Source organism: Oricola thermophila (genome assembly GCF_013358405.1).
Taxonomy (GTDB): Bacteria; Pseudomonadota; Alphaproteobacteria; order Rhizobiales; family Rhizobiaceae; genus Oricola; species Oricola thermophila.
Genome location: NZ_CP054836.1, coordinates 3516786 through 3745485 on the forward strand (window position 1 = coordinate 3516786; position 228700 = coordinate 3745485).

General features: G+C 63.6%; 208 protein-coding genes, 1 tRNA gene, 3 pseudogenes and 2 riboswitches (2 of these 214 only partly in view). Of the genes and pseudogenes, 128 read left to right on the forward strand and 84 right to left on the reverse strand.

Annotation, left to right across the window (positions count from 1 at the left end; all coding sequences use genetic code 11):
- The 18 genes from HTY61_RS16960 to HTY61_RS17045 all read left to right on the forward strand — a co-directional run.
- Nucleotides 1–1040 carry the 3' portion of an acyl-CoA dehydrogenase gene (locus HTY61_RS16960; protein WP_175277910.1) on the forward strand. Its footprint begins 163 nt before the window's first position, so the window shows 1040 of its 1203 coding nt (coding positions 164–1203); the start codon falls outside the window, past its left edge; its stop codon occupies nt 1038–1040.
- 1 nt (nt 1041) lies between these two features.
- A complete protein-coding gene (locus HTY61_RS16965) occupies nt 1042–2190 on the forward strand; it encodes a CaiB/BaiF CoA transferase family protein (protein WP_175277911.1) in 1149 nt (382 codons plus the stop codon).
- 756 nt (nt 2191–2946) lie between these two features.
- On the forward strand, nt 2947–3987 hold the full coding sequence (locus HTY61_RS16970; protein ID WP_175277912.1) for an amino acid ABC transporter substrate-binding protein: 1041 nt from the start codon (nt 2947–2949) through the stop codon (nt 3985–3987).
- A gap of 63 nt (nt 3988–4050) precedes the next feature.
- On the forward strand, nt 4051–5220 hold the full coding sequence (locus tag HTY61_RS16975) for an ABC transporter permease subunit (protein WP_175277913.1): 1170 nt from the start codon (nt 4051–4053) through the stop codon (nt 5218–5220).
- 30 nt (nt 5221–5250) lie between these two features.
- Nucleotides 5251–6351, forward strand: coding sequence for an amino acid ABC transporter permease (locus tag HTY61_RS16980; protein ID WP_175277914.1), 1101 nt, complete (start codon nt 5251–5253; stop codon nt 6349–6351).
- 10 nt (nt 6352–6361) lie between these two features.
- Nucleotides 6362–7111 (forward strand): amino acid ABC transporter ATP-binding protein, encoded by a 750-nt coding sequence (locus tag HTY61_RS16985; RefSeq protein WP_175277915.1) that lies wholly within the window; start codon nt 6362–6364, stop codon nt 7109–7111.
- A gap of 101 nt (nt 7112–7212) precedes the next feature.
- On the forward strand, nt 7213–7914 hold the full coding sequence (locus HTY61_RS16990; RefSeq protein WP_175277916.1) for a GntR family transcriptional regulator: 702 nt from the start codon (nt 7213–7215) through the stop codon (nt 7912–7914).
- Nucleotides 7915–7964: 50 nt separating this feature from the next.
- Complete coding sequence (locus HTY61_RS16995; RefSeq protein ID WP_175277917.1) at nt 7965–9029, forward strand: thiamine pyrophosphate-dependent dehydrogenase E1 component subunit alpha; 1065 nt, start codon at nt 7965–7967, stop codon at nt 9027–9029.
- Nucleotides 9026–10006, forward strand: coding sequence for an alpha-ketoacid dehydrogenase subunit beta (locus HTY61_RS17000; RefSeq protein WP_197945328.1), 981 nt, complete (start codon nt 9026–9028; stop codon nt 10004–10006). The genes HTY61_RS16995 and HTY61_RS17000 overlap by 4 nt, the downstream gene beginning before the upstream one ends.
- 10 nt (nt 10007–10016) lie before the next feature.
- Nucleotides 10017–11276 (forward strand): alpha/beta fold hydrolase, encoded by a 1260-nt coding sequence (locus HTY61_RS17005; RefSeq protein WP_175277918.1) that lies wholly within the window; start codon nt 10017–10019, stop codon nt 11274–11276.
- An 8-nt stretch (nt 11277–11284) separates the two neighbouring features.
- Complete coding sequence (gene proC, locus HTY61_RS17010) at nt 11285–12100, forward strand: pyrroline-5-carboxylate reductase (RefSeq protein WP_175277919.1); 816 nt, start codon at nt 11285–11287, stop codon at nt 12098–12100.
- Nucleotides 12097–13002, forward strand: a complete 906-nt coding sequence (locus HTY61_RS17015) for a DMT family transporter (RefSeq protein ID WP_246272843.1) — start codon at nt 12097–12099, stop codon at nt 13000–13002. Before proC ends, HTY61_RS17015 begins: the two co-directional genes overlap by 4 nt.
- Before the next feature lie 46 nt (nt 13003–13048).
- Nucleotides 13049–13813, forward strand: coding sequence for an SDR family NAD(P)-dependent oxidoreductase (locus HTY61_RS17020; protein ID WP_175277920.1), 765 nt, complete (start codon nt 13049–13051; stop codon nt 13811–13813).
- 6 nt (nt 13814–13819) lie between these two features.
- Nucleotides 13820–14755, forward strand: a complete 936-nt coding sequence (locus HTY61_RS17025) for a hypothetical protein (RefSeq protein WP_175277921.1) — start codon at nt 13820–13822, stop codon at nt 14753–14755.
- Nucleotides 14752–15147: a RidA family protein gene (locus HTY61_RS17030; protein WP_175277922.1), complete on the forward strand. Its 396-nt coding sequence runs from the start codon at nt 14752–14754 to the stop codon at nt 15145–15147. The genes HTY61_RS17025 and HTY61_RS17030 overlap by 4 nt, the downstream gene beginning before the upstream one ends.
- Nucleotides 15148–15150: 3 nt before the next feature.
- Nucleotides 15151–15702, forward strand: a complete 552-nt coding sequence (locus tag HTY61_RS17035) for a hypothetical protein (RefSeq protein ID WP_175277923.1) — start codon at nt 15151–15153, stop codon at nt 15700–15702.
- 86 nt (nt 15703–15788) lie between these two features.
- Nucleotides 15789–17114: an NAD(P)/FAD-dependent oxidoreductase gene (locus HTY61_RS17040; protein ID WP_175277924.1), complete on the forward strand. Its 1326-nt coding sequence runs from the start codon at nt 15789–15791 to the stop codon at nt 17112–17114.
- 41 nt (nt 17115–17155) lie between these two features.
- Nucleotides 17156–17353: a hypothetical protein gene (locus HTY61_RS17045; protein ID WP_175277925.1), complete on the forward strand. Its 198-nt coding sequence runs from the start codon at nt 17156–17158 to the stop codon at nt 17351–17353.
- Between the two features lie 7 nt (nt 17354–17360).
- On the opposite strand, the gene HTY61_RS17050 is transcribed toward HTY61_RS17045, so the two are convergent.
- Nucleotides 17361–17525: a hypothetical protein gene (locus HTY61_RS17050; protein ID WP_175277926.1), complete on the reverse strand. Its 165-nt coding sequence runs from the start codon at nt 17523–17525 to the stop codon at nt 17361–17363.
- 231 nt (nt 17526–17756) lie between these two features.
- Between HTY61_RS17050 and HTY61_RS17055 the strand changes: the two genes are divergently transcribed.
- The 8 genes from HTY61_RS17055 to HTY61_RS17090 all read left to right on the forward strand — a co-directional run bounded on the left by HTY61_RS17055 (nt 17757) and on the right by HTY61_RS17090 (nt 26370).
- Entirely contained in the window at nt 17757–19253 is a 1497-nt protein-coding gene (locus HTY61_RS17055) for a hypothetical protein (protein WP_175277927.1), read from the forward strand.
- A 426-nt stretch (nt 19254–19679) separates the two neighbouring features.
- A complete protein-coding gene (locus tag HTY61_RS17060) occupies nt 19680–20639 on the forward strand; it encodes a sialic acid TRAP transporter substrate-binding protein SiaP (protein ID WP_175277928.1) in 960 nt (319 codons plus the stop codon).
- Nucleotides 20640–20691: 52 nt separating this feature from the next.
- Nucleotides 20692–21165 (forward strand): TRAP transporter small permease, encoded by a 474-nt coding sequence (locus tag HTY61_RS17065; protein ID WP_175277929.1) that lies wholly within the window; start codon nt 20692–20694, stop codon nt 21163–21165.
- On the forward strand, nt 21162–22445 hold the full coding sequence (locus HTY61_RS17070; protein WP_175277930.1) for a TRAP transporter large permease: 1284 nt from the start codon (nt 21162–21164) through the stop codon (nt 22443–22445). The genes HTY61_RS17065 and HTY61_RS17070 overlap by 4 nt, the downstream gene beginning before the upstream one ends.
- A 17-nt stretch (nt 22446–22462) precedes the next feature.
- Nucleotides 22463–23503 (forward strand): alcohol dehydrogenase catalytic domain-containing protein, encoded by a 1041-nt coding sequence (locus HTY61_RS17075; RefSeq protein ID WP_210268617.1) that lies wholly within the window; start codon nt 22463–22465, stop codon nt 23501–23503.
- A 9-nt stretch (nt 23504–23512) separates the two neighbouring features.
- A complete protein-coding gene (locus tag HTY61_RS17080; protein WP_175277932.1) occupies nt 23513–24532 on the forward strand; it encodes a LacI family DNA-binding transcriptional regulator in 1020 nt (339 codons plus the stop codon).
- A gap of 62 nt (nt 24533–24594) precedes the next feature.
- A complete protein-coding gene (locus HTY61_RS17085) occupies nt 24595–25524 on the forward strand; it encodes a PfkB family carbohydrate kinase (protein WP_197945329.1) in 930 nt (309 codons plus the stop codon).
- Between the two features lie 3 nt (nt 25525–25527).
- On the forward strand, nt 25528–26370 hold the full coding sequence (locus tag HTY61_RS17090; protein WP_175277934.1) for a class II fructose-bisphosphate aldolase: 843 nt from the start codon (nt 25528–25530) through the stop codon (nt 26368–26370).
- A gap of 307 nt (nt 26371–26677) precedes the next feature.
- Here the strand turns inward: HTY61_RS17090 and HTY61_RS17095 are convergent.
- Nucleotides 26678–27777, reverse strand: a protein-coding gene (locus HTY61_RS17095) for an IS3 family transposase (protein WP_175277935.1) whose coding sequence is annotated in 2 segments (ribosomal slippage) — nt 26678–27516 and nt 27516–27777 — 1101 coding nt in all. Because the reading frame shifts where the segments join, the coding sequence is not laid out codon by codon here.
- A gap of 29 nt (nt 27778–27806) precedes the next feature.
- Nucleotides 27807–28676, reverse strand: coding sequence for a hypothetical protein (locus HTY61_RS17100; protein ID WP_175277936.1), 870 nt, complete (start codon nt 28674–28676; stop codon nt 27807–27809).
- Nucleotides 28677–29139: 463 nt separating this feature from the next.
- On the opposite strand from HTY61_RS17100, the pseudogene HTY61_RS17105 reads away from it, so the two are divergent.
- Nucleotides 29140–29274 (forward strand): annotated as a pseudogene (locus tag HTY61_RS17105) (IS3 family transposase); the annotation flags it as partial.
- Nucleotides 29275–29504: 230 nt separating this feature from the next.
- On the opposite strand, the gene HTY61_RS17110 reads toward HTY61_RS17105, so the two are convergent.
- Entirely contained in the window at nt 29505–30524 is a 1020-nt protein-coding gene (locus HTY61_RS17110) for an IS110 family RNA-guided transposase (protein WP_175277937.1), read from the reverse strand.
- A 65-nt stretch (nt 30525–30589) separates the two neighbouring features.
- Between HTY61_RS17110 and HTY61_RS17115 the strand changes: the two are divergent.
- From HTY61_RS17115 to HTY61_RS17145, 7 genes and pseudogenes are all read left to right on the forward strand, one after another.
- Nucleotides 30590–31587 (forward strand): annotated as a pseudogene (locus tag HTY61_RS17115) (IS3 family transposase); the annotation flags it as partial.
- A gap of 356 nt (nt 31588–31943) precedes the next feature.
- On the forward strand, nt 31944–32162 hold the full coding sequence (locus HTY61_RS17120) for a hypothetical protein (protein WP_175277938.1): 219 nt from the start codon (nt 31944–31946) through the stop codon (nt 32160–32162).
- A 176-nt stretch (nt 32163–32338) separates the two neighbouring features.
- Entirely contained in the window at nt 32339–33322 is a 984-nt protein-coding gene (locus HTY61_RS17125) for a hypothetical protein (RefSeq protein ID WP_175277939.1), read from the forward strand.
- 90 nt (nt 33323–33412) lie between these two features.
- The gene (locus HTY61_RS17130; RefSeq protein ID WP_175277940.1) at nt 33413–33925 is read left to right on the forward strand and encodes a hypothetical protein; all 513 of its coding nucleotides are present in this window, start codon (nt 33413–33415) and stop codon (nt 33923–33925) included.
- Nucleotides 33922–36204, forward strand: coding sequence for an AAA family ATPase (locus tag HTY61_RS17135; protein WP_175277941.1), 2283 nt, complete (start codon nt 33922–33924; stop codon nt 36202–36204). The genes HTY61_RS17130 and HTY61_RS17135 overlap by 4 nt, the downstream gene beginning before the upstream one ends.
- Entirely contained in the window at nt 36197–36982 is a 786-nt protein-coding gene (locus HTY61_RS17140) for an ATP-dependent metallopeptidase FtsH/Yme1/Tma family protein (RefSeq protein WP_175277942.1), read from the forward strand. The genes HTY61_RS17135 and HTY61_RS17140 overlap by 8 nt, the downstream gene beginning before the upstream one ends.
- A 285-nt stretch (nt 36983–37267) precedes the next feature.
- Nucleotides 37268–37612 (forward strand): hypothetical protein, encoded by a 345-nt coding sequence (locus HTY61_RS17145; RefSeq protein ID WP_175277943.1) that lies wholly within the window; start codon nt 37268–37270, stop codon nt 37610–37612.
- 624 nt (nt 37613–38236) lie between these two features.
- On the opposite strand, the gene HTY61_RS17150 is transcribed toward HTY61_RS17145, so the two are convergent.
- Nucleotides 38237–38701, reverse strand: coding sequence for a very short patch repair endonuclease (locus tag HTY61_RS17150; protein ID WP_175277944.1), 465 nt, complete (start codon nt 38699–38701; stop codon nt 38237–38239).
- Between HTY61_RS17150 and HTY61_RS17155 the strand changes: the two genes are divergently transcribed.
- The gene (locus HTY61_RS17155; protein WP_246272845.1) at nt 38664–40337 is read left to right on the forward strand and encodes a DNA cytosine methyltransferase; all 1674 of its coding nucleotides are present in this window, start codon (nt 38664–38666) and stop codon (nt 40335–40337) included. The genes HTY61_RS17150 and HTY61_RS17155 overlap by 38 nt on opposite strands.
- On the opposite strand, the gene HTY61_RS17160 is transcribed toward HTY61_RS17155, so the two are convergent.
- The 6 genes from HTY61_RS17160 to HTY61_RS17185 form a co-directional block, all read right to left on the reverse strand.
- Nucleotides 40319–41236, reverse strand: coding sequence for a DUF2971 domain-containing protein (locus HTY61_RS17160; protein WP_175277945.1), 918 nt, complete (start codon nt 41234–41236; stop codon nt 40319–40321). The two genes, HTY61_RS17155 and HTY61_RS17160, sit on opposite strands and share 19 nt — an antisense overlap.
- Entirely contained in the window at nt 41226–43310 is a 2085-nt protein-coding gene (locus HTY61_RS17165; RefSeq protein WP_175277946.1) for an AIPR family protein, read from the reverse strand. Before HTY61_RS17165 ends, HTY61_RS17160 begins: the two co-directional genes overlap by 11 nt.
- Nucleotides 43303–44265, reverse strand: a complete 963-nt coding sequence (locus HTY61_RS17170; protein ID WP_197945330.1) for a PD-(D/E)XK motif protein — start codon at nt 44263–44265, stop codon at nt 43303–43305. The genes HTY61_RS17165 and HTY61_RS17170 overlap by 8 nt, the downstream gene beginning before the upstream one ends.
- Nucleotides 44252–46999, reverse strand: coding sequence for a Z1 domain-containing protein (locus tag HTY61_RS17175; RefSeq protein WP_175277947.1), 2748 nt, complete (start codon nt 46997–46999; stop codon nt 44252–44254). Before HTY61_RS17175 ends, HTY61_RS17170 begins: the two co-directional genes overlap by 14 nt.
- On the reverse strand, nt 46996–48501 hold the full coding sequence (locus tag HTY61_RS17180; RefSeq protein WP_175277948.1) for an ATP-binding protein: 1506 nt from the start codon (nt 48499–48501) through the stop codon (nt 46996–46998). The genes HTY61_RS17175 and HTY61_RS17180 overlap by 4 nt, the downstream gene beginning before the upstream one ends.
- Before the next feature lie 136 nt (nt 48502–48637).
- Nucleotides 48638–49434, reverse strand: a protein-coding gene (locus HTY61_RS17185) for an IS5 family transposase (protein ID WP_428978297.1) whose coding sequence is annotated in 2 segments (ribosomal slippage) — nt 48638–49054 and nt 49057–49434 — 795 coding nt in all. Because the reading frame shifts where the segments join, the coding sequence is not laid out codon by codon here.
- 68 nt (nt 49435–49502) lie between these two features.
- On the opposite strand from HTY61_RS17185, the pseudogene HTY61_RS19560 reads away from it, so the two are divergent.
- Together HTY61_RS19560 and HTY61_RS17190 are read left to right on the forward strand one after the other, a co-directional pair.
- A pseudogene (locus HTY61_RS19560) lies at nt 49503–49842 on the forward strand (transposase); the annotation flags it as partial.
- 151 nt (nt 49843–49993) lie between these two features.
- On the forward strand, nt 49994–50365 hold the full coding sequence (locus HTY61_RS17190) for a hypothetical protein (RefSeq protein ID WP_175277949.1): 372 nt from the start codon (nt 49994–49996) through the stop codon (nt 50363–50365).
- A 761-nt stretch (nt 50366–51126) separates the two neighbouring features.
- On the opposite strand, the gene HTY61_RS17195 is transcribed toward HTY61_RS17190, so the two are convergent.
- Complete coding sequence (locus tag HTY61_RS17195) at nt 51127–52077, reverse strand: LysR family transcriptional regulator (protein WP_175277950.1); 951 nt, start codon at nt 52075–52077, stop codon at nt 51127–51129.
- A 160-nt stretch (nt 52078–52237) separates the two neighbouring features.
- On the opposite strand from HTY61_RS17195, the gene chvE reads away from it, so the two are divergent.
- From chvE to HTY61_RS17235, 8 genes are all read left to right on the forward strand, one after another.
- Nucleotides 52238–53305, forward strand: coding sequence for a multiple monosaccharide ABC transporter substrate-binding protein (gene chvE / locus HTY61_RS17200; protein WP_175277951.1), 1068 nt, complete (start codon nt 52238–52240; stop codon nt 53303–53305).
- Between the two features lie 86 nt (nt 53306–53391).
- On the forward strand, nt 53392–54909 hold the full coding sequence (gene mmsA / locus HTY61_RS17205) for a multiple monosaccharide ABC transporter ATP-binding protein (protein WP_175278619.1): 1518 nt from the start codon (nt 53392–53394) through the stop codon (nt 54907–54909).
- Between the two features lie 16 nt (nt 54910–54925).
- A complete protein-coding gene (gene mmsB / locus HTY61_RS17210) occupies nt 54926–56167 on the forward strand; it encodes a multiple monosaccharide ABC transporter permease (protein ID WP_281367593.1) in 1242 nt (413 codons plus the stop codon).
- A gap of 36 nt (nt 56168–56203) precedes the next feature.
- The gene (araD, locus tag HTY61_RS17215; protein WP_175277953.1) at nt 56204–57946 is read left to right on the forward strand and encodes an L-arabinonate dehydratase; all 1743 of its coding nucleotides are present in this window, start codon (nt 56204–56206) and stop codon (nt 57944–57946) included.
- Nucleotides 57946–58887: a Gfo/Idh/MocA family protein gene (locus HTY61_RS17220; RefSeq protein WP_197945331.1), complete on the forward strand. Its 942-nt coding sequence runs from the start codon at nt 57946–57948 to the stop codon at nt 58885–58887. The genes araD and HTY61_RS17220 overlap by 1 nt, the downstream gene beginning before the upstream one ends.
- 60 nt (nt 58888–58947) lie before the next feature.
- Entirely contained in the window at nt 58948–59865 is a 918-nt protein-coding gene (locus tag HTY61_RS17225) for a dihydrodipicolinate synthase family protein (RefSeq protein ID WP_175277954.1), read from the forward strand.
- Between the two features lie 27 nt (nt 59866–59892).
- Nucleotides 59893–60783 carry an SMP-30/gluconolactonase/LRE family protein gene (locus HTY61_RS17230; protein ID WP_175278621.1) on the forward strand — a complete coding sequence of 297 codons (891 nt, stop codon included), beginning with the start codon at nt 59893–59895 and terminating at the stop codon, nt 60781–60783.
- A gap of 29 nt (nt 60784–60812) precedes the next feature.
- A complete protein-coding gene (locus HTY61_RS17235; protein WP_175277955.1) occupies nt 60813–62321 on the forward strand; it encodes an aldehyde dehydrogenase (NADP(+)) in 1509 nt (502 codons plus the stop codon).
- A 158-nt stretch (nt 62322–62479) separates the two neighbouring features.
- On the opposite strand, the gene dctP is transcribed toward HTY61_RS17235, so the two are convergent.
- The 6 genes from dctP to HTY61_RS17265 all read right to left on the reverse strand — a co-directional run bounded on the left by dctP (nt 62480) and on the right by HTY61_RS17265 (nt 68168).
- Nucleotides 62480–63538 carry a TRAP transporter substrate-binding protein DctP gene (gene dctP, locus HTY61_RS17240; protein ID WP_175277956.1) on the reverse strand — a complete coding sequence of 353 codons (1059 nt, stop codon included), beginning with the start codon at nt 63536–63538 and terminating at the stop codon, nt 62480–62482.
- 59 nt (nt 63539–63597) lie between these two features.
- Nucleotides 63598–64965 (reverse strand): TRAP transporter large permease, encoded by a 1368-nt coding sequence (locus HTY61_RS17245; RefSeq protein ID WP_175277957.1) that lies wholly within the window; start codon nt 64963–64965, stop codon nt 63598–63600.
- A gap of 3 nt (nt 64966–64968) precedes the next feature.
- Nucleotides 64969–65610, reverse strand: a complete 642-nt coding sequence (locus HTY61_RS17250; RefSeq protein ID WP_175277958.1) for a TRAP transporter small permease — start codon at nt 65608–65610, stop codon at nt 64969–64971.
- Nucleotides 65598–66452 carry a ChbG/HpnK family deacetylase gene (locus HTY61_RS17255; protein WP_175277959.1) on the reverse strand — a complete coding sequence of 285 codons (855 nt, stop codon included), beginning with the start codon at nt 66450–66452 and terminating at the stop codon, nt 65598–65600. The genes HTY61_RS17250 and HTY61_RS17255 overlap by 13 nt, the downstream gene beginning before the upstream one ends.
- 4 nt (nt 66453–66456) lie before the next feature.
- Nucleotides 66457–67308 (reverse strand): sugar phosphate isomerase family, encoded by an 852-nt coding sequence (locus HTY61_RS17260; protein ID WP_175277960.1) that lies wholly within the window; start codon nt 67306–67308, stop codon nt 66457–66459.
- A gap of 89 nt (nt 67309–67397) precedes the next feature.
- Nucleotides 67398–68168, reverse strand: coding sequence for a GntR family transcriptional regulator (locus HTY61_RS17265; protein ID WP_175277961.1), 771 nt, complete (start codon nt 68166–68168; stop codon nt 67398–67400).
- A gap of 180 nt (nt 68169–68348) precedes the next feature.
- Here HTY61_RS17265 and HTY61_RS17270 point away from each other — a divergent pair, with 180 nt between their 5' ends.
- The 18 genes from HTY61_RS17270 (at nt 68349) to HTY61_RS17355 (ending at nt 92674) form a co-directional block, all read left to right on the forward strand.
- Entirely contained in the window at nt 68349–69254 is a 906-nt protein-coding gene (locus HTY61_RS17270) for a PfkB family carbohydrate kinase (protein WP_175277962.1), read from the forward strand.
- Nucleotides 69255–69288: 34 nt separating this feature from the next.
- Complete coding sequence (locus tag HTY61_RS17275) at nt 69289–70323, forward strand: tagatose 1,6-diphosphate aldolase (protein ID WP_175277963.1); 1035 nt, start codon at nt 69289–69291, stop codon at nt 70321–70323.
- Nucleotides 70316–71710: an L-fucose/L-arabinose isomerase family protein gene (locus HTY61_RS17280; RefSeq protein ID WP_175277964.1), complete on the forward strand. Its 1395-nt coding sequence runs from the start codon at nt 70316–70318 to the stop codon at nt 71708–71710. Before HTY61_RS17275 ends, HTY61_RS17280 begins: the two co-directional genes overlap by 8 nt.
- Nucleotides 71707–72810 carry a Gfo/Idh/MocA family protein gene (locus HTY61_RS17285; protein WP_175277965.1) on the forward strand — a complete coding sequence of 368 codons (1104 nt, stop codon included), beginning with the start codon at nt 71707–71709 and terminating at the stop codon, nt 72808–72810. The genes HTY61_RS17280 and HTY61_RS17285 overlap by 4 nt, the downstream gene beginning before the upstream one ends.
- 493 nt (nt 72811–73303) lie before the next feature.
- A complete protein-coding gene (locus HTY61_RS17290) occupies nt 73304–74647 on the forward strand; it encodes an ABC transporter substrate-binding protein (RefSeq protein ID WP_175277966.1) in 1344 nt (447 codons plus the stop codon).
- 76 nt (nt 74648–74723) lie between these two features.
- Nucleotides 74724–76043 carry a carbohydrate ABC transporter permease gene (locus HTY61_RS17295; RefSeq protein ID WP_175277967.1) on the forward strand — a complete coding sequence of 440 codons (1320 nt, stop codon included), beginning with the start codon at nt 74724–74726 and terminating at the stop codon, nt 76041–76043.
- Between the two features lie 24 nt (nt 76044–76067).
- Nucleotides 76068–77276, forward strand: coding sequence for a carbohydrate ABC transporter permease (locus HTY61_RS17300; protein ID WP_246272846.1), 1209 nt, complete (start codon nt 76068–76070; stop codon nt 77274–77276).
- A gap of 4 nt (nt 77277–77280) precedes the next feature.
- A complete protein-coding gene (locus tag HTY61_RS17305) occupies nt 77281–78564 on the forward strand; it encodes an MGH1-like glycoside hydrolase domain-containing protein (protein ID WP_175277969.1) in 1284 nt (427 codons plus the stop codon).
- 11 nt (nt 78565–78575) lie between these two features.
- Entirely contained in the window at nt 78576–79628 is a 1053-nt protein-coding gene (locus HTY61_RS17310) for an ABC transporter ATP-binding protein (protein ID WP_175277970.1), read from the forward strand.
- Between the two features lie 175 nt (nt 79629–79803).
- The gene (locus tag HTY61_RS17315) at nt 79804–80502 is read left to right on the forward strand and encodes a fumarylacetoacetate hydrolase family protein (RefSeq protein ID WP_175277971.1); all 699 of its coding nucleotides are present in this window, start codon (nt 79804–79806) and stop codon (nt 80500–80502) included.
- Nucleotides 80503–80733: 231 nt separating this feature from the next.
- Entirely contained in the window at nt 80734–81789 is a 1056-nt protein-coding gene (locus HTY61_RS17320; protein WP_175277972.1) for a TRAP transporter substrate-binding protein, read from the forward strand.
- 71 nt (nt 81790–81860) lie between these two features.
- Nucleotides 81861–82439: a TRAP transporter small permease gene (locus tag HTY61_RS17325; RefSeq protein ID WP_175277973.1), complete on the forward strand. Its 579-nt coding sequence runs from the start codon at nt 81861–81863 to the stop codon at nt 82437–82439.
- Nucleotides 82436–83752, forward strand: coding sequence for a TRAP transporter large permease (locus HTY61_RS17330; RefSeq protein WP_175277974.1), 1317 nt, complete (start codon nt 82436–82438; stop codon nt 83750–83752). Before HTY61_RS17325 ends, HTY61_RS17330 begins: the two co-directional genes overlap by 4 nt.
- A 102-nt stretch (nt 83753–83854) precedes the next feature.
- Nucleotides 83855–84352, forward strand: a complete 498-nt coding sequence (locus HTY61_RS17335) for a MarR family winged helix-turn-helix transcriptional regulator (protein ID WP_197945332.1) — start codon at nt 83855–83857, stop codon at nt 84350–84352.
- Entirely contained in the window at nt 84330–86153 is a 1824-nt protein-coding gene (locus tag HTY61_RS17340) for a feruloyl-CoA synthase (RefSeq protein WP_175277975.1), read from the forward strand. The genes HTY61_RS17335 and HTY61_RS17340 overlap by 23 nt, the downstream gene beginning before the upstream one ends.
- 1 nt (nt 86154) lies before the next feature.
- On the forward strand, nt 86155–87768 hold the full coding sequence (locus HTY61_RS17345) for an acyl-CoA dehydrogenase family protein (RefSeq protein ID WP_175277976.1): 1614 nt from the start codon (nt 86155–86157) through the stop codon (nt 87766–87768).
- A gap of 91 nt (nt 87769–87859) precedes the next feature.
- Complete coding sequence (gene pyc, locus HTY61_RS17350) at nt 87860–91321, forward strand: pyruvate carboxylase (protein WP_175277977.1); 3462 nt, start codon at nt 87860–87862, stop codon at nt 91319–91321.
- Between the two features lie 135 nt (nt 91322–91456).
- Complete coding sequence (locus tag HTY61_RS17355; protein WP_175277978.1) at nt 91457–92674, forward strand: MFS transporter; 1218 nt, start codon at nt 91457–91459, stop codon at nt 92672–92674.
- Here the strand turns inward: HTY61_RS17355 and HTY61_RS17360 are convergent.
- Entirely contained in the window at nt 92640–93560 is a 921-nt protein-coding gene (locus HTY61_RS17360) for a LysR family transcriptional regulator (protein WP_175277979.1), read from the reverse strand. The two genes, HTY61_RS17355 and HTY61_RS17360, sit on opposite strands and share 35 nt — an antisense overlap.
- Before the next feature lie 94 nt (nt 93561–93654).
- Here HTY61_RS17360 and HTY61_RS17365 point away from each other — a divergent pair, with 94 nt between their 5' ends.
- Complete coding sequence (locus tag HTY61_RS17365; RefSeq protein WP_175277980.1) at nt 93655–94632, forward strand: NAD(P)H-binding protein; 978 nt, start codon at nt 93655–93657, stop codon at nt 94630–94632.
- A 52-nt stretch (nt 94633–94684) separates the two neighbouring features.
- Here HTY61_RS17365 and HTY61_RS17370 read toward each other — a convergent pair whose 3' ends face one another.
- Nucleotides 94685–95218, reverse strand: a complete 534-nt coding sequence (locus HTY61_RS17370) for a YcbK family protein (protein WP_175277981.1) — start codon at nt 95216–95218, stop codon at nt 94685–94687.
- Nucleotides 95219–95543: 325 nt separating this feature from the next.
- On the opposite strand from HTY61_RS17370, the gene acs reads away from it, so the two are divergent.
- A complete protein-coding gene (gene acs / locus HTY61_RS17375) occupies nt 95544–97493 on the forward strand; it encodes an acetate--CoA ligase (RefSeq protein ID WP_175277982.1) in 1950 nt (649 codons plus the stop codon).
- A 341-nt stretch (nt 97494–97834) separates the two neighbouring features.
- On the opposite strand, the gene HTY61_RS17380 is transcribed toward acs, so the two are convergent.
- Complete coding sequence (locus tag HTY61_RS17380) at nt 97835–99157, reverse strand: vWA domain-containing protein (protein ID WP_175277983.1); 1323 nt, start codon at nt 99155–99157, stop codon at nt 97835–97837.
- Nucleotides 99158–99469: 312 nt separating this feature from the next.
- Nucleotides 99470–99694, reverse strand: a complete 225-nt coding sequence (locus HTY61_RS17385) for a DUF1674 domain-containing protein (protein ID WP_175277984.1) — start codon at nt 99692–99694, stop codon at nt 99470–99472.
- 112 nt (nt 99695–99806) lie between these two features.
- On the opposite strand from HTY61_RS17385, the gene htpX reads away from it, so the two are divergent.
- The 4 genes from htpX (at nt 99807) to purH (ending at nt 105686) form a co-directional block, all read left to right on the forward strand.
- A complete protein-coding gene (gene htpX / locus HTY61_RS17390; RefSeq protein ID WP_175277985.1) occupies nt 99807–100760 on the forward strand; it encodes a zinc metalloprotease HtpX in 954 nt (317 codons plus the stop codon).
- Nucleotides 100757–102163, forward strand: a complete 1407-nt coding sequence (locus HTY61_RS17395) for an RsmB/NOP family class I SAM-dependent RNA methyltransferase (protein WP_175277986.1) — start codon at nt 100757–100759, stop codon at nt 102161–102163. The genes htpX and HTY61_RS17395 overlap by 4 nt, the downstream gene beginning before the upstream one ends.
- 82 nt (nt 102164–102245) lie before the next feature.
- Nucleotides 102246–103952: a heparinase II/III family protein gene (locus tag HTY61_RS17400; protein ID WP_175277987.1), complete on the forward strand. Its 1707-nt coding sequence runs from the start codon at nt 102246–102248 to the stop codon at nt 103950–103952.
- 117 nt (nt 103953–104069) lie between these two features.
- Nucleotides 104070–105686, forward strand: a complete 1617-nt coding sequence (gene purH / locus HTY61_RS17405) for a bifunctional phosphoribosylaminoimidazolecarboxamide formyltransferase/IMP cyclohydrolase (protein WP_175277988.1) — start codon at nt 104070–104072, stop codon at nt 105684–105686.
- Between the two features lie 3 nt (nt 105687–105689).
- Here purH and HTY61_RS17410 read toward each other — a convergent pair whose 3' ends face one another.
- Complete coding sequence (locus tag HTY61_RS17410) at nt 105690–107063, reverse strand: MFS transporter (RefSeq protein WP_175277989.1); 1374 nt, start codon at nt 107061–107063, stop codon at nt 105690–105692.
- A 15-nt stretch (nt 107064–107078) separates the two neighbouring features.
- On the reverse strand, nt 107079–111893 hold the full coding sequence (locus HTY61_RS17415; RefSeq protein ID WP_246272848.1) for an NAD-glutamate dehydrogenase: 4815 nt from the start codon (nt 111891–111893) through the stop codon (nt 107079–107081).
- 182 nt (nt 111894–112075) lie between these two features.
- Here HTY61_RS17415 and HTY61_RS17420 point away from each other — a divergent pair, with 182 nt between their 5' ends.
- From HTY61_RS17420 to HTY61_RS17435, 4 genes are all read left to right on the forward strand, one after another.
- Complete coding sequence (locus HTY61_RS17420; RefSeq protein WP_175277990.1) at nt 112076–112333, forward strand: hypothetical protein; 258 nt, start codon at nt 112076–112078, stop codon at nt 112331–112333.
- Complete coding sequence (gene pdxY / locus HTY61_RS17425) at nt 112330–113214, forward strand: pyridoxal kinase PdxY (protein ID WP_175277991.1); 885 nt, start codon at nt 112330–112332, stop codon at nt 113212–113214. Before HTY61_RS17420 ends, pdxY begins: the two co-directional genes overlap by 4 nt.
- A gap of 49 nt (nt 113215–113263) precedes the next feature.
- Nucleotides 113264–113983, forward strand: a complete 720-nt coding sequence (locus HTY61_RS17430) for a carbonic anhydrase (protein WP_175277992.1) — start codon at nt 113264–113266, stop codon at nt 113981–113983.
- A 76-nt stretch (nt 113984–114059) separates the two neighbouring features.
- Complete coding sequence (locus tag HTY61_RS17435) at nt 114060–114431, forward strand: hypothetical protein (protein ID WP_175278624.1); 372 nt, start codon at nt 114060–114062, stop codon at nt 114429–114431.
- Between the two features lie 10 nt (nt 114432–114441).
- On the opposite strand, the gene HTY61_RS17440 is transcribed toward HTY61_RS17435, so the two are convergent.
- The 3 genes from HTY61_RS17440 to phaR form a co-directional block, all read right to left on the reverse strand.
- A complete protein-coding gene (locus HTY61_RS17440; protein ID WP_175277993.1) occupies nt 114442–114780 on the reverse strand; it encodes a YrdB family protein in 339 nt (112 codons plus the stop codon).
- A gap of 12 nt (nt 114781–114792) precedes the next feature.
- A complete protein-coding gene (locus tag HTY61_RS17445; protein ID WP_175277994.1) occupies nt 114793–115221 on the reverse strand; it encodes a GlcG/HbpS family heme-binding protein in 429 nt (142 codons plus the stop codon).
- Nucleotides 115222–115369: 148 nt separating this feature from the next.
- On the reverse strand, nt 115370–115972 hold the full coding sequence (phaR, locus tag HTY61_RS17450; RefSeq protein ID WP_175277995.1) for a polyhydroxyalkanoate synthesis repressor PhaR: 603 nt from the start codon (nt 115970–115972) through the stop codon (nt 115370–115372).
- 236 nt (nt 115973–116208) lie between these two features.
- Here phaR and HTY61_RS17455 point away from each other — a divergent pair, with 236 nt between their 5' ends.
- From HTY61_RS17455 to HTY61_RS17465, 3 genes are all read left to right on the forward strand, one after another.
- Nucleotides 116209–117384: an acetyl-CoA C-acetyltransferase gene (locus tag HTY61_RS17455; protein ID WP_175277996.1), complete on the forward strand. Its 1176-nt coding sequence runs from the start codon at nt 116209–116211 to the stop codon at nt 117382–117384.
- A 78-nt stretch (nt 117385–117462) separates the two neighbouring features.
- Nucleotides 117463–118188, forward strand: a complete 726-nt coding sequence (gene phbB, locus HTY61_RS17460; protein ID WP_175277997.1) for an acetoacetyl-CoA reductase — start codon at nt 117463–117465, stop codon at nt 118186–118188.
- Between the two features lie 136 nt (nt 118189–118324).
- Complete coding sequence (locus HTY61_RS17465) at nt 118325–118654, forward strand: hypothetical protein (RefSeq protein ID WP_175277998.1); 330 nt, start codon at nt 118325–118327, stop codon at nt 118652–118654.
- Here HTY61_RS17465 and HTY61_RS17470 read toward each other — a convergent pair.
- From HTY61_RS17470 to HTY61_RS17480, 3 genes are all read right to left on the reverse strand, one after another.
- Complete coding sequence (locus tag HTY61_RS17470) at nt 118651–120486, reverse strand: ABC-F family ATP-binding cassette domain-containing protein (RefSeq protein WP_175277999.1); 1836 nt, start codon at nt 120484–120486, stop codon at nt 118651–118653. The two genes, HTY61_RS17465 and HTY61_RS17470, sit on opposite strands and share 4 nt — an antisense overlap.
- 111 nt (nt 120487–120597) lie before the next feature.
- Complete coding sequence (locus HTY61_RS17475) at nt 120598–120855, reverse strand: YMGG-like glycine zipper-containing protein (RefSeq protein ID WP_175278000.1); 258 nt, start codon at nt 120853–120855, stop codon at nt 120598–120600.
- An 84-nt stretch (nt 120856–120939) separates the two neighbouring features.
- Nucleotides 120940–121593: a thiamine diphosphokinase gene (locus tag HTY61_RS17480; RefSeq protein WP_175278001.1), complete on the reverse strand. Its 654-nt coding sequence runs from the start codon at nt 121591–121593 to the stop codon at nt 120940–120942.
- 86 nt (nt 121594–121679) lie between these two features.
- A riboswitch (TPP riboswitch) is annotated at nt 121680–121780 on the forward strand.
- Nucleotides 121781–121829: 49 nt separating this feature from the next.
- Between HTY61_RS17480 and thiB the strand changes: the two genes are divergently transcribed.
- From thiB to HTY61_RS17500, 4 genes are all read left to right on the forward strand, one after another.
- The gene (gene thiB, locus HTY61_RS17485; protein WP_175278002.1) at nt 121830–122831 is read left to right on the forward strand and encodes a thiamine ABC transporter substrate binding subunit; all 1002 of its coding nucleotides are present in this window, start codon (nt 121830–121832) and stop codon (nt 122829–122831) included.
- A gap of 16 nt (nt 122832–122847) precedes the next feature.
- Nucleotides 122848–124491, forward strand: coding sequence for a thiamine/thiamine pyrophosphate ABC transporter permease ThiP (locus HTY61_RS17490; protein ID WP_175278625.1), 1644 nt, complete (start codon nt 122848–122850; stop codon nt 124489–124491).
- The gene (locus tag HTY61_RS17495; RefSeq protein WP_175278003.1) at nt 124488–125225 is read left to right on the forward strand and encodes a thiamine ABC transporter ATP-binding protein; all 738 of its coding nucleotides are present in this window, start codon (nt 124488–124490) and stop codon (nt 125223–125225) included. The genes HTY61_RS17490 and HTY61_RS17495 overlap by 4 nt, the downstream gene beginning before the upstream one ends.
- A 222-nt stretch (nt 125226–125447) precedes the next feature.
- Nucleotides 125448–126923: a M48 family metalloprotease gene (locus HTY61_RS17500; RefSeq protein ID WP_175278626.1), complete on the forward strand. Its 1476-nt coding sequence runs from the start codon at nt 125448–125450 to the stop codon at nt 126921–126923.
- A gap of 3 nt (nt 126924–126926) precedes the next feature.
- Here the strand turns inward: HTY61_RS17500 and HTY61_RS17505 are convergent, their stop codons facing one another.
- From HTY61_RS17505 to tlpA, 7 genes are all read right to left on the reverse strand, one after another.
- Nucleotides 126927–127793: an RNA polymerase factor sigma-32 gene (locus HTY61_RS17505; RefSeq protein WP_175278004.1), complete on the reverse strand. Its 867-nt coding sequence runs from the start codon at nt 127791–127793 to the stop codon at nt 126927–126929.
- A 187-nt stretch (nt 127794–127980) separates the two neighbouring features.
- Complete coding sequence (locus HTY61_RS17510; RefSeq protein ID WP_175278005.1) at nt 127981–128556, reverse strand: CarD family transcriptional regulator; 576 nt, start codon at nt 128554–128556, stop codon at nt 127981–127983.
- 341 nt (nt 128557–128897) lie between these two features.
- Entirely contained in the window at nt 128898–129236 is a 339-nt protein-coding gene (fdxA, locus tag HTY61_RS17515) for a ferredoxin FdxA (RefSeq protein WP_175278006.1), read from the reverse strand.
- Between the two features lie 151 nt (nt 129237–129387).
- Nucleotides 129388–130719: a GH1 family beta-glucosidase gene (locus HTY61_RS17520; protein ID WP_175278007.1), complete on the reverse strand. Its 1332-nt coding sequence runs from the start codon at nt 130717–130719 to the stop codon at nt 129388–129390.
- A 64-nt stretch (nt 130720–130783) separates the two neighbouring features.
- Nucleotides 130784–131167 (reverse strand): RNA-binding S4 domain-containing protein, encoded by a 384-nt coding sequence (locus HTY61_RS17525; protein WP_175278008.1) that lies wholly within the window; start codon nt 131165–131167, stop codon nt 130784–130786.
- Between the two features lie 12 nt (nt 131168–131179).
- Nucleotides 131180–134143 carry a helicase-related protein gene (locus tag HTY61_RS17530; RefSeq protein ID WP_175278009.1) on the reverse strand — a complete coding sequence of 988 codons (2964 nt, stop codon included), beginning with the start codon at nt 134141–134143 and terminating at the stop codon, nt 131180–131182.
- A 597-nt stretch (nt 134144–134740) separates the two neighbouring features.
- Nucleotides 134741–135436 (reverse strand): thiol:disulfide interchange protein TlpA, encoded by a 696-nt coding sequence (gene tlpA, locus HTY61_RS17535; RefSeq protein WP_175278010.1) that lies wholly within the window; start codon nt 135434–135436, stop codon nt 134741–134743.
- Between tlpA and argH the strand changes: the two genes are divergently transcribed.
- The 4 genes from argH to HTY61_RS17555 all read left to right on the forward strand — a co-directional run bounded on the left by argH (nt 135435) and on the right by HTY61_RS17555 (nt 141063).
- On the forward strand, nt 135435–136847 hold the full coding sequence (argH, locus tag HTY61_RS17540) for an argininosuccinate lyase (protein ID WP_175278011.1): 1413 nt from the start codon (nt 135435–135437) through the stop codon (nt 136845–136847). The genes tlpA and argH overlap by 2 nt on opposite strands.
- Nucleotides 136848–136935: 88 nt before the next feature.
- A complete protein-coding gene (locus tag HTY61_RS17545) occupies nt 136936–137109 on the forward strand; it encodes a lipoprotein (RefSeq protein ID WP_175278012.1) in 174 nt (57 codons plus the stop codon).
- A 22-nt stretch (nt 137110–137131) separates the two neighbouring features.
- Entirely contained in the window at nt 137132–138397 is a 1266-nt protein-coding gene (gene lysA, locus HTY61_RS17550; protein ID WP_175278013.1) for a diaminopimelate decarboxylase, read from the forward strand.
- Between the two features lie 113 nt (nt 138398–138510).
- Nucleotides 138511–141063 carry a TIGR02302 family protein gene (locus HTY61_RS17555; RefSeq protein WP_175278014.1) on the forward strand — a complete coding sequence of 851 codons (2553 nt, stop codon included), beginning with the start codon at nt 138511–138513 and terminating at the stop codon, nt 141061–141063.
- Here HTY61_RS17555 and HTY61_RS17560 read toward each other — a convergent pair whose 3' ends face one another.
- From HTY61_RS17560 to HTY61_RS17570, 3 genes are read right to left on the reverse strand one after another with little or no spacing between them, the layout of a single operon-like run.
- Nucleotides 141064–141435: a response regulator gene (locus HTY61_RS17560; protein ID WP_175278015.1), complete on the reverse strand. Its 372-nt coding sequence runs from the start codon at nt 141433–141435 to the stop codon at nt 141064–141066.
- Nucleotides 141435–141983 (reverse strand): hypoxanthine phosphoribosyltransferase, encoded by a 549-nt coding sequence (hpt, locus tag HTY61_RS17565; RefSeq protein WP_175278016.1) that lies wholly within the window; start codon nt 141981–141983, stop codon nt 141435–141437. Before hpt ends, HTY61_RS17560 begins: the two co-directional genes overlap by 1 nt.
- A 4-nt stretch (nt 141984–141987) precedes the next feature.
- Nucleotides 141988–142641: a hypothetical protein gene (locus tag HTY61_RS17570; protein ID WP_175278017.1), complete on the reverse strand. Its 654-nt coding sequence runs from the start codon at nt 142639–142641 to the stop codon at nt 141988–141990.
- Nucleotides 142642–142799: 158 nt separating this feature from the next.
- Here HTY61_RS17570 and ftsE point away from each other — a divergent pair, with 158 nt between their 5' ends.
- The 4 genes from ftsE (at nt 142800) to HTY61_RS17590 (ending at nt 146155) form a co-directional block, all read left to right on the forward strand.
- Nucleotides 142800–143459 carry a cell division ATP-binding protein FtsE gene (ftsE, locus tag HTY61_RS17575; RefSeq protein ID WP_175278018.1) on the forward strand — a complete coding sequence of 220 codons (660 nt, stop codon included), beginning with the start codon at nt 142800–142802 and terminating at the stop codon, nt 143457–143459.
- Nucleotides 143452–144450 carry a cell division protein FtsX gene (locus HTY61_RS17580; RefSeq protein ID WP_175278019.1) on the forward strand — a complete coding sequence of 333 codons (999 nt, stop codon included), beginning with the start codon at nt 143452–143454 and terminating at the stop codon, nt 144448–144450. Before ftsE ends, HTY61_RS17580 begins: the two co-directional genes overlap by 8 nt.
- Nucleotides 144451–144634: 184 nt before the next feature.
- Nucleotides 144635–145267, forward strand: coding sequence for a YdcF family protein (locus HTY61_RS17585; RefSeq protein WP_175278020.1), 633 nt, complete (start codon nt 144635–144637; stop codon nt 145265–145267).
- 144 nt (nt 145268–145411) lie between these two features.
- Nucleotides 145412–146155: a lysophospholipid acyltransferase family protein gene (locus tag HTY61_RS17590; RefSeq protein WP_175278627.1), complete on the forward strand. Its 744-nt coding sequence runs from the start codon at nt 145412–145414 to the stop codon at nt 146153–146155.
- On the opposite strand, the gene HTY61_RS17595 is transcribed toward HTY61_RS17590, so the two are convergent.
- Nucleotides 146136–146663, reverse strand: a complete 528-nt coding sequence (locus HTY61_RS17595) for a gamma-glutamylcyclotransferase (RefSeq protein WP_175278021.1) — start codon at nt 146661–146663, stop codon at nt 146136–146138. The genes HTY61_RS17590 and HTY61_RS17595 overlap by 20 nt on opposite strands.
- 41 nt (nt 146664–146704) lie before the next feature.
- Between HTY61_RS17595 and HTY61_RS17600 the strand changes: the two genes are divergently transcribed.
- Entirely contained in the window at nt 146705–147706 is a 1002-nt protein-coding gene (locus tag HTY61_RS17600; protein ID WP_175278022.1) for a DUF2125 domain-containing protein, read from the forward strand.
- Between the two features lie 4 nt (nt 147707–147710).
- Here the strand turns inward: HTY61_RS17600 and HTY61_RS17605 are convergent, their stop codons facing one another.
- The 3 genes from HTY61_RS17605 to HTY61_RS17615 form a co-directional block, all read right to left on the reverse strand.
- Nucleotides 147711–148652, reverse strand: coding sequence for a prephenate/arogenate dehydrogenase family protein (locus HTY61_RS17605; protein WP_175278023.1), 942 nt, complete (start codon nt 148650–148652; stop codon nt 147711–147713).
- Nucleotides 148653–148655: 3 nt separating this feature from the next.
- Nucleotides 148656–149771 (reverse strand): histidinol-phosphate transaminase, encoded by a 1116-nt coding sequence (hisC, locus tag HTY61_RS17610; protein WP_175278024.1) that lies wholly within the window; start codon nt 149769–149771, stop codon nt 148656–148658.
- Nucleotides 149772–149861: 90 nt separating this feature from the next.
- Nucleotides 149862–150605, reverse strand: coding sequence for a class I SAM-dependent methyltransferase (locus HTY61_RS17615; RefSeq protein WP_175278025.1), 744 nt, complete (start codon nt 150603–150605; stop codon nt 149862–149864).
- Between the two features lie 101 nt (nt 150606–150706).
- On the opposite strand from HTY61_RS17615, the gene gloB reads away from it, so the two are divergent.
- Together gloB and HTY61_RS17625 are read left to right on the forward strand one after the other, a co-directional pair.
- Complete coding sequence (gloB, locus tag HTY61_RS17620; protein ID WP_175278026.1) at nt 150707–151474, forward strand: hydroxyacylglutathione hydrolase; 768 nt, start codon at nt 150707–150709, stop codon at nt 151472–151474.
- 10 nt (nt 151475–151484) lie between these two features.
- Entirely contained in the window at nt 151485–151940 is a 456-nt protein-coding gene (locus HTY61_RS17625; protein ID WP_175278027.1) for a cupin domain-containing protein, read from the forward strand.
- Between the two features lies 1 nt (nt 151941).
- Here the strand turns inward: HTY61_RS17625 and HTY61_RS17630 are convergent, their stop codons facing one another.
- The 4 genes from HTY61_RS17630 to HTY61_RS17645 all read right to left on the reverse strand — a co-directional run bounded on the left by HTY61_RS17630 (nt 151942) and on the right by HTY61_RS17645 (nt 154696).
- Nucleotides 151942–152622: a lysoplasmalogenase gene (locus HTY61_RS17630; RefSeq protein ID WP_175278028.1), complete on the reverse strand. Its 681-nt coding sequence runs from the start codon at nt 152620–152622 to the stop codon at nt 151942–151944.
- On the reverse strand, nt 152609–153535 hold the full coding sequence (gene yddG, locus HTY61_RS17635; RefSeq protein WP_175278628.1) for an aromatic amino acid exporter YddG: 927 nt from the start codon (nt 153533–153535) through the stop codon (nt 152609–152611). Before yddG ends, HTY61_RS17630 begins: the two co-directional genes overlap by 14 nt.
- A 52-nt stretch (nt 153536–153587) precedes the next feature.
- Nucleotides 153588–153809, reverse strand: coding sequence for a hypothetical protein (locus HTY61_RS17640; RefSeq protein ID WP_175278029.1), 222 nt, complete (start codon nt 153807–153809; stop codon nt 153588–153590).
- Nucleotides 153810–153913: 104 nt separating this feature from the next.
- Nucleotides 153914–154696 (reverse strand): DUF3108 domain-containing protein, encoded by a 783-nt coding sequence (locus tag HTY61_RS17645; RefSeq protein ID WP_175278030.1) that lies wholly within the window; start codon nt 154694–154696, stop codon nt 153914–153916.
- A gap of 242 nt (nt 154697–154938) precedes the next feature.
- Here HTY61_RS17645 and rpmB point away from each other — a divergent pair, with 242 nt between their 5' ends.
- Both rpmB and HTY61_RS17655 read left to right on the forward strand, forming a co-directional pair.
- Nucleotides 154939–155244, forward strand: coding sequence for a 50S ribosomal protein L28 (gene rpmB, locus HTY61_RS17650; RefSeq protein ID WP_175278031.1), 306 nt, complete (start codon nt 154939–154941; stop codon nt 155242–155244).
- Between the two features lie 92 nt (nt 155245–155336).
- Entirely contained in the window at nt 155337–155978 is a 642-nt protein-coding gene (locus tag HTY61_RS17655) for a queuosine precursor transporter (RefSeq protein WP_175278032.1), read from the forward strand.
- Between the two features lie 3 nt (nt 155979–155981).
- Here HTY61_RS17655 and HTY61_RS17660 read toward each other — a convergent pair whose 3' ends face one another.
- The 4 genes from HTY61_RS17660 to HTY61_RS17675 form a co-directional block, all read right to left on the reverse strand.
- Entirely contained in the window at nt 155982–156986 is a 1005-nt protein-coding gene (locus tag HTY61_RS17660) for an esterase-like activity of phytase family protein (protein WP_246272850.1), read from the reverse strand.
- A 2-nt stretch (nt 156987–156988) separates the two neighbouring features.
- Nucleotides 156989–158896 (reverse strand): cobaltochelatase subunit CobT, encoded by a 1908-nt coding sequence (gene cobT / locus HTY61_RS17665; RefSeq protein WP_175278629.1) that lies wholly within the window; start codon nt 158894–158896, stop codon nt 156989–156991.
- Between the two features lie 8 nt (nt 158897–158904).
- Nucleotides 158905–159891 carry a cobaltochelatase subunit CobS gene (cobS, locus tag HTY61_RS17670; RefSeq protein WP_175278034.1) on the reverse strand — a complete coding sequence of 329 codons (987 nt, stop codon included), beginning with the start codon at nt 159889–159891 and terminating at the stop codon, nt 158905–158907.
- Between the two features lie 61 nt (nt 159892–159952).
- Nucleotides 159953–160573, reverse strand: a complete 621-nt coding sequence (locus HTY61_RS17675; RefSeq protein WP_175278035.1) for a J domain-containing protein — start codon at nt 160571–160573, stop codon at nt 159953–159955.
- A 156-nt stretch (nt 160574–160729) separates the two neighbouring features.
- On the opposite strand from HTY61_RS17675, the gene HTY61_RS17680 reads away from it, so the two are divergent.
- Nucleotides 160730–161017 carry a BolA family protein gene (locus HTY61_RS17680; RefSeq protein WP_175278036.1) on the forward strand — a complete coding sequence of 96 codons (288 nt, stop codon included), beginning with the start codon at nt 160730–160732 and terminating at the stop codon, nt 161015–161017.
- Here the strand turns inward: HTY61_RS17680 and HTY61_RS17685 are convergent.
- From HTY61_RS17685 to HTY61_RS17700, 4 genes are all read right to left on the reverse strand, one after another.
- Complete coding sequence (locus HTY61_RS17685) at nt 161007–161804, reverse strand: CPBP family glutamic-type intramembrane protease (protein WP_175278037.1); 798 nt, start codon at nt 161802–161804, stop codon at nt 161007–161009. The two genes, HTY61_RS17680 and HTY61_RS17685, sit on opposite strands and share 11 nt — an antisense overlap.
- Before the next feature lie 139 nt (nt 161805–161943).
- Nucleotides 161944–163200, reverse strand: a complete 1257-nt coding sequence (locus tag HTY61_RS17690) for an HlyC/CorC family transporter (RefSeq protein ID WP_175278038.1) — start codon at nt 163198–163200, stop codon at nt 161944–161946.
- A gap of 15 nt (nt 163201–163215) precedes the next feature.
- Complete coding sequence (gene aroB, locus HTY61_RS17695; protein ID WP_175278039.1) at nt 163216–164340, reverse strand: 3-dehydroquinate synthase; 1125 nt, start codon at nt 164338–164340, stop codon at nt 163216–163218.
- Complete coding sequence (locus HTY61_RS17700) at nt 164337–164963, reverse strand: shikimate kinase (protein ID WP_175278040.1); 627 nt, start codon at nt 164961–164963, stop codon at nt 164337–164339. Before HTY61_RS17700 ends, aroB begins: the two co-directional genes overlap by 4 nt.
- 149 nt (nt 164964–165112) lie before the next feature.
- On the opposite strand from HTY61_RS17700, the gene HTY61_RS17705 reads away from it, so the two are divergent.
- From HTY61_RS17705 to HTY61_RS17725, 5 genes are all read left to right on the forward strand, one after another.
- Entirely contained in the window at nt 165113–165262 is a 150-nt protein-coding gene (locus HTY61_RS17705) for a histidine kinase (RefSeq protein ID WP_175278041.1), read from the forward strand.
- Between the two features lie 36 nt (nt 165263–165298).
- Nucleotides 165299–166219 carry a site-specific tyrosine recombinase XerD gene (locus tag HTY61_RS17710; protein ID WP_175278042.1) on the forward strand — a complete coding sequence of 307 codons (921 nt, stop codon included), beginning with the start codon at nt 165299–165301 and terminating at the stop codon, nt 166217–166219.
- A gap of 72 nt (nt 166220–166291) precedes the next feature.
- The gene (locus HTY61_RS17715) at nt 166292–167251 is read left to right on the forward strand and encodes an acetyl-CoA carboxylase carboxyltransferase subunit alpha (protein WP_175278043.1); all 960 of its coding nucleotides are present in this window, start codon (nt 166292–166294) and stop codon (nt 167249–167251) included.
- A 134-nt stretch (nt 167252–167385) separates the two neighbouring features.
- On the forward strand, nt 167386–168318 hold the full coding sequence (locus HTY61_RS17720; protein ID WP_175278044.1) for a L,D-transpeptidase family protein: 933 nt from the start codon (nt 167386–167388) through the stop codon (nt 168316–168318).
- 7 nt (nt 168319–168325) lie between these two features.
- Nucleotides 168326–168565, forward strand: coding sequence for a sulfurtransferase TusA family protein (locus tag HTY61_RS17725; RefSeq protein WP_175278045.1), 240 nt, complete (start codon nt 168326–168328; stop codon nt 168563–168565).
- Here HTY61_RS17725 and HTY61_RS17730 read toward each other — a convergent pair whose 3' ends face one another.
- The gene (locus tag HTY61_RS17730; protein ID WP_175278046.1) at nt 168566–169675 is read right to left on the reverse strand and encodes a CobW family GTP-binding protein; all 1110 of its coding nucleotides are present in this window, start codon (nt 169673–169675) and stop codon (nt 168566–168568) included. It abuts the gene before it with no gap.
- A gap of 8 nt (nt 169676–169683) precedes the next feature.
- Entirely contained in the window at nt 169684–170874 is a 1191-nt protein-coding gene (locus HTY61_RS17735) for a D-alanyl-D-alanine carboxypeptidase family protein (RefSeq protein ID WP_175278047.1), read from the reverse strand.
- Nucleotides 170875–171024: 150 nt separating this feature from the next.
- Between HTY61_RS17735 and HTY61_RS17740 the strand changes: the two genes are divergently transcribed.
- Both HTY61_RS17740 and HTY61_RS17745 read left to right on the forward strand, forming a co-directional pair.
- On the forward strand, nt 171025–172191 hold the full coding sequence (locus HTY61_RS17740; protein ID WP_175278048.1) for a M20 aminoacylase family protein: 1167 nt from the start codon (nt 171025–171027) through the stop codon (nt 172189–172191).
- Nucleotides 172192–172247: 56 nt separating this feature from the next.
- Nucleotides 172248–172324 (forward strand) — tRNA-Arg (locus HTY61_RS17745).
- A 111-nt stretch (nt 172325–172435) separates the two neighbouring features.
- Here HTY61_RS17745 and HTY61_RS17750 read toward each other — a convergent pair.
- Complete coding sequence (locus tag HTY61_RS17750) at nt 172436–173209, reverse strand: GntR family transcriptional regulator (RefSeq protein ID WP_175278049.1); 774 nt, start codon at nt 173207–173209, stop codon at nt 172436–172438.
- A gap of 188 nt (nt 173210–173397) precedes the next feature.
- Between HTY61_RS17750 and HTY61_RS17755 the strand changes: the two genes are divergently transcribed.
- The 11 genes from HTY61_RS17755 (at nt 173398) to HTY61_RS17805 (ending at nt 183300) form a co-directional block, all read left to right on the forward strand.
- Nucleotides 173398–174246: a fumarylacetoacetate hydrolase family protein gene (locus tag HTY61_RS17755; protein WP_175278050.1), complete on the forward strand. Its 849-nt coding sequence runs from the start codon at nt 173398–173400 to the stop codon at nt 174244–174246.
- Nucleotides 174247–174400: 154 nt separating this feature from the next.
- On the forward strand, nt 174401–175306 hold the full coding sequence (locus tag HTY61_RS17760) for a VOC family protein (RefSeq protein ID WP_175278051.1): 906 nt from the start codon (nt 174401–174403) through the stop codon (nt 175304–175306).
- A gap of 47 nt (nt 175307–175353) precedes the next feature.
- A complete protein-coding gene (locus HTY61_RS17765) occupies nt 175354–175911 on the forward strand; it encodes an NADPH-dependent FMN reductase (RefSeq protein WP_175278052.1) in 558 nt (185 codons plus the stop codon).
- 54 nt (nt 175912–175965) lie between these two features.
- Nucleotides 175966–176853 carry an alpha/beta hydrolase gene (locus tag HTY61_RS17770; protein WP_175278053.1) on the forward strand — a complete coding sequence of 296 codons (888 nt, stop codon included), beginning with the start codon at nt 175966–175968 and terminating at the stop codon, nt 176851–176853.
- Nucleotides 176850–177908 carry an Ldh family oxidoreductase gene (locus HTY61_RS17775; RefSeq protein ID WP_175278054.1) on the forward strand — a complete coding sequence of 353 codons (1059 nt, stop codon included), beginning with the start codon at nt 176850–176852 and terminating at the stop codon, nt 177906–177908. The genes HTY61_RS17770 and HTY61_RS17775 overlap by 4 nt, the downstream gene beginning before the upstream one ends.
- 24 nt (nt 177909–177932) lie before the next feature.
- Nucleotides 177933–178397, forward strand: coding sequence for a tripartite tricarboxylate transporter TctB family protein (locus HTY61_RS17780; RefSeq protein WP_175278055.1), 465 nt, complete (start codon nt 177933–177935; stop codon nt 178395–178397).
- Between the two features lie 4 nt (nt 178398–178401).
- Nucleotides 178402–179913 carry a tripartite tricarboxylate transporter permease gene (locus HTY61_RS17785; protein ID WP_175278056.1) on the forward strand — a complete coding sequence of 504 codons (1512 nt, stop codon included), beginning with the start codon at nt 178402–178404 and terminating at the stop codon, nt 179911–179913.
- A 53-nt stretch (nt 179914–179966) separates the two neighbouring features.
- The gene (locus tag HTY61_RS17790; RefSeq protein ID WP_175278057.1) at nt 179967–180926 is read left to right on the forward strand and encodes a Bug family tripartite tricarboxylate transporter substrate binding protein; all 960 of its coding nucleotides are present in this window, start codon (nt 179967–179969) and stop codon (nt 180924–180926) included.
- A gap of 87 nt (nt 180927–181013) precedes the next feature.
- Nucleotides 181014–181388: a YciI family protein gene (locus tag HTY61_RS17795; RefSeq protein WP_175278058.1), complete on the forward strand. Its 375-nt coding sequence runs from the start codon at nt 181014–181016 to the stop codon at nt 181386–181388.
- 80 nt (nt 181389–181468) lie between these two features.
- Nucleotides 181469–182908: an aldehyde dehydrogenase family protein gene (locus HTY61_RS17800; protein ID WP_175278059.1), complete on the forward strand. Its 1440-nt coding sequence runs from the start codon at nt 181469–181471 to the stop codon at nt 182906–182908.
- A 62-nt stretch (nt 182909–182970) separates the two neighbouring features.
- Nucleotides 182971–183300 carry an NIPSNAP family protein gene (locus HTY61_RS17805; RefSeq protein ID WP_175278060.1) on the forward strand — a complete coding sequence of 110 codons (330 nt, stop codon included), beginning with the start codon at nt 182971–182973 and terminating at the stop codon, nt 183298–183300.
- A gap of 38 nt (nt 183301–183338) precedes the next feature.
- Here the strand turns inward: HTY61_RS17805 and HTY61_RS17810 are convergent, their stop codons facing one another.
- Complete coding sequence (locus HTY61_RS17810; protein WP_175278061.1) at nt 183339–183755, reverse strand: PaaI family thioesterase; 417 nt, start codon at nt 183753–183755, stop codon at nt 183339–183341.
- Nucleotides 183756–183841: 86 nt separating this feature from the next.
- Nucleotides 183842–184753: a LysR family transcriptional regulator gene (locus HTY61_RS17815; protein WP_175278062.1), complete on the reverse strand. Its 912-nt coding sequence runs from the start codon at nt 184751–184753 to the stop codon at nt 183842–183844.
- Between the two features lie 129 nt (nt 184754–184882).
- On the opposite strand from HTY61_RS17815, the gene HTY61_RS17820 reads away from it, so the two are divergent.
- Nucleotides 184883–186070 carry an acyl-CoA dehydrogenase gene (locus HTY61_RS17820; RefSeq protein WP_175278063.1) on the forward strand — a complete coding sequence of 396 codons (1188 nt, stop codon included), beginning with the start codon at nt 184883–184885 and terminating at the stop codon, nt 186068–186070.
- A 36-nt stretch (nt 186071–186106) separates the two neighbouring features.
- Nucleotides 186107–187276, forward strand: coding sequence for a CaiB/BaiF CoA transferase family protein (locus HTY61_RS17825; protein WP_175278064.1), 1170 nt, complete (start codon nt 186107–186109; stop codon nt 187274–187276).
- A gap of 79 nt (nt 187277–187355) precedes the next feature.
- Here the strand turns inward: HTY61_RS17825 and HTY61_RS17830 are convergent, their stop codons facing one another.
- Complete coding sequence (locus HTY61_RS17830) at nt 187356–188105, reverse strand: TetR/AcrR family transcriptional regulator (RefSeq protein ID WP_175278065.1); 750 nt, start codon at nt 188103–188105, stop codon at nt 187356–187358.
- Nucleotides 188106–188532: 427 nt separating this feature from the next.
- Here HTY61_RS17830 and HTY61_RS17835 point away from each other — a divergent pair, with 427 nt between their 5' ends.
- From HTY61_RS17835 to HTY61_RS17870, 8 genes are all read left to right on the forward strand, one after another.
- A complete protein-coding gene (locus tag HTY61_RS17835) occupies nt 188533–189318 on the forward strand; it encodes an SDR family NAD(P)-dependent oxidoreductase (RefSeq protein WP_175278066.1) in 786 nt (261 codons plus the stop codon).
- Between the two features lie 191 nt (nt 189319–189509).
- Entirely contained in the window at nt 189510–190337 is an 828-nt protein-coding gene (locus HTY61_RS17840) for a p-hydroxycinnamoyl CoA hydratase/lyase (protein WP_175278067.1), read from the forward strand.
- The gene (locus HTY61_RS17845; RefSeq protein WP_175278068.1) at nt 190334–191503 is read left to right on the forward strand and encodes an acyl-CoA dehydrogenase family protein; all 1170 of its coding nucleotides are present in this window, start codon (nt 190334–190336) and stop codon (nt 191501–191503) included. The genes HTY61_RS17840 and HTY61_RS17845 overlap by 4 nt, the downstream gene beginning before the upstream one ends.
- Entirely contained in the window at nt 191503–193047 is a 1545-nt protein-coding gene (locus HTY61_RS17850; RefSeq protein ID WP_175278069.1) for a class I adenylate-forming enzyme family protein, read from the forward strand. The genes HTY61_RS17845 and HTY61_RS17850 overlap by 1 nt, the downstream gene beginning before the upstream one ends.
- 52 nt (nt 193048–193099) lie before the next feature.
- On the forward strand, nt 193100–194143 hold the full coding sequence (locus HTY61_RS17855) for a TRAP transporter substrate-binding protein (RefSeq protein ID WP_175278070.1): 1044 nt from the start codon (nt 193100–193102) through the stop codon (nt 194141–194143).
- A gap of 58 nt (nt 194144–194201) precedes the next feature.
- Nucleotides 194202–194705: a TRAP transporter small permease gene (locus tag HTY61_RS17860; RefSeq protein ID WP_175278071.1), complete on the forward strand. Its 504-nt coding sequence runs from the start codon at nt 194202–194204 to the stop codon at nt 194703–194705.
- Nucleotides 194705–196015: a TRAP transporter large permease gene (locus tag HTY61_RS17865; protein WP_175278072.1), complete on the forward strand. Its 1311-nt coding sequence runs from the start codon at nt 194705–194707 to the stop codon at nt 196013–196015. The genes HTY61_RS17860 and HTY61_RS17865 overlap by 1 nt, the downstream gene beginning before the upstream one ends.
- A 127-nt stretch (nt 196016–196142) precedes the next feature.
- Nucleotides 196143–197129, forward strand: a complete 987-nt coding sequence (locus HTY61_RS17870; protein ID WP_175278073.1) for a ketopantoate reductase family protein — start codon at nt 196143–196145, stop codon at nt 197127–197129.
- A gap of 49 nt (nt 197130–197178) precedes the next feature.
- Here HTY61_RS17870 and HTY61_RS17875 read toward each other — a convergent pair whose 3' ends face one another.
- The 3 genes from HTY61_RS17875 to HTY61_RS17885 form a co-directional block, all read right to left on the reverse strand.
- The gene (locus HTY61_RS17875) at nt 197179–200277 is read right to left on the reverse strand and encodes an efflux RND transporter permease subunit (RefSeq protein WP_175278074.1); all 3099 of its coding nucleotides are present in this window, start codon (nt 200275–200277) and stop codon (nt 197179–197181) included.
- On the reverse strand, nt 200277–201536 hold the full coding sequence (locus tag HTY61_RS17880) for an efflux RND transporter periplasmic adaptor subunit (protein WP_175278075.1): 1260 nt from the start codon (nt 201534–201536) through the stop codon (nt 200277–200279). Before HTY61_RS17880 ends, HTY61_RS17875 begins: the two co-directional genes overlap by 1 nt.
- A gap of 136 nt (nt 201537–201672) precedes the next feature.
- On the reverse strand, nt 201673–202368 hold the full coding sequence (locus HTY61_RS17885; RefSeq protein WP_175278076.1) for an RraA family protein: 696 nt from the start codon (nt 202366–202368) through the stop codon (nt 201673–201675).
- 189 nt (nt 202369–202557) lie between these two features.
- Between HTY61_RS17885 and HTY61_RS17890 the strand changes: the two genes are divergently transcribed.
- Nucleotides 202558–203325 carry a transglutaminase-like cysteine peptidase gene (locus HTY61_RS17890; RefSeq protein WP_175278077.1) on the forward strand — a complete coding sequence of 256 codons (768 nt, stop codon included), beginning with the start codon at nt 202558–202560 and terminating at the stop codon, nt 203323–203325.
- Nucleotides 203326–203328: 3 nt separating this feature from the next.
- Here the strand turns inward: HTY61_RS17890 and HTY61_RS17895 are convergent, their stop codons facing one another.
- Both HTY61_RS17895 and HTY61_RS17900 read right to left on the reverse strand, forming a co-directional pair.
- Nucleotides 203329–203994, reverse strand: a complete 666-nt coding sequence (locus tag HTY61_RS17895) for a DUF2461 domain-containing protein (protein WP_175278078.1) — start codon at nt 203992–203994, stop codon at nt 203329–203331.
- On the reverse strand, nt 203991–204344 hold the full coding sequence (locus HTY61_RS17900) for a TfoX/Sxy family protein (protein WP_175278079.1): 354 nt from the start codon (nt 204342–204344) through the stop codon (nt 203991–203993). Before HTY61_RS17900 ends, HTY61_RS17895 begins: the two co-directional genes overlap by 4 nt.
- Nucleotides 204345–204477: 133 nt before the next feature.
- Between HTY61_RS17900 and HTY61_RS17905 the strand changes: the two genes are divergently transcribed.
- Nucleotides 204478–205767 (forward strand): glycerate kinase type-2 family protein, encoded by a 1290-nt coding sequence (locus tag HTY61_RS17905; RefSeq protein WP_175278080.1) that lies wholly within the window; start codon nt 204478–204480, stop codon nt 205765–205767.
- A gap of 20 nt (nt 205768–205787) precedes the next feature.
- Here the strand turns inward: HTY61_RS17905 and HTY61_RS17910 are convergent, their stop codons facing one another.
- The 3 genes from HTY61_RS17910 to HTY61_RS17920 all read right to left on the reverse strand — a co-directional run bounded on the left by HTY61_RS17910 (nt 205788) and on the right by HTY61_RS17920 (nt 208162).
- The gene (locus HTY61_RS17910) at nt 205788–206387 is read right to left on the reverse strand and encodes a type VI secretion system-associated protein TagO (protein WP_175278081.1); all 600 of its coding nucleotides are present in this window, start codon (nt 206385–206387) and stop codon (nt 205788–205790) included.
- Between the two features lie 76 nt (nt 206388–206463).
- A complete protein-coding gene (locus HTY61_RS17915) occupies nt 206464–207648 on the reverse strand; it encodes a vWA domain-containing protein (protein ID WP_175278082.1) in 1185 nt (394 codons plus the stop codon).
- 34 nt (nt 207649–207682) lie between these two features.
- Nucleotides 207683–208162: a GFA family protein gene (locus HTY61_RS17920; RefSeq protein WP_246272851.1), complete on the reverse strand. Its 480-nt coding sequence runs from the start codon at nt 208160–208162 to the stop codon at nt 207683–207685.
- A 385-nt stretch (nt 208163–208547) separates the two neighbouring features.
- On the opposite strand from HTY61_RS17920, the gene HTY61_RS17925 reads away from it, so the two are divergent.
- Nucleotides 208548–209357, forward strand: coding sequence for a hypothetical protein (locus tag HTY61_RS17925; protein ID WP_175278084.1), 810 nt, complete (start codon nt 208548–208550; stop codon nt 209355–209357).
- A gap of 146 nt (nt 209358–209503) precedes the next feature.
- Here the strand turns inward: HTY61_RS17925 and HTY61_RS17930 are convergent, their stop codons facing one another.
- Together HTY61_RS17930 and metA are read right to left on the reverse strand one after the other, a co-directional pair.
- Complete coding sequence (locus HTY61_RS17930) at nt 209504–209959, reverse strand: GNAT family N-acetyltransferase (RefSeq protein WP_175278085.1); 456 nt, start codon at nt 209957–209959, stop codon at nt 209504–209506.
- Nucleotides 209952–210884, reverse strand: a complete 933-nt coding sequence (gene metA / locus HTY61_RS17935; RefSeq protein ID WP_175278086.1) for a homoserine O-acetyltransferase MetA — start codon at nt 210882–210884, stop codon at nt 209952–209954. The genes HTY61_RS17930 and metA overlap by 8 nt, the downstream gene beginning before the upstream one ends.
- A 61-nt stretch (nt 210885–210945) precedes the next feature.
- Nucleotides 210946–211023, reverse strand: a riboswitch (SAM riboswitch).
- Nucleotides 211024–211089: 66 nt separating this feature from the next.
- Here metA and HTY61_RS17940 point away from each other — a divergent pair.
- Both HTY61_RS17940 and HTY61_RS17945 read left to right on the forward strand, forming a co-directional pair.
- Nucleotides 211090–212379 carry a D-arabinono-1,4-lactone oxidase gene (locus HTY61_RS17940; protein ID WP_175278087.1) on the forward strand — a complete coding sequence of 430 codons (1290 nt, stop codon included), beginning with the start codon at nt 211090–211092 and terminating at the stop codon, nt 212377–212379.
- Nucleotides 212376–213566, forward strand: a complete 1191-nt coding sequence (locus HTY61_RS17945) for an alanine racemase (protein ID WP_175278088.1) — start codon at nt 212376–212378, stop codon at nt 213564–213566. The genes HTY61_RS17940 and HTY61_RS17945 overlap by 4 nt, the downstream gene beginning before the upstream one ends.
- Here HTY61_RS17945 and HTY61_RS17950 read toward each other — a convergent pair.
- From HTY61_RS17950 to HTY61_RS17995, 10 genes are all read right to left on the reverse strand, one after another.
- Complete coding sequence (locus tag HTY61_RS17950) at nt 213563–214405, reverse strand: AAA family ATPase (protein WP_175278089.1); 843 nt, start codon at nt 214403–214405, stop codon at nt 213563–213565. The two genes, HTY61_RS17945 and HTY61_RS17950, sit on opposite strands and share 4 nt — an antisense overlap.
- 221 nt (nt 214406–214626) lie before the next feature.
- Nucleotides 214627–215508, reverse strand: a complete 882-nt coding sequence (locus HTY61_RS17955; protein WP_175278090.1) for a 3-hydroxybutyryl-CoA dehydrogenase — start codon at nt 215506–215508, stop codon at nt 214627–214629.
- Nucleotides 215509–215588: 80 nt separating this feature from the next.
- Entirely contained in the window at nt 215589–215954 is a 366-nt protein-coding gene (locus HTY61_RS17960; protein WP_175278091.1) for an MmcQ/YjbR family DNA-binding protein, read from the reverse strand.
- A gap of 32 nt (nt 215955–215986) precedes the next feature.
- Complete coding sequence (locus tag HTY61_RS17965; protein ID WP_175278092.1) at nt 215987–217363, reverse strand: L,D-transpeptidase family protein; 1377 nt, start codon at nt 217361–217363, stop codon at nt 215987–215989.
- A 149-nt stretch (nt 217364–217512) separates the two neighbouring features.
- The gene (gene clpB, locus HTY61_RS17970) at nt 217513–220134 is read right to left on the reverse strand and encodes an ATP-dependent chaperone ClpB (protein WP_175278093.1); all 2622 of its coding nucleotides are present in this window, start codon (nt 220132–220134) and stop codon (nt 217513–217515) included.
- Nucleotides 220135–220329: 195 nt separating this feature from the next.
- Nucleotides 220330–220998 (reverse strand): DUF4167 domain-containing protein, encoded by a 669-nt coding sequence (locus tag HTY61_RS17975; RefSeq protein ID WP_175278094.1) that lies wholly within the window; start codon nt 220996–220998, stop codon nt 220330–220332.
- A 287-nt stretch (nt 220999–221285) separates the two neighbouring features.
- Nucleotides 221286–222158, reverse strand: coding sequence for a peptide chain release factor N(5)-glutamine methyltransferase (gene prmC, locus HTY61_RS17980; protein ID WP_175278095.1), 873 nt, complete (start codon nt 222156–222158; stop codon nt 221286–221288).
- Nucleotides 222155–223228, reverse strand: coding sequence for a peptide chain release factor 1 (prfA, locus tag HTY61_RS17985; protein WP_175278096.1), 1074 nt, complete (start codon nt 223226–223228; stop codon nt 222155–222157). The genes prmC and prfA overlap by 4 nt, the downstream gene beginning before the upstream one ends.
- Nucleotides 223229–223252: 24 nt before the next feature.
- Nucleotides 223253–225472, reverse strand: coding sequence for a phosphoenolpyruvate--protein phosphotransferase (gene ptsP / locus HTY61_RS17990; protein ID WP_197945442.1), 2220 nt, complete (start codon nt 225470–225472; stop codon nt 223253–223255).
- A 132-nt stretch (nt 225473–225604) separates the two neighbouring features.
- Nucleotides 225605–226858: an aspartate kinase gene (locus HTY61_RS17995; protein WP_175278097.1), complete on the reverse strand. Its 1254-nt coding sequence runs from the start codon at nt 226856–226858 to the stop codon at nt 225605–225607.
- Nucleotides 226859–227045: 187 nt separating this feature from the next.
- Here HTY61_RS17995 and ubiG point away from each other — a divergent pair, with 187 nt between their 5' ends.
- Entirely contained in the window at nt 227046–227789 is a 744-nt protein-coding gene (gene ubiG / locus HTY61_RS18000; RefSeq protein ID WP_175278098.1) for a bifunctional 2-polyprenyl-6-hydroxyphenol methylase/3-demethylubiquinol 3-O-methyltransferase UbiG, read from the forward strand.
- Between the two features lie 12 nt (nt 227790–227801).
- Here ubiG and HTY61_RS18005 read toward each other — a convergent pair whose 3' ends face one another.
- Together HTY61_RS18005 and HTY61_RS18010 are read right to left on the reverse strand one after the other, a co-directional pair.
- Nucleotides 227802–228230, reverse strand: coding sequence for a DUF1178 family protein (locus HTY61_RS18005; RefSeq protein ID WP_175278099.1), 429 nt, complete (start codon nt 228228–228230; stop codon nt 227802–227804).
- A 13-nt stretch (nt 228231–228243) separates the two neighbouring features.
- Nucleotides 228244–228700, reverse strand: the 3' portion of a protein-coding gene (locus HTY61_RS18010) for a carbon-nitrogen hydrolase family protein (RefSeq protein ID WP_175278100.1). The gene runs 389 nt beyond the window's last position; the window shows 457 of its 846 coding nt (coding positions 390–846); the start codon falls outside the window, past its right edge — the gene reads right to left on this strand; the stop codon is at nt 228244–228246.

Here is a 228700-nt window from a genome sequence, read left to right on the forward strand (position 1 = left end):
CGGTGGATCCCTCGATCTTCGCCGAGATGGGAGAGATGGGCCTGCTCGGCGTCACCGTGCCGGAGCAATATGGCGGTGCCGGCGCGAGCTATGTTGCCTACGGCCTGATCGCCCGCGAGGTCGAGCGTGTCGATTCCGGCTACCGCTCCATGATGAGCGTGCAATCCTCGCTGGTCATGTACCCGATCCACGCCTACGGCTCGGAGGAGCAGCGCCGGAAATACCTGCCGAAGCTCGCCTCGGGCGAGTGGATCGGCTGCTTCGGCCTGACCGAGCCGGATGCCGGCTCCGATCCCGGTTCCATGAAGACCACGGCGCGCAAGGGCGACGGCGGCTACGTGCTGAACGGCTCCAAGATGTGGATATCCAACGCGCCGATCGCCGACGTCTTCGTCGTCTGGGCGAAGTCGGAGGCCCATGGCGGCAAGATCCGCGGCTTCGTGCTGGAAAAGGGCCTGAAGGGCCTGTCGGCGCCGAAGATCGCCGGCAAGCTTTCCCTGCGCACCTCGGTGACGGGCGAGATCGTGCTGGACAATGTCGAGGTGGGCGAGGATGCGCTCCTGCCGGGCGTGGAGGGGCTGAAGGGCCCGTTCGGCTGCCTCAACCGGGCGCGCTACGGGATCGCCTGGGGCGCGATGGGCGCGGCGGAGTTCTGCTGGCACGCGGCGCGCCAATACGGCCTAGACCGCAGGCAGTTCGGCAAGCCGCTGGCGCAGACGCAGTTGTTCCAGAAAAAGCTCGCGGACATGCAGACGGAGATCGCGCTGGGCCTGCAGGCGGCGCTGCGCGTCGGCCGGCTGATGGACGAGGGCAATGCGGCGCCGGAGATGATCTCGCTCATCAAGCGGAACAATTGCGGCAAGGCGCTCGACATCGCGCGCATGGCGCGCGACATGCACGGCGGCAACGGCATTTCCGAGGAGTTCCAGGTGTTCCGCCACATGGCGAACCTCGAGACGGTCAACACCTACGAGGGCACGCATGACGTGCACGCCCTGATCCTCGGACGGGCGCAGACCGGGTTGCAGGCGTTCTTCTGAGATGAATATGATGCCTCTCGCCGGCCTCCGGGTGCTGGAACTGGCCCGCATTCTCGCGGGACCGTGGATAGGCCAGACGCTCGCCGATCTCGGCGCCGACGTCATCAAGGTCGAAAGCCCCGAGGGCGACGACACGCGGCGCTGGGGGCCGCCCTTCATAGAGCGCGACGGCGAGAAGGCGGCCGCCTATTTCCACGCCTGCAACCGGGGCAAGCGCTCCGTCACAGCCGATTTCCGCAACGAGGACGACCTCGCCCTGGTGCGCCGCCTGGCAGCAGAGGCGGATGTCGTGGTCGAGAATTTCAAGCTGGGAGGGCTCGCCAAGTTCGGCCTCGACTACGCCTCCCTGTCGGCGGACAATCCGCGCCTCGTCTACTGCTCCGTGACCGGTTTCGGCCAGGACGGTCCCTATGCGCCGCGCGCCGGCTACGACTTCCTGGTCCAGGGAATGGGCGGCATCATGGACCTGACCGGCGACCCGGACGGCGAGCCGCAGAAGGTCGGCGTCGCCTTCGCCGACATCTTCACCGGGCTCTACGGCGTCATCGCCATCCAGGCCGCCCTTGCCGAACGGGAGCGAACCGGCAAGGGCAAGCATGTCGACATGGCGCTTTTGGACTGCATGACGGGCGTGCTCGCCAACCAGGCAATGAATTACCTCGCCTCCGGGGTCGCACCGCGCAGGATGGGCAACGCGCATCCCAACATCGCGCCCTACCAGACATTCGCAGTGTCCGACGGCTGGGTGATCGTCGCCGTCGGCAATGACGGCCAGTTCGGCCGGCTGTGCGGCGTGCTCGGACTCGAGGGCGTCGCGGACGACCCGCGGTTTGCCACCAATTCCGAGCGCGTGGCGAACCGGTCCGCCCTCACGGCGATGATCTCGGAAAGAACCGGCCATTGGCGCCGCGACGACCTGCTGGCGGCGCTGGAGGAAGCCGTCGTTCCGGCGGGACCGATCAACACGGTCGCCGACGTGTTTTCCGACCCCCAGGTTATCCACCGCGGCATGCGCATCGAGCCGGGAGGCGTTCCCGGGGTGCGCACGCCGATCAGCTTTGCCGGCGCGCCGGCACCGGTCTCCGACCGCCCCTCGCCAAAACTCGGCGAGCACTCCGCCGAAATCCGGGCAGACGGGTGGAGCCGGTAAAATACGAGTTGCAAGTATACGACTTCTCTAGGCGTGGAAGTTCCTGACGCGATCCTCTTCGCTCTCCGACAACAGTCGCCTTCATGCTCAAGCATGCTCGAGGTGGTATCAAGCAAGGCATGCTCTCTTCACTGGATCACCGTCTGGTGAGCATCGTACTGGATTGAAGTCGGAGAACTCCAGGAACCGACAATCCGAGCTAAGGGAGCGAGGCTCAGTCGCGCTAAACCGGACCACCTTTAATTCCGTCATTTTCCGTCGTCTAAAACGTTGTCGGAAAACTTTTCGCAGGGCTGATTGCCGCTTGGCATCGGCGCCCTTGGATCGGCCTGCAGCGGCGGTCTGCGCACTCGTCTGCACCTTCAGGGGTGGGAAGACACTACATCATGATGAGGGATTTTGCTGGGGGGCAGGTCACCAAAAATGTCGGGCGCGTTGTGGACGAAAATCTCGTCGGCCGCCGCCTTGTTCGGTTCCCGTGCATTGACAGCATCGAACACGATGGCGCGACTGTGAGCCTCTCTGTCTCCGGCGTGAGGAGCCCTTTTTTGACCGAGAGACTCTTTCAGCGATTTGGGTGGATGGAGTGCTCTAGGTGTTCCGTGTCGAGCTTCCCTAGAGAAGAGGCGCGGCGTCAAAAAAATTGCCGCCGGATCCGATCAAAAGTTGACGGGATCGAAATTCGTTATAACATGTAACATGTAACAGGAAGTAGAGGCGAACAGATGGCCGCCGCATTCAGACGAGGAGCAGAACATGTTTAAGGTGATATTCAAGGCGGCGGCTGCCGCTGTGTTCATCGGCGGGACTGTGATTTCGCCCGCGCAGGCAGAAGTCGGAAAGACACTTGAAGAGGTGAAGGCGCGTGGCGCGCTGCATTGCACGGGACACAACGGCTCGTACCTCGGCCTTGCCGAAGTGGACGACAAGGGCAACTGGAAGGGCTTTGACATTGATCTTTGTCGCGCCGTGGCAACTGCCATCTTTGGCGACTATGAAGGTCACTTGAAAATTCTTCCCACCAGCTGGGCGCAGCGCTGGCCATCCATCCAGTCCGGTGAGCTGGATGTCATTATCAAGGCGACCGGCTGGACCATGGGGCGGGATACCGAGCTGGGCTTGCAATTCTCCAACATCTACATGATGGCGCCGATCAAGATGCTGGTACCCAAAGAATTGGGCGCCCAGTCGGTCAAGGATCTCGATGGCGGTACGGTCTGCGTCCCCGCTGGCACCTCCACGGAACGTTCGGTGGCCGAGTATCTGAAGGCCAACGATGTCACGATGGAATTCGTGACCACAGAGAAGACCGAAGAAAGCGAAGCCGCCTATCTCTCCGGTCGTTGTGACGTATTCGCGCAGTGGGATGTGCAGCTTGCCGTGGTTCGGCTCAAAGCGGAAGATCCCGAGGCCCACGTCATCCTGCCGGACACGATTTCCGCTGAGCCGGTCGCCATGGCGGTGCGTCAGGGAGATGATAGCTGGGTCGACATCATGAATTTCACCTTGTCAGCCCTATTGGCTGCCGAGGAAAATGGTATCACCAGCGAGAATGTCGACGAGATGAAGGCGAACCCGCCGACGCCGGTCGTGGGTAAGCTGCTCGGCGCGACCCCGGGAATCGGTGCGCGCATGGGGCTTGATGATGACTGGGCCTACAATGTCATCAAGAAGCTCGGCAACTACGACGAACTCTGGGAGCGCAACCTGGGTCAGGGATCCCCTTACCGTCTCGATCGCGGCATCAACGGCCTGTGGTCCGACGGGGGTGTGCTGTTTCCGATCCTTGTTGACTGATGATGCTATCGGGGTCGGCCGCAACGCCGGCCCCGCCATCGAAACACTCTTACGGCGCGAAGCATGACCTTTGCATCACTAGTAACCAGGTTGGGCTCAAGGCGGATTCAGGCCGGGCTGGCGGTCGCCACTGTGTGTTTGCTTTCATTTCTTGTCTATTCCGTCCAGCAGGAGCTGATGAGGCAGGGGATTGTATCCGGCTTCGATTTCCTGTGGCGCAGCACCGGTTGGGATATTAGTTTTTCGCTGATCCCGTATTCGATTAGTGACCCCTACTGGAAGGTCCTGCTGATCGGCCTGACGAATACGCTGTTTCTCGGTTTCTCCGGTTTGGCGCTGGCAACACTTGTCGGCGTTTTGGCGGGTGTGGCGCGCACCGCCGCCAACCCGGTTCTGAACGCTCTGGGCACCATCTACGTGGAAACCTTCCGTAATGTGCCGCTGATCCTGCAGGCGTTTTTCTGGTACGCGGTGTTCACGCACATGCCACCACCGCGCAAGGCGATCGCTTTCGCCGACATGGTATTCTTTTCCTCCCGTGGCCTCTACGTTCCTGGATTGAATGTATCCGACGGTGCGCTGGCGCTGTGTGTCCTGGTGTTGGTCGCCGGCATCGTGATTAGCTTGTGGCTGCGCGTTACACGATGCCTAAAGGGGCGGGGCGACGAGTATCGGAAGCTGATCGCCTTTTTCATTTTACTGACAATGGGCGTCGCTGTGGTTGCGATAGCCGCGTCCGGTCGCCTGGAAGGGGTGCCACTGGTCACTATCCCGGAGTTGCGCGGCCTCAACATTAAGGGTGGCTTCCGCATGACTTCGGAATTTGCGGCCCTTCTTACCGCCATGTCCCTGTACGGCGGCGCCTATCTTGGCGAGATCATCCGGGCGGGCTTCTTGGCCGTGGAGCCGGGACAGATCGAGGCTGCCAAGGCCTTGGGGCTGCGGCCTTGGCGTATTTTTACGCTGGTGCGCCTGCCGCTCGCTATCCGTGCCATTCTGCCGACGCTAACTAACCAGTACGTTTGGCTAATAAAGGCGACGACGCTTGGTGTCGCGGTGGGTTTCTCTGACTTCTTTCTCGTCATATCGACATCGATCAACCAGAGCGGCCAGACAGTCGAGTTGCTTTTGCTGCTGATGGGCGGGTTCTTGTTGATCAACTACACGCTGGGCTCGGTGATGAACGCGATCAACCGTTCAATCGCGATCAAGGGCCCGAGTTCGCGAAAATAGGCCACGGACCTGCCGGAAGGATTCTGAGACATGTCGGATACGACAAATAGGGATGCCGAACTCAACATCCGGCCCCCGCGCCAGAGTGGTCTGGAGCAGTTCCGCGCGGCATATTTCGGCAGCATTCCTAACACGTTGATCACTCTGGGCGGCCTGTTGGCCTTCATCTACATCGGCTGGTCTCTGCTTCATTGGGCATTTCTGGATGCCATCTTTTCCGTGGAGGGGGGGGCGCAGGCGTGCCAAGCTGCCGAAGGGGCTTGCTGGTCGGTCATCTTCGCGCGCTGGCGATTAATGTTCTTCGGCCTTTACCCTTACGAGGAGCATTGGCGTTCCGCGCTCGCCTGTATCATTGTCATTGGTGTCGGCGTCCTTTCGTGTATGCCCGCTTTCTGGTCGGCGCGAAAGCTAGCGGCGATGTGGGGCGGTGGTCTTTTGGCTTTCATTGTGCTTATGCGGGGCGGTGTCTTCGGGCTTTCCCTGATAACAGAGGAACAATGGGGCGGGCTGTCGCTTACGATTTTCATATTTGCCAGTGTCGCCCTGATCGGCATGCCGATGGCAATCGCGTTTGCGCTGATGCGGCGCTCAGCGTTCCCGTTCATATCTGTGCCCATCGGCCTCGTCATCGATACAGTGCGCTCGCTGCCTCTGATTACGATCCTGTTCACTGTCGCGGTTGTGGTCCCGGTCGTGGTTCCAAGTTGGCTTCTGGGCGACAAGCTGTACCGGGTGATCGGCGGCATGGCGTTATTTTTCGCTGCCTATCAGGCTGAGATCATCCGTAGTGGCATCCAATCTCTGCCTGTCGGACAGGAAGAGGCGTCCAAGGCGCTCGGTCTCAGCTATTGGCAGCGGATGACGCGGATCATTCTGCCGCAGGCGTTTCGTCGGGCGCTCCCACCGACGATCAACCAGTTCGTCATTACTTTCAAGGAAACCTCGTTGATCATCATCGTCGGACTGTTCGAGTTTCTCGCCTCGGGCAATGCCGCCTACGGCTCTGGTGAGTGGGCCTTCGCCTACGTCGAGGTCTACGTGTTCATCGGGTTGGTTTATTTCATCTTCGTATTCAGCCTGTCGCGTTACGGTGCGTATTTGGAGCGGCTGATGCGTGTGGGCAAGCTGTAGGAGGCTGCGAATGCTGATGAAAAACGAAAACGCTATCGAGGTGAGGCGGCTGAACAAATACTATCAACAGCACCACGCTCTTCGCGATGTTTCTTTGTCCGTGCGCAACGGTGAACGTATCGTCATTTGTGGGCCGTCGGGCTCGGGCAAGTCAACGCTGATCCGTTGCATGAACCAGTTGGAAAAGCACCAGTCAGGCGACATTGTACTGCTTGGCAATCACATTGTTGAGGGCGGATCGGGGATGGACGCCATCCGATCTGAAGTTGGCATGGTTTTCCAACATTTCAACTTGTTCCCGCACATGACGATCTTGGAGAACTGCATTCTCGCCCCGATGCTGGTGCGCAAGTTGCCCCGCGCTGAGGCTGTCGAGCGGGCAATGATGTTTCTGGAGCGAGTACACATTCCCGAACAGGCCGACAAGTATCCGGGCGAGTTGTCGGGCGGTCAGCAGCAGCGTGTCGCCATCGCTCGCTCGCTGTGCATGATGCCGCGGATCATGTTGTTCGACGAACCCACTTCTGCCCTTGATCCGGAGATGATCTCCGAGGTCCTCGATGTGATGATTGAACTTGCCATGGATGGCCAGACGATGGTCTGCGTGACCCACGAGATGTCGTTTGCCCGCAAGGTCGCGGATCGCATCGTATTCATGGACAAGGGGCAGATCATCGAGGAAGCCGAACCGGGCGTGTTCTTCACCGCGCCCGAACATCCAAGAACAAGGGAATTTTTAAGTCAGGTTATGTCGCATTGACAACGCATTGCGCGGCTGACCTCTTGGTGAAAAGATGCCAAGCGCAATATGATTCTTATTGTTTTCACGTCTCGATTGTCTGAAAGGTCTGATATAATCGCATGTCTTCTGCACTAGACAGTTTTACACCGGTCGAGCGCAAGGAAACGCTTGGTGCCATGGTGCGGGACCAGTTGCGTTCCGCCATTATGGCCGGCCAGTTCAAGCCCGGCGAAAAGCTTACTATTCGTGCTGTTGCCAACGCTCTCAACGTTAGCCTGACGCCAGCGCGCGAGGCGCTATATAACCTCGTTGCCGAGGGGGCATTGGAGTCACGTCCGAACGGTACGGTCTGTGTGCCCGAGATCGACGAGAAGCGGCTGCGGGAGGTGTCCCGCATCCGAATTGCGCTGGAAGGGCTTGCTGCGCGCGAGGCGGTAACCGGATTGACCGCGGAGATCGTGCGCGACCTCGAGCGTATCAACGAGGATCTGATCAAGGCAGACGCGGTCAAGGATTACGCTGCGTTGCGGACCCTCAATTGGAAGTTTCACTTCACGATCTACCAAGCTGCCAATATGCCGCAGCTCAGCAAGATGATCGAAAACTGCTGGCTGATGATCGGCTCCTACCTCAACGTGCTGTATCCGGAATACGGCAAGGTCAAAGTAGGCATCGACATTCATCGCGATATCATCAAGGCGATAAAGTCCAGGGATGCGGACAAGCTGGAAGCGGCGATCGCCAAGGACATCCGTTCGTCGAGTGAGTGGCTTGCGAGCATGATTCATAGCAGGGCCGAAGCTGGCGCCACGAAAGAATAGGGGAACTTCTGCTCCAACTTCCGAACCCTTCCGCCGGCCAGGCAAATCGCATGGCCGGCTTTGTTTTGTCCGTGAATGATGCTTGCGGCGCTCGTTCGTTATGTGTTACATGTTATAACAAAAATAGCGTGGAACGGGTTTATATGAAGAATTCCCCATCAATCGACGAGCAAATTGAGATGTATCGCAAGATGCACGTCGTTCGACAGCTCGAGGAGCGGTTGGGCTTGCTGCATAAGGAAGGTAGGACGCGTGGGCCGATTCACCGTTGTGATGGTCAGGAAGCAATCGGCGTCGGTGCCACCGCGATGCTTACTGACGATGACTACGTCATGAGTACGCATCGTGGTCACGCCCACTACATCGGCAAGGGGCTGGACGTGTATCCAGTCGTCGCCGAGATATTCGGCCGTGCCACAGGTAGCTGCGGCGGCCGGGCAGGTCATATGCTCGTTGCAGATGCATCCAAGGGCATGATCGGAGGCAATGCTATCGTTGGTGCGGGGATCCCCGCTGCTGCCGGTGCGGCCCTTTCGATTCAGATGCTTGGGCGAAACTCGGTTTCAATGTGCATCTTCGGCGACGGGGCCGCCCAGACCGGCATATGCCACGAGGCGATGAATATGGCGAGCCTATGGAAGTTGCCGGTCATCTTCGTGCTCGAGCACAATCAGTATGGCCTGACTGTTGATACCAATATGCAATCTTCAGTGGATGATATTAGCATTCGCGCCGCTGGATACGCGATTCCCTCGATTATCGTCGATGGCAACGATGTCGTGGCGGTCTATCGTGCCGTTGCCGAGATGACCGAGCGTGCCCGCCGCGGCGAAGGGCCAGGTATGGTAGAGGCCAAGACCTACCGGCTGGAAGGTTTCTCCACCTCTGACATGGGGGGGTACCAATCCCCCGAAGACATTGCGGACTGGAAGAAACGGGATCCGCTGAAGATCGCCTATGAGGCCCTGAAGAAGCCGGTCGGAGAGGATGCGCTGGCCAAGCTGGCGGCTTCCGCTGCTGAAGAGGTTTCCACCGCGTTCGAGAAGGCCCTTTCGGACCCGATGCCGGAGTTCGAGGTATTCCGTCCCCACGCGGCATATGGCGAGGTTGCATGATGGCGTTGATGCGGTATGCGGAGGCGCTCAATGCGGCGCTGCGCGAGGAAATGACGCGTGATGAAACGGTGTTCCTGTTCGGTGAAGACATCGGGCGTTACGGCGGCGTGTTCAAGGTTACACGTGATCTGCAGAATGAGTTCGGAGCTTTGCGTGTACGAGATACGCCGATTTCCGAGCAGGCGATGACAGCGATGGCCGTGAGTGCGGCAATGACAGGTACGCGGCCGGTGCTCGAAATCATGTATGCCGATTTCTTGCCCCTGACACTCGATGCGCTGGTGAACCAGGCTTCGATCTACGAGTATATCTGGAATGGTCAGGTAAAGATGCCTTTCGTCCTGCGTACACAGGGTGGTGGTGGTGCCGGAGCGGGTGCGCAACACTCCAAGGCGCTCGATTCCATGCTCGCGCATATTCCCGGCATCAAGGTTGTCGCCCCTGCCGATCCCGCTGACGCGAAAGGCATGCTGAAATCCGCGATTCGTGACGACCAGCCTGTGGTCTTCCTTGAGCACAAGTTGCTCTACAATCTGCGCTCCGATGTGCCGGAAGGCGACGATGTGTTGGTACCCCTGGGTAAGGCCAAGGTGGTGCGCGAGGGTGCCGATATTTCAATCTTCGCGACCTCGCGCATGGTGCACGAGAGCATCAAGGCGGCCGAACTTCTTCAGGAGAAGGGTGTCAACGCCGAAGTGATCGATCTTCGCTCGCTCAAGCCGCTTGACCTTGAGGCGATCAAGATATCGCTGGCCAAGACAAACAACGCCGTCGTCGTCAACGAGGGGTGGGCCTTTTGTGGCTATGGCGCGGAACTGTCCGCGACAATTATGGATCATTGTTTCGATGATTTGGATGCACCGGTCGCGCGTGTTTCCCTACCTGATATGCCCATTCCCTATAGCGAGCCGCTGGAAATGGCCGTTTTGCCGAATGCCGAAAAGATCGTCGCGGCATCCCTGAAAACACTGGCGTGAGGGCCGAGCGATGTCTCATCCGATCATGCTCGATAGCGCTGGCGGCGAATACATGGAAAGCGTCGTCGTGGTTGAGTGGAAACATCAGCCTGGTGATAAGGTCGACGCAGGCGAAGTCGTCGTCGTTGTTGAAACTGCGAAGGCGGCGTCGGAAATCGAGGCCGATCATTCCGGTTATCTTGCAGAAGTCTTCTACCGGCCCGGCGAGGAGGCGCCCATTGGCGCTGTCCTTGGCAATATCAGCGACGAGAAGCCGGATGTGGCGGAGCAGCCGGTGCAAAGCCGAGCCGCGACTCCGCACGCCCAGGCCTCCGCTTCCGCGTCGCAGCCTGCCACGGAACAGCCGGCCCACGCCGCGGCCGTGGCCGTGCGCTCGCCGGGCTCTCGCATCGTAGCCTCGCCGCTGGCGCGGCGGGTTGCTCGCGAACGCGGCATAGATCTTGCGCGCATAGCCGGGTCCGGCCCGCGCGGTCGCATCAGGTTGCGCGATCTTGACGATGCCGCCGCGGTGCAGCCTTCCGCGCCTTCGATTGCAGCGGCCACGGACCGGATGCCGGTCGTGTTCCTGCACGGTTTCGGGGCCGACAAGTCCAGCTGGAGCCGTGTCGTGCCGCTGATCGACCGGTCCGTGGAGCCGGTCCTGGTCGACCTGCCCGGACACGGTTCCTCGACGCACGCGCCGGAGGCCAATTTCGAAGCGGTGGTAACCGCGGTTGCGGAGGAACTGGAGGGACGCGGCATCACCCGTGCACACTTCGTCGGGCATTCTCTCGGCGGAGCGGTGGCTCTGGCGACGTGGGGCCTCGGCCGCATCGCGGTCAACTCCATGTGCCTGATCGCGCCTGCAGGCCTTGGCCCGGAAATCAACGGCGGTTTCATCGACGGGTTGATCAATGCGCGTAGCGTACCAAGCCTGGAGCCATGGCTCGATGTCATGACCGGGCACGATTTTGCCTTGCCCGACGGCTATGCCCAGGTGCTCCTGCGCCAGTGGCAGCAGGCCGATACCCAAGCCAAGTTGCGGCACATGGCGGCCGGAATCTTTCCCGATGGCACGCAGTCGATGGGGCTGACAGATCTGTTGGCGGATCTCCCCGTTCCCGCCAAGATCATATGGGGACTCGGCGACCGCATCATTCCGTCTGCGCATGCCTTTCATGCGCCCGGCACCGTGGCTCTGCATCTTCTGAAGGGAGCCGGACATGTCCCACAACTCGAGACCCCGCAGGTGACCGCGCGGCTCATCAACGAACTCTTGCGAAACGGCTAGGTGGGATCTTGGACAAGAACATTCTTCTCGTCGGTTGCGGCAATATGGGCTTTGCCATGCTGCAAGGCTGGCTGTCGCTGGACGACGCGCCACGGGTCCGCGTGGTAGAGCCCGCGCAGGGCCTGCGCGGGCGTCTTGCCGATCTGCCGGTTGAAGTTCATGCGCATCCGGATGAATTTCCCGCCGGATACGAGGCGGACATCGTCGTGTTCGCGATCAAGCCGCAGCTATTCGCCGACGTGCTTCCCGCCTATTCGTCGCGGGTAGGCGAAGGCGCCGTGTTCCTCTCCGTTGCCGCCGGCGTGACCTCAGAAGCGATTGCCGCCTTGCTGGGTGGTAAACCCGCGATCGTGCGCTGCATGCCGAATACGCCGGCGGCGATCGGTCAAGGCGTCATGGCGGTCTATGCCAATGCTCGCGTCACGCCGGAACAGATCGATGCCGCGAAGGTTCTGCTCGGTTCCTGCGGCATGGTCGTCGAGGTGGAAGAGGAAGGGCTGATGGACGCGGTGACTGCGGTTTCCGGTTCCGGCCCTGCCTACGTGTTCAATTTCATCGAGGCGTTGGCGCGCGCCGGCGAAAAGGCCGGGCTGCCGGCGGATCTATCTGCGCGCATGGCGCTGAAAACGGTGGAGGGTGCCGCCCGTCTTGCCACTCAGGCTGAAGACGATCCGGCGACCTTGCGGCGGAAGGTTACCAGTCCCGGCGGCACTACGGCTGCCGCACTCGCAGTTCTCATGGCCGATGACGGGCTGTCGCCGCTGCTAGAAAAAGCGGTCGGTGCAGCACGTGATCGATCGGTCGAGCTGGGCCGGACGAATTGATCCAGTCGGCCCCGTCCGGCGATCGCCTCGCGCTCGGCGTGGCGATGATAATGGCCACAACGCTGATCTTCGCCGTTCAGGACGCGATCACCAAGCATCTTGTGGCGAATTACCCGGTCGCCTCGATCGTCCTTGTGCGCTATTGTGCCTTCGCCGCTTTCGGAATCTCGTTCGCGGTGCGTCGCGCCGGGATCGGCCCGGTGATGCGCAGCTCGCGGCCGTTGCTGCAAGTTGCGCGCGGGATTGTACTGCTGCTTGAAATTGCACTCATGGCGATGGCGTACCGGACTCTTGGCCTGGCGGAGTCTATGACCCTGTTCCAGTGCTATCCGCTGATCGCGACCGCGCTTGCCGGCATCCTTCTGAGAGAAACGATCGGCTGGCGGCGGTGGACATCTCTGGTGGTCGGCTTTCTCGGCATTGTCATCATCCTGCGGCCGGGGCTCGACGTCGTCGAGATCGGCGCGATCTATACGCTTGTCGCTGCGCTCCTGTATGCGATCTACCAGATCCTGACGCGGCTATGCGGCAACCAGGACAGCCCGTCGACCTCGTTCTTCTACGTGTGTGTCGTGGGCGCTGTCATCATGACCGCGACCGCCCCGTGGACGTGGACGAACTTCGAGAGCGAGGACGCCCTCTGGTTGGCGCTTCTGTGCGTGATGTCGATGGCCGGTCACTATTGCCTCATCACCGCGCTGAGCATTGCCCCGGCCGCATTCCTGCAACCTTTCAACTACTTTCAGCTCGTGTGGGCGGTCGTTGTCGGCTGGGTCGTGTTCAGGGACATGCCCGACGGCAGGAGCTTCATCGGCGGCATTCTGGTGGTCGGAAGCGGCCTGTTCGTCGCGTACCGCGAACGTGTCCGGCAGCAGTCGAATTCTTCTTGCAATACGATATAACATATTACATAATTTTTCAGAAACACGAACGGCAGGCAGGATATCCATGCAGGACAAGCGCAAATCGGTGCTCATCACGGGTGCAGGTAGCGGCATCGGCAAGGCGGTGGCCTTGCGTTTCAACGCGGAAGGTTACGGTGTCTGCCTGTTCGATCTCAACGAGGAGGCCGTACGCGAAGTCGCCGGCGAGTTGAACCCCGAACCCGGCTCGATCTGCTTCGCCGGTTCGGTTACCGAGCCGGAAACCATGAACAAGGCGGTGTCCGCCACGGTCGAGACGTTCGGCGGAATTGACTGTGTCGTGACATCCGCGGGGATCGTCTCGGTGGAACCCGCCGTTGACGCGGACCTGGACAAGTTTCGCCAAACGCTTGAGGTCAATGTTATCGGAACCTGGCTTGCCGCGCAGGCCGCCGGCCGTGTCATGATCGAGCAGGGCCACGGCAGTATCATCATGATCGGCTCGGTTTATGGCTCCGGCGGTGCACCGCAGCGTACGGCCTACTGCGCCTCCAAGGGTGCTGTGCACAATCTGGTGCAGAGCCTTGCCGTCGAGTGGGGCCCGTACGGGGTGCGCGTAAATGCCGTTGCGCCGACCGGGGTTCGCACACCGATGGTACAGGACCTCATCGACAGGGGGATCTACAACCTGACGGGTGTGCAGGGCCGCACGCCGCTCGGGCGCCTGGCCGAGCCCGAGGAAATTGCTGCCGCCTGTTTCTATCTTGCCGGAGCGGATGCCGGTTTCACCACCGGGCACGTCTTGCCGGTCGACGGAGGCTGGCTTGCAAACGGTTACATCCTGGGCTGACGAGTCATGGGCGGCGAGCAACATACCCTCATATTCAGGGTCGACGGCGTCGAACACGAGATCGCGCTTGACCATTCCCGGTGCCCACGCACCTTGGCAAAGGTAATCGAGGCGCTGCCCGCGCGTGTCGACATTCATTGCGCCAAGATCGCCGGCAGTCACATCATGTGGCCGGTACCCTTCATCGAGGGGGTGGAGGAGGCATCCGACGTGCTCGACATGCCGGCTGGTTCGTTCTTCTTCTGGCCAGAGCGCCAGTACCTTGAAATCACCTATGCACCACTCCAGGCAGAAACTGCGGCGGTCAACTACCTCGGCAAGCTGCGCGGCGATGTCGAATGGCTGCGCGACTACGCCGAGCGCCAGCGTCGCGGGCACGGCGGGGAAATTTTCACTGCGGATGTCTATCTGAAGGGGGGGGCGCGTCCGGCCGAGCCTGATGCCGCGGCGTACGTGGAAACCGAAATCGCAGCCGGCTCTCCCGCGCTAAAACAGGTCAGGGCGGCGCGTCTCGACGCCTGGGCCGGTGAAACAGCGGACGTGCGCGCACTGCTGGCGCGGCGCGGTCTCAATATTCCGTTCGGGCCTCTCGTCATGGCCGAAGGAGAATTGCGCAAGGCGCATGAATTGCTCTGGCGACTGTGGAATGCGGGCGAAAGCCTGAGCGATGCACAGAAGTGCGACATAGCGCGGTTCACCATCGAGGCGGCGATCACTCGCGTCGGCGGTTTTTGTCACATGAACGACACCGCCGCGATCCTTGAAAAACTCATCGAATGTTTCGACGGCGCCGATCCGGTCGCGGACGTACTTGCCGAAGGTGTTCTCTTCACCGGCCGCGTCGCCGCGTGGCTCGATCTCTACATCCAGTGGTGGCCATTCAACGAGGTCACGCTGGATACCCTTGGGAAGACAGACTCGTTGCGAAAGGCATACCAATGACTGCAAAGCGCCAGAACATTTCCTCCGGTTCGAAGTTCGAGGAGGCCTACGGCTATTCCCGTGCGGTGAAGGTTGGCGACACCGTCTTCATCTCCGGTACGATAGGCATGGACTTCGCCACCGGCGAAATGTCCGCTGACCCGGTCGAGCAGCTTCGCCAAGTCATCAAGAACATCGAGCCGGCGCTCGAGAAAGCGGGCGGCTCGCTCAAGGACGTGGTCCAGATCACAACATATGTAACGGAGCCGGAGGTGTTTACTGCCATCGGTCCGGAACTGGGCAAGATCTTCGGCGACATCCGCCCGACAAATGCCGCCCTCGTGGTTGCCTTCCCGGTGCCGGACGTGAAGGTGGAAATCTCGGCCACCGCCGTTATCGGCTGCGGTAGCTGATCGATGGCGGACGGCAGCGAGGTCATCCACCGCGAGATCGTCTACCGGATCGTTCCGCTGGACGAGTGTCTCGGCCTTGCCGAGTCACTCGCCCTCGCCGGCAAGCGATGGCATTCGCATGTCCTTTCACCGGGCTGCGATTTCAATCCGCGGCCCGATCGATATGCCCTGGTGATCGAGGACGACACCGACGATGTGACATATCTCGCCTATTCCCACGGTTTTCCCGAGGTCGACAAGGAATTGGTGAAGATGCTCCATGGCGATGATATTCTCGACGCTTCGGCAACTTCGGGCGGCGATAATCCGGAGGTTGCCGCCTCGACACTGTTGCCGCGCTTGCGCGAAATTGACGCCGCAGGAGCCAATTGGCACCACCACATGCATTTTCCCGATTGCACCTTCAATCCGCATCCGGGCAAATGGTCGATCTCGGTGGAGGACGGCGCGGGAAACGCATTCTCGGAAGTATACGATGACGAACCCGTGGACGTCCTGCGTGAAGTCGAGGTGATCTACTTCCGCAGGCTCGACGAGAAAAACGCTGCCGGCTGAGGTCGTCGGCAACATGGCATACAGTCAGAGAATCGATCGTGCCGGGCAGCGACACGCCCTGGCGCCGATATTGGAGAGGCCCGGTCATGGGATCAGCCACAAGTCGCGTGGATGTTGAAATGCAGGGTGTCCTGTGGGCGAGGACGTCGAGGGAAGTGCGTGTGGATGCGCCCGCGCTCGAGGCAGACGCCGATGTGGACCTGGTCGTGGTCGGCGCCGGTTTTGCTGGACTGTCCATCGCACTGCACGCCGCGAAGGCCGGCCTTTCTGTCCGCGTGCTTGAGGCGGGGATCGTCGGTGTTGGCGCGTCCGGGCGCAATGGCGGATACGCCGTTCCCCATTTTCCCGGCGCCTTGCGCCCCAGCCAGGTTGAAAAGCTGCTCGGACCGAAGAAGGGGCGCAAGCTGGTTTCGCTCGTCGCCGAAGGCCCAGGCCGGATGCTCGAGCAGATCCGCGAATACGACATTGCCTGCGATGCATCGCAATCCGGTTGGGCCCAGCCTGCACACTCGCGAAAGGCCCTCGCCAAGATCCGTGCCGTTCACGACGAGTGGAAGGCGCTTGGCGTTGTGGTGGAATGGATCGATGGTGCCGACGTGCAGCCAACGCTGGGCGCACACGGATATCTGGCGGCGTGGCGCAATCCCACCGGGACCACGGTGCAGCCCTACGCCCTTTGCCAGGGCCTTGCCCGTGCGGCAAGGAGCCATGGCGTGGTCATCAACGAGCGCAGTCCGGTCTCCAGAGTCCTGCGAGAGGACGGGCATCCTGTCGTCCATTGCAAAGGTCACCGGGTCACCGCGCGCCAGGTTGTAATCGCCACGAATGGCTATACCGACAACCTGACGCCGGGGCTGGAGAAAGCGGGCATCAACGTCCGACTGTATCACTGTGCCACCGAGCCGCTGCCACCGGAAATCCTGGACACGGTGCTGCCGCAGCGAACCTGCTTCACCGACCTGCGGAAGTCCGGCGGGTTCAGCCGTTGCGACGCGGACGGACGAATCATCTGCGGCGGCGCGGTTTTCTCGGTGCCCGGCGCGCAGGCCTACGGTCTCGCTCACGCCCGCAAGCGCCTCTACGAACTGTTCCCCCAGTTGCGTCCGCACGCCCCGAAGTTCGAGACCTACTGGGAGGGTTACTGCTCGATCACCGACAGTTACCTGCCGTCTTTCCAGGTGCTTGACCGGGATATCTACTCGCTGATCGGCTTTTCGACGCGGGGCGTCTCGCTGGCGCAGAATGTCGGCCGGGTCGTCGGCGAGTTCGCTGCCGGAAAATGCTCGCTTGACGATATCCCGTTAGAGGTTGTTCACGGCACCCGTGCGATCTCGATGCACGGAGTCAAGACACGGGTCGGCAGGCTCATTTTCCCGGCATACCAGGCGATGGACCGGTTCGGTCTTTCCTGAACCGGCGTGCCGGATTCCGGAAGCGGTTTTCGGGGGGGGGCATGGCATCCTGCCCGATCATCATATTGCCGGTTATCTTTGTGCTCGGCACGCTGACGACCGTAGTCTTCTTCATCATGCGTGCCGTGCCTCCTTGTCGCTGTGCTGACCGTGAACCGTCGGCGCACGCTGGCACCATGATCACCGCAGTCAGCGCGGTAGACATGCTGACAGCGATCAAGGGGCGGACAACGGCATGACGGTCGTTCAGCAGGCGGTGTTCAGGTCGTGGCGATCTATTGTGAACAGCGCGAAGTCGACATCCTGGGCGACCTCGCTATCGGCCCGTTCGACACATGGTGTCTGGTCGATTCCTTTTGCTCGCTGCAATTCTGACAGCATTTCAACACGCTGCAGGATGCTTCCCAGCAAGGCTTGCCGCATCATCCTATAGCAAACCTTGGAAAACTTTTCGCACCGCCCGCAACTGCATTTTCGGTCGATTTCAGGCCCTGCCGCCCGTTTCGGGAGCATTTTGCCATAGCAGGAGATGTCGGTGTATCGCGCGGTGTATCGTCCCGTGTATCGCTTGGTGTATCGCGCAAGGAGGCCGACGACGGCAAATCGCGCCGTCGTGCGGGCCGGGGCCCCGGTCCTTACCTCGTGCGCTCAGGTTCCGTTTACATTTTCCAGATCAGGATACCGAAGGATCTCGGAGGCGGGCGCGAGATCGCAAGGGGCGAGGACGGCAACCCGATCGTCAGGGAGAATGCCGACCTGATCGCACAACGCCATGCCGACAGGCTGATGACGACAGTGCCACCGCAGCAGGAAACCGATGCCGCCGGGCCGCGGAAAACTTTTCCGCCGCAGCCAGAGCGTGTCAGTGCACCATCGGTTCCGGATGCCGGAAAGCTGTATTCGCACGACGATTATCACAAGGAAGCCATCGGCGTTCCCGGTCCCGCCCCGATGGTTGGTCCAGAGACAGGCGATGCGCACCCGAAGCCGGAAGCGGACCCGCTCGACGAAGACCGTCGTTTCGTGCCGAGGCCTGCATCCCGGCTTCCGCGTTTCAGCGAGGTCGCGGAAGCCTATTTCGCGTCCTGGGCCGTCCAGGCGGGCGAGAACAGCAAGGACATCCGCACGGCGCGGCGCAGGGCGGCGCTGTTTGCCGAGCTGATCGGCGATCATCCGATCGATACCTACAAGGCCGGGGACCTGCAGGCCTATGTGCGGCTGCTGCAGTTCTGGCCGGGCGACAACAACAAGCGCCCGGAGGGCAAGAGTGCGCGCGCGATCATCGGGGACAACCGGGATCTTCACCTGAAACCGATTTCGCTGAGTTCGCTGAAGAACGGCTATGTGTGGATCGTCCGGACTGTCGTTTCCCACGGCGCGCAGGAGCATGATTTCAGGAATCCGTTCGACAAGGTCCGGCTTCACTATCCGCGCACGGCCGCGCGCCCGAAATCGTCCCAGCCGCTCAGTGCCGCGGCGATCTCGTCGATCTTCCGTACGGGCGTGGAGAGCGGGCTGCTCGACGAGGCCATGCTGCCCTTGCTGGGGCACCTGACGGGCCGCAGGCTCGGTCTTCTGGTCCACCTGACGGGCAACGACATTCGCGAGAAATATCCGGGCGTCTGGGTCGCGGAGACGGACGGCATCGTCAAGCAGAATGGTGTCTGGAAGCGCGTGCCGTTCAAGACGGATGCCAGCACGGGCTTCTTCGTCCTGCATGGCTTCCTCAAGGAAATCGGCTTCATCGAATGGGCGAGAGCGCAGGGCGACAGGTTCCTGTTTGCCGAGCTCATGAAACTGAAGGACCCGAGCAAGAGCGCGTCGTCCTACATGCAGCGCCTGTTCCTGAGGGCCGGGATCGAGAAGGGGCGGCGCGAGGTCTTCCATTCGCTGCGTGCAGGAAACATCGAGGACATGCGCGACGCGAAGATCGATCCGCGCGATCGGCGGATGCAGGCGGGCCACACGGTCGGCACTGATGAGCACGACAATTACGGCTTCAAGGCGATCAGCGAAACCCGGGCGCGGGAGATGGTGCGCCTGCCGCTCAACCCCGAGATCGACTACTCGGTGTTTCGCGGACTGGATTTCGAGAAGATGGCGAGGAAGAAGAGGGCGAAGGGGCGGAAGAGAGGATAGCATACAGGAAATCGGGACCTCCAATCTCCGCAACCCGTTGATCTTCAGTAGAGAATCTCTGACACTCCGTATTCAGAGATATGTGTTCTCGTACAAAGATCCGAGCTTTTCGCCAAGCCGCGATAATTTTCCGGGTATTGGTGCCGTATCGGATGGGATTGTCTCCTCCGAATATGGAGCGCCGGAATTAGGCCGGAATCGGGCGCATGGCGGCTCGGGCTACCGCACGACCGGCACCGAAAACCATCATCCCGATGGGCTCAGGGGTTGGTCATGCACCAACACTCAAACTGGACCACTTCGGTGGGGCTGATCAGCGCCATATCGGCGCAAGAATGTGCAAATTTTGCATAGGAAATCCCTATCATTCCAAAAACCGCCGAATATGGTGCGCGCCGTTGCACATTTTGCACCGGAGGAGAATTCATGAAATATATCGCCACCCTTACCGCAGCCCTCGCCCTCGCCGCGACACCCGCGATGGCGCAGGAAACGCTCAAGTTCGCTCACGTCTACGAGGCAAACACCCTTTACAACGAGGCCGCCGAATGGATCGCCGAGCAGATCGAAGAACGCACCGACGGCAAATACAATGTCGACGTGTTCCCGAGCTCTCAGTTGGGCAACGAGGAAACCATCACGGAAGGCCTGCAGATCGGCAGCATCCAGATGGCCTATACCGGCCCGACCTTCCTCGGCCAGTTCTACAAGCCGATGGCCATTTCCGAGGCGCCATTCATCTGGAAAAGCTACGATCACTGGAAGAAGTATCAGGACAGCGACATCTTCGATGAGGTGACGCAGGGCTATTTCGACAAGACTGGCAACAAGGTGACCTCGATCCTCTATTTCGGGTCGCGCCAGACAAGTTCCCAGGAGAAGATCGAAACGCCCGAAGACATGAAGGGGATGAAGATCCGCGTGGCCAATGCTCCGCTCTGGAAAATCTTCCCGACGGCAGTCGGCGCCAATCCCACGCCGATTTCCTTTGCCGAGGTCTATCTGGCGCTGCAGCAGGGTGTCGTTGAAGGGCAGGAAAACCCGATTACCATCATCGAATCCAACAAGTTCTACGAAGTGCAGAACTACGTTGCGCGTACGAGCCACATCACCTCGTCCGTGGTGTCGGTCTTTGGCGGCCCGCTCTGGAATCGGCTGACGACCGAGGAGCAGGAGCTGTTCACCGATATCACCCGCGAAGCCTCGGCAATGTTCAGCGACAAGATCGTGGCGCGGGAGGAGGAACTCTTCGAAAAGTTCCGCAATGGCGATGATGTCGAGATTGTCGATGTCGACCGTGCGCCCTTCGCCGAACTCGTCATCCCTGCGGTGAAAGCCGAATGGGGCGAGGACCTGGTGGACCGCGTTACCGCACTTGCCGATTGATGATCGGTGCCGGGGGCTTTGAGTCCCCGGCAAAACTTGGTTGGAGGAGTCGATGGTCGGGTTTGCAGACAAGGTGATCGCGCGCGCAGAGGATGGCGCGTTGCTTTTCTTCTTCTGGGCCTTGGGCGCGGTCGTCTTCGCGCAGTTCTTTTCGCGTTACTTCCTGAACATGCCGCTGGGCTGGACCGAAGAACTGGCGCGCTATCTGATGATCTCGGTGGCGTTTCTGGGTTTGCCGGTCGTAACCCGGCTGGGCGAGCACATCGCCATCGACCTGCTGGCCGCGAGCCTGCCCGCCAAAGTGCGCTCCTGGGTGGAAGCCGCAGCCGAGTTGATTCAGCTCCTTATCGTCAGCGTGCTGGCCTGGCAGGCTTGGCGACTTGCCGGCCTGTCCGTGCAAAGCATGAGTTCACTGCCGCTGCCCAAGTCTGTCATCTACTACGTCGTGCTGGCCGGACTAGGCCTGCATGTGCTGGCAATAATCCATCGCCTCGCGGCGCGCCTTCGCTCGGAGCCCCGCTCATGATTCTCCTGTTCGCTTCCCTCGCTGTTCTTCTGGCGATAGGGCTGCCGATCGGCTTTGCCCTGGTCGGCGCTTCGATGGCTTATCTTTTGGTCACCGAGGGCCTGGGTTCGCCGCAGGTGCTGTTTCGCATGGTCAACGGGGTGGACAGTTTCACGCTTCTGGCTATCCCGTTCTTTATCCTGGCCGGCTCGGTCATGAATGTGGGCGGCGTCACCGAACGCATATTCGCCTTTGCCGATTCGCTGGTCGGCTGGATGAAAGGCGGACTGGGCCACGTGAATGTTGCGGCCAGCGTCATATTTTCCGGCATGTCCGGTGCTGCGGTTGCGGATGTCGGCGGTTTGGGCGCAATCGAGGTCAAGGCAATGCGCAACGCCGGTTACGATGACGATTTCACGATCGGGATAACCGGGGCCAGTTCAATCATCGGCCCGCTGATTCCGCCGTCACTGCCGCTCATCATTTACGGGGTCGTGGCATCCGAGTCGATCGGCAGCCTGTTCCTGGCCGGCATCCTTCCGGGCCTGTTGATAGCGCTTCTGATGAGTCTGACGATTTTCGTAATCGCACGTCGCAGAGGCTATCGGCCCAGCCAGCGGTTCAAGCCGCGCCTGGTGCTTTCACGTGCACGTCATGCGATCTTTCCGTTGCTGACGCCGGTCATAATCATCGGCGGCATCACTCTGGGAGTCTTCACCCCGACCGAGGCGGCGGTAGCCGCATCGGCCTATGCGATTCTGCTCAGCGCCTTCGTGTTTCGCACGATGAAGTGGGGGGATTTTGTCCGCCTCAGCCGCGAAACCGCAACGACCACCTCTTCCATCCTGATTATCGTGGCGGGTTCCGCGATCTTCTCCTGGCTCCTGACCGCGAACAATGTGGGTGCGCTGGTTCGGGACATCGTTACCGGCATGACCGACAGCCCGGTGCTGTTTCTGTTCCTGGTGGCCGGTGTAACGCTGGTCGTCGGTTGTTTCCTCGATATGATCGCCGCAATAACGATCCTCGTTCCGGTATTGCTGCCGACGGCGAATTCCCTCGGCATCGATCCGATTCATTTCGGCATCTTCTTCATGTTCAATCTGATGCTTGGCTTGCTGACTCCGCCAGTCGGCATGGTCATATTCGTCCTTGCGAAAGTGTCTGGCGTGACGCCCGCATTCGTAAGCCGCAGCCTGCTCCTGTTCGCGGCTCCTCTCCTGCTCGCGCTGCTGGCACTTCTCTTCATTCCGGCACTCAGCACCGCATTGCCCGCTTTCATGAAAGGAGGTTCCCTGTGACACAACCGAAACGGATCATGGGTGCCGTACTGCATGGCCCCGAGGACCTGCGCTATGAACCGGTTCGCCCCGAGCCGCTTGGCGCGGACGAGGTGCGCATCAGTCTTGGTGCAGCCGGCATCTGCGGATCGGATCAGCACTACTTCCGGCATGCCCGGATGGGGAATTTCGTGCTCAAGGCTCCGTTCGCACTGGGACACGAAATGAGCGGCGACGTGATCGAAACCGGTCCGGAAGCAGCCGGCCTCGCGCCGGGTGACCGGGTGGTTGTCGATCCGGCGCTTACCTGCGGCTCGTGCCCGGGCTGCAGGGCCGGACGAGCCAATTTGTGCCACAACGTGCAGTTCATGGGTTCCGCAAGCCATGACCCGCACCTGGATGGGGGCTATCGCGATACCTTTGTCGTCAAGGCAGTGCGTTGCGTGAAAGTCCCGGCCGGGACCCCTCACGAAATCGTCGTGGTGACCGAGCCGCTGTCGGTCGCCGTTCACGCCGTTGAGCGAGCGGGCCCCCTGCTGGGCCGCGATGTGGTCATTACCGGCGGCGGAACGATCGGCTGCCTGATTGCTGCCACTGCGCGAGCGGCCGGTGCAGCGCGGATTTGTGTATCAGATCCTAGCGGTTTTCGTCGCGACACGGCGCTGAAGATGGGCGCAACGGACGTGATCGACCCGACGCAGCGCGACGCAATCAATGCCCTGGACGCGGCTGGCGGCGCTTTTGACATCGGATTCGAGGCATCAGGCAATACGGCCGGATTCAACGACTGCGTGCGTATGGTTCGCCGCGGCGGGAAAGCCGTGCTTGTCGGGATGATCCCGACCACGGATTGCACGGTGCCGTTCAACCATATGACGACCCGGGAAATCGACCTGATCTCGACCTTCAGACAGAACGGAGTATTCGGACGGTCGGCCGCCATGCTTGTGGATGGACACATCGATCCCGGCCCGATCGTGACCGGTAGCTACAGGCTCGCCGAGGTGCACAAGGCCTTCACTGCCTCCTTCGACAGTGAACGACATATAAAAGTCCTGTTGCTGGGTGCCGGAAGCTAGGGGGCGCGCTTGGCCGACAAAGTCACCGCGCTGGATATCGCAAAAAGACTGTCGGTGTCGCGTTCGACGGTATCGCGGGCTTTTGACCCGGCGTCACGGATATCGCCCGACCTTCGACGGCGCATTCTCAAGCTGGCGCACGAACTGGGCTATCGCCCTACGTCGGCCGCACGGCTGATCATGCGGGAATACCCGCATGTCATCGCCGTGGTGGTGCGCGATGTAACCAATCCTGTACGCGCGGCCATCATGACGCGCCTGATCCGCGAACTGGAGCGCAACGGCTATCTGCCTCTTGTGTTCCAAGTGCCGAACGCCCGCACTATAAGCGCCCGGATCGAAGCGATCCTCAGCCATTTGCCTTCTGCCGTCGTTATGACCGGTTTCCGTCCTCCTTCGAGTGTCCTGACGTTGTGTTCCCAGCGCGGCACGCCGACACTGATCCTGAACAGGGGGGGTATAAAGGGGCTGGCTGCCAACTACATAACCAGCGATCACCATGGTGGCGGGCTGAAGGCGGCGGAAGTGCTGATCGCGCGCGGATGCCGCAACATCGCATTCGTATCCGGCCAAAGCGTCAACGATCCGGATGCCAGTGAAGAGCGGATGCGCGGGTTCCTTGCCGGATTGGAACGCGTGGGCATGGTGGCATGTGCAGCCCATGAGGGCGATCACAGCTATGACAGCGGCGTTCGAGCGGCACGCGAGTTCTTCGCCGCATCCACGCGGCCCGACGGAGTGTTTTGCGGCAACGACATGATGGCCATGGGGTTCATGGATGTCGCGCGTGAGACATTCGGCTTGATTCCCCCGGATGATTATCAGCTTGTCGGTTATGACAATATCGAAATGGCCAATTGGGCTCCCTACCGGCTCAGCACTATCGCGCAGAACATGGAGGCTGTCATAGCCGCCACCGTCAGGGGGGTGCGTCAGCTCGTTGAGAAACCGGACCATTCGATTCGCGTTGTCGTGCCGGTGAAATTTATTGCGCGTAACACGACCCGCGAAACAACAGCACAAGAGTAGAACAAATGGCCCCGGAAACCAGAATGCCTCAATGCCGCTTCATCGTGGTTGGACGCGCGGGCATGGACCTGTATCCCGAACCCGTCGGGACCAAGATAGCCGATGCGGTCGATTTCTCCGCCATGCTGGGCGGATCGGCGGCCAACATCGCAGCGGGCCTGTCGCGGCTCGGATGTCGCGCCAGTCTCATGACCGCGCTGTCAGATGATCCGGTCGGAAGGTTTTGCGCAAACCGGATGGCCGCGCTGGGTATCGGTCAGGAACTGGTGGCCCGGTCGGGACCCGAGACGCGCACGTCCTTGGCGCTTTCCGAGACACGTCTCGAGGATCACGAAACACTGATCTATCGCAACGGAGCCGCCGATTTCGATCTGTCGATGGATATCGCCGAGAGCGTCGATTTCACTGGAGTTGACGCATTGGTGGTGACCGGCACCGCCTTGGCGCGCGAACCTTCGCGCGCAGTCGTGATGCGTGCGGTAGACCGGGCGAGGCAAGCTGGAACCGATGTGGTGCTGGATCTCGATTACCGTCCGTATTCCTGGAGTAGTGTGGAAGAGGCGAGCGCCGTGTGTTATTCGGCAGCACGCAAATGCCAAATAGTCGTCGGCAATGACTTGGAGTTCGCGGTCATGTATGGCCGTGGGAGGCCCGAACCGGATCTCGCTCAAGCCCTTCATGACGAGGGCGTTCGCCTGTGCATCTACAAAATGGGCCAGCAAGGCGCAGTTTCCTTCAATGGTCAGGAAAGGCTGCGCACCGGGATCTATCCCGTTTCAGCGTTGAAACCGGTAGGGGCGGGAGATGCTTTCTTGGCATCTTTCCTCGCCGCTCACTACACCGGTCTTGCTTTGAAGGACAGTATCGCCCGGGGTTCGGCGGCAGCAGCTATCGTCGTATCGCGGAAAGGTTGCGCCGACGCCATGCCAACCCAAGAAGACGTGACTGAGTTTATGGCACAACAGACCATGACAAACCCGACGAAGGGCTGATCCATGCCGCTAGTGACATTGACACAGGCCTTCGACAGCATTGCCTCCGACGGCGGCGCGCTTGCCGGCGTTGTTGTTCTTGGATGGGAAGATGCATGCGCTTATGTTCGCGCAGCCGAGAAAGTGGGCTGTCCGGTAATATTGCAGGCTGGTCCCGGATGCAGGGCGCACACTCCGTTATCCGTCCTTTCGGAAATGTTCCGTGTTCTGGCGGAAGGGGCTAAAGTACCTGTTGTAGCTCATCTCGATCATGGCAAGACGCCGCAGGATTGTCTGGATGCCATTGATGCGGGATTTACTTCCGTAATGTATGATGGTTCCGCTCTGCCGTTAGCCGAAAACATAGAGAACACGCGTCAGGTGTTGACAGCCGCGCGCGCCGCTGGCGTCAGCGTCGAGGCGGAGCTTGGCATCGTGGGCTATGTCGGGGCGAAAGAGTCAGTCGGTACCAGCCCAGACGAGGCGCGCATTTTTATCGAACAGGCACCCGTGGACGCCTTGGCAATTTCGGCCGGAAACACCCATCTTAGCCAGACCGACACCGTTCCGGCGGACATGGCTGTCATTCGCGCAATCGAGGCGGCAGTTCCCACACCCCTCGTCCTGCACGGGGGAAGTGGGATTCCCGCTGCACAGCGGCGTGAAATTGCTCTCCACACACGTGTCGCCAAGTTCAACATCGGCACGGAGCTTCGCTTGGCCTTCGGTCACACCCTGCGTGAACGGCTCGCATCCGATCCGGACGTCTTCGACCGGATCGAGATTCTGAAATCCCTGATTGACCCGATTGCGGAAAGAACTGCCCCTGTCCTGGCCAATCTTCTGCCGGAGGGTAGCGCCGCTTGAAGAGTTATTTGTCCTGCATAGATGGAGTGGTCGTCGCTCTGTCTGTGGCCAAAGGTCCTGGGACTAGGGACCAGCTGATTTGGCGGAAGCCCTAGCCCATCAGGGTACTCACATTTTGCGACAAATTTACAGTGAAGCAAGCATAGCTACTCAATGGTTTGAGTGTGTCCGAAGTAGACATCGGAACGGGGCAAGACCGCCAAGGCTCTTGGGATAATGGAAATGATTGTAGTGCTCGACAAAGGTGGTGACCTGAGACCCGACTTCCCTCCAGCCTTCAGGAGAATCCGTCGGTTGATTTCTGGCCTCATGCGGCCTTCGTTTCCAGTCTCGATTTCATTGCAAACTCCTGCGGCGTGAGATTGCCCAGGGACGAGTGGGGTCTGTGTCGGTTGTAGTCCTCCTTCCATGCGGTGATTTTCTTGCGGGCCTCGGTCAGCGACGAGAACAGGGTTTCGTTCAAGAGTTCATCCCGGAAGCTGCCGTTGAACGACTCGATGAAGGCGTTCTGCATAGGCTTTCCGGGCGCGGTGTAGTGCCAGTCGATCCGGGTTTCCTGGCACCATCTGAGCACCGCCATACTGGTCAGTTCCGTGCCATTGTCGCTGACAATCGTTCCAGGCCTCCCGCGCCGGGCCATGATCGCCGTCAGCTCCCGCGTGACGCGCAGCCCTGAGAGCGAGGTGTCGGCGACCAGCGCCAGGCATTCCCGGCTGAAATCATCCACAATGGCAAGCACCCGAAACCGCCGCCCGTCAGTGAAGGCGTCCGAGACGAAATCCAGGCTCCAGCGTTCTTTTGGCCGTTCCGGAACCAGCATCGGCCTGCGAGTTCCAACGGCGCGCTTCCGGCCGCCGCGTTTCTTCACTTGCAACCTCTCTTCCGCGTAGAGCCGCCTCAGCTTCTTCAGGTTCACCTGCCAGCCCTGCCGCTCCAGCATCACATGCACCCGTCGATAGCCGAAGCGACGGCGCGCGGCGGCGACAGCCTTCATCGCCTCGCGCAGGTCGGCATCGTCAGGACGCACGCTGCGATACCGCACGCTCGACCGATCAACGCCCAGAACAGAACACGCCCGCCGCTGGCTCACCTGATGCGCTTCACACAGATGCGCCACGGCATCCCGCCTGGCTGCGGGCGTTACCACTTTCGCGAGGCGATATCTTTCAGCATCGCGTTGTCCAGCATCTGCTCGGCCAGCAGCTTCTTCAGCTTCGCGTTCTCATCTTCGAGCGCCTTGAGCCGCCGGGCGTCCGACACCTCCAACCCGCCGAACTTCGCCTTCCATTTGTAAAACGTCGCCGAGCTGATTCCATGCTCCCGGCAAACGTCCGCCGTGGCCATGCCGCTCTCCTGCTGCTTCAGGATCGCGATGATCTGCTCTTCGCTGAACCGTGATCTCTTCATGCTGTCCGTCTCCTTCGTTGGGACGGACTCTACCTCAAATCGGAAGAGGAAACGGGGCCCAGGTCACAATCGTCATCGTCATCTCGATCACTATTATAATCTTCCCCGTACACAAAGCTGTAAGCTTCTTTGATGACTGACGGCATAGGATCGGTCAAACTCCCCGTGACCTCAGGATAGTCATTGTCTAGAAGCCTTTCGTGCAAACTGTAGAGCATGACACGCCGAAGGCGGATCATGGTCTTTTCGTCGTAGACACACAGGAAAGAGTGTAAGGTAAGTTCTGCCTTTCTGTAGGCTTCATCGTCAGGGCAATTAGCCACTTTCTGGTCAATAAACTCTTCCGGATACAGGTCTAGATATTCAGAAACCTCGGGATAAAGGTCCAACCTGTCAAATTTCCTCACATTGTCCAGCTCATTGAAGAAGTGGAACTCTGCGATCGTCGGCAGAACAAACCCGTCCTTCCACGCTCTATGACGGAAACCAAACGAGGCGCAGAATATTTTTCCTACAACGTAGTCTTCGCCGTTGTCCTCAAAATCGCTTATGAGCTTTTCCCGTACGCCGTTACGATACAGATGAGTAACTGCTTCTGCAGTTGCAATTTCGCGTCGCAGAACATACGAAAATTCGTTTGCTAGAGCCCTGTCAAGTCTCTGGGCCTCAAGAAGATCTTGTAGAGCCTCGTGGTACCGAATCCTCTTGCAAAGAATGTTGGCCCTATTGATGTAGGGGGCCGGATTCTTGCAAATGGAAATTGACCTAGCGTAATAGTCGAGCGCCTTCTCACATTCATATCGGCTGGCATGTGCCATCCCTAGCTCAAAAAGCTTCCGGCCTTCATCGTATCCTTCGGGCCTAGCCACCCTTTGCCCGCCAAACATCCACTTAAACAATTGTACCTCCATCGAAGTTTGTCTCGATTCGACAGGTTGCCCGATGGTCACTACCTCTTGGAGGCAAGGTCACCGTCGCCCAATCCAACGTCAAGTGACCAACCGCAACTAATCCAACAACTTTTCCTCCACCCAGTTCGCCACGATCAACCCCGGCACGCTGTCGTGCGCGCGCGGTATCCCGGTCGAGGTCGAGCCGCTTCGGCAGCTTCACCTGCGGGACCAGCAAGAAGATTGGCGCGGTGACCTGGTTGCGGCCGATCATAGCGCGTGAGGCCGCCGCCTAGCCGCGAGTGTTCATCCGGGCATAGTCAGCTGTCGCCCCTGCCACTCAAATTGCGTTTTGGGTTTGAGCGAGTCGCGCCCATAGGCGCTTCGTACCACCCAAAAAATTGAAACAATTATGTGATCCTCCCCCAATGAAGTGGTCCGCCGTTATGTTTAGGAAAACGGAGGACCAAAGATGGGAAACAAACGACACAAACCGGAAGAGATTGTCACGAAGCTGCGGCAGGTTGAGGTTCTTGTCGGCCAGGGAACGGCGCGGATCGATGCGATCCGGGAGGTTCGTATAACCGAGCAGACCTACTACCTCTATGGACGGCTCTCCCGTTGCAAGGGTGACATTGATCTGGCTACCTGGATCCGTTGCAAACATCTATCCGGCGTCAGCCGACCGAGGGTCGGAGCGCCCAAATGGGGTATCCGCATGCGCGCGCCTCTACAGCTGGTAGGCCTCAGGGGCCGCGATAATAGTCAGGCTCGTCGCGCACCGGTTCGATCCCGGCAGTCCATTTCTTCGTCGTCTTGCAATCAGCGTCATGTTCTTCAGATTGCGGCGCGGTATGGTTCGCCCGTTCGAAGCACAGCCCTGATGATCCGTGCGTTCTTGTTGGCGACCGCGACCGTGGCTCGGTTGAACCCGCGCCGCTCCCGAAGATCGTTGACCCAGACATTCATCTGGTCATCTTTGTTAGGCGCGGTTCGGACGACCGCCCGTGCCCCGTGGACCAGCAGCGTACGTAGATGCTGGCTTCCTCGCTTTGAGATGCTGAGCATGACCCGCTTGTCGCCGCTCGAATGCTGACGCGGCACAAGACCAAGCCAGGCCGCGAGGTGGCGGCCGTCTCGGAACTCCCGACCATCCCCGATCGCCGCTACAATCGCGGTCGCAGTTTTCGGCCCAACACCCTTGATCTTGGCGATCCGCTGGCAGGTTGGACTCGCCCTGAAGACCGCTTCGATCTTCTTGTCGAAGGAAATGATACGCCGATCGAGATTGCAGAACAGATCCCATAGTTCGGCGATGGCATCACGAGCCATCTCGCTCAATTCGTTGTTCATGTCGCTGAGAATATCAGGGACCATCCGCCGCGCTTTGGTGATTGACTTGCCAAAAGCGATGCCGCGATCGAGGAGCAGTCCTCTAATCTGGCAGATCGTCGCCGTACGGTGGTTTACAAGGCGCTGCCTGGCGCGATGCAAAGCCTGAATGTCCTGCTGCTCTTTGGTTCTCTTTGGCACAAGTGGAATATGCGGCTGGCGCACCGCGGTGCAGATTGCCTCGGCATCGTTTCCGTCGTTCTTTTGTCCCCTCACGAACGGCTTCACATATTGCGGGCTTACGATCTTCACTCGATGCCCGAGTTCCTCGAACTTCCGCGCCCAGCAGAACGCGCCGGTGCAGGCTTCGATCGCGATGGTGCATGGCTCGATGCCGCTAAGTACACCGAGGAGTTGATCGCGCATCACTCGTCGTTTGAAAACCGGGCGGCCTCGTCGATCGGCTCCATGCAGTTGAAAGACGTTCTTCGCGATATCGATGCCGAGGATGTCTATGGCGGTCATGCTTCTCTCCTTTTATGTCGACGGCCGAAGTCTGCCGAGGTGGAGGGAGAGCCGTCCATCCCATTAGGTGGCGCAAGCAATATGGCGGCATGGGAACCGACCAACTGAAAGAGCTCAAACGGCTGCAAAAGGAGAATGAGCGTCTCCGCAAGGCTGTCTCCGACCTGACATTGGACAAGTTGATCCTGGCGGAGGCCGCACGGGGAAACTTCTGAGCCCCGCCCGTCGCCGTGCCTGCATTGATCGTGTGCGCAGCCAAATGAAGCTCTCCGAGCGTCGTGTCTGCCGCGTCCTGGGGCAGCATCGCTCCACGCAACGACGCAGACCGCAGGGACGAGCCGATGAAGAGCGTCTTGTCGCGGACATGATCGAACTGGCTCGCCAATATGGTCGCTATGGTTATCGCCGGATTGCGGCTCTGTTGAGGGATGCGGGCTGGCAGGTGAACGACAAGCGTGTCGAGCGACTGTGGCGGCGGGAGGGGCTGAAAGTGCCAGCAAAACAACCGAAGAAGGGGCGGCTCTGGTTGAATGACGGCTCATGCGTCCGTCTCCGGCCCGAGTATCGCAACCATGTGTGGAGCTACGACTTCGTGCATTGCCGGACCGATGACGGCAAGGTGTTCCGAACCTTGAACATCCTCGACGAGTTCAGCCGGGAGTGCCTGGCGATCCGGGTCAAACGAAGGCTGAACTCGACCGACGTCATCGACGCCTTGAGCGACCTGTTCATCCTGCGCGGTGTGCCTGCGTTCATACGTTCCGACAACGGCCCGGAGTTCGTTGCCAATGCAGTCCGCGACTGGGTCACGGCCGTCGGCGCCACGACGGCTTACATCGAACCAGGCTCGCCTTGGGAGAACGGCTATTGCGAGAGCTTCAATGCCCGGTTCCGCGATGAACTGCTCGACGGCGAGATCTTCTACAGCCTGCGCGACGCTCAGATCCTGATCGAAAAATGGAGGAAGCACTACAACACCAAGAGACCGCACAGTGCCTTGGGCTACCGCCCACCGGCGCCGGAAACCATCGTCCCGATGGACCGAAGACCGGCCATGCACTAACAATCAAACTGAACCACTCTGGTGGGGCAGATCAGCCTACGAAGTCGCGGGGTGAGGAAAGCCCGTCGTCGTGCCGTTGCAGGCTTGCTGTTCGGATCCGGCCTTGTCCCGGATTTGCCGCCGAAAACTTTTCCGCGCCGGAAACGGGCCGGGCTTGCAAGGCCGTTTTCGCCTTTCGTGAGCCCGGCGTTAACCATGTGATCGGGAAGTCGGGGCTGGGCTCATTTTGGGGGCTCAGATCCGTTTCGGATCCTGCCAGGGTGCGGGTGTTCCGGAATTGACCGGAGCGGCCCCCGACGGTGTTGGCGCACCGAAAGGGGCCTGACCCAAGACCTTGATATGGAAGGAATCGGGCTGTGAAGACAGATATCCAATCGATCCCCTTGCGGGAAGGCGGCCGCGAGGCCGAACGGCGGCGCGCCGCGATGCGCCGCCAGCTGGAAACCATCTTCGGCGCGGTCGTGACGGCGCTCGAAACGGGCCGGGCTGACGCATGCATTGATGAGCGGCGTCCGGATCGCGATCCGCCGCCATCGCTTGGCCGTGGCCCGGCCGCCAGGCCCGCGACTGCCTGACGGGCAGACTTCGACACAGGAAACCACGCATCGAACGGCAATCCCGTACCCCGCGCGCAAGACGCGGGCGCGGGAGCCACGGCCCGGGACCGATGTCCGCCGGGGAAGGGCGCTTGCGCGTCTTTCCCCTTGGCCCCCCGTGCGCCTGCCGTTTTGCCGACGAGAGAACCGAACGCATGACCAGAGCAAACAGCAACCGACGCGCCAGACCCGCCCTTGCCGAACGCCGGACTTCGCCGAGTGACGAGACGCCCGAACTCGACCGCCGCCTGGATGACCTTCTCGAGGCGACGGTCGCGGGAATGTTGTCCGTGGAACGCAAGCCGGATCCGATGTTCGGCCGCCATGGCGAGACGATCGCGCTTGCCCATCTTGCCTATGGGCACGAGGCAAGGCTGATCGAGGACGCGGCGATCCTGATGTGCGAGGCCGAACCGCACTTGCAGGTCATCCGGCTCGATCGTCCGTTTCCGCTGGTGGCGGCCGCGTTCGAGGCATTGCAAGGCAATGACTGGTCGACGCTGGAAGGCATCCGGTTGCCCTCGCGGGTTTATGCCGAGGACAGCTACATGCCGGACCTGGTCGTGCTCGATCGGCGGTCCATGACGGCCTATCTCCTCGACATCAAGCGGGCCATCGACAACAAGATCAGTCGCATCAGGGCCCTGATGACGCGGCTCAAGGCCGCCGCCTTGGTCGCGCCGGACTGGCTGTCGATGCGGGCCAGGGTTCACGGCGTGGCCTGCACGCGGATCGCGATCCTCGATGCCTCCGGCGCTTTCGACGAGCCCGAAACCGGAATCATGCCGCTCGCCGCATTGGAACAGGTGCTCGATGTTCCGGGCCTTGCCGTCCGGATGGCGGACCTGCGCGATCGCTTCGCACTACGCATCGAACAGGAAATGGATCGGCTGCTGCCGGATGCGTCCGGGGGAGTCGGGACCGGGAAACGGCGTTCCGGCATCGGGGCGGATGCGCCGGACGGCGAGCCGAGATCCGACAGCAATACCGACACCTCTACGGATGACGAACCCGACACGAAGGGTGCGGCAGCCAGCATGGCAAAGGCACAGGGCAGGGCGCGCCGGGTCGGCTTCGCGATCCCGGGCATGGCCAGGCGCGAGGCGCAGCCATCATCCGCCACTGCAACCCGGCACTGACTGCAGTCCCGACCGAACGAACATGCTCGCGGCTGGTCCGCCCGCAGAGCGGCAGGTCGGCTGAGGCGAGAGAACAGGAGCAACAAGACGATGATCGAACGAGACCGACAGACCCCGAAACGTGATGACGCAGACATGCAGAACAGGCGTACTCATTCCGGCCTGCAGGCTTTTGCGCCCTGGCTGCGCGAGACGCGCCAGCGCCATGAGGTACAACTTGCTGCCGACGAAGGGGACCGTGTCGACCACCATACATTGGCCATGCAGGCTTCCGACAGCCCGTTGAACGCGATGTATGCCGCAATGGGCCACAGCCAGGACTGCATCGCCAGGATGCGCCGCGGCCTGATCGTGACGTGCGACTGCGCCACGAAACCCGTCGACGATCCGGCGGTCGCCGTCGCGCTCGCGCTTCGCTACGAACGGTTTGCCCGTGCCGGAAAGGCGCGCTTTCCGCAATCCATCGCCCGGATGGTCGAGGCGGGGGCAGGAAGGGGTGACGAGGCTTGCCGGATGATGCTCGAGCGGCTGCATCGTCGGGGGCTGGTTGAAGATCCTGCGCGTGATGGCGGTTCGGATGCCAGGCCCGGGAGGCTGTCTTGAGCGAAGAGCGCCTTGCAACCTTCTTCCTGAGGCGGCTTCGCCACCGGGCAGGAGCCCAGGCACTCCGTCTTGCGGTCGCTGGCGGCATGCTGCTGCGCTCCGAGGTGAAGGTCGCCGCTGCGGCGATAGCGGTCTACGACGTCATCGTCGACGTCGTCACCGTGCCGCTTGCCGTCCTTCGGCGCAGGCTCGGGCTGCCTGCGAGGCTGCGTTCGGCAGGACAGGGCAGGGGGACAACAAGGTCAGGCGGTCGTCGCCTGGCGCCCTTCGCGGATGCCCCGATCGACATCGATCGCGAGCTGGAAGCGATCACGGCGGAATTGCGGGCCGCAAAGGCGCGTCGAGGCGGACGGAAGAAGGGGCGTGCCGCTGCCGCCGTCGACGGTCGCGGCAAGACTGCCGGGAAGGTCAGGGCATCGACAGAGAGGACAGGGACGGCGGGCGCGGAGGACAGGACAAGACGCGCGCTCTCGGCCACGGCGGAAATCGCCTCTCTGATGCGCGAGGAGACGGGATCCGGTGCCGCAAAAGACCCGGCAAGGAAAAGACGCTCGTCCCGCAAGCCTGCCGGGCGCCGTGGTCAACCGATCGACCCGGATCTGCGCGAACGCTTCGTGCGGGCCGTGCGCGCGTGCGGGCTGTCGCCCGATCCGGTCGACGTCGCGACGGTGCTGCTGCTGGCGCGCGCCGTCTCGCAAAGCGGTCTCTCATGGGAGGTCCTGCGGGAGCGTCTCGCGGCCCCGACGCCGATCGTCACGATCCGCTCGCAGGTCGCAGGTGTCGAGAATGCCCTGGTCCGGCTGCTGCATGACGGGGTGATCCTGCCGCGGGCAGTGAAGTCATATGGAGGCTATTCTTTCCACGACTACGGACGATACGTGAATCCCGACGGTCCGGATGAGGGGCGGCCGATCATCGCCTTCCGCAGCCGCGACCGTGCCTATGCGGAGAAAGGCGAAGACCTGGCGGTCGATGTCGCGCAGGCGGTCTCCTCGAACATGCCGATCCTCGCGATCGCGGAGGGAAAGCGCAAACTCCCGGCCGAACTTGCCGCTGCAACCAACCTCGACCTGTCCATCGGACCGCTCGATGCGTGCATTGTCGGTCGGGTGATCGAGGAAGTGATCGGAAACGCGGCCGTCGACCCGAATGAAGAGACTGATGCGGATGCCTGCGCGCGGATCGGCGATTGCTCGATGCTGACGCTGGCCGATCTCACCGCCGCGATCCGTCCGGGCGTCGGCCGGGATCATGCGATTGCCGCGCTGGCGCGGCTTGCCGAGCGACGCCGCGAGGATGCCGCCAATGAAGACGAGAACGATGACGGCATCGGCAAGGGCGGCAGCTCCTGGTCGCGCCGCGACGAGGGTTCGTCGGGCAGCGAGCTGATCAAGCCGGAAGAACCGCCCGCACCCGGTAGCAGCAGGGACGGGCAGTCCGGACCCGACAGGGTCGGCAAGCCGCCTGCTGCCGGGCCGTATCTCGGTCTCGAGACCCTGTCCGGATATGGCGAGGCCGCGGACTGGGCCCGTGGGGTGAAGCATGATCTTGCGCTCTGGCGCGAGGGAAAGCTCGACTGGTCGGCCATGAGCACCCGCATCCTGTTGTCGGGCCCGCCGGGCACGGGCAAGACGACCTTCGCAAGGGCTCTTTGCAACACGCTGCAGATCCCGCTGCTCATCACCTCCGTCACGACCTGGCTGGAACCGGGCTATCTCGGCTCCGTGATCAGGCGCATGAAGCTGGCCTTCGAGGAGGCGGAGAAGAAGAAGCCCGTCATCCTGTTCATCGACGAGATCGACGCGCTGGGCAGTCGCCAGTCGTTCGACCGCGAGCACGCCGACTACTGGAACTCGGTCGTCAACAGGGCGCTCGAACTGATCGACGGCGCAAAGGAACGCGAGGGCATCATCATGGTCGGCGCGACCAACAGGCCCGAACAGCTGGATGCGGCTTTGCTGCGCTCCGGCCGTCTCGAGCGCCATGTCCGGATCGGATTGCCGGATACGGACGCCCGCATCGGCATTCTTGCACATCACCTGGCAAGCGATCTCGTCAACGTGCTGGCGACGGCACCGCCCGCGAAACCGACAAACGTCGATGACCACGATGACACGGAACCGGAAAGCGGAGCCGACGGTAGGAATGCCGGATCGAGTGCCGCCGAGGCGCTGCGAAGGGAGGTGGCCAGGCGCCGGGGATGGCGCGGACGGATCGGTGCGTGGATCGGCAGAAGAGGATCGGGATCGGACAGGGGAGCAGGACGAACCGATGAATGAAGCTGCAGCACTACGAGAACGATACCTGGCAAATGCGGCCGCGACCGCGGAAACGCTGCTGCGCCGTCTTGCATTGAAGACGGCGGGCTTCTCGGGCGCCGATATCGAGCGGCTGGTCAGGGAGGCCCGTGCCATGGCGCGCCGCGAACAGCGGCCGCTGTCATGGACGGACCTGGAACGCCTGCTCGAAGCCGGGCGGCCGAAGATCACGGATGGCCTCCGGCGTCGCGCCGCGATCCACGAGGCGGGCCACGCGATTGTCGGTCACCTGCTCGGCATCGGTCGCATCCGCAGTGTCGGCATCGCGGTCACGTCAAACGAGGCCGGGCATGTCTGGTCCGAGGAGACCACGGCAGATGAGCAGGTCGAGCCGCGCCTCATGGCCCGGCTTGCCGTCCTCTTGGCGGGCCGTGCGGCCGAACGCGTCATTCTGGGCACGGTCTCGGCGGGGGCGGGCGGGGATCATGACAGCGATCTTGCCCAGGCCACGAAACTTGCCGCCGACATCGAGACGGTCCTCGGTCTTGCACGAACACGGCCGCTGCTTCATCGGCGCATCGAGCCGTTCATGCTGCTGGGGGGACAGGCGAAGGGGCTGGTCCGCCGCATCGACCGCCGTCTGCGCCGGGCCGAGAGACAGGCATGCCGCATCGTTCGCGAAAACCGCGATGCCGTGATCGATCTGGCCGCACGGCTGCTCGAAGTGGAGGTGCTGGAAGGCGAGGATCTACACAGGCTGTTGCCGGAGAGAGAGGGAAGGGGTGGTTCCGTTCCATGACTGCAATCCGGTCGTCAGCCTCCTGGCCGCAACCCGAAACAGGTTGCGGGGAAGTCGTCTCACCTTGCCCGCAAACCGATTCAATTTGTGCTCTTTCGATTCCGGACTACGGTCATTCGATTCGGTGCCCGGGAAATCCGATTCAACACGCGTGAACAACGATTCCGTAACGGAGAATTCCGTTACTGGCACAAACGGCGTTTGCGCGGGCCGGGGTCCGCGGCAAGGGCGGCGGGTCCGGCGGCAGGCGCAAGGGTGCGAGAACGGAGGAACGAGGAGAGCGGCATGGCGCAGTCACGCGAGGAACGGCTGAGGCGGCAACGCGAGCGGCAGCGGGAATACCGCAGGCGGCTGCGCGCGGCGCGCAAGCCGTCGCGCGACGACATCGCCCGGGCGGCGTTGCACTGGGCGATCCGCGAGACCATGCAGGATGAGCAGCAGCTCGACCGTCTCGGGGACCGTGTCATCCCGATCCTGGTCGCCCAGGGCTTCGATCGCAAGAAGTGCGACGAGGCATTCGACGAGCTCGTCGAGCGCTACAGGCGTGGCTGGGACTTCCAGCGCAGGTTCCCGGAGGACGGGGACAACGGCAAAGACGTAGTCGGCGGGACGAAAGACGGGGCTACGTAATCCGCAAGAGTGAGCCGCCGAACGGCGAGAACAGGTGTGGTGAAGCCAGCGATAGGGGCGGCGAGATGTCGTGATCCGGAAGCGGGGAGGGGAGGCCCCGAACCGGAACCGTGGTGCACCGCGCGGGAAGGAAGGCTGTCAGTCACCATGTGCCCGGACACGCGAGAACAAGTCGAGGTGCCTTCATCTGCCGGATCTTGCCACCTGACATGGTCTATGCCCGGTGTCCTGCCGTCCGGAATGATGACACCTGGGCGATCGGATGCCGCCCTGATCCCGATCCGGCATCGGTCTGTTATGTCCGTGTCCGGGCCAAATGCCCGACCTCGGTACAAACCGCGTTTGCCCAACGGAAGGTTTGTTCTCCCCGTTACTCCATGTAACGCCGTTTGCAGCTGAATCGGGGGCGTTGGACGTGTGCAAAAAGTTTTCGCGCGATTTGGGGAGAGGGCCGGAGGCTAATATTCACTGGTCATCAGTATCCTGATTAGGTCTGGCGCCCTTGGAACACAGTGGCAACTGAATGTGCCGATAGGCACACACGATACCTCAAGACTTATGCCCACCCTCTATTTTTAGTGGTGTGACGCAAATCTTGATGTGTGTTGCGACCAAAAAGTCGGCTCAGGAACGCCTCGCATCGGTTTCACCAATCTCGATCTCTAATTTATGAGATTGCAGCCAGTTCGAGAGAATCTCAGTCGTGGTGCGAACCTGATCTGGTTTGCGCAATGAGCACTCCCATATAGTCGCCACGCGCCATCCGTCTTCCAGAAGCTTCCTGTGAACCGCCTCATCTCGCGCGACATTCGCTTCGAACTTCGCTCGCCAGAATTCCGGGCGAGTCGACGGGGTGCTCGTGTAGCGACAACCCTCATGACGATGCCAGAAACAGCCGTGCACTAAGATCACAGCGCGGTGTTTAGGAAGAATAATGTCGGGTCGTCCGTGAACTTTTCCGGAGTGAAGCCGAAATCGGAAGCCGCACGCATGCAAAGCCCGCCGAAGAGCCAGTTCCGGCTTTGTGTTTTTTCCCCGGATTCCCGCCATCATGCGTGATCGAGTCGGCTTGTCCACGATATCGGTCATGTTCGGCCTGGTCTTCGTTCTTGAACCTAGTATACAGCAGTCGATTGAAATCCATCAGGAGACCGATTTGGCTCCCACTTTCGGCATTGTCGATCTGTTTGCAGGTCCAGGCGGACTCGGCGAGGGATTCGCTTCCCTCGTCGAGGACGATCATGTGCCGTTCCGGATCGGCATTTCGGTTGAGAAAGAGGCCTCGGCCCATCGTACACTGACTCTGCGCGCGTTCCTACGCGAGTACCAGGCGCGCCATGGCAGCTTGCCGAAACAGTTCATCGATTTTCATGCAGGGGAAATTGCTGAACCGGACTGGTCGGAAGTCGATGCGTCTGCCTGGCGGTTGGCCGTCGAGGAGGCCCGCGGTCTCGAGCTCGGCACCGAGGCCGCAGCAACAGCGATTGATGCCGCCATCGAGAAACTGAAGTCGGGGTACGACGATGCGATCCTGATAGGCGGCCCGCCGTGTCAGGCTTACTCCCTCGTGGGTCGGGCCCGGTCGAGGGGCATGGTTGACTATGTCCCGGAGAAGGATGAACGGCACTATCTGTTTCGTGAGTACATCAGGGTGCTCGACAGGCTTCGGCCGGCAGCCTTTGTGATGGAAAACGTCAAGGGCATGTTGTCTTCGACGGTCGAGAGCCGGCTCGTGTTCGAGATGCTGATGGAGGACCTTGCTTCCCTCGGCAGTGGCCATGGCCATCAATACGAACTCCGTGCCATTCGGGTCGAAGACGGGCAGGTCAGTCTGCGGGAGGCGATGCGACCTTCTGACTTCGTTGTGCGTGCCGAAGAGTTCGGGGTTCCGCAGCGGCGTCACCGGGTAATCATCGTCGGGATCAGGTCCGATCTGGCGGCCAAGGCGGCCGGAGCCAGCATCGCCGTCTCACAGCGGGCGCGAACTGTCAGTGACGCGATTGGTACGATGCCGCGCTTGCGGAGTGGCATCAGTCGCGGGGCGGCGGACCGCGCAGCAGACTGGCGGCAGGAGGTTGTCGATGCTGCGAAACTGCTGACGCGTATCCATGCCGATAAGGGAGATGGGCCGCTCCGGGAAGCTTTTTCCGCGGTTGCAAAGCGAATGAAAAAGGAAGCCCCGGGTAGTCGGGCGGACTCACGTCTACCCGAGAACTACGGCACTTCGAACGATGAACTGCTACGTTGGCTTGAGCGTCCTCAACTGCGCGCAATTGCTCAACACGAGACACGTGGTCACATGGTCTCAGATCTCGGTCGATACCTGTTCGCGAGCGTGTTCGCACAGGTGCGCGGCTACAGCCCGAAGGCTGCGGATTTCCCTCTGGAGCTGAGCCCAGATCACAGAAACTGGCACACCGGCATCTTCAACGACCGCTTCAGGGTCCAGTTGGCCACTGAAGCCTCAACCACAGTCACGAGCCACATCTCGAAGGACGGACACTACTTCATCCACCCTGATCCGGTACAGTGCCGCAGCTTGACGGTGCGAGAGGCCGCCCGGCTGCAAACCTTTCCAGATGACTACCTGTTTCTCGGCAATCGTACCCAGCAATATATCCAAGTCGGGAACGCGGTGCCGCCGTTCCTAGCACGACAGATTGCCAAACTGGTTTTGAAGAGTGTTGGAGGGGGAACGGAACATGGCTACACGATATCGAGTTGATAGTGCGATGATGACCGCTTCGCAGTAAGAATTGGTGCGTGGGTGTAGCGATTTGAGAGAACTTCTTCTAATCGACAGCGGTAATCGTGTGGCATCCTTTCACCCACAACAATCATTTTTATGGCTTTTGGCGGATATTTTCGGAGTATCGGCAAGTCATCTGTCCGGTTGGTCTGTACAAGCAGACGTCTTTCGCGTTCATAGCTCCATTCAACAGGTTTCGCGCCAAAGGCGTTCCGCCAGATTTCATGCATCGTTTTGACTGCTTCAGCGCCGGCCTCTTTGTAATCCTCTGCTCCTGGAGGTAGTTCCGTCCTTCCGTGGGATTCGCTGGCTCTCGCAGCTTCGTCCATAGCAGTCTGGCAGAACCAGTCTTGATCCCAAGCTATCCCGTAAACCAAGCTGTCCACGATGGGTGGTTTTTTCAGATAGGCTACATCGAACAGGTACCCCTCGGGATCAGCATTTGCGATCAGCTCTTCGTCGAATACGATGCAGAACCCGCGGAGACCGCCCCCATAGTGGGACCACATCAGCAAATTGTCCTGTTCGGACCCGAAACAGGCAATTCGAATTCCTTGTCTCATTTCGAAAAATGGTGGTGCATAATCTTTGCACTCGTCAAAATATTCCTCGGCATTTTCTGCAAAGATCTCGTCGGCAAGCAGTTCATCGACAGAGTCTGATGGAAAACCCCAAGCTTCAGCGGCAGCAAGGTACCTTTCCGGTTCGACCTTTGGATCGGGTATGCCCTCGCAGATCCTGCTCCAGAATTCGAACGGGTCATTGTAAGCTGAGTAGTGCTGACAGAAAATCACCCCGTTCTCCAGGTTTTGGAGAGCGTACTCGGTTGGGCCGCTGAATTTGTACAGCAGCTTCGCGCTCGCCTCAGTTTGCATTGGCTTTCGCGTCAGTTGAAAAGCCTTGGTCCTGAAGCTTCTTGAGTGCGCTCATGGCGATGGCGCATTGCTTCTCTGAAGGCATCTTACTCGGGATCGCGGCACAGGTTTCCAGAACGCCATTTTCTCGCGGTGACAGCAGGCCGCGTTCCCGCGCCCAGTTTCTCGCTTCCGCCCAGAACGCTGCACCGAGCCTGTGCACTTCAAGTTCGGCCTCGACACTGGTCTCGACAGCCTTTTCTGCACGTGCCTCTCTCTCCCGTTCATTGGCTAGGTCCGGAGAAATCAGAACGCGATCGAGTTCTTCGGGGTAGGTGAGTTCCCGATCTTCCAACCTCTTCCAGCAAGCCTGCTTCTTGGCCCATTCGCTGAAATTGCGAACGCCCTCGGGCGGATGAGTGATGATATCCTGAGCTTCAGCAGCGGCAATCAACAAGGCCGATTTCAGCTCAATGGGAACATCCTGTTTCCGCCAGACCAAATCCAGATCGACCACCATATCCCGCTCCTCTATGTCGTGGACGAGTTTGGCGATCGCGTAAGTCACGATGTTCGCGCGATAGCCGCCTTCGTACCATTCCGCGCCGGAAACCAGTTTTTCGGTTGCTCGAAAAATAATTGCCTTGGCAATCATTCGCTTGAACCAAAGCTCGTCGAAAGAGGCCCCTTCAGATCCCCATCGCTTGCCGATGTTCTTGGCGAACTCAGCGAAGTTCTTTTGCGCGCCGAGGCTGACGACATGGGGCAGGCATGCCCAGGTATTCTCGAACTTGGCGAGATCAGTCTTCGTGAGGAATTGGGAACGTGGAAACTCGGCATCGAACTTTTTGCGCTCGGCAACGGTCCTGCGACCGCGTTCGTCGGCATACTGTCCCCTCGCGCGCTCGTAGAACCATTTTGTATCCCGATACCCGCCTTCGCCACGCGCCAATACCTTCCGTGACAACTCTTCGGTCCGGATATGGAATGGATGGTTGGCGAAAAAGTCTGCTGCGTTAACCTTGTTCTGGCTGTTCGCATATTCAGAAATGCGCGGGACCACGACTTCCGACTGTTCACGAGGCACAATGGTGAGCTTCATCTGAACATGAACCTGTTCGAGCTGCTCGGCAAATGCCTTGCGAGCCGCGTGCAGAGAGGCCGTGGTCTGACCGCCATTGACGATTTGCAGGTTGTCCGCTCGAACCAGTTGCAGCCCGCGATCGGTTTGTTCCGTCTCGATCGCGTCTGCTGTTGCGCTCAAGCCATTGTTGTAGGAGAAAAACATGTGAGGTTCATCGCGGATCGTGTCCCGAATGCCCCGATTCACCTTGCCGCGTGCCTGAAGAAAGCTTCTGACGTTGGCTTCAAGAAGGCGTGGCCCCCATTTGTCGTAGATGGCCGCCAGCTGTTTTCCGGGAATGACCGCGAGATAACTTTCGAGTGCGTTTTCGGTTGCAGATGCCTCAAGGAGTGGCACACCGCCACCGAAATCCTTCTCGAAATCGATGGTCAGGTTTGCTCGTGCCTGGCCTTGCTCCATGTACTGTTTGAGGCGTTTCAGGTCCCAGACGCTGAGCGTGACCGGTCTGCCATCGAGGTTCTTTACGGTCGCCGCGTCGGCGCGGGCACGAAAGTCCGCATTGGTCACGATGATAAGTTTGACTTTCTCGACACCCTTCCAAGTCGTGGCGATGAGGTCGGCCACGCCGAAGCCCGCACTTGTTTCCTCCAGTTGCGCCCGGAAGTCGGCTTTCAGGCTGGAAACAAGGAACCTGTAGAGACGCTGCAGAAGGCGTTGGATTTGCTCCTTGTTCTGCACACGCATCTCGTTGGTGAGCTGGAAGTCGCACAACACCAGGCTCAGAACACCATCGCCATCCCTGGGGTCTCCGCCGTAGCCGTCGATCCGCATGGGCCTGCTGGTGCCACCCCCCTCGTAATATGCCCTGTTGGCACCGTCCAATTCACCTGCTTCAGTAAGCAGATCGCCAACCCTCTCGAAGAACGCCTCGACCGTGACAAGGCCAAGGACGTCCGCATCCCCCTGGATGTCGGCAATAAGTTGATGATGAAATTCTTCCAGGTCACTCATGATCGAATCCTTTCCGGATCACGTCGATCAGGTCGCCATCCAGTTTGAATGGCTCGCATGCATCGAGGGAGATGGAATATCGAACGTTCTCCACGCCATTTTCGAGAGGTGACGCAATGCGGGGAAAGCCCCCCTTTACCTCGTAGTCGTTTGCAGTTCCAAGGAGCCATCTTCGGTCATCGTAGTCGTTCTCGGGGTCATATCCCGTTGAACCAAGCGTTTCCTCCCACGCTTCGAACGCCGCGCCTTCCGCTTCGAACATGTCTGCCGTCATTCGCACGTGATCGTGCAGGCTCTGACCTTCCGGCAGGACGGCTGACGCAACATTCACGACTCGCAGGTACAAGCGGTTGCCCTGGACATCTGCCAACTGGTCCTCCGAAGAGATTGACACGAAGGGTTTTGCCGCCACCCGCCTTGCCTTGACCTCTATACAGCTACCGATGAACTCGAAATCTTTCGCGGAACAGGTCGGCCCGGTCCATGCCTCGATTGCGGTCTCAGGGCCGAAGGCGGACACCAATTCCCGAAGAAAAGCCAACTCGCCAACCAGCCCCCGCTGTTCTTCAACTGACAACCCATTGGCCTTTCCCCCGCGCAGAAGATGATACCAGCGTCGTGTGCGCTGCAGGGCCCTGGAGAGCGCTTCGTTACGATTCGCGCCTGCTTCTCCTGCTTCAACCACATCCCTGCAAAGGGTTTCGAATATCTGGACCTGGCTTCTTTCCTTGAGGCCGAGAACGAATGCAGACCCGCCTGAAACAGGCCGGAAGGACGTGACAAGGTTCTTCAACTTGGGCAGACGCGGAAGTGGTTGGGGCAGCTCTGGAAGCCTCAGCATCAGGCCGGGCATGCCCGCTTCTAGGACCACCCAAAAGAAATCGAAGCGGCCCGCGACATCAACCCGTTTGGCTTCGCCCGAGCCTAGTTTTTCCCAAGGGTCAAGAGGTTTCAAGGGCAGCCTCCAGGTCATCATCTTCGTCTTCATCACCGAAGAGCTCGCGGTAGCGCACTGCGTTCACCACGTACTCGACCCTCTCGGCCGGACGCGAAGACACAGGAAGGCTTAAACCCCACGCTACCACCGGGGCGGCGGGAATCAGGCTGGCTTCCTTGGCGTCTTCCTTTCCATCTGGGGCCTTGGCCTTTACGAAATGCAAGATGAACAAGCCACGATCTCGTTCCCGCCGGTAGATCGAGTCGGGATAATTCACGCGCTCGCCAGCTTCTTTCCCTTTCTCCTCTCGATAGCGTGCCTCCGCTGCATCAGCCTTCAGTGGATCAACACCAGCCCTCTCGACGCCTCGCGATGCTACGCGCATTCGCTTGCCACTGAAGGACAGGAACTCATGTTTCAGGTCGTGCAAATCGACATAGCGCGTCGCGGGCACGATTGGTTTGCCCAGCGTTGTGTCCGGTTCGCCCTTGGCGAGACTTGGAATGAGTACATCCCAGGTTTTCAGTTCGTCTGCACTTCTTGCCCGGATGTAACTGCGAACCGGGCCCGGATCAGTGGTCAGGCTTTGCTCTGCGTTCCTCCAGCCCGCGAGGAATTCGTCTATGAAATCGACCGGTACGCCCCGGATCAGTGTTCCCCAGCGCGTTTGCTCTTCTTCCTTGTTTGCCTCCACCAACTTCGAGACAAGCGATCTGGCTGCGTCGACATTTGCGGAAAGATCAGCTGGTTTGATGCTGACTTTCGATGTTTCGACAAACTTGTTCGATAGACCCACAAGCGTCGTTACCTTGGTGCTTGCTCCCATCTTGTTGCGTGCAGTCACAAGCAAAGATGCGGGATGACTGCGGACGGCAAGGCCGAAATCCCGTGGAGTGGCTTTGGCCGTCTCCATGTCGTGGATTTCGGCATGCAGTTCTTCTGTCGCATTTGCGATGAATGCGTACCAATCTATGGCTTCCGCCGGCATCCAGATACGGCAAAGGTCCTCGTATCCGGTCCGATAGCCGAACCAACGCCCCATCTGCATCAGCGTGTCGTACATCTTTGTATTGCGCAGGAACCAGGTAACCGTAAGCCCTTCGAGTGTCAGGCCGCGAGAAAGTGCAAATCCACCAACTGCGATGTATTTTCTGCCTGGTTTGCCGCGGACTTCTTTAGGGTAGTCAAGGACGTCTTTCGACTTGCTGTTCACCAGAACAACCTGCGCGGAAGCTATTGTCTCATGCAGCGCATCCTGAATCTCGCTCCATGACGAATGACACGTCTTGAACTCGGCTTCCCAGACATCCTTCAGGGCTGCAATTTCCGGGTCTGCAAGTCCCTTCGGGCCGGTCGCACCATTGATTCTAACCGCATTCTGGATTCTTTGAAGTACTTCATGGAGCCTGTTTCTGAGCTGCTCTTGAACCGGATTGCGAAAGCTCGCATTCACCAGCATCGAACAGTGTTTGTGTTCTTGATTTCGCAATTTCCGGATGGCAGCGGTCAGCAAGAATGCGCGAACGGCTGTCACCAAAGAATCGGGCAAAGCCTCAACAACAAAATCCTGCGGATGCTTGACAGGAAGCACATCTTCGTTGTCGTCAATGTACCGCAGCCAGGTCGGATCTTCGTCATCGGGTAATCCTTCAATGAATACCTTGTTGCCTCCGAAGTAATTTGATGGTGCATCAAGGCCAATGATGAAGTCCTTTGGAAACAGATCCTCCGCCAGCATTTCATCATCTTGGTCTGGGTCGATGAAGATGTTCGCGAATGGCGTCGCAGTGTATCCGACATAGCAACTCCTGTGGAATGTATTTAAGAGTTCTCTGATCAGTCGGTTCGTAGTAGTGACTTCCTCCTTGTTGTACTTAGTATTGATCGAGGCGTTGTCTGCTTCGTCGTCGATGAGCAGCATTGGCTGGTCGATCATCTCGCTGTCACCGCGAGCACTATTGTCTTTCAACCATTGCAGGAGGTTTCTGAGGGTTGAGGAATTTTTCTTGATCACGAGAACGACCGGCACCTTGTAGGAGTCGATCTCGCTGGTGTTGGTTGAGGCTGTCGCCTTGTTGAAGTCTCGAAGCGTATTGGTAAGACTGACTGGCGTTTTGTTCGGGTCGAAGTGGCCAACGCCGATGATGTGCCTGTTTGGACCCTTCCTGGTTTCTTGGGATTTCCCGGTGTCGCGGCCGATGAAACCTTCGTCGATCCGTGCCTGCGTCTGGTTTCGAAGGTTGTTGTGGATGCCGGCAATGACGATGATCAACCGGTAACCGGCATCTGCTGCCTTGCAGATCAAACCGGTATAGTTAGCGGTCTTTCCGCTTTGAACGTGGCCAACCACCATGCCGCGTCGATCCCAAGGCACATGTTTGGAAGGGTTGCCGAGACGGCTGAGGATCGTGTCGGTTACCTTGTCCAATGAAATCACGACGTCTTTTGGCAGGCCGTTTTGCAGGAGCAGTTTCTGGTAGCGGTTCCAGTAGAATGGCTCGATGTTCGGCTTGGCGTCATCCAGCCATGGTTCGAAGCCCTCACCATCCACAACCGCGCCAAGGCCTGCCTTGATCCCCTGCTTGTGCTCGATTTCGCGTGCAATCTGTTCGATCTCGTCATCGCCGAGACTCGGAGCAACCGCAGCCGAGACACCACGGATCATCGAGCGCAATTCGTCTTCGGTTTTCCGAGGCTGATTGAACAGGCCCATCTCGACCATGTTCTTTACTGTCTCGATCGCTTCTCTCATGAAACACGTGTCCTCAAAAAGTCATCCAGTATCTGTGCGGCGGCTTCCCAGCGAACTCGCAGGAAGGGATTGCTCTGCAGCGTGTCCGGCAATGCTTCGGCTGCCACGCCGTTTTCCATCAGGGTTGTTGCGAGCGAACAGACCAGCACTTTCAGGTCGTGTTCCGATGTCTCATCAGCCGTTACGGCTTCTGCATTCCCGACAAGTTCTGCGTGCAGGGTCTCGATCGGCAATCCGGCCCCAACGATGCGAAGACAGCGTTCGAAACCTTCGCGCAGGCCCTCGGGCAGTTGCTCGGCATAGCTTCTAAAGATCGGATGTTCCAAGTTGGGGCGAAAGACGATCTGCCCATCCTTCTGCACTCGATTCCAGATTGGAAAACGCGTTTCATCGACCAACCTTTGGCCGCGGCTTCGGTAAGTGCGTTTGGACGTTCCGACGAATCTCTCGACTACCCTCTTCAGACGTTCGCGCACTACAGGCGGTAGCTGTGCTGAAGCCTTCTTGACGTCAATCCTCCACTCCGCATCCATCGTGTTCGGGATATCGACAGCGATCCGGCAGAGTTTCGTGAGTTCGGTCTGGCGAGCGAGTCCCAGCCATCCACCGGCGATGATGAGTCGATCCTCGCGATAAACGTAGAGCCCTTGCGATTTCAGGTGTCCTTCCGGACCGCCGATCTCATCCCATTCTTCTTGGCTCATCCGTTTGTGATGTGGGAGAGTGTGGCACCTTATCACGACGTCACCTTGACGCAGTCGAAGGATCTCTTCCGGATCCTTCTGCGTTGCCGCATGTGAGGATGCCATGGGGTCGATGGGTTTCAGCCGACGACCGTTCAATAGCAGTTTCACCCGTGGTTTGGTCCCTTCCAGAAAGCGATGGAATACGAGCCGCAGGTGGCGTTCTGCGCGGGAAAACTCTGAATTCATGTATTCGGCGCGCTTGCCACGGTCATGTGTATAGCCGCCGCTCAAACGGTCGAGTTTTTCCCACACGACGACAGTTCCGGTTTCTGGAAGAAGATGATGCCCTTTCACGAGTTCGGGGTTGTCGATGAGTTCGAGGCTCCACTCATTTCGCTGTGCAATGCGATCGAGATCCCAGCGTGCACATGATGTTTTGCCGTTTCGCCGTGTCAAGACTGTCAGGCATCTGCACTGCGAAAAGCTCGCGCTTTTCAAGCCGAGACCAAAGCGACCAAGGTCTTTGGCGGCCCTTTTGTGGGTAGGGTTCTTGGAGCCCAACCGCATCGCATCGATCAGTTCCGCCTCCGTCATGCCCGAACCGTCATCGGCTATCGCAATCCAAGCTTCGTCAGCCGCGGTATCGGCGATCAATGCCACCGACTGGGCGCCAGCAGTGATTGAGTTGTCAATTATGTCTGAAAGCGCGGTTTCCAGACTGTAGCCGAAATCCCGGTGGCCCTCGATGAGCGAAGTCGCGTATGGGGTAGCATCGACTTCTCTGGTAGCTAACTCTCTATACGGTTCACATTTCATGGAAATACTTTTGGCTTATAATTCTTGAGATTAAGCTACTAACGTCGGAATTCGGTGTCTGGCCTAATTTTGTGCATGTCTTGGTGTACCTGTCGCGTGCGAAGTCTTGATATTTTCATTAATGGTCGAGACTCGTTCAAACCCAGAAGGCTATGAGCGTGGCAAGGGCGACAGCAGACATGAAGTTGTGTGCCAGCTTGTCGTAGCGCGTTGCAACGCGACGGAAGTCCTTGATGCGGCAGAATGCATTCTCGATCAGGTGACGATCGCAGTACCGGCGTTTGTCATAGGCAATCGTGCGCTTTCGGTTGACGCGACCGGGAATGACCGGAACCGTTCCCTGTCTGCGCAAGGCACTTCGCAGGGCATTGGCATCATAGCCCTTGTCGGCGAGGGGGTAGCGAGCACCATTCAGTTGCGACAGTAGCGCCGGGGCAGCTTTCATGTCGGAGACGTTACCGGGCGTGAGGGCAAAAGCGGAAGGCCGCCCAAGCACGTCAGTCAGGGCATGGAGCTTACTGGTTTGGCCGCCGCGTGAGAGGCTGATATCCTGCGCTTTCGCCCCCCTTTACCGCCATGGGCCGAGCGATGTGCCTTGATATAGGTGGAATCGATGGAAGTGCTTCTTGTTATCGCGCCGGCACCAGCCAGGGCCTCGACCAGGCCTGTCCAGAAACGGCTGCGTGACCAGCGGTTGAACCGGTTGTAAATCGTCGTCGCGGGACCGTATTCCGGCGGGCAGTCGCACCAGCGGCATCCGACCTTGAGAACGTGGATAATCCCCGAGACAACGCGCCGATCATCGACACGCCGCGCGCCGGGCTGGTTCTTCGGCAAATGCGGTTCAGTCGCTGCCCATCCAACATCGCTCAGCCAAAAAAAAGCCTGCTCATTGTCATCTCCAGAAAAGCCTCTGCAGGTTCTGAATCTGATTTGCGCAGACCACTCAATAGGTTGATTGGGTTTCAACCCTAGAGTCCGCCCCAACTTGAGGACGGACAATGAAGCGAATGAGATTTACGGGCGAACAGATTGTCGGCATCCTGGTTGAGCTAAAGGCTGGCGCGAAGTGCGCAGACCTATGTCGCAAGCACGGCATGTCGTGAGGGAGCTTCTATAACTAGAAGATCAAAAGCTCGGCGGCATATCAGTGTCGGAAGCGAAGCGGCTGAAGGCGCTTGAAGCCGACAATGCCAAGCTCAAGAAGCTGCTGGCCGAGCAGATGCTGATCTTGGCGGCGATGAAGAAACTCTGATTTCAAAAAAAGCGGTGACACTTGCCGTGAAGTGCGATGTGATCGCGCGCCTGAGGTCCGTGCTCTGGCTCCCGGAATGTCGGGCGCGCCGGATTGTCGACTCGGATCATCTTGCGATCCGCGTCGATAGCGGCAACAATCTCAGTTTTCTCGAAGCGTGCGGGCAGGAAATATCGTTTTCCGGCGACACGTTTCCTAGCTCCGTTGACCATCGAGAATGCTATGCGGGAGGATGCTATGCGAAAGACCATGTTTCTTTTGACCTTCATGTCCCTGGCCGCATGTGCCAGCACGGAGGAAAGTACGGATGGCGGGATCTTGGACGGTGCGGAACTCACAGCCTTTTTCGCCGGGAACAGCTATTCCTACTTCGGACCAGGTAACAAGAAACTCGCCGAAATCTCGTATGATGCGGACGGGACCATACGAAGCACGTTGATGAGGGACGGCAAGACCTATTCAGGCAACTGGTCTGTCCGCGGCGATACTTACTGCACCTCGTACGAGTATCGCCCCGACCTTCGGTGTTTCCAGGTGCGCGCTACCGACACACCGGGACGTTTCGAAGATCTCGCCAATGGCAAAGTTGACGGCTATTTCGTGAGATAGGGGGCGGATGAAAAGCAGCCCCGACCTTCAATTTCGGCCGATGCCACGCCAGTTCGACGGTTACCCGGGCTCAAATTCTTCTCGCTACCGCTTAGCGATCGTCGGCGACAACTGACCGAGATTTCGCGCTTTCGGGCGAAGCGGCTGCGATGCTGCTCGTGGATGCAGATCCTGATACCGGGCGACGGGTTGCGGCGCTGCAAAGCTTTGCGATGTAGGGTAAGTGATACGAGCCACCAGCAACGCGGTTCTGTTGCATAGGCAAACGAATACCCAAACGCAGGTCGTGTTACTGGCCCTAACAGCGTTTTCCGGAACGCGGACGGTGTGCACAATGTCCGACCTTGGAACGTCGCGAAAACTTTTCGCATCGCCCGCAAACGCATTTTCCCAAGCGATTTCAAACAGATCCTTGATATCCGTGTATCGCCCGGTGTACACCTGCGTGTATCGTTTATCCGGCGGTGTTGGCCCAGTCATCGCCGGAAATGCGGGAAATGGCCGGGTATGGGGGAGAGTCCCTCCCTCTCCGCCAGCGGGTTTCCCACCCTGATACCGGTGCATTCGCCAATCCTGGTTGATTCCGGGTCCTCGTGACGAGGATGACGGTTTCATCGGCGGCAGCTCATGTCTGCGGCACGTTGCGTGACCGATGCAGCCATCCGTTGTTTCCTGCGCTGCCGCAAGGATGTCGTCGCCCGCTTGGCCGGCTGAGGGCTGGATGGGCCGTACCGGAACCGGGGCAGGACAGTCCTCGCGTTTCAGTTTCCCGGGGCTATGTTGCGTGTCGTGGAAAGTCCCTCGAAGACCAGATCCCGGAACCGCATTGCCAGGGGGCTCATGGGCTGCCCCTTCAGGGAAACGAGATGATAGGGATTGATGATGATCGGCTCATCGGGACCCAGGGCCACGAAACGGCCATCGGAATCGCCGGGCGCCACGAGATCCGCCACCTCCCGGGTGATCGGCGCGATGGCGTCCGTCGAGGTCAGATAGGCGATCATCACCAGCAGGGAGGTCGTGTTGACGATTTCCTCCGGAAGCGGCAGCCCGTAGGCTATGAAGGCTTCCTCGACAGCCTGGCGCATTGGCGTGTGCGGTGCCTGGATTACCCATTCCCAGCCGGCGAGATCGCTAGGCCTCAGCGCGTCCCTGGCTGAGAGCGGATGGCCGCGCCGCACCAGGAAGTGGATGACCTCGACGCGTCCGCGTCGCACCGAGAACTGTCGCGCGTCGGTGCCTGGCGGAATGCGCGAAAGCACGAAATCGTAGTCGCCGCGCAGCAGGCCGGCGATCAGCTCATCGCTCGGCGCGACATCGACATGGATGTCCGCGCCGGGGGCGGTGCGCTTCAGCTGGCGTATCGCCGGCACGACGAAGGCGACGGCGCCGCCGGTCACCGACCCGACCCGGACCGTGCCGGCGCGCCCCGTCATGGCCGCATCGGCCTCGAACAATGCCTGGTCCACCCCCCGCAAGAGGCTATTCGCGTTTCGCGCCAGGATCTCGCCGACGGCCGTCGGCGTCATTCCCTTGGGATGCCGGACGAAGAGAGGCGTGCCGACCAGCCGTTCCATCGACGCGAGCATGCGCGAGGCGGCGGGCTGGGTCATGGCCAACCGCTCCGCGGCCAGTGCAAGCTGGCCGGTGTCGGCGATCGCCTGGATCAGCCGGAAGTCCTTCAACTGGAGACGGTTGGCGAGATTGATCATGAATCTGCATATCAAAAACGATATGCAGATTGTCAATCTAATTAATTGAAATGCTATCCGCATGCTCCGTACCGTCCGGTCAGGGCCTGACCGGTCCGAACTTGCAGTCACCGGCCAGGAGGAACGGACGGTGGCACAGCCACATTTCTGGGAGGATTTCATGAGGAAACTGGTTTCTCTGCTGGCCGCCTTCGCGCTCGGCGCCGGCATGCTGGCCACCCCCGCGTTCGCGCAGGAAAAGGGCACGGTGGGCATCGCCATGCCGACGAAATCGTCGGCCCGGTGGATCTCGGACGGCAACTCGATGGTCGAGCAGTTCCAAGCCGCCGGCTACGGCACCGATCTGCAATATGCCGAGGACGATATCCCGAACCAGCTGGCGCAGATCGAGAACATGATCACCAAGGGCGTCGACGTACTCGTGATCGCCGCGATCGACGGCACCACGCTGTCCAACGCGCTTGAAAACGCCGCGGCGGCCGGCATCAAGATCATCGCGTATGACCGCCTGATCCGCGACAGCGGCGATGTCGACTACTACGCGACCTTCGACAATTTCAAGGTTGGCGTGCAGCAGGCCAGCTCGCTCGTTCAGGGGCTCGAGGCACGCTTCGGCGACGTGTCACCCTGGAATGTCGAACTTTTCGGCGGCTCGCCGGACGACAACAATGCCTACTTCTTCTATGATGGCGCGATGAGCGTGCTCCAGCCGCTGATCGACGACGGCAGGATCGCCATCGTTTCCGGCCAGATGGGCATGGACACGGTGGGTACCCTGCGCTGGGACGGCGCCGTTGCGCAGGCCCGCATGGACAACCTCCTGTCGGCCCACTACACCGACAAGCAGGTGCACGGCGTCCTGTCTCCATATGACGGCCTGTCCATCGGCATCCTGTCTTCGCTCAAGGGCGTCGGCTACGGGTCCGGCGACCTGGAAATGCCGATCGTGACCGGCCAGGACGCCGAAATTCCGTCGGTCAAGTCGATCCTCGCCGGCGAACAGTATTCGACCGTCTTCAAGGACACCCGCGAACTGGCGCGCGTGACCGTGGGCATGGTCGATGCCCTGCTTCAGGGCGGAGAGCCGGAAATCAACGATACCGAGACCTATGACAACGGCGTGAAGGTCGTTCCTTCCTATCTGCTGGAACCGGTGTCGGTCGACGCTTCCAACTGGGAGGAAGTCCTGATCGGAAGCGGTTACTACACCATGGACCAGATCAAGTAACATTCTCCCGAGAGAGCACGCTTCCTCCCGCCGCCATTCGCGGCGGGGGGAGGCATCCGATGCGATTTGCCGAGTCAGGTTCGGACATGACCAACCTTCTTGAAATGCGAGAGATCACCAAGGAGTTTCCCGGTGTCCGGGCACTCGACGGGGTGAGCCTTTCCGTGCGCACGGGCGAGATTCACGCAGTCTGCGGCGAGAACGGTGCCGGCAAATCCACCCTGATGAAGGTCCTGTCAGGCGTCTATCCGGCAGGCAGCTTCGACGGCGAGATCGTCTTCGAGGGCGAACCCGTCGCGTTCCGCGATATCCGCGACAGCGAGAGCCGCGGCATCATCATCATCCACCAGGAACTGGCGCTTGTGCCCCAGCTCTCCATCGCGGAGAACATCTTCCTGGGCAACGAATGCGCCCGCGGCGGCGTGATCGACTGGCGCGAGACCAACAACAGGACCGAAGCCCTGCTGGCCAAGGTCGGCCTCAGGGAGGCGCCGACGACAAAGGTCGATAGCCTGGGCGTCGGCAAGCAGCAACTGGTCGAGATCGCCAAGGCCCTGTCCAAGGACGTCAAGCTGCTCATTCTCGACGAGCCGACCGCAGCCCTGCAGGAAAACGACAGCCGCAAGCTGCTCGATCTGATGCTGGAATTGAAGTCACAGGGCGTCACTTGCATCGTCATATCGCACAAGCTCGGCGAGGTTCGCTACGTCGCCGATACCGTGACCGTGATCCGCGACGGCATGACGGTTTCCACCCTAGATGCCTCGAAGGGCCTGAGCGAGGACCGGATCGTGCGCGACATGGTCGGCCGTGAAATGACGCAGCGGTTTCCGGAACACGCGCGGCGGCCCGGAGACGTGCTGCTCGAGGTCGAAAACTGGAACGTCTGGCATCCCGAACATGCCGACCGGCAGGTCATCAGGAACGCCTCCTTCAACGTGCGGCGCGGCGAGGTTGTCGGAATCGCCGGACTTATGGGAAGCGGCCGGACCGAACTCGCCATGTCGATCTTCGGGCGCAGCTACGGCCGCAACATCACGGGCAGCGTCCGCCTGGCAGGCCGTCCTGTCGATGTCAGCAGCGTGGACCGGGCAATCGGTTCCGGCATTTCCTATGTCACCGAGGATCGCAAGTCGCTGGGCCTCGTGCTCGATGAATCCATTCGTTTCAATACCACGCTTGCCCATCTCGAGTCGGTTTCCTCCACCGGGATACTGAATCACAACGAGGAAACCCGGGTCGCCGAGAAGTTCCGCGACGCGCTGGCAATTCGCACGCCCTCCGTCTTCCAGAGAACGGTCAATCTCTCGGGCGGCAACCAGCAGAAGGTCGTTCTGGCGAAGTGGCTGAACACCACGCCCGAGGTGCTCATCCTCGACGAGCCGACCCGCGGCATCGACGTCGGCGCGAAATACGAAATCTACACGATCATCAACGAGCTGGCTGCCGAGGGAAAAGGCGTCGTCATGATCTCGTCGGAAATGCCCGAGCTCATCGGCATGTGCGACAGGATCTACGTGATGAACGAAGGCGCGCTCGTCGGCGAACTCGCCGCCGCGGAAGCCAGCCCCGAGCGGATCATGTCGCTCATCGTCAACGAGTAGGGAGGCCAAGTTGGCAATAGCGCAAAGCGACACTATCGCCGAAAACGTCAAGGACGGGGGTAAGGGCGTCCGGGACTACCTGTCCTCGCATCTGCGCGAATACGGCCTGCTTTTCGCGCTGATCGCGATCATGGTGTTCTTCCAGCTGGTGACGGACGGCACGCTGCTGCGCGCGGTCAACATCACCAACCTGCTGCTCCAGAACAGCTATATCGTGATCATGGCGCTCGGCATGCTGATCGTTATCGTGTCCGGCAATATCGACCTGTCGGTCGGCTCGGTGATGGGGTTCATTGGCGCGCTGGCCGCCGTGATGATCGTCAATTACGACCAGTCGGTGCTCGCGACGATCGCGGTGTGCCTGCTGACCGGGGCGGTGATCGGCGCGGCGCAGGGATACTGGATCGCCTACTGGCGGATCCCGTCCTTCATCGTCACCCTGGCCGGGATGCTGGTCTTCCGCGGCCTGTCGCTCTGGCTGCTCGAAGGGCAGTCGGTCGGCCCGTTCCCGCGCGAGTTCCAGGTCATCGCCAACGGATTTGTGCCGGATCTCTTCCCCGCCGGGCTCGGAACGGGTCTCGCCGACCTGTTCGGCGTGCGGCAGGTCAACGTGCTGGCCCTGCTGGCGGGCGTTGCCGCCGCGTGTGCGCTGGTCTGGATCGGCCTGCTCCAGCGCGCCCGCAACCGCGCCTACGGCATCGTCGACGAGCCGCGCAGCTTCTTTGTCGCACGCAACGCCATCGTGGCGGCGGCGATCGTCTTCATCACCTACAAGCTCTCGACCTTCCGCGGCCTACCCAATGTTCTGATCACCATGGGCATACTGACCGTCATCTACGCCTTCCTGACGCAGAACACGGTGATCGGGCGGCGGGTCTACGCGCTGGGCGGCAACGCCAAGGCCGCGAAACTGTCGGGCATCAAGACGGAGCGGCTGACCTTCCTGGCCTTCGTCAACATGGGACTGCTCGCCGCCGCCGCGGGGCTCGTCTTCGCGGCGCGGCTCAATACCGCCACGCCCAAGGCCGGCTTCGCGCTCGAACTCGACGTGATCGCGGCAGTCTTCATCGGCGGCGCCTCGATGTCCGGCGGCGTCGGCACGATCGTCGGCGCCGTGGTCGGCGCCTTCCTGATGGGCGTGCTCAACAACGGCATGTCCATCATGGGCATCGGCATCGACTACCAGCAGATGATCAAGGGCCTCGTGCTGCTCGCCGCGGTGGTTTTCGATGTCTACAACAAGCAGAAGCAGGGCTGACACCGTGTATCCATTCCGCGTTTCCCGAGGAAAGCCATGAGTTTCAAGCCGGCCGCATGGCCCCGCAAATTGCGCTCGCAGGAATGGTTCGGCGGTACCGGTCGCGACCAGATCTATCACCGGGGCTGGATGAAGAACCAGGGATTCCCGCACGACGTCTTCGACGGACGGCCCGTGATCGGCATCCTCAACACGTGGTCGGAACTCACGCCCTGCAATGCGCATCTGCACGATCTTGCCGAGCGCGTGAAGCACGGCGTCTACGAGGCCGGCGGGTTCCCCGTCGAGGTTCCGGTCTTCTCGGCGGCCGAAAGCTCGTTCCGGCCGACGGCCATGATGTTCCGCAATCTCGCGGCCATGGCCGTCGAGGAGGCGATGCGTGGTCAACCGATCGATGGCGCGGTGCTGCTGGTCGGCTGCGACAAGACCACGCCGAGCCTGCTGATGGGGGCGGCGTCCACCGACCTGCCTTCCATCGTGGTGACCGGCGGTCCCATGCTGAACGGCTATTTTCGCGGCGAGCGCGTCGGGTCGGGTACGCATTTGTGGAAGTTTTCGGAGGCCGTGAAGGCCGGCGAGATGACCGCGGAGGATTTCCTGGAGGCCGAGGCCTCGATGTCGCGGTCGCCCGGCTCGTGCAACACGATGGGCACCGCGTCCACGATGGCCTCGATGGCCGAGGCCCTCGGCATGGCGCTGTCGGGCAACGCCGCCATACCGGCCGTCGACAGCCGGCGCCGGGTGATGGCGCAGCTTTCGGGCCGACGCATCGTCCAGATGGTCAAGGACGACCTGAAACCTTCCGACGTGATGACCAAAGCGGCGTTCGAGAATGCCATCCGCACGAACGGCGCAATCGGCGGGTCGACCAATGCCGTCATCCATCTCCTCGCGATCGCGGGCCGGGTCGGCGTCGACCTGACGCTGGACGACTGGGACCGGTGCGGCCGCGACGTGGCGACGATCGTCAACCTGATGCCCTCGGGCGAATACCTGATGGAGGAGTTCTTCTATGCGGGCGGCTTGCCGGTCGTGCTCCGGCATCTCGGCGAATCCGGCCTCTTGCATCGCGATGCGCTGACGGTTTCCGGCATGTCCATCTGGGACGAGGTCAAGGATGCGGTGAACCACAATCCGGACGTGATCCGTCCCGTGGACAAGGCGCTGACCAGGCAGGGCGGCATCGCGGTGCTCAAGGGCAACCTGGCGCCCGGCGGCGCGGTGATCAAGCCGTCCGCGGCATCGCCGCACCTGCTCAAGCACCGCGGTCGTGCGGTGGTGTTCGAGGACATCGACGACTACAAGGCGCGCATCAACGACGAGGGGCTCGATGTCGACGAGACCTGCGTGCTCGTGTTGAAGAATTGCGGGCCGAAGGGCTATCCCGGCATGGCGGAGGTCGGCAACATGGGGTTGCCGCCGAAGATCCTGAAGAAGGGCATCACCGACATGGTGCGCATTTCGGACGCCCGCATGTCCGGAACGGCCTACGGCACGGTCATTCTGCACACGTCGCCCGAGGCTGCGGTCGGTGGACCGCTCGCGGTCGTGCGCGACGGCGACATGATCGAACTCGACGTCGAGGCACGTCGGCTCCACATCGATCTTCCGGAGGCGGAGTTGAAGGAACGCATGGCGCAATGGACGCCGCCGACGGAACAGCCCGAATCGGGCTACGCTTGGCTGCATCAGGCCCATGTGCAGGGAGCCGATACCGGCGCTGACCTCGATTTTCTCAGGGGGTGCCGCGGAGCGCCCGTCGGACGGGATTCGCACTGATGAGCATGAAGGTCGCCCTCGTCGGCATCGGCAAGATCGCGCGCGATCAGCACGTGCCGGCGATCAACGGATCGAAGGACTGGGAACTCGCCGCGACGGTCTCCCGCCACGGCAGCGTGGACGGGGTGGAGGCATTCGCCGACCTGGACACGCTGCTTGCGGAACGTCCCGACATCGAGGTCGTCTCGCTGTGCCTGCCGCCGGTGCCGCGCTTCGACTACGCCGTCGCCGCATTGAGAGCGGGCCGGCATGTCATGCTGGAGAAACCGCCGGGCGCGACCGTTGCCGAGTGCCACGCGCTGGAGGCCATGGCGCGCGAGGCCGGCGTATCCGTCTACGCGACATGGCATTCTCGGGAAGCCGCCCAGGTGAACCAAGCCAGGGACTGGCTGAAAGACAAGCGTCTGAAATCTCTCAAGGTGACGTGGAAGGAAGACGTGCGGCGCTGGCATCCTGGCCAGGAATGGATATGGAAGGCCGGCGGACTCGGAGTGTTCGATCCCGGTATCAATGCGCTTTCCATCGTCACCGAGATCCTGCCCGACGCGATCCGCCTGACTGCCGCCTCTCTGGAGTTCCCGGAGAACCGCGAAACGCCGATCGCGGCATCCCTCGTTTTCGCGCATCCGCACGGTGCCGACATATCCGCGGTGTTCGACTGGCGGCAGGAGGGCGACCAGACCTGGATGATCGAGGCGGAAACCGATGACGGCGTGCTACGGCTTACCGAGGGCGGCGCCAGGCTGTCGATCAATGGCGAAACGGCAGCGGAACAGGATGCCGACGGCAATCCGCTGCTGGGCGAGTATCCACGACTCTACGCGAAGATGGCGAAGCTGGTGCGCGACGGCGGAATCGACATGGATCTCGCGCCGATGACGCTGGTGGCGGACGCATTTCTGCTCGGCCGCCGGGTCACGGTGGAGCCGTTCGAGGAATGAGCGGGGCCGGGGAGCCGCCGGGCAGGCCCGCCGACCGATGATCGCAACAGGGGAAAAGACATGAAATTGCCGCTTGCCGGAATCCTGCCTGTCGCGCCGACGCCGTTCCACGACGACGGCCGCGTTGACGAAGACGGAATGCGCCGCGTCATCGACTGCATGATTGATCAGGGCGTTGACGCGATCTGCATTCTGGCCAACTATTCCGAGCAGTTCCTGCTTTCCGACGAGGAACGCGCGACCCTGATGCGGATCAGCCTCGAACACGCGGCCGGCCGCATCCCGGTCATCGTCACGATCAGCCATTTCTCGACCGATATCGTCGTCGGCCGGGCGAGGGACGCGGAGGCGATGGGCGCGTCGATGGTGATGATGATGCCGCCCTATCACGGCGCCGGGCTGCAGGCCGCGCCGCAGGGCATATACGAGCATTTCGAGGCGGTGAACCGGGCAATCCGGATACCGATCATGGTCCAGGACGCGCCGCTTTCGGGCGTGAACCTGCCGGTGGAGTTGCTCGCCCGCATGGCACGCGAACTGGAAAACGTGTCCTACTTCAAGATCGAGTGCCCCTTCGCCGCCGACAAGCTGGCGGCACTGACAGAAGCCGCGGGCGACCATATCGACGGGCCGTTCGATGGCGAGGAGGCGGTGACGCTTCTGGCGGATCTCGATGCCGGCGCGACGGGTACGATGACATCGGCGATGTTCCCGGAAAAGATCCGGCCCATCGTCACGGAATACCGGGCGGGCAATGTCGAGGCCGCGCTGGAACAGTGGAAGCTCTGCCTGCCGCTGATAAACCACGAGAACCGCCAGTGCGGCCTCCGGGCGGCCAAGACGGTCTTCATGGAAGGCGGCGTGATCGGTAGCGATTTCGTGCGCCATCCGCTGAAGCCGATGTCGGCGCGGACGCGCAACAGGTTGCTGGAACTGGCGCGCGATCTCGACGTGCTCGCGCTGAGATGGGGCAAGTAGAAACCGGAAAGGACGGCCGGCGTGACGATTACCAAGGCGGCAACACAGAAGCTTCCCGCCGAGTGCTGCGAACTCGGAGAAGGTCCGCACTACGAGGCGGACAGCGATACCGCATGGTGGTTCGACATTCTCGGCATGAAGCTGTTCGAGCACCGCTTTGCGGATGGCGAGACGACGGTGCATTCCCTGCCCCGCATGGCCTCGGTCGTCGCACGCATCGACGGTGAGCGACAGCTTCTGGCGATGGATGACGGGCTTTATCTGCGTTCGAAGGGCGACGGCGCGTTGTCGCTGCTTGCGCCGCTGGAAGCCGACAATCCGGCGACGCGATCGAACGATGGCCGCGTGCATCCCTCGGGCCGCCTGTGGATCGGCACGATGGGGAAGAAGGCGGAACCGCGGGCCGGCACGATCTACTGGTTTGACGGCACGGCGCCGCGCGCCCTGTTCCGCGGGATATCCATTCCCAACTCGATCTGCTTCTCGCCGGACGGGCGCACCGGCTATTTCGCGGACACCGCCGTCAACACGGTCTGGCGCGTGATGCTCGATCCCGCAACGGGCTTGCCGCTTGGCGAACCGGAGAGGTTCCTGTCGGAGGAAGACCTTCCGCTCGGCGGCAGTTTCGACGGCTCCGTGACGGACGCCGACGGCGTGCTCTGGAACGCGGCATGGGGCGGAGGATCGGTGTCCGGCTTCGCGCCCGACGGAAAGCTGGTGCGGACCTACGAGGTTCCGGCCTCGCAAACAAGCTGTGCCGCCTTCGTCGGTCGTGAACTCGACCGCATGCTGGTGACGACGGCTTGGGAGGGACTGGACGCGGGGGCACGTGCGGCAGATCCGGGCGCCGGTTTCACCTACGTGATTGAAGGCGGCTTCAAGGGACAAGCCGACACGGATTTTTTGCATGAAAGCTGATTTGAAACGACCGACACGAAGGACCTGACATGCTTACGGGAAAGCACCTGATCGCGGGCGAATGGGTAGCGGGCGAGGCGACGTTTTCGAGCGACCCGGCGCACGGGCAGGCGCACGTGTTCGCCGTCGGCACGCCGGCACATGTCGATGCCGCCGCGAGGGGAGCCGAGGACGCCTTCCGGACCTACGGCTATTCGGGCCGCGAGGAGCGCGCAGCCTTCCTCGAGATAATTGCCGACGAGATCGACGCGCGCGGCAAGGAAATCACAGCCATCGGCACCTCCGAGACCGGCCTTCCGGAAGCGCGGCTGGAAGGGGAGCGCGGGCGCACCACCGGGCAGTTGCGCATGTTCGCAGCCCATATCCGCAAGGGCGACTATCTCGACCGGCGCCACGATGCGGCCCTGCCGGAGCGTCAGCCCCTGCCGCGCCCGGACCTGCGCATGATCCAGCGCCCGGTCGGCCCGGTCGCCGTGTTCGGCGCTTCGAATTTCCCGCTCGCCTTCTCCACCGCCGGTGGAGACACTGCGGCTGCGCTTGCAGCGGGATGTCCCGTCGTGGTGAAAGGCCATCCGGCCCATCCCGGCACGGGCGAAATCGTTGCCCAGGCAATCGATGCGGCGATCAGGAAATGCGGGGTCCATCCGGGCGCATTCTCGCTGGTGCAGGGCGACGACATGGCGGCCGGGCAGGCCCTGGTTACGCATCCGCTGATCAAGGCGGTCGGCTTTACCGGTTCGCTCGCCGGCGGGCGGGCGCTGTTCGACCTGTGCGCGGCCAGGCCCGAACCGATCCCCTTCTACGGCGAGATGGGCTCGGTCAATCCGATGTTCCTGCTACCGGATGCCGTGCAGGCGCGCGGGGCCGACATCGCGAAGGGCTGGGCAGGGTCGCTGACCATGGGGGCCGGGCAATTCTGCACCAATCCCGGCATAGCCGTTGTCATCGACGGACCGGATGCAGATGCCTTTGCAACGGCGGCAACGGAGGCGCTCGCGCGGGTCGGCGCGCAGACCATGCTGACCGGCGGAATTGCCGAGGCATATCGGGCCGGACGCGAACGCGTGGCGCGAACGACCGGGGTGCAGGAACTGCTGACCTCGACCTGCGACCTGCGCAACGCCACGCCCTATCTCTATCGGGTCGCGGGCCGTGACTGGCTCGACAACCACATCCTCGGCGAGGAGGTGTTCGGGCCGCTCGGCATCTTGGTCACGGCCGCCGATTTCGACGAAATGCTGGCGATCGCGCATTCGCTGCAGGGGCAGCTGACCTGCACGCTGCACATGGACGAGGGCGACACGGAGCATGGCCGCAGGCTGATGCCGGTGCTGGAACGCAAGGCGGGCCGTATACTTGCCAACGGCTATCCGACCGGCGTCGAGGTTTGCGATGCCATGGTGCATGGCGGACCGTATCCGGCCACGACCAACTTCGGCGCAACCTCGGTCGGCACGCTTTCCATCCGCCGCTTCCTCCGGCCGGTCTGCTACCAGAACATGCCGGAAAGCCTGCTGCCCGACGATCTGAGGGAATAGGACACTCGGTCGAAGCCGGGTCAGGGGGGCGCAAGCATGCCGTGTGAACACCCGCCTCGCCCGCGATCGCGGATTCCCGCTGCGGCAGGAGAACCCGGATAAGCGAAAGCCCCCGCGCCTGCAAGCGCGGGGGCTGCTGGTTCATTCGGGCAAGACGTCTACTGAACCGCTGCCTCGAGCAAGGCATCCACCGATGCCTCGCACTTGGCGATCGCCGACTTGTAGTTGTCGAGGAAACCCTGGTTGGCGGGGTCCTGGCTGGTAAACCAGTCTTCCATGCCGCTTGCCGCCTCGCGGAAGGCCGCCTTCTGCTCGTTGGTCAGGCTGTGGATCGTGCCGCCCGCCTCGACGAATGCCTGGAAGGATTTCACGTCGTGGTATTTCGGATAGGCGCGGAGATACTGCTCGATGATCTCGAAACCCTCGACGACGATCTTGCGCAGGTCCTCGTCCATCGCCATGAACTTGTCGTTGTTGATGAACCAGGTTCCGCCCATGTAGGCATGCCCGTCGAGCGTGATGTGCTTGATGTGCTCGTGGAAGTTCATGACCACGATGTCGGTGATGCCGTTCTTGGTGCCCTCGACGACACCCGTGGCAAGCGAGGTGTAGACTTCCGGCCATGAAATGCCGGTGGGCGCACCACCCAGCTGGCGTACCAGTTCCTGCTGGATCTCCGCCGGGATCGTGCGCAGCTTCATGCCCTTGACATCCTCGGGTGTGAGGATGGGTGTTGTGGTGGTGGCGAAGTTGCGCCAGCCACCCGAGTTGGAAATCACCATCAGGCGGATATTGCCTGTCTGCTCGAGCATGCCGCGGCGCAGGCTGGACATGAATTCCTGATCGTCGAACACGCATTCGGCCACCTGGTCGTCGCGAAGCATGTAGGGAAGATCAAGGCCGGCGAATGCGGGCCACAGATTGCCCGGCTCGCCGAAATTCGACTGGTATATGTCCACGAGGCCGGCCTGCATGCCTTCAAAGCATTCGCGTCCTGATGCGCACAATGTTCCGCCGGTGTAGATTTCCACGTCTACCCGTCCGTTGGACTTGTTGAAGACGTGGTTACGAAAGGCCTGCATCGCCTGGTAGTTATAGTTGTCCTCACCCGTGGCAAGCGGGGTGACCAGTTTGAATTCCGGCTCCTGAGCGGATGCCGACGTCGAAAGGCCGATGGCAAGGGCCGATGCGGCGATTGCGGTTTTCAGGAATTTCATATTCTCCTCCTTCGGTTGTTCATGGCACCTTGGCGGCGCTCTTGTCGGATCATTGCCGGTCAGCCTGCGCTTCCGGAAAACAGTGTACCTCCATTCTCCCATAGCCACGGCAGGGTGAGGGTGAGGGCGGGGACGTAGGCCACCAGCATAATCACCACAATTTCGGCGAGCAGGAACGGGATGATGGCGCGCACGATGTCGGCAAAGCGGGCCCCCGAGATGGAGGTCGCCACGAACAGCACCAGCCCCATGGGCGGCGTGGCGAGGCCGACGGTGACGTTCAGGCACATCATGACCGCGAAATGCACCGGGTCCACGCCGTAGGTGGCGGCAGCGGGCGCGAGGATCGGCCCCAGGATGAGGATGGCCGGCCCGGCGTCGAGCACCATGCCGACGATGAAAAGGAACAGGTTCACCATCAGCAGGAAGACGACGACATTGTCGGAGACCGACAGCATCATGTCGGTGAGCTTGGCCGGCACGCCGGCAATGGCGACGATCTGGCTGAAGCCGCTCGCCACGCCCACCAGAAGCAGCACGACACCGGACTGGATCGCGGTGCGGCGCAGGATCTTCACGAAGGTCGCCAGGCCGAAACCGTCCTCGCCGACGAGGCCGAGGCGATGGCAGATCATCACGCAGATGTTGAAAAGAAGCGCATAGGCAACGGCCACGGCGGCCGCCTCGGTCGGCGTGAAATAGCCCGACAGGATGCCGCCCAGCAGGATGATCGGGGTGAGAAGCGGGAAGAAGGCGCGCAGCCCGGCGCGCCCGCGCTGGCGCCAGGGCATGCGCTCGTTGGCGACCGGAAAATCGAATCGCCGCGCCATGAAGGCCGTCACGATCATCAGCGAGCCGGCAAGCAGCAGGCCGGGAACGATGCCACCGAGGAACATGCGCGCCACGTCCACATTCATCACGAAGGCATAGAGCACCATCAACCCGGAGGGCGGGATGACCGGGCCGATCACCGAACTCGCCGCGGTGATGGCCGCCGCGAAGGAGCGGGAGTAGCCGTTCTTCTCCATGGCCGGAATGAGCATGGAACCGAGCGCCGAGGTGTCCGCGACGGCGGAACCGGAAAGACCGGCGAAAAGGACGCTGGCAGCGATGTTCACATGCGCCAGCCCGCCCCGGATGTGGCCAAGCATGGCGCGGGAGAAATCGACCAGCGCGCGCGTGACCATGCCGGAATTCATGATCTCGCCGGCAAGGATGAAGAAGGGCACGGCCATGATCGGAAAGGACGCGATGCCGGAATAGATCCGGTTCACCTGCATGCCCAGAAAGGCAATCCGGTCGATCTGCCAGAGCTGGAGTACCCCGGCGCCGAGCATGGCGAAGAAGACCGGCACGCCGATGGCCAGCAGGAGCAGGAAACCCCAGAATACGGCGAGCCCCTTGATCGCGGCGGCGAATCCACCCATGGCTCAGTCCTCCCTGCCCGGCCGAGCGGGCGTGTCGCCGATATCCGCCTCGGGTGTCCGCGCGCTTCCGTCGAGGTCGAAATTCCGGATTTCCTCGCGGCCGGTCGCGAGCGTCCGCAGCGAACGCAGCAGGTGCTCGGCGGAGACCAGCAGCAGACCGGTGAAGCCGACGGGCAGGATGACGTAGACATACTTGTTCTTCACGACCAGGTCGCCGGCAGCGTCGGCGCCGATGAGCGGCGTCACGAGATTGCGAAGGAGCCGGGTTGTCTGCGGAAGAAGGCTGTTGCCGCCGGAAAAGAAGCGCCAGCTGTAGTAGATCGCGCCGACCAGCAGCACTGCCTCAAAGAGATGGATCAGGAGGTTCGTGATCATGCGGGTGCGCGGGGACATGGCCTCCAGGGCCACGTCGATCCGGGTGAACTGGTGATGGCGGTAGGCCCAGGGGCCGATGAGGAAGGTCACCCAGACCATGGAGGCGAGCGCAACTTCCTCGGTCCAGCCGATGGGCGCGCGCATTTCCCGGCTCACCACCTGCAGGAGCACCGCCGCAGTCATCATCACCAGAAACAGGCAGGCCAGCCCGACGCCGAGCTCGGACACGGCGCGGTTGACGCGGGAAAGCAGGCTGATCAGCTGGCGCATGCGGCTGTTCCACTGTCCTTCGTGAGCGTGTGCCAGTTCGCGACCCGGCAACCGTCGAAGACCATGCGGCCTTCCGGCCCGGAGAACAAGGCATGTTCCTGCGTGCGCGGCCAGACCATGTGGGGGGCGAAATGTCGCGTGTCGTCGGGCGCATTCGCGTGTATCGCCCACCAGTGGGTGCCTGACGGTGCGCGGTCGACCATGTCCCGGAAAAAGGACGAGGCGGGCGTGCCCTCCGGCGTGAAGCCGATCAGGAAGCTGTCGAAGACCGGATCGCCCCCTGCCCGTGCCTGTGCGGCAAGCTCCCGGTAGAGACCGATATCCGGGTCCGCGATGCGCACCGCGTCGAACAGCGCGGAGGTGTCGCGGCAGAACGGGATCCTCAGTCCGTAGCGTTCGGCCAGCCGCCACAATCCTTCCATGAAAGGCGTCAGGAACGCCGTTCCCATGTGGGCGTCGAGATGGGTCGGCTTCAGCCCGTCCTCGAGCGCCCGCAGGATCTGCGCTTCCATCTCGTCCTCCACGGCCCGCGGGTCGCCATGGGCGAGCACGTCCTGCGGGCGCCGGTGGAAAAAGCCCTCGGAATCGCACAATCCACCCTTTCCGCCCGCAAGCGGCCGCCAGCGATAGCGGTCCCATTCCGAGGTCAGCGTCACGTGGATGCCCAGGTCCTGATCTGGGGCCTCAAGGTAATCCTCGACCGCCATGCGATAGTAGGGACAGGGCACCATGACCGATGCGCTGGTGACGGTGCCCGCCGCGCGCAACGCCTTCCAGGCGACAACGGAACCGGCCGTGGCGCCGACGTCATCGAGATGCAGGAGGAAGGTCGTGGATTCCATCGGCTTATCTCAGCTCCGGCTCGGGGCGCGCAAGGACCTCGCGCGTCGCGTCCACGGTGAAATCGCCATGCCGCTGCACCAACGACGCCGGAAAATCGGCCGTTTGCGGTCCAAGCAGCATCCGCCGTATTGCCGCCCCCTGCCAGGGACGGTTCATCCAGACGCGCAGCTTTCCGGCGGCAAGAATCTCCTTCATGCCCACAGTGACCGCCATGCGCGGAATGCGCAGGAGGTTGCCGCGCGCCGCCGTCACCGAATTGATCAGCCGAGTCTGCTCGCTGAGCCGGACGACCCGCGTGGGAAGCGCGGCGATGAAATCGGGGTCGGTGCATCCCGTGACGGGATCGTTGAAGGCGAGGTGGCCGGTTATGCCGACGCCGGCATAGGAAAAGTCGACGCCCTGCCGTCGCACGATCCGCGGAATCTCGTCGAGGGCGAGCGGGTCGGGTACCACCAGCCGCGGCCGGAAGTCCGGCGGCAGAAGCGCCACCAGGTTGCGCTGAATGTGGCTACGGAAGCTGAGCGGATCGCTCTCGTCGATCCAGCGATTGTCGACGGTGAGGTACTCGTCCATCACGATCAGCGTGACGCGGTCGAGGGACATCCGCTCGTCAATGCAGCGTTTCGCCAGAAGCTGGTACTGCCCGACGGGGCCGACGGGAACGATGAGCGTGCAGCGGCCCCTGGAGGCGAGGCAGCCGGCAATGTCCTCGAACAGCCGGTCGGCCATGGCCCGCGTCAACGCGGCCGCATCCTCGTGCACGGAAAGACGCGGACCGGCCGCCGACAGCAGTTCCTCCTCCGTCGCGCGGAGTGCGGCTACCGTTGCGGCATCGGTGCCCTCATAGCTATCCAACGCGCTCTCCTCCTCCTCGCGTGGTGATATTCCTATAACTCTTATATATGAATTTCGTCAATCTCGCGGCGTTGCGGAAAGTCATGCATTCAACGCAGTTCGCTGATGTAGTGGAACCGGTCGGTCCTGCATCGGGTTCGGCGCAGTTCGATCGCCGAACCGTCGAGTGCCACCGCCAGCCGTTCGATCTGCAACAGGGGCGCGCCCTCGGCGCAGCCCAGGATCTCGGCGTCCGGGGCCTCGGCGCGGACGGCGCGCAGCCTTTCGCGAGCATTGGCGACGGTCACGGAGAACTGGCGTTCGTAAAGCTCGTAGATGTTGTTCGGCAGCGGTACCTTCGTGTCCAGTTGCGGGAACCTGTCGGCCGGAAGCACGATGTCCTCGACCAGCGCAACCTGTCCGTTCAGGGCGCGGTGGCGAAGGATGACCCAGATATCGGCATCCTTGCCCAGTTCGAGTGCCTCCCTTTCGGTCTCGCTCGCCGGGCGCATGGATACCTGGCAGTACACCGTTTCGGGCGGGATTCGGCCGTTCTCGTCGCTGACGATCTTGAAAAACTGGAACAGGGTGCGACGCTGGTCGTGCTCGGCGACAAAGGTTCCGCGTCCCTGGTGCCGGACGATCACCCCGTCCGAGGCCAGAGCGTCGAGCGCCTTGCGCAGGGTTCCCTGCGATACACCCATCTGGGATGCAAGCTGCTGCTCGGAGGGCAGTGCCATTCCGGGCTGCCACGTGCCGGCTATGATCCTGTCCAGCAAATCCTGGCGGACCTGAAGGTAAAGCGGCGTGTAGCCGAGCCGGGCACCGGCAGTCGCTTTCGTGCGAAGGGGTGACGCCTTGGCGTCGTTGCCATCGGGCATGCGGGCCTCTGCCAGTCCTCCATAACAGTCGAGTGTCTATAGCGCGGCGAAGGGAAACTGCCAACGGGGCACCGCCGCATCCCGGGCTCGCCGGGCAGGTCTTGTAAAAGACCGGCTATTCTTATATAGGAATTTTTCATCCGAATCCTTTTCGGATGCAATCTTGTATAAGAGATGCGGATGGCGCGCGTACTCACTCTCGGCATGGCCGTTCTGGACCACGTGTTTCACCTCGACGCGTTTCCGCGTGCCGGTGAAAAGTATCGCGCGCATGCCTACCGCACCCAGATCGGCGGCCCGGCGACAATGGCCGCGCTCGCGGTCAGGAGGCTGGGAGGTTCCGCCAGCCTGTGCACCCGGCTGGGAGACGATGCCAATTCCCAGACAATCATGGCCGAGCTGGAGCGCGAAGGGGTGGACTGGTCCCCGTCCGTCATCGTCCCGGGGGCGGTTGCGCCGGTATCCTCCGTCTATGTTGACGAGGACGGTGAGCGCCAGATCGTGAATTTCCGTGGCGAGGGGCTGGCCGTCTCGGCGGACATGCTCAGCGATCGCCAGCTCGACGGGGTCGATGCGGTCCTCGTCGATCCGCGGTGGCCCGAGGGGGCGGAGAAACTGATCTCGCTTGCCCGCGACCGGGACATTCCCTGCGTGGTCGATGCAGAGAACGACCTCGAGGCCCTTGAAGGCGCCATGGCGAAAGCCACCCATATCGCCTTTTCGACGCAGGGCCTGAAGAGCTTCTCGGGCGAGGAGGACGTGGTTTCCGGGCTCAAATATTGCGCCGGCCGATATTCCGCCTGGGCGGGCGTGACCCATGGCGAGAAGGGCGTGATCTATCTCGACCAGGGTGCCGTTGCCCATGTCGCGGCCTTCGCCGTGCTGGCGGTGGACACACTGGGTGCCGGCGATGTCTGGCACGGCGCCTTCGCGCTGGGCCTCGGCGAGGGGCGCTCGGTTTTCCAGGCCGTGCGTTTCGCCAATGCAGCCGCGGCACTGAAATGCAGGAACGGTACCGGTCCGGAGGCATTGCCGGGACGGGAGGAAACGATGGCGCTGATGTCCGGCGAGGGAGTTCTCGAATGAACGGGGCCGAAGCGAGCGAGAAAAGGAGAGCCGGATGAGCCTTTCTGCCGGAAAACTGTGGGGCATGCGGCGCATGGCGGATGCAGGCGGGCGCTTCAAGATGACGGCCGTCGACCAGCGGCCGCCCATCAAGGCCCCGATCGCCAGGGCGCGCGGCACGACCGAAGCACCCTGGGACGACGTGGCGCGTTTCAAGCGTCTGCTGGTGGAAACGCTGCAGGCCGAATCCACGGCGATGCTGCTCGATCCGCATTACGCCTACCCGGGCGCGGTGGACATTCTCGATCCGCGCAAGGGACTGATCCTGACGCTCGAGGACTCGGTGTTCGAGGAAACGCCGGAGGGGCGCCTTTCGTCCGAGATCGACGACTGGTCCGTCGAAAAGATCAAGCGCGCCGGCGGCGACGCCGTGAAGGTGCTGGCCTGGTACCGTCCCGATGCCGCGCCGGCCATATGCAGGGCGCAGCAGGACTTCACGAAGCGCGTCGGCGAGGCCTGCGCCCGTTTCGACATCCCGTTTCTTTTCGAGCTGCTGGTCTACCCGCTTGCCTCCGACAACGAGCAGACGCGCGACTATGTCGAGATGCGCACCAAGCGCGCGGACCATGTCCTGGCGAGCGTCGAGGAATTCGCCGGTCCGGACTACGGCATCGACGTGTTCAAGCTGGAAAGCCCGGTTGCCGCCGGCGACCTGGGGAATGGCACTGCGAACGTCCAGGCGCTGTTCGACGAGATGGGGCGGCTGGCCGGCCGGCCCTGGGTGATGCTGTCGGCGGGCGCGGGAAAGGACGAGTTCCGGACCATCCTGCGCCACGCCTATGCTGCGGGGGCTTCCGGCTATCTCGCGGGCCGAGCCATCTGGCTGGATGCCTTCGGGGCATTTCCCGACTGGGAGCGCATCGAGGCGGGGCTGCGTGGCGAGTCGACTGCCTACATGCAGGAGATCAACCGGCTGACCGACGAGGCGGCGACACCCTGGTTCGAGCATCCCCGCCATCGCTGCAAGGCCGGCATCGCGCCTGCCGACGGCGGTTTCCGCAAGGCATATGCGGGTTTCGGCCATGGCTGAAGTCCATCGTCTCTTCGTCCTGGGACGTCCCACCTTCGACGTCGACCATGCCCGGGCCTGCAGCCCGGCGGCGATCTCGCTGTTGCGTGACAGCGGCGTGCAGTTCACCGGCGATGGCGACATGCTGTTCGACAACGCGCAGGTGGCCGCGGCCATAGAGGCCAGCGCGGGCGATGCGGCCGACGGCGTGATCGTCATCCAGTCGACCTTCACCGATGCCGAAGCGATCTGCATGATCGCCGAACGGTTCGGCGGTCCGCTTCGCATCTGGGCGCTGCCGGAACCGCGGACCGGCGGGCGCCTGCGCCTCAACGCCTTCTGCGGCCTCAACCTCGCGGCCCACGCACTCGGCCTGCGAAACAGGGAATTCGTTCCGCTCTACGCTGCGCCGGAGCGGCCGGGGACGGCGGAGCGGGTGAAGGCATGGCTGAAGGCCTCGCCGCTTCCCGCGCCCGTCACGCGCGAACCCCGCGAGACGGCGTCGCAGGCCGGAGAGGCGGCGCTTCGCGCGCTGCGCGGTATGCGGATCGGGCGCATCGGCGAGCATCCGGCCGGATTCGACACCTGCGCATACAGCGACGAGGGGCTGGACGCGCTCGCCCGGGTTCGCGTCGAGACGATCGGGCTGGACCGGCTGTTCGACGCGGCAAGGGCCGTTCCGGAAGACGAGGTCGGGCAGGTCCGCGCGGATCTCGCCGATGTCGCCGGGATCGCCGATGTCGACCAGGCGGAGCTCGACCGCTCGCTGCGCCTGCGCGGCGCGCTCGACCGGCTGAAGGCCGAGGGGCGCTACGACGCCTTCGCCATCCGCTGCTGGCCGGAGACCTTCACCGAGTATGGCGGCGCCGTTTGCGGGCCGGTGGCGATGATGGGCGAGAAGCGGACGCCCTGCGCCTGCGAGGCCGATGTCCACGGCGCGATCAGCGCCTACATGCTCCAGGCGATCGCGGGCGAGCCGGCCTTTCTTGCCGATATCGTCGACATCGATGCCGACGACGATACCGCTGTATTGTGGCATTGCGGCCAGGCACCGCGATCGATGGCGCGGCGCGCGGAACCGGTCGCGGCCACGATCCACTCGAACCGGAAAATGCCGCTGCTGTTCCAGTTCGCGCTGAAGCCGGGGCGGGTGACGCTCGCCCGCATCAGCCAGGCCGGCGGGCGGCTGACGATGGCCGTCGCCACCGGGGAGATGCTGGACGCGCCGCCCTCCTTCGGCGGCACCTCGGGCGTGTTGCGCCTCGACGTGCCGGCAGCCGCCTTTCTCGAAAACATGCTGGGCGCCACGCTCGAGCACCATGTCGCGCTCGCCTACGGCGACCACCGCGATGCGCTCGAACACGTGGCGCGCGAGCTCCGTCTTCCCGTTCTGGATCTCACGCCATGACAGTCAAATACGCAATCATCGGCTCCGGCATGATGGGCCAGGAGCATATCCGCAATATCGGGCTCGTGGAGGGCGCGCGGATCACGGCGGTCGCCGAGCCGGACGCGGCCATGCGTGCCGCGGCGGCGGCGCTGGTGCCGGGCGATGTCGCATTTTGCGAGGACTACCGCGAGCTGCTGAAACGCGCGGACGCGGACGCGTTCGTGGTGGCCTCGCCCAACCACACCCATGCCGAGATCCTCGACCGGCTGATCGAGGACGGGCGGCCGGTCCTCGTCGAGAAGCCGGTGGTGAAGGACCGGGAGGAGGCGCGCCGCATCGCCGACAAGGCGGCCGGCCGCGACGCGCCGATCTGGGTGGCGATGGAATATCGCTACATGCCCGGCGTCACCCGCCTGCTGGCGGACCTGAAGGCCGGGCGCGCGGGGCGCGTTCACATGGTCTCGATCACGGAGCGGCGCTTTCCCTTCCTGCCGAAGGTGGGCAACTGGAACCGGTTCAACGCCTCGTCGGGCGGAACGCTGGTGGAGAAATGCTGCCACTTCTTCGACCTGATGCGGCTGATGACCGGGGCGGAGCCGGCCAGGATCCACGCCATCGGCGGGCAGGCCATCAACCATCTCGACGAATCCTATGACGGACGGGTGCCCGACGTGCTCGACCACAGCTTCGTCACCATCGAGTTCTCGAACGGCGTCGCCGCGATGCTCGAACTGTGCATGTTCGCCGAGGGGTCGCATTTCCAGGAGCGGGTCAGCGCGATCGGCGCCGAGGCGCTGCTGGAGGCGCGGGTGCCGGGGCCGGGCCGCTTCGAGCCGGACGGGCAGTGCAAGCATGCCGAATACGCGATCGCGGACCGCGCTTCGCGCAGGGAAACGGTCGAGGTGATGGAGGTCGACCCCGAGATACTGGCGCGCGGCGACCATCACGGCTCGACCTACTACCAGCATCTCGGCTTCAACCGGATGGTCCGCGAGGGCGGCGCGCCGGAGGTGAGCCTCGAGGACGGGCTGAAGGCCGTCGCCATGGGGCTGGCGGCGCAGCGCTCGATCGCCGAGCGCCAGCCGGTCGATCTCGATGCGACCAACTACCCGGCGTGACGCGATCGCGGCCGGGCCGGCAGGTTGCATGAAAACGCGTCGCGGATACTGCACCGCGACCGTGGCCCGTTTCCCGAACGAAACAACGCCGTGTCGAAATCCGGATCGCGTCATGTAAAGGCCGGGACCGCGAATCCGGGCGCGATTCGAACATTCCGGCTCAGCTTGCCGGTCCGCGCGACAGCGGGCGAATAAACCCGAATTCTTCTTTCAAATTTTTTGAAACTTGATTCCGCAAGCGCTTTGGACCAAGCTTTTTATTCGAGGGAGGAGAGCCTCGAGGATGTGCGGCTCGCAGGTTTGCGACCGACCAACGCCTTCGGCGCACCGCCCCTGAACGGAGCGTGCCCAGGGCCTTGACGGTCGTCGCTCCATGCAGCGTTCCGCGGGTTCAGGATCGCAATGTCCCGGAATTCTCGCCCGGGCCCGCCGAAAGCGGAGCCATGTCCGAGAGGATCGTGTTCCCCGGCTCATTCCAACGGGAGGAAAGCGAATGCGCATCATTGCCAAACTGACCGGGACCATGCTGCTCTCAGCCAGCATGGTCACGCTCGCCCAGGCCGACACGATCCGGTTCTGGACGACGGAAGAGCAGCCTGAACGGTTGGCGGTCCAGGAAAAGATCGCCGCGGCCTTCAAGGAGAAGACCGGCCACGATGTCGAGGTGATCCCGGTGACGGAAAGCGACCTGGGAACGCGCGCGACCGCGGCCTTTGCAGCCGGCGACCTGCCGGACGTGATCTACCTGACCCTGCAATATGTGCTGCCATGGGCCGAGGCGGGAATCCTCGACGTGGAGACCAACGGCGACATCGTCGAGGAACTCGGCGTCGACACGTTCCAGGCCGGCGCGGTCTCGATGGCCGATTTCGACGGCCTGACGGCGGCGGTTCCCGTCGACGGCTGGACGCAGATGATCGTCTACCGCAAGGACCTGTTCGACGCGGCCGGCCTTGCGGCGCCCGATTCCTACGCGAACATCACCGCGGCAATCGAGAAGCTGCACAATCCGCCGGAAATTTACGGTTTCGTCGCGGCGACCAAGGTCGACGAGAACTTCATGAGCCAGGTGCTCGAGCACGTCTTTCTCGCCAACGGGGTCTCGCCGGTCGACAGTGACGGCTTCGCACCGCTGGACGAGGCGAAGACGACGGAGGTGCTGGAATTCTACAAGGCGCTGGCCGAAGCGTCGCCGCCCGGCGACCTGTTCTGGCAGCAGTCGCGCGAGCTCTACTTCTCCGGCAATGCCGCGATGATCATCTGGTCGCCCTTCATTCTCGACGAACTGGCCGGGCTTCGCGATTCCGCGCCGCCTACCATCAATGACGATCCGACATCGGCGGAACTGGCGTCGAAGACCGACGTGGTCACGACCTTCTCCGGTCCGTCCAACCCGGACGGGGCCGCGTGGGCGGACGTGCGCTACCTTGGCGTCACGTCGGATGCGAATACGGACGTCGCCGCCGAGTTCGTGAAGTTCTCCATGGACGAGGGCTATCTCGACACGCTGTCGATGGCGCCGGAAGGCAAGTTCCCGGTCCGCACCGGCACGGCTGACGAGCCGAACAAGTTCGTCGAGGGCTGGTCGCAACTGCCGGTGGGCGTCGACCGCAAGGCGCCGCTGTCTGAACTCTATCCGGCGGAGACCGTGTCGCGGATCACCACCGGCCTGGAGACGGCGGACCGCTGGGGCGTGAAGGAAGGCCAGCTCTCCCTTGCCTCCAAGATCATCAACAGCCAGATCATCAACCGGGTCGTTCGCCAGTATATCGACGGGGAAATCGACGCGGCGACGGCCGTGGCCATGATGAACGAACAACTCGCGGCAGTGGACTGACCTCCCGACGCAAATGCGGGCGGCCCCGGCCGCCCGTCCGTTCCGCCGGCACCGAACACCAATCCCGGTCCAGTCCATGAACCAAGCCGTCGAACGCACCGCAGGCACCGCCAAGCCGCCTGCCGGCCCGCCGAAAGCCATCGGCCCGCTGGCCCGGCGCGAGCGGAATCTCGCCTATTCCATGTTGCTGCCGACCTTCGCAATCGTGATGGCGGTGGTGCTGGCGCCGCTGCTGGCCAATTTCTGGATCTCGTTCAAGCCGGTCGGGCTGGGAGACCTGCGCGCCGCCACGCTGTTCGTCAACGAGCGGATGAGGGGCGACCTGGAGGCGCCCGGCGACACGGCGACACTGGAATACCGGCTGCGCAATTCGTCCCAGGACAAGCCGCTGCGCGACGTCAGCTTCACGGACACGCTGCCGGAAGGCCTGAGCGTGACAGGCGATACGGACCCGCGCTGCAGCCTGGAGGGCCGCGAATTGCGCTGCGTCCTCGGCGAGGTCGAAGCCCGGTTCCGCGATACGATCCGCATCGAGGTGACGGTGGAGCAGGCCTATATCGACAATCCGGTTGCCGTGCGCGCCAGCGAGGCGATCCCGCAAGTCACCTCGGACAACGTGCTCACGAATTTCGAGTTCACGCTCGAGAATTTCGACAAGGTCTTCTCGGCATCCGAATTCTGGCACGTGATGCGCGTGACGGTCTACTACACCGTCTTCGCGACGCTGGGCGCGATCATCCTCGGCCTGTTCGCCGCGCAGATCCTAAACACCGCCTTTGCCGGGCGGACGGCGCTTCGGGGCCTGTTCCTGTTTCCCTATGTCGCGCCGGTGATCGCCGTCGCCTTTACCTGGGTGCTGCTGCTCGACCCGTTCTCGGGCGCCTTCAACGCGATCCTGCGCCAGATCGGCGCGATCGAGCAGCCGATCAACTTCCTCGGCCAGCGTGCTGTCCCGGTCGATTTCTTCGGTCTCAGGTTCAACTTTCCCGTCGCGCTGACCACGATCATCATGATCGAGGCGTGGCGCAGCTTCCCTCTGTCCTTCCTGTTCATCCTGGCGCGAATGCAGTCGATTTCCGCTGACCTGTACGAAGCGGCCGAGATGGATGGCGCCTCGCCGCTGCAACAGTTCTGGTACATCTCGCTGCCGCAGCTGGTCGGGATCCTGGCGATCCTGTTCCTGCTGCGCTTCATCTGGAGCTTCAACAATTTCGACGACATCTTCCTGCTGACCGGCGGCGCAGCGGGCACGCGCACGCTGACGGTGAACGTCTACGAGCAGGCCTTCGCCATCTCCAACCTGGGCGCCGGCGCGGCGGTGGCCGTGGTGGTGTTCCTGGTGCTGCTGTGCTTCTCGATCGTCATCTTCAAATATTCGCCGCGGGACGAGGGCTGACGGATGCGACCGGGCGCGGGAACATTGCTGGGGATTGCGGTCGGCGCCGTATGGGGCACCGTCTGGATGATGCTGATCGCGGTCGTCTTCATGCTCGTGTCGGGCGCGATCACGGCACCGCCGGCGGGCGCGGCGATGCTCGCGGGCGCGGTCTGCGGCGGACTGATCTCGGCATTTCCGCCGGCCGCCCGCACGCCGGGATTGAAGATCGCGGCCATCGGATCGGTCATCATCGTTCTCGGCATGGCGACCCTGGGCAGACCGCTGGGACTGCCGGTCTCGACAGCGCCGGCCGCGCAGACGGTCGCGATCGCCGCCTTCGTGCTGATGACCTGGTTCGCCATCGACCGGTGCATGCGCGGCGCGCCGTCCGGCCGGCCGACCCGCTACCAGTTCGAAACGATCCTGATCCGTCTCGCCAAGGGTCTCGGCCTGGTCTTCTTCACGACAATGGTCGCCCTGCCATTCTACGTGATGGTCATGACGAGCCTGAAGAACCAGGCGGAGCTGATCGCCAATCCGCTGGACTTCTCGCTCGACCTCGCGCAGGGACCGGCGGGACTGTTCCGCTCCTATATCGAACTGTTCACCACCTACCACTTCGGCACCTTCCTGCTGAACACGGCCATCGTCTCCGTCGGCACCGTGATCATCACGCTGAGCTTCGCCGTACCCGGCGCCTACGCGGTCGCGCGGCTGCGGTTCCCCGGACAGGCGTTCCTGTCGCGGTCCATCCTGCTCATCTACATGGTGCCGAGCATCGTGCTGGTGATCCCGCTCTACTCGGTTTTCTCGCAGCTCGGGCTGCGCAACTCGCTGCTCGGCCTGTTGATCGTCTATCCCGCCACCACGATTCCCGTGGCGCTCTACATGCTGCAGGGCCATTTCCGCGGCATCCCGTCGGAACTGGAGGAGGCCGGGCTGATGGACGGGCTGACGCGCGCCGGCGTGATCGCCAAGATCACCATGCCGCTGGCGCTTCCGGCGCTGGCCTCGGTCGCGCTCTACGTCTTCATGATCGCCTGGAACGAGTTCCTGTTCGCCTTCATGTTCCTCGACAATCTCGACATGTTCACGCTGTCCCGCGGCGTGGTTTCCCTCAATTCGTCCGAAGTGCCGCGCCAGCACCTCATGGCCGGCGCGGTCATCGCCACCGTGCCAGTCCTGGTGCTCTTCCTTTGGTTCGAACGCTTCCTGGTTTCAGGCCTGACGGCTGGCGGCGTGAAAGGCTGACTGCATGACCAACGACCTGGAAAACCGCGCAATCGCAATACTGAAGGCGAACGACCGCGGGGGCTATACCGTGCCGACCGCGGGCCTCTATCCCTACCAGTGGAACTGGGACTCCGCCTTTGCCGCGCTCGGCTTCGCGACATTCGACCGCGACCGCGCCTGGCGCGAGATCGAGACCCTCTTCGACGGACAGTGGGAGGACGGCATGGTTCCCCACATCATCTTCCGGAAGAACGATCCGGGCTATTTTCCCGGTCCCGACATCTGGGGTTCGCGCACGGAGCCGCCGACCTCCGGTCACTCGCAGCCGCCCGTCGTCGCCTCGGTGGCACGCTGGCTGGTCGAGACCGGCGGGCGCGAGGACGAGCGCCGCGCGCACGAGATGTTCCCCAAGCTAATGGCCTGGCACGAATGGTGGCACTGCTACCGCGATCCAGACGAGACCGGACTGGTCGGAATCGTGCATCCTTGGGAATCCGGGCGCGACAATTGCCCGGACTGGGATATCGGGATGAACAACATCGTCGTTCCTGACGATCTCGGCACCTATCACCGCCGCGACACCGACTGGGTGGACCCGTCCGAGCGGCCGACGCAGGAGACCTACGATCGATACCTCACCATCGTGAAATTCGGCCGCGAATGCGGCTGGGACCACGACATCGTGGTGCGCGAGGGACCGTTCTTCATGGCCGATCCCTGCGTGCAGTTCGTATTGATGCGTGCCGATCGCGACCTCATGGCGCTGGCCGAACGGTTCGACGATGCGCGTGCACGTGGCCGGATCGCGGACTGGGTGGCCCGCGACGAGGCCGGAGCGCAGGCAATGTGGAGCGACGAGGCGTGCGGGTTCGTCGCCACCGACCTTCGCACCGGAAGCAAGTCGCCGGCCATCACCAACGCTTCCATGCTGGCCTTCTACGGTGGCGCGGGAACGGAGGAGCAACGCGCGGAAATGGTCCGCCATGCACGCGAGATCCTCGACGGCTGCCGCTACGTGTTCCCGAGCTGGGACCCGCGCCACGAGGGTTTCGAGCAGCGGCGCTACTGGCGGGGGCCGGTCTGGTCGGTGATGAACTGGATGATGGCAGCCGGATTCGAACGTCACGGCCTTGCCGACCTGGCCATGCGCGTGCGCCGCGACACGCTGGCGATGGTCCGCCAGTCCGGCTTCTTCGAATATTTCGATCCGCTGACCGGCGAGGGGCTGGGCGGTCCCAACTTCACTTGGACCGCCGCCATCCACCTTGCACTGGTCAGCGAACACGGTGCGGCCGAGGTGGCCTGAAAGGAAGACCCATGGGATCGATCACGCTGCAGAAAGTGGAAAAATGGTTCGGCGAGCTGCAGGTCATCAAGGGCGTCGACCTCGAGATCGACGACGGCGAGTTCGTCATCTTCGTCGGCCCTTCCGGATGCGGGAAGTCCACGCTGTTGCGACTGATATCGGGGCTCGAGGAAGTGTCGCGCGGAAGGATACTGATCGACGGAAGGGACGTGACCGCCGCCGTGCCGTCGGAACGCCAACTGTCCATGGTGTTCCAGTCCTATGCCCTGTATCCGCACATGACGGTGGGAGAGAACATGGGGTTCGGGCTGAAGACGGCCGGACACCCGAAATCCGAGATCGCCGAGCGGGTGGCCGATGCCGCGCGCATCCTGAAACTCGAGGACTATCTCGACCGCAAGCCGAAGCAGCTTTCCGGCGGGCAGCGCCAGCGCGTCGCCATCGGCCGCGCCATCACGCGCAAGCCTGTCGGCTTCCTGTTCGACGAGCCGCTTTCCAACCTCGATGCCGCGCTGCGTGTGGAAATGCGCTTCGAAATCGCCAAGCTGCACGAGACGCTGGGGACGACCATCGTTTACGTGACCCACGACCAGGTCGAGGCGATGACGCTCGCCGACAAGATCGTGGTGCTCAGGGATGGCGCGATCATGCAGGTCGGCTCGCCGCGCACGCTGTACGAGAAACCGGAAAACCTGTTCGTGGCCCAGTTCATCGGTTCGCCGAAGATGAACATCCTGCCGTGCTCCACCGGCGACGGAAAGTTTCACCTGCCCGGCCAGGGCAGCGGGCCGTTCGACCGCGGACCGGGAAAGGCCGCGGTCAAGCTCGGCATCCGGCCGGAACACATAGAACTGACCGACCCGGAGGGGGCGGTGTGCCGGGGTCGTGTCGAGGTGACGGAATATCTCGGTGCCGACACCTATCTCTATCTCGATTGCGGCGAGGCGGGACAGCTGGTCGTGCGCACCGATGACGCGCCCGCTGACATCAGGGGCAGGACGGTGGGCCTGTCCTTCGATCCGGCACGGCTGCATTTCTTCGATTCCGAGGGGCGAGTCGTCTAGGAAACGCCTTCCGGTCGGGACGGCGGAAGCGGAACCCGGAGACGAATGCCCTTTCCTCCGAGGGAACCCGGCGCTATCAACGGTGCGCGAGCCGTCAGGGGCAGGCCCAGGCGGTCCTGGCTCGCGATCGTCGGACGCCGCCGATGCGGTACGGGCCAAGCGGGGAACAAGCACGATGACCGGCCACTTTTTCGATATGCCCGAACTCCCGGCAATTCCCGTCAGGGGGGCGGACAGGACTTTTCCCGTTCGGCGGATATTCTGCGTCGGCCGGAACTATGCGGCGCATGCCGCCGAGATGGGGCATGAGGTGGATCGCGAGGCGCCGTTCTACTTCACGAAATCGCCCTTCGCGCTGGCGCACTCCGGGGCGACGATTCCCTATCCTCCGGGAACCGGGAATTTCCACCACGAAATGGAACTCGCGCTGGCCATCGGCAAACCGGTGTTCAGGGCGGGGCCGGAAGAGGCCGCCCGTGCGATCTTCGGCTATGCCTGCGCTCTCGACATGACGCGGCGGGACCTTCAGCAGGCAGAACGCGTCAAGCAGCGCCCGTGGGATCTCGGCAAGGACGCGGAGAACTCGGCCGTCGTGGCGCCGATCACCCGCGCCGCGGAATTCGGCGCGGTCGGCGACCAGCGCATACACCTCGAGGTCAACGGCCGGACACGGCAGGATGCAACCTTGGCGGAGATGATCTGGAAGGTCGACGAAATCATCAGCCACCTGTCCGGCTTCTATCATCTGGCTCCCGGCGACGTGATCATGACCGGCACGCCGGCCGGGGTCGGACCCGTGGTCGCCGGCGACCGGATCACCGGCGGCATCGACGGTCTCGACGATATCGCGCTGACGATCGGCGAGCCGGAATGACGCGCCTTCTCCTCTCGCGCGGCTGAAGGGTGTTGCCGACGGCACGCGGCTTTCCGGCCGATTCCGGTCGGCCGTTCGCCCGCCACGCGCATGAATCGAGCAGGAAACGCGACGGTCGTCCATGCCGTGTCGTGTTACAAAAAGTGGCGACAATCACAAAAAAATTGTAGCGTTTCCGAGCCAAAGCCGGTTAAACCGGCGTCTGAGTTCATAGAGGAGGAGGAGCCCCAAATGAATTTCATCCGTAGAAATCTGCTTGGTCTGGCCGGTCTCGCCGGCCTGTCGGCCCTTGCGGCCGGCCTCGGCACCGCCCAGGCCACGGCCCAGGAAGTGACGCTGCGGCTGCACCAGTTCCTTCCTGCACAGGCCAATGTGCCGAAACACGTGCTCGACGTCTGGGCCGACAAGGTCGAGGCCGATTCCGACGGACGCATCAAGATCCAGCGCTTTCCGTCCATGCAGCTCGGCGGCACCCCGCCGGAGCTGATCGACCAGGCGATCGACGGCGTTGCCGATATCGTATGGACCGTCGCCGGCTACACGCCGGGCCGGTTCCCGCGGGCGGAGGTGTTCGAGCTTCCCTTCATGATGACCAATGCCGAGGCCACGTCCCGGGCCTACTGGGAGCTGGCCGAGAAGGAAATGTTCGACCAGGACTTCAAGGACTTCCACGTCCTTGCCGTCTGGGTGCACGGACCGGGCGTCATCCACTCGAACAACCCCATTCGCACGGTCGGGGATCTCAACGGCGTGAAGCTGCGGGCGCCGACGCGCACGACGAACATGCTGTTCTCGTCTCTGGGCGCGACGCCGGTCGGCATGCCGGTCCCGGCGATCCCGGAAGCGCTGTCGAAGGGCGTGGTCGACGGTGCCGTCATCCCCTGGGAAGTGGCCGGCATCCTCAAGGTGGGCGAACTGGTCAACAACCATACAGAGTTCGGCGGTGCCTCGCTCTACACGACCTCCTTCATCTTCGCGATGAACAAGGAGCGCTACGAAAGCCTGCCGGACGACCTGAAGGCCGTGATCGATGCCAATTCGGGCATCGAGTTCTCTGCCTTTGCGGGAAAGACCCAGGCCGCCTATGATGCGCCTATCCGCAAGGATGCGGTCGAGCGGGGCAACAACATCATCGAGCTTTCCGAGGAAGAGGTCCAGGAATGGCGCGATGCCTCCCAGGCGACCTTAGACGCCTGGGTCAAGGAACTCGACGAAAGGGGACTCGACGGTACCGCTCTTCTCGAAGAGGCGCGTGCGCTGATTTCCAAGTACACCGAGGGTAACTGACACCGTGGCGGCTCCGGGTTCCCCGACCCGGAGCCGCCCGACGCATTCCGGGGGCTCGGAGGGGACCTTTCATGCTCAGGATCATGGAGTGGCTTGCCCGCACCCTGGCCATTGTCGGCGGACTGGTGCTTGCCGCGCTCGTATTGCTGACCTGTATCAGCGTCATCGGACGGGGCTGCAACACGCTCGGGCATTCCGATTTCATGGCGGAAGCTGCGCCCGGCCTGGCCGCCATGCTGACGCGCCTGGGGCCGGTTAACGGCGATTTCGAGCTGGTCGAGGCGGGAATCGCGTTTGCCATATTCGCCTTCCTGCCGATCTGCCAGCTGCATGGCGGGCATGCCACGGTGGACATCTTCACCAACCAGATGCCCAGAAGGCTCAACCGCTTCATCGTGGTGTTCTGGGAGGTCATCCTGACTCTGGTGCTGATCCTGATCTGCTGGCGCCTCCACGAGGGGCTGCAGTCCAAGATGTCGAACGGCGAGACAACCTACCTGCTCCAGTTCCCGATCTGGTGGGCCTATGCGGCCAGCTTTTTCGCGTCGGTCTGCGCCGCCATCGTGGGCGTCTATTGCGCGGCAGCACGTGTCGCGAGCCTTGTCACCGGAAAACACTACCTGCCGCACACCGAAGGAGCGATGCATTGAGCATGCTCGAGCTGGGATACCTGTCTTTCCCGATCCTTCTTGTCCTGATTTTCCTGCGCGCGCCGATCGGTCTCGCGATGATGATCTGCGGTATCGGCGGACTCTATCTTGCCATGGGCGGTCCGACGATGGTGCTCGCCAAGCTGAAGACCGAGACCTACACGACGTTTTCCAGCTACTCGCTTTCCATCATTCCGATGTTCCTGCTGATGGGCCAGTTTGCCACGCTGTCGGGAATGTCCGCGGCCCTGTTCAAGGCGGCGGAAAGCTGGCTCGGGCACCGGCGCGGCGGCGTCGCGATGGCCGCCGTCGGCGCATGCGCGGGCTTCGGCGCGATCTGTGGTTCATCGCTTGCCACGGCGGCGACAATGAGCCGGGTGGCGCTTCCGGAGCTGCGTCGCTACGGCTATTCGGGCGGGTTCTCGACGGCGACGCTCGCCGCCGGTGGCACGCTGGGCATCCTGATCCCGCCGTCGGTGATCCTCGTCATCTACGCAATCCTTACCGAGCAGAACATCGCCAAGCTGTTCCTCGCGGCCTTCGTTCCCGGCATCCTCGCCGCGGTCGGTTACATGATCACCATCTCGATCTATGTTCGGCTCTTTCCCGACGCCGCAGGCACGCGCGAGCCGCAGCCCTATTCGGAGCGCATCCGCGCCCTGCTCGATGTCTGGCCGGTCCTTCTCGTGTTCCTCGTTGTCGTCGGCGGCATCTATCTCGGCTGGTTCACGCCAACGGAAGGCGCGGCGGTCGGTGCGGCGGGCACCGGGCTGATCGCCTTCGTTTCCGGCAACCTGAACTGGAAGGTGTTCGTGGAGAGCATCATGGCCACGGCGATGTCGACCGCGATGATCTTCTTCATCGTGCTGGGTGCCGGCTTCTATAATTCCTTCCTGGCGCTCACCCAGGTGCCGCAGGAGCTTTCCAGCTTCGTGGTCAGCCAGGGCTTCAGCCCGTGGGTCGTGCTGGTGCTGATCCTGCTGTTCTACCTGGTCTTCGGCTGCCTGATGGACTCCCTGTCGATGATCCTTCTGACGATCCCGATCTTCTTTCCGGTCGTCAGCTCGCTCGATTTCGGCCTGTCGCCCGAACACCTGGCGATCTGGTTCGGCATTCTCGTCCTGATCGTCGTGGAGGTCGGGCTCATCACCCCGCCCGTCGGGATGAATCTCTTCATCATCAATTCGATGGACCGTGAAACGCCAATGGTCGAGACCTACAAGAGCGTGCTGTTCTTCGTCGGCTCCGACATCGTTCGCGTCATCCTGCTCGTGATGTTTCCTGCCATCACGCTGTTCCTGCTGCCGGCCTGAGGGGCCGGCGCGGAGGGCCGCTCAAACCATCTTTACGTTATAATTGTTATGCCTTATAACATTTATGACTAATACCCATTCCGGCAGGGCGGGAGGAGGCGCGTGCCAAGACAGACTTCCAGTGAGAAAGGGCATGTCGGCATTTCCGACAGTACCCTGCGCGGTTTCGCCGGCTACAACATGAAACGCAGTTTCAACGTCGTGCAGGCGGACCTGGCGCGTACGCTTGAGCCGTTCGGGCTGCGCATGATCACTTTCACCGCGCTCATCCTGATCGTGGACAACCCCGATCTCAGCCAGACGCAGCTGGCCAGCGCTCTCACCGTCGAGCGGTCCAATCTCGTCACCATCGTCGACGATCTCGAGGGCAAGGGCTGGATTGTCCGCAATCCGGCGCCGAACGACCGGCGAAGTCACGCCCTACGTGCCACGCGGGAAGGGCACCGCATGTGCGAGCGGGCGGTGAAAGCGGCAAGAGAGCATGAAGAAAGGTTGCTGGCCGCACTCGGGAAAGCGGAGCGGGAGACATTCATCGCCGCCTTGCAAACGATCGAGAGGGCGAAACGGGAGGAACAAGATGGTACGGACGGAAAGCTATAGATCGCACAATGTCGTTCGCGAGGATCGGCCGGACGGTTCGATCATCCTGACCTCGGGCCACGAGCTGGGCGAGGTCGCCGATACGACCGGCGACTGGTTGCACAGGTGGGCGGGCGAGGCTCCCGACCGCGTGTTCCTGGCCGAGCGTTCCGGTCCCGGTTGGCGTGAGGAAAGCTATTCGGCGGTACTGGAAAAGGTGCGCGCGATTGCCGCTGCGCTGGTCGGTCGCGGCCTGAATGCCGATACGCCGATCCTGATCATGTCCGGCAATGGCGTCGATCACGGGCTGCTTTCGCTGGCCGCGCAATATGCAGGCATCCCGGTCGTTCCCGTCGCCGAACAATACGCCCTGATCCCCGGAGCCCACGACCGGTTGCGTCATGTCATCGATCTGGTGCGTCCGTCGCTGGCCTATGCCGTGGATGCGGGGGAATATGCCGAGGCCATTGCGCTGAAGGAGCTGGAGGGCGTGGAAATCGTCGCCAGCCGGCCCGGATCGTCGCGCGCCACGCCGTTCGACGATTTGCTGCGTGGCGACGCCGGCATCGATGTCGATGCCGTCCACGCAGGCGTGGGGCCGGACAGCGTGGTCAAGATCCTGATGACATCCGGTTCGACATCGCATCCCAAGGGCGTGCCGACGACGCACCGCATGATGTGCGTCAACCAGACCCAGATGGCCGATGCTCTGCCCTTCCTTCGCGAGCGCCCGCCGGTGATCGTGGACTGGCTGCCGTGGAACCATGTTTTCGGTGGCAGCCACAACTTTAACATGATGCTGGCCAATGGCGGCAGCCTCTACATCGATGACGGCAAGCCGGTAAAGGGGCGTTTCGAGCGGACGCTCGAGAACCTTTCAATGGTGACCGGCACGCTGGCCTTCAACGTGCCGGTAGGGTTTTCCATGCTGCTTGGCGCATTGCGTGCCGACGACAGTCTCCGACGGCGTTTCTTCGCCGACCTCGACCTTGTCTTCTATGCCGGGGCATCCCTGCCACAGGAGGTCTGGGAGGGCTTCGAGCAAATGGCCGTCGAGGTAAAGGGATCGGTGCCGCTGATGACCTCGAGCTGGGGGCTGACAGAAACCGCGCCCGCCTGCCTGCTGCAGCACGAGCCGACCTCGCGGTCCGGCATTGTCGGCGTTCCGCTCAACGGCATCTCGGTGAAGCTGCTGCCGGACGAGGACATGCGCTGCGAGGTGCGCGTGAAGGGGCCCAATATCATGTCCGGCTATATCGGGGATGCCGGAAAGGCCGCCGGAAGCTTCGACGAGGAAGGCTATTTCGTCACCGGCGACGCGATGCGGTTCGTCGATCCGGAGCGGCCGGAAAAGGGTTTGCGCTTCGACGGGCGAATTTCCGAGGACTTCAAGCTTCTGACCGGGACATGGGTGCGGGCCGCGGCGTTGCGGCTTGACCTGCTTTCCTGCCTGTCGCCGCTTGCGGCCGACCTCGTCATTACCGGGCATGACCGCAACGAGATCGGCGTGCTGGTGTTTCCGGACAGGCAGGCGCTCGCCGATGCCGGCTACGCCCCCGAAGAGGCGGGCGGCGCATTGACCGATCCGGGTCTCTCGGCGGAGATCGCCCGTCGCCTTGCCGAACGGGCCCGGACGGCAACAGGCTCCTCGACACGGGTCGCGCGCGCGCTGGTGATGGCGGAACCCGCGTCCCTCGGCGAGGGCGAAATGACCGCCAAGGGAAGTCTCAACGCGCGCAAGGTCCTGACGCGCAGGGCCGCATTGCTGGATCGTCTCTACGACGACGACGATCCGGCGACCATTCGTATCCAGGGAGCCTGAAATGAAGCCGTTTTCGACACCGGTCGCGGACATGCTGTTCTCCCTGAACGAAGTGGCAGGGGCAAGGCGCATAACGGGATGGGACGACGAACTCGCCGGCGAGATCGCCGGCCATTTCGCGGTGTTCGCCGAGGGTGAAATCGCGCCGCTCGACGAGCCGGGTGACGTGCAGGGCGCCCGGCTGGAAAACGGCCGCGTGCGCATGCCGGACGGTTTCAGGCATGCCTATGATGCCTGGGTCGAACAGGGCTGGCCGGGTCTGACCGCGCCGGAGGAATTTGGCGGGCAGGGCATGGGCGGAGCGATCGCGGCGCTGGTCAGCGAAATATTTTCCGGGGCTTGCCACTCCTTGCAGATGGTGGTGGGGCTTGTTCCCGGCGCGATCCGCACAATCATGCGGTTCGGAACCGACGATCAGAAGACTCGGATGGTCCCGCCGCTTGCCAGCGGTGAATGGCTTGCCACGATGTGTCTTACCGAACCGGGTGCCGGCTCGGACCTGTCGCGCATTCGCTGCCGCGCGACCGAGGCCGCCGACGGCTGGCGCATCGACGGCGAGAAGATTTTCATTTCCGGTGGCGACCAGGACCTGAGCCGGGGCATCCTGCATCTCGTTCTCGCGCGCACCTCCGACAACGGCATCAAGGGCTTGTCGCTTTTCCTGTGCCACTCTGAACGAAGCGACGGCAGCCGAAACGGTGTGTCGGTCGCGCGTATCGAGGAGAAGATGGGCCTGCATGCCTCGCCGACCTGCCAGCTGGTTTTCGACGGCGCCGAAGCGGAGCTTGTCGGCAGGCCGGGCGAGGGGTTGAGGGCGATGTTCACGCTTATGAACCACGCGCGCCTCGATGTCGCATTGCAAGGCGCGGCGCATGCCGCCCGTGCCCATGACATTGCGAGCGCCTATGCTGCCGAACGGATCCAGGGACGAAACGGAGACGGACAACCGGCGAAGCTGGAAGAGCACGCCGACGTGCGGCGCATGCTGGACCGGATGGATTCGCTGGCCATCGGCGCCCGCGCGATCGCGCATCTTGCGCTGGTCGTCCTGGAAACCGGAGAGAATCCCGGTCTGGTCGAGTTCCTGACGCCGGTCGCCAAGGTGTTCTGCACCGAAGCCGGCATGGAGGCGGCCGAACTCGGCGTGCAGGTGCTCGGCGGCTATGGCTATCTGCGGGAATACCGGGTCGAGCAGACATGTCGCGACGCGCGGATCACCGCGATCTACGAGGGCGCCAACGGAATTCATGCCGGCGCACTGGCGGGGCGGGGCCTGCGCGTCGGCGACGGCGCGGAGTCCTTTGCCGGCCTGATTGCCGGAATCGCGGACGAGACAGGTTCGGTATCCGTCGGCGACGCGGCGAAGCTCTGGGTCGAGGCGCGCGACAAGGTGCGAGAAGCCGGGGATACCGGCGCGCTGGCGCATGATTTCATGCAACTGACCGGGTTGGTCCTGTTCCTGGCGGTCTGGGCCCGGATCGGCGCAAGAAGCGGGCAATCGCCGCAGCCGGCACGCTATGCCCGAGTGGCGGCAAGTGTCGCCCGCCGCACCCCGCACGACATACGGGCCGCATGGGGCAAGCTGATGGCAGAGGCCGCTTTTCGGGGAAGTTGAGACAACGGACGGGGCGCGAACGTGTTTGCGCCGCACAATGTTTGACGATAAAGACTCTCACCTGACGTTAACGCCAGACCGGGTTAGAGCCTTGGCCATCAAGAAAATCCTCGTAGCCAACCGTTCGGAAATCGCCATCCGCGTATTTCGCGCGGCCAACGAACTGGGAATCAAGACCGTCGCCATATGGGCGGAGGAGGACAAGTATTCCCTGCATCGGTTCAAGGCCGACGAGAGTTACCAGGTCGGGCGGGGGCCGCATCTCGATCGCGAGCTCGGACCAATCGAAAGCTATCTCTCGATCGAGGAAGTGCTGCGGGTTGCCCGAATCTCCGGCGCGGACGCGATCCATCCGGGATACGGTCTCCTTTCGGAAAGCCCGGAATTCGTCGAGGCCTGCGAAAAGGCCGGGGTGACCTTCATCGGTCCGAAGGCGGAAACGATGCGGGCGCTCGGCAACAAGGTCGCCGCGCGCAATCTTGCCGTATCCGCCGGGGTTCCGGTCGTGCCCGCCACCAAGCCGCTGCCCGACGACATGGACACGGTGAAGAAGATGGCTGCCGAAGTCGGCTACCCGGTGATGCTGAAGGCATCCTGGGGCGGCGGCGGGCGCGGCATGCGCGTCATTCGTACCGAGGATGAAATCGAGCGCGAAGTGCTGGAAGCCAAGCGGGAGGCGCGTGCGGCCTTCGGCAAGGATGAGGTCTATCTCGAAAAGCTCGTCGAGAACGCGCGTCACGTCGAGGTGCAGATCCTCGGAGATACGCACGGCAATGCCGTTCACCTGTTCGAGCGCGACTGCTCGATCCAGCGACGCAACCAGAAGGTCGTGGAGAGGGCGCCGGCACCCTATCTGAACGACGAGCAGCGGGCGGAACTTGCGGAGTACGCGCTGAAGATCGCCAATGCGACCAGCTATATCGGCGCGGGAACGGTCGAGTTCCTGATGGATGCCGATACCGGCAGGTTCTACTTCATCGAGGTCAATCCGCGCATCCAGGTCGAGCATACCGTGACCGAGGAGGTCACCGGCATCGACATCGTCAAGGCGCAGATCCACATCATGGACGGCGCGGCGATCGGCACGCCGGAATCGGGCGTCCCGCGCCAGGAGGACATCCGGCTCAACGGTCACGCCCTGCAGTGCCGCATCACGACGGAAGATCCCGAGCAGAACTTCATTCCCGACTATGGCCGCATCACCGCCTATCGCGGCGCGACCGGCTTCGGCATCCGACTTGATGGCGGTACGGCCTATTCGGGCGCGGTGATCACGCGCTTCTACGACCCGCTGCTGGAGAAGGTTACCGCATGGGCGCCGACGCCGGAGGAGGCGATCCGGCGCATGGACCGTGCGTTACGCGAGTTCCGCATCCGCGGCGTGGCGACGAACCTGACCTTCCTCGAGGCGATCATCGGGCACGAGAAGTTCCGCAACAATACCTACACCACCAAGTTCATCGACACGACGCCGGAGCTGTTCCAGCAGGTCAAGCGGGCCGACCGGGCGACCAAGCTGCTCACCTATATCGCCGACGTGACCGTGAACGGCCATCCGGAGACGAAGGGACGGCCGAAGCCGCCGGCCGAGGCCGCGCCACCGATCGTGCCGTGGCCCGGCATCCCGATTCCCCCGGGCGGAACCAAGCGCAAGCTCGACGAGCTCGGCCCGGAGGGCTTCGCCCGGTGGCTTCGTGCCGAGAAGCAGGTCTACCTGACCGACACGACCATGCGCGACGGCCACCAGAGCCTGCTGGCGACGCGCATGCGCACGCACGACATCGTCAGGATCGCCGGATGCTACGCCCGCGTCCTTCCCGAACTGCTGTCGCTGGAATGCTGGGGCGGCGCGACCTTCGACGTCGCCATGCGGTTCCTGACCGAGGATCCCTGGGAGCGTCTCGCGAAGATCCGCGAACAGGTGCCGAACCTGCTGCTGCAGATGCTGCTGCGCGGCGCCAACGGCGTCGGCTACACCAACTATCCCGACAACGTGGTGAAGTATTTCGTGCGCCAAGCGGCGGCCGGCGGCATCGACCTGTTCCGGGTATTCGACTGCCTCAACTGGGTCGACAACATGCGCGTCTCGATGGAGGCGGTCGCCGAGGAGAACAAGATCTGCGAGGCGGCGATCTGCTATACCGGCGACATCCTCAACTCGGCGCGGCCGAAATACGATCTCAAGTATTACGTGAACCTCGCCGGCGAGCTGGAAAAGGCCGGCGCCCACATGCTGGCGGTCAAGGACATGGCAGGCCTGCTGAAGCCGGAAGCCGCGCGCATCCTGTTCAAGGCGCTGCGCGAGGCGACCGACCTGCCGATCCATTTCCATACCCACGACACGTCGGGCATCTCGGCGGCGACCGTGCTGGCGGCGGTGGAAAGCGGGGTCGACGCGGTCGACGCGGCGATGGACGCGCTGTCCGGCAACACGTCGCAGCCCTGCCTCGGCTCGATCGTCGAGGCGCTGCGTGGCACCGAGCGCGATCCGGGCCTGGACGCGGAGTGGATCCGCAAGATTTCCTTCTACTGGGAGGCGGTGCGCACCAAGTATGCCGCCTTCGAGAGCGACCTGAAGGGGCCTGCCTCGGAAGTCTATCTCCACGAGATGCCGGGAGGACAGTTCACGAACCTCAAGGAGCAGGCCCGCTCGCTGGGGCTGGAGACCCGCTGGCACGAGGTGGCGCGGGCCTATCACGACGTCAACATGATGTTCGGCGATATCGTGAAGGTGACGCCCTCGTCCAAGGTCGTCGGCGACATGGCGCTGATGATGGTCAGCCAGGATCTCGCGGTCGAGGACGTGACCGATCCGGACAAGGACATCGCGTTCCCGGAATCGGTCGTGGCGATGATGCGCGGCGATCTCGGCCAGCCGCCGGGCGGCTGGCCCGAAGCCATCCAGAAAAAGGTGCTGAAGGGCGAAAAACCCTACACCGAGGTTCCGGGCTCGCTTCTGCCGCCGGCCGACCTCGACGCCATGCGCAAGGAGATCAAGGAAAAACTCGGGCGGGAACTCTCGGACTTCGAGTTCGCCTCCTACCTGATGTATCCGAAGGTGTTCACCGATTTCGCCCATGCCCAGGCGATGTACGGGCCTGTTTCGTCCCTGCCGACGCCGGTCTATTTCTACGGTCTCGGCCAGGAGGACGAGGTCTTCGCCGAGATCGAGAAGGGCAAGACGCTTGTCATCCGCTGCCTGGCCGTCGGCGACACGGACGAGAAGGGCATGGTCACCGTGTTCTTCGAGCTGAACGGCCAGCCGCGCCGCATCAAGGTGCCCGACCGGGCCCATGGCGCAAGCGGCACGGTCGCGCGTCGCAAGGCCGATCCGGCGGACGAGAACCATGTCGGCGCGCCGATGCCCGGCGTGATCTCCACGATCGGCGTCTCCGCCGGCCAGGAGGTCAAGGCGGGCGACGTGCTTGTCTCCATCGAGGCAATGAAGATGGAAACGGCCATCCATGCCGAGCGCGACGGCACGATCGCCGAAGTGGTCGTCAAGGCAGGCGACCAGATCGACGCCAAGGACCTGCTCGTCGTCTACGAATAGACGTCGGTTCACGCCGCGCCCGCGCGCGGCGTGAACCCGTGAAGGGGCGCCTTCGGCTACCGGCCGGAGACCCGGTTTTCATGCGTCGAAAGACGCGATCGCGCGACCTGATCCAATCGATTCAAGGGTTTTTCGATGACCGCTGTCGATACATCGATGCAGCCCCGGCCCGGGCCGGCGGACGCCATCCGTCTCCGGTCCGCGCGACGGGCGGTTTCGGCGGCCTTCTTTGCCAATGGCTTCACGGTCGGGCACTGGGCGCCGAAGATCCCGGTCATGGTCGAGCGGCTCGGCGTCAGCCAGCCGACGCTCGGCAAGATGATCATCCTGTTCGGCGTCGGCGCCCTGCTGGCGCTGATCGCCGGCGCCTGGGCGACGACGCGGTTCGGATCGCGCGGCGTCCTGAGATGGACGTCGCTGCTGCTCGTGCCTTCGCTGGTGATGCTGACCATGGCGCCGACGGCGGCAACCGCCGCCATCACCATGCTCTGGCTCGGCATGTTCCTCGGCGCGATGGACAACGCGATGAACGCCAATGGCGTGGTCGTGGAGACGATTCTCAAGAAACCGGTCATGTCCTCCTATCACGGGTTCTGGTCGCTGGGCGGCGTCGTCGGCGGCCTGACCGGCGGCGCCCTGATCTCCTGGCTCGGCGAAATGGGGCATGCCGTCACGGTTTCCATCGTCACGCTCGTTGTGGTGCTCGCGGCATGGCCGCGCTATCTCGACGATCCGCAGCTCGCCAATCCTTCGGGTGGCGAGGCACCGAAAGCGGGCCGCTTCGCCGACCTGCCGCGCGGGCCGGGCATCTACATCCTGGGCTCGGTCACACTGCTGGCCTTTGCGCCGGAGGGGACGGTTGTCGACTGGAGCGCCCTCTACCTGAAGGACGAGCAGGGCGCGCCCGTACTCGTCAGCGGCTATGCCTTCGCGGCGTTTTCCTCGACCATGGCGCTGATGCGGTTCATGGGTGACGGGCTGCGCGCCCGTCTCGGTGACCGGATGACCTATGTCTGCGGCGCGGCGGTGGCTGCGGCCGGGCTTGTCATTGCCGGTCTGTCGACACACTTCGTCGTCGCCTGTGCCGGCTTCTTCGTCAGCGGCCTCGGCATGGCCAACATGGTGCCGGTGCTGTTCTCGTCGGGCGGACGCTATCCCGGCGTGAAGCCGGCGGTCGGGATCGCGGTCATCACCGTGTTCGGTTATGGCGGGCTCCTGTTCGTGCCGGCACTGGTCGGCGAACTGGCCGAGCGGTTCTCGCTGGCGGCGGTGTTCACCGGGTGGGGCGTGATCCTGTTCGCTCTTTCATGGCTGGGCTTCATCCTGCCCGGTCTTTCGGGACGGTCCCGCTGAGCGGAAGCGCCCGGAGCCTTTCGGCGAGAAAATCGTAGACGCGGCGAACCCTGGCGCTGTGGCGCAATTCGCGATGCGAGCACAGCCAGAACGGCAGCGGCTCGATGTCCAGGCTCGGCACGACCCTGACCAGATCCGGCGATTTCGCCGCAATGTAAACCGATCCGAAGCCGATACCGGCGCCCGCCCTGACCAGATCCCAGTAGACGAGTTGGTTATCGGTGCGGAAAGGAAACTGCGAGCGGTCATACGGGATTCCGAGGCGCGCCATGCCGCGTTCGATCAGGTCGCTGCGGTCGTTGCCGACAAGGCAGTGCGAGTAGAGTTCCTCGAGTGTCTTTGGCGTGCCGTGCCTTTCCAGGTAGTCACGATGCGCGAAGGCCCCCATCGCCAGCTCGTTGACCTTGCGGGCGACCAGGTCATTCTGCACGGGGCGCACCATGCGCACGGCAATGTCGGCGTCGCGGGCGAGAAGGTTCTCGACCGAGTCGGACGCGACAAGCTCGATCTCCAGCGCCGGTTCGGCCTCGCGGAGAGCGACAAGGATGTCTGGCAGGATATGGCTGGACACGATTTCCGAGGCGGTGATGCGGATCGTGCCCGCGATGGTATTGTCTCGTCCGGCCACAGTCATCGCGAAGGCATCGGCGCCGGTTTGCATGGCGCGTGCCTTCTCGGCCAGGGCCAGTGCATTTTGCGTCGGGGTCATGCCGGAACGCCCGCGCTCGAACAGCAGCAATCCGGTGAGCGCTTCCAGTTCATCGATGTGACGGCCCAGGGTCGGTTGCGAGGTTCCCGTCGCCTTTGCGGCTGCGGACAGTGTCCCCGCGTCCAGGACGGCCAGAAAGCTCTTGATCAGGTTCCAGTCAAAGTGCCGCTCATCCATTCATGAATGAATAGCATACATAGAACTTATTGTATATCCATCCACTGATGAATTTTGTAGTTTGGCGGCATCGCACAAATCAAGGAGAAGACTCATGGCTACGGTGGCAATTCTCGGGGCAGCCGGGCATATCGGCGATGCGGCGGCCCGCGCATTCCTGGCATCCGGCTGGCGGGTGAAGGGCGTTGCGCGCGGGGCAAGGGTCGCGACGCTTGCCAGGGGCGTCGAGCCGGTCGAGGCGGATGCATTCGACCGCGAGGCGCTGGTCGCGGCTTGCAGGGGCGCGGACGTGATCGTGCACGCCCTGAACCCCGCCTATGACAAGTGGAGCGGCACCGTCCTGCCGCTTGCGCAGAACGTGCTGGCGGCCGCGGAGGCGACCGGTGCGACGGTGATGATCCCGGGGAATGTCTACAACTACGGAACGACCGTCGGTCCCGACATGAAGGAAGGCGATCCGTTCAACGGCGATATCGAGAAAGGTCGTCTCAGGATCGAGATGGAAGGGCTGTTCGAACGCGCGGCACGTGAAAGCGGTGTGCGGACTGTCGTCATTCGCGCCGGGGATTTCTTCGGCGGACGGCGTGCCGGAACATGGCTCGACCTGATGATCCTGAAAAATCTCAAGAAGGATCGATTTGCATGGCCCGGGCCATGGCGGACCATGCATGCCTTCGCCTATTTGCCCGATCTCGCCGAAACCTTCGTGCGGCTCGCCGAAAGGCGCGAAGAACTCGAACCCTTCGCGTCGCTGCACTTCCGCGGCCATGCCGTGACCGGCGAGGAGATGCACGCCGCAGCCGAAAAGGCGGCGGGGCGTCCGCTGAAACGCGCTGACGTGCCGTGGATGCTGCTTCGCGTGGCCGGCCTGTTCAACGGCGTGATACGCGAGGTGGTGAAGATGTCCTATCTGTGGAGGGCGCAGCATTCGCTGGACAATGCCCGGCTCGAAACCCTGATCGGGCCCGAGCCGAACCGCCCGCTGGAGGTCGCGCTGGCGGAAGCGATTTTCGACCTGGGGCTCGATCACGGGCCTGCGCGGGGGGATCTGCCGATGCACGCCGCCGCATGACGGCAATGAACGGCCCGGCATCCGGCTGCCGGGTCCGTCTTCCCGATCCGGGCTACCAGGTCCGGCGGGGACCGATGTCGATGTGATAGAATCCGGACTTGTAGCGCTTGTAGCCGCCGACTTCCTTCTGTTTCCGCAGGAAGGAAAGCAGCCCCTTGGTGCCGGCATGGACGCGGAAATCGACCGCGGCGCATTTCAGGTGCCAGGATCGCTTCCTGCCGCCGACCCGGCGATTGTGCTTCGGGCTGCGATAGGTCGAATTGACGGTGACGGGGCCGTATTTTTCGGCGACACGCTTCAGCACCACCTTCAGCCGTTCGGGAACGCATTTCGACGGTGCGTTGTAATGAATGCGGTTCGCCTTCGGAAGGGCGGCGAGCTGCAGCTCGTTCATGGAGTCGAAGGGAGACGGCTCGATGACAAGGTGGGCGTGATCCTCGTCGGTATCGAACACGGCGATCCGATGCCAGGGATTGCCGCCGTTGAGCAGGGTTTGCGGGAAAGCCGGTTGCGCCATGGCGACGACCGAAAGAAGCGCGACCGGCAGCGCGCGCCGAAACGGGCGCCGGGAAGCGGAGGAGTACATATGCAAAATCCTGTTTCATGCGCCCGCTGATGCGGGCATGTCATGACCGGACCGGCCTCCTCCCCCGCCGGTCCGCGGTTCGGGCGCCGCCAATAGCTTGGTCCGGTTGCGGTGCACAAATCACGCTTTGAATCGGATTGTTACAGGAATGCCGGTCGAAATGCCGCGGATTGAAACGGAATTCGTCAAGGAAAGGAAGCCGTTGGTCTAATTTACGGCTGGACACACATCGGTATAAACCGCACAGATTGCGGACCGCAGCATCGGGGAGGACTACCGTGTCTGGCCTTGATGACCGAATTGCAAGCACTCGGGGAGGTTGTGAATGTCCAGTCCAGTTTACCGTGTATTGCCCGACGCCAAGAAGCGGGCTCTCATCGACGACGAGAAGTACCTGAAATGGTACAAGCAGAGCGTCTCCGATCCGGAGAAGTTCTGGGCCAGGCACGGCAAGCGCATCGACTGGTTCAAGCCCTATACCAAGGTCAAGAATACCTCGTTCACCGGCAAGGTGTCGATCAAGTGGTTCGAGGACGGCGTCACCAACGTCGCCTACAATTGCATCGACCGTCACCTCAAGAAGCGTGGCAACCAGGTCGCGATCATCTGGGAAGGCGACAATCCCTACGATGACAAGAAGATCACCTACAACGAGCTCTACGACAAGGTCTGCCGGCTCGCCAACGTGCTGAAGGCCAACGGCGTCAAGAAGGGTGACCGCGTCACCATCTACATGCCGATGATCCCGGAAGCGGCCTATGCGATGCTCGCCTGCGCGCGCATCGGCGCGATCCATTCGGTCGTGTTCGGCGGCTTCTCGCCGGACGCGCTGGCCGGACGCATTATCGACTGCGAGTCCGAGTTCGTGATCACGGCCGACGAGGGGCTGCGCGGCGGCCGGAAGATCCCGCTCAAGCACAACACCGATCTCGCCATCGAGATCGCCGAGCGCCAGGAAGTCAGGGTGAAAAAGGTGCTGGTCGTCCAGCGGACCGCCGGAAAGATCGAGTGGTTCGAGGATCGCGACATCTGGTACCACGAGGCGATCGCAAAGGCGAAGCCCGACTGCTCTCCGGCCAAGATGAAGGCCGAGGATCCATTGTTCATCCTCTATACCTCGGGTTCGACCGGCAAGCCGAAGGGCGTGTTGCACACGACGGGCGGCTATCTCGTCTATGCGTCGATGACGCACGAATACGTGTTCGACTATCACGACGGCGACATCTACTGGTGCACCGCCGATGTCGGCTGGGTGACCGGCCACTCCTACATCGTCTACGGGCCGCTGGCCAACGGCGCAACGACGCTGATGTTCGAGGGCGTGCCGAACTACCCGACACCGTCCCGGTTCTGGGAAGTGGTGGACAAGCACCAGGTGAACATCTTCTACACCGCGCCCACGGCCATCCGCGCCCTGATGGGGGCCGGCGACGAATATGTGAAGGCCTCGTCGCGCAAGTCCCTGCGCACGCTGGGTTCGGTCGGCGAACCGATCAACCCGGAAGCCTGGGAATGGTACTACAACGTCGTCGGCGAGAAGAAGTGCCCGATCGTCGACACATGGTGGCAGACCGAGACCGGCGGCATCATGATCACGCCGCTGCCGGGGGCGACAAACCTGAAGCCCGGATCTGCAACTCGGCCGTTCTTCGGCATCCAGCCGCAGCTGGTCGACGCCGATGGTGACGTGCTGGAGGGCACGGCGGACGGCAATCTGTGCATCATAGACTCGTGGCCTGGCCAGATGCGCACCGTCTATGGCGACCACGACCGCTTCGTGCAGACCTATTTCTCGACCTACAAGGGCAAGTATTTCACCGGCGACGGCTGCCGCCGTGACGCCGACGGATACTACTGGATCACCGGCCGCGTCGACGATGTCATCAACGTGTCGGGCCACCGCATGGGCACGGCCGAGGTCGAGTCCGCGCTGGTCAGCCACGACGCCGTGTCGGAGGCGGCCGTGGTCGGCTATCCGCACGATCTCAAGGGACAGGGCATCTACTGCTATGTCACGCTGATGGCGGGCGTGGAGGGGACCGACGAGTTGCGCAAGGAACTCGTCAAGCACGTGCGTACCGAAATCGGGCCGATCGCCTCGCCGGACAAGATCCAGTTCGCGCCCGGCCTGCCGAAGACGCGCTCGGGAAAGATCATGCGCCGCATCCTGCGCAAGATCGCCGAGGACGATTTCGGTGCACTGGGCGATACCTCGACGCTGGCGGATCCGACAGTCGTCGACGACCTGATCGACAACCGGCAAAACAAGAAATAGCGGCGCGCGACGGCGACCTCGAATTCACGGGGGCCACGGCCCCCGTTTTTCGTTGCCGGCAACATTTCTCGCGGCGCGGCCTTGGCAAGCGGCCGCCCCTGCCTCACACTGCCCCGGTGTTGAACAAGCGAAAGGAGGTGATCCGATGTCGAGTGGTTCCAAGGCAACGGGACGGTTCATGCGGGTCGCACTCCGTCGGAGCAGCCTCTGACGGCGGGAGACGAAACGCGAGGCCGGAAGGGCGGCTTGCCGCCATGGTCCAGTGACCGTCCGGTTCCCGGAATTGCGAAGGCCGCCCCGAGGGGCGGCCTTTTTCATGCCGGTCGGATTTCGCGGATGCGTCAGTTGATCAGGCGCAGGCCCTTGATGTCCGCCGCGATCTGCCGGAACGCGTCCTTGAGTTCGGCCTCGTTCGACGTGTTGTAGTAGTATTTCGACGTCGCGGTGTCCTTGTTGGCGCAGTCCTTCATCAGGGCTTCCGCGGTCGATCCCGCGCCGAAGGCGATCGAGTAGACCTTGATGCCGGCAGTCTTCATGTTGGTGCAAATGGTCTTGGCGTGGTTGCGCGAGTTCGTCGAACCCGAGCCGTTCTGGCCCTCGGATTCATAGGTGTTGAACTCGCCATCGGTCATGATGATCGCGTATTTGCGAACGCCCGGATGATCGAAGTCCTGGACATCGGACCCGTCGGGCCATGCGTCGTTCCATTTTGACGACAGCATGTAATACGTCCAGTTGACGGCGATATGGCCAGCTGTGTTGCCGCCGGTGGAAAGATCGTCGATCTCGTCCTTCAGCAGATCGTCATCGTCGGTAACCGGCACGATCGTGGCTTTCGGACAAGTGTAGCTCGACATCGGTATCTTCGCGAGGCTGTTCGCGAATGCATCGGTATACTTCTCCGTTCCGCTGCGCTCGTAGACGCAGTTGGAGGTCTTGGGTACCCAGTCGCAAACCCAACGCGCTCTCCTGCCCCGGCCGATTTTTACGCATTCTTCTTCGTAATACGGGGTTGTCTCTATCTCGTCGATTATCGGTTTCACGTTGACCGACGCCGAATAGGGCACGAGGCCGACACGGATATTGTCCGCGGTTCCGTCGTCGCTGAACAGGATCTCGATTGCATCTTTCGCGGCGTTCTTCAGCGCGGTGATCCGTTTCGTATTGGTGCCGCTGATATCCCAGCTCATCGAGCCGGTGATGTCGAGCGCCATGACGACCTCGACCTCGCTGTCGGAGAACTTGGCCTTGGACGTGGCCGCGACCCGGTGATTGTCGTAGCCGACGATGCCGGCCATCGTCATGGGCATGATGGTGTGCGCGTCGATCTGCACCGTACGGTTGACGGGATCGACTTCGATGTCGTCGATCTCGACCGTGTCGGGCGTCAGGTTGCGGCCGTCGAGGTTGGCATCCAGATACTTGCGGACGGCCTCCTCTGCATCCTCGAGCGCGATGTCACCCAGGGTGAGACCCTGCGTCGTCGCAAGCGCGGCCGCGTCGACGGCGAAGGTGAGCTTGCTGTGATAGGAAAACATCCGGGCCACATCCACGGCCAGGGCGGTGCCCATGAGAAGGGTCGTTCCCAGCAGGGCGAACATGATGCCGAAATTACCGCGCCGGTCGCGGGCAAAGTCATTGATCCGGTTCAATATCGTACGCACGGCCATACTCCTTCTGGCATGATGCTGCCACCTGCCGAGCAGGCGGCATGCCATTTGGCCGCCGACGCTAGGTCGAAATCCTTTGCAGATGCCTAAATAGCGGGGAATCGGCGGTGCCGGATTGAAACACCGTGAACGCGAAGTTAAGGCGATTCCTCAAATTCCGGCGCCGGAATCAGGGCCTCCGAAAGGCCGCGACGCGGCGCCCCATTACGGCACGGCAGGTTGTCCCGAATTGGCACACATTCCGGAATTCGTCCCGTTCCGGGACACGTGCGGCACGCCGCAACCCGATCGCGGATGCGCGCGGGATCAGAAGTCGACGGCGATGCCCTTCACTTCCCAGTCGCCATACCGCGCCGGGTCCTTGCCGCCGCGGCCGCCGATCTCGCGCGGCTGCCCGCCGTCACCCGGTGTCGCGCCGGCCCGACGTTCCTCCGCCTCGCGCAGGGCGCGCCGGGCCGCCGGGGGCAGATCCTCCAAACGGCGGGCGGGCGTTGCGGTTTCGTCCTGTCTGTCGCTGCCGGATTCGTTCATGATCACTCTCGACGCGGATTGCCCCGCAGTTGAAAATGCGTTGTCGTGCACACACTATTATAGTCGGTTGCAGCGCTTTTCCACCCAGGTGTTTCACAGCGGAGACGGATCGATGAATCTCGTCAAAACGGCGATGCTGATCGCCTTCATGACAGCCCTGTTCATGGGCATCGGCTACATGATCGGCGGATCGGGCGGCATGACGATCGCCTTCCTCATCGCGCTGGCGATGAACGCGATCTCGTACTGGAATTCCGACAAGATGGTGCTGCGCATGCACAACGCCGTCGAGGTCGACCGCGCCAAGGCACCCGAATATTACGGCATTGTCGAATCGCTCGCCGGGCGGGCCGGCCTGCCGATGCCGAGGGTCTACCTGATCAACAGCGACCAGCCGAACGCATTCGCCACCGGGCGGAACCCGCAGAACGCGGCGGTGGCCGCGACGACCGGCCTCCTCCACAGGCTGAGCCGCGAGGAGGTCGCCGGCGTCATGGCGCACGAACTGGCCCATATCCAGAACCGGGACACCCTGACCATGACCATCACGGCGACGCTTGCCGGTGCCATTTCCATGCTCGGCAACTTCGCGTTCTTTTTCGGCGGGTCGCGGGACAACAACAACCCGTTCGGCTTTCTCGGGGTGCTGGTCGCGATGATCGTCGCGCCGTTCGCGGCAATGATCGTGCAGATGGCGATCAGCCGGACCCGCGAATATTCCGCCGACCGGCGCGGCGCGGAGATCTGCGGCAATCCCGAATGGCTGGCCAGCGCGCTGGCGAAGATCGCAAGCGCCGCCGGGCGTACCGTCAATGTCGCCGCCGAGCGCAATCCGGCAACGGCGCACATGTTCATCATCAACCCGCTGAACGGCCAGCGTGCCGACAACCTGTTTTCCACCCATCCCGACACGGAGAACCGCATCCGCGCCCTCATGGCGATGGCTTCGGAGATGGATTCGGGCGGTGCGCAGGCGCCCCGTCCGGCCCGTCCAGGCTCGTCGGGCGTGCCGAGGACCGGCAGCCGCAAGTGGGGCCGCGGCGACAAGCGGGGACCGTGGGATTGAGTGTTTCCGCGGACAAGCGCCGGAAGGGCCAGCGCAGGAAAAGCAGCGTGGCGGCACCGCCGGCCGACAAGCCCGGCCTCGCCGCGCGCCAGGCGGCGCATCGCATACTCGGCGCGATCCTCGACGCCAGGTCGTCCATGGACGGGCTGACCGACGAGGTGCACGGCCATCCCCAGTATCTGGCACTGGAACCGCGCGACCGGGCGCTTGTTCGCGCGATCCTGCTCACATCGCTCAGGCATTACGGCAATCTCGATGCGACGCTGGCCCGTTTCACGGACAAGCCCCTGCCGTCGGGGGCAACCGGCCTGCGCAACATTCTCGTTGTCGGGCTCGCGCAGATCCTGTTCCTCGACGTGCCCGATCACAGCGCGGTGGACCTGGCCGTCGCTGCCGCGCGGATCGATCCGCGGGCGCGCCGTTTCGCGGCGCTGGTCAACGCCCTGCTGCGGAGGGCCGGGCGCGAGAAGGAAGACCTGCTGGCCCGGTTCGCGGAGAAGCCCGTGCGGGCGCCTCGATGGTTCGCCGACCGGCTGGAGGAGATCCATGGCGCCGAGGTGGCTGCCGTCATCGATGCGCGCCACCGCACGGAGGCGCCGATCGACCTGACCCTGAGGGCAAGCGAACGGTCCGATGCCTCCGGCTGGGCGGAACGGCTGGGCGCCATACTGCTGCCGACGGGATCGTTGCGGCTCGCGGGCTCGTCATGCGACGTCGCCGCCCTTCCCGGTTACGAGGACGGTGCCTGGTGGGTCCAGGACGCCTCGGCGGCGGTTCCGGCACGGCTGTTCGGCGATCTCGCCGGGAAAGCGGCGCTCGACTGTTGCGCGGCACCGGGCGGCAAGACGGCGCAACTTGCCGACGCGGGCGCGCGGGTGACCGCGCTCGACCTGTCGGCAAACCGGCTGAAACGTCTTGCGGGCAATCTCGACAGGCTGGGACTGGCCGACAGGTGCGAGACGATCGCCACGGACCTGTTCAGGTTCGCGCCCGGACAGGGCTTCGACGCGGTGCTGCTCGACGCGCCCTGCTCCTCGACCGGTACGGTGCGCCGCCACCCGGACGTTCCGTTCACCAAGAGGCCGGAGGATATCCGGAAACTGGCCGACCTGCAGGCGCGGATGCTCGATCATGCGGCAACCCTGGTCGCGCCGGGCGGCTTGCTGGTGTTTTCAAACTGTTCGCTCGACCCGCTGGAGGGCGAGGAGGTGGCCCGCCGGTTCTCCGCGGCACATGCCGGGTTCGAGCCGGTGCCGGTTCGGGCCGAGGAGGTTCCCGGCCTCGAGGACGCCATCACGGCGGAAGGGTATCTGCGATTGACGCCGGCCTGTCTCGACCTCGGCGATCCCGCGGTCAGCGGTGCCGACGGCTTCTTTGCGGCGCGTTTTCGGCGTTGCCCGTAGGGCTTGCGCATCTTCTTGATAAATCGTTAGGCGCGAATCAGTATCATTCGATTCGAATTGTAACGGCTGGAGTGGAGGACGCTTGGCCCAACCGAGCCTGATGAGCGATCCGGGTTACTGGCTGTCCGGCGCTCGATTGTATTGGTCTCTGGTACGCCGGCGTATCCAGAAGGGGCCGGTGTTTGCGTGGCGGTTCGTGGGGCCGGTGCCCGAACGCCTCGTGATGGTTCCCCCGGACCTGCGTCCGAGCGATCCGTTGCAGGCGCGCGACATCTATGAAGGCCGGTTCTCCTTTTCCGGGCGGGTCGTCGAGACCGGCAGCGAATCCCCCTTCTGCGTCCAGCCGCCTTCCAGGGCCTGGGAAGAGCAGCTTCACGGCTTTCGCTGGCTGCGCCATCTCAAGGGCGCGGAAAGCGATCTCGCATCGGCCAATGCGCGGGCGCTCGTGAATGACTGGATACAGAGCCACGGACGCAGGTTCTCCGGCCCGGCCTGGACAATGCGGGTAACGGCCGCGCGGGTAATCGCCTGGATGCAGTATTCGCGCCTGCTGCTCGTCGACAGCGATCATGCCTTCTACCGCAGTTTCATGGCCTCGCTCGCGCGCCAGGTGCGTTACCTGCGAGGCGTCGCGAAGGCCTTGGGCGACGATCACGATGCGCTGTCCGTGCGCATCGCGTTGTGCTTCGCCTCGCTGGTGCTGCCGTCGTCACAGCGTTTCGAGAAGAACGCGGCGCGCAACCTGGAATACCAGCTGCGCCGGCAGATACTGCCCGATGGCGGCCATGTCAGCCGCTGCCCGGAAGTCCTGCCCGGCCTGCTCGCGGACCTGCTGCCGCTGGCACAATGCTATGTCTCGGCATCAAGGCCCGTGCCGCAGGAAATCGTGCGCGCGGTGGATCGCATGTTTCCGGCGCTGCGCTTCTTTCGCCATTCCGACGGTCACATCGCCATGTTCCAGGGGGCGGGTAGCAACAGCACCGACCTTGTGGCCGCGGTGCTGCGGCACGACCAGCACGGCGCAAGGCCGCTCGCCCACATGCCCCATTCCGGCTACCAGCGGCTGGCAACGGGACAGTCGGTGGTTATCGCCGATACCGGCAAGCCCCCGACTGGCGCCTTCGCCTTCGCCGGTCACGCCAGTTGCCTGGCCTTCGAATTCTCGCACGGACGGCAGAGGCTGATCGTCAATTCCGGGATCGACCGGCTGGATCGCGAAAACTATCGCGAGATGGCGCGCATGACCGCGGCGCATTCCACCCTGACGGTCGACGACACCTCGTCGGCGCGCTTCGCCCGCTTCGGCGGCGGATGGCCGGAAAACCGACGGCGCATTGTCTCGGGGCCGTCGACCGTGCGCGTGGAACGCCACGACGACGAGGCGGAGCCCGGATTTGCCGCGCAGCATGACGGATACATGCGGCCGTTCGGGCTGTGGCACGAGCGCGGGATTTCCCTTCACGACGGCGGCGAGCGGCTCGAGGGCTATGACCGCCTGATGGGTGGCGCCCATCGCAAGGCAGGTGGCGAGCAACACCAGTTCGATATCCGGTTTCACCTGCATCCGGCGGTTCACGCCGAAAAGGTCGGCTCGCGTTCGGTCAGGTTGACGACCGACCAGGGCGAAACATGGGAATTCACGGCCGATGGCGGCGATGTGACGCTGGACGAAACGGTGCATTTCGCCGGTGTCGCCGGGCCCGTGCGTTCGCAGCAGGTCGTCGTTACCGGCCTGTGGCCGCAGGTCGAGACGGTCGGCTGGACGATAAGACTGCGTCAAAACGTCTAGGTTTCGCCCGGATTCCCCCGTTTTCGCTGCAAATCCGCGCTTGCCGATAGGCAAGAGGGCGTCGGCATGCTAGCAGCGGCCGAACCTCCCCATATCAAGTGACTGCGAGATCGGCTCATGGCTGTCGTTTCGAAAAAAATTCCCGCCCCGGACCGCGTCGGAATCCGTCGCGCGCTGCTTTCGGTGTCCGACAAGACCGGACTCGTGGAACTGGCCCGCGAACTTGTCCGGCGCGATGTCGAACTCGTGTCGACGGGCGGTACGAAAAAGGCGATATCCGAGGCCGGCCTTCCGGTCATCGACGTGGCGGACGTGACCGGCTTTCCCGAGATCATGGATGGTCGCGTGAAGACGCTGCATCCGTCCGTGCATGGCGGCCTGCTCGCCGTGCGCGACGATCCGGACCATGTGGCGGCAATGGAGGCGAACGGGATCGCGCCATTCGATCTCGTCGTCATCAATCTCTACCCCTTCGAGCAGGTGGTCGCTGCCGGCTCGGATTATCCGACCACGATCGAGAACATCGACATCGGGGGGCCGGCCATGGTGCGGGCATCGGCCAAGAACCACGCCTACGTGACGATCGTCACCGATCCGGCCGACTATGACGAGGTGATCGCGATGCTGGCCGAGAACGACGGGTGTTCCACGCTGGACAGGCGAAAGGCCTTTGCCGCGCGTGCCTTCCAGCGCACCGCCAGCTACGACGCGATGATTTCCGCCTACATGGCCGAGCAGCTGTCGCTGCCGCCGGTGGCGCGTCACCATGCGACCGGCGGTACCCTGTCGCTGGAGATGCGGTATGGCGAGAACCCGCACCAGGGCGCGGGGCTGTACCTGACCGGAGAAAAGCGTCCGGGCGTCGCGACCGCGCAGCTCTTGCAGGGCAAGGCGCTGTCCTACAACAATATCAACGACACGGACGCGGCATACGAGCTGGTCAGCGAGTTCGATCCGGCCACCCCGTCCGTCGCGATCATCAAGCATGCCAATCCCTGCGGCGTGGCGACCGGCGCCACGCTTGCCGAGGCCTACCGCAAGGCGCTGGCCTGCGACCAGACTTCCGCCTTCGGCGGCATCGTGGCGCTGAACGGGACGCTCGATGCGGAAGCCGCCGTGGAGATCGTGAAGATATTCACCGAGGTCATCATCGCCCCCGCGGTGACGGACGAGGCGGCGGCCATCGTCGCGGCGAAGAAGAACCTGCGCCTGCTGACGGCCGGCGCGCTGGCCGATCCGCGCGCAAAGGGCCTGCTGGTCAGGTCGGTCGCGGGCGGATTCCTGAAGCAGGAGCGCGACAATGTGGTGGTCGACGATCTCGACCTGAAATGCGTGACGAAGCGCCAGCCGACGGAAACTGAACTGGCCGACATGAAATTCGCATTTCGCGTCGCCAAGCACGTGAAGTCGAACGCAATCGTCTATGCACGCGACGGTGCGACGGTCGGCATCGGCGCCGGCCAGATGAGCCGCGTCGACTCGGCCCGCATCGCCGCGCGCAAGGCCGAGGATGCCGCGCAGGCGCTGGGGCTGGCCGAGCCGCTGACACGTGGTTGCGTGGTCGCATCCGATGCCTTCTTCCCCTTCGCCGACGGGCTGCTGAGCGCGGTCGAGGCGGGCGCCAGGGCAGTGATTCAGCCGGGCGGATCGATGCGCGACGAAGAGGTGATCGCGGCGGCCGACGAACACGGCATTGCCATGGTGTTCACCGGCGTTCGCCACTTCCGCCACTGACGATCAGGTGCGTGAGCGCACCGGTATCAGGAGCACCATGCCGATGACGAACAGCACCAGGATCGGCGTTATGCCGATCCTCTGGCTGTCGAACAGCGTCGTCATGATGCCGATGGACCACGGGGCGAGAAAGGCCGTGGCGCGGCCCGAAAGCGCATAGAGGCCGAAGGCCTCGCCCATCCGCTCGGGCGTGCTCTGGTCGACCAGCAGCGGGCGCGACGAGGCCTGCAGACCGCCGCCCGCCGCGCCGATCAGCGCGCCGGCGCAGTAGAAGGCGATGTCGGGCGCGCGCGACGCGGCCGCGATTTCCATGAACAGGACCTGCGTGTCGCTGGTGGAAATGATCAGCGCACTCGCCGCGATCAGGACCGCTATGTTCGCGACGACCACGCTCTTGGTCCCGATTCGGTTGTCCGCCCAGCCGGAGAGGAGCGCGCCGGCAATGCCCGTGATGCTCGCCAGGATGCCGAAGATGCCGAGCTGGATGGTCGTCCAGCCGAGAACGCCGACGGCGTAGATGCCGCCGAAGGTGTAAAGGCCGTTCAGTGCATCGCGATAGACCATGCTCGACAGCAGGAATGCGAAGAGGCTCTTCTCACTCGAGATGTTGCGGATCGTCTGCCACAACTCGGCGAGGCCGCGCCTGACCGCGCCTGAAACCCGCTCGCGACGCGGGGCGTCGGGCGTGAAGAGGAACATCGGGATGACGAAGATGACGTACCAGATCGCCGTCAGGGGCCCCGATGCGCGGTCTCCTTCCATCTGCGCGGGATCGAGGCCGAGGATCGGCGTCAGTCCCGGCAGCGTCTTTCCCGACACCGGATCGGCGACCAGCAGCGCCAGCGTGGCGATGAGGCATATCAGCCCGCCGGCATAGCCGAGCGCCCAGGCGTTGCCGGACAGGCCGCCGAGCTTCGTGCGATCCACGAGGCCCGGCATCATCGCGTTGTTGAACACCGCGGCAAACTCGAAGCCGATAAGGGCCACCGCGAATGCGGCAAGGCCGAACCAGATCATGCCCGGCCCGGCGGCGGGGGGCACGAACCAGAGCGAGAGGACGGCTGCGACGGCGACGACCGAGAAGCCGAAGATCCACGGCTTGCGAGGGCCCGTGGCATCCGAGATCGCGCCGAGCACGGGCGAAAGGAGGGCGATTGCAAGGCCGCCAAAGCCGGCCGCGAGCCCCCACAGCGCCTGTCCCTCCGTCGGGCTGGGCGCGACATGGGCGGCGAAATAGGGCGCGAAGACGAAGGTGATGACCAGGGTGTGAAAGGGCTGTGCCGCCCAGTCGAAGAACATCCAGCCGACGATGCCCCTGCGCGGGGCGGGAGACCCGCCCCCCTCCGCCATGTCGCCGGTCTCGAGCGCGTTTGTCATCCGGGCCTCCCGTCCCTAGGAAACAAGATCGGCAAGCAGGCCGGCCGCCACTGTCAGGCGGGAAACCGTCAGTCCGCCCGACTTGGTCAGGTCGGCGATGCGATCCTGCACGCGGCCGATGCGAAGCTTGTTCTGCTCCAGCCAGTCGGCCACCGCGTCGCGCGCAGGCCGGTTCTTCTTCGCCGATGCGAGCGCTGCATTGGTGATGGAGAGACGCGCCGAGTAGATGTTGTCGAGCGCCCTGTTCTGCGCCAGTCCGTCGAAGTAGTCGTCGGTGGAAAGATCGTAGGCCAGGCGCTCGAGACGGCCGATCCGGAACATCTCGGTCACCGCGAACAGCGCTTCCGCGGCCTCGAGGACGGGGCGCCCGGACGATTTTGACACGCTGAGAATTTCCGGCGTCATCGCCACTATGGGCAGCAACGCGATCCTGTTCGCCACCTTCTCCGCCAGTCCGTCCTCCCGGAACGCGTCGCGCCGCCCCTTCACCCAGGCGCCGAGATAGTCCGGCATGACGGAGGGCAGCTTCGGCTCCAGCTCCCCGGCGGCGTCGCGCAGCGCCGCGACGGCTTCGCCAAGCGGCGAGTGGCTGTCGCCGTACTTGATGAAATGGGACGTCGCCTGGCGGAGCGAGTTGCCCAGGTCCTCGTAGATGTCGAGCTGCCTCCTGCCCGCGACCTTGTTGTCGAGCGCGTCGACGGCGGCATAGAGGTCCGGAATCCCGTATCCGTCGCGGACGGCGACATGGGCGCGAACGATACCGCTCGGCAGCATGCCGGTGGCATCTTCAAAGCGGCTTATCAGTGCAATTCCGCCTCGATTGATCGCCTCGTTCGCAAGTTGTGTTGCAATGATTTCGCGGCGCAGCCGGTGAGACCTGATCCGGTCCGCGAAATCCTTGACCATGCGTGGCGGAAAATAGGCCATGAGGTCCGACTCGAGGTGCGGGTCGTCCGGAAGTTCGCTTTTGACAATGTCGTTGAACAGCACATTCTTGGAATAAGCCAGTAGCACGCCGATCTCGGCGCGGGTCAGTCCCTTGCCGGTCTTGCGGCGCTCCGCGATGGCCTCGGCGTCGGGCAGGAACTCGACCGCCCGGTCGAGGGAGCCACGCTGTTCCAGATATTCCATCAGGCGCTGTTGCAACGACAGGATCGACAGGCCTCGCCGCTCGGCCAGCGAAATCGCCAGGGACTGGCGATAATTGTTCTCGAGAACCAACGCGGCCACGGTTTCCGTCATGTCGGCCAGCAGCTTGTTGCGCTTCGGGCGCGGCAGGGAGCCGTCGTCCATGGCCGGCTTCAGCGCGATCTTGATATTGACCTCGACGTCGGAGGAATTGACGCCCGCGGAATTGTCGATCGCGTCGGAATTGCATCGCCCGCCATGCAGTCCGTACTCGATGCGGGCGCGCTGTGTCATGCCGAGATTGGCTCCTTCGCCGACAACCCTGGCACCGACCTCCCTTGCCGTGATGCGGATGGCGTCGTTGGCCTTGTCGCCGACCTCGATATCCGTCTCGTCGGACGCGCGGACATAGGTACCAATCCCGCCGAACCACAACAATTCAACCTTGGCTCTGAGAATGGCCGACATGATCTCGTTGGGCGTCGCCTTGGTCTTGTCGAGGCCAATGGCATCCGCGGCTTGCTTCGATAGCGTGATGGTCTTCTGCGTGCGCGAGTAAATGCCGCCACCCTTCGACAGCTTTTTCGTATCATAGTCCTGCCAGCTGGAGCGGCCGAGATCGAACAGGCGCTTGCGTTCCGCAAAGCTCGTCGCCGGATCCGGGTCCGGATCTATGAAGATGTCGCGGTGGTCGAAGGCCGCAACCAGTCGGATCTTCTCCGACAGCAACATGCCGTTGCCGAAGACATCGCCCGACATGTCGCCAACGCCGACGACCGTGAAGGGCTCGGACTGGATATCCTTGTCCATCTCGCGGAAGTGACGCTTTACGGCTTCCCAGGCGCCGCGTGCCGTTATGCCCATCTTCTTGTGGTCGTAGCCGGCAGAACCGCCGGAGGCGAAGGCGTCGTCGAGCCAGAATCCCATTTCCTGCGAGATGGCGTTGGCCGTGTCGGAGAAGGTCGCCGTCCCCTTGTCGGCGGCAACCACGAAATATGGATCGTCGCCGTCGAGCCGCACCGTTGCAGGGGGGGGAACGACCTTGTCACCATCGAGGTTGTCGGTGATCGACAGCAGGGAGGATATGAAGGTGACATAGGCTGCGCGTCCGGCGGCGAATATCTCGTCGCGGCTGCCGCCGGCCGGTAGGCGTTTCGGGTAGAAACCGCCCTTGGCTCCGACCGGCACGATAACGGCATTCTTGACCTGCTGCGCCTTGACCAAGCCGAGCACCTCGGTACGATAATCCTGCGCTCGGTCGGACCAACGAAGGCCGCCGCGGGCGACCGGTCCGAAGCGCAGGTGCACGCCTTCCACTTCCGGCCCGAACACGAAGATCTCGCGGTATGGTTTGGGATCGGGCAGGTCGGGAATCGCGCGCGGATCAAGCTTGAAGGCAAGGGAAGTTCGCGGGCCGCCGGCCGGATCGGGATTGAAGTAATTCGTGCGCAGGGTGGCGTTGATCACCGTCAGCATCGATCGCAGGATGCGGTCGTCGTCGATGGAAGGCACCTCGGCCAGCTGATCGGATATGGCTGCGCGGATATGCTTCGCAGTGACCTCCGGATCCTCCTTCTTCAGGTCCGTGCGCCGAGCGGGGTCGAACAGGGTCTCGAACAATTCGTAAAGCTGGCGGGCAAGCAACGGATGGCGGATCAGTGCGTCGGCCATGTAAGCCTGGCTGTAGGGAATGCCTGCCTGGCGCAGGTAGCGCCCATAGGCTCGCAGCACCGTGACCTGCCGGCAAGTCAGCCCTGCCGCAAGCACGAGTCCGTTGTAGGGATCGTTGTCGCTCGCACCGTTCCAGACCGACATGAATGCGTCTTCGAAAATGAAAGCGTCCCCGTCCATCGGCACCGGCCTGCCGGACTGGCTCTGGAGCTGCATCTCGTGCAGCCAGACGATATTGCCAAGCTTGTCAGACACGTCGATGGCGTAGGTGAGTTCGCTGATGACCCGGAATCCCATATTTTCCAGGATCGGCACCCGTTCCGACAGGGCGACCGGCGAACCGTAGTGATAAATGCGCAGGCCGGCCTCGTTGTGTGACTTTCCAGCCGGGCGGAAGAAATCGACATCGATGCGATTATCCGCAGAAAGCCTGGCGATGCGCTGCAGATCCTGCACTGCCTGGGCGGGTAGCACCGTGTCACGGTAGTTTTCCGGAAAACCGGTATTGCGCAGGGCCCGCGCCGCGGGGCTGATGCCATCGGCCATCAGTTCCTCGAGGAAGTGGTCCTCCCAGGTCCGCGTTATCGCTTCGATATCGGCTTCCAGCCTGGACTGCCTTGGCTGCGGCGTCTTGCCTTCGCGACGGCCAATTATGAAATGCACGCGCGCCAGCGAGCCTTCCGGGAAGGCCGGATAGTAGGCCGAGATGTGGCCCTTGTACTGGTCGGCCAGATATTTGCCGATGCGCTCGCGGACTTCCGAATCGTAGCGATCGCGCGGCACAAAGACGATTACCGAGACGAACCTGTCGAACGGGTCGATGCGGCTCAGCACGCGCACACGTGGTCGCTCGGCAAGCTGCACGATGGCGAGCGCATTCTTCGTAAGCAGCGGCACGTCGATCTGGAACAACTCGTCGCGCGGATAGGATTCCAGCACGTTCATCAGCGCCTTGCCGGAATGGCTGTCCGGATCGAATTCGGACCTGCGGATGACCGCCTCGGCCTTCGAACGCAGATAGGGTATGCGCGTTACCGATCGAGTGTAGGCGGTCGAGGTGAACAGGCCGACAATGCGCAGCTCGCCACTCAGGTTGCCCTTCTCATCGTATTTCTTGATGCCGATGTAATCCATGTAGGATCGGCGGTGGACCTTTGACTTGATGTTCGCCTTGGCAACGATCAGGATGTCCTTGGAATTCAGGAAGGCTCGGATCTGCGGAGTCGTCGTCACCGGCTCGTCGCCCCGTCGCATCACGCGTATATTCGGATCGGACAGGATGCCGAGCCCCGGTCTGTCGGCGCGCACGAGCTGGCCGCGCTGCTCTCCGCCTGTGTAGTTATACTCACGGATGCCAAGAAACGTGAAGTTGTCGTCGCGCAGCCATTCCAGGAAGGCGAGCGCCTCGTTGACGTCAGCCGGGGTTACCGGCAGAACCCTGGTCTGCAGCTCGTTCATCACCTCGTCGAGGCGACCGAGCATGGTACGCCAGTCGCGCACCGCAGCCTTTACCTGTCCGATGATCCCGTTGAGGCTCTCCTCCAGTCTGCGCGCAGTCTCGTCGGTGAGGTCTTCGAGCATGACATGGATGACACTGGTGCGGATCGTGCCTTCGTCAGCGACGCCCGCATCCGGCTTGTCCACGAGCTCGAAATCCGGTCCGTGGTGACGCACGTTGAGAATCGGATGCACGACCAGTCGGACGTGGTGCGACAGGTCGTTGATTTCGCCCATGACCGAGTCGAACAGGAACGGCATGTTCTCGTTGATGACGGACACGACGCAACAATTCGGCGCGCAGGCCGGCGCGACGCGTACCACAGATGCGCCGCGGGCATGGTTGCCCAGGGCATCCGCGGTTCTTTCTATGGCACGTGCCGTGCAGGAAGGGTCGAGTTCCGCTAGGTCGTCTTCGTGCGACTCGGAGAGCAGCGCGCGCACCAGCTCCTTCATGCGGTCATCGGGATCCTCCAGATGCGAAATGACGGAGGAAATGTATTTCCTGATCGGCGCGCCTACCTTTTTTGCCAATGTCCTCTCCCGCCTGATGCCTGCCTCTTTCGCGGCTTCATAGCGTTACCATAACAAAGGCGATTCGCGTTGCAGCACATTTCTTCTCCGGAGGCAGGTTTCGCACTGTCGACGATGTTGCAGCGCGGTGTGGGGCACGGTAGTGTCCGTACGACTCCGAAACGATATGCGGCAGCTGGCGCATGGCCGAGAAACATCCCGACGATACGGCACGCGAAGCGGAAGCGCGTCGGACGCTTGAGCGCGTCGCCACCGATTCCGAGGTTGTCGGCCATTCGACGCTTGCCCGCACGGCCGAGCGCGCACGGGCCCACATGGCTGCCGATGACGCCGATGCCGACGATCGCATCGAGGTCTGGGGTCGGCGCACGGGGCGCGCACTCTCGGCAATCGCCTTCGTCATGCTCGCGGCATGGCTGATCACCTATCTGGCACGATGACCCGACGTCCAACGATCAATCGACCCGCCGCGGTCGTGATATCGAGCCATGTCGCCCGCGGCACGGTCGGAAACCGGGCAGCGGTCTTTGCACTTGAGGCACTCGGCTTCCCCGTCTGGGCGGTGCCGACAGTAACGCTGCCCTGGCATCCCGGACACGGGCCGGCCCCGCGCATCGTGCCCGGTGCGGCGGAGTTTTCCGATTTCATGGCCGCTCTCGCAACATCGCCGCATCTCGCAGAGATTGGCGCGGTGCTGACCGGATATCTGGGCGCCGCGGAACAGGCGGAACCGATTGCCGAATTCGTCTCCGCCGTCCGAAGGGCCAATCCGGACGCGATCCATGTCTGCGATCCCGTCATCGGCGACAGTGGCGGGCTCTACGTTCCGGAGCCGGTGGCGAAAGCAATCCGCGACAGGCTTTTCGCTTCTGCCGATATCGTTACGCCAAACCTGTTCGAGTTCGGCTGGCTGACAGGTACGGGGGCGGAAAGCAACGAGGCGATCGGCAAGGCGGCCGCCGGGCTTGGCGCGCGGCATGTCGTCGTCACCAGTGCGCATCCGCTGCTTGCGGGCGGAACCGGCAACCTGCTCATTGGGGATGGCCGGGCAACGCTGGCCGAACATCGTCGGATCGACAATCCGCCGAACGGTACCGGCGATCTGACCGCGGCGCTGTTCATGGCGCATTTGCTGAACGGCGGCACGCCGCAGGAGGCATTGCACATGGCAACCGCGTCGGTCTTCGAACTCGTGGCCCGTGCCTGCAAGCGCGGGGCGGACGAACTGATGCCGGAGGTGGACCAGGCCAGCCTTCGGCGGCCGACGGCGATGGTACAGATGCGCCAGCTTTCGCGGGCCGTGCCGCCGCGCCCGGCCTGATGGCCGCCGCACCTTGCACGCGAGGGATTACAGCGTTACTGCGACATCCATGACGAGATTTCCGCAAAAGCTGCTCGACGGCTATCAGGGCTTCCTGCACTCGACCTATCGCAAACGGTCCGAACGCTATCGCGAGCTGGCGGCCAGCGGCCAGCGTCCGGAAGCGATGGTCATCGCGTGCTGCGATTCGCGCGCCGCACCGGAGATTGTCTTCGATTCGGGACCGGGCGAGATTTTCGTATTGCGCAACGTCGCCAATCTCGTGCCGCCCTACAATGCGGAGGGGCGCTACCGGTCCTCGGTGGCGTCAATCGAGTTCGCTGTTGTCAGTCTCGGCGTAAGGCACGTCGTGGTGATGGGCCACGGGCGCTGCGGCGGCGTTGCGGCCGCACTGGATGATCGGCGCCAGTCGCTCGACGATGGCGATGCCATCGGCCACTGGATCAGCCTCCTCGACCCGGCGATCGAACGGGTGGCCGGCGGCGAGGGGTACGACCCGGTGCGCCATGTCCATGTCGATCATCCGGAAGACGCGCATGTCTGTTCCGGCCACGATCCGCGCCAGACGGCAGTGGAATGCATGTCGGTGCGAAACTCGCTCGCGAACTTGCGCACGTTTCCGTATATCAGCGAACGCGAAGCAGACGGGCGGCTGACGCTTCATGGCGCCTGGTTCGATATTTCAGAAGGCATGCTCTGGATCTATGACGAAGAGGCCGAAGGGTTCGTGCCGGCCATCGAGACACACGGCATGTCCGTGCAGAAGTGACTGCCGGGCTATCCGAAATGAAACGTGATCGGCAGCATGCCAGGAAAGGGACGTTCCGGTGCTTCACATACCTTTGATGATCGTTCCGTTCATCCTCTACAATATCATGATCGCGGGCATGGCCGGCGATCCGTTCGCGGCGCAGCTCTTGGCCGTGACGATGATTTCCGGCGGCGTGTGGACCATGAACCTCGGCGACGGGCTGGTCGCCCTCGGCCTTGTTTTCATGTTCTTCGAGATATTGAGGTCCACGCGGACCTCCAATGCCTCCGTGATCGATCACGTCCTGTCGACCTTCGTGTTCGTTGCCTTTCTGGTCGAGTTTCTCGTCGTGGCCGCGGCGGCGACACCGGTCTTCTTCCTGCTGATGGTGATGGCGCTGATTGACCTGATGGCTGGTTTCTCGGTGTCCATCCGGTCCGCCGGTCGGGACGTGTCCTTCAACTGACGCGGCCTTGCTACAGCCGTCCCGTGGACGCCGCCAATGCCAGTTGCATCGCGGCAACAATTCCGTAGCCAAGCGCCCATGAAGGGCCGGCAAGCCGCCAGAGCACTGCGGTGGCAAGCGCGAACACGCTTGTCTTGAAGGCGACAAGGGAAAGCCCGGACAACCGAACTGCAGAATTCGGCGCGGCAAGATAGCCCCACAACCCTGCCAAGACGGCAACCGCAACAATCGGTGCGATCCAGCGCACGACCGGCTGATCCATTGTCCGGTATGCGCCCGTCGCGACTATGGCGATCGCCGCGCATTCCAATGCAAGTGCGAGTATGCCGTTTATTGCCGCCAACGTCATGGCAATGCGTATCTAGCCTGCGTCGGCCTCGAAACCCGCCGCCTCTATCCCGTGAAGCGCGCAGGCCTCGTCATTGTCCGAGGTGTCTCCGGTCACGCCGACTGCGCCGATGATCCTGCCGTCCTGCTTCACCAGAACGCCGCCCGGTACCGCCACGATCCTGCCGCCGGAAACCGCCGACAGGTTTTCCAGGAAATGGGGCCGGCTCTGCGCCTGGGCGTTCAGCCAGCGACCGCCGACGCCGAGAGCGAGACAGCCATATGCCTTCCCTGCCGCGATCTCGTAGCGCATGAAGGAAGAACCGTCGGATCGCTGGAAGGCAACAAGGTGTCCACCGGAGTCGAGCACGGCAACCGAAAGCGGCTTCAGTTCCAGTTCGATGCCCTTGGCGAGGGTTGCCTCTATGATCTCGTTTGCCTTGGCGAGTGTGAGAGTCGACATTTTTGGTCCCGCATGCGTCTTTGTTGCCATTGGTGAAGTCAGCTCCTAGCACGAACCGCTTTCACGGAATGTGGAAACACTTTTTCCGCGAGTGGCGCAAATTCCGGGCGCTGCTCCCGTCGACGTGCCGGCCGGCAGTCTTCACCGGCTATTTTTCCAGGGAATCGAGTTTGCGCTGCATGGCGGCGATCTGTTCGCGCATTGCCTTGAGCTCGTCGGATGGAGCCGCCTTCTTCTCGGATTCGGCCGTGCCGGTTTTCGCGCCTTCCTCCTGGGCGGCATTGAAGGGTGAGAACATCTGCATCGCGTTCTGGAACATTTCCATGTTGCGGCGCGTCTGCTCCTCGATCAGCTTCTGGCCCGACGCCATGATGTCGAGCGGGGACTTGCCGACCATCGATGTCATCTGCTCGCGAATGCGTTCCTGTTCGCGCGTGAACAATGTCATGGAATGCTCGAGGTAACTCGGCAGGACCATCTGCATCTGATCGCCATAGAAGGAAATCAGCTGGCGGAGAACGGAGATCGGCAGCATCGCCTGGCCGGTCTTGCCCTCCTGCTCGAAGATTATCTGGGTAAGCACGGCATGGGTCAGGTCCTCGCCGCTCTTGGCATCCTGCACCACGAATTCCTCGCCGTCCTTCACCATCGTGGCGAGATCCTCCAGCGTCACGTAAGTACTCGTGCCGGTATTGTAGAGGCGCCGGTTGGCGTATTTCTTGATGACGGTGGGTTCGTCGCTTGCTGCCATTTCGTCTCTCCCGTCAGTACACGCCGTTTCCCGGCATTCGCTTTATGGGGAAATACTAGTGACAAAGTAGTCTCTTATCAAAGCGTTTTGTTGCGCTGCAGTCAGCCGCGTCCCTCCTCGGGGATCGCGTCTTGTGCAGTGCAGCGGTTTGGGGCATGCATTGCGCGTTGTTCGTCAGACGCTACAATCCAAGTAATGCGGCGGCCAAACTGCCGCGATCCAACCAGGAGGCTTTCATGACATCTGTCGTTATCGCTAGCGCCGCACGCACGCCGGTCGGCTCGTTCAACGGCGCATTCGCGAATGTGCCGGCCCACGAGCTGGGTGCCGCCGCCATCAGGGCCGCGCTGGAGCGTGCGGGCGTCGATCCGAAGGAGGTCGACGAGGTGGTCATGGGCCAGGTCCTGGCCGCAGGGCAGGGGCAAAATCCCGCCCGGCAGGCGGCGATGGCCGCCGGTTGCCCGCAGGAAACCACGGCTTGGAACCTCAACCAGTTGTGCGGATCCGGGCTCAGAACCGTCGCCATCGGCATGCAGCAGATACTCACCGGTGATGCCTCCATCATCGTCGCCGGTGGCCAGGAATCTATGTCCATGGCACCGCATTGCGCGCATCTGCGCGGCGGGGTGAAAATGGGCGACCTGAAGATGGTAGACACCATGCTGAAGGACGGCCTGATGGATGCCTTCCACGGCTACCACATGGGCAATACGGCGGAGAATGTTGCGCGCAAGTGGCAGCTGTCGCGCGACGAGCAGGATCGGTTTGCGGTGGCGTCCCAGAACAAGGCTGAGGCCGCTCAGAAGGCCGGCAAGTTCAAGGACGAGATCGTTCCGTTCACGGTCAAGGGGCGCAAGGGTGATACCGTCGTGGAGGATGACGAGTACATCAAGCATGGCGTGACGATGGAGGGCGTGTCCAAACTACGCCCCGTATTCGACAAGGAAGGCACCGTGACGGCGGCCAATGCGTCCGGCATCAATGACGGCGCGGCGGCGGCCGTCCTCATGACCGAGGAAGAGGCGGCCCGCCGCGGAATCGTCCCGTTGGCCCGGATCGTGTCCTGGGCGACGGCAGGCGTCGATCCCGCAATCATGGGAACCGGGCCGATCCCGGCATCACGCAAGGCTCTGGAGAAGGCCGGCTGGTCGGTTGACGACCTCGATCTGGTCGAGGCGAACGAGGCCTTCGCCGCGCAGGCCTGCGCGGTAAACAAGGACCTCGGCTGGAACCCGGAGATCGTGAACGTCAACGGCGGTGCCATCGCCATCGGCCATCCGATTGGCGCGTCCGGCGGCCGCATTCTCAATACGCTTCTTTTCGAGATGAAGCGTCGCGGTGCCAGCAAGGGGCTCGCCACACTTTGCATCGGCGGTGGTATGGGAGTCGCCATGTGTGTTGAACGCATGTAGAATTGCCAATGTATAGAAATTGTTCTTGGTCGGGAGCCTCTGTTCCCGGCTGAGAACTTAAATGCCGGAGGAGCTTCCATGGGTAGAGTCGCACTTGTCACCGGGGGAACGCGCGGTATCGGGGCAGCGATCTCGACGGCCCTGAAGGAAGCTGGCTACGCGGTGGCCGCAAATTACGCCGGCAATGACGAGGCGGCCGCCAGGTTCAGGGAAGAGGCAGGGATTCCGGTCTACAAGTGGTCCGTCGCCGATTACGACGCCTGTGTCGATGGCATATCACGGGTTGAGGCCGATCTCGGACCGGTCGAGATACTGGTCAACAATGCGGGCATTACCCGCGACGCAATGTTCCACAGGATGACCAGGGAAAACTGGGATCAGGTCATAAGCACCAATCTTTCCGGCGTGTTCAACATGACCCATCCGGTCTGGCCCGGCATGCGGGAGCGCAAGTTCGGCCGGGTCATCAACATTTCCTCGATCAACGGCCAGAAGGGCCAGGCCGGCCAGGTCAACTATTCCGCCGCCAAGGCGGGCGATATCGGCTTCACCCGTGCGCTCGCGCAGGAGGGCGCGCGTGCTGGCATCACGGTCAACGCCATCTGCCCCGGCTATATCGGAACGGAGATGGTGCGTGCCATCGACGAGGACGTGCTGAAGACGCGCGTGCTGCCTCAGATTCCGGTTGGCCGGCTCGGGGAGCCGGAGGAGATTGCGCGCTGCGCGGTGTTCCTGGCCAGCGACGACGCCGGTTTCATCACCGGCTCGACGATTTCCGCCAACGGAGGGCAGTATTTCTCCTGAGTTCGTCTTGTCCGCTGCGCCAAGGGGCCGACACGAAACCTGAAGGCGAAACGGTGTCCAATTTGCAACCGCAGGGATGTTGTTTCCCGGCGGTCAGCTTGGCTATTGCCGCTGCGGGGCGCTACTTGGGGCGAAAATGGCCAGACATCTTTTCCTTGTTTCCGTTTTTACGGTTACGGCCGGGTTGGCGAATGCGGAGACCATAGACGGGAGCTGGTGCGCCTCGGATGGACGCAGTTTCACGATCAACGGGCCGAAGGTCCTTGCCCCCACAGGCGACCATCTCGTCGGCGAATATGACCGGCACGTGTTCCGCTATATCGGGCAACTGGGTAGCGTGGAGGAAGCGCACGATATCCGGATGCTTCTGTGGAGCGAAGGCGAGTTGCATCTCCAGCGCATCGTAGACGGCGTCGAACAGCCCGCGGAAACATGGCGTCGCTGCAAACGCGCGAACGCGCGCTAGGTGTCACGCCCCTCGATTTCCTCGCGCAGCATCTCCAGTTCCAGCCATTCCTCCTCCAGCGCGGCGTGTTGAGCGCGCTTCCCTTCCAATTCGGCAACGGTGGCGTTGAAGAACGCGGGATCCCGAGCAAAAAGGTCGGGATCGGCGAGGCGTTCCTCGAGTGCGGCAATCTCGGTTTCGATTTCCTCGATTCGCCCGGGCAGCGTTTCGAGCGCGAATTTCTGCTTGTATGACAGCCGGGCACGGTCGTTTCTCGGCTTGTCCGCGCGCGGTGCCGGGGACTTTGTTTCGGTTTGCCTGGTCGTTGCCTTTCGCGACGCCGCGGCTTCGCCGCGCTGGGCCAGCATGTCGGAATAGCCGCCCGCATAGGCGATCCAGTATCCTTGGCCGGGGCGCGTCTCGTCCGGCGCGATAACGGCATTGACGGTGCGGTCGAGGAAATCGCGGTCGTGGCTGACCAGCAATACCGTGCCGGGAAAGCCAGCGATCAGTTCCTGCAGAAGGTCGAGCGTTTCCATGTCGAGGTCGTTGGTCGGCTCATCGAGGACCAGCAGGTTGGCCGGGCGCGCAAGTGTGCGTGCGAGGACAAGCCGTGCCTTTTCGCCGCCGGACAATTCGCGCACCGGCGTCCGCGCCTGCTCCGGCTTGAACAGGAAGTCCTTCATGTAGGAGACGACGTGCTTCTGTTCTCCGTTGACGATGAGCGACTGGCCGCGCCCGTCGGTGAGAAAGTGTTCGAGTGTCTCGTCCGGGTCGAGAGCGTCACGGCGCTGGTCGAGCACTGCCATGTCCAGGTTCGTGCCAAGGCGCAGCCGGCCCGCGTCGGGCTCCATGCCGCCGGTAAGCAGCCGGACGAGCGTGGTCTTGCCGGCGCCGTTGGGCCCGACGAGGCCGATGCGGTCGCCACGATGGATACGCAGGGAAAAATCGCGCACCAGGGGCTTGTCGCCCAGGCTCTTGGAGATGTTCGTCGCCTCGATGACCAGCTTGCCGCTTTCGCGCGCATCGGCTGCGGCGAGGCGTGCGGTGCCGTCCGGCTTCTGGTGTTCGCGGAAGGCCTTGCGCAGTTCGGACAGTTCGCCCAGTCGGCGCATGTTGCGCTTGCGGCGCCCGCTGACGCCGTGGGTGACCCAGTGCTCCTCGCGGACGATCTTGCGCCCGATCTTGTGCTGCTCGCGTTCCTCTTCCTCGAACACCTTGTCGCGCCAGTCCTCGAACCCGGCGAAACCGGTGCCGTTCTCGCGCAGGATCCCGCGGTCCAGCCAGAGCGTACGGCGCGACAATTTCTCCAGGAATCGTCGATCGTGGGATATGAGCACGATGGCAGAGCGCGAGCGGGCCAGTTCGTCTTCAAGCCATTCGATTGCCGGAAGGTCGAGATGGTTGGTCGGCTCGTCGAGGAACAGGATGTCGGGTTGCGGCGCCAGCGTGCGGGCGAGCGCCGCACGGCGGGCCTCGCCACCCGAAAGGCCCTCCGTCGTGCGCCCGGGCTCGAGCCCGAGCTCGCCGAGCAGGTAGTCGGCCCGGAAGGGGTCATCCAGCGGTCCGAGATCGGCCCGTGCGTAGTCACCGACGGTGGCATGCCCTGACAGGCCGGGATCCTGCGGCAGGTAGCGCGACGTGGCGTTGCGCTCGGTTATCACCTCGCCGGCGCTCGGCTCGACGATACCGGCCGCGATCTTGAGCAGCGTCGACTTGCCCGAACCGTTGCGACCGACCAGCGCGATGCGGTCGCCCGGATGGACGGAGAAGGAAACGTTCTCGAAAAGAGGCTTGCCGCCGAAGGTAAGCGTCAGGTTCTCGGCGCGCAGCAAAGGAGGAGATGTGGCCATTGTCCAACCGTATCGCGTTGGTGGCGCATATCGAACGCGCGAAGGCGAAATGCAAGGGCCGCAAACCGCCTTGCGGCGATTCGCGGCCCTGAAGGATGCGCTATGTCCGTCTTACGGGCAGGGCGCGATGTAGTACGAACCGTCCGGACGGCGGTAGCGGCAGCGACCGTCCGCGAGCTTGCCGACCACATAGCCGGCCGCGCCTCCGATGGCGGCACCGGCAAGTGCGCCCTGAACTCTTCCGGTTGTTGCGGCTCCGACCGCCGCTCCGACGGCAGCGCCGCCCACGGCTGTCTGTTCCGCGGTCGTGCAGCCGGCCACAAGCGAGCCGGCAAGCGCAAATGCAGCAATGGTTTTTGCGATTTTCATGGGGCGATCTCCTTTTCTCCCGCCGTCACACTAGCAGCGCCGGATCGGCGGCAATGTGACGATTCGCACACCTGTCCCTTCAAGTCATTGAAGCTGACAAATGGTCATACCGCAACCGTCCTTCAGCAGAATCTCCACCCCTTCACCCGCGACATTGGAAAGCGTCCATGTCGATCCGAAGGGAACGTTCACGGCCTCCAGCGGCCACTTCGCGTTTCTCACCGTCAGGCCGGAGAGCGGCGTGAAACCGACCACGGAGAAAACGCTTCCGGCCGGCCAATCGGGGCGGAGAGGCCGCCCCGGCAGCAGCGGAACCGCTTCCTCGCGGCCGCTCGTCAGCATGACCGAGACCTCGGGATGCGCCCGCGCGAGGTCGCTCGCACCCGCAAGGTTGAAGAGGGCGTGATCGCTGCGGTCGCCGCCGAGCGCACCGACGAAGATGATCTCCCGCGCACCCTCCTCCAGCGCGTGCCGGACAGCAATCTGGCCATCCGACACGGCCTTGTCGCGGGGATAGGGCGCCCGCGGCACATGGCGGAAGCGCTTGTCCAGCGCGCTTCCGGCGGAGTCGAAATCGCCGAGCCACAGCTCCGGCTCCCGGCCCAGCGTCTCGGCATGACGGATGCCGCCATCGGCGGCGAGCAGGCGACTGCCCTCCATCTGCCGGAGCAGCCGGTCCGTCGGTGCAAGCGCGCCGTCGAGAAGGATGGCGAAGCGGGTAGCGGGTTCTTGCGTCATGGCCCAGCACTAGCCCGGTGACGGCGAACAGCCAAGCCGCAAGCGCATTTGCCCTTGAAGACGCAACGGACGCGGCCTACAAGGGCGCTGCTCTAACGGGGTGCCGCGAACGCGGCTGAGAGGCGCAGGCCAACCCGTCGAACCTGATCCGGTTTGCACCGGCGTAGGGATTAGACGCTTTCTCCGGTTGAACGGAATACGCGCCTCGATCCCAGTCCCAACCAAGGAGGTGCGTGATGCACAGACCGACACTTTCCATCCTGTCCGCAGCCATTCTGCTGGCCTGGCCGCAGGTCGCCGCCGCCGAGGACAAGCTCACCGTCTATACCTACGAGAGCTTCACGTCGGAATGGGGCCCCGGGCCGCAGGTCGAAAAGGCGTTCGAGGCGGAATGCGGCTGCGATCTCGAATTCGTATCGGTCGCCGACGGCGTGGCCTTGCTCAACCGGTTGCGCCTGGAAGGCGGGCGTTCCGATGCCGACATCGTGCTAGGACTCGACACCAACCTCACGGCAGAGGCAAAGGCGGGCGGGTTCTTCGTGCCCCACGGCGTGTCGACGGAAGCCCTGACCCTTCCGGGCGGCTGGTCGGACGACACTTTCGTTCCATTCGACTATGGCTATTTCGCCGTGATCTACGACACGGAAGCCATCGCGAAGCCGCCGAGCAGCATGGAAGCCTTTCTCGACGGCGACAATGGCAAGATCGCGATCCAGGATCCCCGTACCTCGACGCCGGGGCTCGGCCTGATGCTCTGGATCAGGAAACTCTACGGCGACAACGCGCCCGAGGCATATGCGCGTCTGAGCGAAAGGGTTCTCACGGTCACGGCCGGCTGGTCGGAGAGCTACGGGCTGTTCACGGCGGGTGAGGTGCCGATGGTGCTGTCCTACACCACGTCACCGGCCTACCACATGATCGCGGAAGGCACCGAGCGCTACCGGGCGGCCACCTTCGAGGAGGGTCATTACATGCAGGTCGAGGTCGCCGGTATCACGAAGAAGGGCGCCGACAATCCGCACGCGGCGCGCTTCCTTGCCTTCATGATCAGTCCGGCATTCCAGGACATCATTCCCGAGACAAACTGGATGCTGCCGGTCGCGCCGACGAGCGAACCGCTCGATCCGGCATTCGGCAAGCTTGTCGAACCCGCCCGTGCCCTCCTGTTCACACCGGAAGAGGTCGCCGAGAACCGCAAGGCCTGGGTCGACGAGTGGCTCCGGGCGATGAGCAAGTAACGCGATCGTGCCGATCATGAAGGCGCCGGCAGGAAGACGCGCAGCGGGCGGGGCTGCATGGGCGTCCGTCATGTTCCTGGTCGTACTTGCGGTCGGCGCCTTCCTTCCGCTTGCGATCGTCGCCCGGCCTAGCACGGGCGGTGAAATTCTGGACGCGGTGCAGGATCCGGTCGTCTGGCGAAGCCTTCGGTTCACCCTGCTTCAGGCGGGCCTTTCGACGGCGCTGTCACTCGTCTTCGCCCTCCCGGTCGCAACCGCACTCTACGAGTTTCGGCGCTTTCCGGGACGCGACACGATCCTGCGCGTCTTTGCGATGCCACTGGCGCTACCGCAGATCGTCGCAGTCCTTGCGATTGTCGGACTGTACGGCGAGCGCGGGCTGTTCAGCCAAATGGCCGAGTCGGCGGGTTTGGGCCTTCCATCCATTTACGGTCTTTCCGGGATCCTCATAGCCCATGTCTTCTTCAACATGCCGCTTGCCGTCCGTGTCGTGCTTGGCGGTCTGGCCGCGATGCCGGGCGAGTACGACCGTCTCGCCTACCAGCTCGGCATGGGTTTCACGTCACGCTTCCGCCTCGTGATCTGGCCGTTCATGCGGCCGGCGCTCATGTCGGCCGCATCTCTCATTTTCATGTTGTGCGTCACATCCTTTACCGTCGTGCTTACTCTTGGCGGCGGACCGCGCGCGACCACATTGGAGGTCGCGATCTACCAGTCGCTGACCTTCGATTTCGACGTCTCGCGGGCGATCCTGCTCGCCGGCGTACAGGTTCTGGTCACCGCGATCGCCTTCACCATGCTGACAATCGCCGGCGGCGAGGTGTCCGCGGGACTCGGCATCGGTGCATTGCGCCCTTTCCCGGTGCGGAGAACGCTTGTTGGACGGCTGCTTGCGGGACTGGTCATCGTTGCGGGCGCGCTTTTCGTGACTTCGCCCTTCGCAATTGTCGTCTGGCGGGGGCTGGCGGCGGACCTGGCCGACCTGGCGGGGCAGGCGAGCGTGCAACGCGCCATCGGAACCAGCCTCGGCCTCGGTTCTGTCGCGGCGCTACTCTCGGTAATCCTCGCCCTCATGCTTGCGGCAGGCATAACGCGGTCGGCGGCAGGCCGCCGTTTTCACGGCACCATTTCGCGGAGCGAATGGATATTCGGGCAGGCGTCGAGCCTGATACTCGTCGTTCCGCCTGTGGTCATTGCTGCCGGATGGTTCGTTGCCATACGACAGTTTGCCGATGTCTACTCGGCCGCACCGCTGATGGTGGTGACGATCAATGCGGCCATGGCCGTTCCCTTTGCGATCCGGTTGCTTTTGCCCGCTGTGCGGGACGCCGCCGAGCGCTATGACAGGCTGTGCCTGCTGCTCGGCCTGTCCGGCCTGGCCCGCTTCCGACTCGTTACCTGGCCGGTCGCGCGCCGTGCCCTGATGCTTGCCTTTGCCTTCTCGCTGGCGCTTTCGCTCGGCGATCTCGGAGTCATCGCGATTTTCGGGTCCCAGGAAGTCCAGACGCTGCCCTATCTGATCCTGCAGCGGATGGGCTCCTACCGGACCCAGGACGCGGCGGGGCTTGCCCTCGTCCTTGCCGTGATGACAATGGCACTGATGATGATCGCGGATCGCGCCGGGGCGAAGAACGATACAGGAAAGGGTGCCGTCCGATGAACGGGACATCTGCCGCGATCACATGCGAGGGCGTACGGTTCCGCTACGCCGCCGATGCCGGAGAGATGCGTTTCGACTGTGCCTTCGCGGCCGGAACGATCACTGCGCTGGTCGGCCCGTCCGGCTCCGGCAAGTCGACTCTCCTCAACCTGATCGCCGGGTTCGAGACGCCGCAGGTCGGGGCAATTCGCTTCGGCATCGAGGACCTGACACGCGCGCCGGTCGCCGAGCGCCCCGTCTCGATGGTGTTCCAGGAGAACAACCTGTTCGCGCATCTGAGCGTGTTCGACAATGTCGCGCTCGGCCTGTCGCCGAGGCTGCGTCTGAAGCCCGACGAGCGCGGCATTGTGGAGGACGCGCTGGCCTCGGTCGGCCTGTCGGGTTACGGCGCGCGCCTGCCGGGGCAATTGTCCGGCGGCGAACGGCAGCGCGTCGCGCTGGCACGCGTGGTCGTGCGGCGCAAGCCGGTGCTCCTGCTCGACGAGGCCTTTGCCTCGCTCGGTCCTGCCTTGCGCGCCGACATGCTGGATCTGGTCGCGTCCATTCAGGCCGACCGCGGCATGACGACGGTGATGGTGACACATTTTCCCGAGGACGCGCGACGAATCGCGCCGCACACCGTCTTCCTCGCCGGGGGAGAGGTCATCGCGGATGGTGCAACGGAGACACTGTTGGGCGAAGATACGGCCCCGGAGGCGATTCGTTTCTATCTGGGGACGACGGAAACGCGCTGAGGACGCGGTTTCGCCCAAATTGCCTGCAAAGCGGGTATTCGATGCAAGAATGCGACGCATTCCGCCCTGCCGGTCCGCAAAGAACTTGTGAGAGGTCCGGCATTGCCTGTAAGCGGAAAGCGAAAGGAAAGGGGCAGGCCCGACCGATTGGATCGCCGGACAAGTATTTCCGCAATGATTATGAAGCTCCTGAGGATGGCAGCGGCGGTGCATGACCGCAGGATGCAGCCGGTGCGCCGCGTCCGGGTGATCTCGGTCGCGCTGGTAATGCCGTTCCTGCTTTCCTCGTGTCAGAATCTCGGTCAGCTTGTCGGCGACCAGTCGATAAAACCGTCGGCCAGCCCCGTCATCGCGGAAAACGTGCGTTCGGGGCGGCTCGCCCGCGTAGGGGCCGCGCAGCATCCCAAGATCCTCGCAACCTACGGAGGAGAATATTCGAATCCGAAGGTGGAACGCATGGTCGCCGGCGTTGTCGGCAAGCTGGTTACGGTCTCGGACAATCCCAGCCAAGTCTACCAGATCACCATTCTCGATTCACCGAACGTGAACGCGTTCGCGCTGCCCGGCGGCTATCTATATATCACGCGCGGGTTGCTCGCCCTGGCCAATGACACGGCAGAGCTGGCCGCGGTGATCGCGCACGAGATGGCGCATGTGACGGCCAATCACGGAATATTGCGGCAACAGAAGGAGGCCGAGGTCGAACTGGCCAGCCGGATCGTTTCGGACGTGCTGTCGGACAAGGATGCCGGACGCCGCGCGCTGGTGCGCGGCAAGCTCAGGCTGGCTCAGTTCTCGCGCAACCAGGAACTTCAGGCCGATGCCATCGGCATCGCGGCGATCGGAGAGGCCGGCTTCGATCCATACGCGGCGGCCGCGTTTCAGGAGACGATGGCGGCCTACATGGATTTCCGCAATGCCGCGGGCGACATCGACACGAGCCTCGATTTCCTTTCCACCCACCCGTCCACGCCGCAACGCATCCAGCTTGCCGTCGGGCATGCGCGCAAGTTCGGGGAGCCCGGCAAGGGCGAGCGCGACCGCGAGGGGTATCTGGCGGGCATAGACGGCATGTTGTTCGGCGATTCGGCCGAGGAAGGCTATGTGCGTGGCCAGAGATATGCGCATCCCGGCCTCGGCATCACCCTTGAGTTCCCGGACGGTTTCGAAATCGACAATAGGGCGGAGGCTGTGCTGGGGGCGCGTGACACGGACAGCGCCGCGATCCGCTTCGACGGCGTGGATGTTCCGCCCGGGCGGTCGCTTTCCGATTATGTCGCGTCCGGCTGGGTGGAAGGACTGGACACGCGCTCGATTCGTGCATTTACCGTCAATGGCATGGCGGCGGTATCGGCGCGCGCGACCGCCGACGAGTGGGATTTCGACATCACCGTCATCAGGGCGGGTAAATCGGTGTACCGCATCCTGACCGCGTTGCCGCGCGGTGCACCGGGACTGGAGGCACTTGCCGCCTCGGTGCGAAATTCGTTCCGCTACCTGTCAGAATCCGAGCGGCGCGCGCTGAAACCGCTCAAGATCAGGATCGTCAAGGCGCAGCCCGGCGAGAGTGCGCGAACGATGGCAGCGCGCATGCAGGGCGTCAGCCGTCCGCTCGAACTGTTCCTGATCCTGAACGGCATGAAGCCGGGCCAGGCGATCGAACCCGGCAGAAGCTACAAGGTGGTTACGGAATCCTGACCGTCAGACGTGTTGCTGTGCGGCCATGTCGGGGTCGTCCCTGACGAGCGCACTGCGCAGCTTCTCCAGCGCCCGGTTCTCGATCTGGCGCACGCGCTCCTTGGATATCCCGAGTTCGTTGCCCAGCGTTTCGAGTGTCGCGCCGTCCTCGCTCAGGCGACGCCTTGTAATGATGCGATGTTCCCGTTCGTCCAGGATTCCCATCGCTTCGCGTAGCCAGGTGCTGCGTCGCTTGTCGTCGATCAGCCCTTCGACGATCTCGTCCTGCAGCGGTCGGTCATCGACGAGGAAGTCCATCCGCGAGGTGCCACCATCTTCCTCGGATACCGGCGCGCTCAGCGACGTATCCGGCCCGGAAAGCCGCGAATCCATGATCGCGACGTCCTTCTCCGAAACGCCCAGGGCATCGGATATCTGGCGATACATGGCCGGCAGGGAAGTCACGTTTCCGGATTGTGCAAGCCGCGCGCGCAGCCGGCGCAGGTTAAAGAACAGCGCCTTCTGGGCCGACGAGGTGCCGCCGCGCACAATCGACCAGTTGCGCAGAATGTAGTCCTGCATAGAGGCTCGAATCCACCAAGTGGCATATGTCGAGAAGCGAACCTCGCGCTCCGGCTCGAACCGCGCTGCCGCCTCAAGCAGGCCGACATGTCCCTCCTGGATAAGGTCGTTTACCGGAAGCCCGAAATTGCGGAACCGGGAGGCCATGGAAATAACCAGGCGCATGTGCGCCGAGGCAATCTTGTGCAGCGCCTCCTGGTCATGGTTTTCCTTCCACCGGATGGCGAGGTCGCGTTCTTCATCACGTTCCAGGTAGGGTGCGGCCATCGCCGCCCGTACCATGCTGCGCCTTGCAATATCCGAACCCATGCCGATCTCCCGGTCGCATCGTGGTGGAATGGTTCGTTCAGGATACGCCTTATTGTGGCGAACGGATCACGAAGGTGATGGACGGGCTGTCAATGCGGGATGAACGCGGGACCAAGTGCCTGCATCCAAAAGAAAACCCGGCCGCAAGGGCCGGGTTTCACAATTTCGTGACGCTTGCCGGAAACGGTCAGGCCGCTTCCTCCTGCGCGTCGGATTCGTCGTTTTCCGCCTTGGCGCCGCGCTTCGGACCCTTGTTCAGATGGGTCTCGATAAGGCGGACCGCCTCGGTGTCGGAGATCTTGTTGACCGCGGCAATCTCGCGTGCCATCCGGTCGAGCGCGGCCTCGTAGAGCTGGCGCTCGGAATAGGACTGCTCCGGCTGGTTTTCCGCGCGGTAAAGGTCGCGCACGACCTCGGCGATGGAAATCAGATCGCCGGAGTTGATCTTGGCATCATATTCCTGTGCGCGGCGCGACCACATGGTGCGCTTGACGCGGGCGCGACCCTGCAGGATCTTCAGGGCGCGTTCCACGAAGCCGGGTTCGGACAGCTTGCGCATGCCGATCGACACGGCTTTCGCGACCGGCACCTTGAGGCGCATCTTGTCCTTCTGGAACTCGACCACGAAAAGCTCGAGCTTCTGGCCCGCAACTTCCTGTTCCTCGATCGCCGCAATCTGGCCGACGCCATGCGCCGGATAGACGATGAACTCGCTGGTCTTGAAACCCTGCCGCTGTGACGTTTTTTTGGAGGCAGTCGCCATACTTTGCATACTCCCTGTCGGGTTCACGCCGGACCATTCCGGGGTGGGAACCGAACCTGATTTCGCCAATCAGCACATACGCAAACGCCGCTGCCCGGGAGCCCGAATCCGGTCGAGATGACCTGTCCGTATGACTACCGGCGGCGGAGGCGTTCCTTCAAAGAGGGAGCGTCAAACAGCCCAAAAGCGTGACGTGCGATGACATTCTTGCATTCCTATCACAAAAATGCGCATTTTTCAATGCGTTGCACAAAAAAGGGCTTTCGCGCATGCAGCGCGGCGAATTTCACCAGGCGCAGGTGGCCATTCGCCCGGGCAATGCAGGCGCCCGGCTCCGATGATCAGTCGCCGGTGCCCGGATTGGGCGAGAAGTACTGTTCGTACTTGTTTTCCTTGCCGTCCATTTCTTCGGCCTCGGGCAACGGATCCTTCTTCACCGTGATGTTCGGCCATTTTTCGGCATATTCGGTGTTGATCTGCAACCACTTCTCCAGTCCGGGCTCTGTGTCGGGACGGATGGCGTCGGCCGGGCATTCCGGTTCGCAGACGCCGCAATCGATGCACTCATCAGGGTGAATCACGAGCATGTTCTCACCCTCGTAGAAGCAATCTACCGGGCAGACTTCCACGCAGTCGGTGTATTTGCAGCGAATGCAGTTGTCGGTGACGAGATAGGTCACGGGCATGCTCCAGCGTAAATGACGGCCGGCTCGAGGCCGGCCGGTAAGTCCGGGCGGATGGGTACCGGCTTTGCCTGCCGGGTGCAAGTGGTCAAAAACGCGCGCTCGGGAAAGGAATTTGCCCGAATCGCGGCATGTCTGGAATCCACGTCTAATCGCCGCCGAAGGCGTCGCGGAAAGCCTCGAAGGATGCCTTTGGCGTGCGCGCAAGCGTGGAGTAGTCGACATGGACGAGGCCGAAGCGCTTTCCGTAGCCGAGCGCCCATTCGTAGTTGTCGAGCAACGACCAGGCGAAATAACCCTTTACCGGTGCGCCGTCGGCAATGGCGCGTCGCACCGCGGAAAGGTGTGCGTCGAAATAGGCGACGCGCTCGGTGTCTTCCACGCGGCCGTCCAGCAGGTGGTCGTCCCGAGCCATGCCGTTCTCGGTCACGATGATCGGGGTGTCGCCCGTATAGTCGCGATGAAGCCGGTTGAGAAAGCCGTAAAGGCCGTCAGGGTATATTTCCCAGCCCATGGCCGTTTTCGGCAACGGCCCCTCGACATTGGTGAGCGAAGGCCACGGACTGGCCGGATCGTGCGCGACGTTGGTGCGCGTGTAATAGTTCACGCCGAGCCAGTCGAGCGGCCGACCGATGGCGTCGAGGTCCTTCTCGAACCCGTCGGGCATGTGGCCCTCGAAGCCCTGGAGGATGTCGTCGGGATAGGACTTCCGCGTCAGGGCTTGTACGAACCAGCGATTGTAGAAGCCGTCATACAACCTTGCCGCGGCCACGTCCTGCGGCGCGTCGCTCGCCGGATTGGCGTGTTCGAAATTGAGCACGATGCCGAGATTGCGCTGGCCGGCCGCCCGCATGGCCTTGACGGCTCGTGCGTGAGCCAGCAGCACGTGGTGCATCGCCCGGGCCGTTGCGCGGATGTCGCGCAGACCGGGCGCGTGGATTCCAAGGAAATGCGAAAGCCAGGCGACGCACCAGGGCTCGTTGATTGTGGCGACGGCCTCCATTCGGTCGCCGATGCACCCGGTCAGCGCTACCGCATAGTCGGCGAACCAGGAGGCGACATCGCGGTTGCGCCAGCCCCCGCAGTCGGCAAGCGCAGCGGGCAGGTCCCAATGATACAGGGTGAGGTAAGGCTTCAGGCCCCGTTCGCATATCGCGTCGGCGAGGCGGTCGTAGAAGTCGAGGCCTTCGGCATTCACGGTCCTGCCATCCGGCATGACACGCGCCCAGGAGGCGGAAAAGCGATAGGCGTCGAATCCACCCGAGCGGACCAGGTCGAGGTCCTCGCGGTAGCGGTGATAGTGGTCACATGCGACCGCGCCGTTTTCCGCGTTCGCGACATTGCCGGGTGTTGCGGCGAAGGTGTCCCAGTGCGACGGGCCTGCGCCGCCGAACGAGGAACCCTCGATCTGGAATGCGGAAGTTGCAACGCCGAAGAGAAAGCCCTCGGGAAAATCGGAACGTCGCAGTGAAAGTCTCATCTGCCTTGCCTCGGAAAGCGACCTTGAATCTGCGGTGGCCATATTGCGATACGGGAGAAGCGCGTCAATCTTCGCCGGTCAGCCGCTCGATGGCGCGCCGCTCCTTCTTTGTCGGTCTGCCGGATCCCGGCTCGCGCCGGCCGCTTGCGCGGTCAAGCGCGCTGGCGGCCTTCGGTGGGGGCGGAGGCGACAGGTCCTCGTAGAGCGCCCTTGCTTCAGTCGCGGGACCGCGCCGGCTTCCGCATTCGAGGACCCGGTACACGATGACGCGGCGCGGCATGGTCATTGTCAGAACATCGCCCGGCTTCACCTCGTGGCTGGCCTGCGAGATCTTGGTTCCGTTGACCCGGACATGGCCGCCCTGTGCCATCCTGGCAGCGAGCGTACGCGATTTCGTCACGCGGGCGAAAAACAGCCATTTGTCGATGCGCTGGCGTTCATTGCCCATCGGGTGCCCGCGTCACTTCTTGAGCTGTTCCTTCAGCGCGGCGAGCTTGGCGAAGGGCGAGTCCGGATCGACCGGTTTCTCGCGCCGTGGCGGACGGGCCGAGGCGACTGCACCGCCCTTGCCGTGCGGACGCTCCTTGCGCTTGCCGCGGAACTTGCCCTTGCCCTTCTGCTCCCCTTCGGGACGCGCCCCGCCTTGCCGCTTGTTTCGGCGGTGGCGATCCGGTCGTACCTGGTACCAGACCATGACCGGTTTCGGTTCCTCGGCCTCGTCGGAATCCGACGCTTTTTCCGGGGTGTCGCCGGACTGTTCGGAGGCGGCCGATGCGGCTTCCTCCGGCTGCGCCCCGGTCGGCTCGTCCTTCGCGGGTTCGGGCTCGGACGGCGCTTCCGCGGTACCGTCGCCAGAGGTCATGGCAACCGGCTCGGGGGCAGGGACGCCATCGGAACCCGCGGCCGTTTCGGCCGGTGCCTCGGCTGCCGGCTGTGCCGGCGCGCTGGCGGCTTTCAACGCGGTCAGTTTCGATTCGAACTCGGCCGGTTCCACCTTGTCGTGGCGGTAGCCGAGGCTGCCGAGCACCGCTTCCATGTCCTCGGCCGTGGCGCCGAGAATCGACATCATTGCCGGGGTAACAAAGAAGCGACCTCCGCCGACCGCGCCGTCCGGCAACTCGCCCGATCCCTCGCGCCATTGCAGTGCCGGGCGGATAAGGTCGGCGAGTCGCTCGAGAATGTCGACGCGCACCGCGCGCGATCCGAGGTGGCGGTAGCCGGCCAGCTTGTAGAAAGTGGTGTCGAAGGCCGGATCGGGCACGAGCGACGTGCGTCCGGTGGCCAGTTGCTGCACCACGTCACCGTAACCCGGCTTGTCCCTGCCGTCGTTCTGCAACGCCCAGAGAAGGGTCAGCAGTCCCGCCGGCGCCGGCTTGATCAGGGCGGGAATGTAGATGTGGTAGAAGCCGAACCGCACGCCGTAGCGGCGCAGGGCGGCGCGACCGTCCTGGTCGAGCGACTTGATTTCCTCGGCGATCTCGCGGCGCGGAACGATCCCGTAATTCTCGATCAGCCGGAAGCCGATACCGCGCGCGATTCCCGAAAGTTCGTCCGCCCGGCCGAGATCGACCAGCGGCTTGAGATGGGTCTCGACATGGTGGGAGACGAAGCGCTCTGCGCGGGCGGCGACCTTGTCGCGCGCCGGGCCCGTCAGCTGTTCGTCTGCAAGCAGCACGATCCGCGGCTTCAGCCATTCTTCGGACGCGGTCAGCGAAGCGACCGGCTGGCCGAGCCAGCGCAATATGCCATCGCTGCCGAGCGCGAAATCGGCATTGCCGGCCGCGGCGAAACGTTCGGCGCGGGCCTCGAACTCGGTGGCGAGCGCCTTTGCCGCGGCGGCCTTGATCGCCTTGGCGTCCTCGCCCTCGGCGGATTTGTCGGGAGCGAACCGGAAACCGTCGAGTTGGCCGACATGGTGGCCCTCGACCGTAACGTCGCCGCTTGCGCTGATTTCTGCTTCCATCGTCACATTCTCTCGCAGGCGCTTCATGAGCACGGATGTCCTGCGGTCAACGAAGCGTTTCGTCAACCTTTCATGCAATGCATCCGACAGCTTGTCCTCGATTGCGCGGGTTTTTTCCTGCCAATGGACCGGGTCGCGGAGCCACCCGGGGCGATTGGCGACATAGGTCCATGTCCGTATCTGGGCAATGCGCCCCGACAGCGTGTCGATCTCGCCGTCGGTGCGGTCGGCACGCAGGACCTGTTCGGCCATGTAGTCCTCGTCGACATGTCCGCGCCGGACCAGGTCGAAGAAGATCTGGGAAATGATGTCGGCATGCTGCGCGGGAGCGATCTTGCGGTAGTCCGGCAGCACGCAGGCGTCCCACAGCAGCTCGACCTCGTTGCGACTCGCGCAGGTATCCGTGACTTCAGGGTTTCTGGCGAGAAATTCGAGTGCTCTCTGGTCGACCGCGGGCAGCGCCTTGGTGAGGCCGGGCAGCTCCGGCGGCTGCTCCAGCGAGGCGCGCAGGGCGGCGATCGAGGAGAAGTCTAGCTGGCGCGAACGCCATTGCAGCACTTTCACGGGATCGAATTCATGCCCCTCGATCCGCCTCACGGTTTCGTCGTCAAGCGGAGCGGCATGACCCGATACGCCGAAGGTGCCGTCGCGGACATGGCGTCCGGCCCTGCCTGCTATCTGGCCCATTTCCGCAGGGGTAAGTTCCCGGTAACCGTACCCGTCGAATTTTCGGCGTTGCGCGAAGGCCACGTGGTCGACATCGAGGTTCAGCCCCATGCCGATGGCATCCGTCGCGACGAGATATTCGACGTCGCCGGACTGGTAGAGTTCGACCTGGGCGTTGCGCGTGCGCGGGCTGAGCGCGCCCATCACCACGGCCGCTCCGCCGCGCTGGCGGCGGATCAGTTCGGCGATGGCATAGACCTCGTCGGCGGAGAAGGCGACGATGGCCGAGCGGCGTGGCAGCCGGGTGATCTTCTTGGAGCCGGCATAGGCGAGATGCGACATGCGCGGCCGCGATACGATGTCCACGCCCGGAAGAAGCCGGCGCAGGATGTCGGTCATGGTGCCGGCGCCCAGCAGCAGCGTTTCCTCGCGGCCGCGGACATTCAGAATTCGGTCGGTGAAGATGTGACCGCGTTCCAGGTCTCCCGCCAGCTGCACCTCGTCGATGGCGACGAAGGCGGCGTCGGTCCGGGACGGCATCGCCTCGACCGTGCAGACGGAATAGCGCGCCTTGGGCGGAACGATCTTCTCCTCGCCGGTGATCAGCGCAACATTTTCCGGGCCCACCTTGTCGGCTACGCGCTGGTAGACCTCGCGCGCGAGCAGCCTCAGCGGCAGGCCGATTACGCCACTGGAGTGGGCCACCATGCGTTCGATGGCATAATGGGTCTTGCCGGTATTGGTCGGCCCGAGCACGGCCTTGACCGTGTGGCCCGTAAAAATGTCGGAGGGCATTGACTCTGTCTTGAAGTTCGAATCCGGGGCTGTTCGGCGGGTATGCGCCCTCTTTGGCTTGCAACTCGTCTCTAGCATGCCGATTCGGCAATTGCAGGGCGAAAATTACGCGAATCTTCCTGCTTACTGCGCCTCAGGGTTGTGCATATTAACAACCGGAACGAGTCTGGAACGAATCGGCGACGAATCGGTGACTCGCATAGGTTGCGCCTTTGTTCTCACCACATATGGTGCCGTGAAACAGGTCGCACACCAGTTCGTGAATCGCGATTTCGCAGCGAGAGCCGTTTTTGTCCGGAATCGTTAAGAATTGGCCGAAGGCGGATTCCGGTCGCGAGGGCGAATCGCTATTTGTTTGATTTGTAAGCACTATCTTAACCTGCTGTTAACCATGTTCATTAGCGATCCGGAAGGATTCCGTTAACGAACGGAACCGAGCCGGAACGAATCGGCGACGAATCGGTGATTCACGCCATTTCCCGTTTTGTTCTCACCAGATGTGGGGTGTCTCCCCGGAGGTCCGACACAACTTTAGCGATTCATGACGTCGCGCAAGACGTATTGGGTTCCATTGGCGTTAACCTTTGGCCGTCTTCGTCACCGCGATTTTTCCTTGACGGCGTCGATCAGCCGGTAGGCGTCCTCGCTTGCCCATTCGGCCGGGCCGTTCATGTTCGCGACGACGCAATTGTTCCCGTCGACAAGAACGGTGACCGGCAGGCCGAAGGCGAGGCCTTCCTTCTTCATGGTGTTGAACGCGCCGATGGAGGGATCGTGGTAGAAGCCGAGATTGCGAATGCCGATCTCGTCAAAGAATGCGCGCGGCTTCTGGTCCGAACCGCCGTCGACGGAAACGGCAACGACCTCGAACCCGTCACCGCCCTTCTCGGCCTGCAGTCTGTCGAGTGCCGGCATCTCCGCGCGGCATGGTGCGCACCAGGTCGCCCAGAGATTGACCAGGCGCGGCTTGCCGCCGCTGTCGGCCAACGTTACCGAATTGCCGTCGCCGTCATTGAAGGACAGGTCCGACAGGTCCGCCGGCCGGTCGCGAACCGCCATGGCCGCGATCTCGCCGGTCAGCAGCGGCTTCAGTTCCTGTCCGAGAGAGGCGGCGGCCTCGCATTGCCCGCCCTGCGCCTGCGCGCCATTGCCAGAAAGCCCGCCGGTGGCGTATATCCCGGCGGCGCCCGCCGCGGCTCCCAGTACCACCGCGACGGCAACGATCTTGCCGACGGAAAGGCCCCGAGCGGGGGGCTGGCCGTCCTGTTCTTTTTCCGGGGATTGTTCTTTCATGTCCGACGATACCAAGGCACAAGGCTCCAATCAGATGTGGGGCGGGCGGTTCGCGACCGGTCCCGCGGCGATCATGGAGGAGATCAATGCCTCCATCGACTACGACCGCAAGCTCTATGCGCAGGACATCGAGGGATCGATCGCGCACGCCACCATGCTGGCCGATACTCACATAATTTCGGCAGAGGACCGCGACAAGATCGTTCACGGGCTGAACACGATCAGGTCAGAAATCGAACAGGGCGAGTTCGCCTTCTCCCGCAAGCTGGAGGACATTCACATGAATGTCGAGGCCCGGCTTTCCGAGCTGATCGGTCCGGCAGCAGGGCGGCTGCATACGGCGCGCTCGCGCAACGACCAGGTGGCGCTCGACTTCCGCATGTGGGTGCGCGCCGAGGCGGAGAAGACCGCCGCCGCCCTGAAGCGGCTGATCGAGGTCCTCCTTGCCCGCGCGGAGGAACACGCGAAAACCGTGATGCCGGGCTTCACCCATCTGCAGACCGCGCAGCCGGTCACTTTCGGCCATCATTGCATGGCCTATGTCGAGATGTTCGGACGCGACCTCTCGCGCATGCGCGATTGCCTGGAGCGCATGGACGAGTGCCCGCTCGGCGCCGCGGCGCTCGCCGGCACGGGTTTCCCGATCGACCGGCACCAGACCGCGCAGGCGCTCGGTTTCTCCGGACCGACGCGCAACTCGATCGATACCGTGTCCGATCGCGACTTCGCGCTGGAATTCATGGCCGCCGCCTCGATCTGCGCCACGCACCTGTCGCGTATGGCCGAGGAGATCGTCATCTGGTCGACGCCGCAATTCGGCTTCGTCACCCTGTCGGACGCCTTTTCCACCGGCTCGTCGATCATGCCGCAGAAGAAGAACCCGGACGCGGCCGAGCTGGTCCGGGCCAAGACCGGGCGGATCAACGGCAACCTGGTCGCCTTGCTCACGGTGATGAAGGGCCTTCCGCTGGCCTATTCGAAGGACATGCAGGAGGACAAGGAGGCCGTGTTCGACGCCGCCGAGTCCCTGGAACTGGCGCTTGCGGCCATGACAGGCATGGTTGCCGACATGACCGTCAACGCGCGGGCCATGAAGAAGGCGGCCGGTTCCGGCTACTCCACGGCGACCGATCTCGCCGACTGGCTGGTGCGCGAGCTGGGCATCCCGTTCCGCGAGGCGCACCATGTCACCGGGCGCGCGGTGGCGCTGGCCGAGGAGAAGGGCGTCGGGCTGGAGAAGCTGTCGCTGTCGGACCTGCAGTCCATCCATGACGGCATCACCGAGGACGTGTTCTCCGTTCTGACCGTGGAGAAATCCGCCGCGAGCCGCAAGAGCTTCGGCGGCACGGCTCCGCAGGAAGTGCGCCGACAGGTCCGCTACTGGAAGAAGAAACTGGCGAAACCCGCCTGACGGCGGGCGGCGCAGGGTGTTCAAGCGCGTTTCCGCGCGCTAGGAGAATGACGACCGGCCGGGCCGGAGTAAGCGGAGCAGGTAGACGATGGGCGCATTCACGATCCAGCGGATTCTTCTCGTTGCGGCACTTGCCGCAAGCCTTGCCGCCTGCGGGCGCGCGGGCGAACCCGAATTGCCGCCGGCCTCCGCCGGGGCGGAGCAGCAGCAGGCGGATGCGCCGGCGGAAGACCGGCGGTTCATCCTCGACCCGCTGATCTGACGCGATCCGGGCGAGGGATGACGTGAACCATTTCGACTATCTCGACGGCATGCTCCATGCCGAGGACGTGCCCGTGGCGGAGATCGCTGCCAGTGTCGGCACCCCGTTCTACTGCTATTCCACGGCGACGCTCACCCGCCACTATCGCGTTTTCGCAGACGCGTTCGCCGATATCGATGCGCTGGTCTGCTACGCGATGAAGGCCAACTCCAACCAGGCGGTGCTGAAGACGCTGGCCGAACTGGGATCCGGCGCCGATGTCGTCTCCGAGGGCGAGCTGCGTCGCGCGCTCGCCGCCGGAATCGCCCCGGAGAAGATCCTGTTCTCCGGCGTCGGCAAGACGGCCGGGGAAATGGATTTCGCGCTGTCCGCCGGTATCCATTGCTTCAATGTCGAGTCCGAACCGGAACTGGAATTGCTCTCGGCGCGCGCGGTCGCGTCAGGACGGACCGCGCCGGTGTCGCTGCGCATAAATCCGGATGTGGACGCAAAGACGCACCACAAGATTTCCACGGGCAAGAAGGGTGACAAGTTCGGAATCTCCTGGCTCCGGGCGCGGGACGTGTATCGGCGTGCCGCCGAGCTGCCTGGCCTGCGCGTCGCCGGCATCGACATGCATATCGGCAGCCAGATCACCGAGTTGCAGCCCTTCGACGATGCCTTCCGCCTGCTCACCGAGCTGGTCGCGCAACTGCGCGCCGACGGACATGCGATCGAACACGTCGATCTGGGCGGCGGTCTCGGAATTCCCTATCGCGACGACAATGCGCCGCCACCGCTGCCGGCGGATTACGGCGAGATCGTCAAGAAGCACATCCGCCCGCTCGGCGTCACCGCCGTGTTCGAGCCGGGCCGGATGATCGCCGGCAATGCGGGGATCCTCGTAACGTCCGTTCTCTATGTGAAAGAGACCGAGGAGAAATCCTTCGTCATCGTCGATGCGGCCATGAACGACCTGATCCGTCCGACCCTCTACGATGCCTGGCATTCGGTGCAGCCGGTGAGGCAACCGGTGACCGGCGGCGCACGGCTGACGGCGGATATCGTCGGGCCGGTGTGCGAATCCGGCGACTTCCTTGCGAGGGATCGCGAAATGCCGGCGGTCGAGGCAGGCGATCTGCTGGCTTTCGGCTCGGCCGGCGCCTATGGCGCGGTTCAGGCCGGTACCTACAATTCGCGGCTCCTGGTGCCGGAGGTTATCGTCAACGGGGACCGGTTTCACGTCTGTCGTCCGCGTCCGAGCTACGAGGACCTGATCGGTCTCGACAGCGTGCCGGACTGGTTCTGAGGCGCGCCGCGCGTCGCCCATTACGAATCCGTGAACGGTTTCCGGCGCTTTTTTTTTCGCCTCGCCTTTGCCATGAAGAGTGCTACCTTCAGGGGAAGGAGGCCGGAAGGCGCATGGCAGTCGAAAACCAGCATACCGCCGATCCCCGGGCGTTGTCACGCAGGCTGCGCTATGCCCGCGCGGCAACCTATGCGGCCATTCTCTCCGAGCGCCTGCTGCCGCGCCTTCTCCCTCTGCTCCTGGTGCTCGCCCTTTTCGCGATCCTGTCCTGGTTCGGCCTGTTCCGCGTGGTCGGCGACGCGGTCCGCATCGTGCTTGTCGTGCTTTTCGGTCTCGTTGCGCTGGCCAGCCTGTGGCCCCTGCGCGGGCTGCGCCTGCCCGAGGCGCATGACGTCGACCGACGGCTCGAACGTGAGAACGCGCTTTCTCATGCTCCCATCACGACGCAGGAGGACAGGCTTGCCGCAGGTGCGGATGACGGCTTCGCCGCGGCCTTGTGGCGCGCCCACCAGCGGCGCATGGCTGAGCGTGTGGACGGTGTTCATGGCGCCCAGGCGAAGACCGGTATCCCGGCCCGTGATCCCCACGCCATGCGCGCAGCCGTGGCACTTGTCGCCGTCATCGCCTTCGCGTGGTCGCATGGCACGGCCGGCGGCAGGTTGACCGACGCTTTCCACAGCCACCATGTCGCCGAGACGGTTCCGGTGCGTATCGACGCTTGGATCACCCCGCCTGCCTATACCGGCATGGCGCCGATCTTCCTGACATCGGAACAGAATGCCGAGAGGGGCGATTTTACCGTGCCGGAAGGCTCTGTCGCGGTGGTGCGCATAGCGGGAGGATCGGGTAGCGAGAGCGTTACCTGGCCGGAACCGCAGGCGGCACTCGGGATCGCGGATGAGGACGGCAATGCGCAGACGGCTGCGTCCCGTCGCTACGAGGTGACGCTTGAGGGATCAGGCCGGCTGTCTGTCTTCGCAGGCCCGGAAGAGACGTTGCGCGACTGGTCGCTTTCCGTGATGCCGGACGCGGCGCCTACCATCGCATGGCTGGCAGAGCCGGTGCGCGCGGCGAACGGCGCAATGACCTTGCAATACCGCACGCTGGACGATTACCGGGTGGCCAGGGCGCGCGGGATCATCGCGCTGGCCGAAACTCGGGAAGACGACGCGCGTCCACTTTACGACGCTCCGGAGCTGCCATTGTCCCTGCCTCGACGCTCTTCGCGTGACGGCGCGGCGAAGACCGTGCGCGATCTTGCCGAGCATCCCTGGGCCGGTGCGCGTGTGACTGTGATCCTGGAGGCGGAGGACGATCGCGGCCAGATCGGGCGCAGCGAGGCGAAGACATTCGTCCTGCCGGGGCGGCCTTTCGCGAATCCGCTTGCCCGGGCGATCATCGAGCAACGTCGCAATCTCGCGCTCGACGCAGATGCCGTGCCGGACATAGTCGACGTGCTCGACGTATTCACGCTCTATCCGGAGGAGACGATCGACAATGCCGGCCACTTTCTCGGGCTCGTCACGACGCGGTCGCGCCTGATCGAGGCAGAAGGTGACGAGGAGGCCCTGCGCGATGTCGTCGATCAGATGTGGGAGCTGGCACGGGGCATCGAGGACGGCAACCTGTCGGAAGCCGAGAAGCGCTTGCAGGCAGCGCAGCAGGCGCTGAAGGAGGCGCTCGAGAACGGCGCGTCCGACGAAGAGATCGAGCAGCTGATGGCCGAATTGCGCGAGGCAATGCAGGAATATCTGAGCGAGATGGCCCGTCAGATGCAGAACAATCCCGATCTCGCGGAGCAGTTGCCTTCGGACAACATGCAGGAAATGGACATGCAGAGCCTGCAGGAGATGCTCGACAAGATCGAGGAACTGGCCAAGTCGGGCGCGCGCGAGCAGGCGCAGGAACTGCTCAGCCAGTTGCAGGACATGATGAACAACCTTCAGATGGGCCAGCACCGGATGCAGCAGGGCGACCGCCAGAGTCAGGCCCAGCAGCAAATGAACGAACTCGGCGAGATCCTGCGACAGCAGCAAGAGCTGATGAACGAGACCTACCGCCAGAACCGCCGTGGTGGCGAACAGCAGGGCAATCAACCCGGCGAGCAACAGGGCGAGGGGCAGCAGGGACAGCAGGGCGAACCGGGACAGCAGGGCCAGATGGGCGAGAACGGCACTGGCAACGGTCTGGAAGGTCTCGCGCCGGGCCAGCAGGCGCTGCGCGACAGGCTGGAGCAGTTCATGGACGGACTGCGCGGGATGGGAATCAATCCCGGCGAGGAGTTTGGCGAGGCCGGGCGCGCGATGGGCGATGCGGGGCAGGCGCTCCAGCAGGGCGAGGGCGAGCAGGCATTTTCCGAGCAGGGCCGGGCAATGGATGCGCTGCGTCGCGGTGCCGATTCGATGATGCAGCAAATGCAGCAGGCCATGGATGGTGGCACGGGGGCCAGTGAGCCCGGCGGAAACCGGAACGCGCTCGACCGCGATCCACTCGGCCGTCCGCAACGTTCCGCGGGCCCCGATTTCGGCGAGACGGTGGAAATTCCCGACGAGATCGATGTCCGCCGCGCGCGCGAGATACTGGAGGCGATCCGCCGCAGGCTCGGCAACGCGCTCTCGCCGCAGCTGGAAAAGGAATATCTGGAAAGGCTGCTGGACCTGAACTGATCAGGCCTGTCCGGTCAGCGCCCTCGCAACGGCAGTGCGGATATCGGCCAGGGTGAAGGGCTTCTGGACGACGTCGACAACGATCTTTTCCACGTCGCGGGCCCGCTCGCGCTGCTCCGCATAGCCGGTCATCAGCAGTATCCTCTGGTCGGGAAAGTCCTTGGCGATTTCCCTCGCCATGGAAATCCCGTCCATGGTCGGCATGCGGATGTCCGACAGGACGAGGTCGTAGCCGCCCCGCTTCTCGATCACCTTTTCCAGCCCGATATCGCCGTCATCGGCCTGCTCGACGGAGTGACCGTCGATCTGCAATGCGCGCGCGGTGAATGTGCGGACGGAATCGTCGTCCTCCACGATCAGTATCCTGGCCATCAAGCGTCTCCGGCGACTATGCCGACGAAGGGAAGTTCACGGAAGGCGTGGCCGACATCCATGCCGTAGCCGACCACGAAATGGTCCGGGCATTCGAAACCCGTGAAATCCGCCTGCAGCGGCGTGTCCGCCTGGCGGCGCATGGACTTGTCGAGCAGGACGCAGACGCCGACGCTTCGCGCGCCGCGTTCCAGCATCAGGTCGCGGGCGAAGGTGAGGGTGCGGCCGGATTCGAGAATGTCGTCGACGAGGAGAACGTCACGGCCGGCCACGTCGGAATCCACGTCGCGCAGTATCTTCACCGCGCCGGGCTCGGTGCCCGCGCCGTAGGTGGAGAGCATGATGAACTCGACATCCGGTTCCAGCCCGGCGTCGTGCATGGCGCGCACGAGATCGGCGGAAAAGATGAAGGAACCCTTGAGCACGGAAATCACCAGCAGGTCGGTGTAATCGCGCGCCGCGATTTCCTTTGCCAGTTCAAGATTGCGCGCAGCGATGGTGGAGGCGGAATAGAGAACCTCTAACCGCTTGCCCCTTACGACCGGCATGATGTCATACTCCGCTGTTGTCGAATGTCAGCCGAGGAGATTCGGCATATCCCGGTTTCTTGGGCATCCTGACGGTAAAGGCAAGGCTCTTGCCCGGTTCGAGCGTCTCGCCGCGCGGGACGCGGTAGACGAGCGTGCGGCCTTCGCCACCGGGCGCGAAGGAAAGCAGCACGTCGGGGACGCGGGCGACGTCGGTCGAGCCGTTGCGAATGGTGGCGCTGACGGTAACGACGTCGGCCGTGAGGCCTGTCGCCGGTTCGGGCGGTGCCGGCGTCAGTTCCAGGGCCAGTGGATTTCCTTCCTGCGCCGCGGGCAGGGCGTGGAACAGTACGTGGCCGCCGGAGATGTAGAAGGCGAAGAAGGCGGAGAACAAGACGGACAGCGCATAGAGGATCTGGGCCTTCCGGCTGGGCGCGGCGTCCTTTTCCCCGGATTTGAGGATGCCGATCTGGTCGTCGTCCCCGTCCTTTTCTGGCGCAGCGGCTTTCTCCGCCGCCTTCTGCCGCGCGACCGCGATGCCGGGCGCGGCGACGGATTTCGGCTTCGGTGCCGGCTTGCGCTGGTTGGCGGATGAAGCCGCCAGCGCGGCGCGCATCGGGTGCTTGCCGTCGTCGCGATGAATCGTCTCGAATTCCGCGTCTATGATGTCTTTCGCCACGATTGCGCTCCTCTCAACGCGGAACCGCCATGTTTCCGGTCTACGCCGGTTTCGTTAATCGAAGGTTTCGGCGGCCTCCGGGGCGCTCTGTCCGGTTCCATTTGCTTCCTGACTGCTCTAATCCTTCACGCGGGCGTTTCACGATTCGGACGGAACGATTGATCAGATTCGAGAATGTCGGACTGCGTTACGGGATGGGACCGGAGGTCCTGCGCGATGTCTCGTTCCACATTCCCAGGCAGTCGTTCCAGTTCCTGACCGGGCCGTCCGGCGCGGGCAAGACGACGCTGTTGCGCCTGCTGTTCATGTCGCTCAGGCCGACACGAGGGCTGATCAGCGTGTTCGGCAAGGACATCGCGACCATCGACGCCGGAGAATTGCCGCAACTGAGACGGCGGATCGGAATCGTATTCCAGGATTTCCGGCTGCTCGATCACATGACGGTTTACGAGAATGTCGGGCTGCCACTGCGCGTGCGCGGCAAGGAGGAATCGACCTACCAGCGCGATGTGCTCGACCTGCTCAAGTGGGTCGGCCTGGGCGAGCGCGTGCACGCGCTGCCGCCCGTGCTGTCCGGCGGCGAGAAACAGCGCGTCGCGATCGCCCGTGCGCTGATCGACCAGCCGGAACTGCTGCTCGCCGACGAACCGACCGGCAATGTCGACCCGCCGATGGCACGGCGCCTGCTGCGCCTGTTTCTTGAGCTCAACCGCCTCGGCACGGCTGTGGTGATCGCCACGCATGATCTCGGCCTCATGGACCAGGTGGATGCGCGCCGCATGATCCTTTCCAACGGGCAGCTGGAAATCTATGAGTGAGACACTCGACCGGACGAGCGACGAGGCGCCGCAATCGCCGATGCACCGGCGGGAGCCGGGCCTTCGGCCGCTTGCGCCCATCGTGCCCCGCGCCGGTGTCGCCAGCCAGGCGCTGATCCTGGTCATTGCCATCATGTCCTTTCTCGCCTGCGTCTCGGTGGGTGCGGTGTCGCTGGTCAACAAGAGCGCGTCGACATGGCAAAGCCAGATCGCGCGCGAGGCGACGATCCAGATACGGCCGGCCGAGAACATGGACATGGAGACGGCGCTGGAGGATGCGCGCACGATCGCCGCGAGCTTCGACGGCGTACGCGACGCCCGCATCATAGGCCTCGACGAGACCGCGGCCCTGCTGGAACCGTGGCTCGGTTCGGGACTCGGCATCGAGGAACTGCCGGTTCCGCGGCTTGTCGTCGTCACCATCGACGAAACCTCGCCGCCCGATTTCGAATTGCTGGACAGCACGATCAGGGAGGCCATTCCTGCCGCCTCGCTTGACGATCATCGCGCCTGGGTCGACAGGCTCGTCGCCATGGCGCGCACAACGACGGCGATCGGGCTTTGCGTGCTGGCACTGGTGATGTCCGCGCTGGTGCTGACCGTGATCTTCGCCACGCGCGGCGCGATGGCCGGCAACCATGCGATCATCGAGGTGCTGCATTTCGTTGGCGCGGAAGCCGGATTCATCGCGCGACAGTTCCAGATGCGCTTCCTGTTCTCGGGCATATGGGGCGGGCTGATCGGAGGCGGCGCGGCGACGCTGATGTTCCTTGTCGTGGGCTGGTGGTCGGCGCGCAACCTCACGACCCCGGAAGGAGAGCAGGCGTCGGCCTTCTTCGGCGACTTTTCCATCGGCCCCGGCGCCTTCGCCGGCGTGCTGGCGGTGATCGTTCTCGTCGGCGTGCTGACCGCCCTCACGACCCGCTACACCGTACTTGGAACCCTGCGTGACATCGACGAAAGGCGCGCCGATCCCGGCAGAATCGACTGATTCGGCGTCCCGAACTGCGGAATCTTGCCGCAATGTCTGCGAATTGCAGCATTTTCGCCTATGCCGCGCCGCAATTGCGGGTTAACGATTCACCATGTTCGATATGCTTGACACCGGGGGGCATGGTGGAACGGCAGGCCGAAACCGGATGTCGGGGGCGGAAACGCGCAGCCGCAATCAGCGAATGAAGCGCATCCTGCGCCATCTCTGCGTGGGGCTCGCCGCTGCGGTCGCAATCTATCTTGGCGGCTTTTTCGTATTTCTTGCGGACGTGGACCAGTATGGCGCCGCGCCGGCCGGCACGCGTGCCGACGGCATCGTCGTGCTGACGGGCGGGCATGCGCGCGTCGACGAGGCGGTGCGGCTTCTCGATGCCGAGCTTGGCGACCGGCTCCTGATCAGCGGCGTGCATCCCGCGGCCTCCCGGGCGGTGTTGATGAAGACCTTCGCCGTCGACGAAGCGCAGTTCGCCTGCTGTGTCGACATCGACCGCAAGGCGCTGGACACGGTCGGAAATGCCGAGGAAACCGCGCGCTGGGCCGCGGATCACGGATTCCGTTCCCTGATCGTCGTCACCAACGACTATCACATGCCGCGAAGCCTCTTCGAATTGCGCCGCACGATGAAGGATATCTCCCTGATTCCGCATGCCGTCATCGCCACGCGCGGCGATACGGTGAGCGCCGACATGCAGGCGCGCCGCCTGCGCGTCCTGTTCGGCGAATATGTCAAGTACAGCGCCGCCCGCCTGCGTGCCCTGGTGCTGCCCCCCAGGTCCGATGCGGGCGTGGAGAGCGCCGCGCTGTCCGGCAATTAGGCCCCGGCGGCGACAGAAGGCTTTGCCTTCGCGGACAGGGCCGTGTAATCGGCTGGAAGGCAATTCTCAGACACCGGTGTTCCCTTGCTGGCGATCCGATCCCTGATCTTCAACATCCTCTTCTATGCCGTGACACTGGTCTACATGATCGTGTTCACGCCCTATTTCTTCCTCGCGCCGCGAAAGCGCGCTTGGGCCGTGCCGAAATTCTGGGCGCGCAGCCTGCTCTGGCTGATGAAGGTGACCGTGGGGACCGACCACGTGGTGAAAGGGCTGGAGAACCTGCCCGAGGGCAGTTACATCATCGCGCCCAAGCACCAGTCGGCCTGGGACACGTTCGCCTTCCTGCCGTGGTGGCCCGACCCCGTCTATATCCTGAAACGCGAACTGACCTGGATTCCCCTGTTCGGCTGGTACATCGCCAAGATGCGGATGATTCCCATTGATCGCGGCAACCGCTTGCGTGCAATCGAGTCGGTCAATCGCGGCGCGAACCGCGTGATCAGGGAAGGCCGGCAGATCGTCATCTACCCGGAGGGCACGCGCCGGTCGCCGGGCGCCGAGCCTGCCTACAAGATGGGCATAGTCAATCTTTACGAAACGCTCGGCATTCCGGTCGTGCCGATCGCGCACAATGCCGGGCTCTACTGGCGGCGGCGGTCATTCATGCGCTATCCGGGCACGATCGAGGTCGAGGTCCTCGAGCCGATCATGCCGGGTCTCGGCCGCGAGGAATTCCGCAAGGAACTGATCCGGCGGACCGAGGAGGCCTGCGATCGCCAGTTGCTTGCGCTCGCCGACGACCCGGCCGCGCCGCCCTTTCCGGAAACCGCGAAACGGCGCGTGGCGGAACTCCGGGCCGGAACGGTCAGCCCTGCCGCTTCCTGATCCCGGCGACGACGTTTTCGAGCCAGTGATCCCGGATGCCGAGGGTGCGGATGTGCTCGGCCGTGTTGATCACGTAATCCTCGTTCGGGCCCATGCCGCCGACGGCGCCGCAGACGCGCTCTACGGCCTCGTCCACCTCGAGCCGGCCGGCATACTGTTCATGCCGTCGGTCCGCGACATAGGCGAGCGCCGGCGCCTTGCCGCCGCATTCGAACGTGACCGAGCCGATGCGCTCGAGATAGACATTCGTCACCAGTTCGCGTTCGCGCAGATAGGCGAGTACCGGCTCGCGATCCTTCCCGGCGACGCGGAAGGCGACGCCGACGCAGGAACCGCCCCGGTCGAGCCCCATGACAAGACCTGGCCGTTCCGGCGTGCCGCGGTGTTCAAGCGAAATGATACAAAGGCTGCGGTGATAGCCGTGCAGGCGCGCGCGGCGTCTTTCGACATGGTCGAAACCGGGCTTCCACATCAGCGACGCGTAGCCGAAGACCCAGAAATCGTTCATAGAGCAAACTGTTTCCACAAATGGCGAGCACGGTCCCTAGCATGGCAGAGAAGAAAGAAAAACAGGTCGGAAACGCGGGGCGGCGGATGCGCTGGATGGCCGCCGGGATCCTTGCCGCGGGCATCGCCTATTCGGCCGGCTGGTACTGGCTGGCGAACCGGGTCGAGGCGGAAACCGCAAGGTACATCGCAACGCAGCGGCAACAGGGCACCACCATCGGCTGTGCCGACAGGTCGGTGGGCGGATATCCGTTCCGGCTCGAGGTGTTCTGCACCGCTTTCGATCTCGCCCGTCCTCTCGACGGCCTGACCGTGAAGGCCGGCGCGTTCCGCAGCGCGGCGCAGGTCTACGAGCCGCGACGCGTCTACACGGAGCTCGACAGCCCGGTCGTCGTGGAAAGCGCCGTTGCCGGCGCCCTGCGCCTCGACTGGTCGCTGGCGCGCGCCACTGCCTCGCTCGCGCAACCGTTGCCGGAACGTGCGTCTGTGGCCGTGGATGACCTCGACGTCACGCTCGACGGCATTGGCAAGGCGCTCGCGGCAGCCCATGCCGAGGCGCACATGCGGCTGCGCGAAGGCGATCTCGACATTGCCTGGCGCTACGAGGGACTTGTCTTCGACGAGCGGGTCGCAGGCCGCGCCAACCTGCCGGTTCTGGCCGGGGATGGCGATGTCACGATCGAGGACGGCGCAGCCAGGGCCGCTTCCGGCCTGCGGACGCTGCGCGGCGCCAGCGGCGAGATCCGCCGGCTGGCGCTGCTGGTGACGCCAAAACAGGGACTGCTCGTCAGCGGGCCGTTCTCGGTGGATGAAGGCGGGCTGGTGGATGCTACGCTGGAACTGGTCGTCGTCGATCCCGCGGGGCTGGCGCAGGCGTTCCGGGCCGCATTCCCCGAACTCGCAGCGCAGATCGACGCGCTGGCCGCCATGTCAGCGGAGAGCGGTCCCGACGGGACGCCGGAGATCGTGCTGCCGGTCAGCATACGCGATGGCCAGGCCGTTCTCGGCTTCATCCCGCTCGGGCGGCTCCCGGCGCTGATGTAGGCAGCTATTCGCCCGGCTTCGCGATTTCCGGGTGACGGCCGAAATCCGGCGCGTCGACTTCCTGTCCCGCCTCGATGATGGACCGGCGTATGGCACGGGTGCGGGTGAATAGATCGAACAGCGCGTCGCCGTCGCCCCAGCGGATCGACCGCTGCAGCGCGGCGAGATCCTCGGAAAACCGGCCCAGCATCTCCAGGATGGCCTCCCTGTTGGCAAGGCAGACATCGCGCCACATGGTCGGGTCGGAAGCGGCAAGCCGGGTGAAATCGCGGAAGCCTGACGCGGAGTACTTGATGACTTCCGATTTGGAAACCGTCTCCAGGTCGTCGGCGGTGCCCACGATGTTGTAGGCAATGATGTGGGGCAGGTGCGAGACGATCGCCAGGACCCGGTCATGATGCGCGGGATCCATCGTGTCGACCTTCGAGCCGCATGCCGTCCAGAACGCGGTCAGCTTTTCCAGCGCTGCCGGATCCGTGCCGGGAAGCGGGGTCAGGATCGCCCAGCGTCCCTCGAACAGCGAGGTGAATCCCGCGTCGGGGCCCGATTGCTCGGTGCCGGCGATCGGGTGGCCGGGGATGAAGTGCACGCCCTCCGGCACATGCGGCGCGACATCGCGCACCACCGAAGCCTTGGTCGAGCCGGCATCGGTCAGGATCGCGCCCGTCTTCAGGTGCGGACCGATCCGTTCCGCCACCGCCCCGCAGGCGCCGACGGGAATCGAAAGGACCACGAGGTCGGCATCCTCGACGGCCCTTGCCGGGTCGGGCTCGAAGCGGTCGCCCAGACCCAGTTCCTCGGCCCGTTTCAGGGTTTCGGAACTGCGCGTCGAGATGACGATCTCCCCGGCAAGGCCCTGCCGCCGGATCGCGTGGGCCAGCGACGAGCCGATCAGGCCGATACCTATCAGCGCGACGCGCTCGAACATGGGTTTGGTGTCAGGCATGGTTCAGGCCCGGCCCATGAAGTCTTTGAGCGCGGCGATCACGCCCTCGTTCGCCTCTGCCGTCCCGATTGACATGCGCAGCGCGTTCGGCAGGCCGTAGGTACCCAGGGCGCGCAGAACGTAGCCGCGTTCGGTCAGAAAGGCATCGGCCGCGGCGGCGGACCTTTCCGGATCGTCCCCGGGGAAATGGATCAGGATGAAGTTGCCGACGCTCGGCGTCACCGTCAGACCGATATCCGTCAGCGCGCCGGTCAGGGCCTGTACCCAGGTCTCGTTGAAATGGGCCGCCTCGTCGACATGGGCGCGGTCGCGGATCGCCGCCGCGCCGGCGGCGATTGCCGCCGAGTTCAGGTTGAACGGTCCGCGAACGCGGTTGAGCGCGTCGACGACATGCGCCGGTCCGTACATCCAGCCGATGCGCAGTGCGGCGAGGCCGTAAATCTTGGAGAAGGTGCGCGTCATCACGACGTTCTCGTTGCCGGAGACGAGTTCCACGCCCGCGGAGTAGTCGTTGCGGCGCACATATTCCGCATATGCCGCGTCGAGGACCAGCAGGACATCCTTCGGCAGGCCGGCATGCAGGCGCCTGACCTCGGCATCGGAAATGTAGGTGCCGGTCGGATTGTTCGGATTGGCGAGGAAAACCATCTTCGTGCGCTCGGTGACGCGCTCGAGTATGGCGTCGACATCCGTGCGCAGGTCGGTCTCCGGCGCGACGACCGGTGTCGCGCCATTGGCGAGGATCTGGATCCGGTAGACGAGGAAGCCGTGCTCGGTGATGATCGCCTCGTCTCCGGTATTCAGATAGACATGGGCGAGCAGGCCTAGCAACTCGTCGGAACCGTTGCCGCACAGAAGGTTGTCGGGGTTGAGGCCGTGCGTCTCGGCCACCGCGTTGCGCAGTTCCCCGGCCGTGCCGTCGGGGTAGAATTCCAGCGTGCCTGCCTCCGCCTTGAATGCCTCGACGGCCGCGGGGCTGGGCCCGAGCGGCGTCTCGTTGGACGACAGCTTGTGCAGCTTGATGCCCGGCTTGGCCTTGCTCTTGCCCGGCACATAGGCGGCGATATCCATCACACCGGGGTTGGGAACGGGACGGGACGGATTTTCGCGAGCGGACATCGCCTTGGACTTTCCTTGTTTGGCTTGCGCCTGTTGCAGACGGCAGGGCAATAGCGCCGCCTGCCGCAAATGTCGAGAAGGGCGGACCGCTCAGAATCGGTCGGAGCCGAGCGCGGCGCCTTGCGGAGCGAGAACCGGGACGAAGACGCGCCGGGACTGGCGTTCGGCGACGGGAAGACCCTGGAACAGCCGCTTCTGCGCCTCGATGATGAGCACGCCGGAAAAGACCGGCCACATGCGCAGCCCGATGCGCTCGGTATGGTAGGCGATGCGCAGCAGCGACGGGGACCTCACGGGCGGAAAGGCCAGCGCCTCGGTCATCGGACCCGGCGTGAAATTGGCGTCGCGCAGCAGCTTGGTGATCTGGCCCCGGGAAAAGGGGCGGCCCGTGCCGAAGGGCGTGTGTTCGAAGCGCGCCCATAGGCCCCGCCGGTTGGGCACGACGAGCACCAGCCGTCCGTTCGGCGCCAGCACCCGCCAGGCTTCCATCAGCGTCTCGCGCGGGTTCTCCGCGTGTTCGAGCGCGTGGACCATCAGGATGCGGTCGATGGCGGCATCGGGCAGCGGCAGCTCTTCGTCGAAGACGAGGGCGGAACGCGACGGCCCGGTGCGCGGCCATTTCACCGCACCCTGCGCGGCCAGCATGAAGGAGAGCGTGCGCTCGGTATCCGGTTCGAAGCGCTCCAGCCAGGGTCGGGCATAGCCGAGCCCGAGCAGGCGCTCGTTGGGCATGGGTTGCCAGATCCGCGTCAGGCCCATGCCGATGGAGCGTGTCGCCATTTTTCCGAGCAGGCTGTGGTAGAACCCCCGGATCTCGACGATATCCATGTACATCGGTTGGCGCGCTCTCCGGTTGCGTCGTGCCCCTACAGGTGCAACAAATCGCCGCGTGGGGCAATGGCGGCCGCGCCGGCCCGACTTCCAAGGGAGATACGATGACGCTGCAGATCGAACAGTTCACCTGCCTATCCGACAATTTCGGCGTGCTGCTCCATGATCCGGATACGGGCCGCACCGCCAGCGTGGATGCGCCGGACGCCGCGAGAATCTCGGATGTGCTGAAGCGCAAGGGCTGGAAACTCACCGACATCATGGTCACCCATCACCACGCCGACCACACGCAGGGCATCGCCGAGCTGAAGAAGGAGTTCGGCTGCCGCGTGGCCGGACCCCGCGGCGAGGCCGACAGGATCCCGGCCATCGACGAGGCACTGGGCGAGGGGGACGTGTTCGCCTTCGGCGCCTATGATTTCACGGTCATCGAGACGCCGGGTCACACGGCCGGCCACATCGTTTACCATTCGCCGAAGGCCGGTGTGCTGCTTGCCGGCGACACGCTGTTCTCGCTCGGTTGCGGCCGGCTGTTCGAGCGCGGCGCAGCGGAGATGTGGGGGGCGCTGAAGAAGCTGAAGGTCCTGCCCGGTGAGACCATGCTCTACTGCGGGCATGAATACACGCTGTCGAATGCCCGCTTCGCGCTGACCGTCGATCCGGACAACGAGGCGCTGCGGAAACGAGCGGACGAGGTTGAGAAGCTGCGCGAGAATGGCGCGGCGACGCTGCCGGTGCCGCTGGCGAGCGAGTTCGCGACCAACCCCTTCCTGCGCCCCGACGATCCGGCGATCCGCGCGCATCTCGGCATGGAAGGCGCGAGCGACGAAGAGGTGTTCGCCGAGATCCGCCGGCGCAAGGACAGTTTCTGAAGGTTCCGCCATGCACAATCTTGCCGCCGAGCGGATCAAGAAGGAACTGGGCCTCAAGCCGCATCCGGAAGGCGGCTGGTATGCGGAGACTTTCCGCGATGCCGCGGGAACCGGCAACGGGCGGTCCCGGTCCACGGCGATCTATTTCCTGCTGGAGGCGGGCGACGTGTCGCACTGGCATCGCGTCACCGACGCTGCGGAGGTGTGGCACTTCTATGCAGGGGCCCCGCTGGTGCTGACCATGTCGTCGAATGGCCACGACGCCGAGGCGCACCGGCTCGGCCCGAACATTGCCGCCGGCGAACGGCCGCAGATCGTCGTGCCGGCGAACTGGTGGCAGACCGCCACATCGCTCGGCGCATGGACGCTGGCCGGCTGTACCGTGGCGCCGGGCTTCGAGTTCGCGAGTTTCGAGATGGCGCCGCCGGGCTGGGAGCCCGTGCCGCGGCCGCCGAGGGGCGGCTAGGTCACGCGAAAGGCACGGCAAGCACGCCGAACAGGATCATCGCCTGGGCGGCATAGTAGGTGATCCACACGGCCGGCCCCGCGACGGCGCGCCCCGGTGCGTCCGGCCGCAGCAGGAAGCGCTCGGCGGCGAGTATCGAGTCGGAGACCATGAAGCTCGCGGCGCCCGCTGCGAGGAGGGCGTTGCCGAAGCCCGCCGCCGCGATGCCCATGGCGAGAATCGCCAGCACGTAGACCATGACCGGAACACGCAGGTCTCCGGCCGCCGGCCACAGCCGCGCCGCCATTGCCAGCGTGCCGGCGGCCATTGCCGCCAGGAGGGCCGCGCGAATCCACGCCGGGAGGGTGGCGGCGGTGTCGGGCAGCAGCAGGAAAAGCGCGACATAGGCAAGATGGCCGGCGAGGAACGAGACCAGTCCCGCCAGGAAGAAGCGCCGGTCGAGACCCTCGATGGCGAGGAAGAAGTCCCCGGCCGCACAGAGTGCGAGGCCGAGGGTGAGCAGCCACGGCCCGCCGGCAAGGTCGGACAGGCCGGCGAGAAGCGCCACCGACAGGGTCTTGGCGATGACGGTGAGCGGGGTGGTGCGACGCAGCCCAAAAAGCAGGTAGGCGACCGAAAGCAGGACGGAAAGCAGCAGCGTGCCGTTCTGCGTTCCGGTCACGCCGCCCTCAAACGGCAGCATTGCGCTTCTCCCTTTGCAGCAGCAGGTCCTTCGCCGCGATCGCCGCGCCGCCAGTGATCAGCAGGCAGGCCAGAGCGATCGTCCATGTCGCGGTGCCCTGTCCGACTGCGATCAGAATGATCGTCGAAAACAGCGGTGCGGCATAGCTCGACGCGCCGAGCACCTGGATGTCGCCATGCTTCACGCCGTAGTCCCAGACATAGAACGCAGCGCCGACCGGCAGGGTGCCGAGCGCGGCAACCGCGGCCCACTCCGTGGCATTCCGGGGCCAGACGGTGGATTCCAGCGCCAGGTGGGCAATCGCCGACAGGATCGCCGTCGCCAGGCAGAACCAGGCGACGATTTCTGTCGGCACGGCGGCGAAGCGGCGCGACAGCAGCGAGTAGGACGACCAGGTGAATGCCGCGGCGATCGCGATCGCGTAGCCATAGGCGTATTCGGCCTTCAGCGAGAAACCCTCGCCGCCGGTGACGATAAGCGCCGTGCCGAGAAAACCGCAGGCGACGCCGACAAGATGGTGCCAGCCGAGCCGCTCGCCCGGCATCAGCGCCGAGCCGGTGACGATCAGCATCGGCCAGAGATAGCAGATCAGGCTCGCCTCGACGGCCGGCGCATGGCGCAGCGCGGTGAAATAGAGAAAGTGGTAGCCGAAAAGGCCGCCGATGCCGACGAGATAGGCCTGCCACGGGATTTCCGGGCGCGCCCCGTGGCCCTTCCGCCTGGCGCCCGTGACTGCGAAGCCGATCGCCGCGCCTATGGCGAAGCACATGGCCGACAGCTGGAATGGCGGCACGTCGCCGGACGCCGCGGTGAACAGCGCCAGCAGCGCCCACATGAGCACGGCGGAGAACCCGGCCAGAGTGGCAAGGAACCGCTTGCGCTCGGGCAGGGGGCGGGACGATGAATCGGGCATTTGCTTTCCGTCGCCTTCGCCCGCGACTTTGTCAAGCGCCATGCCCTGCGCCTCAGTCGTCGTTCTCCGATGTCAGGTCCTGTGGCCGGGTGCCCTGTTCGCGTTCGCTGATGCGCAGGTATCCCTTCGCGCGCAGCCAGTCGTGCACGATCCGGCGAACGGCCTCGTCGCGTGACGTGATGCCGTTCTCGGTGGCCGAGTAGGCGTCGATGCCGTCGAGCAAGGCGCGCTCGAGGCGCAGCGTGATTTCCCCGAAGCTTTTGTCGGTCGACATGTCGGCTACCCCGTTTTCCAGCCTCTGCCGCAGGTTATCCCTTTTCCCGTCCCGTTGAAATCGTATCCCGGCAAAATCATCGCAAGCCCGCCGGAGGGCCCGGTCTATTGCGCGACGCTCTCGAACCGTCTGGCATGGATCCTGACCGGGCCGATCTGGGTCTGCACGACCGCCTTGACCGGTGCATAGAAACCGGTGCCCTCGACCGGCGCGAACGAGACGTAGATGCGGCCCTTGTCCCGCATCCATGCGACCTCGCGCTTGCTTCGCGAATAGCCCGAAACCGGCAGGAACTTCGCCCGGCAGGTCACGGCGTCTCCCTTGTAGCCCCTGGTCGAGAAGGGAACCGTGCGCAGGTAGGAGAGCCTTATGTCGGCGCGCATCGCGCCGTCATAGACGCTGATCGTGCGGTCGCAGACCGCGCGGGGGGAGGCGGCCGGCACCAGCATGGCGCTGATCGGGTCCAGCGCGCCGGCCAGATGCGCCGCCTTCACCTCGATCCAGTCGCCCCGCTTCTTCACGCGGGGCCGGTTGACCGTGCGAGCGACGGCGCCGCGCGCGAAGGCGATCTCGGTGAACTGCCTGCTGCCGCCCGAGACATAGTCCAGCGTGAAGCGCCGCGCCGCCAGGCCGGATCCGCCGACGCGTCCGGCCGCGACGAGGCTGCCGCTCGTCGGCTGGAACAGGGCGGCGAGGCCGCGCGCCTTCAGCGTGCCCGTCAGCCGGTAGGACTTTCGCGTGATCGCGGATTCGAATTTGGAGACCCCGACGGGAAGGCCGAGCGCCGAAACGACATATTCGGCGCGGTAGAGCCGGGTTTCCGCACCGGCGGGAAAGGCGGACAGTGCCGAGAGCGCGAACGCCGTCGCCGCAACCATCATGCGCATGGTATGACCTCGCTTGCAGCGTCCCTTCCTCCCTGCCATCGCGCGCAATAGCGACGATTCTGTGATAAGTGCGGCAGGGCACGCAATTTCGGCCATAACGGTTGACGAAAATGTCCCCAGTCACTATAGGACGCTGACTTTTCCGCGAGAACCGCAATTGTCCGTTGACGACGCCCGGGCGGGCGCGACTGGAAATTGCGTTGGATTTGCGGAACGAGAAACCGAATTCGAAGGTGATGATCATGTCTCGCGCATGCGAACTGACCGGCAAGTCTGTCCAGTCCGGAAACAATGTGAGCCACGCCAACAACAAGACCCGGCGCCGGTTCCTTCCCAATCTCTGCCACGTCACGCTGATGTCGGAGACGATGGGCCAGAGCTACCGTTTCCGCATTTCCGCGGCGGCGCTGCGCACCGTCGAGCATCGCGGCGGCCTCGACGCCTTCCTCGCCAAGGCGAAGGACAACGAGCTGTCGCAGCGCGCTCGCCTGCTGAAGCGCCAGATTGCCAAGAAGGCTGCCGAGAAGGCAGCAGACCAGGCCGCCTGATTACGGGCGCCGACTGACGGCACTGCATCGACAGGCCGGTTCGCCGGCCTGTTTTCGTTCCTCTTGCTGGTGGCATCACCCAGGATAAAAAAATGCGCGATACACGTACCTTTCTTCCCTTCATCGTCGCGATGTGCGCGGTCGTCGCCGCATCGAACTGGCTCGTCCAGTTTCCGGTCCGGGCAACGTTCGGCGGCATCGATCTCGCCGACATCCTGACCTGGGGCGCGTTCACCTATCCGGCCGCCTTTCTCGTCACCGACCTGACCAACCGCCGCTTCGGTCCTGCCGCGGCACGCGGTGTCGTCGTGGCCGGTTTCGTGCTGGCCGTCGTGCTCTCGGTATGGCTGGCCAGCCCGCGCATCGCGGTTGCCTCCGGCTCCGCCTTTCTCGTCGCCCAGATGCTTGATGTGGCGGTCTTCGAGAAGCTGCGTCGCCAGGCGTGGTGGAAAGCGCCGCTGGTTTCGTCGCTGTTCGGTTCCGTGATCGACACCGTGCTGTTCTTCGGCATTGCCTTCTCGGCACGCATGGCCTTCATCGATGCCGGGTTCGGCATGGAGGACAGTTCGCTCGCCTTCCCGGTTCCCTTCCTCGGGATCGGTGTCGAGGTGCCGCTTTGGGTGTCGCTGGCGGCCGGCGATTTCTGCGTGAAGATCCTGGTCGCGGTCGTCCTGCTCGCGCCCTACCGGGTGCTTCGCGCTTTCATCGCCGACAGGTCCGCCGTGCCGGCCTGAGCGTCAGCCGGAACGGTCTTCCGCCCCGACCAGACGGAACTCCAGCAGCAGGTTGCGCTGCAGGATGGAATGATTGTCGTCGGAGACGATCGTCAGGCGCGGCGTGCCGTCGGGATCGACCGTGATCGACAGGCCTTCCATGTTGTCGATCTGGTAGAGGAGATCGGCTTCCAGCAACACCTCGCCGTCCACCGTCGCGCCTTCTGCAATGGCGCCGGCGGCGATGCGGCGCAGCCGCATGGCGACGCCGTCCGTGATGTTGAAGCGGCGTTCGAGCAGCACCAGATCGCCGTCGGGCAGGAACTGGCCGTCGGTGACATCGAACTCGCCGACCCGCTTCACGGAAAACTCGAAGCTGGAGCCGTCGGGGCGGCGCAGGAAAGCCATGATGTTGCGGTTCCCGTCGAGACTTTTCTCGCTGACGCCCACCAGCGAGCCTGCCAGCGGCTGGCCGTCGGGCACGATCGCGACGGCCTCGAAGCCGCGATTGGTCCGCAATTCGTGCAACGCCACCGGCGGCGGCGCCTCGCGCCGCAGAACCGGGAAACCGTCGTCGTCCAGGGCGAATTCGGCGATCCGGTGGGTGCGCTCGTAGCTTACGAAGATCGTGTCCCCCGTCGCCGTCATGCCCTCGGCATCGGTTTCCCACTTGCCCGCGCCGTTGGTCATCTCCCACATGGCGACATCCGACAGGCCGACGGGGCGTCCGTCCGGGTCGCGGTCGATGTTTGCGGCAAGCCAGAACCCGGTGTCCGCGACGGCCATCATGCGTGATCCGCCCGGATGCAGGTGAACGGCCGACAGCGCGCCGAAATGGCGCGACGAGCCCGACAGATCGAGGCCGCCGGCGAATTCCAGTTCGCCGAAGCGCTGCCGGTCCGAGCCTATGCGGAAATGTTCGATGGGCCGTGCCGTCACCTCGACCGGAATGACATCCGGCGCGGCCGCGGCGGCGCCGGAAAGCAACAGGGCAGCCAGGCTCACCGCGGCCGGGAGGCGGAACGTCACGCTCACCCCGCCCGGCGGCGGGTGTCGCGCGCCTTCTGTTCCTCGAACAGGGCTGCCAACTGTTCCGTCATCGCGCCGGCCAGTTCCTCGGCGTCCACGATGGTCACGGCGCGGCGGTAGTAGCGCGTCACGTCATGGCCGATGCCGATGGCCAGCAGCTCGACCGCCGAACGGGTCTCGATTTCCTCGATGACGGCGCGCAGGTGGCGTTCCAGGTAGTTGCCGGGATTGACCGACAGGGTGGAATCGTCGACCGGCGCGCCATCCGAGATCATCATCAGGATCTTGCGCTGCTCCGGCCGCGCGGCCAAACGGCGCCAGGCCCAGGTCAACGCCTCGCCGTCGATGTTCTCCTTGAGCAGGCCCTCGCGCATCATCAGGCCGAGATTGCGGCGCGCGCGCCGCCACGGCGCGTCGGCGCTCTTGTAGATGATGTGGCGCAGGTCGTTGAGGCGGCCAGGCTCAGCGGGTTTGCCGTTCTTGAGCCATGCCTCGCGCGACTGGCCGCCCTTCCAGGCGCGGGTCGTGAAGCCGAGGATTTCCACCTTCACGCCGCAGCGCTCCAGCGTACGCGCGAGAATGTCCGCGCAGGTCGCGGCCACGGTTATCGGGCGACCGCGCATCGAGCCGGAATTGTCGAGCAGAAGCGTGACGACCGTGTCGCGGAAGGTGGTGTCGCGCTCGCGCTTGAAGGAAAGCGGCGCGAATGTGCCGGCCATCTCGTCGATGATGATGCGCGGCAGCCGCGCGGGGTCGAGATAGCCTTCCTCCAGGTCGAAATCCCAGGAGCGGTTCTGCTGCGCCATCAGGCGGCGCTGCAGCCGGTTTGCAAGCCGTCCCACGACGCCCTGGAGATTGGCGAGCTGCTTGTCGAGGAAGGCGCGAAGGCGCTCCAGCTCGGCCTCGTCGCACAGTTCCTCGGCGGCGATCGTCTCGTCGAACTCGGTGGTGTAGATATTGTAGTCGATGCCGGACAGGATGTCGTTGTAGGGCTGGTCGGGGCGGATGGCCTCGCCGGGTTCCTCGGCATCGGCATCCATGTCCTCGTTCATGTCGTCGGCGGTCGCGTCGGCGGCCTCCATCTCGCCCGATTCCGGCTGCTCGCTCTCGGTCTGGCTTTCCTGCTCCTCGGATTGCTCGGAACCGGCCTCGTCCTCCGCGCCGCCCTCGGTCTCGTCCTGCTGCTCCTGTTCGTCGTCCTCGTCGTCCTCGGCCTCCTCCGGGTCTTCGGCGGACATCTCGTCGGCGAGCTCCATGGAGACGAGCATGTCGCGCACGGCCCTGGCGAAGGCGGACTGGTCGTCGATTGCGGTCTCGAGATCGGCGAAGCTGTCGCCGGCCTTGTTCTCGATCCAGTCGCGCCAGAGATCGGCGACGGCGGCCGCGCCTGGCGGCGTCGGCCGGCCGGTCAGCTTCTCGCGCACGATCAGGGCGACGGCCTCGGCCAGCGGCGCCTGTTCCTGCTCGGTGACGGCGGCGAGGTTGTTGCGCACGAACTTGTCGTCGATCATGGCCGCGATGTTGTCGCCGACGCCGGGCATGCGACGCGTGCCGATCGATTCCACGCGGGCCTGCTCCACGGCGTCGAAAACGGCGCGGGCGTCGGCGCCCTCGGGCGCCGAGCGGGCGTGGATTGCGGGATCGTGGCAGGCGGTACGCAGGGCCATGGAATCGCCGATGCCGCGCGTCACCATGACGTCGTTCTTCGACGCGCGCTTTGGCAGGTCGGGCAGGCGGGCGTGCTTGCCGGCATAGGCCGGCTTGTCGGCGGCGAAGACGACTTCGAGTTCCGGCTCGCCGGACATGGCGCGCATGCAGGCCGTCACCGCGCGCTTGAAGGGCTCGGTGTCTGCCGGCTTGCCCGGCTTGGTGCGTGTGTTGTCTCCGGGTCCTGCCATCGTTGCCGCCAGCGACGCGCCTAGCTCAGCACCACGTTGGCAGCGCTTTCCGGCAACTCCTCGCCGAAGCAGCGCTGGTAGAACTCCGCGACCAGGGCGCGCTCGAGGTCGTCGCACTTGTTGAGGAATGTCAGCCGGAATGCAAAGCCCACATCCTTGAAGATCTCGGCGTTCTCGGCCCAGGTGATGACCGTGCGCGGGCTCATTACGGTGGAGAGATCCCCGTTCATGAAGGCCTGGCGCGTCATGTCGGCCAGGCGCACCATGTTGTCGACGATTTCGCGGCCCTTGGCGTCCTGGTAGTGCTTGGCCTTGGCCAGCACGATCTCGACTTCCTTGTCGTGCGGCAGGTAGTTCAGCGTGGTGACGATGGACCAGCGGTCCATCTGCGCCTGGTTGATCTGCTGGGTGCCGTGGTAGAGGCCGGTCGTGTCGCCGAGTCCGACCGTGTTGGCCGTGGCGAACAGCCGGAAGGCCGGATGCGGGCGGATGACGCGGCTCTGGTCGAGCAGGGTCAGGCGGCCCGAGGATTCCAGCACGCGCTGGATCACGAACATCACGTCCGGGCGGCCGGCATCGTATTCGTCGAAGACAAGCGCGACATTGTGCTGGTAGGCCCAGGGCAGGATGCCGTCCCGGAACTCGGTGACCTGCTTGCCCTCGCGCACGACGATGGCGTCCTTGCCGACAAGGTCGATCCGGCTGACATGGCTGTCGAGGTTGACACGCACGCACGGCCAGTTGAGCCGCGCCGCGACCTGCTCGATGTGGGTCGACTTGCCGGTGCCGTGATAGCCGGAGACCATCACGCGGCGATTGTGCGCGAAGCCTGCGAGAATCGCCATGGTGGTGGCGCGGTCGAAAATGTAGTCCGGATCGAGCTCGGGCACATAGGCGTCCGCTTCCGAGTAGGCCGGCACCTGCATGTCGACATCGATGCCGAACATTTCGCGCACGTCCACCGTGGTGTCGGGCATGTTGGCGATGTCGAGTTCCATCTTGTTCATCTTGCCTCCTCGATGCGGCGCGCGGCCCGCATTCGGGATTTCGTCGTTATTCGAAACCGGACTAGCACAGCCCGGCGGTTTTCAACAATTGGTAGGCCTGAACGACCTCGCGGAAGCGCTCCTCGGAGCCGCGGTCGCCGCCATTCGCGTCGGGGTGGTGCTTCTTGACCAGTGCCTTGTACTGGGTCTTGATGTCCTCGGCGGTGGCGGTCGCCTTGAGACCGAGCGTCGACATCGCCTTGGCCTCGAGCGGCTTGAGCTTTCGCACCGGGCGCACATAGGCGTCGGGGCGCCAGTTGGGATCGCGCATGCGCATGGAGCGCGCCGAGCCGGACCGCAGGTCAGAGAAGATCGGCGCCGCGGCGGCATCTTCCACCCGCGCGGTTCCCATCTTCCATGTCGGCCGGTTGCCGACCACGGCATCCTTCTGGAACTTGGCGATCTCGTCGTCCGACAGGCCGGAGAAGTAGTTGTAGTTCTTGTTGTACTCGCGCACGTGGTCGAGGCAGAAATGCAGGTACTGCCCCTCGCGGTCGCGTCCCGCCGGCGCCTTGTGGGTGCCCGGCTTGTCGCAGCCGTTCCACTGGCACGTCTGGGAGGCGGTCTCCTCCTCGCGCTTTTTTCGCTTCTTTCCGCCAGGATTGATGCGTATGGAGTCGAAGTATTTGGAACTGGGTTTCATCTGACCAAAGCGAATGCGGCGGTTGTCCACCGCATGAGAACATTGACATCGGAAGATTTGACGCGACAAACCGAGCCGCAACGTGCCCCCAAAAGGACGCACTGGTTTACCCGCCATTCCGAACAAGGGCAAGGCAAGATAACAGGTAGGACATCAATGGGGCCGATTGAAGAACGCATCACGAGGAAAATAACCGAGGCTTTCGCGCCGGAAAGGCTGGCCGTCATCAACGAAAGCCACCTGCATGCCAGCCATCACGGCGGCGCGATGAGCGGCGAGGGCGAGACGCATTTTCGCGTCCGCGTGGTCTCGGAGGCCTTCGCCGGCATGAACCGGATCGAGCGTCACCGCGCGCTGAACGACCTTTTGTCGCAGGAGATCGCGGACGGCGTGCACGCACTGGCGCTGGAACCGGCCGCGCCGGGCGAAACCGTCAGGTGGTAGGCGCCAGCGGTATCGCGTCGGTCACGGCGTCGCTCCGGGTGAACATCGTCCCGCGGTTCAGCCACACGACAATGACCGCCGCCAGGACGAAAAGCCAGTTGTCGTGGGGCTGCGCGTCCGGCCAGGCCGGCCCGTTGAGCTGGAAGTGAAGAAGCAGCGGCAGGAGAATCGAGCCGCGCGAGGCGTTGAACAGCGGCGTCACGATGACCGAGACCGATACCGAGCCGGCGAGGAAGGGCAGGAATTCCCAGTTCGACTGGGGCGTGCCGGACAGCAGGAACGCCGGGAGATGCCAGACGGCCCAGACGATACCGAGGGCGAGGCCGGCCCAGAACGGGGCCGCCAGCCGCTGCATCAGCGGCAGCGCGAGGCCGCGCCAGCCGAGTTCCTCCATCGGGCCGAGGATCAGCATGAACGCCGAGGCGGCGAGAAAGTCCCCCGCCGTGTCGAAGGGGAAGATATCGAACGGCTCGCCCTTGATCGCCGCGCCCGCGTAGTAGATCGCCGGGATGCCCGCCAGCACGAACAGGTACCAGGCAAGTGGCGCCCGCCACAGCAACAGTCGCGACAGGTAGCGGACAAGCCCGCCGGGGCCGGCGGCGGCCAGGACGAGCGCAACCGCGCCGATCGCCGGTGCCCAGACCGCCAGGAAGAACAGCGGATTGCTTGCCGAGACCGGCCCGAACAGGCCGGCCAGCGTCTCCGGCATTGCCACGAGCAGGGCGAAGGTGCCCCAGGCTATGCCGAAGGCCAGCAGGAAGAAAATCGGCAGTGCGCGTATGGTCATCCGTAACATCCCGACCCGGGAACATGCCCGTTCCCCTGCGCAGGAGTATCACGGTCGCGCGTGGTCGCCTTGACCGCGATCAAGGGGCGCTGCCCCGCCTGTGTCACCGCAGCCGGCCGGCAGACCGCCCCGTCGCCCGTCAGACGGGGCGGATGCGAAGCTTGGTGATCCGGTTCTTCTGGCGCTTCATGACGATGAAGCGCTTGTTGTGGAAGGTGAATGCCTGCTTCTCGGCGGGGATCGTCTGCGCCTCGTGGATGACCAGTCCGGCGATCGTCGTCGCCTCCTCGTCGGGCAGGTCCCAGTCGAGCGCGCGGTTGAGGTCGCGAATCGGCACCGAGCCGTCGACGACGATCGAGCCGTCCGCCTCCTGGCGAACGCCCTGCACGTCCACGTCGTGCTCGTCGGCGATGTCGCCGACGATCTCCTCGATGATGTCCTCCAGCGTGACGAGGCCTTCGACCTCGCCATATTCGTCGACGACCACGGCGACATGGGCCTTGCGACGCAGGAAGGCGTCGAGCTGGTCGCGCAGCGTCGTGGTATCCGGCACGAACCACGGCTTGTTGGCGACCTTCATGATGTCGATCTTGCTGGCATCGTTGTTGACGGCATAGAGCGCGCGCAGCATGTCCTTGGCATGGACGATGCCGACGATGTTGTCGGTCTCGCCGCGCCAGACCGGCATGCGGGTATACGGGCTGTCCAGGATCTCGGCGACAATGGCCGCGGGCTCCTGGTCCGCATTGACCATCTTCATGTTGGTGCGGTGGACCATGATGTCGGAGACCTCCAGCTCGGCGAGGTCGAGCAGGCCGCCGAGGCGGTCGCGCTCCTCCTTGACCACCGAGCCCTCCTTGTGCAGCACCTCGACGGCGCCGCGGATCTCCTCCTGCGCGCTCAGCAGGGGCGCATTGTCGGCGAGATCGACGCCGAAGACCTTCAGGATGCGCCGGACGATGCCGTTGACGAGGCTCGACAGCGGGCCGACCACGACGACGAAGCGGCGGATCACCGGGGCGACGAAGAGGGCGAAGCGGTCGGGATTGGAAATCGCCCAGGATTTCGGCAGCACCTCGGCGAAGATCACCAGCAGCACTGTCATGGCGATGGTCGCATAGGCGACGCCGCTCTGGCCGAACAGTGCCAGGAACATGCTGGTGGCCAGCGCGGAGCCGAGGATGTTGACCAGGTTGTTGCCGATCAGCAGCGCGCCGATCAGCCGGTCCTGCCGGGTCAGCAGCCTGTTGACGCTCTCCGCACGCTTGTCGCCCTGGCCCTCCAGGTGGTGCATGCGCGCGCGCGAGGTCGCGGTCAGTGCCGTCTCGGAGCCCGAGAAGAAGGCCGACAGGACGACAAGGACCAGGACGGTGCCGGCGACGATCCAGATTTCCATGATTTCGCTCCCTGCTTACTGACCGATCTTGTCGACAAGGAAGCCGCGCACTTCCGATTCCGGCACGTCTTTCGCGATGAAGGACCGGCCGACCCCGCGCGTCAGGATGAAATTGAGCGCGCCGCGCGTGACCTTCTTGTCCTGGCGGATGAAGCCCAGCATGCTATCGGCATCGCGCAGATGCGTTTTCATTCCATCGAGATTTGTCGGCAGGCCCGCATTTTCAAGATGGGCGGCGACGCGCCTCGCGTCGTCGGGGCTGGCCAGGTTCATGCGGGCCGAAAACTCGTGCGCCAGCACCATGCCGATGGCAACGCCCTCGCCATGCACCAGGATCGCCGGGTCGTATTTCGCGGCCGCCTCCAGCGCGTGGCCGAAGGTGTGGCCGAGATTGAGCAGCGCGCGGTCTCCGGCCTCGCGCTCGTCGCGGGCGACGACATCGGCCTTGGCGCGGCACGATTCGGCGATCGCGCGGATGCGTTCCGGCCCGCCGTCCCGGATCGCCGGCCAGTTTCCCTCCAGCCAGGCGAAGAAATCCGGCCGGTCGATCAGGCCGTACTTGACGACCTCGGCATAGCCGGCGCGGAACTCGCGCGCGGGCAGGGTGTCCAGGGCCGCAGTGTCGGCCAGCACGAGGCGCGGCTGGTAGAAGGCGCCGACAAGGTTCTTGCCGTGCGGGGCGTTGATCCCCGTCTTGCCGCCGACCGAGGAATCGACCTGCGCCAGCAGCGTCGTCGGCATCTGCACGAAATTCATGCCGCGGCGCACGATTGCCGCGGCGAAACCGGCCAGGTCGCCGATCACGCCGCCGCCGAGCGCGATCACGGCGTCGCCGCGCTCCAGCCGGGCGTCGAGTATGCGCGAGACGACCTCCTGCAGCGTCGCGAAGCTCTTGGACGGCTCGCCCGCGGGCACGACGATCTCGGCGGTCTCTATGCCTGCATCGGCGAGACTTTGCCGCACCGTCTCCAGGTGGTGCTGGGCGACATTGTCGTCCGTGACGATCGCCGCGCGGATGCCGGGAAGAACGGTTGAGACGTGGCGGCCGGCGTCGCCCAGCAGGCCGGGGCCGATCAGGATGTCGTATGAACGGTCGCCGAGTTCGACGCGGACGGTCTCGGCGGCATCGGATGCGGTCATTGCTCTGCTTTTCCCGTTGTCTTGGCGGTCTCGGCGGCCTTGCCGCGCGCATGCCCGCCGGCTTCCAGCCATTCGGCGACGGCAGCCACGACATTGGCCGCCATCTCCTCCTTGGTGATGTCCCGCGACTGTACATCGATATCGGCCGTGGCATAGACCGGGTAGCGTTCCTCCATCAGCCGCTGCATAACCCCGCGCGGGTCGGGATCGCGCAACAGCGGCCGGTTCTGGCGGCGCGAGACGCGCTCCATCAGCAGGTCGAGATCGGCCGACAGCCAGACGGAGATGCCGCGCCGCCCGATGGCCTGGCGGGTCGATTCGTTGATGAAGGCGCCGCCGCCGGTCGCCAGCACCTGCGGTCCGCTTTTCAGGAGCCGCGTCACCACGCGCCGTTCCAGCGCGCGAAATTCGGGCTCGCCATATTGCTCGAACAGGTCCGGAATCGTCATGGCGGAGACCCTCTCGATCTCGGTGTCCGCGTCGACGAAAGGCAGGTCCAGCATCGCGGCCACCTTCCTGCCGACGGCGGACTTGCCCGCTCCCATGAGGCCGACAAGCACGATCGAACGCTGGCCGATAAGGCCGCGCACGGTCTCGCAATTGGCTTTTGCTTCAGGAGTCATCGCTTGTCTTGTCCGTTTTCCGCTTAGCGCATGAACGCCGCGGCGCTGTCAAGAATTGTCACGAAACGCGCTTTAGGGTTTGATTTTGCCGGCGTTGCACCGCATATCGCGGGGACGAAGGTCCGAATTGCTTCGGAGGTCGGGGGGAAATGCCAAGCCTGATCCGGTTCCTGTTCACGATCGGCGTGCTTGCCGGCATCGTCTATGCCGGCATGTGGGCGCTGGTCTTCTATGTCGATCCGACGCCGCGCGAGATGCAGGTGCGCATCCCCGCAAACCGGATCAATCCCGATTTCTAAACCGGCGGGAAACCATCGGCGCCTATTCTCGGCGCCATGATCGACGCGTTCCTTGAAATGATGAGTGCCGAGCGCGGCGCCGCGGACAACACGCTGGCGTCCTACCGGCTCGACCTGGAGGATGCCGAGCGATTCGTGCGCACGGCCCGCTCCAGGCGGCTCCGCGAGGCGGTGCCCGCAGACATCTCGGCATATCTGCAAAGCCTCGATGCTGCAGGCTACGCGGCCTCGTCGCAGGCGCGAAAGCTGTCGGCGCTCCGGCAGTATTTCCGCTTTCTCTACTCGGAAGGGCTGCGCGGCGACGATCCGACCGGGGTGATCGCCTCGCCGAAGAAGGCGCGGACCCTGCCCAGGGTGCTGGGCGAGGAGGAGGTCGGCCGGTTGCTCGACCGCGCCGCAGAGGAGGCAGCCGACCCGGAACGGGACGACAGGGCGCGGGCGGTTGCCCTGCGCAACCGGGCGTTGCTCGAACTTCTCTACGCCACGGGCATGCGGGTCAGCGAGCTGGTGTCCCTGCCGGTCAGCGTCGCCTGGCGCAACGAGCCCTTCTTCATGGTAAAGGGCAAGGGCGGCAAGGAGCGCATGGTGCCGGTTACGGAAACGGCGCGGGAGGCGGTGCAGGCCCATCTGGAGAGGCGAAACCGCGATCCGCGTGCCGACGACTGTCCCTGGCTGTTTCCGGCGGAGAACTACGCCGGCCATCTCGCCCGCCAGGTCTTCGCACGCGACCTGAAGGCGCTTGGCGCGCGCTGCGGCATAGCGGCGGCGAAATTGTCGCCGCACGTGCTGCGCCATGCCTTCGCCAGCCATCTCCTTCAGAACGGGGCGGACCTGCGCGCCGTGCAGCAATTGCTGGGCCACGCTGACATTTCCACCACGCAGATTTACACCCACGTGCTGGAAGAACGGCTGCACCGGCTGGTCACGGAGCATCATCCGCTTGCCGGCGCGTCCTGATCGCCGCGCTTGACAATGACCGTTTTTGCCTCCACGTGACCGCCAAACGAAATGCCATCGGACCGCTCTTCAATGTACAGCTATCTCGAGTTTGAAAAGCCGATTGCCGACCTGGACGGCCAGATCATGGAGCTGAAGAAGCTCTCGGAGGCCGAGGGCGGCGGCGTCGATGTCGCCGAGGAAGTGGCGCGGCTGGAAAAGCGTTCCGCCGAGGCCCTGGTCGAGATCTACAAGAAGCTGTCTCCGTGGCAGAAGGCCCTGGTCGCGCGCCACCCCGACAGGCCGCACTGCAAGCAGTATGTCGACGCGCTGTTCGACGAGTTCACGCAGTTGGCCGGCGACCGGAAATTCGCCGAGGATGCCGCGATCGTCGCCGGCTTCGCCCGGTTCGGCGGCCAACCGGTTGCGGTGATCGGCCAGGAGAAGGGCACCGACACCAAGAGCCGCCTGAAGCACAATTTCGGCATGGCGCGGCCGGAGGGATACCGCAAGGCGGTCAGGATCATGGAAATGGCCAACCGCTTCGGCCTGCCGGTCATCTCGCTGGTCGACACGGCGGGCGCCTATCCGGGCATCGGCGCGGAGGAGCGCGGCCAGGCGGAGGCCATCGCCCGGTCGACCGAGATGTGCCTCAACCTGGAAGTGCCGGTCGTGTCCGTCATCATCGGCGAGGGCGGGTCGGGCGGCGCCATCGCCATCGCCACGGCGAACCGGGTCTACATGCTCGAGCACTCGATCTACTCGGTGATCTCGCCGGAAGGCGGCGCCTCGATCCTTTGGCGCGACGCGGCGCGCGCCAAGGATGCGGCCACCGCGATGAAGATCACGGCGCAGGACCTGCTGTCGCTGAAAGTGATCGACGGCATAGTGAAGGAGCCGATCGGCGGCGCGCATCGCGATCCCGAGGCGGTATTCGAGGAGACGCGCAAGACGATCTCGGCGGCGCTAAGCGATCTCGCAAAGCTCGACGGACCCGCGGTGAAGCAGGAAAGGCGCGAGAAATTCCTCGCCATCGGACGCAATCTCGGCTGACGCGACCGGGGTCCTGTCACAGGGATGCCGCAATCTTTCCCGATTCCGTCTATGGGACAGGCGCGGGAAACCTGCGGTAAACATTTGTCAACTATGATCCGGGCGTTACATCTCGGCATCGGGGAGCCGTTTACATGTCGTTTCGGCGGATCGTGATCGCAATCGCACTGGCGGGACTCTCGGCGCTGGCCGGGTGCCAGGCAAGCGACGTGCTGTCGCTGAAGGCCAATGCTCCCCTGCCCAAGGACGCGCTGGCCTTCATGAAGGCCAACGGCATGACCCCGGCGTCGCCGATCTTCATGCGCATCTTCAAGGACGAGAACGTTCTGGAGGTGTGGAAGCAGAAGGATACCGGCAAGTTCGCGCTGGTGAAAAGCTACGAGATCTGCGCCTATTCCGGGAAGCTCGGGCCGAAGTTCAGGGAAGGCGACCGGCAGGCCCCGGAGGGCTTCTACTTCGTCTCGCGCAGGCTGCTGAACCCGAACTCGAGATATCACCTCGCCTTCAACACGGGCTATCCCAACGCCTATGACCGGGCGCACGGCCGCACCGGCTCCGACCTGATGGTGCATGGCGCGTGTTCCTCCGCCGGTTGCTATTCCATGACCGACGAGAACATCGCCGAGATCTACGCCTTCGCCCGCGAGGCGCTCACGGGCGGCCGGCAGGATGCCTTCCAGGTACAGGCCTTCCCGTTCCGCATGACGCCGGAGAACATGGCGAAGCACCGCGACAGCCCCCATTTCGAATTCTGGAAGATGCTCAAGGAAGGCTACGACCATTTCGAACTGACGCGCGTGCCGCCGAAGGTCGATGTCTGCGAGCGGCGCTACGTGTTCAACCGTGTGGCCGAGCAGGGCGAATTCCGGCCGGCGGCGGCCTGCCCGCCGATGAGGATGCCGGAAAACCTGGCGCTCGCCTACCGGCAACTGCAATCGCAGCACACGCTGGCGTTCGAGCAGGCGGTCGCGAAGCTGGAAGGCAGGGCGGCGGCAGAGAGCATGCAGTCGCTGCCAGCGGCTCCGATCTCGGAACTGCTGGGCAGGACGCGCGCCGCGGCGGAATGACGGCGCAATGAGCGAAACCGAGCCGGCGGAAACCTACGACCTGCGTGGTCTCAACTGCCCGATGCCCGTGCTGAAGACGCAGAGACGGATGCTCGACATGGCGCCGGGCGAGCGTCTGCGGGTGCGCACCAGCGATCCGCTCGCCGTCATCGACATTCCCAACTGGTGCCGGGAAAGCGGCCACCGGCTGATCGAATCGGAGAAGGCCGAGGACGGCCACCTCTTCCTCATCGAGCGCGGCGCCTGATCACGTCCCCGGTATGGCCAGCGGGTTGTCCGTCAGCGCCTGCGCGTCCGGCCGGTCGGGCGCGATGCCCCCGGTGAACGCCTCGAACAGGTCCTCGACATTGGCACGGCTGCCGTTCTTCGCGATCACGACAAGCCGTGTCTGCGGCCGCCGCCCGTTCCAGCCGTCGAGGCGGACAGGCGGGTGGAACACCGAGCGCACGCCGTGGATGACCAGCGGGCGGTCCGGCGTCCCGGCCGTTTGCACGATCCCCTTCACGCGCAGCAGCCGGTCGGCCATGGAGCCGCGCAGCAGATCGCAGAACATCTCGACCGTGGCGAAGGGGATCGGCCTGTCATGGGTGAGCGTGAAGGCCTCGATCGCCGCATCGTGGCGGTTCACGTCGTGCCCGTGCCCGTGCCCGTGCCCGTGCCCATGTCCGTGGTCATGGTCATGGTCGTGGTGATGGTGGTCGTGATGGTTGTGGTGGTGATGGTGGTGCGGCTCTTCCCCGGGCACGTCCGCCGCCGTCAGCGCGCTGTCGTCGAGCGTCAGCGAGAAGCCCTCTGCCTGCGCGTCGACGGGTGCCACGAGCGGGTTGAGCGCGCGCAGCACGGAAATCAGTTCGTCGGAGGGGGCGGCGACATCCGTCTTGGTCAGCACGATGCGGTCGGCGAGCGCCACCTGGCGCCGTGCCTCCTCGTGGTCCGCGAGGCTGGCAAGCCCGGTCTGCGTGCAGACCACGGTGACAACGCTGGCTACTCGGAATCGGGCGGCGATCTCCGCCGAGGCAATGATCGCCTGCAGGACCGGCACCGGGTCGGCAAGTCCAGTCGTCTCGATGATGACGCGGTCCACGGTCGCGCCCTCTTCCGCGCGTTCCGCGATCCGGGCCAGCGTGTCGACGAGATCGCCGCGGACCGTGCAGCACAGGCAGCCGTCTGACAGCTCGATCATCTGGTCGCCGGCCTGCGTCGACTCGACAAGCAGGTGGTCGATGCCGACATCGCCGAACTCGTTGACGATGACCGCGGTGTTGGCGAAGGCGCCGGAAGCAAGCAGCCGGTTGAGCAGCGTCGTCTTGCCCGCGCCGAGAAAGCCGGTGACGATGTGAACGGGAACGGACTTCATAGCGTCTTTCAGGCTCCCCCGTCCGGGCGCGATTGCGGAACCGGGATCATTCCCTCCACCAGCCCGGCCTGCTCGCGCCGTTCCGCGACCTCGTCGGACAGTCGCATCGGGCGGACGGCCGGCACCGGCAGGCTGTCGAAATACTGGCCGGCAAACAGCACGGCCGATTTCGAGATGCCCTCGGCGCCGCCCGTGAAGACCGCCACCGGCACCGGGGCGCGGGTCATCGGGGTGAGCGCGTCGGTGGCGAAATGGTCAAGCGAACGGTCGGCCCAGCGTGCGTCGTTGGCTTCCTGCGAACAGACGGTGGCGCGCAGGTCGGCGACCTCGGTGGTGCGGTCGGCCGGCGGCGCCAGCGAGGCGAGAAGCGGGAGGCTGTCCAGCATGGGAAGGCGCGAAAAGCCCAGTTCCAGCAGGTCGGCGGCGCGCTCGGCACGGCTCTTCGAGCTCATCTCGCCCAGCACGACGGCGATCAGCGTATGGCCGTCGCGCGTCGCCGACCCTACCAGGTTGAAGCCGGACTCGCAGATATAGCCGGTCTTCATGCCGTCGGCGCCGGGGAAGCGGCCGAGCAGCAGGTTGTAGCTGCTGTATGTCCTTTCCCCCGCCTGCAGCGCCTCGATGGAGAAATAGCGGTCGTATTGCGGGAATTCGCGGCGAATCGCGCGCGCCAGCACCGCAAGATCATGGGCGGATGAAACCTGGCCGTCCGCGTGCAGGCCGTGCGGGTTCACGAAATGGCTGTCATTCATGCCCAGCCGCGCGGCCTCGGCATTCATGCGCTTCGCGAATTCCGCCTCGGAACCGGAGACCGATTCGGCGATCGCGACGGCGATGTCGTTGGCCGATTTCGCCAGCAGCATCTTCAGCGCGTTGTCGAGATTGACGATCGTGCCGACGGGATAGGCCATGTGGCTCGGCGGCTTGCGTGCCGCGTTGGACGAGATGCGCACCGGCGATTTCAGCGTCAGCGCCCCGGACTCGATCTCCCGGAAGGCGACGTAGGCGGTCATCAGCTTGGTCAGCGAGGCCGGCTGCCAGCGGTCGAACTCCCGCTGCGCGTGCAGTACGCGGCCGCTTTCGACATCCACGACAATCGAGGGCATCGTGCTCGATGCGGCGGCCGCCGCATGTGCGACAAGCATGAAGAGCGCGATCACGGCAAGGTGAAGCGGGGCTGGGCGGATTGCTGGGCGCATCGTCTCTCTCGGCATCAATGCCGGGTTGGATTGGTTCGGGTTGCGGGCTAGACAGTGATTGTGCCGTCTAGATGACGGAATGTCGATGGCAAGCGTTTTTTGCGGTGTCCTTCCCGGCAGGCAGGCACACGACCACCAGGGACAAGATGAATGCCGATACTCAACCGTGCCCATGACATGCAGGCGGAAGTCGCTGCCTGGCGGCAGCACCTGCACCGCCATCCCGAACTTCTGTTCGACGTACACCAGACCGCGGCCTTCGTGGAGGAGAAGCTGAAATCCTTCGGCTGCGACGAGGTGGTGACCGGGCTCGGGCGCACCGGCGTCGTCGGTGTCATCAGGGGCAGCCGCGGCCCCGGCGAGACTCTCGGCCTGCGCGCCGACATGGACGCGCTGCCGATCAGCGAGATGACCGGCAGGGACTACGCGTCCACCGTGCCCGGAAAGATGCATGCCTGCGGCCATGACGGGCATACCGCCATGCTGCTCGGCGCGGCGCAGCATCTTGCCGAGACGCGCAATTTCGCCGGCACGGTGGTCGTCGTCTTCCAGCCGGCGGAGGAGGGCGGCGGCGGTGGCCGCGAGATGGTCGAGGACGGGCTGATGGACCGTTTCGGCATCGACCGCGTCTACGGCATGCACAACATGCCGAACCTGCCGGTCGGGCAGTTCTCGATCCGCACCGGGCCGTTCTTCGCGGCAACCGACGAGTTCCGGGTGCGAATCACGGGGCGCGGCGGCCATGCCGCCTGGCCGAACCAGACAATCGACCCGATCGTCGTCGGCGCGCAGCTCGTCCAGGCGCTGCAGACCATCGCCTCGCGCAATGTCGACCCGGTGTCGTCCATCGTGGTCTCGGTGACGCAGTTCCACGCAGGCTCGGCGCACAACGTCATTCCCGAGGAGGCGGAGATCGCGGGCACGGTGCGCACGCTGTCGCCGGAGAACCGGGAGCTCGGCGAGCGCCGCCTCAAGGCGCTGTCGGAGAACGTCGCCGCAGCCCATGGCGCGACGGCGGAAGTCACCTGGCGGCGGGGCTATCCGGTGACGGTCAACCACTCAGCCGAGGCCGACATCTGCGCCCGGGTGGCGCGCGAGGTCGCCGGCGAGAACGCGGTCGAGACCGAGGCGCGGCCGATGATGGGCGGCGAGGATTTCGCCTACATGCTGGAGGCGCGGCCGGGTGCGATGATCCTGATCGGCAACGGCGATTCGGCGGGGCTGCATCACCCGGCCTACGATTTCAACGACGAGATCATCCCGCTCGGCATCAGCTACTGGGTGGCGCTGGCCGAGGCCAACGGCAAGGCCGTCTGAGGGCGTCACTTGCCGGTTTTCAAAGCCGCCGGGTTTTGTTATCTAGCGCTTCGCGCGGTCCCGTAGCTCAGCAGGATAGAGCATCAGATTCCTAATCTGAGGGTCACAGGTTCGAATCCTGTCGGGATCGCCAGTTGTTCTTCACGACATTTGACCGGGAGCCGCCTGGTCTCGGGACATGCCTCGTCGGTCGGCTTTCAACCGGGTGCGATCGGGCCGAAACGCACGGAGGCAACTTGCACAGTCAGTCTCCGAAATGCGCCATTCCGGCGTTCGTGGTGTCGCGGATATGGTGTTCGATCAATTCCATGGCCTTGGCGGCATCCCGGTCCAGCGTTGCCTGCATGATGAGCCTGTGCTCCTTCGATTTCTGCTTGCCGAGACCTTCCGGGGTCATTTTGGAAAGAAATCGGTAGCGATCCAGCTGATCGAACATCATCGAGCGAAGCCTGAACAGCCAGTATCCCTGGCAGGCCGATACGAGCGACTCGTGGAATTCCCGATGCCGCTGCAGCCATTCGGCGTGGCGTTCCATTCTCTCCGGCCAGGGCAGGTTCTCGATCAGGCTGAGGCGGTGGTGCGCGGCGACGATCTGGCTCTCCCAGACATCGTCGCCATGTTCGATCGCATCCGCAATGGCGCGTTTTTCGAGGTCCACGAAATGATCGGTGATCTCCAGCAGTTCCTCGCGTGAAACCCTGGCGACCTTGAATCCCTTTCCGGATTCCAGCGTTACGAAACCCTCCGAGACGAGCTGGGACAGGGCTTCGCGCAAGGTGCCGATGCCGACATCATAGCGTTTAGTCAGTTCCGCGAACTTCAGCTTGGCTTCCGGCAGGAACACATTGCTGACGATATCCGCCCTCAGGCGCGATACGATATCCTGTCCGGCAGAGGACCCGGTCCTCGTGAGGTCGCGCTGCCCTGACTTTTTGGGTTCGATATTCAGGTCGAAATCCTCGCGGCGGCGGTTGATTCGTGTGCCGGCCGTCATATTACACCCGGTGTGGATATTCAATAATTATCATTTTTTCGAAGAAATAATTTTCCGCGACCCGCGCTGTTTCGAAAGGCTCTTTGTAGCGGCTCAAGCCGCTGGGGCATCCCTATCACAACGTAACGTCATTCCGCGAGGTGATCCTTGTGGCTTCCCATTGACCAATTTTCCATTATACAAAATCTTTCGAAAAAAAGGCGGAGGTTCGAATGAGGTACGTGTCGTTTATGGATTCCGGAGTTTCTGCCTGGGGAGCTTTGACGGAAGATGGCGGCATCGTGAAGGGAAACCGTATCTGCGGGACGTGTCCGGACTTGCGGTCCTATATCGAGGTAGGCTTTCCGGACAGTCACCTGTTTCTGGACATGAAGCCGGATCTCGCCATGGAAGATGCCGTGCTGGAGCCGGTTATTCCCAATCCCTCGAAGATCGTCATGGCCGCGCTGAACTATTTCGAAGAGGGCGATGACAGATCAAACCCTCCTGCCTATCCGGTACTTTTCCTGCGTTTGCCGTCATCGCAAATCGGTCACAGGGCTCCGCTGGTCAAACCCCGCGTTTCCGAAAAGCTCGATTTCGAGGGAGAGCTTGCAGTGATAATCGGCAAGCCCGGCCGCCATATCGCGCGCGGCGATGCCATGGCGCATGTGGCCGGGTACTCGATCTACAATGACGGCAGCGTGCGGGACTGGCAGAAGCACAGTCACCAGTTCACCCCCGGCAAGAACTTCCAGGGCACGGGTGCATTCGGGCCGTGCATGGTCACCGCGGACGAGATCTCCCTGTCCGGCGGTGGGCTGTCTCTGGTCACGCGCGTCAATGGAGTCGAGAAGCAGCGAACCGACACGTCCCGCATGATTTTCGACGTGCCCTATCTGGTTTCCTACATCTCGACGTTCACGGTTCTCAATGCCGGCGATGTCATCGTGACGGGCACGTGCAAGGGCTTCGGCTCCACCAGAACGCCGCAGGAATTCCTGTCGGCGGGCGATGTCGTCGATGTCGAGATCGAGGGAATTGGCGTTCTGTCCAATCCTGTCGAAGACGAAGCCGGCTGATTTGCCGCGACTCGTCGGTGCACCGCGCTGCGGCTTTTGCCCTCAGAAAAATGCCCAATGTTTCAATGAAGCCTAGATTTTCGAAATTTATTGCAGTTTGAGAGCCTGCATGCTAGAGGGGCGTTGGATCTCGGGAGACGAGTTGGGAGGGGTTATGAGCTATCTCGTGAACACGATCGGACATGTTCAGCTTAACGTGACCGTTCGGGAGGCGCTCGTCGAAGAGGCGACGAATGTTCTCGGACTGCACGTGACGCGAAACGACGATACCGCGACATGGCTTTCGTCGAACGGTCGCGAGGCAGAGCTCGTCTTGCACGATTTCGAGGAGAACTCGGTTCGCTCGGTAGGTTTTGAAGCGGTCTCCGAGGCGGCCGTGGAAGAGGCGGCGCGCCGGATCCCGGCCGTGGGTTGCCGCATCGTTTCGGAGCGGCCAAGTCTGGATTGCTGCGCGGCCGGCGTCGTATTCGTCACCCCGCAAGGCCACACATTCGAGATACACACCCCGGTCAAGGACGACATCACCAGGCGGCGTCACTACGGCGCGGGTGTCGGTCCGCTGCGCTTGGACCATGTCAACATCACCTCGCCCGAGCCGGCTGAAACGCGTGCTCAGCTGCAGGAAATCATGGGGCTGAAGCTCTCCGAGCGGATGGTCGATGACGGTTTGAGCTGGATGCGCGGCGGCAATCGGCTTCACCATATCCTCGGTATCGTGCGCGGCGACACCGGGTTGCACCACTACTCGTTCGAGCTGGCCGAATTTTCAGATTATTGCCGGCTGGGCGATCGCCTCGACCAGATCGACAAGGAGTTCATCTGGGGGCCGGGCCGGCATCGGCCGGGTGACAACACTTACGCCTATTACGTCGATGCCTGCGGCGCGATGGTTGAATGTTCCGGCGGCATGGCGGCAATCGCCGATGACGAAGCCTTTGAGCCCAATGTGATCACCGCGCTCAAGCGCCCGGAAAATGTGCGCGTCATGAATGTCTGGGGTACCCCGGCGCCCGCCGTCTGGCTGGAGCACAAGTTTCCGTTTGCCCGGCCCGCTGCCTGAGGCGGCCGGAATTCGACTGATCCGACAACAAGGGAAAAATGAGTTTCATGACTTCGGTAGGTATCCTCGAGGGGTCGCTTCGCAAGGCATCCCTGTCCCGCGCGGTCGCACGCTCCGCGCCGGGTCTCGCGCCGGACGGCCTCGCGGCGCAAATGCTCCCGAGCCCGGGCACGTTGCCCCTGTTCAACCAGGATGTCCTCGACGAGGGCCTTCCGGAGAGCGTCGGCACGCTGGAGGCGGCCATCAGGGCGTCGGATGCGGTGCTGATCGTTACGCCGGAATACAACTGGTCGTTTCCCGGCGTGTTGAAGAACGCCATCGACTGGCTGTCCCGCATCAGCCCAAACCCGCTGGAAGGCAAGCCCGTCGCCATCTGGAGCGTGTCTCCCGGGGCGCTGGGGGGCGCACGGCTGCACGAGGGGCTGCGCCAGGTACTCCACAGCCAGGACGCCAGGATCATGGCCAAGCCCGAAGTGCAGGTCGCGCTGGCGAAGTCGAAGGTTGATGTCGCCGAGAGCCGCATTGTCCATGCCGACACGGAAGCCTTCCTGCGGGCTCATCTCGCCAGGTTCATGGAATTCGCCAACGCGTGCAGGAGCGACTGAGCAAGCCGGTTGGGCGATCCGCGCCCGAACCGTGACCGACAACGGGAAAGCAAGATGGAATATCCTCTCAACTTCATGTCGGACGGCCTGAAACTGGCAGGCGTGCTGCACGTGCCCGAGGGCAGAAAGCCCGGCCAGCGGCTTCCGACGTTCATCGTCCTCCACGGTTTCGTGGGTACCAAGGACAAGTCGCATGTCGAGCTCCTTTCCCGGATGCTCGAGGAATTCGGCTACTGCGTGTTCCGGATCGACTTCCGCGGTTGCGGCGAGAGCGAGGGGGCGCGCGGCGAAGTCCGGTGCTTCGACCAGGTGGCCGATACCAAGAACGCACTTTCCTTCATCGCCGAGCGCGAAGAGGTCGATCCCGAGAGGATTGGCGTCACCGGCCATAGCTTCGGCGCGGCGGTGGCGATCTTCGCTGGCGGCATCGACGAGCGTATCGCCTGCGTGATGTCGTTCTGCGGCTGGGGTGACGGCGAGCGCAAGTTCCGCGGCCAGCACCCCACGCCGGAAGCCTGGGCAAGGTTCACCGACCTCCTCGAAAGGGGGCGCCGGCAGAAGGAAGAGACAGGCGAGAGCCTCTGGGTCTCACGCTTCGATGTCGTTCCCATTCCCGAGGAGTTGCGCAAGAACCTGTCGCCCAAGGCGCAGTTCGAGGTTCCGGTCGAGACGGCGTTCAGCATGTACAAGTTCAGGGCAGAGGACGTCGTCGCCGACATCGCGCCAAGGCCTCTGCTCCTGTTCCACACGGCCGGCGACGTCATCACGCCCATGGAGCAGTCGATCCGGCTGTTCGAGAAGGCCGGCAAGAATGCCGAGCTGATGATCCCGACCGGCGTTTCCCATTTCCCGCTGTCGGAGGAGGACGCTCCCTACACGCGGATCCTGGTGAAGGCGTGGCTCGACAAGTTCTTTCCCACGCCGCTTGCGAACGCGAAATGAGCACGTATCGCGCAACGGACCTCGAGCAATACGCCGCCACGCTCCTCGCAGCCGGCGGGTTCGCCGCGCCTCACGCCGAGAAGACCGCCAGCGTGCTGGTCTGGGCCAATGCGCGCGGTGCGGAGTCTCATGGCGTGCTCCGGATCCCGCGCTATCTCGAGATGGTGGAGCAGGGCAGGATAAACCCTGTTGCCGAACCTGCCGTCGTCAGGCGTGAAGGTGCCATTTCCATCCTGGAAGCCGATCGGGCGCCGGGCGGTTCCTCGATGTCGATGGCGATGGAGGAAGCTGTCCGCAACGCCTTCGCCAGCGGCATAGGGTGGTGTTCGGCGCGAAACATCTCGCATGCCGGCGCCATCGGCTACTACGCGCTGGAGGCCGCGCGGCAGGACTGCATCGGAATCGTCATGACGGCCTCCGGCCCGCTGATGGCCTATCATGGCTCGGCTGTCGCGGGTGTCTCGACCAATCCGCTGGCGATCGCGGCACCGGGGCGGGACCGTCCGCTCCTGCTCGACATGTCGACTTCGACCGTCGCGCTCGGGAAGATCCTTGCCGCCCGCGACGCGGGCGTCGCGATCCCCGAGGGATGGGGGCTCGATGCAGACGGCCGTCCCACTACCGATCCGAACGCGGTCTCGACCGTGACGCCGCTCGGCGGGCCCAAGGGCTCGGGCCTGTCTCTGATGGTCGAGGTACTTTCGAGCATCCTGGTGTCGAACCCGGTAATCGCCGCCATCCTCGATGGCGAGGAGGCCCGGATGAACGGCGCGGCAATCGCGATCAGACTGTCGGCATTCGGAGCGCCGGAGGCGTTCCGCGACGAGGTCGAGCGCGTGGCGGACCGAATTCGCGCTCTGCCCCGCTCGCCGGGAACGGACCACATCCTGATGCCGGGCGAGCGCGGATTCACCATGGCCGAGAAGCGCATCAGGGAAGGCATTCCGATGGCTGCCGGAACCGAAAGGAGGCTCGCCCGGCTGGCGGAGCGCCTCGGGGTCGAGATTCCGAAGCCTCTGGAAAACCCGCCGCCCTCGGGCGCGGACACGAACTAGCAAGCTTGCCGGGAGGAGGACAGATTGCAGAAAGCCCAAAGCACGGAGGTGCCCCTGTGGCGACGCGTCACCGGCGGCGCGGCGCTGGTCGCATTCGGCGCGGCGATGCTGGCGATCTCCTGGTCCTACCCGGCCGGAACCGTCGTGCAGATGGGCCCCGGATACATGCCGCATCTCATCAGTGCCGGGATCATGCTGTTCGGGGCGGTGATCGTGCTGGCGGATCTGCGCGGGATGGAGGCCTTCGATGCCGGGCCGATGCAGTTTCGGGCGCTCGGCTTCGTGTCTGCCGCGATCGCGATCTTCGTCGTCCTGATAGAGCCGGCCGGCTTGGTGCCGGCGATGTTCTGCGCGGTTGCCGTGTCCATGCTGGCCGACAACCGAACAAGGCTGCCGGGAATACTGATCTATTCGTCCGCGGTCACCCTGGCGGGCTGGTTCCTGTTCATCGTGGCGCTCGGCCTGCCCCTGTCTGTGTTCGGGAGGTGAAGCGATGACCGAGCAGTTCATGCTAGGCCTCTCCGTCGTCCTGCAGCCCGGCGTGCTGATGTACGCCTTCCTCGGCGTATTGCTCGGGCAGGTGATCGGCGTGCTGCCCGGCGTCGGCGCGATCACGGCGATCTCGCTTCTTCTGCCGGTCACCTTCTACCTCGACCCGACCAGTTCCGTGATCCTCCTCGCCGGGATCTACTACGGCTCGCAATATGGCGGCGCCATCGCCTCCATCCTGCTCAACCTGCCGGGGACGCCGTCCTCGGTCGTCACCTGCCTTGAGGGCTATCCGCTGGCGCAGGGCGGGCGTGCCGGATTCGCGCTGCTGGTGACGGCGCTGTCTTCCTTCGTCGGCAGCATGATCGGCGTGGCGGCCGTGGTCCTTGTCGCTATCCCAATGGCCGCCTTCGCGCTGAAGTTCGGCGCCCCCGAATACACGATGCTCGTCATGCTCGGGCTGATCGCCGCGTCGCTGATCAGTTCGGGCTCGCAGATGCGTGCCTTTGCCATGGCCCTGCTCGGGATTGCGCTGGGAATGGTCGGCGCGGACGCGACCACGGGCCAGTACCGTTTCGTTGCCACCGAGTCGCTCGCGGACGGGATCAGCCTGGTCTCCCTCGCGATGGGACTCTTCGGTGTGTCCGAGATCATCAAGAACGCGGGCGCCAAGGCAACGGTGCGCCCGACGATCAACCTGTCCTTCAAGGACATCTTTCCCAGCTGGGCAGAGATCCGCGAGATGGGGGGACCCGTGACACGCGGCGCGACGACGGGTGCCTTCTTCGGCGCATTGCCGGGCACGGGCGCGGCAATCGCTTCCTTCATGGCCTACGCGGTGGAGCGCCGCTTGTCCCGCACACCGGAAAAATTCGGCAAGGGCCACCTGCCAGGGCTGGCCGCGCCCGAAGCGTCCAACAACGCCGCGGCACAGACCAGCTTTATCCCGACGCTGACGCTGGGCATTCCCGGCGATGCCGTTCTGGCACTGATCATCGGTGCGCTGATCCTGAACGGGATAGTTCCCGGCCCGCGTCTGATCGTCGATCAGCCGACCCTTTTCTGGGGCGTGATCGCCAGCTTCTTCGTCGGCAACATCATCCTGCTGATCATCAACATTCCCCTGATCGGACTGTGGGTCCGCCTGCTGAGCATTCCCTACCACCGGCTCTACCCGGCCATCGTCCTGCTGATCTGCGTGGGCGTCTATTCTCACCGCAATAGCGGGCTCGACGTGATCATGACGCTGGCGTTCGGGCTGCTCGGCTATGTGATGAAGCGGTTCCGGTTCGAACCGGCGCCAGTCCTTCTGGGCTTCGTGCTCGGGCCGATGCTGGAAGACAATTTCCGCCGGACCATGCTTCTTCATGGCGGGGATTTTTCCGTCTTTGTCACCCGTCCCATCAGCGCCACGCTGGTGTTCTTCGTGGTTGCGCTGATCGCATTCACCGCGTTTTCCGCGTTCAGAACACATCGAGATTCGTCGAGATCCCCACCGGGAGATAGCGGGCCTTAATCGGTCTGAGGCCTTCGAATTCAAGTCAGACCATCTATCAAGGGAGGAACATCATGCTGAAGAAACTGCTATTGGCACTGTCGGTCGTCGGACTGGCAGCGGGCACGGCACAGGCGGACGACTATCCGTCGCGTTCGATCCGTTTCATCATCGGCTTTGGCGCCGGCGGCAATGCCGACACGGTCGCACGCATCCTGGCCGAACCAATGACGAAGAGTCTGGGACAGCCGGTCGTGGTAGAATCGAAGCCCGGTGCAGGCGGAAACGTGGCTTCCGATTTCGTGTCAAAATCCGACCCGGACGGTTACACCATCCAGCTAATGGTAGGCGGCCATGCCGTGTCGGCGGCTCTGTACAAGTCGCAGCCGTTTGATCCGCTGGAGGACTTCACCTTTGTCTCCACGATCGGCCAGTTTCCGTTCTTCGTCGCCGCGCGTGCCGGTGCCTACGAGTCCATCGAGGACGTGATCGCCAAAGCTAAGGCGGCGCCCAACACGATCAAGATCGGACATTCGGGTGTCGGTTCGACCCAGCACCTGTCGGGCGAATTGCTGGACCTGGAGACGGGCGCCGAGTTCATCCACGTCCCCTACAAGGGTGGTGCCGCGGCGGCGACCGCGCTGCTGGGCGGCGAGGTTGACCTGGTTATCGATACCGGGACCGTCATCTCGCCGCAGGCCGATGCCGGTGAATTCGACATTCTGGCGGTGACCTCGAAGGATCGCTGGCCGTCCCAGCCGGATGTGCCGACGCTTGCCGAAACGGTCGCGCCGGACATCGACATCGTTTCGTGGACCGGGGTCGGCATGCCGGCGGGCGTCTCCGGCGAGATCGCCGACAAGGTTCGCGCCTCGGTTCATGCCGCCCTGGCCATGCCGGACGTCGCGGAACGCATCTCGGCGCTGGGCGCCAGACCTTCGCCTTCTTCGGGTGAGGACATGCGCGGGATGATCGCGCGCCAGATCGAGGTCTGGAAGAAGGTCGTCGAGGCATCCGGTATCGAGAAGCGCTGATACCGGAGAGGCTGGTCCGCCGGTCCGCCGGCGGGCCTTGGCACATGCAAATCCGACCAAAACGGGTCAACTGCCAGGGACCGGGCGATGAGCGAAATGACACCAGACCAGTTGACGGCAGACATGCTCCGGCAGGAGTTCTTCGTCGTAAACACGACGCCTGCGCGATCGCCGGAAATACAGCGGCTATTGCCAAGGCACCTGGAATACCAGGTCAGGCTGGAGCGCGAGGGCAAGCTGTTCGGTGCCGGACCTGTATATGAGGAAGGAGACGACCTTCCGTCAGGCGGCATGATCATACTGCGCGCTCGTTCATACGACGAGGCGCGGGCGCTGGCCGATGCCGACCCGCTCCATGCCGCGGGATTGCGCAGCTACACGATCCGGAAATGGGTGATGAACGAGGGCTCGATGACCGTAACGATCCGGTATTCCGACCAGAGCGTCGCGATCGTCGATTGAACCCGACAGCCGGGCACCCGAAACACGAGAATTCCATCGCTTGCCACCGGCCGGCATGAGCGGCCGCCAGGGAATGACACATGAACGAGTTGCACAGGAATCTGATTGCCGGCGAGTGGGCTGGCGGCGAAGCCGTAGCCAATATCAATCCTTCCGATACCGATGACGTTATCGGCCATTATGCGCGTGGGACGGCGGACGACGCCCGGTCGGCGATTGCGGCGGCAAAAGCCGCTTTTCCCGGCTGGGCGCGGTCCGGGCCGCTTGAACGCAACGCGGTGTTGCGCAAGGCGGCGGACGAGATTCTCGCCCGCAAGGAGGAACTGGGGCGGCTGCTTTCGCGCGAAGAGGGCAAGACGCTTGCCGAGGGAATCGCGGAAACGGTGCGCGCCGGGCAGATATTCGATTTCTTCGCCAATGAGGCATTGAGGCTTTCCGGGGAGCTGGTTCCCTCGATACGCCCCGGCGTCGGCGTCGAGATCACGCGCGAGCCGGTCGGGGTCATCGGCGTCATCACGCCGTGGAATTTTCCGATTGCCATTCCCGCTTGGAAGATCGCGCCGGCGCTGTGCTACGGCAACACCGTGGTGTTCAAGCCGGCCGAACTGGTTCCTGGCTCGGCCTGGGCCCTTGTCGATATCCTGCACCGCGCCGGGCTTCCCGAAGGGGTTCTCAACCTGGTCATGGGCAAGGGGTCCGTCGTCGGCCAGGCGATGGTGGACAGTCCGGATATCGATGCGCTCACTTTCACCGGTTCTCAGCAGACTGGCCGGCATCTGGCCGTTGCTTCGGCGACGCATCTGAGAAAGATCCAGCTCGAAATGGGCGGCAAGAATCCGCTGGTCGTGCTGGACGATGCCGATCTGGACACCGCGGTTGAATGCGCGGTCAATGGCGCCTTCTTTTCGACCGGGCAGCGCTGTACCGCCTCGTCGCGCCTCATCGTGACCGATGGCATTCATGACAGGTTCGTCTCCGCACTGATCGAGCGCCTTGGCCGCCTCGTTGTCGACAACGCGCTGCTGCCCGGCACCGACATCGGGCCGGTTGTGGATCAGGGGCAGTTTGAGCGGGATCTGGACTATATCGAAATCGGCACGGCTGAGGGGGCGAAGCTCGCTTTCGGCGGCGAACGCCTCAACCGGCGAACGCCGGGTTTCTATCTGCAACCGGCACTTTTCACTGAAACGACCAACCAGATGCGCATTTCGCGCGAAGAAATTTTCGGGCCGGTCGCATGCGTCATCCGGGTGAAGGATTACGATGAGGCTCTTTCGATCGCCAACGACACGCCGTTCGGCCTGTCGGCGGGCATTTGCACGACGAGCCTCAAGCACGCGTCGCACTTCAAGCGCGAGGCGCAGGCCGGGATGGTGATGATCAACCTGCCGACGGCAGGCGTCGATTTCCACGTGCCTTTCGGCGGGCGCAAGGGATCAAGCCACGGTTCCCGCGAGCAGGGACGCTACGCGGCGGAGTTCTTCACGACCGTCAAGACCGCATATCAGCTACCGGTCTGACTTGAATATCTGGCGAGGTTGTACCTTCGATTGCCGCGAAGGGCGTGCAGGGGAGAAAATCGATGATCTACGAGATGCGGGTATATCGCTGCATTCCGGGCGGCCTTCCGGCATTGCTCGAGCGTTTCGAACAGACGACGCTGGGTATCTGGAAGCGTCTCGGTATCGAGCCGGTGGCGTTTTTCACGACCGTAATCGGCGAGTCGAACAACGATCTCACCTATTTTCTCGCCTGGAAAACGCTCGACGAGCGGGAGCGCAAATGGTCTGAATTCATGGTGGACCCGGAATGGATAGAAGCCCGCAAGGCCCACTTCGCCAAGTATGGCGAAGTTGTCGCGAACGTGTCGAGCCAGCTTGTCGCGCCGACCGCGTTTTCGCCGAAACTATAGCCGCGAGACATCCTCCCGGCCGGCGGGGCTTGCCGGTATCAGGCCGCGTCCGGGTCTATGGTCACCGGCAGCGCGGTTGATGTGGCGCGGGCAAGCAGCCGCCCGCCGGGTTCGTACAATTCGGCCTCGAGATAGGCGACCGATCTGCCGTGCCTGATCACGCGGCCCTTGGCGATCACGCGACCGGGACTGACCGGCCTGATGTAGCTCACCGTCAGGTCGAGGGTGGAGGCCGCGAAGGCGCCCTTGGTCATCGACAGCAGCGCCGGCCCCATGGCCTCATCCAGCATTGCGGCGATAAAACCGCCCTGGACCGTGCCGTGCGGATTGATCATGCGCTCGTCGGGATTGAAGGCGATTTCTATCTCGCCGATATCGGGGCGTTCCGAGACAAGTTCCCAACCCAGCAACCGGGCGGAGGGCGGTGGAGGAAACCGTGAGAAAACATCGCTCATGAAGTTCTAATCCATTGAAAATGCTATTCTTTCATAGCGTTCTGGCCGATTTCGCACAACCGTAAAACAAAGCGATTTCTCGTCTTCTACAGATCCGGATGGCTGGGTTTTCCGCCTTCGGCGCAACGCACGATCCAGTCGCGAAAGGCGCGCAGGGGCTGGTAGTCGTCCTTTACCTTGGGCCATGCCAGCCAATAGCTGCCGGTCCCCGGCACGCCCGTTCGCAGTATCGGCGCCAGTCGCCCTTCCTCGATCTCGGTCCTTGCGAGGTAGTCGGGAAGCAGGGCGATGCCAAGGCCGGAAATCGCCGCCTGTATCATCATGGAAAACTGGTCCATCAGCATTCCCGATGTCTTGGGCATCGCCGCGCCTTGCGCCCGGAACCAGACGTTCCATGCGTTCGGCCTGGATTCGAGTTGCAGAAGCGGCAGGCCTGCGAGGTCGCTGGCGTCGCTGACCGGATGGCGCTCGAGAAAGGCGGGCGACGCGCAAGCGGTGATGTGTTCCTCGAACAGCCTGCTGTGATTTGCGCCCGCCCAATCGGCCTCGCCGAAGAATATGACCGCATCGAAGGCTTCGTGCTCGAAACTGAAACGCTGGATGCGGGTGGCAAGGGTCATCGAGATGCCGGGGTTCGTATCGAGAAATTGCCCCAGTCTCGGGCTGAGCCAACGTGTGCCGAATATCGGCAGCACGGCCAGCGACAGGGAGCCGCCGCCGGGATTGGCGACGAGCGACATGCTCGCGCGCTGGATGATGTCGAGTGCCTGCGTCACGTTGCGGCTGTAGGCGAGGGCTGCATCGGTCGGATGCAGCCGTTTTCGTTCACGAACGAACAGGGCCTGGCCCAGCTGGTGTTCGAGATTGTTGACCAAGCGGCTGACGGTGCTCTGGGTCAGGTTCAGCTCTCCGGCAGCCGAGGTGACGGTCTTGTGACGCATGACGGCCTCGAAAGCGAGCAGCTGAGTGACAGAGGGCAGAAAACGGCGAGGGCGCATAACATTCACAAAATGCATCAGGTGATGCGATTTTAGGCCGTTTATCTGCAACTTCAAAGTTTTTATGCATGAACTTGTCAGCCTGTTATGGCGGCTGGCGCAGGGCTCGACCAAACCGGAGACCACGCAATGGCGGGTGGACAAGACTTTTCATGGGCTGATCCTTTCTTGCTCGAAACGCAGTTGGCCGAGGACGAGCGAATGATCCGCGACAGCGCGGCGGCCTATGCGTCGGATCGGCTTCTGCCACGCATCGAGCGGGCTTACGCAGACGAGGTCACCGATCCGCAAGTTTTCCGCGAAATGGGCGAGTGCGGCCTGCTGGGCGTGACGCTGCCCGAACGGTATGGAGGCGCGGGCGCGTCCTATGTCGCCTATGGCCTCGTGGCGCGCGAGATAGAGCGCGTCGATTCCGGCTACCGTTCGATGATGTCCGTCCAGTCGAGCTTGGTAATCCATCCGATCCACGAATACGGCTCGGAGGAGCAGAAACAGAAATACCTGCCGGGGCTGGCTTCGGGCGAATTGATCGGTTGCTTCGGGCTTACGGAACCGGATGCCGGATCCGATCCCGGCGGGATGAAGACGCGTGCGGTCAAGACGGCGAACGGCTACCGGCTGACCGGTTCGAAAACATGGATCACCAATGCGCCCATCGCGGATGTGTTCGTCGTCTGGGCAAAGTCGGATGCGCATGGCGGGAAGGTGCGCGGCTTCATACTCGAAAAGGGCATGAAAGGCCTGTCGGCGCCGAAGATCGATGGCAAGCTTTCGCTCAGGGCATCGATCACCGGCGAAATCATCATGGATGACGTCGAGGTCGGCGAGGATGCCCTGCTGCCGCTCGTCGAGGGCATGAAAGGCCCGTTCGGCTGTCTCAACCGGGCGCGCTACGGCATCAGCTGGGGCGCCATGGGGGCGGCCGAGGACTGCTGGATCCGGACGCGCGCGTATGGTCTCGAACGCAAGCAGTTCGATCGCCCGCTGGCGGCAACGCAGCTCTACCAGAAGAAGCTGGCCGACATGCAGACGGAGATCGCGCTGGGGCTTCAGGCCAGCCTGCGGGTCGGCCGGCTCATGGATGACGGCCGCCTTGCGCCCGAAATGGTCTCGGTGGTGAAACGCAACAATTGCGGCAAGGCACTGGATATTGCGCGCATGGCTCGCGACATGCATGGTGGCAACGGCATCCATATCGGTTTCCACGTGATGCGGCATGCCCAGAATCTCGAAACCGTGAATACCTACGAGGGGACGCATGACGTCCACGCACTGATCCTCGGCCGTGCGCAGACCGGCATCCAGGCTTTCGTCTAGCGGGTACTTCCGCTCACCGAGACAGGGGAGGCAGACATGGAAACTCGCGACGAACAGCCGCCGCTGGCCGGACTGAAGGTCGTTGAACTGGCACGTATCCTCGCGGGGCCGTGGATCGGTCAGACGCTGGCCGATCTCGGTGCGGAGGTCATCAAGGTCGAAAGCCGGCAGGGCGACGATACGAGGACTTGGGGGCCGCCCTTCTTTACCCGGCCCGACGGGAAGGGCGGGACGGAAGAGGTCGCGGCGTATTTCCAGGCGGCGAACCGGGGCAAGAGCTCGATCGTCTGCGACCTGACCGATCCGGAGGACCTGGAAAGGCTCAAGAGCCTGATCGACGATGCGGATGTGCTGATCGAGAATTTCAAGGTCGGCGGCCTGGCCAAATACGGCCTGGACTACGAGAGCGTGGCCAGGTCCAATCCGGGGCTGATCTATGCCTCGATCACGGGATTCGGCCAGACGGGACCGCGCGCGTCGCAGCCGGGATACGACTTCCTGATCCAGGGCATGTCAGGGATCATGGACCTGACCGGCGAGCCGGATGGCGAGCCGCAGAAAGTCGGTGTTGCCTGGATCGACATCTTCACCGGCCTATACGGGGTCATCGGCATCCAGGCGGCGCTTGCCGAGCGGCAGCGATCGGGAAGGGGCCAGCAGATCGACCTTTCGCTCCTGGACAGCGCCATCGCCGTGCTGGCCAACCAGGCGATGAACTATCTCATCGGCGGCCGGAATCCCCGCCGGCTCGGCAATGCGCATCCCAACATCGTGCCCTACCAGGTGTTCCCGGCGCTGGACGGGCACCTGATCATCGCCTGCGGCAACGACCGGCAATTCCATGCACTTTGCGAGGTGCTCGATCTCGACGACCTGAAGGAGGATCCGGATTTCGCCAGCAATTCGCGCCGGGTGGTCAACCGCGAGGCGCTCTGCGCCCGGCTGTCGGAAAGGACGTCGAAACGAAACAAGCAAGACATGGTCGCGGCGCTCGGGGCCGTGGGCGTGCCGTGCGGTTCCATAAACTCGGTCGAGGAGGCGTTGAGCGACCCGCAGGTGAAGGCGCGCGAACTGGTGGTATCGCCCGAGGGCGTTCCGGGTTTGCGCACGCCGCTGAAGTTCTCGCGCAGCAGGCTGGCGCTGGACCGGGCCGCGCCGGTCCTCGGCAGCGGGGATGCGCGCTTCGGGACCGGCAAAACGCCGTAGCGCCCGGCCCGCGGGTGCGAAGCGGGCAGCGATTGCAACGCAATTCGTTACCGGCGCGGCGAAGACGCCGGGCCGGTCGTCACGCCCGGCCCGGAAGGTTCGCGCTTGCCGCCCGGGCGGCACCGGGATGCGGGCCGGATTCGGTCAGGAGCTGGCGGACCATTCGCTTGAGCATCTCCAGTTCCTCTTGCCAGGTGGCATTAGACCCGATCGACACGGTGCGCAGGGCAAGGCCGCGCAAGCTGGAAAGCACCACGTGGCGCAGCGCCACGATTTCCCTTTCGCTCAGGCCGGAATCCTCCAGTGCGCTCGCCCATTGGCTGTCGAGATAGTTCTCCACTTCGCGGACCATCAGCTGGATCTGGGGAAACAGCTTGGCGTTTCCCCGCTCGGCCATCCAGATCTGGATGACCGCGAGGAACTGAGGGCTGCTGAACACCGCCCAGTCCCTGTCGATCGCCTTGTCGAGGCGTCTCAGAAGCGGCAGGTCGTTGTCGATCGGATCGCCCGCGGTGAGAGCCTGCCCGAGGTCGGAGACCACGGCAGCGAGGAGGTTTTCGCGCGAACCGAAATGGTGCTGGACGGCGCCGCGCGAGACCTTTGCATTGGCGGCAATCAGCTCGACGGTCAAATGCTGGTAGCCGACCTTCGTCAGGGAATCGACAGCGGCATCGAGCAGTTTGCGGATGGTGCTGGCGCTGCGTTCGGCCTGCTGGCGACGCGGCTTGCGACGCGCCGGCGTGCTGCCGCCACGCTTCGACCCGCCGTCAAAGCTGCTTGTCTCGCCGATCGGGGGCTCGCCTATTTCGTCTGCTTTTCTTTCCGCCATGGTCTGTTTTCTTGCGGTCTGGGCTTCGTTTTTCAGGAATGAGTCTCTTTTCATATCCGGCGGAAACGAGCGTGCCGTAGGGACCATTTTCACCCGTTGATGAGGTTCATGCCTCCATATGTCAAGGCAGGGGACAGGTTTGGGGGCGCAGTAAATTGTGGTCAGCGGCTCGCACCGGCTCGACGGGGCGAGGCCGGGACGCGGCGGGCCTCTTCGGCGCAGCCGAGGGCTGTTCGGGATTTTCCAGCGGTTTTGCAGGGCCGGACGAGTTGCGCCCTGCGGGCATGTGGGCTAGCCTGACTTACAAACATTCATAAATGTATGTTTTTGCGGGCGGCATGGTCCGACGGAAAGTGCGGAGCGGCTGCTGTGGCCCGGACTCTCGTGGGGGCGGAGCGGTTTCCAATGATACTGGCGGAGGGAAAACATGACGACTAGGCGCACCGCGCTTGTGACGGGTTCGGTTCAGGGTATCGGGCTGGCGATTGCCCGTCGGCTTGCCCGGCAGGGGAACAATGTCGTCCTGACCGGATTCGGTGCAGAGGAGGACGAGGCGGCCATCTCCCGGCAGCTGGAACGGGATCACGGCGTAGAGGCGATGTTCCACCCGGCCGACCTGGCCAGTACCGGGGACATCGAGGCCCTGGTGGCCGCCGCGCGAAAGCGTTTCGGCACGGTGGACATACTGGTTAACAACGCCGCGGCGCCGCGCCGGCCCGTCACGGTGCTCGAAATGGGCGTCGAGGAGTGGGAGCAGACGCTGGCGATCAACCTGAATGCGCCGTTCCACCTGGTGCGGGCGTTCCTGCCGCAAATGCTGGACAATGGCTGGGGGCGGATCGTGAATGTCTCGTCGGTTTTCGGCGTGGTGGGAACGGCCAACCGGGCCGGCTACGTCACGACCAAGCACGGACTGATCGGGTTTACCCGCGCGGTCGCCGCGGAGACGATGGGCAGCGGGGTAACCAGCAACGCGGTCTGTCCCGGCCTGACGATGACGCCGCGCCTGGAAAAGGAAGCCGCCCTGATCGCGGAGACGCAGGGCGTTTCCCCGGAGGAGGCGGAGAAGCTGCTCGCGCGCCGGCTGGTCGCCGAGCGGTTCCTGTCGGCGGAAAGCACCGCGTCGGCGGTCGGCTATTTCTGCAGCGACGATGCCGGGGACACGACCGGCGTCGCCCTGCCGGTCGATGGAGGGCAGTCGGCCGTGCGCTGATCCCGTTTGGCCCGGGCCGCGGGCAGGAGCGCCCGTGTCTCATCCTCGCGGTCGCTTTCTATTCTCCTTGTAAGGCAACCGCGCACATGTTATTAACAAACATTCACGAATGTATGTAAATTGTCGAAGAATGCCGACACCGCCCGCGAAGCGAATGAACGCCCGGCCGGGATGAACAAGAAGGGGGAGGAATGAATTTCGAGACGCTCAAGGTCGATATCAGCGATCACATCGCGCGGATCACGCTGAACCGGCCCGACAAGAAGAACGCGATGAATCCCCGGCTGCATGTCGAAATGACGGAGCTGCTGGAAACCCTTCGCTACGAGGATGATGTCAAGGTCCTCGTAATCACCGGGTCCGGAAACGCGTTCTGCGCGGGCATGGATCTCAAGGAGTTCTTCCATGAGCTCAAGGTGAAGAACCCCAAGGAATTCCGAAGGGTTTTCCGGATGGCCGGCGAGTGGCGCGGCCGGACGCTTCGCCAGTATCCGAAGCCGACCATCGCCATGGTGAACGGCTACTGTTTCGGCGGGGCGTTCTCGATCGTCGAGGGCTGCGATCTCGCGGTCGCCGCGCAGGAGGCGACGTTCGGCCTGTCCGAGGTCAATTTCCGCGGATTTCCCGGCGGACCGGTTTCCAAGTCGCTCGCCAATATCATGCATCCGCGCGACGCCCTGCTTTACGCCATGACGGGACGGACCTTCAGCGGCAGCGAGGCGGAAAAGATGAAGTTCGTGAACTTCGCGGTGCCGCTTGCAGATCTGGAGCGCGAGACAATGGCGCTTGCGCGCGAAATCGCGGCCAAGGACGCGACAGCGTTGCGCGCCTGCAAGGATGGCTACCGCTATTCGCTCGAAATGTCCTGGGATGCCTCGATCAGCTACACGGCAGCCAAGGAAGACGAGGTCTATATGGCCCAGAAGGGCGGCTGGATCGAAAGCGGGATCGGCGATTTCGTCGAGGGCAAGTACAAGCCCGGCCTCCAGGGCAACGAGGAAGTGGGGGGCGGCCGGTGAACCTGGGGCTGACCGAACGCCAGGCCACCCTGCAGAGGGAAATGCGGGCCTATGTGAGCGGATTCGATCCGGAGGAAGTCAAGCGCTGCGACATCGAGAGCGAATTTCCCTTCGAGTTCTATCGCGGGCTGGCGGCAAACGGCTGGACCGGGATCATGGTGCCCGAGGAGTATGGCGGCCGGGGATGGGGCGCGGTGGAGATGACCATCGCTGCCGAGGAATGCGCTGCTGCCGGCGTCTCGACGCTCGCGCTGACGCTGCACGGGCAGCGCACGCTGCTGGTGCTCGGAACGCCAGAGCAGCGCGCGAAATACCTGCCCGGTCTGGCCCGTGGCGAGATCCTGTCGGCGATCGTCGTTTCCGAACCGACCGTCGGCTCCAGCCTGAAGGACATGCGGACCACGGCACGGCGGGACGGCGATGACTATGTCGTCAACGGCCACAAGACACACATAACCCTGGCGGCGGAAGCGGACCTTCTGGTGACGTTCGTCATGACCGAGAAGGGTCTCACGACGCTTCTCATCGACGCGGACACGCCCGGCATCACCCACCGCAAGATGGACGCGGTGGGGTGGCGCCTGGAGCCGCATTACGACGTCGAGTTCAACAATGTGCGGGTGCCGGCCTCGAACCTTCTCGGCGAAGAGGGCGGGGGGATGAAAACGTTCTTTGCGAGTTTCAACATTACTCGCCTGTGCAACGCCTCGCACCTTCTGGGGATCGCCCGCGAGGCGATTTCCCGCTCGGTCGACTATGCCACCAAGAGGGATGTCGGGAGCAACAAGATCGCCGACTTCCAGGGCATCCAGTGGATCATCGCCGATCTGGCGACCAAGTACGAGGCGGCCAGCCTGGTGCGTTTCAAGGCCGCGTGGATGGAGGACCAGGGCCTTCCCCACGAGAAGGAAACCGCGATGACTAAGCTCCTGGCGGTTGAAGTCTGCGACGCCGCCACCAACCAGGCATTCTCGATCGTCGGCAGCCATGCGAGCTATCGCGACCAGCCGTTCGAGCGGTTCCTGCGCGACGCGAAGATCGGGCATGTCACCGGCGGCTCGGCCGAAATCATGAAGAACAACATCGCAAGGTCGGTGCTGAGCGAACACGGCTTCAAGCCGTCGCGCCCCGCCGGCGGATCAAATCCCGGTTCCGGATCGAAATGATGCTCGACACACTTGGATCTTTCTTTGTCTACAATGCCAGGAATTTTCCTGACAAGCCCGCCTATATTCACCCCTCCGGCGTTCTGACATTCGCCGAGCTCAACGCACGGGTGAACCGGCTGATCAACGCGCTGACCGCACTCGGCATGAAGAAGGGTGACCGGCTTGGCATATTGTCGGCCAACTACCTGGAAATGGTCGAGGCCTACGGCGCCGCGGAGAAGGGGGGCTTCATCGCGGTCCCGCTCAACTTTCGCTACCAGGCCTCGGACGTGGAATATGTGGCGAATGACGCGGACCTGTTCGCGCTGGTTGTCCAGCATGACTACGCCCATCTTGTGGAAGGCGTATCGATCGACAACAAGTTCGTCTTCGGCGGCGAAGGCGAGGAGGGCAACAGTTACGAGCGCCTGCTTGCCTCCGCGAGCGCCGAAGAGCCCGCTATTCTCGCCGCCCCGTCCGATATCGTTTACATGATGTATACCGGGGGCACGACCGGGAGACCCAAGGGCGTCCTGCTCGATCATCGCGGCCAGATCGCCAACGCCAAGTCCACCATGGCGGACGCCGCCATCGGGCCGGATGACCGGCTGCTGACGGTGATGCCGCTGTTTCATATCGGCGGCAAGAACTTCACCACGGTCCATTTCCACCGGGCCTGCACCAACGTGCTCGTGCCGTCGTTCCAGGCGAATGACGTGCTGGATCTGTTGAGCAGGCATGAGATCACCTGCGTCCTGCTTGCGCCCACCATGATCAAGATGCTGGTGGACGAGTTGGGCGGAAAGCCCTTCACGTCGGGATGCCTGAAGAATGTCTACTATTCTTCAGCGCCAATGCCGGTCGCGCTGCTGCGTCAGGCGATCCGGGCTTTCGGGCCCGTTTTCATGCAGTTCTACGGGCTGACCGAATCCGGGCCGAGCGGCTCATGCCTGCGCAAGGAGGACCACAAGCCGGACGGGACCGATGAAGAACAGCGCCGGTTGATGTCGGCGGGCCGGGCGATGGCCTACAATGAAGTTTGCGCCTTCGATGATGACGGCCGGGAATTGCCGCGCGGCGAGGTCGGCGAGATCTGCATTCGCGCCGAACAGGTCATGCGCGGATACTGGCGCAATGACGAGGCCACGAAAGAGACAATGAAGGACGGCTGGGTCCACTCCGGCGATCTCGGCTTCGTCGACGAGGACGGGTATATTTTCGTCGTCGGCCGCAAGAAGGACGTGATCATCAGCGGCGGCGAGAACATCTATCCGCGGGAAATCGAGGAACTGCTCGGACATCATCCGGCGATCCGGGAGGTCGCCGTTATTGGCGTGCCCGACGAGAAATGGGGCGAGGCGGTCGCTGCCCTGGTGGTGGTCAATGACGGTCATTCGCTGAGCGAGACGGACGTTATCGACTACTGCCGCGAGAATTTGGCGAGCTACAAGAAGCCGCGCCAAGTGCATTTCCGCGAGGCGTTGCCGCGGAGTTCACTGGGAAAAATCGTGAAAACCGCACTACGCGACGAGTTCTGGGCCGGGCGGGAGCGGAAAATCTAGGCCTGACGGGAGCAACGGTGCGCGATCTCGAATTGCAAAGGGAGGAATGACAATGATTCAACGAAAAGTACTGCGCAGGACCCTGCTGAAAATGGGGGCACTCGCCACTGCGATCTCGGTTGGGGTGGCTTCCGCGCCGGCCCAGGCCGAGACCGTTACGCTTCGGATGTCGACATGGCTTCCGCCGCAACACCACCTGGTTTCCGACACGTTGCCGGCATGGTTCGCCGCGGTCGAGGAGGCGTCGGGCGGCACGCTGAAGATCGCGCTGGATCCCGCGCCGATCGCGAAGCCGCCGGCACAGTATGACGTCGTTCGCGACGGTGCGGCGGACATGGCCTATCATGTTGCCGGCTATACGCCGGGTCCGTTCGAGGTCCTCAGGGGTATCGAGCTGCCGTTCCTTTCGCCAAACGGCGAAACCGGTTCCCAGGCCGTCTATGACTGGTACGACCGCAACATCGGATTCGACAAGGAATTCAAGGATGTGAAGGTCGTCACCATCATGGTCGCGGGGCCTGGCGCAGTCCACTCGAAAAAGGAGATCAAGTCGCTCGAGGATATCACCGGCGTCAAGCTGCGTGTCGGCGGCGGCGGTGTCCGGATCGCGGAGGCGCTGGGCGCCGTTCCGGTCGCGCTGCCGTCGACCCAGTCCTATGAATCCATCCAGAAGGGCGTTGCAGACGGCACCATGTTCCCCATGGAAGCGGTCAAGGGTCACCGTCTTTTCGAGGTGGCGAAATACCACCTGCAGGTTCCCGGCGGACTCTACACCACGCCGTTCGCGATCGTCATGAACCGCAAGAAATACGAGTCGCTTTCCGACGAGCACAAGAAGGTGCTGAACGAGGTGGGCGGAATCGCAGGTGCAAGGATACTCGGTGCCGGCTGGGATCGTGCCGATGTGGCCGGCACGAAGGCCGCCAATGACAATGGCGACACGATCAATGTCCTGTCCGATGGCGAAGTCGAGCGCTGGAAGGAGAAACTCGCCGTTCTCAACGACGACTGGATTGCCCATGCCGACTCCGTAGGGTTGGATGGCAAGGCGCTGCTGGACGATCTGAAAGCCACGATCGCCAAGTACAGCAAATAGTCAGATGTCCGGCGCCGTGCCCCGTTGCACGGCGCCGTTCACATTCGGAAAGTGGAACGTGGGTGCGCTTATGAAATCGCTGTCACGATGGTTGGCGGGCCTCGCATGCGTGGCTCTGCTGTTCATTCTGTGCGTGACATTCGTCGACGTGGTCGGCCGTTACGTTTTCGATGCGCCTCTCACCTTCGCGGTGGAACTCGTGCATCTCGGCATGGGGCTGCTCGTCCTGTTCGCGCTGCCGCTTACCACGATCGAGCGCGGCCATGTCGCGGTCGATATCGCAGATAGTCTCCTGCCCCGGAGCGGCAGACGGATCCTCGCCCTCATAGCGGGGATATGCGGGTTCCTGTTCCTGTCCATCGTCGCATGGCGGCTGTGGGACCGAGCCGTGAATTTCCTCGGCGACGGCCTGGCAACGGATATCCTCTTCCTTCCCGTCTGGCCGGTCGCCTTCCTGATGGCTTTCGCGGCCGGAGCGGCCGCGCTCGTCGCGTTCGCCCAGATCTTCGCGCCGGACGCCGAGTGTCAGGATTCTCCTCCCATTGTGAACAGTGAAGACTGATGGATTCGATTTCAGTAGGCGCCCTGTCCTTTCTGGCGCTGTTCGCTCTCCTCCTGCTTTCGGTTCCGATCGGCTTTGCCATGGGGCTTTGCGGACTGGCCGGCATGGCGCTGATCATCGGCCCGATGCCGGCCCTGTCGCTGTTCGGCACCACGGTCTACGAAACGGTCGTAACCTATGACCTGTCGATCATACCGCTCTTCGTTCTCATGGGGTCCGTGGCCTCGCGCTCCGGGCTGAGCAAGGAACTCTACGGCGCATTCAATGCATGGTTCGGCGCGTTTCGCGGCGGGCTGGCGCTCGCCACCATCGGCGCCTGCGGGGCATTTGCCGCCATTTGCGGCTCGTCGGTGGCAACTGCTGCCACGATGAGCCAGGTCGCCCTGCCGGAAATGCAGCGCTACAAATATGCCGAGAGCCTTTCGACGGGATCGGTCGCGGCGGGGGGCATCATCGGCATCCTGATTCCGCCTTCCGTGGTGCTGGTGCTCTACGGGGTCCTCACGGAAACCTCGATCGGCGACCTGTTCATTGCCGGTTTCCTGCCCGGCTTGCTGACAATCGTCGGTTTCATGCTGGTGGTGGCGCTGATTACCCGCCTCCATCCCGATATGGGCCCGGTCGGCGAACGCGCGTCGGCCAGGCAGAAAATCAACGCGCTCGGGCGGACATGGGCGATCCTGCTCCTGTTCCTGATCGTGATCGGGGGCATCTATGTCGGCATATTCACGCCGACGGAAGCGGCGGGCGTCGGCGCCGTCGGGGCGATGGGCGTTTCGGCGATGCGGCGGCGGCTGAGCTACGCAAACCTGGTCGATGCATTGATGGAAACCGTCAAGACGACGGCGATGATATTCACCATCCTGATCGGCGCGCTGACCCTGAACAACCTGATGGTCTTTTCCGGCATTGCGGGAACGCTGTCCGGCTATGTCGCGGGGCTGGACATGCATCCCGCGGCGATCATGGCCGCCATCCTGGTGATCTACCTCGTGATGGGGTGCTTCCTCGACTCGCTGGCGATGATCCTGCTGACCGTGCCGATTTTCTTCCCCATCGCCTCCAATCTCGGATTCGACCCGGTCTGGTTCGGCGTGATTGTTGTGATGGTGGTGGAACTAGGCCTCATCACCCCACCCGTCGGCATGAATGTATTTGTTATCAAAGGTATGGCGCCGGATGTGAAGCTGACGTCGATCTATGCGGGGGTAATCCCTTTTGTCATCGCCCAGATGATACTGATCGTGCTTGTCTTCATCTTTCCGGAAATCGCCCTTTGGCTGCCGGAAACAGCCAGGGCGTTTCAATAGAAGGTGTCCAGGTACGTATATGTCGTGCCGGCAGGGAATTTGGGTCGTGCCGAAGGGCTGATTTCGTCCCAATAGGCTTGAGATATTCGGCATCCCGGAGGGGCCGATTCATACAAGGGAAAAAGATATGCGGGCATGTGTAGTGGGCGCCGGTGCGGTCGGAAGCCATATCGCGGTCAGGCTGGCCCGGGCGGGGCACGATGTATCGGTCATCGCACGCGGGGCCCATCTGGAAGCCATCCGGGCGAGGGGACTGGTGCTTCAGGCAGGCGAAGAATCCTGGATCGCAGAGGTGGCCGCCGACGCGGACCCTTCCGGCTTCGGTACCCAGGACCTGGTCATCGTCGCCGTGAAGTCGACGGGGTTGGCGACAATGGCCGACATGCTTGCGCCACTGCTTGCACCGGGGACGGCCGTGCTGTTCCCCCAGAACGGAATCCCGTGGTGGTATCCGGTCGGGCTGGATGACAAGCCCGAGCCGCCGGCGCTCGACCTGTTCGGGCTAGGCGGAAAATTCCTGTCTCTCATGACTCCCTCTCAAATCATCGGTGCCAGTATCTATTCGGCCAATGAAGTCGTTGAACCTGGCGTCGTGAAGAACAACACGCCGCAGAGAAACCAGCTGTCCATCGGCCCGATCGCGCCGGATTGCGCCGTCGATGTTGCTGGCCTGCGCAGCGCTTTGGAGGAAGCTGGGATCGCCTCGCCCGCGCTGGATGGCGATATCCGCGAAACCGTCTGGATGAAGCTCCTGCTCAACATGAGCGGTTCGACCATTGCGCTTGCGACCTCGAACAAGTCGTCGATTTCGCGTACCGACCCGGAACTCGAGACGATATACCGGCGAATCGTCGCGGAAGGACTGCAGATCGCGGCCGCGCATGGTTTTCCGGTCAACCATTTGGTCGATATCGACCGACTCGTGGCGAGTCTTCCCGATCACCGGCCATCCCTGCTGCAGGACTACGAGGCGGGCCGCCCGATGGAAATCGGCGAAATCGTCCGCGCGCCGCAGGCCTTTGCGCAGGTTGCCGGTATCGATACGCCGGCCCTTGACGTCTTGGCGGCCATCGTCACGCGACTGGCACGGGATCGCGGGCTCTATTCCGGCTAGAAGCCGGCTCGCGATCGCATGGCGCCGGAAGCACTTGCCACCTACTTGCTCATTCGGCCGGCGCCATCGCCTGCTTCTCGGTCTCCAGGCGATGGGCGGCCTTGCCCGGCTCGCCGCCCAGAGGGGCGATGAGGCGGTAGAAGACCGGGGTCAGGAACAGGGTGAAGATCGTGGAGAAGCCCAGTCCGCCGACGATGACCCAGCCGACGGCGGCGCGCGCCTCCGCGCCGGCGCCGGAGGACAGCACCAGCGGCAGGCCGCCGACCACCGTCGAGACCGCGGTCATCATCACCGGCCGGATGCGCAGCCGCACGGCGTTGCGGATGGCGCTGTCGACGTCCTGGCCGCGCTCGCGCAGCTGGTTGGCGAATTCCACGATCAGGATGCCGTTCTTGGCCATGATGCCGATCAGGATCACCAGGCCGATCTGGCTGTAGTAGTTGAGCGTGCCGCCGCTCAGCCAGATCGCCATCACCGCCGCGCCGAGCCCGAAGGGAACCGTCAGCATGATGACCGTGGCCGAGGCGAAGCTCTCGAACTGGGCGGCCAGCACCAGCAGCACGACCAAGAGCGCAACACCGAAGACCAGCGCCGTGCCGGACTGGCTTTCCTCCAGCGCCGCCGCCTCGCCCCGGAATATCAGGCGCGCATCGTCCGAAAGGACCTCGGCGGCAAGTTCCTCGGCCCGCGCCGCCGCCTCGCCGAGGCTTACCCCGGCGCCGAGATTGGCCTCGCCGGGCACGGCGCGGGACCGTTCCTCGCGGGCGAGGGTCGAGGCGGTGGAGGTCTGGGTCAGCATCACCATCGAGGACAGCGGCACGTAGTCGCCGTCGCTGCTGCGGACATGGACATTCTCGATGTCCGTCGGATCGGTGATCGGCTTGCCGCCCGGAACCAGGGTGACATCGGTTTCCGTTCCGTCGACGAAGACCTCCGTCGCCGTCACGCCCTCGGTCAGCGCGCTGATGGTGGTGGCGATGCTTTCGGGCGAAACGCCCAGCTCGGTCGCCATCTCGCGGTCGATGTCGACGCTCAGCATCGGCGTCGTCGTGTCGTAGGAAAGCGTCGGGTTGGAGAAGGCCGGGTCCTCGGCCATCGCGGCCACGAGGGCATCGCCTTCCTCGGCCAGCCGGTCGTAGTCGTCGCCGAGCAGGGCGAACTGCAGGCCGCGCCCGGCGCCGCGGATGCCGAGGCTGTTGGGCGAAATGGCAAAGACCGAGATGCCCGGAATGCGGGCCAGTTGCGGATTCAGCTCGGCAAGGAGTTCCTGCTGGCTGCGGTCGCGCTCGTCCCAGTCGGCCAGCCGGGCGATGACGAAGGCGCTGGACGAGCCGCCGAATCCGACAAGCGCCTGCACGGCCTCGATTTCGCCGCTGTCGACATAGGGCTGCAGCAGTGCCTCGACCTGGGAGACCTGCGATTCGGTGAAGCCGAGGCTTGCGCCCGACGGGGCGGTGCCACGGATCAGGAAGGCGCCGCGATCCTCCGCGGGGGTCAGGGCCGAGGTGAGGCCCGAGAAGGTGCCGTAGGAGACGATGGCGAAGGCGACCGCCGCGCCGATGGTCAGGGCCGGGGCGGCGAGCGCGCGGTCGACCAGCTTCAGATAGAGGCCGGTCACGCCCCGGCGGCTGCGCTTCTCGTCTTCCTCCTCGGTCACCCGTCCCGTGCCGCCGGGATCGAGCCGGGCGGCCAGTGCGGGGGCAAGGGTCAGCGCCACGAAGGAGGACAGCGTCACGCAGAAGGCCAGCACGAAGCCGAACTCGGCGAAGATGCCGCCGGCCTGTCCCGGCAGGAAGGAGATCGGAATGAAGACCGCGGCCAGCGTCGCCGTGGTCGATATGACGGCGAAGAACACCTCGTTGGTGCCGGCGGCGGCGGCCGCGTGGGCGCCCAGCCCGAGATGGCGCCGGCGAACGATGTTCTCGACCACCACGATCGAGTCGTCCACCACCATGCCCGTGGCGAGCACAAGGGCCAGCAGCGTGATGGTGTTGACCGAGAAGCCGGCGAGCCAGATCGCCGCGATCGTTCCGGCGAGGGAGAGCGGGATGGTGACAGTGGGAATCAGCACCGCGCGCCAGGACCGCAGGAAGGCGAAGATCACCGCGACGACGATCAGGACGGCCAGCGCGATGGTGGCCGTGACTTCGTCGATCGACTGCTCGACGAAAATGCCGTCGTCGGCCACGATGACGAGGCGGACGCCGTCGGGCAGCTCGGTCTGGAGATCCTCGACCGCCTCGCGGGCCTGTTGCGAGATCGCCAGCGTGTTGCCGAGCGATTGCCGCACCACGCCGATGCCGACAGAGCTCTGGCCGTCGACGCGCGCGATCACGTCCTTCTCGTCGGCGGTATACTGGACGAGCGCGATGTCGCCCACGCGGGTATGGGTGTCGATGCGCAGGTCGGCGATCGTGTCGGCGGTCACTTCCGGGTCGGCGCTGCGCAGCAGCACCGACTGGCTGTCGGAATCCAGGTCGCCCAGTGCCGTGTCGATGCGCAGCGTCTGCAGCGCCGCCTCGACGTCATCCAGCTCCAGCCCGCGTCCGACCATCGCCGTGAGGTCGACCTCGACGCGGAACTCGTTCTCCTGGCTGCCCATCACCTGGACCTCGGCCACGCCCTCGATGGCGGAAAGCCGGTCGGAAACGATGCCCTCGGCCAGCTCGGTCAGTTCCGCCATGGAGGCGGTGCCGAGCAGGGCAAGGCGCATGATCGGCTGGGAATCGGAATCGTTCTTGGTCACCGTCGGATCGTCGATCCCGTCCGGCAGCTGCCGCTCGGCGCGGGTCAGCAGTTCGCTCACCTCGTTGGCAGCGGTGTCGATGTCGGTGCCGTCGGCGAGGTCGATCGTCAGGCGGCTGCGGCCGTAGCTTGAGGTCGAGGAGATCCCTTCCAGGCCGTCGAGCTGGGTCAGGGCGTCCTCGACGACGGAGGTTACCTCGGTGTCCACGGTTTCCGGGGCGGCGCCGTCCCAGTCGATGGTCACCGAGAGGACGGGCTGGTCCACGTCGGGCATTTCCCGCACCTCGACCGACGACAGGGCGGCCAGTCCGGCAATTGCGATCAGCAGGTTGAGAACGATGGCGAGAATGGGCCGCGAGACGAAGAGGTCGGCGATCCCGGAGCGAATCTGGCTTTGCGACATCAGTTCGCGCTCCCCTCGGCGGCGGCCGTGGCTGCATTGCGGCGCCCGGAGCCGGGATTGCCGGCCTCGGCCATCTGCCCGGCCGTGGTGACCTGGCTGCCTTCGCGCAGTTTCTGCACGCCCTCGACAACCACCTGCCGGCCTTCCTCCAGCTCCGCGTCGAGCCAAACCATGTCATCGGCGCGATGGCGGATGGTGACGCTCACGGGTTCCGCCTTGCCCTGTTCGACGGCCCACACGCTTGCCCCGTCGCGGCTCCACGTGATGGCGGTGGCCGGAACCCTGGGCAGCGGCTCGTTCTCGTGCGCCAGGAGCACGTTGAAGATCATGCCGGGCAGCAGGAGACCGTCGGTATTGTCGATGCCTGCGCGCACCTTGATCGTCCGGGTGGTGCTGTCGATCTGGCCGTCATAGCCCTCGACCGTTCCCTCGAACACGCGGCCCGGCAGCGAACCGGTGATCAGGCGCACCGGCTGGCCGACCTGCACGATATTCGCGGCGCGATCCGGCAGGCCGAACTCGATGGTCAGGTGCGTCTGGTCGGTGATGGTGACGATCTCGGAGGCCGCGGCCAGGTAGACGCCGGGTTCCACGTCGGTCAGCCCCAGCGTGCCGGAGATGGGCGCGCGTATCGTCTTCTGCTCGAGGTCGTATTCGGCCCTGGCGACATCCGCTTCGGCGATCTCCACCTGTGTCTCGGCCTCGGCGACGTTGACGGCGGAGACCGCGCCCGAATTCATGTCCATGAGCGCGGTGTAGCGCTCCAGCGTCGCCTTCGCCTCGGCGAGGTTGGCGCGCGCCGTGCGCAGCGCGATCTGCTCGACCCGGTCATCGAGGGAGACCAGCGGATCGCCGGCCTCGATTTCCTGGTTGGCGCCGAAATGCACCTCGGTCACCTTGCCGGCGACCTCGGTCTCCACGGTCACGCTGGCCTGCGCCCTGGCCGTGCCGACGGAACGGAAGACTTCCGTGAAGGGCAGCACTTCCACTTCGGCCAGCGTCACCACGGTCGCGCCCGCGCCGCGTCCGCGCGGACCGCCGCCGGGAGGCCCCCCGGCCGGCGGAACGGATGCGGATGCCGCGCCCTGCGTTCCGGTGTCCGGATCCTGTTCCATGAAGGGCATGCCGAATGTCGCAAACCAGGCCAGTGCCACGATGGCGATCCCGGCAAGGGGGGGAAGAAACCGTTTCAACTTCGTCTCCATGGATAGCGGAGCGCGGACGCGCCACGCAGCCTTGTCGCGCAATGACTGGGCCATGCTGCACTGCGGTGCAAGTTAAGGTTTTGTCATGTTGCGGTGCGCAAGGAGTCGCCGCCAATCTCGAACGGGCGCGGCCCGCGTGGCGGAGTCCGTGGCGGGACCGGTCGGGAAATGCCGGCGGGACGGCGCCCGCCTAGCGCCGGGTCTTCTCGAATTTCGACCAGGCGTGTTCCAGTTTCGCGATGTCGAAGCCGGGCTCGCGGGCGGCGTCGACCAGCGCCCTCTCGGCGCCGACGAGGTGGGTGATCGCCTCGTGCAGGGCGGGCACGGCGTCGGGCGGGATCACCACGGCGCCGTGGCGGTCGGCATGGACGAGATCGCCGGGCTTCACCTCCAGGCCGAAAACCTTCACCGGCGTGCCGAAGCCGGTGACATGGGCGAAGGCGAGGCTCGGCCCGACGGAGCCGGCGATGATCGGAAAATCGTCCGGCAGAACGCCGAGATCGCGCACCACGCCATTCGTCAGCACGCCGGAGACGCCGACCGCCCTGTGCAGCGTCGCGTTGATCTCGCCCCAGAAGGCGCCGACGGCCTCGTTGCCGTCCAGGTCCTCGACCACGGCGATGGCCGGCTTCGGCGCGGCGGCCATGTAGCGGTAATAGGCAAGCCGGCGCTCGCGCACCGATTCCGGCTGTTCCACCGACGGCGTCCTGCCGGCGATCTTGCCGGTGCAGGCATAGCCGACCAGCGGCGGCGCGTCGGGCGCGGTGGCCAGCGGCGTGCCCTGCGTGTAGGCGGTGAAGGCGCGGTTCGGGTGAAGGTTTGCCAGCGCGTCGCAGACGGTCGGCGTGTTGACCGACCTCAGAAGCTCGAACAAGGCGTTGTCCATGTTACCCTCCGGCGTCATGAGCGGAACCGTCCGTCGCGGAAGCAGAATGCCGCGCCGCGCCGGCAAAGGCCAGCGGGCCCGGCCCATGCCGCGGTGCGGCAGACAGCCGCATTCTGGCCGCAATGACCGCCGACTCATGGCGCGGGGGACGACGGGTCCCGAATCGATTCTCGCAGGGGGATGTCCGACGTGGCGGCAGGCAAGGCAGCGCATCGCATTTCCGGCTCCGCGGCGCTGCCGGGACTGGCCGCCATGCTGCTGCTGGCCGGGCTGGCGGCGGCCGGCTGCACCTCGAAAACGGCGGCCATCGACGCGGTCCCGACCGGTTCCGTCGCCGCGGCCCCCGCACCGGCCGCCTTCGGCGACGATGCGCGCGAATATTCCATGCTCGGCACGGTGCCGGTGGCCTTCACCAACCGCAAGTGGCTGTTCAAGTGGTGGCGCGCGCGCGAGCCGCGGGCGGCGGCCTACCTGCAGGGCTACTGCGCCGGCGAGGATGTGTGCGCCGATCCCCGCCTGGCCCGCCTGCGCGGGGCCGTGACGAAGGCGCGGTCCATGGACCCCGAACGGCGGATCGCGGCGGCCAACGCGGCCGTCAACGGGATCCTCGCCTATCGGGAGGAGGACCCGTCGGCCGCCGATTCCGACCGCTGGCAGTCCTTCATGGAGACGCTGGAGCGCGGCGCGGGCGACTGCGAGGACTATGCGATCATGAAGTACCACGTGCTGCGCGCCATGGGCGTGCGGCCGGAGGCGATGACGCTGCTCGTCCTGAAGGATGCCACGACCGGCGCCTACCACGCCGTTCTCGCCGTCAGCATCGACGGCCGCAACCTGATCCTCGACAGCCTGACCGACCGGATCCTCGTCGACGACACGGCGGGAGACTACCGGGTCCTGTTCTCCTTCAACGGCGAGGACATGCGCATCCACGGCACCCGCACCGCCGCCGGCTGACGTTCAGCCGAGCTCGTACAGGAAGCGCCACAGCGGCATCAGCTTCTCGAAGCGTTCGAGGCAGCGGTCCGCGAGACCGGGCCGCGTCGCCGCCTCCGGCCCGTCGAAATCGCACCAGGCGCCAAGCCCCTTGCGCAGCGCCAGTTCCGCCCAGGGATGGTCGGCCGGAAAGCCGGCCGGAAGCCGCTTGAGCGCCGGTTCCGACAGGCGGCAGCCGCCGGCTTCGAGCTCCGCCAGCAGCGCGCCCAGGTCGTCGCCCGCCGAGCCGGCGATGGCCTGGCGATAGGCCTCCAGCACCGGCGCGGCGAACTCGAACACGCCGCAGCCGACGGTGCAGTAGTCCGGCGAGAGACCGAACATGAAGGCCGGCGGGCTCATGCCGTCGTCGGCCGGTAGCCATGCCATGTGGAGATGGGTGTTGTAGGGCGTCTTGTCCTTCGAGAAGCGGATGTCGCGGTTGATGCGGAAAATCTTCGGCTTCAGCGCCGTTCCCGACATCGCCTCCAGCGCGACCGCCATCGTCCCGGCGAAGGCCGACGCCGGCGCCTTCACATGCGCCTCGTAGTCTTCTCCGTGCTCCCGGAACCATTCACGCGTGTTGTTGTCCCGCAGATCCGACAGGAAGCGCAGGGTCTCTCCGGTGAAACCGGCGTGTTCCTCGTCCGTCATCGCTCTCTCCCCGGCTTCGGCGGCAGGGTGGTGACGAAGGCGAGCGCCATGGAGACCAGTTCGCGCATCGTGGCGTCGTCCACCGCTTCGCCGGCATGGACGAAGCCGCCCATGCGGCGGCCGCCATTCACCATCGGCACGGTGCCGGGCAGGGCGAGCGCCGCTTCCTGCTGCGCCTTGCCGACGCGGAACAGCAGCTTGCCCTCGCCGGTCCTCTCGCGATGCGCGCCGCCGATCATGTTGCCGTCGAGCATGAAGCAGATGCCGCCCATCATGCGCCTTTCCGAAAGGCCGGGCAGGCCGTCGAGTGAATTCCGCATGCGCGAGGCGAGTTCTTCGTCATGGGCCATGCGACAGTCTAGCGCGAAACGGGGCCGCCGCACAGCCGCGCGGTAATGGTGCGGCCGGGTTTGACTTCGCGGCGAAACGGGGCGACAGACAGGCGGCCGGCGGACGGGCCGTCGAGGAGGACGGAGAGACGCGATGACGAAGGAGACGGAAAGCACGACGCTGGCCGGGGACGCGGAGACGATTTTCAGGGCGGGCGTGGCCGCGGCCGATCCGTTTCATGCCGTCGCCGCCGCGCTGGAGGCGCATGACGGCGAGTGGTCGCAGGCCGGACGGATCCACCTCGTCGCCGCCGGCAAGGCCGCGGTTCCGATGATGCGCGCCGCGCTCGACACCCTGCCGCATGCCAAGGTGGCGCAGGCCTTCGCCGTCACCAATTACGAGAATGTCGCCGAAATCGAGGGCGCCGAGGTCGCCGGCGCGTCGCACCCGCTGCCCGACGAAAACGGCGCCGCCGCCGCGCGACGGATCGAGGAAATCGCGCATGATGCGGCGACGAGCGATCTCGTCATCTGCCTTGTTTCCGGCGGTGCCTCGGCGCTGCTGCCCGCGCCCGCCGACGGCATCACGCTCGCCGAGAAGATCCGTGCCAACGACCTGCTGCTGAAATCCGGTGCCGACATCGTCGCCATGAACACGGTGCGCAAGGCCCTGTCGCGGCTCAAGGGCGGCGGGCTGGCGCGCGCCATCCACCCGGCGCAGGGGCTGGCGCTGATCCTCTCCGACGTGCCGGGCGACGACCTCGCCATCATCGCCTCGGGGCCGACCGTGCCGGACCCGGCGGCACCCGGCGAGGCGCTGGAGATCGTCAGGCGCTTCGGCCTCGAGGCGGACATGCCGGCCAGCGTCATGGCGCACCTGGAAAAGCGCGCCGCGGCGCCGAAGGGCACATTCGTCCAGACGACGGAGAACATCCTCGTCGGCTCCAACCGCATCAGCCTGCAGGCGACGGAGAACGCCGCCCGGCAGCTCGGCTACGAGACGGTCATCCTCTCGGAATGGCTGGAAGGCGACGTGCAGGAGGCGGTGGAGGCGCTGCACGCGGCGGCCCTGCGCGCCCCGCGCGGGCAGAAGACCGCGATCCTCGCGGGCGGCGAGACCAGCGTGCAGGTCACGGGCCGGGGCAAGGGCGGGCGTAACCAGGAGATGGCGCTGCGCTTCGCCGTGCTGTGCGAGGCGAGCCCGCTGTCGCGCGACTGGGCGTTTCTCTCGGGCGGCACGGACGGGCGCGACGGCCCGACCGACGCGGCGGGCGGCATCGTCACGGCGGAGACGGTTCCGGCGCTGGAGGCGAAGGACCTGTCGGTGGATGCCCATCTTGCCGACAACGACGCCTTCCACGCGCTCCAGGCGGCCGGCGCGCTGCTCGTCACCGGCGCGACCGGCACCAACGTCGCCGACCTGCAGGTGCTGCTGCTGGGGTAGAATCTATTCTTGGAAACGAGTTACCAGTGACAGGCTTCTCGCAATGGTGCGATTGCCTCTTCCAGCCCGGTAATATTGAAAGTCGCGGTGAATGGATTCTCGCCAAATGGCGTCATGCGAACTACCATCACTGACTTCCCAAACATTTGTTTGATTACGGGGATGGACCGGCTACCTGTCCACAGTCCAAGTGAGCGATTGTTTGTGGACTCATAGCCCCGAACTGTTTGGGCTTTGTCGCTATCCAGCCGGTATGTGATGTTCCCATAATCATTGTAGTCACTGGAGGTCATGTGGCAGCCGGTATGAAAAATCAGTGCCGTGGTATTCTCGACGCAGCGAACTAAAAGCCGAATGTGATCACCATTGTTCCATCCACAGTTCACAACCCCTTGGGATTTGACGCTCAAAAATACATTCACGTGATCAGTCAATTTTGACGTCTCTTTCGTCACATCCCAATTTTCGATCGCTGGGGTAATCCGTTCTCTTTTAGGTGTGCGCCCAGCCTCACGATCGTAACAAGCCAACCGATCTAGGTCGTTTGCGATAGAAATACATTGTTCTTTGGCGCGTGCATTCAGCGCCGCCAAAAGCAAGAATGCAATTGCAATAAGCAACCTCAAAGGAATCTCCGAGAGTAAATCGGATCACCAGAAGCCTAAATCTAAAGCCAACTCTTCAATATTATCAATACTACCGCGACAGTTCCCGCGTCGCCTCTTCCAGGCCCTTCAGCGTCAGCGGATACATGCGCCCGCCCATGATCTCGGAGAGCATCCGCGTCGACTGCGTGTAGTGCCAGCGATCCTGCCGCTCGGGATTGATCCAGACCGATTTCGGGAACTTCTCGATCGCGCGGGCCATCCACACCGCGCCGGGTTCCTCGTTCCAGTGCTCCACCGAGCCGCCGGGCATGGCGATCTCGTAGGGGCTCATCGCCGCGTCGCCGACGAAGATCACGCGGTAGTCGGAGCCGTAGGTGTTGAGCACGTCAATGGTCGGGATGCGCTCGCCGTGGCGGCGGCGGTTGTCCTTCCACACGCTCTCGTAGAGGCAGTTGTGGAAGTAGTAGTATTCCATGTGCCTGAACTCGGCGCGGGCGGCGGAGAACAGCTCCTCGACGACGCGGACGTGGTCGTCCATCGAGCCGCCGACGTCGAAGAACATCAGCAGCTTCACCGCGTTGCGCCGCTCCGGGCGCATCTTCACGTCGAGATAGCCGTGCTCGGCGGTGGAGCGGATGGTGCCGTCGAGGTCGAACTCCTCCTCGGCGCCCTCGCGCGCCCAGCGCCTGAGCCGCTTCAGCGCCACCTTGATGTTGCGCGTGCCCAGCTCCACCGAATCGTCGAGATTGCGGAACTCGCGCCTGTCCCAGACCTTGACGGCGCGGCGGTGGCGGCTCCCGTCCTGGCCGATGCGCACGCCCTCCGGGTTGTAGCCATAGGCGCCGAAGGGCGACGTGCCGGCGGTGCCGATCCATTTCGAGCCGCCCTGGTGGCGGCCCTGCTGTTCCCTGAGACGCTCCTTCAGCGTTTCCATCAGCCTGTCGAAGCCGCCGAGCGACTCGACCAGCTTCTTCTCCTCTTCCGTCAGGTGCTTCTCGGCGAGCCTGCGCAACCATTCCTCAGGCAGGTTCGCCGGATCGACCGCGCCCTCGCCGGAGACCGCCTCGACGCCGCGGAAGACATGGGCGAAGACCCGGTCGAAACGGTCGATGTGGCGCTCGTCCTTCACCAGGGTGGCACGGGCGAGATAGTAGAAGGCCTCGACATCCCAGGTGACGAGGTCGGCCTGCATGCCCTCCAGCAGCGAGAGATACTCGCGCAGGGAGACGGGAATCTTCGCGGCCTTCAGCTCGAGGAAGAACGGTATGAACATGGCTTGCTTGTAGAGCGCGGCGGCGGCGCTGTCATCACCGGTCCCGCGCCGCGTATCGCGCCTTCGCCGCTTTCCGTCGTTCCCGGCTCTCGACAGGCCATTCCTCTTCCAGCCGGTAATATTGCGGGAAGGCGCGGGCGTCCTGCGGCAGCACCACCCAGGGCAGCTTGCTTTCGGTGAAGATATGGACGTCGGGCGTAAGGGCCCCCGGGTCCTCAAGCGTGCCGACCCGCACGAAGCGGATCGCCGGCCCGGCGCCGGAATAGACGCTCCATACGGCCACCCGGCATTTCGGGCAGCGGCTGACCAGCTGGCCCCTGCCGCTCTCCGACGGCGTGAGCACCTCTTCCGGCACGCCCGATTCCAGCTCCACCTCCTCGGCCTCGATCATGGCATTGATCGCGAAGGCCGAACCCGTTTCGCGCTGGCACCAGGTGCAATGGCAGCAATGCACGAACATCGGCTTCGCCTTGAGCCGGAAACGGATTTCGCCGCAGGTGCAACGTCCCTGCATTTCATCCTCCTCCATGCCGTCGTCTCGGAAGACCCGGGAGGTTCGTGCAGATTGCTGCCGGAATCAAGCTCCGTGACAGGCGCGGGGGCGATGCGGGGCGCGATGCCGGCGACCGGCCGCCGTAGCCATCACGGGGCGTCATCCTCGGGCCTGAGCCGGGGACCACGGATGACGGCGCACGGGGGCTGTCGCTGATCGCGGGCATCGCTGCGGGCGGCAACTTCGTTGAACATGCGGCGCTGCCGAACCGGATTCCGTGGATGAAGGAGGCCGCCCCGTTGGATAAATCGCGCCAATTCTCCCCGGAATCCCGGCATTTCCGCGAAAACTTGTCCACCGCATCCGGCCTTCTCGTACCCTTGTCCGCGCGACCACGGAGAGGGCCATGGAGTTCGACTGGAAACGGGCGGTGGAGCGGAACCTGGACGATCTCTTGCGGATCGTCGCGCACCTGTTTTTCATGGCCGGGATCAGGACGGGCCGCTCGCTGGTCTTCCTGCCGCGCGGGCTGCGCACGCGCATCCTGTCGGTCCTGCGGCCCGCCGAGTTCGCCGCCCGGCGACTGATCGTCATGGCCGCCTGCAAGCTGGAACGGGACGTGACGCTTTCACCGGAACGCAACGCGGGTCGGCCCGACGCGAACGCGCAGCCGGAAACAGCGCCCGAAGACGGGACGGACAGGGAGCCGGGCGCAGAGCCGTCCGACGCCGAGCTGCTCGACCTCTACCGCGACCGTCCGTCCTTCCAGCTCTTCGACCCGTGGAAGCGCTACGCACCATTCCTCTTCGATGTCACCGGGCTGGACGGGCCTTTCGGCCATGTCTTCCTCGAATATGACGATGCGGAAGAAGGCTGGCCCGGTCCTTACGCCGATCCCGACGAGCTTGTGGATGCCCGTGGCATCTCGCGCCGCATCCGGGCACTAGCGCTCGCGCTGGACGATCTCGACGGACAGGCCGCCCGCCTCGCCCGCTGGAAGGCGCGTTTCGAGCGGGCCATCGAGCGCATCCGCGCCGCCGACGCGGGCGAGATCGCCGGCCTGTCGCCCGACGCCGTGCGCAGGCCCGCACCATGGCGCTTCCGCCCCTTCCGGCCCGGCCTGCCGCCGGGCTGGCGAAGGCGCCCGCGAGACGAGATCGGGGAGGTGCTGAAGGAATGCCATATGCTGGCGCTCGACGCATGGAACACGTCGTGAGCGGAAGGCGACAGGTCGTGCCCGACAGACCGGCTTCGGAAGCGAAGCGCGGGGCGGTTGCCGCGCGCCCGTGCAGGTGGCGGAGGCGGATTTTCTCCTGCAGGGCGTCAATGCGACGCCTGGCACGAATAAATGTAAGCGATTACTTACCTTGTATACTTGATGAAGGGCGTCTTCGTGCCGATGCGGTCGTAAAGACGCCGCGCGGTCTCGTTGAAATCCTGCGTCAGCCAGTAGACCGAAGGGCAGCCTTCGGCATCGGCGGCGGCATAGACCGCCTCGATCAGAGCACGCCCGATGCCGCGGCCCCGTACATGCGGATCGGCGTAGAGATCCTGCAGGTAGCAGACATTCTCGATCTTCCAGCCGTGCCGGTGGAACAGGAAGTGGACGAGTCCGACGGGGCGGCCGTCGAGACAGGCGACCGAGCCGCGGAACTCGTTTTCCGCTCCCGCATTGCCGGCCAGCATCCGCTCGAAGGACGAGGCATAGACCTCCTCGGGCACCGCGCTCTCGTAGAATTCCAGGTAGGCGGTCCACAGGCGCCGCCACGCGGCCTCGTCGCCGCGCCGCAGCGGGCGGATTTCGATGCCCTCAGCCATTGCCGCGATCCTTCCCGATCTCCGCCAGGTCGTAGGGGGTGGTCTGGTAGACCTGGTTTATCCAGTTGCCGAACAGGAGGAAGGCATGGCTGCGCCAGCGGTTGAGCGGCGTCTTCTCCGGGTCGTCGTCGGGGAAGTAGTTCACCGGGATGTCGATCGGCGTGCCGTTGGCGACGTCGCGGAAATATTCCTCCGCCAGCGTCGTCGAATCGTATTCGACATGGTTGAAGATGTAGAGCCGGTTGCACTTCTTCTCGGAAATCAGGCACAGCCCGGTCTCCGGCGATTCCATCAGGATTTCCAGTCCCATCTCCGGCCTGATGTCCTCGCGGCGCACCTCGGTCCAGCGCGACACCGAGATCTGGAAGTCGTCCGAGAATCCGGCGAGATAGGGGGAGGCCGGGGCGAGGTTCCTGTGCCGGTAGACGCCGAAGGCCTTCTTCGGCAGCGTGTATTTCGGCACGCCGTGGAAATGCCAGATCGCCGCCATCGCGCCCCAGCAGATGTTGAAGGTCGAGTGGACGTTGGTCTCGGTCCAGTCGAGGATCCGCTTCAGCTCGTCCCAGTAGGTTACCTCCTCGAAGGGCAGTGTCTCGATGGGCGCGCCGGTGATGATGAAGCCGTCGAACTTGCGGTGCTTCACCTCCTCCCAGGTGTGGTAGAAGGAGATCAGGTGTTCCTCCGGCGTGTTCTTGGGCTGGTGGCCGCCGACGCGGACGAGCGTCAGTTCCACCTGCAGCGGCGTCGAGCCGACGAGGCGCGCGATCTGCGTCTCGGTCTTGATCTTGTTCGGCATCAGGTTGAGCAGGCCGATCTGCAGCGGCCGGATGTCCTGGCGCAGGGCCGTCGTGTCGTCCATGACCATCACGCCCTCGCGCACGAGGATGTCGCGGGCGGGAAGCTGGTCGGGAATGCGGATCGGCATTGCGTTCACTCCAAAACAAAAAAGCCGGCAGCGATTTCCGCGGCCGGTCGGACGGTCTTTCCACCTGATCGTCGCGGCCTTTTAGCGAGTTCTTTAACGTGGCTGCAAGCCGGCCGGCCAAATCACCACGAAAGCGGATTTACTTTCCCGGTGTCGATCCGTCAATCTGTAGCCGCGTGCAACCGTGGCCGAGGAGGGGCAGACAATGGCGGGCAGGGACGCAGGGTGGATCGACTGGGGACGGCAATATCCGGCGGCGGGCTGCCGGATCGAGACACCGTCGAACGTGGAGGAAATGCGGGAAATCGTCGCCGCGGACCACGGCCCGGTCCGGGCCGTCGGCGCCGGCCATTCCTTTTCCCCGCTGGTCGCGGACGCCGAAACCCTCGTCAGCCTCGACAGTTTCAAGGGCATCGAGGCGATAGACAGGGAAAAGGGAATTGCACGGGTGCGTGCCGGCAGCCGGCTGCACGAGCTGACGGCGGCGCTGCACGAGGAGGGGCTTGCCTTCCGCAATCTCGGCGACATCGACGCGCAGTCGATCGCCGGCGCGACGGCGACGGCCACCCATGGAACGGGCGTGTCGCTGCCCTGCCTGTCGGCGGAGATCGCCGGTCTGGAGATCCTGCGCGCCGATGGCAGCATGGTCGAAATCGACGGCGAGCGCGACCCGGACCTGCTCGCCGCGGCGCGCGTATCGCTCGGCGCACTCGGCATCGTTACCCGCATCGATTTCCGGGTCGTCGAAGCTCACCGGCTGCACCGGCGGACATGGTCGATGCCGCTCGCCGAGGCGCTGTCCTCCGCGCAGGATCTCTGGCGCACCCACCGCAACTTCGAGTTCTACTACATCCCCTTCTCGGACTACTGCCTCGCCATCAGCCACGACCTGACCGACGAGGCACCGCGCGCCGGCCCGAAGGGCGACGACGATGCCGCGGTCCATGACCTGCGCCGGGCGCGCGACCTGCTCGGCTGGTGGCGCTGGCTGCGCAGGCTGGTGATCCGGCGGGAGCTCGCCCGCTTCCCCGAGGAGGACGCGGTCGACTACAACTGGAAGCTGCTCGCTTCCGAGCGCAACGTTCCCTTCCGCGAGACGGAGTACCACCTCCCGGTCGACACCGCCCTCGATGCGCTGAAGGAGGCTGTCGCGATCATCGAGGCAAGATGCCCGGAGGTGTTCTTCCCGATCGAGGTGCGCCAGACGGCGGGCGACGATTCCTGGCTCAGCCCGTTCCAGGGCGGCAACCGGATTTCCGTCGCGGTCCATTCCTGGTGGAAGGACGGCCACGCCGTCCTGCAGTCGCTGGTCGAGCCGGTCTTCCTGGCTGCGGGCGGGCGTCCGCACTGGGGCAAGATGCACGGGCTGGGACGCGAGAAGCTGGAGGCGCTCTATCCCGATTTCGCCCGCTTCGACGAGCTGCGCCGCGAGTGGGATCCGCAGGGTCGGTTCGTCAACGACCACCTGGCAACGATCTTCGGGGTATCGCGATGAGCGGCGGAGAGAGGGACTATTTCGCGACGCTGGACGCCGCGCTGAAGACGGCCGGCATCGCGCAGCCGGTCATGGTGATCGACCGCGACCGGCTGGACGCCAATCTCGACGCGCTTGCCGCGGTGGCGCCGCCGGACAAGGCACTGCGCATCGTCGCCAAGTCGCTGCCCTCGCCTGCGCTGCTGCGTCATGTGACCGAAAGGCTGAAGACCGACCGGCTGATGACATTCTCTGTCGCGATGCTGAAACAGCTGCACGGCGCGCTGCCCGGCATGGGGCACCTGCTCGGCAAGCCGGTGCCCGTGGCGGCGGTGGCGGCCTTGATGGAGGGCGAGCCGGGCCTGCGCAAGCTCGCCACGGAGGTCGTCTGGCTGGTCGATACCGTCGGGCGCATCCGCCAGTACGACGAGCTGGCGCGGGCGCAGGGCGTGGTCCTCAATGTCGCTGCGGAAATCGACGTGGGGTTGCGGCGCGGCGGATTCGACCCGCAGCGGAATCTGGCCGAGGGGATGGCCGCGCTCGCAGCTGCCGACGGGCTGCGTTTTGCCGGCATGATGGGCTACGAGCCGCACCTTCCGGCACTTCCATCAGCCTTCGGGATTCGGGCCCGGGCCGAGCGCGACTTCCGTTCCGGTTACGGCCGGGCGCTGGAAATCGCGCGGTCGGTTTTCGGCGAGGAGACGGTCGCGGGCGCGATTCGCAATTCCGGCGGCAGCAAGACCGTGGCCGCCCGCGCCGGGGACGATTTCATTAACGACCTGTCGGTCGGCTCGCTGCTGCTGAAGCCGCTCGACTTCGACCGGGTGGAGCGGCCCGCCATGCGGCCGGCCGCCTTCATCGCCACGCCGGTCCTGAAGAAGGGGCCTTTCCGCATTCCCGGCTTCGGCGACACGCGCTTCATGCAGGTCCTGCTGGAGGGCGGCGCCCGCGAGGCGGTGTTCATCCATGGCGGGCACTGGCTGGCGAAACCGGTGCATCCGCCGGGCCTCGGCTACAGCAGGCTGGTCGGACGGTCCTCGAACCAGGAGATACTGGTGTCGCGCGGTCCCGTCGCCGCCGACATCGACGATTTCGTCTTCATGCGGCCGCAGCAGAGCGAGGCGGTGCTGCTGCAATTCGGCCCGCTGGCCGTCTTTTCCGGCAGCGAGGTGGTCGGTACGTGGGAAACGTTCCCGCCGACCGCCTAGCTGCCGCGCTGGCGGGCGAGAAAGGCGAGGCGCTCGAAGAGGTGCACGTCCTGCTCGTTCTTGAGCAGCGCGCCGTGCAGTTTCGGCAGGGCGTTCTTCGCGTCGGCGCGCAGGTCCTCCGGCTGGACGTCCTCGGCGACGAGGAGGCGGATCCAGTCGAGGGCTTCGGAGGTGGACGGCTTCTTCTTCAGGCCGGCGACCTCGCGGATCTCGTAGAAGCGCGTCAGCGCGGCCCGCACCAGTTCCTTCTTGATGCCGGGATAGTGGACGTCGACGATCGCCTGCAGGGTCTCGAAGTCCGGGAACCGGATGTAGTGGAAGAAACAGCGACGCAGGAAGGCATCCGGCAGTTCCTTCTCGTTGTTGGAGGTGATGATGACGATGGGGCGCTGCTTCGCCCTGATCGTCTCGCCGGTCTCGTAGACGAAGAACTCCATGCGGTCGAGTTCCTGCAGCAGGTCGTTGGGGAACTCGATGTCGGCCTTGTCGATCTCGTCGATCAGCAGCACCGTCTTCCTGTCGGCTGTGAAGGCCTCCCACAGCTTGCCGCGCTTGATGTAGTTGGAAATGTCCTCGAAGCGCGGATCGCCAAGCTGCGAGTCGCGCAGGCGCGAGACGGCGTCGTACTCGTAGAGGCCCTGCTGGGCCTTGGTGGTCGACTTGACGTGCCACTCGATCAGGTCGAGGTCCAGCGCGGCGGCGACCTGCCTCGCCAGTTCCGTCTTGCCTGTGCCCGGCTCTCCTTTGACCAGCAGGGGCCGTTCCAGCCGGATCGCGGCGTTGACCGCGACGGTCAGGTCCTTTTCGGCGACATAGGCGTCTGTGCCTTCAAACAGCATGGATTTCTTCCCGTTTGTGTTTCCGGTCTTAGGGCCGCCCGACGTATCCCGCAAGCTGGCAGGCAGCCGACCGTATTGTGACGGATCGCACATCGCGTGCCGCGCCGGTTGGTTAATGAACACCTGCCGGGGTGGGGGCTACTACCACCCAACCGGTGGCGGGAGGTCTTGTGCCGGTTCCTGATGCCCCAAGAACGGTGCGGGACCTCCCAACTTTCGCCTCAGCGCGTCGGCACGGGTACATCGCCCCGATAGTCATAAAACCCGCGCTTGGTCTTGCGGCCGAGCCATCCTGCCTCGACATACTTCACCAGGAGCGGGCAAGGCCGGTACTTGGAATCGGACAGTCCGTCATGCAGCACCTGCATGATCGCCAGGCAGGTGTCGAGACCGATGAAGTCCGCCAGTTCCAGCGGTCCCATCGGGTGGTTGGCGCCAAGCTTCATGGCGGTGTCGATGGCCTCGACCGAGCCCACGCCCTCGTAAAGCGTGTAGATCGCCTCGTTGATCATCGGCAGCAGGATCCGGTTCACGATGAAGGCCGGGAAATCCTCCGACATGGTCGTCGTCTTGCCGAGCGAATGCGCATAGGCCTTCGACGCCTCGTAGGTAACGTCCTCGGTGGCGATGCCGCGCACCAGCTCGACCAGTTTCATGCGCGGAACCGGGTTCATGAAATGAATGCCCATGAAGCGCTCCGGCCGGTCGGTCGCCGCGGCAAGTCGCGTGATCGAGATCGAGGAGGTGTTGGACGCCAGCATCGCCTCCGGTTTCAGAACCGGGCAGAGACGGGAGAATATATCGCGCTTGACTGCCTCGTTCTCGCTCGCGGCCTCGATGACGAGGTCGCAATCGGCCAGTTCGTCCAGCGTGCCGACGGGCGTTATGCGCGCAGCCGCCTCGTCTGCATCGACCTTCGCGAGCTTTCCCGATTCGACGGCCTTGGACATGGATTCGACAATCTTCGCCTTGCCGGATTGGGCGGCCTCGAGCGTGATGTCGCTCAGAATAACCGCATAGCCGGCCGTCGCGCTGACCTGCGCTATTCCGCAACCCATCTGTCCGGCGCCGATCACGCCGACCTTCCTGATGTTTCCCGTCATGTCCTCTTCCCGCGTATCTGACGCCGCTGTTTGTCGCATTCTGCGATTGCTGCGTTGCAATGTAAACCGGACTTGTGCAGTCACTCCGGATCAAGGCCCAGTTCGCGGCGAAGTTTTCGCGACAGCCTGGCGGCCACGATGCGGTGACTTTCCGAGATATACGCCTTCAGTGCCTCGTCATCCATCGTCTCGGAAGACACGCGCTGGATCCAGGTCATGCCGCGCGACGCGAGATAGGGGGCCGGGCGAAGTCCGGGTTGTTCCCGCAGGATCTCGAATGCCGCCTCGGAAACCTTGAATGTGACTGCCGGTTCCTCACCGTCATTCCAGCCGGCGATCGCGAACACCTTGCCGCCGACCTTCCAGACATGGGCACCGCCCCATTGCACGACACGTGTCGTGCCGGGCAGCCCGGCGCAAAACCTGTTGTAGTCATCCAGTCGCATGGCCAGATGCTAGCCGATCGCGACATCCTTCCCTAGCCGTTGAATTCGACGGTCACGCCACTCGTGACAAGTCTTGCCAGTTCCGCGGCATCCCAGTTCGTCAGCCGCACGCAGCCGTGCGAACTGGTCTTGCCTATGCGGTCCGGAGCGGGAGTGCCGTGAATGCCGTATGTCGGTTTCGACAGGGCAATCCAGATAGAGCCGACTGGCCCGTTCGGTCCCGGCGGAATGGTCAGGACGCCCGTGTTGCCGCCCTGCACGAAATTGATTCTCGGATTGTACGTGTAATTCGGGTCGAAAGCGACGCGCTCTACCTGCACGGTCCCCGACGGCGAAGGGGTGTCGGATGAACCGATCGTTGCCGGGTAGGCTGCCACAAGTCGGCCGGCTGCATCGTAGGCACGGACCTGTCTGGTTGCCTTGTCGACTTCGATGCGGGTCACCGGCGTTTCGACATTGTTGCCGACCGCGGCCACCCGGATGACCGTGCCAGCCCTGCTCAGGTCCTTTCCCTCGTTGATCCTCTCCAGAAAGGCCTGAGCCATGTGGAAGCGCTCAGCGAGCAATTCGGCGGGAGAGGTGTAGGACATCGCGGGCAGTGTTGCCTTTTCCGCAAAGTCTGTCGGGATCGTACTCGCGAACGGACCGGCGACATCCGCCGTGGTGATCGTGTATTCGGCAAAGGCATTTCCGCCGGTGCGGGCGAGTTCGGTGCTCAATGCGGCCTCATCGGTTGTCGTCAAGGCAACTCCGGTCAATTCCGCCGCAGCCGCGACCGCCTTCCTCACATTGCTGCCCATGCGGCCGTCTATCACTCCCGGCGAGAATCCGAGACGGTCGAGCAACACCTGCAGCCTGGCGACCGCGGTTTCGTCCTCGGAGATTGTCGGATCTAGGGGGCGGATAGCCGCGGTCTGTGTGCCTTGCCGGTTGTCGATCAGGGGATCCGGCAGGGATGGTTCTGCGGGCGTCTCGCCCCATGTGTTCGAGAGCCCCCGGTCGACCGGGGCCGGGCGCTCATTTCCACCGGAATTCCCGAGCGGGGTGCGCTCCACCGTTTGCGGTGCAGGTACGGCATTTGCGCGCGGCGGGGAATCCGGGATGTTGCGTTCATAGGAGCGGGGAGCGGGAGGAAATGCATTCCTTCCCGGAGCGGGGGAACTGGCGAGAGGAGGCAGCACGCGCTCGATCATATTTCTCAGCGGCTGGGGCTCCTCGATCGCGATGATTCGATTGGTGCGGCGGTCGAAATAGACACGCCTATTGTGCCTGTCGATGAAGGAGCCGATATCCGCCTGTGCAAGCCGAACGGCCGGATTTGCCGGTTCGGCCACCCCGGCAGTCGGCAATGCGAGGATCGTGGCGAAGAGAAGAGCGGTCAGACAACCGGCCGAAATCGGTGCGTTCATGGTCAAACCTTTTCGGGCGGCGCCTGCAGGACGGGCGGGTTTCGCGGGCGCGCGGTTTCCGTTGTCCCGAGCCGAAAAAACGTGTTGGCGCAAATAGAGGCATGAGAATGACCGACCCGGCCGAAGCCGGGTCAGAACCGGAGGTTGCATCATGCCGCCTGTTCGGCGGTCTCGTCGCCGTCGGATCGGGCGATCGGCCGGAAATTCAATCGGTCCGACCCTTCGATCACGCGAACCGTCGAGCCGTCGAGAACCTCGCCGGACAGGATCAGTTCGGCCAGGGGGTCCTGCACCTGGCGCTGGATTACGCGCTTCAGCGGGCGCGCGCCGTAGGCCGGATCGTATCCCTTCTCCGCGAGCCAGACGAGTGCGTTGTCGTCCAGATCGAGCGTGATCTTGCGGTCGGCCAACAGAGTTTCCAGACGTTTGAGCTGGATCTTCACAATCCGACCCATGTCCGACTTCTTCAACCGGTGGAACAGGATGACCTCGTCGACACGATTGAGGAACTCCGGACGGAACGCGCCGCGCACGACCGTCATTACCTCCTCGCGGACACTGTCGGTGTCCTGATCTTCGCCGAGATTTACCAGATACTCGGCGCCGAGGTTCGACGTCATGATGATGAGCGTGTTCTTGAAGTCGATCGTGCGCCCCTGGCCATCGGTCAGGCGACCGTCGTCAAGCACCTGCAAGAGCACGTTGAACACGTCCGGGTGCGCCTTTTCGATCTCGTCGAACAGGATCACCTGATAGGGGCGCCGGCGGACGGTTTCGGTAAGGACGCCACCTTCCTCGTAGCCGACATAGCCGGGCGGCGCGCCGATCAAGCGTGCCACGGCATGTTTCTCCATGAATTCACTCATGTCGATACGCACCATTGCCTGCTCGTCATCGAACAGGAAGTCGGCCAGTGCCTTTGTAAGTTCGGTCTTGCCGACGCCGGTGGGGCCGAGGAAGATGAATGAGCCGATCGGGCGGTTCGGATCCTGGAGTCCGGCGCGTGCCCGGCGCACGGCCCTCGACACGGCCTGCACCGCTTCCGCCTGTCCGACGACACGCTCGCCGAGTTCGTCCTCCATTCGAAGGAGCTTGTCGCGTTCGCCTTCCAGCATCTTGTCCACGGGCACGCCCGTCCAGCGCGACACGATATGGGCGATGTGGTCGGGCGTCACCGTTTCCTCGACCATGGTACCGGATTCGGAATCGCCGCGCTTCTCGGCTTCGGCGAGCTTCTTCTCCAATTCGGGAATGCGTCCATAGGCCAATTCGCCGGCCCTCTGGAACTCGCCCTGGCGCTGTGCGATTGCAAGGTCGTTGCGCGCCTCGTCAAGCTGGCGCTTGAGGTCGGCGGCGGTGCCCAGCTTCTCCTTTTCGGACTGCCATGTCGCGGTCAGCTTGTCGGATTCCTCCTCAAGGCCGGACAGCTCCTTCTCGAGCTTTGCAAGGCGGTCCCTCGAGGCCTGATCCGTTTCCAGCTTCAGCGCCTCGCGCTCGATCTTCAGCTGCATGATGCGCCGATCGATCTCGTCGAGTGCCTCGGGCTTGGAATCGACCTGCATGCGCAGGCGTGATGCGGCCTCGTCGACGAGGTCGATCGCCTTGTCGGGCAGGAAGCGGTCGCTGATATAGCGGTTCGACAAGGTCGCGGCTGCCACCAGCGCGGAGTCGGAGACCCGCACCTTGTGGTGCTGTTCGTATTTCTCCTTCAGGCCGCGCAGGATGGAAACCGTGTCCTCGACGGTCGGTTCGTCCACAAAGACGGGCTGGAAACGGCGGGCAAGCGCGGCGTCCTTCTCCACGTGCTTGCGATACTCATCGAGCGTGGTCGCCCCGACGCAATGCAACTCGCCACGCGCCAGCGCCGGCTTGAGCAGGTTGGAAGCATCCATGGCTCCGTCCGCCTTGCCGGCCCCGACCAGCGTGTGCATCTCGTCGATGAACAGGATGATTGATCCGGCCGCGGCCTGCACCTCAGCGAGAACGGCCTTGAGGCGCTCTTCGAACTCGCCGCGATATTTCGCCCCGGCGATCAGTGCACCCATGTCGAGCGCCATCAGCTGCTTGTCCTTCAGGCCTTCGGGAACGTCGCCGTTGACGATGCGAAGGGCCAGGCCTTCGGCGATCGCCGTCTTGCCGACACCCGGTTCGCCGATCAACACGGGATTGTTCTTGGTGCGGCGTGACAGCACCTGGATCGTGCGGCGGATTTCGTCGTCTCGCCCGATCACCGGGTCGAGCCGACCCTCGCGCGCATCGGCGGTGAGATCGCGAGCGTATTTCTTGAGCGCGTCATAAGATTCCTCCGCACTGGCACTGTCGGCCGTGCGGCCCTTGCGGATATCGTTGATCGCCTGGTTGAGGCCCGTCGGCGTTACGCCGGCCTTGGCGAGGATGTCAGCCGTCTTCGCCGACTTTTCCATCGCCAGAGCCATCAGGAGTCGCTCGACGGTGACGAAGGAATCGCCTGCTTTCCCGGCCAGATCCTCGGCGGTATTCATGACCTTGGCAAGAGGCTGGGCTAGGTATAGCTGGCCGTTGCCGCCCTCGACTTTCGGCAGCGCCTTGATCGCCGCATCGACTCCCAGTCGGACGTCGTTCGGCTTGCCGCCCGCACGTTCTATCAGCGAGGCGGCAAGGCCCTCCGGATCGTCGATAAGGACCTTGAGGATGTGCTCAGGGGTGAATTGCTGGTGATCCTGCCCAAGGGCAAAGGTCTGCGCGGACTGAATGAAACCGCGAACGCGGTCGGAATATTTCTCAAGATTCATTTCGGTCTCCAATCCACCGGCAGCCTTCCGAAAGCGCTGGCCGGTTCATCGTTGACAGGCTCCCGACAGGCGGCAAGCCATTGTTCTAACGGGATATGGTGACGTCCGGCGGCAAAATAAAGAGCCGCACCGCAAAAACGAAAAACCCGCGCCGATCCTGGCGCGGGTTTCCATTTGGGGTCGGGAAGGAGAGGTTCAGACTTCCGCGATCACGGATTCTCCGGTCTCGGAAGACGTGTCGCCGCCCTCCTGCGCCGAGTCCTCGGTCGCACCGCGCGGCTTGCGCGTGCGGCGCGGCGTAGACCGCCGGGTCGACTTGCCGGAAGCAGCCTGTTCCTGCTCCTCTAGCGCGACTTCTACCGGGGTCTCTTCGATTACGGGTTGCGGCGCTTCTGCCGCATCGTGACCGTTGGCCCGGACGTCTGTCTGCGCGCCCGTTTCTTCCCCGGTTGTGGCGGTTTCGCTCGCTGGCGCGGTCTCGCTGTCCGGCTTGGACTCGTTGCGCGCTCTCGGCTCGCGGCGCTTCCGCTTTTCCTCATCCGGCTGGGCAACGGTGTCGTCGTCGCCGTCCTCGGCCTGCGCCCGCTCCTCGCGCTGGGTCTGCATCTGTGCTTGGGCGGCCATGATGATCCGGTTATAGTGTTCGGCGTGCTGCAGGTAATTTTCGGCCATCACGCTGTCGCCGGACGACAGGGCGTCGCGCGCGAGCGCAGCGTACTTGTCGGCAATCACCTGGGCGTTGCCTCGAATCTTAACGTCGGGGCCGTTGCTTTCGTAGTTGCGGGAAAGCGGGTTCTGGTTGCGCCGATTGTTGCCGCCGCTGTTGCGGTTGCGCTGGCGACGACCTTGCTGTTGTGGTCTCATCAGACTCTCATGTTGCCATTTACAGTGCTACAGGTTGCGCATCGCGCCTGTTCATGCCGTGACAAGGATTTCCCCATACCTCATCCGGGCGAGTAAATTGTTTGTTTGCGTGCCTCAGTGCCGATCTCGCACAATTAGCCGGCGAAAGGCGGGTGTCCGCACGGGAACGTTCAGTTTTACCGTTGGGTGTCGGACCGGCGACCGGATTTTCACTATCGCCAATAGTTAGGTAGACTCACAATGCTGCATTGCCAAGTGATTTTTTCACGACAGGGCACAAGTTTATGTCATTTCACAAAAAAAAGTGCCCGAACATGCCCGCCGTAGTCCTTTCGCCGGCCGATTCTCCGGTATCCGGCGGAAACGAACAGATTCGTCACCTCCGGTGCCTGGTCATGCCCGATTTCAACCGCGATCGCCCCGTTTTCGGCCAGGAAGGGAGCTGACCTTTCCGCCAGCACGCGATAGGCATCCAGCCCGTCCCTGCCACCGTCAAGCGCCTGTAGCGGGTCATGTTCGCGCACATCCGGGTCGAGCCCGGGAATGTCATCGCTCCGGATGTAGGGCGGATTCGAGACTATCAGTTCGAACTGGCCCGTGACTTCCTCGAACCAGTCGGAGCGGATAGCCGTGAAGCGGTCCGCGAGCCCGAGAAGCGAGGCATTGGCCTGCGCCACCATCAGTGCCTCGGCGGAAATGTCGGTGCCGGTTGCGGTCGCGCGCGATACTTCGGCGAGCAGCGCGAGCGCGATGGCCCCCGAACCGGTGCCCATGTCGAGGATCCGGCAGTGCCCGTTTCGTGCTACGCGGTTCCTGACCAAGGGGAGCACGAGATCGACCAGCGTCTCGGTGTCGGGCCGTGGAACGAGCGTTGCTGCAGTCAGTTGGAGCGGCAATCCGTAGAATTCGCGCTCGCCGATAATGCGATGAACCGGTTCGCGCGCAAGCCGGCGTTCAACGCAGGTCCTGAACCTTTCGATCTTCTCGGTCGGCACGAGCCGGCCAGGCTCCGTGATGCGGGCCAGCACCGTCAGGCCGGTGGCATGTTCGAGAAGCAGGCTGGCATCGAGATCGGGCGAAGGTATGCCGGCTTCGGCAAGGCGTGTCCTCGCCGTTCGGTACAGTTTCTCGGCCGATTCCGGTGCGATCGCCTCGTTCATGCGTGCTCTTCCGTCAGCAATCTTGCCTGGTGGTCGGCGATCAGCGGATCGATCACGTCGTCCAGTTCGCCCTCCATCACGCGATCGAGCTTGTACAGCGTCAGGTTGATGCGGTGATCCGTGAGGCGTCCCTGCGGGAAGTTGTAGGTGCGGATGCGCTCGGAGCGATCCCCGGAACCGACCTGAAGGCGCCGTGCTTCCGCGCGTTCCTCCGCCGCCTTCTGTCGTTCTGCATCGTAAAGCCGGGCACGGAGAATTTCCATGGCGCGGGCGCGGTTCTGGTGCTGCGACTTTTCCGACTGGACCACGACGATGCCGGTCGGAATATGGGTGATGCGAACAGCCGAATCGGTCGTGTTGACATGCTGACCGCCGGCACCCGATGCACGCATGGTGTCGATCCGGATGTCCTGTTCGCGGATATCGACATCCACATCCTCGGCCTGAGGCAGGACTGCCACGGTGGCCGCGGAGGTGTGGATGCGGCCTCCGGCCTCCGTTTCCGGTACACGCTGGACGCGATGAACCCCAGACTCAAATTTCAGCCGCGAAAAGACGCCGCGACCCGATACAGAGGCAATGATCTCCTTGTAGCCGCCGGCATCGCCTTCGGACGCGGAAATGACCTCGACCTTCCAGCCGCGGCTCGATGCGTAACGCTCGTACATGCGAAACAGGTCGCCGGCGAAAAGGGCTGCTTCCAATCCGCCGGTACCTGCGCGGATCTCGAGAATCGCGTTTTTGGTGTCGGCCGCATCCTTCGGCAACAGGAGGACCTGTATCTCCTTTGCCAGTTGCTCAATGCGACCCTCCACTTCCGCCAGTTCCATCTCCGCGAGCTCGCGCATTTCCGCTTCGGTGTCCTTGCCGGCGACAAGTTCCTTCAGGTCGTCTCGTTCTGTCGAGGACGCCTGGTATTCGCGGATCTTGCCGACGATTTCTTCAAGTTCGGCATATTCGGAAGCGAGCTTGACATAGGTCTCACTGTCCGGACCGCTCGCCATCTGGGTTTCCAGCATGGCGAAACGCTTGACCATCTGGTCCATCTTGTCGGCGGGAAGTTTGATCATGCGGGGGCGGCGCGTTCAGGCTCGTCAGTTGTAAGGAATGTCATGCTTGTCCGCGAATTCGCGTATCACAGGCTGCATATCGGTGGCGATACCGTCGTTTTCAATTGCCGTATCGATAACGGCGCGCAACTCGGCCAGATTGGTGGCCAGCAATGCCGCCTTGACCGGGCCGATCGACGCGGCCGACATCGACAGGTCGCGAATGCCGATGGCGGCCAGTGCCATGGCAGAGAGCGGCTTGCCGGCGAGTTCGCCGCAAAGTGAAAGCGACACGCCATTCCTGGCAGCGGCTTCCGCCACCGATTTGAGCGCGCGCAGGAAAGGCCGCGACAGTGGCTCGAAACGCGCGGCGATCTGCGGATTGCCGCGATCGGTGGCCGTAAGGAATTGGAACAGGTCATTGGAACCGATGGAGACGAAATCCACGGCCTTCATGAGGGCATCGAGGTCGAAGAGCAATGCCGGAACTTCCAGCATCGCGCCGATGTGCAGCCGAGTCGGCAGGCCGTGGCCGAATCGCGAAAGGTGCTGCACCTCGCGATTGATGATGGATCGCGCCTGCTCGATCTCGCCGATATCGGTCACCATCGGCAGCATGACCCGGAGTTCACGCCCTGCGGATGCTTTCAGAAGCGCCCGCATCTGCGTCCGGAAAAGTCCGGGGCGATCTAGCGAAAGCCGGATGGCGCGCCAGCCAAGTGCCGGGTTTTCCTCGTGCGGCGCGCTTCGGAAATAGGGCAGAACCTTGTCCCCGCCGATGTCGAGCGACCGGAAAATTACCGGCTTCGGGCCTGCCGCCTCGATTACCGAGCGATATAGAGATTCCTGCGCTTCGGCACGCGGAAAGGTATCGGCGACCATGAATTGCAGCTCGGTTCGGAACAGCCCGATTCCTTCGGCACCGGATTCGTCGAGCTGTGGCAGATCAACGAGCAGTCCGGCATTCATGTGCAGGTGGAATGCTTCGCCGTCCCTCGTCACCGACGGCTTGTCTCGCAGGTCGCGATACTCCTGCTGCCGGCGAGCCCGGAAGCGGACCTTTTCCGCATAGGCGGCCTCGACATCGGGTTGCGGACGAAGATGAACATCGCCCGACAGACCGTCAACGATGATGGGATCCGCGTTTTCCGACAGGGCGACTATGCCCTTGACCTGGCCGACAACGGGAATCCCCATGGCCCGGGCGACAATGACGACATGGCTCGTCGGCGCGCCGTCCTCGAGAACGAGGCCGCGCAGGTTCTTGCGCGGATAGTCCAGCAGTTCCGCCGCACCCATGGTGCGCGCAACGACTATCGTGTCCGACGGGAGCTTCTCTTCCCGGGTTGCAATGTCCTCGCCCATCAGCTCGCGCAGCAGACGGTTGGCGAGATCGTCGAAATCGTTCATTCTCTCGCGGAGGTAGGGGTCGTTGACCGCCGACATCCGCGCGCGCATGTCGCTTTGAACCTTTTCCACCGATGCCTCGGCCGTCAGGCCGTTGCGGATCGCTTCCTCCAGCCGCCGCACCCAGCCCTTGTCGTGGGCAAACATGCGGTAGGTCTCCAGCACGTCGCGGTGCTCGCCCTCGAAAGCCACCTCGCGTCGCGAAAGCATGTCGTCGATGGTCAGGCGCAGCGAACTCAGCGCCGCGGCGAGGCGTTCAATCTCCGCTTCGGAATCCTCGTTGAACAGGTCGGTGACGACGATGCGCGGTTCGTGCAGGACTACGTGACCGAGACCAATACCCTCCGCGAGCGCGCGCCCGCTGGATGTCACTGGCCGGTTCAGGTCGAGTTCGACACCGTCATGGGACAGGCGCTTCAATTCCCCGGCGGCGATCAGTTCGCCGATCACCATGGCGACTGTTTCGAGCGCCTCCACCTCGTCCTCGCCATAGGCACGATGGGCTTCGTTCTGGACGACAAGGACGCCGAGGGTCCGACCGGCACGCAGGATCGGCACGCCGAGGAAGGAGTTGTAAACCTCCTCGCCGGTTTCCGGCAGGTACTGGAAGGCTGGATGCTTCTGCGCTTCGGCAAGGTTGAGCGGGCGCGCGGACGACGCGATGGTGCCGACGAGGCCCTGGCCGAGGCGCAGCGCCGTCTGGTGTACCGCCATGGGGTTGAGGCCGACCGTGGCGTAGAGTTCCAGCACGCCGTCGGCCCGTAGCACATAGGCCGAGCAAACCTCGGCGACCATGTTCTGGGCGATCTGACGCACGATCCGGTCGAGCCGCTCCTGCGGCTCCATCGGCTCCGCCATGATCTCGCGGAGACGTTTCAGCAGTACACGTGGTCCGGCATCTGCCTCACGAAGCAATTGGTTCTCCCTGCACGCATCGGTTTGCGCGTCCGGATCGGCCGGACGCTCGGTCCTAAGGCATAGCCGTCGGGGCTAGAGCTTGTCGAGACCGTAGACGTCGTGCAGCGTGCGCACGGCCAGTTCGCAGTAGGGTCCGTCGATCAGGATCGAGATCTTGATCTCGGACGTGGTGATTGCGCGAATGTTGATGCCCTTTTCAGCCAGTGCCCTGAAGGCTATGGCAGCAACGCCGGCATGGCTGCGCATTCCAATGCCGATGACCGATACCTTGACCAGGCCGGTTTCCGACTGGACCGCCTCGTAGCCCACCTCGTCCTTAATCTTTTCCAATGCCAGCAGCGCCTTGTCGACATCGCCGCTCGGAATGGTGAAGGTCATGTCGGTGAACTTGCCGTCGCCGGACACGTTCTGGACAATCATGTCCACATTTATGCCGGCATCCGCCAGCGGGCCGAAGATTGCGGCGGACACGCCCGGACGATCCTGCACGCGGCGCAGCGATATCTGCGCCTCGTCGCGGGTATAGGCGATGCCGGTGACGTTCTGCTTTTCCACGATCTCTTCCTCATCACATATCAGCGTGCCCGGCGGATTGTCGAAATCGTCCATCCCGGGGGCGTAGGGCTCATCGAAACTGGACCGAACGAAGGTGCGTACACCGTGCACCATGGCCAATTCGACAGAACGAACCTGCAGCACCTTGGCGCCAAGCGAGGCCATCTCCAACATTTCCTCGAACGAGACCTTTGCAAGGCGCGTCGCCTTCGGCTCGATGCGCGGATCGGTCGTGTAGACGCCGTCCACATCGGTGTAGATGTCGCAGCGGTCCGCATTTACCGCGGCGGCGATGGCAACTGCCGATGTGTCCGAACCGCCGCGCCCGAGCGTCGATACGCGGTTGTCGGGCGCAACGCCCTGGAAGCCGGCGATGACGGCGACCTGGCCAATCCCGAAGCGTTCGATGAGCCGTTCGCCATTGATCTCGGCTATGCGCGCAGCACCGTGTGCGTTGTCCGTCTTCACCGGAATCTGCCAGCCCTGCCAGGAACGGGCATCGACGCCCATCGATTGCAGGACGATGGCGAGCAGGCCGGCGCTCACCAGTTCGCCCGATGCGACGATGGCATCGTATTCGCGCGCGTCATGCATCGGCGATGCGGCGCGCGTAAGCTCCACGAGCTCGTTTGTCTTGCCCGCCATGGCGGAGACCACGACCGCGACTTCATGGCCGCAATCGACCTCGCGCTTGACGTGACGTGCCACGTTGCGGATGCGGTCGATATCGGCGACGGACGTGCCGCCAAATTTCATGACGATGCGGGCCATGGCAGATGGTGTGCTCGGCGAGTGTTGCTGTTGTTGCGCCGGATTTGCCCGGCGGATCGCGCGCTGCATATCGAATCGCGGGCGAAGCCGCAAGTTCGCCCTGACGGAGGGTGCGACCGCGGCGCCACTTGACTTGAGCGGCCGATCGCCCGAGTTGAAGGGTAGGACAAGGACAGGACGGTCACGAATGGACAGCGGAGCAACGACCATCGACGCCGGCGAGGTCGAGCGTTTTTCGAGAATGGCCGCGGACTGGTGGAACCCTGCCGGCAAGTTCAGGCCGCTGCACAAGTTCAATCCGGTCCGCCTGAAATATATCCGCGATACGGTGATCGAGCATTTCGGACTAGACCCGACCGCGTCGCGGCCGCTTGCCGGCCTGCGGTTTCTCGATATCGGGTGCGGCGGCGGACTTCTTTCGGAGCCGATGGCACGTCTTGGCGCCACGGTCGTCGGCGCGGACGCATCGGAAACCAATATCGAGATCGCCAGGATCCATGCCGCGCAATCGGGCCTCGACATCGACTATCGCGCCACCACCTCGGAAACGCTCGAGGCGGAGGGCGAAACCTTCGATGTCGTGTTGAACATGGAGGTGGTCGAGCACGTCGCCGACGTGGACCTGTACATGAAATCCTGCGCCGCGATGGTGCGTCCCGGCGGACTTATGATCGTCGCGACCATAAACCGGACGCTGAAGGCCTACGGTCTTGCCATCATCGGTGCCGAGCATATCCTGCGCTGGCTGCCGAGGGGCACGCATCAGTACGAAAGACTGGTCACGCCGCAGGAACTGCAGTCGGCGCTTGCCGGGACGGGCCTCGACATCGTCAGGCGCACGGGGGTCAGCTACAATCCCTTCGCCGACGAATGGCGCCTGTCGAAAGACATGGACGTCAACTACATGGTGGTCGCGGAACGCGGGAAGTAGCCGCGCCGCCGGTCAGTTGAGTTCTTCGGGCAGATCCGGCAGTGGCAGGACCTCGACCCCCTCGTCGAGCAGGCTTGCCACCTCATCGGGTGTCGCCTTGCCGTAGATGCCGCGCGGGTCGCTCTCTCCGTAATGGATCTTGCGCGCTTCCTCGGGGAAGCGCTCACCGACATCCTCACCATTCTTCTTCACCGCGCGGGCCATTTCCTGGAGCTTGGCCATGATCTCGCGCTGGGCGCCATTGCCGGTCGCGACGGCGACCTCCTCGCGCTTGCGGGCGGTCGACACGTTCGGCGCCATCAATGCCTTGGAAATGCGGGTGGAGCCGCAAGACGGGCACTCCAGGAACCCGCGCTTCTTCTGGGTCTCGAAATCGCCGGTATTTCGGAACCATGCCTCGAAGTCATGGCCCTGGTCACATATGAGCGAAAACTTGATCACGATCGTGCTCCAGTCATCCCCCTAATTCTGCGTCCGACAGCTTAAACGGACGTATATTTTTCAGATTGGGTATCTTGCGCCGGGCTTCAAGAACCTCGTCGAGATCGATGGTGGCGGTGACGATCCCCGGCTCGTCATCGTCCTTCTCGGCGACTACGCGACCCCACGGGTCGATGATCATGGAATGGCCGTAGGTTTCGCGTCCGTCCCGATGGGTTCCGCCTTGGGCGGCGGCGACGAGAAAGGCCCCGTTCTCTATGGCGCGGGCGCGCAGAAGTACGTGCCAGTGGGCTTCGCCGGTCTGGCGGGTGAAGGCCGCGGGCAGGGTCAGAATCTCCGCGCCGGCAAGCGCCTGCCGGCGAAAAAGGTCAGGAAAGCGAACGTCATAGCAGATGGCCATGCCCAGGCATGCATTGCCGATCCCGACCGTGAAGGCGTGTTCGCCGGGCCGGTAGATCGCGGATTCGCGC

Coding starts and splice junctions, on each gene's coding strand:
- HTY61_RS16965 (WP_175277911.1), top strand. CDS start 1,042: ATGAATATGATGCCTCTCGCCGGCCTCCGGGTGCTGGAACTGGCCCGC.
- HTY61_RS16970 (WP_175277912.1), top strand. CDS start 2,947: ATGTTTAAGGTGATATTCAAGGCGGCGGCTGCCGCTGTGTTCATCGGC.
- HTY61_RS16975 (WP_175277913.1), top strand. CDS start 4,051: ATGACCTTTGCATCACTAGTAACCAGGTTGGGCTCAAGGCGGATTCAG.
- HTY61_RS16980 (WP_175277914.1), top strand. CDS start 5,251: ATGTCGGATACGACAAATAGGGATGCCGAACTCAACATCCGGCCCCCG.
- HTY61_RS16985 (WP_175277915.1), top strand. CDS start 6,362: ATGCTGATGAAAAACGAAAACGCTATCGAGGTGAGGCGGCTGAACAAA.
- HTY61_RS16990 (WP_175277916.1), top strand. CDS start 7,213: ATGTCTTCTGCACTAGACAGTTTTACACCGGTCGAGCGCAAGGAAACG.
- HTY61_RS16995 (WP_175277917.1), top strand. CDS start 7,965: ATGGCCGGCTTTGTTTTGTCCGTGAATGATGCTTGCGGCGCTCGTTCG.
- HTY61_RS17000 (WP_197945328.1), top strand. CDS start 9,026: ATGATGGCGTTGATGCGGTATGCGGAGGCGCTCAATGCGGCGCTGCGC.
- HTY61_RS17005 (WP_175277918.1), top strand. CDS start 10,017: ATGTCTCATCCGATCATGCTCGATAGCGCTGGCGGCGAATACATGGAA.
- HTY61_RS17020 (WP_175277920.1), top strand. CDS start 13,049: ATGCAGGACAAGCGCAAATCGGTGCTCATCACGGGTGCAGGTAGCGGC.
- HTY61_RS17025 (WP_175277921.1), top strand. CDS start 13,820: ATGGGCGGCGAGCAACATACCCTCATATTCAGGGTCGACGGCGTCGAA.
- HTY61_RS17030 (WP_175277922.1), top strand. CDS start 14,752: ATGACTGCAAAGCGCCAGAACATTTCCTCCGGTTCGAAGTTCGAGGAG.
- HTY61_RS17035 (WP_175277923.1), top strand. CDS start 15,151: ATGGCGGACGGCAGCGAGGTCATCCACCGCGAGATCGTCTACCGGATC.
- HTY61_RS17040 (WP_175277924.1), top strand. CDS start 15,789: ATGGGATCAGCCACAAGTCGCGTGGATGTTGAAATGCAGGGTGTCCTG.
- HTY61_RS17045 (WP_175277925.1), top strand. CDS start 17,156: ATGGCATCCTGCCCGATCATCATATTGCCGGTTATCTTTGTGCTCGGC.
- HTY61_RS17060 (WP_175277928.1), top strand. CDS start 19,680: ATGAAATATATCGCCACCCTTACCGCAGCCCTCGCCCTCGCCGCGACA.
- HTY61_RS17065 (WP_175277929.1), top strand. CDS start 20,692: ATGGTCGGGTTTGCAGACAAGGTGATCGCGCGCGCAGAGGATGGCGCG.
- HTY61_RS17070 (WP_175277930.1), top strand. CDS start 21,162: ATGATTCTCCTGTTCGCTTCCCTCGCTGTTCTTCTGGCGATAGGGCTG.
- HTY61_RS17075 (WP_210268617.1), top strand. CDS start 22,463: ATGGGTGCCGTACTGCATGGCCCCGAGGACCTGCGCTATGAACCGGTT.
- HTY61_RS17085 (WP_197945329.1), top strand. CDS start 24,595: ATGGACCTGTATCCCGAACCCGTCGGGACCAAGATAGCCGATGCGGTC.
- HTY61_RS17090 (WP_175277934.1), top strand. CDS start 25,528: ATGCCGCTAGTGACATTGACACAGGCCTTCGACAGCATTGCCTCCGAC.
- HTY61_RS17110 (WP_175277937.1), bottom strand. CDS start 30,524: ATGACCGCCATAGACATCCTCGGCATCGATATCGCGAAGAACGTCTTT.
- HTY61_RS17125 (WP_175277939.1), top strand. CDS start 32,339: ATGACCAGAGCAAACAGCAACCGACGCGCCAGACCCGCCCTTGCCGAA.
- HTY61_RS17130 (WP_175277940.1), top strand. CDS start 33,413: ATGATCGAACGAGACCGACAGACCCCGAAACGTGATGACGCAGACATG.
- HTY61_RS17140 (WP_175277942.1), top strand. CDS start 36,197: ATGAATGAAGCTGCAGCACTACGAGAACGATACCTGGCAAATGCGGCC.
- HTY61_RS17145 (WP_175277943.1), top strand. CDS start 37,268: ATGGCGCAGTCACGCGAGGAACGGCTGAGGCGGCAACGCGAGCGGCAG.
- HTY61_RS17155 (WP_246272845.1), top strand. CDS start 38,664: ATGCGTGATCGAGTCGGCTTGTCCACGATATCGGTCATGTTCGGCCTG.
- HTY61_RS17150 (WP_175277944.1), bottom strand. CDS start 38,701: ATGACCGATATCGTGGACAAGCCGACTCGATCACGCATGATGGCGGGA.
- HTY61_RS17160 (WP_175277945.1), bottom strand. CDS start 41,236: ATGCAAACTGAGGCGAGCGCGAAGCTGCTGTACAAATTCAGCGGCCCA.
- HTY61_RS17165 (WP_175277946.1), bottom strand. CDS start 43,310: ATGAGTGACCTGGAAGAATTTCATCATCAACTTATTGCCGACATCCAG.
- HTY61_RS17175 (WP_175277947.1), bottom strand. CDS start 46,999: ATGAGAGAAGCGATCGAGACAGTAAAGAACATGGTCGAGATGGGCCTG.
- HTY61_RS17180 (WP_175277948.1), bottom strand. CDS start 48,501: ATGAAATGTGAACCGTATAGAGAGTTAGCTACCAGAGAAGTCGATGCT.
- HTY61_RS17190 (WP_175277949.1), top strand. CDS start 49,994: ATGCGAAAGACCATGTTTCTTTTGACCTTCATGTCCCTGGCCGCATGT.
- HTY61_RS17195 (WP_175277950.1), bottom strand. CDS start 52,077: ATGATCAATCTCGCCAACCGTCTCCAGTTGAAGGACTTCCGGCTGATC.
- chvE (WP_175277951.1), top strand. CDS start 52,238: ATGAGGAAACTGGTTTCTCTGCTGGCCGCCTTCGCGCTCGGCGCCGGC.
- mmsA (WP_175278619.1), top strand. CDS start 53,392: ATGACCAACCTTCTTGAAATGCGAGAGATCACCAAGGAGTTTCCCGGT.
- araD (WP_175277953.1), top strand. CDS start 56,204: ATGAGTTTCAAGCCGGCCGCATGGCCCCGCAAATTGCGCTCGCAGGAA.
- HTY61_RS17220 (WP_197945331.1), top strand. CDS start 57,946: ATGAGCATGAAGGTCGCCCTCGTCGGCATCGGCAAGATCGCGCGCGAT.
- HTY61_RS17225 (WP_175277954.1), top strand. CDS start 58,948: ATGAAATTGCCGCTTGCCGGAATCCTGCCTGTCGCGCCGACGCCGTTC.
- HTY61_RS17235 (WP_175277955.1), top strand. CDS start 60,813: ATGCTTACGGGAAAGCACCTGATCGCGGGCGAATGGGTAGCGGGCGAG.
- dctP (WP_175277956.1), bottom strand. CDS start 63,538: ATGAAATTCCTGAAAACCGCAATCGCCGCATCGGCCCTTGCCATCGGC.
- HTY61_RS17245 (WP_175277957.1), bottom strand. CDS start 64,965: ATGGGTGGATTCGCCGCCGCGATCAAGGGGCTCGCCGTATTCTGGGGT.
- HTY61_RS17250 (WP_175277958.1), bottom strand. CDS start 65,610: ATGCGCCAGCTGATCAGCCTGCTTTCCCGCGTCAACCGCGCCGTGTCC.
- HTY61_RS17255 (WP_175277959.1), bottom strand. CDS start 66,452: ATGGAATCCACGACCTTCCTCCTGCATCTCGATGACGTCGGCGCCACG.
- HTY61_RS17265 (WP_175277961.1), bottom strand. CDS start 68,168: ATGCCCGATGGCAACGACGCCAAGGCGTCACCCCTTCGCACGAAAGCG.
- HTY61_RS17270 (WP_175277962.1), top strand. CDS start 68,349: ATGGCGCGCGTACTCACTCTCGGCATGGCCGTTCTGGACCACGTGTTT.
- HTY61_RS17275 (WP_175277963.1), top strand. CDS start 69,289: ATGAGCCTTTCTGCCGGAAAACTGTGGGGCATGCGGCGCATGGCGGAT.
- HTY61_RS17280 (WP_175277964.1), top strand. CDS start 70,316: ATGGCTGAAGTCCATCGTCTCTTCGTCCTGGGACGTCCCACCTTCGAC.
- HTY61_RS17285 (WP_175277965.1), top strand. CDS start 71,707: ATGACAGTCAAATACGCAATCATCGGCTCCGGCATGATGGGCCAGGAG.
- HTY61_RS17290 (WP_175277966.1), top strand. CDS start 73,304: ATGCGCATCATTGCCAAACTGACCGGGACCATGCTGCTCTCAGCCAGC.
- HTY61_RS17295 (WP_175277967.1), top strand. CDS start 74,724: ATGAACCAAGCCGTCGAACGCACCGCAGGCACCGCCAAGCCGCCTGCC.
- HTY61_RS17305 (WP_175277969.1), top strand. CDS start 77,281: ATGACCAACGACCTGGAAAACCGCGCAATCGCAATACTGAAGGCGAAC.
- HTY61_RS17310 (WP_175277970.1), top strand. CDS start 78,576: ATGGGATCGATCACGCTGCAGAAAGTGGAAAAATGGTTCGGCGAGCTG.
- HTY61_RS17315 (WP_175277971.1), top strand. CDS start 79,804: ATGACCGGCCACTTTTTCGATATGCCCGAACTCCCGGCAATTCCCGTC.
- HTY61_RS17320 (WP_175277972.1), top strand. CDS start 80,734: ATGAATTTCATCCGTAGAAATCTGCTTGGTCTGGCCGGTCTCGCCGGC.
- HTY61_RS17325 (WP_175277973.1), top strand. CDS start 81,861: ATGCTCAGGATCATGGAGTGGCTTGCCCGCACCCTGGCCATTGTCGGC.
- HTY61_RS17340 (WP_175277975.1), top strand. CDS start 84,330: ATGGTACGGACGGAAAGCTATAGATCGCACAATGTCGTTCGCGAGGAT.
- HTY61_RS17345 (WP_175277976.1), top strand. CDS start 86,155: ATGAAGCCGTTTTCGACACCGGTCGCGGACATGCTGTTCTCCCTGAAC.
- HTY61_RS17355 (WP_175277978.1), top strand. CDS start 91,457: ATGACCGCTGTCGATACATCGATGCAGCCCCGGCCCGGGCCGGCGGAC.
- HTY61_RS17360 (WP_175277979.1), bottom strand. CDS start 93,560: ATGGATGAGCGGCACTTTGACTGGAACCTGATCAAGAGCTTTCTGGCC.
- HTY61_RS17365 (WP_175277980.1), top strand. CDS start 93,655: ATGGCTACGGTGGCAATTCTCGGGGCAGCCGGGCATATCGGCGATGCG.
- HTY61_RS17370 (WP_175277981.1), bottom strand. CDS start 95,218: ATGTACTCCTCCGCTTCCCGGCGCCCGTTTCGGCGCGCGCTGCCGGTC.
- acs (WP_175277982.1), top strand. CDS start 95,544: ATGTCCAGTCCAGTTTACCGTGTATTGCCCGACGCCAAGAAGCGGGCT.
- HTY61_RS17385 (WP_175277984.1), bottom strand. CDS start 99,694: ATGAACGAATCCGGCAGCGACAGACAGGACGAAACCGCAACGCCCGCC.
- htpX (WP_175277985.1), top strand. CDS start 99,807: ATGAATCTCGTCAAAACGGCGATGCTGATCGCCTTCATGACAGCCCTG.
- purH (WP_175277988.1), top strand. CDS start 104,070: ATGGCTGTCGTTTCGAAAAAAATTCCCGCCCCGGACCGCGTCGGAATC.
- HTY61_RS17410 (WP_175277989.1), bottom strand. CDS start 107,063: ATGACAAACGCGCTCGAGACCGGCGACATGGCGGAGGGGGGCGGGTCT.
- HTY61_RS17420 (WP_175277990.1), top strand. CDS start 112,076: ATGGCCGAGAAACATCCCGACGATACGGCACGCGAAGCGGAAGCGCGT.
- pdxY (WP_175277991.1), top strand. CDS start 112,330: ATGACCCGACGTCCAACGATCAATCGACCCGCCGCGGTCGTGATATCG.
- HTY61_RS17430 (WP_175277992.1), top strand. CDS start 113,264: ATGACGAGATTTCCGCAAAAGCTGCTCGACGGCTATCAGGGCTTCCTG.
- HTY61_RS17435 (WP_175278624.1), top strand. CDS start 114,060: ATGATCGTTCCGTTCATCCTCTACAATATCATGATCGCGGGCATGGCC.
- HTY61_RS17440 (WP_175277993.1), bottom strand. CDS start 114,780: ATGACGTTGGCGGCAATAAACGGCATACTCGCACTTGCATTGGAATGC.
- HTY61_RS17445 (WP_175277994.1), bottom strand. CDS start 115,221: ATGTCGACTCTCACACTCGCCAAGGCAAACGAGATCATAGAGGCAACC.
- phaR (WP_175277995.1), bottom strand. CDS start 115,972: ATGGCAGCAAGCGACGAACCCACCGTCATCAAGAAATACGCCAACCGG.
- HTY61_RS17455 (WP_175277996.1), top strand. CDS start 116,209: ATGACATCTGTCGTTATCGCTAGCGCCGCACGCACGCCGGTCGGCTCG.
- phbB (WP_175277997.1), top strand. CDS start 117,463: ATGGGTAGAGTCGCACTTGTCACCGGGGGAACGCGCGGTATCGGGGCA.
- HTY61_RS17465 (WP_175277998.1), top strand. CDS start 118,325: ATGGCCAGACATCTTTTCCTTGTTTCCGTTTTTACGGTTACGGCCGGG.
- HTY61_RS17470 (WP_175277999.1), bottom strand. CDS start 120,486: ATGGCCACATCTCCTCCTTTGCTGCGCGCCGAGAACCTGACGCTTACC.
- HTY61_RS17475 (WP_175278000.1), bottom strand. CDS start 120,855: ATGAAAATCGCAAAAACCATTGCTGCATTTGCGCTTGCCGGCTCGCTT.
- HTY61_RS17480 (WP_175278001.1), bottom strand. CDS start 121,593: ATGACGCAAGAACCCGCTACCCGCTTCGCCATCCTTCTCGACGGCGCG.
- thiB (WP_175278002.1), top strand. CDS start 121,830: ATGCACAGACCGACACTTTCCATCCTGTCCGCAGCCATTCTGCTGGCC.
- HTY61_RS17490 (WP_175278625.1), top strand. CDS start 122,848: ATGAAGGCGCCGGCAGGAAGACGCGCAGCGGGCGGGGCTGCATGGGCG.
- HTY61_RS17495 (WP_175278003.1), top strand. CDS start 124,488: ATGAACGGGACATCTGCCGCGATCACATGCGAGGGCGTACGGTTCCGC.
- HTY61_RS17500 (WP_175278626.1), top strand. CDS start 125,448: ATGCAGCCGGTGCGCCGCGTCCGGGTGATCTCGGTCGCGCTGGTAATG.
- HTY61_RS17505 (WP_175278004.1), bottom strand. CDS start 127,793: ATGGGTTCGGATATTGCAAGGCGCAGCATGGTACGGGCGGCGATGGCC.
- HTY61_RS17510 (WP_175278005.1), bottom strand. CDS start 128,556: ATGGCGACTGCCTCCAAAAAAACGTCACAGCGGCAGGGTTTCAAGACC.
- HTY61_RS17520 (WP_175278007.1), bottom strand. CDS start 130,719: ATGAGACTTTCACTGCGACGTTCCGATTTTCCCGAGGGCTTTCTCTTC.
- HTY61_RS17525 (WP_175278008.1), bottom strand. CDS start 131,167: ATGGGCAATGAACGCCAGCGCATCGACAAATGGCTGTTTTTCGCCCGC.
- HTY61_RS17530 (WP_175278009.1), bottom strand. CDS start 134,143: ATGCCCTCCGACATTTTTACGGGCCACACGGTCAAGGCCGTGCTCGGG.
- argH (WP_175278011.1), top strand. CDS start 135,435: ATGTCCGACGATACCAAGGCACAAGGCTCCAATCAGATGTGGGGCGGG.
- tlpA (WP_175278010.1), bottom strand. CDS start 135,436: ATGAAAGAACAATCCCCGGAAAAAGAACAGGACGGCCAGCCCCCCGCT.
- HTY61_RS17545 (WP_175278012.1), top strand. CDS start 136,936: ATGGGCGCATTCACGATCCAGCGGATTCTTCTCGTTGCGGCACTTGCC.
- HTY61_RS17555 (WP_175278014.1), top strand. CDS start 138,511: ATGGCAGTCGAAAACCAGCATACCGCCGATCCCCGGGCGTTGTCACGC.
- HTY61_RS17560 (WP_175278015.1), bottom strand. CDS start 141,435: ATGGCCAGGATACTGATCGTGGAGGACGACGATTCCGTCCGCACATTC.
- hpt (WP_175278016.1), bottom strand. CDS start 141,983: ATGCCGGTCGTAAGGGGCAAGCGGTTAGAGGTTCTCTATTCCGCCTCC.
- HTY61_RS17580 (WP_175278019.1), top strand. CDS start 143,452: ATGAGTGAGACACTCGACCGGACGAGCGACGAGGCGCCGCAATCGCCG.
- HTY61_RS17585 (WP_175278020.1), top strand. CDS start 144,635: ATGAAGCGCATCCTGCGCCATCTCTGCGTGGGGCTCGCCGCTGCGGTC.
- HTY61_RS17590 (WP_175278627.1), top strand. CDS start 145,412: ATGATCGTGTTCACGCCCTATTTCTTCCTCGCGCCGCGAAAGCGCGCT.
- HTY61_RS17595 (WP_175278021.1), bottom strand. CDS start 146,663: ATGAACGATTTCTGGGTCTTCGGCTACGCGTCGCTGATGTGGAAGCCC.
- HTY61_RS17600 (WP_175278022.1), top strand. CDS start 146,705: ATGGCAGAGAAGAAAGAAAAACAGGTCGGAAACGCGGGGCGGCGGATG.
- HTY61_RS17605 (WP_175278023.1), bottom strand. CDS start 148,652: ATGCCTGACACCAAACCCATGTTCGAGCGCGTCGCGCTGATAGGTATC.
- hisC (WP_175278024.1), bottom strand. CDS start 149,771: ATGTCCGCTCGCGAAAATCCGTCCCGTCCCGTTCCCAACCCCGGTGTG.
- HTY61_RS17615 (WP_175278025.1), bottom strand. CDS start 150,605: ATGTACATGGATATCGTCGAGATCCGGGGGTTCTACCACAGCCTGCTC.
- gloB (WP_175278026.1), top strand. CDS start 150,707: ATGACGCTGCAGATCGAACAGTTCACCTGCCTATCCGACAATTTCGGC.
- HTY61_RS17625 (WP_175278027.1), top strand. CDS start 151,485: ATGCACAATCTTGCCGCCGAGCGGATCAAGAAGGAACTGGGCCTCAAG.
- HTY61_RS17630 (WP_175278028.1), bottom strand. CDS start 152,622: ATGCTGCCGTTTGAGGGCGGCGTGACCGGAACGCAGAACGGCACGCTG.
- yddG (WP_175278628.1), bottom strand. CDS start 153,535: ATGCCCGATTCATCGTCCCGCCCCCTGCCCGAGCGCAAGCGGTTCCTT.
- HTY61_RS17640 (WP_175278029.1), bottom strand. CDS start 153,809: ATGTCGACCGACAAAAGCTTCGGGGAAATCACGCTGCGCCTCGAGCGC.
- HTY61_RS17645 (WP_175278030.1), bottom strand. CDS start 154,696: ATGCGCATGATGGTTGCGGCGACGGCGTTCGCGCTCTCGGCACTGTCC.
- rpmB (WP_175278031.1), top strand. CDS start 154,939: ATGTCTCGCGCATGCGAACTGACCGGCAAGTCTGTCCAGTCCGGAAAC.
- HTY61_RS17655 (WP_175278032.1), top strand. CDS start 155,337: ATGCGCGATACACGTACCTTTCTTCCCTTCATCGTCGCGATGTGCGCG.
- cobS (WP_175278034.1), bottom strand. CDS start 159,891: ATGAACAAGATGGAACTCGACATCGCCAACATGCCCGACACCACGGTG.
- HTY61_RS17675 (WP_175278035.1), bottom strand. CDS start 160,573: ATGAAACCCAGTTCCAAATACTTCGACTCCATACGCATCAATCCTGGC.
- HTY61_RS17680 (WP_175278036.1), top strand. CDS start 160,730: ATGGGGCCGATTGAAGAACGCATCACGAGGAAAATAACCGAGGCTTTC.
- HTY61_RS17685 (WP_175278037.1), bottom strand. CDS start 161,804: ATGACCATACGCGCACTGCCGATTTTCTTCCTGCTGGCCTTCGGCATA.
- HTY61_RS17690 (WP_175278038.1), bottom strand. CDS start 163,200: ATGGAAATCTGGATCGTCGCCGGCACCGTCCTGGTCCTTGTCGTCCTG.
- aroB (WP_175278039.1), bottom strand. CDS start 164,340: ATGACCGCATCCGATGCCGCCGAGACCGTCCGCGTCGAACTCGGCGAC.
- HTY61_RS17700 (WP_175278040.1), bottom strand. CDS start 164,963: ATGACTCCTGAAGCAAAAGCCAATTGCGAGACCGTGCGCGGCCTTATC.
- HTY61_RS17705 (WP_175278041.1), top strand. CDS start 165,113: ATGCCAAGCCTGATCCGGTTCCTGTTCACGATCGGCGTGCTTGCCGGC.
- HTY61_RS17710 (WP_175278042.1), top strand. CDS start 165,299: ATGATCGACGCGTTCCTTGAAATGATGAGTGCCGAGCGCGGCGCCGCG.
- HTY61_RS17715 (WP_175278043.1), top strand. CDS start 166,292: ATGTACAGCTATCTCGAGTTTGAAAAGCCGATTGCCGACCTGGACGGC.
- HTY61_RS17720 (WP_175278044.1), top strand. CDS start 167,386: ATGTCGTTTCGGCGGATCGTGATCGCAATCGCACTGGCGGGACTCTCG.
- HTY61_RS17725 (WP_175278045.1), top strand. CDS start 168,326: ATGAGCGAAACCGAGCCGGCGGAAACCTACGACCTGCGTGGTCTCAAC.
- HTY61_RS17730 (WP_175278046.1), bottom strand. CDS start 169,675: ATGAAGTCCGTTCCCGTTCACATCGTCACCGGCTTTCTCGGCGCGGGC.
- HTY61_RS17735 (WP_175278047.1), bottom strand. CDS start 170,874: ATGCGCCCAGCAATCCGCCCAGCCCCGCTTCACCTTGCCGTGATCGCG.
- HTY61_RS17740 (WP_175278048.1), top strand. CDS start 171,025: ATGCCGATACTCAACCGTGCCCATGACATGCAGGCGGAAGTCGCTGCC.
- HTY61_RS17755 (WP_175278050.1), top strand. CDS start 173,398: ATGAGGTACGTGTCGTTTATGGATTCCGGAGTTTCTGCCTGGGGAGCT.
- HTY61_RS17760 (WP_175278051.1), top strand. CDS start 174,401: ATGAGCTATCTCGTGAACACGATCGGACATGTTCAGCTTAACGTGACC.
- HTY61_RS17765 (WP_175278052.1), top strand. CDS start 175,354: ATGACTTCGGTAGGTATCCTCGAGGGGTCGCTTCGCAAGGCATCCCTG.
- HTY61_RS17770 (WP_175278053.1), top strand. CDS start 175,966: ATGGAATATCCTCTCAACTTCATGTCGGACGGCCTGAAACTGGCAGGC.
- HTY61_RS17775 (WP_175278054.1), top strand. CDS start 176,850: ATGAGCACGTATCGCGCAACGGACCTCGAGCAATACGCCGCCACGCTC.
- HTY61_RS17785 (WP_175278056.1), top strand. CDS start 178,402: ATGACCGAGCAGTTCATGCTAGGCCTCTCCGTCGTCCTGCAGCCCGGC.
- HTY61_RS17790 (WP_175278057.1), top strand. CDS start 179,967: ATGCTGAAGAAACTGCTATTGGCACTGTCGGTCGTCGGACTGGCAGCG.
- HTY61_RS17795 (WP_175278058.1), top strand. CDS start 181,014: ATGAGCGAAATGACACCAGACCAGTTGACGGCAGACATGCTCCGGCAG.
- HTY61_RS17800 (WP_175278059.1), top strand. CDS start 181,469: ATGAACGAGTTGCACAGGAATCTGATTGCCGGCGAGTGGGCTGGCGGC.
- HTY61_RS17805 (WP_175278060.1), top strand. CDS start 182,971: ATGATCTACGAGATGCGGGTATATCGCTGCATTCCGGGCGGCCTTCCG.
- HTY61_RS17810 (WP_175278061.1), bottom strand. CDS start 183,755: ATGAGCGATGTTTTCTCACGGTTTCCTCCACCGCCCTCCGCCCGGTTG.
- HTY61_RS17815 (WP_175278062.1), bottom strand. CDS start 184,753: ATGCGCCCTCGCCGTTTTCTGCCCTCTGTCACTCAGCTGCTCGCTTTC.
- HTY61_RS17820 (WP_175278063.1), top strand. CDS start 184,883: ATGGCGGGTGGACAAGACTTTTCATGGGCTGATCCTTTCTTGCTCGAA.
- HTY61_RS17825 (WP_175278064.1), top strand. CDS start 186,107: ATGGAAACTCGCGACGAACAGCCGCCGCTGGCCGGACTGAAGGTCGTT.
- HTY61_RS17830 (WP_175278065.1), bottom strand. CDS start 188,105: ATGGCGGAAAGAAAAGCAGACGAAATAGGCGAGCCCCCGATCGGCGAG.
- HTY61_RS17835 (WP_175278066.1), top strand. CDS start 188,533: ATGACGACTAGGCGCACCGCGCTTGTGACGGGTTCGGTTCAGGGTATC.
- HTY61_RS17840 (WP_175278067.1), top strand. CDS start 189,510: ATGAATTTCGAGACGCTCAAGGTCGATATCAGCGATCACATCGCGCGG.
- HTY61_RS17850 (WP_175278069.1), top strand. CDS start 191,503: ATGCTCGACACACTTGGATCTTTCTTTGTCTACAATGCCAGGAATTTT.
- HTY61_RS17855 (WP_175278070.1), top strand. CDS start 193,100: ATGATTCAACGAAAAGTACTGCGCAGGACCCTGCTGAAAATGGGGGCA.
- HTY61_RS17865 (WP_175278072.1), top strand. CDS start 194,705: ATGGATTCGATTTCAGTAGGCGCCCTGTCCTTTCTGGCGCTGTTCGCT.
- HTY61_RS17870 (WP_175278073.1), top strand. CDS start 196,143: ATGCGGGCATGTGTAGTGGGCGCCGGTGCGGTCGGAAGCCATATCGCG.
- HTY61_RS17875 (WP_175278074.1), bottom strand. CDS start 200,277: ATGTCGCAAAGCCAGATTCGCTCCGGGATCGCCGACCTCTTCGTCTCG.
- HTY61_RS17880 (WP_175278075.1), bottom strand. CDS start 201,536: ATGGCCCAGTCATTGCGCGACAAGGCTGCGTGGCGCGTCCGCGCTCCG.
- HTY61_RS17885 (WP_175278076.1), bottom strand. CDS start 202,368: ATGGACAACGCCTTGTTCGAGCTTCTGAGGTCGGTCAACACGCCGACC.
- HTY61_RS17895 (WP_175278078.1), bottom strand. CDS start 203,994: ATGACGGACGAGGAACACGCCGGTTTCACCGGAGAGACCCTGCGCTTC.
- HTY61_RS17900 (WP_175278079.1), bottom strand. CDS start 204,344: ATGGCCCATGACGAAGAACTCGCCTCGCGCATGCGGAATTCACTCGAC.
- HTY61_RS17905 (WP_175278080.1), top strand. CDS start 204,478: ATGACGAAGGAGACGGAAAGCACGACGCTGGCCGGGGACGCGGAGACG.
- HTY61_RS17915 (WP_175278082.1), bottom strand. CDS start 207,648: ATGTTCATACCGTTCTTCCTCGAGCTGAAGGCCGCGAAGATTCCCGTC.
- HTY61_RS17920 (WP_246272851.1), bottom strand. CDS start 208,162: ATGCAGGGACGTTGCACCTGCGGCGAAATCCGTTTCCGGCTCAAGGCG.
- HTY61_RS17925 (WP_175278084.1), top strand. CDS start 208,548: ATGGAGTTCGACTGGAAACGGGCGGTGGAGCGGAACCTGGACGATCTC.
- HTY61_RS17930 (WP_175278085.1), bottom strand. CDS start 209,959: ATGGCTGAGGGCATCGAAATCCGCCCGCTGCGGCGCGGCGACGAGGCC.
- metA (WP_175278086.1), bottom strand. CDS start 210,884: ATGCCGATCCGCATTCCCGACCAGCTTCCCGCCCGCGACATCCTCGTG.
- HTY61_RS17940 (WP_175278087.1), top strand. CDS start 211,090: ATGGCGGGCAGGGACGCAGGGTGGATCGACTGGGGACGGCAATATCCG.
- HTY61_RS17945 (WP_175278088.1), top strand. CDS start 212,376: ATGAGCGGCGGAGAGAGGGACTATTTCGCGACGCTGGACGCCGCGCTG.
- HTY61_RS17950 (WP_175278089.1), bottom strand. CDS start 214,405: ATGCTGTTTGAAGGCACAGACGCCTATGTCGCCGAAAAGGACCTGACC.
- HTY61_RS17955 (WP_175278090.1), bottom strand. CDS start 215,508: ATGACGGGAAACATCAGGAAGGTCGGCGTGATCGGCGCCGGACAGATG.
- HTY61_RS17960 (WP_175278091.1), bottom strand. CDS start 215,954: ATGCGACTGGATGACTACAACAGGTTTTGCGCCGGGCTGCCCGGCACG.
- HTY61_RS17965 (WP_175278092.1), bottom strand. CDS start 217,363: ATGAACGCACCGATTTCGGCCGGTTGTCTGACCGCTCTTCTCTTCGCC.
- clpB (WP_175278093.1), bottom strand. CDS start 220,134: ATGAATCTTGAGAAATATTCCGACCGCGTTCGCGGTTTCATTCAGTCC.
- HTY61_RS17975 (WP_175278094.1), bottom strand. CDS start 220,998: ATGAGACCACAACAGCAAGGTCGTCGCCAGCGCAACCGCAACAGCGGC.
- prmC (WP_175278095.1), bottom strand. CDS start 222,158: ATGAACGAGGCGATCGCACCGGAATCGGCCGAGAAACTGTACCGAACG.
- prfA (WP_175278096.1), bottom strand. CDS start 223,228: ATGATCAAACTTCCCGCCGACAAGATGGACCAGATGGTCAAGCGTTTC.
- ptsP (WP_197945442.1), bottom strand. CDS start 225,472: ATGGCGGAGCCGATGGAGCCGCAGGAGCGGCTCGACCGGATCGTGCGT.
- HTY61_RS17995 (WP_175278097.1), bottom strand. CDS start 226,858: ATGGCCCGCATCGTCATGAAATTTGGCGGCACGTCCGTCGCCGATATC.
- ubiG (WP_175278098.1), top strand. CDS start 227,046: ATGGACAGCGGAGCAACGACCATCGACGCCGGCGAGGTCGAGCGTTTT.